This window comes from Chryseobacterium sp. AC405b, assembly GCF_979258685.1.
Genome location: NZ_OZ409877.1, coordinates 1,268,775 through 1,499,460 on the forward strand (window position 1 = coordinate 1,268,775; position 230,686 = coordinate 1,499,460).

General features: G+C 34.5%; 217 protein-coding genes, 5 tRNA genes, 3 rRNA genes, 5 pseudogenes and 1 riboswitch (1 of these 231 running past the window's edge). Of the genes and pseudogenes, 148 read left to right on the plus strand and 82 right to left on the minus strand.

Annotation, left to right across the window (positions count from 1 at the left end; all coding sequences use genetic code 11):
• Positions 1 to 102: 102 nt before the first annotated feature.
• The 10 genes from ACZZZA_RS06120 to ACZZZA_RS06165 all read right to left on the minus strand — a co-directional run bounded on the left by ACZZZA_RS06120 (position 103) and on the right by ACZZZA_RS06165 (position 13,367).
• On the minus strand, positions 103 to 2,355 hold the full coding sequence (locus ACZZZA_RS06120) for a T9SS type B sorting domain-containing protein (RefSeq protein WP_463430300.1): 2,253 nt from the start codon (positions 2,353 to 2,355) through the stop codon (positions 103 to 105).
• A gap of 171 nt (positions 2,356 to 2,526) precedes the next feature.
• Positions 2,527 to 3,003 carry a ribonuclease HI gene (gene rnhA, locus ACZZZA_RS06125; protein ID WP_463430301.1) on the minus strand — a complete coding sequence of 159 codons (477 nt, stop codon included), beginning with the start codon at positions 3,001 to 3,003 and terminating at the stop codon, positions 2,527 to 2,529.
• A 105-nt stretch (positions 3,004 to 3,108) separates the two neighbouring features.
• On the minus strand, positions 3,109 to 4,695 hold the full coding sequence (dnaB, locus tag ACZZZA_RS06130) for a replicative DNA helicase (RefSeq protein ID WP_463430302.1): 1,587 nt from the start codon (positions 4,693 to 4,695) through the stop codon (positions 3,109 to 3,111).
• A 154-nt stretch (positions 4,696 to 4,849) separates the two neighbouring features.
• Positions 4,850 to 6,916, minus strand: a complete 2,067-nt coding sequence (locus ACZZZA_RS06135; RefSeq protein WP_463430303.1) for a T9SS type B sorting domain-containing protein — start codon at positions 6,914 to 6,916, stop codon at positions 4,850 to 4,852.
• 98 nt (positions 6,917 to 7,014) lie between these two features.
• Entirely contained in the window at positions 7,015 to 9,081 is a 2,067-nt protein-coding gene (locus ACZZZA_RS06140; protein ID WP_463430304.1) for a T9SS type B sorting domain-containing protein, read from the minus strand.
• 89 nt (positions 9,082 to 9,170) lie between these two features.
• On the minus strand, positions 9,171 to 10,406 hold the full coding sequence (locus ACZZZA_RS06145) for an MFS transporter (RefSeq protein ID WP_463430305.1): 1,236 nt from the start codon (positions 10,404 to 10,406) through the stop codon (positions 9,171 to 9,173).
• Positions 10,407 to 10,500: 94 nt separating this feature from the next.
• Positions 10,501 to 10,863 (minus strand): hypothetical protein, encoded by a 363-nt coding sequence (locus tag ACZZZA_RS06150; RefSeq protein ID WP_463430306.1) that lies wholly within the window; start codon positions 10,861 to 10,863, stop codon positions 10,501 to 10,503.
• Between the two features lie 69 nt (positions 10,864 to 10,932).
• Positions 10,933 to 12,432 (minus strand): GH3 auxin-responsive promoter family protein, encoded by a 1,500-nt coding sequence (locus ACZZZA_RS06155; protein ID WP_463430307.1) that lies wholly within the window; start codon positions 12,430 to 12,432, stop codon positions 10,933 to 10,935.
• Positions 12,433 to 12,557: 125 nt separating this feature from the next.
• Positions 12,558 to 12,803 (minus strand): hypothetical protein, encoded by a 246-nt coding sequence (locus ACZZZA_RS06160; protein ID WP_463430308.1) that lies wholly within the window; start codon positions 12,801 to 12,803, stop codon positions 12,558 to 12,560.
• 171 nt (positions 12,804 to 12,974) lie between these two features.
• Positions 12,975 to 13,367: a hypothetical protein gene (locus tag ACZZZA_RS06165; RefSeq protein ID WP_463430309.1), complete on the minus strand. Its 393-nt coding sequence runs from the start codon at positions 13,365 to 13,367 to the stop codon at positions 12,975 to 12,977.
• 250 nt (positions 13,368 to 13,617) lie between these two features.
• On the opposite strand from ACZZZA_RS06165, the gene mfd reads away from it, so the two are divergent.
• The 5 genes from mfd (at position 13,618) to pth (ending at position 19,742) form a co-directional block, all read left to right on the plus strand.
• Positions 13,618 to 16,998, plus strand: coding sequence for a transcription-repair coupling factor (gene mfd, locus ACZZZA_RS06170; protein WP_463430310.1), 3,381 nt, complete (start codon positions 13,618 to 13,620; stop codon positions 16,996 to 16,998).
• 145 nt (positions 16,999 to 17,143) lie between these two features.
• A complete protein-coding gene (locus tag ACZZZA_RS06175) occupies positions 17,144 to 17,335 on the plus strand; it encodes a hypothetical protein (protein ID WP_463430311.1) in 192 nt (63 codons plus the stop codon).
• Positions 17,332 to 18,060 (plus strand): hypothetical protein, encoded by a 729-nt coding sequence (locus tag ACZZZA_RS06180; RefSeq protein ID WP_463430312.1) that lies wholly within the window; start codon positions 17,332 to 17,334, stop codon positions 18,058 to 18,060. Before ACZZZA_RS06175 ends, ACZZZA_RS06180 begins: the two co-directional genes overlap by 4 nt.
• Positions 18,061 to 18,160: 100 nt before the next feature.
• The gene (locus ACZZZA_RS06185; protein WP_463430313.1) at positions 18,161 to 19,093 is read left to right on the plus strand and encodes a hypothetical protein; all 933 of its coding nucleotides are present in this window, start codon (positions 18,161 to 18,163) and stop codon (positions 19,091 to 19,093) included.
• Positions 19,094 to 19,178: 85 nt separating this feature from the next.
• On the plus strand, positions 19,179 to 19,742 hold the full coding sequence (pth, locus tag ACZZZA_RS06190) for an aminoacyl-tRNA hydrolase (protein WP_463430314.1): 564 nt from the start codon (positions 19,179 to 19,181) through the stop codon (positions 19,740 to 19,742).
• 84 nt (positions 19,743 to 19,826) lie between these two features.
• Here pth and ACZZZA_RS06195 read toward each other — a convergent pair whose 3' ends face one another.
• From ACZZZA_RS06195 to ACZZZA_RS06235, 9 genes are all read right to left on the minus strand, one after another.
• Positions 19,827 to 20,462, minus strand: a complete 636-nt coding sequence (locus ACZZZA_RS06195; protein ID WP_463430315.1) for a carbonic anhydrase family protein — start codon at positions 20,460 to 20,462, stop codon at positions 19,827 to 19,829.
• Positions 20,463 to 20,516: 54 nt separating this feature from the next.
• A complete protein-coding gene (locus ACZZZA_RS06200; protein ID WP_463430316.1) occupies positions 20,517 to 22,112 on the minus strand; it encodes a SulP family inorganic anion transporter in 1,596 nt (531 codons plus the stop codon).
• A gap of 132 nt (positions 22,113 to 22,244) precedes the next feature.
• Positions 22,245 to 22,547, minus strand: a complete 303-nt coding sequence (locus ACZZZA_RS06205; RefSeq protein ID WP_463430317.1) for a hypothetical protein — start codon at positions 22,545 to 22,547, stop codon at positions 22,245 to 22,247.
• Between the two features lie 23 nt (positions 22,548 to 22,570).
• Positions 22,571 to 23,239 carry a carbonic anhydrase gene (locus ACZZZA_RS06210; protein ID WP_463430318.1) on the minus strand — a complete coding sequence of 223 codons (669 nt, stop codon included), beginning with the start codon at positions 23,237 to 23,239 and terminating at the stop codon, positions 22,571 to 22,573.
• Positions 23,240 to 23,392: 153 nt separating this feature from the next.
• Positions 23,393 to 23,950 carry a serine acetyltransferase gene (locus tag ACZZZA_RS06215; protein ID WP_463430319.1) on the minus strand — a complete coding sequence of 186 codons (558 nt, stop codon included), beginning with the start codon at positions 23,948 to 23,950 and terminating at the stop codon, positions 23,393 to 23,395.
• 50 nt (positions 23,951 to 24,000) lie between these two features.
• Positions 24,001 to 25,152, minus strand: coding sequence for a glycosyltransferase (locus tag ACZZZA_RS06220; RefSeq protein WP_463430320.1), 1,152 nt, complete (start codon positions 25,150 to 25,152; stop codon positions 24,001 to 24,003).
• A complete protein-coding gene (locus tag ACZZZA_RS06225) occupies positions 25,153 to 25,716 on the minus strand; it encodes an acyltransferase (RefSeq protein ID WP_463430321.1) in 564 nt (187 codons plus the stop codon). It lies immediately after the preceding gene.
• 25 nt (positions 25,717 to 25,741) lie between these two features.
• Positions 25,742 to 26,899, minus strand: coding sequence for a glycosyltransferase (locus tag ACZZZA_RS06230; protein ID WP_463430322.1), 1,158 nt, complete (start codon positions 26,897 to 26,899; stop codon positions 25,742 to 25,744).
• A gap of 37 nt (positions 26,900 to 26,936) precedes the next feature.
• Entirely contained in the window at positions 26,937 to 27,779 is an 843-nt protein-coding gene (locus ACZZZA_RS06235) for a glycosyltransferase family 2 protein (protein ID WP_463430323.1), read from the minus strand.
• Between the two features lie 103 nt (positions 27,780 to 27,882).
• Here ACZZZA_RS06235 and ACZZZA_RS06240 point away from each other — a divergent pair, with 103 nt between their 5' ends.
• From ACZZZA_RS06240 to ACZZZA_RS06250, 3 genes are all read left to right on the plus strand, one after another.
• Entirely contained in the window at positions 27,883 to 28,653 is a 771-nt protein-coding gene (locus ACZZZA_RS06240; RefSeq protein ID WP_463430324.1) for a class I SAM-dependent methyltransferase, read from the plus strand.
• A 192-nt stretch (positions 28,654 to 28,845) separates the two neighbouring features.
• Positions 28,846 to 30,279 carry an MBOAT family O-acyltransferase gene (locus ACZZZA_RS06245; protein ID WP_463430325.1) on the plus strand — a complete coding sequence of 478 codons (1,434 nt, stop codon included), beginning with the start codon at positions 28,846 to 28,848 and terminating at the stop codon, positions 30,277 to 30,279.
• A 1-nt stretch (position 30,280) separates the two neighbouring features.
• Entirely contained in the window at positions 30,281 to 31,192 is a 912-nt protein-coding gene (locus ACZZZA_RS06250; protein WP_463430326.1) for a hypothetical protein, read from the plus strand.
• A gap of 5 nt (positions 31,193 to 31,197) precedes the next feature.
• On the opposite strand, the gene ACZZZA_RS06255 is transcribed toward ACZZZA_RS06250, so the two are convergent.
• The 18 genes from ACZZZA_RS06255 to ACZZZA_RS06340 all read right to left on the minus strand — a co-directional run bounded on the left by ACZZZA_RS06255 (position 31,198) and on the right by ACZZZA_RS06340 (position 49,315).
• Entirely contained in the window at positions 31,198 to 32,139 is a 942-nt protein-coding gene (locus tag ACZZZA_RS06255) for a glycosyltransferase family 2 protein (protein ID WP_463430327.1), read from the minus strand.
• Complete coding sequence (locus ACZZZA_RS06260) at positions 32,139 to 32,933, minus strand: FkbM family methyltransferase (RefSeq protein ID WP_463430328.1); 795 nt, start codon at positions 32,931 to 32,933, stop codon at positions 32,139 to 32,141. The genes ACZZZA_RS06255 and ACZZZA_RS06260 overlap by 1 nt, the downstream gene beginning before the upstream one ends.
• Before the next feature lie 11 nt (positions 32,934 to 32,944).
• On the minus strand, positions 32,945 to 34,021 hold the full coding sequence (locus ACZZZA_RS06265; protein WP_463430329.1) for a hypothetical protein: 1,077 nt from the start codon (positions 34,019 to 34,021) through the stop codon (positions 32,945 to 32,947).
• A complete protein-coding gene (locus tag ACZZZA_RS06270; protein ID WP_463430330.1) occupies positions 34,011 to 34,964 on the minus strand; it encodes a glycosyltransferase family 2 protein in 954 nt (317 codons plus the stop codon). Before ACZZZA_RS06270 ends, ACZZZA_RS06265 begins: the two co-directional genes overlap by 11 nt.
• Positions 34,961 to 35,866, minus strand: a complete 906-nt coding sequence (locus ACZZZA_RS06275) for a GT-D fold domain-containing glycosyltransferase (RefSeq protein WP_463430331.1) — start codon at positions 35,864 to 35,866, stop codon at positions 34,961 to 34,963. Before ACZZZA_RS06275 ends, ACZZZA_RS06270 begins: the two co-directional genes overlap by 4 nt.
• Positions 35,867 to 35,868: 2 nt before the next feature.
• Positions 35,869 to 37,653 (minus strand): asparagine synthase (glutamine-hydrolyzing), encoded by a 1,785-nt coding sequence (asnB, locus tag ACZZZA_RS06280; protein WP_463430332.1) that lies wholly within the window; start codon positions 37,651 to 37,653, stop codon positions 35,869 to 35,871.
• A 15-nt stretch (positions 37,654 to 37,668) separates the two neighbouring features.
• Positions 37,669 to 38,430, minus strand: a complete 762-nt coding sequence (locus ACZZZA_RS06285; protein ID WP_463430333.1) for a class I SAM-dependent methyltransferase — start codon at positions 38,428 to 38,430, stop codon at positions 37,669 to 37,671.
• Between the two features lie 30 nt (positions 38,431 to 38,460).
• A complete protein-coding gene (locus ACZZZA_RS06290; protein WP_463430334.1) occupies positions 38,461 to 39,387 on the minus strand; it encodes a glycosyltransferase family 2 protein in 927 nt (308 codons plus the stop codon).
• 17 nt (positions 39,388 to 39,404) lie between these two features.
• Positions 39,405 to 40,073 (minus strand): NAD-dependent epimerase/dehydratase family protein, encoded by a 669-nt coding sequence (locus ACZZZA_RS06295; protein WP_463430335.1) that lies wholly within the window; start codon positions 40,071 to 40,073, stop codon positions 39,405 to 39,407.
• On the minus strand, positions 40,070 to 40,939 hold the full coding sequence (locus ACZZZA_RS06300) for a glycosyltransferase (protein WP_463430336.1): 870 nt from the start codon (positions 40,937 to 40,939) through the stop codon (positions 40,070 to 40,072). The genes ACZZZA_RS06295 and ACZZZA_RS06300 overlap by 4 nt, the downstream gene beginning before the upstream one ends.
• A 1-nt stretch (position 40,940) precedes the next feature.
• Positions 40,941 to 41,762: a glycosyltransferase family 2 protein gene (locus ACZZZA_RS06305; protein WP_463430337.1), complete on the minus strand. Its 822-nt coding sequence runs from the start codon at positions 41,760 to 41,762 to the stop codon at positions 40,941 to 40,943.
• Between the two features lie 5 nt (positions 41,763 to 41,767).
• The gene (locus tag ACZZZA_RS06310) at positions 41,768 to 42,664 is read right to left on the minus strand and encodes a glycosyltransferase family 2 protein (RefSeq protein ID WP_463430338.1); all 897 of its coding nucleotides are present in this window, start codon (positions 42,662 to 42,664) and stop codon (positions 41,768 to 41,770) included.
• A gap of 28 nt (positions 42,665 to 42,692) precedes the next feature.
• The gene (locus ACZZZA_RS06315) at positions 42,693 to 43,673 is read right to left on the minus strand and encodes a hypothetical protein (protein WP_463430339.1); all 981 of its coding nucleotides are present in this window, start codon (positions 43,671 to 43,673) and stop codon (positions 42,693 to 42,695) included.
• A 25-nt stretch (positions 43,674 to 43,698) separates the two neighbouring features.
• Positions 43,699 to 44,949: an ABC transporter ATP-binding protein gene (locus ACZZZA_RS06320; RefSeq protein ID WP_463430340.1), complete on the minus strand. Its 1,251-nt coding sequence runs from the start codon at positions 44,947 to 44,949 to the stop codon at positions 43,699 to 43,701.
• A 59-nt stretch (positions 44,950 to 45,008) separates the two neighbouring features.
• Complete coding sequence (locus ACZZZA_RS06325) at positions 45,009 to 45,857, minus strand: ABC transporter permease (RefSeq protein ID WP_463430341.1); 849 nt, start codon at positions 45,855 to 45,857, stop codon at positions 45,009 to 45,011.
• 128 nt (positions 45,858 to 45,985) lie between these two features.
• The gene (rfbA, locus tag ACZZZA_RS06330; protein WP_463430342.1) at positions 45,986 to 46,849 is read right to left on the minus strand and encodes a glucose-1-phosphate thymidylyltransferase RfbA; all 864 of its coding nucleotides are present in this window, start codon (positions 46,847 to 46,849) and stop codon (positions 45,986 to 45,988) included.
• A gap of 17 nt (positions 46,850 to 46,866) precedes the next feature.
• Positions 46,867 to 47,946 carry a dTDP-glucose 4,6-dehydratase gene (rfbB, locus tag ACZZZA_RS06335; protein ID WP_463430343.1) on the minus strand — a complete coding sequence of 360 codons (1,080 nt, stop codon included), beginning with the start codon at positions 47,944 to 47,946 and terminating at the stop codon, positions 46,867 to 46,869.
• 55 nt (positions 47,947 to 48,001) lie between these two features.
• Complete coding sequence (locus tag ACZZZA_RS06340; protein WP_463430344.1) at positions 48,002 to 49,315, minus strand: UDP-glucose dehydrogenase family protein; 1,314 nt, start codon at positions 49,313 to 49,315, stop codon at positions 48,002 to 48,004.
• A gap of 298 nt (positions 49,316 to 49,613) precedes the next feature.
• Here ACZZZA_RS06340 and rimP point away from each other — a divergent pair, with 298 nt between their 5' ends.
• The 3 genes and pseudogenes from rimP to infB all read left to right on the plus strand — a co-directional run bounded on the left by rimP (position 49,614) and on the right by infB (position 54,402).
• The gene (gene rimP / locus ACZZZA_RS06345; protein WP_463430345.1) at positions 49,614 to 50,081 is read left to right on the plus strand and encodes a ribosome assembly cofactor RimP; all 468 of its coding nucleotides are present in this window, start codon (positions 49,614 to 49,616) and stop codon (positions 50,079 to 50,081) included.
• A gap of 18 nt (positions 50,082 to 50,099) precedes the next feature.
• On the plus strand, positions 50,100 to 51,335 hold the full coding sequence (nusA, locus tag ACZZZA_RS06350; protein WP_463430346.1) for a transcription termination factor NusA: 1,236 nt from the start codon (positions 50,100 to 50,102) through the stop codon (positions 51,333 to 51,335).
• 73 nt (positions 51,336 to 51,408) lie between these two features.
• Positions 51,409 to 54,402, plus strand: a pseudogene (infB, locus tag ACZZZA_RS06355) (translation initiation factor IF-2).
• Between the two features lie 263 nt (positions 54,403 to 54,665).
• On the opposite strand, the gene ACZZZA_RS06360 reads toward infB, so the two are convergent.
• Entirely contained in the window at positions 54,666 to 55,013 is a 348-nt protein-coding gene (locus ACZZZA_RS06360) for a helix-turn-helix domain-containing protein (RefSeq protein WP_463430347.1), read from the minus strand.
• A gap of 151 nt (positions 55,014 to 55,164) precedes the next feature.
• Here ACZZZA_RS06360 and ACZZZA_RS06365 point away from each other — a divergent pair, with 151 nt between their 5' ends.
• The 17 genes from ACZZZA_RS06365 to pckA all read left to right on the plus strand — a co-directional run bounded on the left by ACZZZA_RS06365 (position 55,165) and on the right by pckA (position 74,273).
• On the plus strand, positions 55,165 to 55,614 hold the full coding sequence (locus ACZZZA_RS06365; RefSeq protein ID WP_463430348.1) for a hypothetical protein: 450 nt from the start codon (positions 55,165 to 55,167) through the stop codon (positions 55,612 to 55,614).
• Positions 55,611 to 55,874, plus strand: coding sequence for a hypothetical protein (locus ACZZZA_RS06370; RefSeq protein ID WP_463430349.1), 264 nt, complete (start codon positions 55,611 to 55,613; stop codon positions 55,872 to 55,874). The genes ACZZZA_RS06365 and ACZZZA_RS06370 overlap by 4 nt, the downstream gene beginning before the upstream one ends.
• A 197-nt stretch (positions 55,875 to 56,071) precedes the next feature.
• On the plus strand, positions 56,072 to 56,707 hold the full coding sequence (locus tag ACZZZA_RS06375; protein ID WP_463430350.1) for a hypothetical protein: 636 nt from the start codon (positions 56,072 to 56,074) through the stop codon (positions 56,705 to 56,707).
• A 66-nt stretch (positions 56,708 to 56,773) separates the two neighbouring features.
• Positions 56,774 to 57,034: a DUF6705 family protein gene (locus tag ACZZZA_RS06380; protein WP_463430351.1), complete on the plus strand. Its 261-nt coding sequence runs from the start codon at positions 56,774 to 56,776 to the stop codon at positions 57,032 to 57,034.
• 97 nt (positions 57,035 to 57,131) lie between these two features.
• A complete protein-coding gene (locus tag ACZZZA_RS06385) occupies positions 57,132 to 57,284 on the plus strand; it encodes a hypothetical protein (protein WP_463430352.1) in 153 nt (50 codons plus the stop codon).
• 594 nt (positions 57,285 to 57,878) lie between these two features.
• A complete protein-coding gene (locus tag ACZZZA_RS06390; RefSeq protein ID WP_463430353.1) occupies positions 57,879 to 59,402 on the plus strand; it encodes a S8 family serine peptidase in 1,524 nt (507 codons plus the stop codon).
• Positions 59,374 to 59,793 (plus strand): T9SS type A sorting domain-containing protein, encoded by a 420-nt coding sequence (locus ACZZZA_RS06395; protein WP_463430354.1) that lies wholly within the window; start codon positions 59,374 to 59,376, stop codon positions 59,791 to 59,793. The genes ACZZZA_RS06390 and ACZZZA_RS06395 overlap by 29 nt, the downstream gene beginning before the upstream one ends.
• Before the next feature lie 257 nt (positions 59,794 to 60,050).
• Positions 60,051 to 62,918 carry a SusC/RagA family TonB-linked outer membrane protein gene (locus ACZZZA_RS06400; RefSeq protein WP_463430355.1) on the plus strand — a complete coding sequence of 956 codons (2,868 nt, stop codon included), beginning with the start codon at positions 60,051 to 60,053 and terminating at the stop codon, positions 62,916 to 62,918.
• Positions 62,919 to 62,939: 21 nt separating this feature from the next.
• A complete protein-coding gene (locus ACZZZA_RS06405; RefSeq protein WP_463430356.1) occupies positions 62,940 to 64,019 on the plus strand; it encodes a RagB/SusD family nutrient uptake outer membrane protein in 1,080 nt (359 codons plus the stop codon).
• On the plus strand, positions 63,982 to 64,458 hold the full coding sequence (locus ACZZZA_RS06410) for a RagB/SusD family nutrient uptake outer membrane protein (RefSeq protein ID WP_463430357.1): 477 nt from the start codon (positions 63,982 to 63,984) through the stop codon (positions 64,456 to 64,458). The genes ACZZZA_RS06405 and ACZZZA_RS06410 overlap by 38 nt, the downstream gene beginning before the upstream one ends.
• A 20-nt stretch (positions 64,459 to 64,478) precedes the next feature.
• Complete coding sequence (locus tag ACZZZA_RS06415; protein ID WP_463430358.1) at positions 64,479 to 65,273, plus strand: hypothetical protein; 795 nt, start codon at positions 64,479 to 64,481, stop codon at positions 65,271 to 65,273.
• Between the two features lie 94 nt (positions 65,274 to 65,367).
• Positions 65,368 to 67,296 carry a putative porin gene (locus ACZZZA_RS06420; protein ID WP_463430359.1) on the plus strand — a complete coding sequence of 643 codons (1,929 nt, stop codon included), beginning with the start codon at positions 65,368 to 65,370 and terminating at the stop codon, positions 67,294 to 67,296.
• An 11-nt stretch (positions 67,297 to 67,307) separates the two neighbouring features.
• Complete coding sequence (bshC, locus tag ACZZZA_RS06425) at positions 67,308 to 68,894, plus strand: bacillithiol biosynthesis cysteine-adding enzyme BshC (RefSeq protein WP_463430360.1); 1,587 nt, start codon at positions 67,308 to 67,310, stop codon at positions 68,892 to 68,894.
• Between the two features lie 36 nt (positions 68,895 to 68,930).
• Positions 68,931 to 70,649 (plus strand): amino acid ABC transporter substrate-binding protein, encoded by a 1,719-nt coding sequence (locus ACZZZA_RS06430; protein WP_463430361.1) that lies wholly within the window; start codon positions 68,931 to 68,933, stop codon positions 70,647 to 70,649.
• Between the two features lie 60 nt (positions 70,650 to 70,709).
• On the plus strand, positions 70,710 to 71,585 hold the full coding sequence (fabD, locus tag ACZZZA_RS06435; protein WP_463430362.1) for an ACP S-malonyltransferase: 876 nt from the start codon (positions 70,710 to 70,712) through the stop codon (positions 71,583 to 71,585).
• Between the two features lie 11 nt (positions 71,586 to 71,596).
• Positions 71,597 to 72,499, plus strand: coding sequence for a GYDIA family GHMP kinase (locus tag ACZZZA_RS06440; RefSeq protein ID WP_463430363.1), 903 nt, complete (start codon positions 71,597 to 71,599; stop codon positions 72,497 to 72,499).
• A gap of 130 nt (positions 72,500 to 72,629) precedes the next feature.
• Complete coding sequence (pckA, locus tag ACZZZA_RS06445) at positions 72,630 to 74,273, plus strand: phosphoenolpyruvate carboxykinase (ATP) (RefSeq protein WP_463430364.1); 1,644 nt, start codon at positions 72,630 to 72,632, stop codon at positions 74,271 to 74,273.
• Between the two features lie 58 nt (positions 74,274 to 74,331).
• Here pckA and ACZZZA_RS06450 read toward each other — a convergent pair whose 3' ends face one another.
• Positions 74,332 to 74,745, minus strand: a complete 414-nt coding sequence (locus ACZZZA_RS06450; RefSeq protein ID WP_463430365.1) for a type II 3-dehydroquinate dehydratase — start codon at positions 74,743 to 74,745, stop codon at positions 74,332 to 74,334.
• Between the two features lie 400 nt (positions 74,746 to 75,145).
• On the opposite strand from ACZZZA_RS06450, the gene ACZZZA_RS06455 reads away from it, so the two are divergent.
• From ACZZZA_RS06455 to ACZZZA_RS06470, 4 genes are all read left to right on the plus strand, one after another.
• The gene (locus ACZZZA_RS06455) at positions 75,146 to 75,517 is read left to right on the plus strand and encodes a hypothetical protein (RefSeq protein ID WP_463430366.1); all 372 of its coding nucleotides are present in this window, start codon (positions 75,146 to 75,148) and stop codon (positions 75,515 to 75,517) included.
• A 180-nt stretch (positions 75,518 to 75,697) separates the two neighbouring features.
• Positions 75,698 to 75,973 carry a YHS domain-containing protein gene (locus ACZZZA_RS06460; RefSeq protein ID WP_463430367.1) on the plus strand — a complete coding sequence of 92 codons (276 nt, stop codon included), beginning with the start codon at positions 75,698 to 75,700 and terminating at the stop codon, positions 75,971 to 75,973.
• Entirely contained in the window at positions 75,960 to 76,643 is a 684-nt protein-coding gene (locus ACZZZA_RS06465; protein ID WP_463430368.1) for an SCO family protein, read from the plus strand. Before ACZZZA_RS06460 ends, ACZZZA_RS06465 begins: the two co-directional genes overlap by 14 nt.
• Positions 76,644 to 76,745: 102 nt before the next feature.
• A complete protein-coding gene (locus tag ACZZZA_RS06470) occupies positions 76,746 to 77,414 on the plus strand; it encodes a superoxide dismutase (protein ID WP_463430369.1) in 669 nt (222 codons plus the stop codon).
• A gap of 96 nt (positions 77,415 to 77,510) precedes the next feature.
• Here ACZZZA_RS06470 and ACZZZA_RS06475 read toward each other — a convergent pair whose 3' ends face one another.
• The 7 genes from ACZZZA_RS06475 to ACZZZA_RS06505 all read right to left on the minus strand — a co-directional run bounded on the left by ACZZZA_RS06475 (position 77,511) and on the right by ACZZZA_RS06505 (position 81,627).
• Positions 77,511 to 79,010, minus strand: coding sequence for a hypothetical protein (locus ACZZZA_RS06475; protein ID WP_463430370.1), 1,500 nt, complete (start codon positions 79,008 to 79,010; stop codon positions 77,511 to 77,513).
• A 315-nt stretch (positions 79,011 to 79,325) separates the two neighbouring features.
• Positions 79,326 to 79,398: transfer RNA gene (locus tag ACZZZA_RS06480), tRNA-Glu, on the minus strand.
• Between the two features lie 71 nt (positions 79,399 to 79,469).
• A tRNA-Glu gene (locus ACZZZA_RS06485) sits at positions 79,470 to 79,541 on the minus strand.
• Positions 79,542 to 79,550: 9 nt separating this feature from the next.
• Complete coding sequence (rpsT, locus tag ACZZZA_RS06490) at positions 79,551 to 79,805, minus strand: 30S ribosomal protein S20 (RefSeq protein ID WP_463430371.1); 255 nt, start codon at positions 79,803 to 79,805, stop codon at positions 79,551 to 79,553.
• 73 nt (positions 79,806 to 79,878) lie between these two features.
• Entirely contained in the window at positions 79,879 to 80,193 is a 315-nt protein-coding gene (locus tag ACZZZA_RS06495; RefSeq protein WP_463430372.1) for a hypothetical protein, read from the minus strand.
• Between the two features lie 13 nt (positions 80,194 to 80,206).
• Positions 80,207 to 80,278 (minus strand) — tRNA-Glu (locus tag ACZZZA_RS06500).
• A gap of 56 nt (positions 80,279 to 80,334) precedes the next feature.
• A complete protein-coding gene (locus ACZZZA_RS06505) occupies positions 80,335 to 81,627 on the minus strand; it encodes an N-acetylmuramoyl-L-alanine amidase family protein (protein ID WP_463430373.1) in 1,293 nt (430 codons plus the stop codon).
• Between the two features lie 54 nt (positions 81,628 to 81,681).
• Here ACZZZA_RS06505 and ACZZZA_RS06510 point away from each other — a divergent pair, with 54 nt between their 5' ends.
• The 3 genes from ACZZZA_RS06510 (at position 81,682) to ACZZZA_RS06520 (ending at position 85,226) form a co-directional block, all read left to right on the plus strand.
• Positions 81,682 to 84,270, plus strand: coding sequence for a putative LPS assembly protein LptD (locus ACZZZA_RS06510; RefSeq protein WP_463430374.1), 2,589 nt, complete (start codon positions 81,682 to 81,684; stop codon positions 84,268 to 84,270).
• A gap of 123 nt (positions 84,271 to 84,393) precedes the next feature.
• Positions 84,394 to 84,774: a RidA family protein gene (locus tag ACZZZA_RS06515; RefSeq protein ID WP_162087549.1), complete on the plus strand. Its 381-nt coding sequence runs from the start codon at positions 84,394 to 84,396 to the stop codon at positions 84,772 to 84,774.
• Positions 84,774 to 85,226 (plus strand): hypothetical protein, encoded by a 453-nt coding sequence (locus ACZZZA_RS06520; RefSeq protein WP_463430375.1) that lies wholly within the window; start codon positions 84,774 to 84,776, stop codon positions 85,224 to 85,226. The genes ACZZZA_RS06515 and ACZZZA_RS06520 overlap by 1 nt, the downstream gene beginning before the upstream one ends.
• A 63-nt stretch (positions 85,227 to 85,289) precedes the next feature.
• Here ACZZZA_RS06520 and ACZZZA_RS06525 read toward each other — a convergent pair whose 3' ends face one another.
• Entirely contained in the window at positions 85,290 to 86,819 is a 1,530-nt protein-coding gene (locus ACZZZA_RS06525; RefSeq protein ID WP_463430376.1) for a trypsin-like peptidase domain-containing protein, read from the minus strand.
• 294 nt (positions 86,820 to 87,113) lie between these two features.
• Between ACZZZA_RS06525 and trhO the strand changes: the two are divergent.
• Positions 87,114 to 88,482 (plus strand): annotated as a pseudogene (gene trhO / locus ACZZZA_RS06530) (oxygen-dependent tRNA uridine(34) hydroxylase TrhO).
• A gap of 5 nt (positions 88,483 to 88,487) precedes the next feature.
• A complete protein-coding gene (locus tag ACZZZA_RS06535; RefSeq protein ID WP_463430377.1) occupies positions 88,488 to 89,060 on the plus strand; it encodes a 5-formyltetrahydrofolate cyclo-ligase in 573 nt (190 codons plus the stop codon).
• Here ACZZZA_RS06535 and ACZZZA_RS06540 read toward each other — a convergent pair.
• Both ACZZZA_RS06540 and ACZZZA_RS06545 read right to left on the minus strand, forming a co-directional pair.
• Positions 89,012 to 89,599, minus strand: a complete 588-nt coding sequence (locus ACZZZA_RS06540; RefSeq protein ID WP_463430378.1) for a hypothetical protein — start codon at positions 89,597 to 89,599, stop codon at positions 89,012 to 89,014. The two genes, ACZZZA_RS06535 and ACZZZA_RS06540, sit on opposite strands and share 49 nt — an antisense overlap.
• Entirely contained in the window at positions 89,583 to 90,749 is a 1,167-nt protein-coding gene (locus ACZZZA_RS06545) for a hypothetical protein (RefSeq protein ID WP_463430379.1), read from the minus strand. Before ACZZZA_RS06545 ends, ACZZZA_RS06540 begins: the two co-directional genes overlap by 17 nt.
• 183 nt (positions 90,750 to 90,932) lie before the next feature.
• On the opposite strand from ACZZZA_RS06545, the gene ACZZZA_RS06550 reads away from it, so the two are divergent.
• Positions 90,933 to 91,166, plus strand: coding sequence for a hypothetical protein (locus ACZZZA_RS06550; RefSeq protein ID WP_463430380.1), 234 nt, complete (start codon positions 90,933 to 90,935; stop codon positions 91,164 to 91,166).
• Between the two features lie 80 nt (positions 91,167 to 91,246).
• Here ACZZZA_RS06550 and ACZZZA_RS06555 read toward each other — a convergent pair whose 3' ends face one another.
• The 5 genes from ACZZZA_RS06555 to ACZZZA_RS06575 form a co-directional block, all read right to left on the minus strand.
• Positions 91,247 to 92,017 (minus strand): TrmH family RNA methyltransferase, encoded by a 771-nt coding sequence (locus ACZZZA_RS06555; RefSeq protein ID WP_463430381.1) that lies wholly within the window; start codon positions 92,015 to 92,017, stop codon positions 91,247 to 91,249.
• Between the two features lie 52 nt (positions 92,018 to 92,069).
• A complete protein-coding gene (locus ACZZZA_RS06560) occupies positions 92,070 to 93,563 on the minus strand; it encodes a DNA recombination protein RmuC (protein ID WP_463430382.1) in 1,494 nt (497 codons plus the stop codon).
• Positions 93,564 to 93,700: 137 nt separating this feature from the next.
• Complete coding sequence (locus ACZZZA_RS06565; RefSeq protein ID WP_463430383.1) at positions 93,701 to 94,225, minus strand: YciI family protein; 525 nt, start codon at positions 94,223 to 94,225, stop codon at positions 93,701 to 93,703.
• A gap of 12 nt (positions 94,226 to 94,237) precedes the next feature.
• Positions 94,238 to 95,416 carry a nicotinate phosphoribosyltransferase gene (gene pncB / locus ACZZZA_RS06570; RefSeq protein WP_463430384.1) on the minus strand — a complete coding sequence of 393 codons (1,179 nt, stop codon included), beginning with the start codon at positions 95,414 to 95,416 and terminating at the stop codon, positions 94,238 to 94,240.
• 90 nt (positions 95,417 to 95,506) lie between these two features.
• Positions 95,507 to 95,983, minus strand: a complete 477-nt coding sequence (locus ACZZZA_RS06575) for a Dps family protein (RefSeq protein WP_463430385.1) — start codon at positions 95,981 to 95,983, stop codon at positions 95,507 to 95,509.
• Between the two features lie 141 nt (positions 95,984 to 96,124).
• Here ACZZZA_RS06575 and ACZZZA_RS06580 point away from each other — a divergent pair, with 141 nt between their 5' ends.
• From ACZZZA_RS06580 to ACZZZA_RS06610, 7 genes are all read left to right on the plus strand, one after another.
• Positions 96,125 to 97,678 carry a hypothetical protein gene (locus ACZZZA_RS06580; RefSeq protein WP_463430386.1) on the plus strand — a complete coding sequence of 518 codons (1,554 nt, stop codon included), beginning with the start codon at positions 96,125 to 96,127 and terminating at the stop codon, positions 97,676 to 97,678.
• A gap of 171 nt (positions 97,679 to 97,849) precedes the next feature.
• Positions 97,850 to 98,263: a 30S ribosomal protein S12 gene (gene rpsL, locus ACZZZA_RS06585; protein WP_027383325.1), complete on the plus strand. Its 414-nt coding sequence runs from the start codon at positions 97,850 to 97,852 to the stop codon at positions 98,261 to 98,263.
• A 23-nt stretch (positions 98,264 to 98,286) separates the two neighbouring features.
• Entirely contained in the window at positions 98,287 to 98,763 is a 477-nt protein-coding gene (gene rpsG, locus ACZZZA_RS06590; protein WP_463430387.1) for a 30S ribosomal protein S7, read from the plus strand.
• 6 nt (positions 98,764 to 98,769) lie between these two features.
• On the plus strand, positions 98,770 to 100,887 hold the full coding sequence (fusA, locus tag ACZZZA_RS06595; protein ID WP_463430388.1) for an elongation factor G: 2,118 nt from the start codon (positions 98,770 to 98,772) through the stop codon (positions 100,885 to 100,887).
• A gap of 17 nt (positions 100,888 to 100,904) precedes the next feature.
• Positions 100,905 to 101,210: a 30S ribosomal protein S10 gene (gene rpsJ / locus ACZZZA_RS06600; protein ID WP_002661363.1), complete on the plus strand. Its 306-nt coding sequence runs from the start codon at positions 100,905 to 100,907 to the stop codon at positions 101,208 to 101,210.
• A 138-nt stretch (positions 101,211 to 101,348) separates the two neighbouring features.
• A complete protein-coding gene (locus tag ACZZZA_RS06605; protein WP_463430389.1) occupies positions 101,349 to 102,179 on the plus strand; it encodes a GLPGLI family protein in 831 nt (276 codons plus the stop codon).
• Between the two features lie 108 nt (positions 102,180 to 102,287).
• Positions 102,288 to 102,788: a low affinity iron permease family protein gene (locus tag ACZZZA_RS06610; protein WP_463430390.1), complete on the plus strand. Its 501-nt coding sequence runs from the start codon at positions 102,288 to 102,290 to the stop codon at positions 102,786 to 102,788.
• A gap of 30 nt (positions 102,789 to 102,818) precedes the next feature.
• Here the strand turns inward: ACZZZA_RS06610 and ACZZZA_RS06615 are convergent, their stop codons facing one another.
• Positions 102,819 to 105,518 (minus strand): hypothetical protein, encoded by a 2,700-nt coding sequence (locus tag ACZZZA_RS06615; RefSeq protein WP_463430391.1) that lies wholly within the window; start codon positions 105,516 to 105,518, stop codon positions 102,819 to 102,821.
• A gap of 22 nt (positions 105,519 to 105,540) precedes the next feature.
• Positions 105,541 to 106,530 (minus strand): hypothetical protein, encoded by a 990-nt coding sequence (locus ACZZZA_RS06620; RefSeq protein WP_463430392.1) that lies wholly within the window; start codon positions 106,528 to 106,530, stop codon positions 105,541 to 105,543.
• A 362-nt stretch (positions 106,531 to 106,892) separates the two neighbouring features.
• Here ACZZZA_RS06620 and rplC point away from each other — a divergent pair, with 362 nt between their 5' ends.
• The 28 genes from rplC to rplQ all read left to right on the plus strand — a co-directional run bounded on the left by rplC (position 106,893) and on the right by rplQ (position 120,755).
• Complete coding sequence (gene rplC / locus ACZZZA_RS06625; protein WP_463430393.1) at positions 106,893 to 107,519, plus strand: 50S ribosomal protein L3; 627 nt, start codon at positions 106,893 to 106,895, stop codon at positions 107,517 to 107,519.
• Positions 107,510 to 108,139: a 50S ribosomal protein L4 gene (gene rplD / locus ACZZZA_RS06630; protein WP_463430394.1), complete on the plus strand. Its 630-nt coding sequence runs from the start codon at positions 107,510 to 107,512 to the stop codon at positions 108,137 to 108,139. Before rplC ends, rplD begins: the two co-directional genes overlap by 10 nt.
• A 3-nt stretch (positions 108,140 to 108,142) precedes the next feature.
• Positions 108,143 to 108,433: a 50S ribosomal protein L23 gene (gene rplW, locus ACZZZA_RS06635; RefSeq protein ID WP_129535110.1), complete on the plus strand. Its 291-nt coding sequence runs from the start codon at positions 108,143 to 108,145 to the stop codon at positions 108,431 to 108,433.
• A 22-nt stretch (positions 108,434 to 108,455) separates the two neighbouring features.
• The gene (gene rplB, locus ACZZZA_RS06640) at positions 108,456 to 109,277 is read left to right on the plus strand and encodes a 50S ribosomal protein L2 (protein ID WP_463430395.1); all 822 of its coding nucleotides are present in this window, start codon (positions 108,456 to 108,458) and stop codon (positions 109,275 to 109,277) included.
• Between the two features lie 2 nt (positions 109,278 to 109,279).
• A complete protein-coding gene (rpsS, locus tag ACZZZA_RS06645; RefSeq protein ID WP_463430396.1) occupies positions 109,280 to 109,558 on the plus strand; it encodes a 30S ribosomal protein S19 in 279 nt (92 codons plus the stop codon).
• Positions 109,559 to 109,560: 2 nt separating this feature from the next.
• Positions 109,561 to 109,959 carry a 50S ribosomal protein L22 gene (gene rplV / locus ACZZZA_RS06650; protein WP_047442260.1) on the plus strand — a complete coding sequence of 133 codons (399 nt, stop codon included), beginning with the start codon at positions 109,561 to 109,563 and terminating at the stop codon, positions 109,957 to 109,959.
• A gap of 8 nt (positions 109,960 to 109,967) precedes the next feature.
• Entirely contained in the window at positions 109,968 to 110,714 is a 747-nt protein-coding gene (gene rpsC, locus ACZZZA_RS06655; RefSeq protein WP_463430397.1) for a 30S ribosomal protein S3, read from the plus strand.
• Between the two features lie 78 nt (positions 110,715 to 110,792).
• Positions 110,793 to 111,218 carry a 50S ribosomal protein L16 gene (gene rplP / locus ACZZZA_RS06660; protein ID WP_463430398.1) on the plus strand — a complete coding sequence of 142 codons (426 nt, stop codon included), beginning with the start codon at positions 110,793 to 110,795 and terminating at the stop codon, positions 111,216 to 111,218.
• Positions 111,219 to 111,229: 11 nt separating this feature from the next.
• Positions 111,230 to 111,415, plus strand: coding sequence for a 50S ribosomal protein L29 (rpmC, locus tag ACZZZA_RS06665; protein WP_463430399.1), 186 nt, complete (start codon positions 111,230 to 111,232; stop codon positions 111,413 to 111,415).
• Between the two features lie 11 nt (positions 111,416 to 111,426).
• Positions 111,427 to 111,681 carry a 30S ribosomal protein S17 gene (gene rpsQ, locus ACZZZA_RS06670; protein ID WP_027383312.1) on the plus strand — a complete coding sequence of 85 codons (255 nt, stop codon included), beginning with the start codon at positions 111,427 to 111,429 and terminating at the stop codon, positions 111,679 to 111,681.
• On the plus strand, positions 111,681 to 112,049 hold the full coding sequence (gene rplN, locus ACZZZA_RS06675; protein ID WP_034684837.1) for a 50S ribosomal protein L14: 369 nt from the start codon (positions 111,681 to 111,683) through the stop codon (positions 112,047 to 112,049). Before rpsQ ends, rplN begins: the two co-directional genes overlap by 1 nt.
• Positions 112,050 to 112,068: 19 nt before the next feature.
• A complete protein-coding gene (gene rplX, locus ACZZZA_RS06680; protein WP_463430400.1) occupies positions 112,069 to 112,395 on the plus strand; it encodes a 50S ribosomal protein L24 in 327 nt (108 codons plus the stop codon).
• Positions 112,396 to 112,408: 13 nt separating this feature from the next.
• The gene (rplE, locus tag ACZZZA_RS06685; RefSeq protein ID WP_129535107.1) at positions 112,409 to 112,960 is read left to right on the plus strand and encodes a 50S ribosomal protein L5; all 552 of its coding nucleotides are present in this window, start codon (positions 112,409 to 112,411) and stop codon (positions 112,958 to 112,960) included.
• Between the two features lie 3 nt (positions 112,961 to 112,963).
• Complete coding sequence (gene rpsN, locus ACZZZA_RS06690) at positions 112,964 to 113,233, plus strand: 30S ribosomal protein S14 (protein ID WP_034712998.1); 270 nt, start codon at positions 112,964 to 112,966, stop codon at positions 113,231 to 113,233.
• 144 nt (positions 113,234 to 113,377) lie between these two features.
• Positions 113,378 to 113,776 carry a 30S ribosomal protein S8 gene (gene rpsH, locus ACZZZA_RS06695; RefSeq protein ID WP_129535106.1) on the plus strand — a complete coding sequence of 133 codons (399 nt, stop codon included), beginning with the start codon at positions 113,378 to 113,380 and terminating at the stop codon, positions 113,774 to 113,776.
• 17 nt (positions 113,777 to 113,793) lie between these two features.
• Positions 113,794 to 114,339, plus strand: coding sequence for a 50S ribosomal protein L6 (gene rplF, locus ACZZZA_RS06700; protein WP_463430401.1), 546 nt, complete (start codon positions 113,794 to 113,796; stop codon positions 114,337 to 114,339).
• A 14-nt stretch (positions 114,340 to 114,353) separates the two neighbouring features.
• Positions 114,354 to 114,707 carry a 50S ribosomal protein L18 gene (rplR, locus tag ACZZZA_RS06705; RefSeq protein ID WP_129535104.1) on the plus strand — a complete coding sequence of 118 codons (354 nt, stop codon included), beginning with the start codon at positions 114,354 to 114,356 and terminating at the stop codon, positions 114,705 to 114,707.
• A gap of 19 nt (positions 114,708 to 114,726) precedes the next feature.
• A complete protein-coding gene (rpsE, locus tag ACZZZA_RS06710; RefSeq protein WP_463430402.1) occupies positions 114,727 to 115,248 on the plus strand; it encodes a 30S ribosomal protein S5 in 522 nt (173 codons plus the stop codon).
• A 10-nt stretch (positions 115,249 to 115,258) separates the two neighbouring features.
• Complete coding sequence (rpmD, locus tag ACZZZA_RS06715; RefSeq protein ID WP_162087521.1) at positions 115,259 to 115,435, plus strand: 50S ribosomal protein L30; 177 nt, start codon at positions 115,259 to 115,261, stop codon at positions 115,433 to 115,435.
• Between the two features lie 19 nt (positions 115,436 to 115,454).
• Positions 115,455 to 115,904 (plus strand): 50S ribosomal protein L15, encoded by a 450-nt coding sequence (rplO, locus tag ACZZZA_RS06720; protein ID WP_463430403.1) that lies wholly within the window; start codon positions 115,455 to 115,457, stop codon positions 115,902 to 115,904.
• Between the two features lie 8 nt (positions 115,905 to 115,912).
• On the plus strand, positions 115,913 to 117,292 hold the full coding sequence (gene secY, locus ACZZZA_RS06725; RefSeq protein WP_463430404.1) for a preprotein translocase subunit SecY: 1,380 nt from the start codon (positions 115,913 to 115,915) through the stop codon (positions 117,290 to 117,292).
• A 3-nt stretch (positions 117,293 to 117,295) separates the two neighbouring features.
• The gene (gene infA / locus ACZZZA_RS06730; RefSeq protein ID WP_027381317.1) at positions 117,296 to 117,511 is read left to right on the plus strand and encodes a translation initiation factor IF-1; all 216 of its coding nucleotides are present in this window, start codon (positions 117,296 to 117,298) and stop codon (positions 117,509 to 117,511) included.
• A gap of 162 nt (positions 117,512 to 117,673) precedes the next feature.
• The gene (gene rpmJ / locus ACZZZA_RS06735) at positions 117,674 to 117,790 is read left to right on the plus strand and encodes a 50S ribosomal protein L36 (protein ID WP_007839480.1); all 117 of its coding nucleotides are present in this window, start codon (positions 117,674 to 117,676) and stop codon (positions 117,788 to 117,790) included.
• Between the two features lie 3 nt (positions 117,791 to 117,793).
• Positions 117,794 to 118,171: a 30S ribosomal protein S13 gene (gene rpsM / locus ACZZZA_RS06740; RefSeq protein ID WP_050378498.1), complete on the plus strand. Its 378-nt coding sequence runs from the start codon at positions 117,794 to 117,796 to the stop codon at positions 118,169 to 118,171.
• A gap of 12 nt (positions 118,172 to 118,183) precedes the next feature.
• Positions 118,184 to 118,573 (plus strand): 30S ribosomal protein S11, encoded by a 390-nt coding sequence (gene rpsK / locus ACZZZA_RS06745; RefSeq protein ID WP_129535100.1) that lies wholly within the window; start codon positions 118,184 to 118,186, stop codon positions 118,571 to 118,573.
• 19 nt (positions 118,574 to 118,592) lie between these two features.
• Complete coding sequence (rpsD, locus tag ACZZZA_RS06750) at positions 118,593 to 119,201, plus strand: 30S ribosomal protein S4 (protein WP_463430405.1); 609 nt, start codon at positions 118,593 to 118,595, stop codon at positions 119,199 to 119,201.
• A gap of 33 nt (positions 119,202 to 119,234) precedes the next feature.
• Positions 119,235 to 120,230 (plus strand): DNA-directed RNA polymerase subunit alpha, encoded by a 996-nt coding sequence (locus tag ACZZZA_RS06755; protein WP_463430406.1) that lies wholly within the window; start codon positions 119,235 to 119,237, stop codon positions 120,228 to 120,230.
• Between the two features lie 6 nt (positions 120,231 to 120,236).
• Positions 120,237 to 120,755, plus strand: coding sequence for a 50S ribosomal protein L17 (rplQ, locus tag ACZZZA_RS06760; RefSeq protein ID WP_463430407.1), 519 nt, complete (start codon positions 120,237 to 120,239; stop codon positions 120,753 to 120,755).
• Between the two features lie 57 nt (positions 120,756 to 120,812).
• Here the strand turns inward: rplQ and ACZZZA_RS06765 are convergent, their stop codons facing one another.
• Positions 120,813 to 121,235, minus strand: a complete 423-nt coding sequence (locus tag ACZZZA_RS06765) for a hypothetical protein (protein WP_463430408.1) — start codon at positions 121,233 to 121,235, stop codon at positions 120,813 to 120,815.
• A gap of 168 nt (positions 121,236 to 121,403) precedes the next feature.
• On the opposite strand from ACZZZA_RS06765, the gene ACZZZA_RS06770 reads away from it, so the two are divergent.
• The 35 genes from ACZZZA_RS06770 to ACZZZA_RS06940 all read left to right on the plus strand — a co-directional run bounded on the left by ACZZZA_RS06770 (position 121,404) and on the right by ACZZZA_RS06940 (position 157,205).
• A complete protein-coding gene (locus ACZZZA_RS06770; protein WP_463430409.1) occupies positions 121,404 to 122,036 on the plus strand; it encodes a response regulator in 633 nt (210 codons plus the stop codon).
• A 6-nt stretch (positions 122,037 to 122,042) separates the two neighbouring features.
• Positions 122,043 to 122,756 carry a hypothetical protein gene (locus ACZZZA_RS06775; protein ID WP_463430410.1) on the plus strand — a complete coding sequence of 238 codons (714 nt, stop codon included), beginning with the start codon at positions 122,043 to 122,045 and terminating at the stop codon, positions 122,754 to 122,756.
• Between the two features lie 672 nt (positions 122,757 to 123,428).
• A complete protein-coding gene (locus tag ACZZZA_RS06780) occupies positions 123,429 to 124,181 on the plus strand; it encodes a sensor histidine kinase (protein ID WP_463430411.1) in 753 nt (250 codons plus the stop codon).
• Between the two features lie 131 nt (positions 124,182 to 124,312).
• A complete protein-coding gene (locus tag ACZZZA_RS06785) occupies positions 124,313 to 124,738 on the plus strand; it encodes a hypothetical protein (protein ID WP_463430412.1) in 426 nt (141 codons plus the stop codon).
• 1 nt (position 124,739) lies between these two features.
• Positions 124,740 to 126,038: a hypothetical protein gene (locus ACZZZA_RS06790; protein WP_463430413.1), complete on the plus strand. Its 1,299-nt coding sequence runs from the start codon at positions 124,740 to 124,742 to the stop codon at positions 126,036 to 126,038.
• Between the two features lie 213 nt (positions 126,039 to 126,251).
• The gene (gene eno, locus ACZZZA_RS06795; RefSeq protein ID WP_463430414.1) at positions 126,252 to 127,544 is read left to right on the plus strand and encodes a phosphopyruvate hydratase; all 1,293 of its coding nucleotides are present in this window, start codon (positions 126,252 to 126,254) and stop codon (positions 127,542 to 127,544) included.
• Between the two features lie 81 nt (positions 127,545 to 127,625).
• Positions 127,626 to 128,912: a citrate synthase gene (locus ACZZZA_RS06800; protein ID WP_463430415.1), complete on the plus strand. Its 1,287-nt coding sequence runs from the start codon at positions 127,626 to 127,628 to the stop codon at positions 128,910 to 128,912.
• A 666-nt stretch (positions 128,913 to 129,578) separates the two neighbouring features.
• Positions 129,579 to 130,493, plus strand: a complete 915-nt coding sequence (locus ACZZZA_RS06805; RefSeq protein WP_463430416.1) for a dimethylarginine dimethylaminohydrolase family protein — start codon at positions 129,579 to 129,581, stop codon at positions 130,491 to 130,493.
• Positions 130,494 to 130,589: 96 nt separating this feature from the next.
• Complete coding sequence (locus tag ACZZZA_RS06810) at positions 130,590 to 130,982, plus strand: four helix bundle protein (RefSeq protein WP_463430417.1); 393 nt, start codon at positions 130,590 to 130,592, stop codon at positions 130,980 to 130,982.
• Between the two features lie 98 nt (positions 130,983 to 131,080).
• Complete coding sequence (gene ctlX, locus ACZZZA_RS06815; protein WP_463430418.1) at positions 131,081 to 132,004, plus strand: citrulline utilization hydrolase CtlX; 924 nt, start codon at positions 131,081 to 131,083, stop codon at positions 132,002 to 132,004.
• 23 nt (positions 132,005 to 132,027) lie between these two features.
• Entirely contained in the window at positions 132,028 to 132,387 is a 360-nt protein-coding gene (locus tag ACZZZA_RS06820; protein WP_463430419.1) for an S-adenosylmethionine decarboxylase family protein, read from the plus strand.
• A gap of 4 nt (positions 132,388 to 132,391) precedes the next feature.
• Positions 132,392 to 133,858 carry a DUF4178 domain-containing protein gene (locus tag ACZZZA_RS06825; protein WP_463430420.1) on the plus strand — a complete coding sequence of 489 codons (1,467 nt, stop codon included), beginning with the start codon at positions 132,392 to 132,394 and terminating at the stop codon, positions 133,856 to 133,858.
• A gap of 3 nt (positions 133,859 to 133,861) precedes the next feature.
• The gene (locus tag ACZZZA_RS06830) at positions 133,862 to 134,056 is read left to right on the plus strand and encodes a hypothetical protein (protein WP_463430421.1); all 195 of its coding nucleotides are present in this window, start codon (positions 133,862 to 133,864) and stop codon (positions 134,054 to 134,056) included.
• 14 nt (positions 134,057 to 134,070) lie between these two features.
• Positions 134,071 to 134,286, plus strand: coding sequence for a DUF350 domain-containing protein (locus tag ACZZZA_RS06835; RefSeq protein WP_463430422.1), 216 nt, complete (start codon positions 134,071 to 134,073; stop codon positions 134,284 to 134,286).
• A complete protein-coding gene (locus ACZZZA_RS06840) occupies positions 134,279 to 135,793 on the plus strand; it encodes a polyamine aminopropyltransferase (protein ID WP_463430423.1) in 1,515 nt (504 codons plus the stop codon). The genes ACZZZA_RS06835 and ACZZZA_RS06840 overlap by 8 nt, the downstream gene beginning before the upstream one ends.
• Positions 135,768 to 137,360 carry an NAD(P)-binding protein gene (locus ACZZZA_RS06845; protein WP_463430424.1) on the plus strand — a complete coding sequence of 531 codons (1,593 nt, stop codon included), beginning with the start codon at positions 135,768 to 135,770 and terminating at the stop codon, positions 137,358 to 137,360. Before ACZZZA_RS06840 ends, ACZZZA_RS06845 begins: the two co-directional genes overlap by 26 nt.
• Positions 137,357 to 138,385 carry a hypothetical protein gene (locus ACZZZA_RS06850; RefSeq protein WP_463430425.1) on the plus strand — a complete coding sequence of 343 codons (1,029 nt, stop codon included), beginning with the start codon at positions 137,357 to 137,359 and terminating at the stop codon, positions 138,383 to 138,385. The genes ACZZZA_RS06845 and ACZZZA_RS06850 overlap by 4 nt, the downstream gene beginning before the upstream one ends.
• Before the next feature lie 322 nt (positions 138,386 to 138,707).
• Complete coding sequence (locus tag ACZZZA_RS06855) at positions 138,708 to 140,261, plus strand: T9SS type A sorting domain-containing protein (protein WP_463430426.1); 1,554 nt, start codon at positions 138,708 to 138,710, stop codon at positions 140,259 to 140,261.
• Between the two features lie 11 nt (positions 140,262 to 140,272).
• Positions 140,273 to 143,143: a hypothetical protein gene (locus tag ACZZZA_RS06860; RefSeq protein WP_463430427.1), complete on the plus strand. Its 2,871-nt coding sequence runs from the start codon at positions 140,273 to 140,275 to the stop codon at positions 143,141 to 143,143.
• 11 nt (positions 143,144 to 143,154) lie between these two features.
• Complete coding sequence (locus ACZZZA_RS06865) at positions 143,155 to 146,811, plus strand: DUF6443 domain-containing protein (protein ID WP_463430428.1); 3,657 nt, start codon at positions 143,155 to 143,157, stop codon at positions 146,809 to 146,811.
• 9 nt (positions 146,812 to 146,820) lie between these two features.
• Positions 146,821 to 147,225 (plus strand): hypothetical protein, encoded by a 405-nt coding sequence (locus ACZZZA_RS06870; protein WP_463430429.1) that lies wholly within the window; start codon positions 146,821 to 146,823, stop codon positions 147,223 to 147,225.
• Positions 147,226 to 147,644: 419 nt separating this feature from the next.
• Complete coding sequence (locus tag ACZZZA_RS06875; protein ID WP_463430430.1) at positions 147,645 to 147,902, plus strand: hypothetical protein; 258 nt, start codon at positions 147,645 to 147,647, stop codon at positions 147,900 to 147,902.
• Positions 147,903 to 148,117: 215 nt separating this feature from the next.
• Positions 148,118 to 148,459 (plus strand): hypothetical protein, encoded by a 342-nt coding sequence (locus tag ACZZZA_RS06880; RefSeq protein ID WP_463430431.1) that lies wholly within the window; start codon positions 148,118 to 148,120, stop codon positions 148,457 to 148,459.
• A 47-nt stretch (positions 148,460 to 148,506) separates the two neighbouring features.
• Positions 148,507 to 148,827 (plus strand): DMP19 family protein, encoded by a 321-nt coding sequence (locus tag ACZZZA_RS06885; RefSeq protein WP_463430432.1) that lies wholly within the window; start codon positions 148,507 to 148,509, stop codon positions 148,825 to 148,827.
• On the plus strand, positions 148,824 to 148,964 hold the full coding sequence (locus tag ACZZZA_RS06890) for a hypothetical protein (RefSeq protein ID WP_463430433.1): 141 nt from the start codon (positions 148,824 to 148,826) through the stop codon (positions 148,962 to 148,964). Before ACZZZA_RS06885 ends, ACZZZA_RS06890 begins: the two co-directional genes overlap by 4 nt.
• Positions 148,965 to 149,335: 371 nt before the next feature.
• Positions 149,336 to 149,971, plus strand: coding sequence for a hypothetical protein (locus tag ACZZZA_RS06895; RefSeq protein ID WP_463430434.1), 636 nt, complete (start codon positions 149,336 to 149,338; stop codon positions 149,969 to 149,971).
• Positions 149,972 to 150,082: 111 nt separating this feature from the next.
• Positions 150,083 to 150,760, plus strand: a complete 678-nt coding sequence (locus tag ACZZZA_RS06900; RefSeq protein WP_463430435.1) for a hypothetical protein — start codon at positions 150,083 to 150,085, stop codon at positions 150,758 to 150,760.
• Between the two features lie 273 nt (positions 150,761 to 151,033).
• A complete protein-coding gene (locus tag ACZZZA_RS06905) occupies positions 151,034 to 151,291 on the plus strand; it encodes a hypothetical protein (RefSeq protein WP_463430436.1) in 258 nt (85 codons plus the stop codon).
• A gap of 22 nt (positions 151,292 to 151,313) precedes the next feature.
• Entirely contained in the window at positions 151,314 to 151,610 is a 297-nt protein-coding gene (locus ACZZZA_RS06910) for an RHS repeat-associated core domain-containing protein (protein ID WP_463430437.1), read from the plus strand.
• 28 nt (positions 151,611 to 151,638) lie between these two features.
• The gene (locus ACZZZA_RS06915) at positions 151,639 to 152,454 is read left to right on the plus strand and encodes a hypothetical protein (RefSeq protein ID WP_463430438.1); all 816 of its coding nucleotides are present in this window, start codon (positions 151,639 to 151,641) and stop codon (positions 152,452 to 152,454) included.
• A gap of 6 nt (positions 152,455 to 152,460) precedes the next feature.
• Positions 152,461 to 152,886 (plus strand): hypothetical protein, encoded by a 426-nt coding sequence (locus ACZZZA_RS06920; RefSeq protein WP_463430439.1) that lies wholly within the window; start codon positions 152,461 to 152,463, stop codon positions 152,884 to 152,886.
• Between the two features lie 63 nt (positions 152,887 to 152,949).
• Entirely contained in the window at positions 152,950 to 153,159 is a 210-nt protein-coding gene (locus ACZZZA_RS06925; RefSeq protein ID WP_463430440.1) for a hypothetical protein, read from the plus strand.
• Positions 153,160 to 153,562: 403 nt separating this feature from the next.
• Positions 153,563 to 154,387, plus strand: a complete 825-nt coding sequence (locus tag ACZZZA_RS06930) for a hypothetical protein (protein WP_463430441.1) — start codon at positions 153,563 to 153,565, stop codon at positions 154,385 to 154,387.
• On the plus strand, positions 154,350 to 155,135 hold the full coding sequence (locus tag ACZZZA_RS06935) for a hypothetical protein (RefSeq protein WP_463430442.1): 786 nt from the start codon (positions 154,350 to 154,352) through the stop codon (positions 155,133 to 155,135). The genes ACZZZA_RS06930 and ACZZZA_RS06935 overlap by 38 nt, the downstream gene beginning before the upstream one ends.
• 315 nt (positions 155,136 to 155,450) lie before the next feature.
• Positions 155,451 to 157,205, plus strand: coding sequence for a discoidin domain-containing protein (locus tag ACZZZA_RS06940; protein WP_463430443.1), 1,755 nt, complete (start codon positions 155,451 to 155,453; stop codon positions 157,203 to 157,205).
• Between the two features lie 170 nt (positions 157,206 to 157,375).
• On the opposite strand, the gene ACZZZA_RS06945 is transcribed toward ACZZZA_RS06940, so the two are convergent.
• Together ACZZZA_RS06945 and ACZZZA_RS06950 are read right to left on the minus strand one after the other, a co-directional pair.
• Positions 157,376 to 158,227: an alpha/beta hydrolase fold domain-containing protein gene (locus tag ACZZZA_RS06945; RefSeq protein WP_463430444.1), complete on the minus strand. Its 852-nt coding sequence runs from the start codon at positions 158,225 to 158,227 to the stop codon at positions 157,376 to 157,378.
• Between the two features lie 77 nt (positions 158,228 to 158,304).
• The gene (locus tag ACZZZA_RS06950) at positions 158,305 to 160,575 is read right to left on the minus strand and encodes a TonB-dependent receptor domain-containing protein (protein ID WP_463430445.1); all 2,271 of its coding nucleotides are present in this window, start codon (positions 160,573 to 160,575) and stop codon (positions 158,305 to 158,307) included.
• 284 nt (positions 160,576 to 160,859) lie between these two features.
• Here ACZZZA_RS06950 and ACZZZA_RS06955 point away from each other — a divergent pair, with 284 nt between their 5' ends.
• On the plus strand, positions 160,860 to 161,393 hold the full coding sequence (locus ACZZZA_RS06955; RefSeq protein ID WP_463430446.1) for a carboxypeptidase-like regulatory domain-containing protein: 534 nt from the start codon (positions 160,860 to 160,862) through the stop codon (positions 161,391 to 161,393).
• Positions 161,393 to 162,616, plus strand: coding sequence for a hypothetical protein (locus ACZZZA_RS06960; RefSeq protein ID WP_463430447.1), 1,224 nt, complete (start codon positions 161,393 to 161,395; stop codon positions 162,614 to 162,616). Before ACZZZA_RS06955 ends, ACZZZA_RS06960 begins: the two co-directional genes overlap by 1 nt.
• Before the next feature lie 45 nt (positions 162,617 to 162,661).
• Here the strand turns inward: ACZZZA_RS06960 and ACZZZA_RS06965 are convergent, their stop codons facing one another.
• The 3 genes and pseudogenes from ACZZZA_RS06965 to recJ all read right to left on the minus strand — a co-directional run bounded on the left by ACZZZA_RS06965 (position 162,662) and on the right by recJ (position 165,439).
• The gene (locus tag ACZZZA_RS06965; RefSeq protein ID WP_463430448.1) at positions 162,662 to 163,000 is read right to left on the minus strand and encodes a DUF3817 domain-containing protein; all 339 of its coding nucleotides are present in this window, start codon (positions 162,998 to 163,000) and stop codon (positions 162,662 to 162,664) included.
• 23 nt (positions 163,001 to 163,023) lie between these two features.
• The gene (nadD, locus tag ACZZZA_RS06970; RefSeq protein ID WP_463430449.1) at positions 163,024 to 163,608 is read right to left on the minus strand and encodes a nicotinate (nicotinamide) nucleotide adenylyltransferase; all 585 of its coding nucleotides are present in this window, start codon (positions 163,606 to 163,608) and stop codon (positions 163,024 to 163,026) included.
• Positions 163,609 to 163,719: 111 nt separating this feature from the next.
• Positions 163,720 to 165,439, minus strand: a pseudogene (gene recJ / locus ACZZZA_RS06975) (single-stranded-DNA-specific exonuclease RecJ).
• A 215-nt stretch (positions 165,440 to 165,654) separates the two neighbouring features.
• Between recJ and ACZZZA_RS06980 the strand changes: the two are divergent.
• The 7 genes from ACZZZA_RS06980 (at position 165,655) to rrf (ending at position 173,246) form a co-directional block, all read left to right on the plus strand.
• Positions 165,655 to 166,371, plus strand: a complete 717-nt coding sequence (locus tag ACZZZA_RS06980) for a ferritin-like domain-containing protein (protein WP_463430450.1) — start codon at positions 165,655 to 165,657, stop codon at positions 166,369 to 166,371.
• Positions 166,372 to 166,397: 26 nt separating this feature from the next.
• The gene (locus tag ACZZZA_RS06985) at positions 166,398 to 167,207 is read left to right on the plus strand and encodes a ferritin-like domain-containing protein (protein ID WP_463430451.1); all 810 of its coding nucleotides are present in this window, start codon (positions 166,398 to 166,400) and stop codon (positions 167,205 to 167,207) included.
• 845 nt (positions 167,208 to 168,052) lie between these two features.
• Positions 168,053 to 169,568: ribosomal RNA gene (locus ACZZZA_RS06990) — 16S ribosomal RNA — on the plus strand.
• Positions 169,569 to 169,787: 219 nt separating this feature from the next.
• Positions 169,788 to 169,861 (plus strand) — tRNA-Ile (locus ACZZZA_RS06995).
• Between the two features lie 89 nt (positions 169,862 to 169,950).
• Positions 169,951 to 170,024, plus strand: a tRNA-Ala gene (locus ACZZZA_RS07000).
• Positions 170,025 to 170,227: 203 nt separating this feature from the next.
• Positions 170,228 to 172,989 (plus strand): 23S ribosomal RNA (locus tag ACZZZA_RS07005).
• Between the two features lie 149 nt (positions 172,990 to 173,138).
• Positions 173,139 to 173,246, plus strand: a 5S ribosomal RNA gene (gene rrf / locus ACZZZA_RS07010).
• Together the 16S, 23S and 5S rRNA genes with 2 tRNA genes alongside form the textbook arrangement of a ribosomal RNA operon.
• A gap of 617 nt (positions 173,247 to 173,863) precedes the next feature.
• Here the strand turns inward: rrf and ACZZZA_RS07015 are convergent.
• Positions 173,864 to 175,486, minus strand: a complete 1,623-nt coding sequence (locus tag ACZZZA_RS07015) for an ABC-F family ATP-binding cassette domain-containing protein (protein WP_463430452.1) — start codon at positions 175,484 to 175,486, stop codon at positions 173,864 to 173,866.
• Positions 175,487 to 175,601: 115 nt separating this feature from the next.
• Between ACZZZA_RS07015 and smpB the strand changes: the two genes are divergently transcribed.
• The 5 genes from smpB (at position 175,602) to ACZZZA_RS07040 (ending at position 180,376) form a co-directional block, all read left to right on the plus strand.
• Positions 175,602 to 176,060 carry an SsrA-binding protein SmpB gene (gene smpB, locus ACZZZA_RS07020; RefSeq protein ID WP_463430453.1) on the plus strand — a complete coding sequence of 153 codons (459 nt, stop codon included), beginning with the start codon at positions 175,602 to 175,604 and terminating at the stop codon, positions 176,058 to 176,060.
• A 77-nt stretch (positions 176,061 to 176,137) separates the two neighbouring features.
• A complete protein-coding gene (locus ACZZZA_RS07025) occupies positions 176,138 to 177,613 on the plus strand; it encodes an OmpA family protein (protein ID WP_463430454.1) in 1,476 nt (491 codons plus the stop codon).
• 95 nt (positions 177,614 to 177,708) lie between these two features.
• The gene (locus ACZZZA_RS07030) at positions 177,709 to 178,449 is read left to right on the plus strand and encodes a YebC/PmpR family DNA-binding transcriptional regulator (RefSeq protein ID WP_463430455.1); all 741 of its coding nucleotides are present in this window, start codon (positions 177,709 to 177,711) and stop codon (positions 178,447 to 178,449) included.
• Positions 178,450 to 178,575: 126 nt separating this feature from the next.
• On the plus strand, positions 178,576 to 179,400 hold the full coding sequence (locus ACZZZA_RS07035) for a UDP-2,3-diacylglucosamine diphosphatase (protein ID WP_463430456.1): 825 nt from the start codon (positions 178,576 to 178,578) through the stop codon (positions 179,398 to 179,400).
• A gap of 1 nt (position 179,401) precedes the next feature.
• Positions 179,402 to 180,376 (plus strand): glycosyltransferase family protein, encoded by a 975-nt coding sequence (locus tag ACZZZA_RS07040; protein ID WP_463430457.1) that lies wholly within the window; start codon positions 179,402 to 179,404, stop codon positions 180,374 to 180,376.
• On the opposite strand, the gene ACZZZA_RS07045 is transcribed toward ACZZZA_RS07040, so the two are convergent.
• Both ACZZZA_RS07045 and ACZZZA_RS07050 read right to left on the minus strand, forming a co-directional pair.
• Positions 180,362 to 180,652: a GNAT family N-acetyltransferase gene (locus tag ACZZZA_RS07045; RefSeq protein WP_463430458.1), complete on the minus strand. Its 291-nt coding sequence runs from the start codon at positions 180,650 to 180,652 to the stop codon at positions 180,362 to 180,364. The two genes, ACZZZA_RS07040 and ACZZZA_RS07045, sit on opposite strands and share 15 nt — an antisense overlap.
• A gap of 164 nt (positions 180,653 to 180,816) precedes the next feature.
• Complete coding sequence (locus ACZZZA_RS07050) at positions 180,817 to 181,560, minus strand: RDD family protein (RefSeq protein ID WP_463430459.1); 744 nt, start codon at positions 181,558 to 181,560, stop codon at positions 180,817 to 180,819.
• A 27-nt stretch (positions 181,561 to 181,587) separates the two neighbouring features.
• On the opposite strand from ACZZZA_RS07050, the gene ACZZZA_RS07055 reads away from it, so the two are divergent.
• The 8 genes and pseudogenes from ACZZZA_RS07055 to ACZZZA_RS07090 all read left to right on the plus strand — a co-directional run bounded on the left by ACZZZA_RS07055 (position 181,588) and on the right by ACZZZA_RS07090 (position 189,041).
• Complete coding sequence (locus ACZZZA_RS07055) at positions 181,588 to 182,580, plus strand: stage II sporulation protein M (protein WP_463430460.1); 993 nt, start codon at positions 181,588 to 181,590, stop codon at positions 182,578 to 182,580.
• The gene (locus ACZZZA_RS07060) at positions 182,564 to 183,526 is read left to right on the plus strand and encodes a DUF4013 domain-containing protein (RefSeq protein WP_463430461.1); all 963 of its coding nucleotides are present in this window, start codon (positions 182,564 to 182,566) and stop codon (positions 183,524 to 183,526) included. Before ACZZZA_RS07055 ends, ACZZZA_RS07060 begins: the two co-directional genes overlap by 17 nt.
• Positions 183,519 to 184,328 (plus strand): DUF4129 domain-containing protein, encoded by an 810-nt coding sequence (locus ACZZZA_RS07065; RefSeq protein ID WP_463430462.1) that lies wholly within the window; start codon positions 183,519 to 183,521, stop codon positions 184,326 to 184,328. Before ACZZZA_RS07060 ends, ACZZZA_RS07065 begins: the two co-directional genes overlap by 8 nt.
• A 13-nt stretch (positions 184,329 to 184,341) precedes the next feature.
• Positions 184,342 to 185,499: a hypothetical protein gene (locus ACZZZA_RS07070; protein ID WP_463430463.1), complete on the plus strand. Its 1,158-nt coding sequence runs from the start codon at positions 184,342 to 184,344 to the stop codon at positions 185,497 to 185,499.
• 83 nt (positions 185,500 to 185,582) lie between these two features.
• The gene (gene tnpA, locus ACZZZA_RS07075; RefSeq protein WP_463430464.1) at positions 185,583 to 186,050 is read left to right on the plus strand and encodes an IS200/IS605 family transposase; all 468 of its coding nucleotides are present in this window, start codon (positions 185,583 to 185,585) and stop codon (positions 186,048 to 186,050) included.
• Between the two features lie 88 nt (positions 186,051 to 186,138).
• Positions 186,139 to 187,171: pseudogene (locus ACZZZA_RS07080) on the plus strand (AAA family ATPase).
• A 50-nt stretch (positions 187,172 to 187,221) separates the two neighbouring features.
• Positions 187,222 to 188,544: a DUF58 domain-containing protein gene (locus ACZZZA_RS07085; RefSeq protein WP_463430465.1), complete on the plus strand. Its 1,323-nt coding sequence runs from the start codon at positions 187,222 to 187,224 to the stop codon at positions 188,542 to 188,544.
• Between the two features lie 71 nt (positions 188,545 to 188,615).
• Positions 188,616 to 189,041, plus strand: a complete 426-nt coding sequence (locus tag ACZZZA_RS07090) for an OsmC family protein (protein WP_463430466.1) — start codon at positions 188,616 to 188,618, stop codon at positions 189,039 to 189,041.
• Between the two features lie 81 nt (positions 189,042 to 189,122).
• Here the strand turns inward: ACZZZA_RS07090 and ACZZZA_RS07095 are convergent, their stop codons facing one another.
• On the minus strand, positions 189,123 to 191,735 hold the full coding sequence (locus ACZZZA_RS07095; protein ID WP_463430467.1) for an MGH1-like glycoside hydrolase domain-containing protein: 2,613 nt from the start codon (positions 191,733 to 191,735) through the stop codon (positions 189,123 to 189,125).
• Positions 191,736 to 191,922: 187 nt separating this feature from the next.
• Positions 191,923 to 192,035: riboswitch (SAM riboswitch) on the plus strand.
• 61 nt (positions 192,036 to 192,096) lie between these two features.
• Here ACZZZA_RS07095 and ACZZZA_RS07100 point away from each other — a divergent pair.
• The 8 genes from ACZZZA_RS07100 (at position 192,097) to metF (ending at position 202,386) form a co-directional block, all read left to right on the plus strand.
• The gene (locus ACZZZA_RS07100; protein ID WP_463430468.1) at positions 192,097 to 193,035 is read left to right on the plus strand and encodes an alpha/beta fold hydrolase; all 939 of its coding nucleotides are present in this window, start codon (positions 192,097 to 192,099) and stop codon (positions 193,033 to 193,035) included.
• A 48-nt stretch (positions 193,036 to 193,083) separates the two neighbouring features.
• Entirely contained in the window at positions 193,084 to 194,625 is a 1,542-nt protein-coding gene (locus ACZZZA_RS07105; RefSeq protein ID WP_463430469.1) for an ACT domain-containing protein, read from the plus strand.
• 11 nt (positions 194,626 to 194,636) lie between these two features.
• A complete protein-coding gene (locus ACZZZA_RS07110; protein WP_463430470.1) occupies positions 194,637 to 195,797 on the plus strand; it encodes an O-succinylhomoserine sulfhydrylase in 1,161 nt (386 codons plus the stop codon).
• Between the two features lie 66 nt (positions 195,798 to 195,863).
• Entirely contained in the window at positions 195,864 to 196,874 is a 1,011-nt protein-coding gene (locus tag ACZZZA_RS07115; RefSeq protein WP_463430471.1) for a homocysteine S-methyltransferase family protein, read from the plus strand.
• Between the two features lie 27 nt (positions 196,875 to 196,901).
• Complete coding sequence (locus ACZZZA_RS07120) at positions 196,902 to 197,276, plus strand: four helix bundle protein (protein ID WP_463430472.1); 375 nt, start codon at positions 196,902 to 196,904, stop codon at positions 197,274 to 197,276.
• Positions 197,266 to 199,980, plus strand: a complete 2,715-nt coding sequence (metH, locus tag ACZZZA_RS07125; protein ID WP_463430473.1) for a methionine synthase — start codon at positions 197,266 to 197,268, stop codon at positions 199,978 to 199,980. Before ACZZZA_RS07120 ends, metH begins: the two co-directional genes overlap by 11 nt.
• Before the next feature lie 70 nt (positions 199,981 to 200,050).
• Positions 200,051 to 201,427: a Fic family protein gene (locus ACZZZA_RS07130; protein WP_463430474.1), complete on the plus strand. Its 1,377-nt coding sequence runs from the start codon at positions 200,051 to 200,053 to the stop codon at positions 201,425 to 201,427.
• Positions 201,427 to 202,386, plus strand: a complete 960-nt coding sequence (metF, locus tag ACZZZA_RS07135) for a methylenetetrahydrofolate reductase [NAD(P)H] (RefSeq protein WP_463430475.1) — start codon at positions 201,427 to 201,429, stop codon at positions 202,384 to 202,386. Before ACZZZA_RS07130 ends, metF begins: the two co-directional genes overlap by 1 nt.
• A 53-nt stretch (positions 202,387 to 202,439) precedes the next feature.
• On the opposite strand, the gene ACZZZA_RS07140 is transcribed toward metF, so the two are convergent.
• Positions 202,440 to 202,925, minus strand: coding sequence for a hypothetical protein (locus ACZZZA_RS07140; protein WP_463430476.1), 486 nt, complete (start codon positions 202,923 to 202,925; stop codon positions 202,440 to 202,442).
• Positions 202,926 to 202,943: 18 nt separating this feature from the next.
• Positions 202,944 to 204,098 carry a hypothetical protein gene (locus ACZZZA_RS07145; RefSeq protein ID WP_463430477.1) on the minus strand — a complete coding sequence of 385 codons (1,155 nt, stop codon included), beginning with the start codon at positions 204,096 to 204,098 and terminating at the stop codon, positions 202,944 to 202,946.
• 100 nt (positions 204,099 to 204,198) lie between these two features.
• Between ACZZZA_RS07145 and folE the strand changes: the two genes are divergently transcribed.
• From folE to ACZZZA_RS07180, 7 genes and pseudogenes are all read left to right on the plus strand, one after another.
• Positions 204,199 to 204,867, plus strand: coding sequence for a GTP cyclohydrolase I FolE (gene folE, locus ACZZZA_RS07150; RefSeq protein WP_463430478.1), 669 nt, complete (start codon positions 204,199 to 204,201; stop codon positions 204,865 to 204,867).
• A 134-nt stretch (positions 204,868 to 205,001) separates the two neighbouring features.
• Positions 205,002 to 206,467: pseudogene (gene cysS, locus ACZZZA_RS07155) on the plus strand (cysteine--tRNA ligase).
• A gap of 282 nt (positions 206,468 to 206,749) precedes the next feature.
• Positions 206,750 to 207,913 (plus strand): T9SS type A sorting domain-containing protein, encoded by a 1,164-nt coding sequence (locus ACZZZA_RS07160; RefSeq protein WP_463430479.1) that lies wholly within the window; start codon positions 206,750 to 206,752, stop codon positions 207,911 to 207,913.
• Positions 207,914 to 208,042: 129 nt separating this feature from the next.
• Positions 208,043 to 210,694, plus strand: coding sequence for a 4-alpha-glucanotransferase (locus tag ACZZZA_RS07165; protein WP_463430480.1), 2,652 nt, complete (start codon positions 208,043 to 208,045; stop codon positions 210,692 to 210,694).
• 147 nt (positions 210,695 to 210,841) lie between these two features.
• On the plus strand, positions 210,842 to 211,846 hold the full coding sequence (locus tag ACZZZA_RS07170; protein ID WP_463430481.1) for a hypothetical protein: 1,005 nt from the start codon (positions 210,842 to 210,844) through the stop codon (positions 211,844 to 211,846).
• A gap of 179 nt (positions 211,847 to 212,025) precedes the next feature.
• Positions 212,026 to 212,490, plus strand: coding sequence for a hypothetical protein (locus ACZZZA_RS07175; RefSeq protein ID WP_463430482.1), 465 nt, complete (start codon positions 212,026 to 212,028; stop codon positions 212,488 to 212,490).
• Between the two features lie 134 nt (positions 212,491 to 212,624).
• Positions 212,625 to 213,134, plus strand: coding sequence for a ferritin (locus ACZZZA_RS07180; RefSeq protein WP_463430483.1), 510 nt, complete (start codon positions 212,625 to 212,627; stop codon positions 213,132 to 213,134).
• A gap of 81 nt (positions 213,135 to 213,215) precedes the next feature.
• On the opposite strand, the gene ACZZZA_RS07185 is transcribed toward ACZZZA_RS07180, so the two are convergent.
• On the minus strand, positions 213,216 to 216,353 hold the full coding sequence (locus tag ACZZZA_RS07185; protein WP_463430484.1) for a UvrD-helicase domain-containing protein: 3,138 nt from the start codon (positions 216,351 to 216,353) through the stop codon (positions 213,216 to 213,218).
• A gap of 178 nt (positions 216,354 to 216,531) precedes the next feature.
• Here ACZZZA_RS07185 and ACZZZA_RS07190 point away from each other — a divergent pair, with 178 nt between their 5' ends.
• On the plus strand, positions 216,532 to 217,275 hold the full coding sequence (locus tag ACZZZA_RS07190) for a hypothetical protein (protein ID WP_463430485.1): 744 nt from the start codon (positions 216,532 to 216,534) through the stop codon (positions 217,273 to 217,275).
• Between the two features lie 32 nt (positions 217,276 to 217,307).
• Complete coding sequence (locus ACZZZA_RS07195) at positions 217,308 to 218,081, plus strand: peptidase associated/transthyretin-like domain-containing protein (RefSeq protein ID WP_463430486.1); 774 nt, start codon at positions 217,308 to 217,310, stop codon at positions 218,079 to 218,081.
• A gap of 11 nt (positions 218,082 to 218,092) precedes the next feature.
• On the opposite strand, the gene ACZZZA_RS07200 is transcribed toward ACZZZA_RS07195, so the two are convergent.
• From ACZZZA_RS07200 to ACZZZA_RS07220, 5 genes are all read right to left on the minus strand, one after another.
• Positions 218,093 to 218,605 (minus strand): GNAT family N-acetyltransferase, encoded by a 513-nt coding sequence (locus ACZZZA_RS07200; RefSeq protein ID WP_463430487.1) that lies wholly within the window; start codon positions 218,603 to 218,605, stop codon positions 218,093 to 218,095.
• 2 nt (positions 218,606 to 218,607) lie between these two features.
• A complete protein-coding gene (locus tag ACZZZA_RS07205) occupies positions 218,608 to 218,829 on the minus strand; it encodes a PspC family transcriptional regulator (protein WP_463430488.1) in 222 nt (73 codons plus the stop codon).
• Complete coding sequence (locus ACZZZA_RS07210; RefSeq protein WP_463430489.1) at positions 218,822 to 220,096, minus strand: DUF2851 family protein; 1,275 nt, start codon at positions 220,094 to 220,096, stop codon at positions 218,822 to 218,824. Before ACZZZA_RS07210 ends, ACZZZA_RS07205 begins: the two co-directional genes overlap by 8 nt.
• 161 nt (positions 220,097 to 220,257) lie before the next feature.
• Complete coding sequence (gene bshA, locus ACZZZA_RS07215) at positions 220,258 to 221,406, minus strand: N-acetyl-alpha-D-glucosaminyl L-malate synthase BshA (protein WP_463430490.1); 1,149 nt, start codon at positions 221,404 to 221,406, stop codon at positions 220,258 to 220,260.
• A 65-nt stretch (positions 221,407 to 221,471) separates the two neighbouring features.
• A complete protein-coding gene (locus tag ACZZZA_RS07220) occupies positions 221,472 to 223,202 on the minus strand; it encodes a glycoside hydrolase family 3 protein (RefSeq protein ID WP_463430491.1) in 1,731 nt (576 codons plus the stop codon).
• A gap of 115 nt (positions 223,203 to 223,317) precedes the next feature.
• On the opposite strand from ACZZZA_RS07220, the gene ACZZZA_RS07225 reads away from it, so the two are divergent.
• Positions 223,318 to 223,869, plus strand: coding sequence for a hypothetical protein (locus ACZZZA_RS07225; RefSeq protein WP_463430492.1), 552 nt, complete (start codon positions 223,318 to 223,320; stop codon positions 223,867 to 223,869).
• Positions 223,870 to 223,952: 83 nt separating this feature from the next.
• On the opposite strand, the gene ribA is transcribed toward ACZZZA_RS07225, so the two are convergent.
• From ribA to ACZZZA_RS07265, 8 genes are all read right to left on the minus strand, one after another.
• Positions 223,953 to 224,546: a GTP cyclohydrolase II gene (gene ribA, locus ACZZZA_RS07230; RefSeq protein ID WP_463430493.1), complete on the minus strand. Its 594-nt coding sequence runs from the start codon at positions 224,544 to 224,546 to the stop codon at positions 223,953 to 223,955.
• A complete protein-coding gene (locus ACZZZA_RS07235) occupies positions 224,547 to 225,011 on the minus strand; it encodes a hypothetical protein (protein ID WP_463430494.1) in 465 nt (154 codons plus the stop codon).
• A complete protein-coding gene (locus ACZZZA_RS07240; protein ID WP_463430495.1) occupies positions 225,008 to 225,619 on the minus strand; it encodes a DUF4254 domain-containing protein in 612 nt (203 codons plus the stop codon). The genes ACZZZA_RS07235 and ACZZZA_RS07240 overlap by 4 nt, the downstream gene beginning before the upstream one ends.
• Positions 225,620 to 225,633: 14 nt before the next feature.
• Positions 225,634 to 225,849 (minus strand): twin-arginine translocase TatA/TatE family subunit, encoded by a 216-nt coding sequence (locus tag ACZZZA_RS07245; RefSeq protein WP_463430496.1) that lies wholly within the window; start codon positions 225,847 to 225,849, stop codon positions 225,634 to 225,636.
• 28 nt (positions 225,850 to 225,877) lie between these two features.
• Complete coding sequence (locus ACZZZA_RS07250) at positions 225,878 to 227,431, minus strand: murein hydrolase activator EnvC family protein (RefSeq protein WP_463430497.1); 1,554 nt, start codon at positions 227,429 to 227,431, stop codon at positions 225,878 to 225,880.
• Complete coding sequence (gene lolB1 / locus ACZZZA_RS07255; RefSeq protein WP_463430498.1) at positions 227,428 to 228,273, minus strand: lipoprotein insertase outer membrane protein LolB1; 846 nt, start codon at positions 228,271 to 228,273, stop codon at positions 227,428 to 227,430. Before lolB1 ends, ACZZZA_RS07250 begins: the two co-directional genes overlap by 4 nt.
• 89 nt (positions 228,274 to 228,362) lie before the next feature.
• Positions 228,363 to 229,382 (minus strand): sugar phosphate nucleotidyltransferase, encoded by a 1,020-nt coding sequence (locus ACZZZA_RS07260; RefSeq protein ID WP_463430499.1) that lies wholly within the window; start codon positions 229,380 to 229,382, stop codon positions 228,363 to 228,365.
• A 29-nt stretch (positions 229,383 to 229,411) separates the two neighbouring features.
• On the minus strand, positions 229,412 to 230,686 hold the 3' portion of the coding sequence (locus ACZZZA_RS07265) for a lipopolysaccharide biosynthesis protein (RefSeq protein ID WP_463430500.1). The gene runs 180 nt beyond the window's last position; 1,275 of the gene's 1,455 nt are visible here — the last part of the coding sequence; the start codon falls outside the window, past its right edge — the gene reads right to left on this strand; it ends in the stop codon at positions 229,412 to 229,414.

The window sequence follows — 230,686 nt, forward strand, 5'->3', positions numbered from 1 at the left end:
TTTTTATATAATTTTCATCAAAAAGCACAAATCAGTTTTATTTTTCTCAGGCAGATCTTACAAAAAATCACTCCGAAATGGAGTGATTTTTATTTGTGAAAATTATTCTCTGTTTTTTACAAGTACCCAGCCGTTGTAATTTGTTTGGGTGCTGTTTTTATCGTTTTCGTTCCAAGAGATCGTGTACCAATATGTACCTGTTGAGATTTTCTTTCCATTAGAGGTGCCATCCCATTTGAAGTTTCTCAATTTGTCAGCTTCATACTTTTTATTTCCATATCTGTCATAAACAATAAACACAAGATTTTTCTTGTAAGCCAAAGCGCTGTAATCAATCATATCATTCACGTTATCTCCGTTTGGAGTTATAACATTGAGTAGATTTGGTACGGTGATCTGTATTTCAACAGGCTCGCAATTATAAGAATCTTTTACAAAAATTTTGTTTTCACCTCTGGGTAATCCTGTGAAAACATTAGAATTTTGCCAGTTTGTACCATTTAAAGAATATTGATAGGGTGCAGTTCCGCCAGTAGCATTTACAGTGATCGTATTGTTGGTAATGTCAATACTTGCGATCACAGGATTTGCTGCTGCTTTTACATTCACCACCTGAAGTGTGTAGCAGTTTCCTGTTTTTAGTTTTACCCAGTAAATTCCTACAGCAACGCCTTGTATTGAAGAAGTTGTTGCACCGGTACTCCATTCGTATCCGTCAAATCCTGGTCCCGCATCAAGCGTGGTTCTGTCATCTATGCAGATTATTTTATCTTTCAAAACAGAAGATTTCACCGGAGGTGTTATTTTGAGTGTAATTTTCTTGATGATAAAACAGTTGCTTACTGAAGCAATCACTTTCACAAAAACTTCCGAATCTGAAGAAATATAAGCGATAGGATTTAAAATTTCATTAATTCCTGCTAATGCATCACTTAAAGAAGTGTAAAATTTCTTCGTAATGCCTGCATCTGAAGTTACATTGGCTGAAGTTAAATCAAATAACGCTGTTGCAGTATTTGTCGCAATAAAACAAGATTGTAATGTAGCATCCGTTACTGCGGGAAGCGGTAGAAAGTTTAAAGTAATTTGCGCATTACCGGTACATCCTTGGGGAGTGGTAACTTTTACATAAACTATTCCCGGTGCAGAAACGTAAGCGGTAGGATTTGTGATCTCGTTGGTTCCGGCATTCAGATCTGCGAGTGTTTTAAAATATTTTTTCGTAATTCCCGGTACAGTACTTACATTTGCGGTAGTGAGATTAAATATTGCTGTTGTAGCATTGTTATTATTGCATTCAGAAATTGTTCTGTTGTTAGCCGTAAAAGGTGATAATGTCAGTAGAATCTGACCATCGGGGTTATCGCACAAAACTCCTGAATTATCCTTTATAGATACGCTTACCGTCGTGTTTGCGTTGAACTGATAATTTGTTGGATTGGTAATTGGAGATCCTCCTGCAGAGTAGGTGAAAGTATAATTTACAGGTGTTGTAACAAATTGTGAATTAAACGATGTTAAATTCGTTGTAGCAAATCCGGTCGAAGGATTAGGGCAAAAAGACTGTGTAACAGAAGGTTGTAAAATACTTACTTTATCGGTATATATTTTTACGTTTTTAATAGAGTGTCTTGATCTGTTTCCTCCCGTAGAAGCAGAGAATCCAAAATATCCGACAGTCATCGCCGCCGCTGCGCCAGATGGAGCAAAAGACTGATTACAGATTACTGTACCATCAATTTTAATCTGTATAATCCAGCTGGTAGGAGCAAGCGGATTTACTTCTGCTGTCACTTCAACATGCTTGTAAGTAGTTCCCTGAAATGGCAATGTCGTATTAAGATCTGCTGAATGGAAAGAACTTCCGGCAACATTGAAAAACTCAACATTGTTCAGGTCGGTTGTATTCACCACCTGTCCATAGGCAACATGTACTTTACTCATTACTGCTGTAGTGGTATTGTTGTAAGTGTCAAAACCTGCAACAAGACCAACGGCATTTTGTGAAACTCCAAGTCCTGATCCCAGTACACTTGCAACAGGCGGATTGGCTAAATACCAAAAAGCAAGGCCGTCTCCGTTAGCTGTTTGGTTAGAATCCATTCTGAAATCAAATTCCACCCTCCATTTGTCACAGAATTTCAGGTTAATGGGCTGGTTCAGTCTTATAGAACCAGATTGATTATTGGTATCTGGGGTAAGCTGTATAAAATCAGTGTTTACAACTGTAGGTGCAACCATCGTCCATCCCGTCGTAGTTACCGGATTTCCTGTAAGTTGATAAGTTTGGGAATATGTTTTCCCGAAAATGCAAAATAGAAGTAAAGTAAAATAAAACAGTAAATTTTTATTCATTTAATCAGGATATTTATTTAGACGTGTAAAGATATTAAATCCTGATTTAAAAATGTGTATTTAACGTTAATTTAGTAAAAAATAATGAATATATGGTAAAATTTATTGTATTTTTAAAAGAAATAATTAGAATAGTAATGTAAAGGCAGAATTATTCAAAAATTTAATAAGTTAAAACAAAGAATTGCTTTCCAAATTTTCAAAGTACGTGTCAACCTCAAGATTGGTAGAATTGGCAGCGGCTACGGCGAGTTTGTCACAAAGTTCATTTTCAAAATGTCCTGCATGTCCTTTTATCCAGTGCATTGTAGGATGATATTCATTGAAAAGCACTAAAAAACGTTTCCACAAATCAGGATTTTTTACATTCTTCCAGCCTCTTTTAATCCAACCTGCAAGCCAGTTTTGATTGATAGCATCAGAAACATATTTGCTGTCTGTGAAGACATGAATATCATTTTCAGTTGATTTTAATTTTTCCAGTGCGGTAATTACTGCCAGCAATTCCATTCTGTTGTTGGTGGTTTTGCGAAAACCTTTTGAGAATGTTTTCTGGTAATTTTTTTCGGGTACTTTCATGACAATACCGTATCCGCCTTTTCCCGGATTTCCGCTGCATGCGCCGTCTGTGTAAATTTCAATTCTCAAAATGTTTAGACCGAGGTTTAATGTTAGGAAATTATGGAGGTTGATTTTAAATATAAATTTTATATGTAAGCTTTAGTAAACCTCAATTTCATGATGAAACTTAATTTAAAAAGGAAAATCGTCTTCATCATCCAGATCATTCATTGAAGAACCGGAAACTTTAGAATTATCAGGTAAATCAAATGCTGCACCAGGCTGAATGGTTGTTTTTATTTTCTCAAAACCGCTTGGTTCAGGTGTTTGTCCTCCTGAAGGATATCCATAATCATTGTTTCCATATAAATCTAAATCGCCAAATTTTGCAAAATGCTTCATGAAAGAGAGTCTCACATCGGCGGTTGCGCCATTTCTGTGTTTTGCAATAATGAGTTCAGCCTGATTTTCGGTGGAAGATTCCTGACCTTCTTCATCGTTGTCCCAAACGGCGATTTTGTAATATTCTGGTCTGAAGATGAATGACACAATATCTGCATCCTGCTCAATCGCTCCGGATTCTCTCAAATCTGAAAGCTGAGGTCTTTTTCCGGGACGGGTTTCCACAGTTCTTGAAAGCTGCGAAAGTGCAATCACGGGAACATTCAGCTCTTTGGCAATGGCTTTTAAGGAACGCGAAATCATTGCAATTTCCTGCTCACGGTTTCCAACACCTTTTCCTCCGCTGCTTGCAGTCATTAGCTGAAGATAATCAACCATGATGATTCTCACACCATGTTGCATAACCAGTCTTCGGCACTTTGCACGGAAGTCAAAAATGGACAGGGAAGGAGTTTCGTCAATATATAAAGGAGCATTTTCCAGTTCCGAAACGTTGGAAAACAGACGTTGCCATTCTTCGTCGCTCATTTGTCCTTTTCTTAATTTTTCTGAAGAAATTTTGGTTTCAGAGGCAATCATTCTGGTAATCAGCTGTACAGATGCCATTTCTAAAGAAAATAACGCCATCGGAATTTTGTGTCCCACTGCAATATTTCTTGCCATCGAAAGCAGAAATGCAGTTTTTCCCATTGCGGGACGTGCCGCAATGATAATTAAATCTGAATTTTGCCAACCACCGGTTTCTTTATCAACTCCTGCAAAGCCAGATGGAACTCCGGAAATCCCTTCTTTGTCTTTTAAAGATTTAATAGTATCAATCGCTTGTTTTACCAAAGAGTTTGCGGTGTCGAAACCTTTTTTAATAGTTCCGTTGGTTATTTCAAAAAATGACTGCTCCGCTTTATCTAAAAGCTCAAAAACGTCTGTTGATTCTTTGTATGAAGTATCAATTACATTTGCGGAAACATTGATTAAGCTTCTCAGAATGTATTTTTCAAGGATTACCCGTACGTGATATTCGATGTGGGCAGACGAACTTACGCCCATAGTCAGCTCTATAATGTAATGATCACCACCTGCAGAACTCAATTTCTCTGTTTTTTTTAACTCCTGAATAACGGTCATCAGGTCGACAGGATGGTTTCCTTCATATAATTTTAAAATCGCTTCAAAAATTACAGCGTGTCTCGGGTCATAGAAAACTTCGGGTGTCAAAAGGTCAATAGAATGATCGAGTCCTTTTTTATCAATTAAAAAAGTACCAATCACCAACCTTTCAAAATCTATAGCATTAGGAGGCATTTTTCCATCTGCAATCGACAACTCTTTAGCAAAGTTTCCTTGTGTAAGAGAAGATAAAGTTTCTTTCTGCGCCATAATGCAAAGATAGTTTATTTAAGAAATAATTTGAAATGAGTAATTCATAATTATTGTTGATAACTTTCAAAATATCAATGTCTGTAAGGGTTGAATGTTGTGAATAAAAAAATCACCCCATTGCTGAGGTGATTGTAATGATATGATTGTTTATTTATTCTCTGTTTTTTACCAATATCCATCCACTGTATTTTGTTTGGGTATTGCTGATGTCATTTTCGTTCCAAGTAATAGTATACCAATAGGTTCCGGTTAGTATTTTTTTACCGCCCGAAGTTCCGTTCCATTTGTAGTTTCTTAGTTTATCAGATTCGTAGACTTTATTACCATATCTGTTGTAAACTGTGAAGACAAGATTTTTCTTGTAAGCTAATGCAGAATAATCTACTTCGTCATTTACATTATCACCGTTCGGAGTGATTGCATTTACAAGATTGGGTACTGTTACCTGAACACTAACAGGATTACAATCGAAAGAATCTTTCAGATAAATTTTATTTTCACCTCTAGGCAGATTAGTGAATACATTAGAATTCTGCCAAGTGATCCCATCAATAGAATACTGATAAGGAGCAGTTCCACCAGTTGCTGTTACGGTAATTGTGTTGTTTGTAATGTCTAAACTAGCGATTACCGGCTGTTGAGCTGGCAATACACTTACTAGCTGCATAGTGAAACATTTACCGGTTTGTAGTTTTACCCAATACTGCCCTATGCCAACACCTTGTATGGTTTGTGTGGTTGCACCGGTGCTCCACTCGTACCCATCAAATCCTGGTCCTGCATCAAGAATTGTTCTATCTTCTATACAAATCGTTTTGTCTTTTAAAACTGTAGATTTTACAGGAGGAAGTACTTTTAAAGTAATTTTTGTGATAGCAAAACATCCATTAGAATTTGTAACTCTTACAAAAACTTCACTGTTTTCAGAGATGTACATTGTAGGATTGGGAATTTCACTAGTTCCTGCCAAAGCATTTGCCTGAGTTTTAAAAAATCTTTTTGTAATTCCTGTTTGGGTAGAAACAGTTGCAGTTGTTAAATCAAATAGAGCAGTAGTAATTGCAGTAGGGATGTAACATGATTCTAATATGGCAGGTGTAACTACTACTACAGGATGATATGCTAATGTGATTGTTGAATCATCTGAACAACCTTCTATTGAAGTTACTTTTACGTATATTGTAGCTGGTGCAGATGATACGTATGCCGTCGGATTGGTAATGGCGTTGGTGTCTGCATTCAGATTAGCCAGCGAAGTGTAATACTTCTTGGTAGCTGTAGGATCTCCAAATACGGCTGCTGTTGTAAGATTGTAAGTTGCTGTACCTGCACCGTTGTTGTTACATTCAGTGAGTGTAGCGTTATCAGCCACAATATTTCCTTGTTTGAATTTAAATTTACCGGTTAAAAAACATCCATTTACAGGATTGGTAGGATTGGTAGGATCAACATATTTCAGTCTATAGTAATAGATTGTAGTACCATTAACCATAGCTGTCGTAAGTGGGCTGTCCCCAGTGATCGCATTGTTTGCGGTATCGTGATATGTAACTGTAAAGTTTTGGTTTCCATTTAAAATTCCTGTACTCAATGTTGTAAAGTCAAACATCATTGGCAATGCACATTTCAGAATTTCGTTAGGTTGAGTAGGATCTGTGGCATTTGGTACCCCAGGTGTAATAAATGGATTTGGAGTCAGTGCAGGATTGGTAAAAGGAGAGGTTAACGAAGCCGTACCTTCCCAAATTAATGAAAATCCGGCATTTGCTGCATTACTATAGTTATCGATCACCAGATAATACGTCTGACCAGCAACTACATCCAAATAAGCTTCGAAATAGGCAGATCCACTCGGTGTAAGCTCTAATCCCGTATTTCCAGTAGGAGAAGATCCTGCAAAATTACATCGTATAGGCGTTCCTAGTGCGGCACATGTTGCATTGGCAGCATAAACTGCAAAATCATAATCTGTTGTGTTTATGTTTGCATCAATTGTAAAAGCTAATGTACCTGATGTAGCAACGGTAAATGTATACCATACGGAAAAGTTTTCGTCATCAGTTAAACATCCGCCAAGATCTTCCAAAACATTTCCGGGTCCTGAAGGGGTAAATGAAACATTTGAATTTCCGCAAACAGGAATTGCTGTGGTGCAATCTGATTGTGAATAATAAAATTGCGAAATTATGATAATAATAAAAAGTAGTATTTTTTTCATGTTAAAATGAATTTATAGCAAATTTAAACAAAATATTACAAATGATTTTTAAATAAAAAATCGCTTTGGTAAGCGATTCTTTATTTTTTTGATCGAGATTATTCTCTGTTTTTTACCATTATCCAACCAGAGAATTTGATTGGTGTTTTGGTCTTGTTGTTTTCGTTCCATGTTACAGAATACCAATAGTTACCTGTAGGAACTTTTTTACCACCATTGGTAGTACCGTCCCATTTGAAACCATTCGTTTTATCCGCCTGGAAAATTTTGTATCCGTATCTGTCAAAAATACTTAGAACCAAATTCTGTCTGCTTCCTAAAGCAGAATAATCTATTACATCGTTTATTCCGTCTCCGTTTGGAGTAATCACGTTAATCATGTTTGGAACTAAAATGTTTACTTCCATAGGAACACAGTCGTAAGCATCTTTTACATAAACTATGTAATCACCTCTCGTAAGACCCGTAAATGAATTAGAGTCCTGCCAGTTTACATTATCTATTGAATATTGATAAGCCGGTGTACCACCAGTTACATTTACAGTAAGAGAGTTGTTAGTAATTTCAATATTTGAAATTACAGGCTGATCAGAAGCAAAAACTTTTACAGTCTGTATTGCAGTACAGTCTCCGGTTTTAAGTTTAACCCAATAAGTTCCCACGGTTACATCAGAGATAATCTGCGTAGTTGCACCAGTGCTCCACTGATAAGAAGTAAACCCGGGACCTGCATCTAAAGTGGTTTTATCTTCAATACATATCACTTTATCAATTAATACTGTAGAGTATACAGGTGGGATTACCACAAGATTAATTTTAGCTACATTAAAACATCCATTGGCATTAGTTACTCTTACATATACTACACCATTTGGCGCTGTATAGGTTAAAGGATTTAATATTTCGTTGGTCTGGTTAACCGCATCTGCTGTTGATGGATAATATTTTTTAGTAGTTCCTATCTGCGTATTAACGGTAGCATTGTTTAGATTAAACAAACCAGTCGAAGGATTAGATTCTATAAAACAAGCTCTGAGTGTAGCTTCAGTTACCACTACTATAGGATAAAAGTTCAGCTTGATCTCTGCAATATCTTTACATCCAAATTCTGAGGTTACCAAAACAAATGCAGATCCTCCAGCAGAAAGATATTGATAAGGATTGGTAATTTCGTTGGTGTTGGCATTAAGATCTATTATTGAAGGATAGTATTTTTTTGTTGCATTTGCTATTGTAGTAACATTGGCATCAGTCAAGTTAAATACAGCTGTTCCTTCGTTATTGTTATTACATTCTGTTAAAGTGTCGTCAGTTGCTACAATACTTCCGTCTTTGAATTTAAATGTACCTGTCTGTTTACATTTATTAATAGGGTTATTCGGATTGGTCGGATCTGTGTATGTTATACTGTAGTAATAAGTATCTGTAGTATTTACAGTAATCGGATTTACGATAGGGTTGTCACCAGTCAATAGATCATTAGTATTATAATGGTAATTTACTGTGAAATTAGTATTACCGTTAATAATTGCACTTGATAATGAACTGAAATTAAAAACGGAAGGATTGGTACAAATTACCACTTCATTCGGTGCTGTAGGGTTTGCGTTTGGCAGACCTGGTGCAATAAACGGATTAGTAATTAAACTCGGGTCATTAAATGGCGAAGCCAATGTAGCTGTACCGCCCCAAGAAAGTGTAAAACCATTTGGACTGTTTGAGAAGTTATCAATAACCAGATAATAGGTCTCTCCTGGAAGCACATTCATAAAACCGCTCCATTGTCCGTTTACAGCTGGGTGTACAGTAGTTAAATTTAAACCTGTAGGTCCGTCTGCTCCGGAATAATTACATCTTATGGGTGCTCCCAAAGTTCCACAAGTTTTATTAGGTCCGTAAACTCCGAAGTCATAATCGTCTGCGAATACATTAGGATCAATAGTAAATGTTAAAGTTCCTGCGGTAGCAATAGAAAAAGTATACCACACAGAGAAGTTTTCGTCATCACTCAAACAACCGCCAAGATCTTCCAGGATATTTCCCGGACCGGATGGTGTATATGATATTCCGGAATTCCCACAAACTGTTATTGCGGTAGGACAATCAGATTGTGCAAAAAACATCTGAGAAAATATCATCAAAAAAATGAGTAGAGTTTTTTTCATTTTCGGAAAAATTTTGTTACAAATATATAAAAATTATTAACCACGTATTTAGAATTTGCTAATATAATCAAAAGTTAGCCAAATATGTCTTAATACTGCATTTTTCTTAGTTTAGGATTTGTAGCTGCTACCACCAATGCAATAATTAAGGTCATACTTCCGCCAAATACTACAGATCTTACGACTCCCATTAATTTTGCAGCCAGCCCGCTTTCAAACTGTCCCATCTCATTACTCGACATAATGAAAATAGAATTTACACTCAAAACACGACCTCTGATATGATCCGGCGTTTTCAGCTGTACAATTGTTCCACGGATGACAACGGAAATTCCGTCAAGCATTCCGCTTAGAACCAGAAACATAAAGGATAACCAGTAATAGTGAGAAAGCCCGAAACCAATGATACAAAGCCCAAATCCTGCAACCACACCAAGCAAAATTTTACCCTGATTTTTTCTTAAAGGAATGATGGAGAGTGTAGTAATGATGATCATGGAACCGATATCTGAAGCAGCATTCAGTAATCCAAAACCTTCAGCACCTGATTTCAAAATGTCAGTGGCAAAAACAGGAATCATCGCAACGGCACCGCCAAAAAGTACAGCAAACATATCCAGGCAAAGCGCACCTAAAATTTCTTTAGTTTTAAAAATATAAGAAATTCCTTCATGCATGCTTTCCCAAACTTTAATTTCATCTTTTTTATGTTCCGAAAATTGTTTTTGAAGTTGCCAGAAAAATATAGATGCAACGGAAATTAATGAAATAATCACAATCAAAGTCCATTTTACACCAACCAACCCAATCAAAAATCCCCCGGCGGCGTGACCACAAACAGAAGAAATTAAAAATGTTGCCTGATTTAAAGTAATGGCACTGGGAAGATTAACCTTCTGAACTATTTTCGGAATCATTGATGGGACGATAGGACCAATAAAAGCTCTTACAATTCCTGTAAAAAAGATAACTGCGTAAATATAGTAGGTGATTTCGTGTCCCGAAAAATGAAGCTCGACATTATAAAAAGCAGGAATTAATAATAATCCGATCAGAAAAACATACAGATACGTACATATGAGAAGTAATTTTTTCTTTTCATTCATATCAATAACGTGACCGGCATATAAAGCGCAACTCACCGCCGGAATTACTTCTGAAAGTCCGATCAATCCTATAGAGAAGGGATCTTTTGTCAACTGATACACCCACCAGCCAAGTAAAGTTGCAAGCATTCTGAATGCTAAAACAATAAAAAATCTTCCTGTAAGAAGATTCCTGAATTCTATATTTTCTAGGGTTTTAAGCGGAGTAAGAGAAATCATTCCGCAAAAATAGCCCTAAATATTCATTCAGGGCTATCGGTATACTGTGTTTTCAAAAGAAATTGGTTATCTCTTTTGAAAGATAAAATCTATTTTAGTCTGCTCTCAAAGCACTGATCACAATTGCAGCGGCTCCTGCAGCTCCGATAAGTACTGCACCTCCTGCAACTCTGCCTTGTGATCTGTCTTTTACAGATGCAATATTCGATTTTGGGATCACTACTTCTGCGCTGTCTTTCTTCCCTGCAGTCCCGATAATGTTGTCTCCACTGATGTTTCTAAACAAAATCGTTTGTTTTTTAGAACCGTCTCTAGGCGTTACAACATAAATTTTTCCCGCTTCAAGATTAGAGTAATTATTTGTTGAGATGTTTTCGCTGTACTTTGTAGTAGCACAAGATGAGATGACAAATAAACCAGTTAGTAAAGATGATTTTAAAAGTACAGATGCTTTCATTATAAAATTTTAGTTTTCCAAATTTATCAATTTTTTTGAATATATCTTTTCAGAATGAAGAAAATGTGTTTAAATTTTATAAATTTTCAGTAAATCTGCAATTTTTCTTTCATTTGCCAATCTTGGAATTTTATTCTGACCACCAAGTTTTCCTTGAGATTTTGCATATTCCTGGAAAGCATTTTTTGAAAGTCTGCTGATTTTTAATTTCTGAAGAATGTTTCCCGCAACCAGATCATCATAATAAGTATTGCGTTTTCTCAATTGATCATCCAGTTCATTTTTAAATAAGTCTAAATTTTCCGGCTCTTTTTCAAATTCTATAAACCATTCATGGTAAGGCAAACCGTCTGCAGGATTGACCTCTGGAGCCAGATGAAATTCAGTAATTTGTGCAGAGAACTTTTCTACTGTAGCTTTCATTGCTTCTTCCACTTCAAAAGCAATGACATGTTCCCCAAAAGCTGAGGTGAAATGTTTGGTTCTTCCGCTAACCAGAATCCGGTGCGGATTTTTATCAATAAAACGTACCACATCACCGATAGAATATGCCCATAATCCAGAGTTTGTCGTTAAAATCAGAGCGTAATCTCTGTTGAGCTCAGTTTCCTTTAAAGTCAATCTTTCTGCATTCGGCTTTCCGTATTGTTCAAGCGGAATAAATTCGTAGAAAATTCCATGATTGGTCAAAAGCAGAAGTCCTTCCTGAGTATAGTCATCCTGAAAAGCAAAAAAACCTTCTGATGCCGGAAACGTTTGCACAATATCAACTTTTCCACCCAAAAGCTCTTCCATTTTTTCACGATATGGCTCATAATTGACGCCGCCGGTAACTATTAATTGGAGATTTGGAAAAAGCTGTTTTATTTTTTTACCGTTTTTCTCAATGAGTTTTTCAAAATACATGATCAGCCAGGGCGGAATTCCGGAAATCAAGGTCATGTTTTCTTTTTCCGTTTCTTCTACTATTTTGTCGACTTTTGCTTCCCAGTCTTCCATCAGATTGGTTTCCCAGCTTGGCAGACGGTTTTTTTGAAGATATTTGGGAATGTGATGGGCGACAATTCCCGAAAGTCTGCCTGTTTTAATGCCGAAGACCTCTTCCAGTTCCGGACTTCCCTGCAAAAAAATCATTTTTCCGTTAACGAAATCAGCGTTGCCTTTTTTTGAAATATAATGAAATAATGCACTTTGCGCACCTGCAACCTGATACGGCATTCCTTCTTTTGAAATGGGAATATATTTTGATCCGGAAGTGGTACCGGAAGTTTTAGCAAAATATTCCGGAGTTCCTGTCCAGAGAATTTCTCGTTGACCCTTTTTTACTTTTTCGATGTATGGTTTGAGATCTTCGTAATCTGCAATCATTACATTTTTCTGAAAATCTTGAATAGAATTGATGTTTTCAAATTGATGTTCTCTTCCAAAAAGGGTTTTCTCAGCAGTTTTCACCAACGATAAAAGTAATTTTTCCTGATTTTTCTCAGCATTTTGCTTAAAATAGTTCGCTTTCTGAACATGATTTTTTGCCCAGATTAATGCTGCATTTTTTTTGAAGAAGTTTAACATGTTTCAAATTTATAAATAAGTGGAGAATTGTGTTATTATATTTTGAAATTTAAACATAAAAAAACCGACAAAAATGTATCGGTTTTTCAAAAATTGATGATGAAAATAATATTTTTATATGTTGATTATTTGTTCACTTTATACCTTTTGTCTGGTGTTCCGTCTTTTTTTAATTTTTGGTTTTCTTTGAATCTTTTGTCGGGAGTACCGTCTTTCTTAAGTTTTACTGTTGGTTTAGCGGCTTCTTTTTTTACAGCTTTTACAGTTTTAGTTGTTTTCTGTACTGTGCTTTTCGTTGCCGGAACAGCTTGTTGAGCAGATGCAAATCCTAATCCCAATACGATTGACATTGCGGTAAGAAATTTTTTCATGTGTTTATAATTGTTTAGTAAGGTAAAGTTAATTAAAATTTTACTACAAAAAATCATTTTTTCAGACTTAATTAAACTCGCTGAAAATTAAAAATTATAGACTCTTGCTTTAGGTAATAAAAAAACCTGCTTCCCAAAAGAGAAACAGGTTTTTAATATTTATTGACAGTATTATCTTGTAGCGTTGGCTGTCCAGGTTTTACCATCTGCTTTATAAAGCATTTTTAATTCGTTGTTGTCTATTCTTACATAGACCAATGCGTTAGAACCTACCATTACCAAAGAATTATCTCCTTGTTTTTCAAATTCAAGTCCGTTTAGATCAGGAATTCCATTTGAAAATTTGAAGTTATATTTCGTAGCACTTGCAATTTTTGTTACAAACACTTCACCATTGTCTGATCCGATAGTTGTAGATCCGTCATTGTAAGATATAGATCCTTTATACGTTCCTGCAAAGAAATCATTATCAGCCGGATCGTCATCGTCGCTACATGATGTGAATGAAATTGCTGTGAACATGACCAGCATAAAAACTCCTAAAATCTTGATTACATTTTTCATAAAATTATTTTTTTTGGTTTATGGGTTTAGTTTTCCAAACACCATGCCGTGTGACTAAAAATGAATTGTTTTTAACTCATTTTTTGAATTATACTGATAATTTAAGATTTATAATCGTTTATTGTTGCTTTATATTAATTTGGTACCATTCAATTTATCTTAAAGAAAAAATAGCATTATCTTTGTCATGCTAAAACGGTTTCGGAATTCTCCCGAAATCGCTTTTGTCGTTTATATCTATATTATTTTTATGCATTTAAAAACCATAAAAGAAAGCTTTCTTCCGGATCTTCTGAAAAAAGAATTCGGGAAAGAAATTTTTGTACAGCTGGAAAATCATCAGCACCTTTCTGTAAAAGGAAGTGCAGGCTCATCTGTTTCGATTTTTATTGCCGAACTTTTTCTTACGCAAAAGAAGACTATACTTTATCTTGTTGATGACAAGGAAGAGGCTCTCTATGTAAATACTGAAATGGAGGATTTGCTGGGTAAAGAAAAGGTTTTATATTTTCCGGCAACGCATCTTGAGCCTTATCAGGTTGAAAAAACTCAAAATGCCAACTTGGTTTTACGAACGGATGTTTTAAATAAAATAAATTCTGAAAAATCTCCGAAGATCATTGTTGCATACATGGGCGCTTTGTCTGAAAAGGTTTTAAAGAAGGAAGATTTTAAAGCGATTTCTCATCACATCACAGTTGGCGATCAGCTTGATTTTGATTTTGTGGATGAATTGCTCTCACATTATCAGTTTCAGCAGACCGACTTTGTTTCTGAGCCGGGAGAATTTTCTGTGAGAGGAGGAATTGTAGATGTTTTTTCTTACTCCAACGAAAAACCGTATCGAATTACTTTCTTCGGTAATGAAGTTGAAAACATTAAAACTTTTGATATTGAAACTCAGCTTTCTGTAGATAAGATAAAAGACTTTCAATTGGTTTCAAATATGAATTATTCGGTTTCAGGAAGTCGTGTTTCTTTGCTGGAACTGTTGCCGAAAGACAGTTTTGTGATTTCGAAAAATGCGGTTGTAGGCTTAAATAAAATCAGAAGCTTTTATGAAAAATCATTGGAGAAATATGATAGTTTAAGCAAAGATATTTCGCACAGAACTCCGCAGGAATTATTTATTTCAGACGAAGAGTTTTTGTTTGACTATAAAAAATTCAAAACCATTGATTTCAGTTCACAGACTCTCGAACTCTCAGACTCTGAAGCACTTCAGCTCAATCAAACCCAGCAACCTTCTTTCCACAAAAATTTTGAATTATTAATTGAAGATTTAGAAGAAAAACAAGAGCAAGGTTTTGATACCTGGATTTCTTTTGCGACCGATAAACAGAAAGAAAGGCTGGAATCTATTTTTGAAGACATCGATTTTGCTCAGTCCGGGTCGTCTAAAATTTCGTTTAAAAGTTTTAAATCTGAACTTCACGAAGGTTTTGTAGACACCGATCACAAGCTTCTCGTTTATACCGACCACCAGATTTTTGACCGTTATCAAAGATATAAAGCCAAAAATACGTTTGCAAAATCTGAACAGCTTACGTTGAAGGATTTAATGTCTTTAAAAGTGGGAGATTACATCGCTCACATCGACCACGGAATCGGAAAATTCATGGGATTGGTGAAAGTGAATAACGATGGTAAAATTCAGGAGTGTTTTAAACTGACTTATAAAAATGGAGACTTATTATATGTAAGTATTCATTCATTACATAAAATTTCAAAGTATAACGGCCCGGATGGAAGGGAAGTTGTTTTGAGCAAACTCGGTTCTCCTGCCTGGAAATCTTTAAAACAGAAAACAAAAGCCAAAGTAAAACAGATCGCTTTTGATTTGATTAAATTATACGCCGAAAGAAAAACCGCCAAAGGATTTGCTTATACACCGGACTCTTATTTGCAAAATGAACTGGAAGCAAGTTTCATCTACGAAGATACTCCGGATCAGGAAAAAGCAACCATTGATGTGAAAAATGATATGGAAGCAGACACGGTTATGGATCGTTTGGTTTGTGGAGATGTAGGTTTCGGAAAAACTGAAGTTGCTATTCGTGCCGCATTTAAAGCGGCAACAGATGGTAAACAGGTTGCTATCTTAGTTCCTACAACGATTCTGGCATTTCAGCATTACCGCAGTTTTACCGAGAGGCTGAAAGATTTTCCTGTCAATGTTTCTTATTTAAACAGATTCAGATCGGCAAAACAAAAAGCTGAAACGATAGCCGGCTTAAAAGACGGAAAAATAGACATCGTGATCGGAACGCATCAGTTGGCTTCTGAGAAAGTGAAATTTAAAGATTTGGGTTTATTGATTATCGATGAAGAGCATAAATTCGGAGTTTCGGTAAAAGACAAATTGAAAACTTTAAAATCAAATATTGATACTCTGACTTTGACGGCAACACCAATCCCCAGAACTTTGCAGTTTTCATTGATGGCCGCGAGAGATTTATCAGTTATCAAAACGCCGCCGCCAAACAGGCAGCCTGTGGAAACTCATATGGTTGGTTTTAGTGAAGAGATTATCCGTGATGCGGTATCTTACGAGTTACAGCGTGACGGACAGGTTTATTTTATCAATAACAGGGTTGAAAACCTGAAAGACATCGCAGGTCTGATCCAAAGACTGGTTCCCGATGCGAGAGTAATTACAGGTCACGGACAAATGGAAGGCAAACAGCTGGAAAGAAATGTGCTTGATTTTATGGAAGGGAAATATGATGTTTTGGTTGCCACCACCATTGTAGAAAGTGGAGTAGATGTACCCAATGCCAATACCATGTTTATCAATGATGCACAGCGTTTCGGGATGGCAGATCTTCACCAGATGAGAGGTCGTGTTGGTAGAAGCAACAGAAAAGCTTTTTGTTATCTCATCACTCCGCCTTTAGATATGGTGACTTCTGATGCAAGAAAAAGGCTCGAAGCTATTGAGCAGTTCTCAGATTTGGGAAGTGGTTTTCAGATTGCAATGAAAGATCTGGAGATACGTGGTGCAGGAGATTTATTGGGAGGTGAACAAAGCGGATTTATCAATGAAATGGGCTTTGAAACCTATCAGAAAATGATGCAGGAAGCTTTGGAAGAACTGAAAGATGATAAAGATTTTGAAAATCTTTTTGAAAATGAAGAAGATCGTCAGAAATTATTTAAATCGGTTAAAGATGTCAATATCGATACAGATTTAGAATTGATGTTGCCGGATTCTTATATTTCAAGCACGGAAGAAAGGCTCTTGTTGTATCAGAAATTAGCTGAAATTGATAATGAAATTGATCTTCAGAAATTTGAATCTGAATTGACCGACCGTTTCGGAAATTTACCCGATGATGCAATCAATCTCTTGAAAAGTGTTGCGCTGAAATGGCTTGCTGCAGATATAGGTTTTGAGAAAATCGTTATGAAAAACGGAACTTTCTTAGGCTATTTCCCGAATAATCCGCAAGATAAATTCTATCAGACCGATAAATTCAGACATATCATCAGTTACTTAACTCAAAACCCGTCGCAGGCACAGTTGAAAGAGAAAATAAATAAAGATGGCAATCAGCTGATGATGAGAAAAGACGGGGTTCAAAATGTGGATGAGGTGAATGTTTTGTTAAAATCTATTTTAGGAATTTAAAAAGTATCCATTTAATATTTCACATTAATATTTCAATAATTAAATCTAAAAATCATGTTTTTAGATTTTTTTTGATAAAAATTAAATTTAAGTCTAGTCATGTTGAAAAATAATTATATTTGTGAACTAAAAAAAACTAAATTTTATGATTAGAAACAACTTTTTTAAAGTAGTAGCAGTTCTACTTCTTTTCTTCATGTTCTCGTGCGACAATACTACCGCAGATCCTCTTAACCAAAATAATCCTAATAACACTCCGGGCGGGAGTGGCGGTGGAACTCCAGGTCCCACAATTACAGGCCCAGAATTTTACACAAGATTGTTGTCAATAATGTGACTAATCAAGAATTTGTAACCACCGGAAATATTTTACAAAAAGCAATTTTCAAAGAAACAAGTGGTCCTACATCATTTTTCATTGGAACGCCGACTTATACCTCGGGTAAAATTACTAATGTGAAGTTCGGACAGGAAATCAATGGAACTGTCCCAGCGAATAATATAGCATATAATTTTGCTGTCACCTATGATTCTAATGGTAAAATAAATTATACCACTTGCCAAACAACTTTAGGTGGTGCACCTCATTTCAATATGGAGTACACCTATACCTACGATGGTGCTAGTAAAATGACGAAAATTGTAGAAAAGAAAAAAACGGGAACTACTTACGTTCAGTTTACCAATTATAATTTTACCTATACAGGAGATAATATAACAAAAATGACAGCCGAATCGGGTGCTACTACTCCGTCGGGTGCGCCTGATCTGTCTGTTCAGGTAACAACGACTGCCTACAATTATCCGGCTTATGATAATAAGATAAACCCTTATAACACGTTACCAAAAACATTTTTTGTCATGTGGAGTTTGGTACATCCTCTTAATTTTTCAACATTATCTGCTAATAATTATACAAGTTTCAGTATTGAAATTCTTTCACCTCTTTCACCAACTCCTATTCCGGTTTCGTCTGGTAATCTAACTTATCTATATGATTCGATGAATTATCCAACTTCGGATCAGTCTCAAGCTCAAAAATATATTTATAAGGCTTTATAAGGTGTTTTTATTTGTTAGTTTTATGATAATATAAATAAAAACATGATTTTTATTCAAAAAAAAATTATATTTGTGGAAATATAAATAATACCCTTCGGAAATGAAACAAATATTCTATTTTATTTTACTTGTAGCTGGTATTTCATCTATTCATTCTTGTAAAGATTTGGTTGATGAAGAAGGAAACCCATTGATTGATTTAAATCCAAATAGTGGTTTTAACGGTCCAAGAGCTTTATTCAGAGAAGTTACAGATGCAGCAACAATTGCAGAATATCAATATAATGGTTTGCTTTTGACCAAAGTGATTACGCCGGGAAATTCTGTCACCAATGTTATGTGGAGTGGCGATAAGATCAGTCAGATCACTTTCAACGGTCGTCTGGATCTTGATGGAAATGGTACTGTAGAAGATGATAGTATTGTTTATACACAGTTGTTTACTTATGGAAACTTAGGTAGATTAACCATTATTTCAGAAAACAGAGCGACCTATAAAAGAACTCCGGCTGTACCTCCAACAACGCCTGCGGGTCCTTATGTTCTTGATAAAAGAAACAAAAGAATTTATGACTTATCTTATAGCGCAACAACAGGTAAGCTTGATATCATTAACATGAAGGATGGTCCTGATGCTCCTGGAGTACCTTTTGAATATAAAGATTATTCTAAAACATGGTATACTTATTTGGGAGATAATGTTTCTAAGGTAGAAAGACATTACGGTAAAATCAGTGCAGGGGTCAACGGTCCGGCGTTGTCGAAATACGGTTATGAGTTTTTAAACTATGATTCTCACATCAACCCGTATACTTTATTGCCTTTTGCATACAAAGTTTCGGCACTTTTATCTACGAATGACGGAGACGACAAATCTTTTATTATGTCTCCGAACAATCCAAAGAGACTTACCATTACAGATCTTGCGCCACCAATTCCTACACCTGTTATTTTCTCAACAGCGTATAGATATGATGAGCAGACCTACATGACACAAGGTTTTAGTGTAAATTATTTTTATAAGCCTTTATAAAAACGTTACTAAAAAATATTTAAACTCAATTCTTACAGGATTGAGTTTTTTGTTTTATATCTCTTAATTTTGCAAAAAATTTCTCATGAAATATTTAATTGTCGGTTTGGGTAACAAAGGACCGGAATATGAAAATACGCGTCACAATATAGGCTTTAAGGTTGCTGATAAAATAGCAGAAAGTCTGGAAACTTCTTTTAATACAAGCAACTTTGGATGGCTGGCTGAAGGGAAATATAAAGGCAGAAAAGTTTTTGTGCTAAAACCAGACACCTACATGAATTTATCTGGTAACGCCGTAAAATTCTGGATGCAGAAAGAAAATATTCCGTTGGAAAATGTGATGATTGTTACCGACGATCTTGCTTTACCTTTCGGAACTCTAAGAATGAAAATGAAAGGTTCTGATGCAGGACATAATGGTCTTAAAAGTATTCAGGAAAGTTTACAGACTCAGAATTATGCGAGATTGCGGTTTGGGATTTCTGCAGAGTTTTCTGAAGGCAGACAAGTCGATTACGTTCTCGGAACATGGAACGAAGAAGAATCTGAAAAATTGGGAGAACGAATTGAAAAGTTTTCCAAAGCCTGTCTGTCATTTGTTTTTGCCGGAATTGGGAATACAATGTCAGCATTTAACGGAAAGTAAATTTATATACATATACTTTAATCAGAATGACACAAAAAAACGGCGGGAGCTTTGCTCCCGTCGTTCATATTTACTATATTGGTTTTATAACCAGGTTACAACACCAGTCTCTACATCGTAATTTGCACCAACGATTTTGATCTTACCCTCTTCTTCAAGTCTTCTCAAAGTAGAACTTTGCTTACGGATATCATCGATTGCATTTTTTACATTGTGCTGATTCAGTCTTTCAAGAAGATCTGCGTTTGCAGAAGTTCGCTCTTCACCATCTTGGATAATTGTTTTAATAATCGGATCAAAATGATCAATCAGATGGTTCAGGTTATCCATTCCCATGCCTTCGATTTTAGCAGCATCCAATCCGCCTTTTAAAGCTCCACATTTAGTATGTCCTAAAACAACCACTAATTTAGATCCGGCTACATTACAGCCAAATTCCATTGAGCCTAAGATATCCTGATTCACGAAATTACCAGCAATTCTGATGCTGAAAACATCGCCCAGACCCTGGTCAAAAATTAATTCTGCAGAAGTACGGCTGTCGATACAGCTCAACACCACTGCAAATGGCCATTGTCCTTCACGAGTAGCATTTACTTGTTCCAGAAGATCTCTGTTCGCTTTAAGGTTACCTACGAATCTGTGATTTCCTTCTTTCAAGAATTCTAGTGCTTTTTCAGGAGTAATGGTCGATTGTGTTTCAGATGTATGTGCTTTCATATAACTGTATGTTTTTTTGAATTAAATTTAAATTTAAAATTGATTTTGTTTAATTTACATTGCTCTTTTGTGAGTAATGACGATATGTGAGTCTTCATCAGTTTCGTAATCTTTGTACGAAGTTTTGAAGCCTAAAAGTTCTACGTTAATATCTTCTTCTTTTGCACGAATATTTGCAAAATCCTGAATCATTTCCAATACATCAGTCGCAATATAAGAAGTTCCTGTGGCATCAATAATTAATGTAGAATTGGGTTTGATATTTTTCAATGTCTTTTTAATGGCTGCTTTGTTTAAGAAAGAAACTTCCTCTGCTAATTTCATAGTGATCCCGTCTGCATCGTCTAATTTTTCTCTGCTCAAATAATAGGCACGCTTCATATTCCCCTGAAGTATATAGAAAACCGAGATGGCAAGACCAATTCCTACTCCTTTTAGCAAATCTGTTGCAACAATTGCCACCACAGTCGCTACGAAAGGAATAAACTGGAATTTACCAAGATGCCAGAAATGTTTGAATGTTGCAGGTTTTGCCAATTTATATCCTACCAAAATTAATACCGCAGCCAATGTTGCCAAAGGAATTAGATTTAGTAAAAACGGAATTGTAAGTACACAAACCAGTAGTAAGACACCATGAATCATTGTTGAAACTTTTGAAGTTGCACCGGCATTGGCATTAGCAGAACTTCTTACTACTACAGAGGTCATAGGAAGTCCGCCAATTAATGAGCTTACTAAGTTACCGATTCCTTGTGCCTTTAGCTCGAGATTCGTATCTGTAATTCTTCTTTGAACATCTAATCGATCCGATGCTTCTATGCAAAGAAGTGTTTCAACGGATGCAACAACAGCTATAGTTGCGCCGGCGATCCAGACTTTGTAATTTGTAAGACCGCTAAAATCAGGTGTTGTAATCAAATTTTTAAAATCTTCTATAGTTTTGGGTACAGGCAAAGGAACTAAATGTTCGGGACCAATAGCTAATGTACTTTCAGAAATTTTGAATATTTCATTTAATAAAATTCCTGCAACAACAGCAACCAAAGCTCCCGGAAGCATCTTCAGTCTTTTTAGGAAAGGGATTTTGTCCCAAGCCAAAAGAATTCCGACAGAAACCAAAGTAACAATAATTGCACCTGGATGTACAGCACCAAATAACTCGTTGAAGTATCCAAAATTTAATCCTTTATCAAAAATAGATTCATGACCTTCATAATCTTTATCAAATCCCAAAGCGTGTGGAATTTGTTTTAATATGATGATGATACCAATTCCGGCAAGCATTCCTTCAATCACATTATTAGGAAAGTAGTTGGAAATACTTCCGGCTCTTACAAATCCTAAAATAAGTTGAATCGTGCCGGCAATAAGCCCTGCACAAAGAAAAAGCTCAAATGCACCCAGGTCAGAAATAGCAGTCAAAACAATTGCTGTTAATCCTGCTGCAGGTCCTGAAACCGATATATTTGAATTACTGATGGCACCGATTACCAAACCGCCGATGATTCCGGAGATAATTCCGGATAAGGGTGGTGCTCCGGATGCTATGGCGATTCCTAAACAGAGGGGAAGAGCTACTAAAAATACGACGAGACCCGAAGGGAAGTTCTCCTGAATTCCTCCAAAGAAAGATTTTGATTTTTTCATGACAATTGAAAAATACGTTATTGCGTTGTGTAAAATAAATGATTGACTAAAACCAATCAGATAAGACTGGAATTAATACAAAATAGAAGTGTCCAGAATCAAAAATGATCTGAATAGATAAACGTAGTATAACTAAGCTTCCGGAGGAGGAGAAAATATACGCATTAAAGGTGAAAGATGAAAAGAATCATCGATGAGTGTGAAAGATTTTCCTTCAAGATCGGGTTCAAAAAACTTAAGATAATCATAGACATCTAATGTTTTTGGAAGTGTTTTTTCGTAAACTGAAAAGAGAGATGAGTAGTGAGAGTGGGTTTCTTCTTCGTTGACGATTACATTGGTCGTCATGATATCCCAATCAGCAATAGCAGCAATGCTGGGCAAAGCTGTAAAGTTGAGGACAATCATTAATGTAATAACACTCCAGAATTTCATTTACTCTTTATTTTTTTGAAAGATTATTTTGTCTTTCTGCTCATTACCCAGTCTGAGCTGGTAAGATTATATATTTTTTGTATGTCTTTTAAGATTTTTTCAAAGTCAATCTCCAGATCAATAATTTTTCCGGTTCTCAGGTCAAAAACCCAACCATGCACCACAGGAAATTCATCAATGATATATCTTTCCTGCACGCAAGCCATTTTTATAACGTTGATGCATTGCTCCTGAACATTCAGTTCTACAAGTCTGTCATAACGTTTTCCTTCATCATTGATAGAATCCAGCTCTGCTTGGTGTAATCTGTAGACATCACGGATGTTTCTCAGCCAAGGATTTAATAGTCCTAAATCCTGAGGCGTCATGGCTGCTTTTACACCACCACAATTATAGTGTCCACAGACAATAATGTGTTTTACTTTTAAATGTTCTACAGCATATTGAATTACAGCGGTAGAACTCATATCTAAAGTATTGACAACATTAGCGATATTTCTTGTTACAAAAACTTCGCCCGGTTCTGTACCCATCAATTCTTCTGCTGTCACTCTGCTGTCTGAACAGCCGATGTATAAATAGTCAGGATTTTGAGTTTTGGCTAAATCTTCAAAGAACATTGGGTTTTTTGCGATTTTAGACTCTACCCATTTTCTGTTGTTTTCAAAAATAACTTTGTACGACTGTGACATAAATAAGATTAAAATAGATGATTATTTATTCCGTTTAAATTATTTCCAAATTCAATAGACTAAATCAATAACAGTACAAAAATATAAATTTTGATGTAGTTACAATCTTTTTTAACAGAATTTAATATAGATAAAATATAAAAAAATCAATATTTATACCCTGTTGTTGATATATCCTTCAGTTGCATTGGCAGTAGGATATATTTTCGCTTTGTTTCCTGCAACAATAGAATTATCGGGCACATCTGTGTTCACATAAGAATTCGGAGCAATTAAAACATTATTTCCAATTTTTACACTGCCTACAATTACAGCATTAGGACCGATCCAGACGTCATCACCAATGATTGGGAAGCCTTCATTTTTTCCCCGGTTTTGTTGGCCGATCGTTACACCTTGTGCGATGTTACAGTTTCTGCCGATTACTGCTTTGGGATTTACGACCAAACTTCCCCAATGACCCAGGTACAAACCTTCTCCTATCTGTGTTTCAGGATAAATCTGAAAACCATATTTTATCTGAAAATGCCTTAAAACAATCTTCCAGTATAATCCTAAGAGAGGAGTTTTATTAAATTTCTGAGTTTTTCTTAAAATATAAATAAAATGAAGATTCGGGTTGATGCATTTCAGCAAAATCTGAATGGGCGAAAGCCATTCTCCGCTTTCTCTGTAAAAATCTTTCTGTATGATTGAATATGTTTTGGGCATGCGGCAAATTTACGGATTCTCTTTTATTTTTTATCAGGATTAAATTTTAATTATAATTCATCTAAAACCGAAACTATTCTTGCAACAGAATGATCAAGATTGAAAGGCATGGAGTAATTTTGAAGTTTTTCGGTGAATACGGAGAAATATTGGGGTTCAGTCAAAGCTTTTTTCATCCCTAGATAGATTCCTTCTTCAGAATTTTCTACAATAAGACCCAACTCACCATTATTTAGCATTTCGTTCACACCGGAAACTTCTGTTGCGATTATTTTCTTTTTCAATGTAATTGCTTCAAACAGTACAGTAGGAAAACCTTCATATCTCGAACTCAAAATATAAAAATCTGAATTCTTAAAATATGGATAAGGATTGTCTGTGAAGCCAAGCATTGTAGCCGTTTTATCAACTCCCAATTCTGTTTTTAATTGTTTGATATTTTCAAAATCATAACCATCACCTACAATTAATATTTTATGTAAAAATCCTTCATCAAGTAATTTTTTGTGAACTTTCAGGAGCCTGTCAAAACCTTTCTGAGGAAAAACGGTTCCAACAGAAATAAACGTAGGAATCTCATCATCAAACTCATAATTAATAACCGGCTGTTCGGCTTTGGTTACAATTTCTTTGGTATCTAAAGGATTATAAATTTTTACAATTTTCTGCTTTTCGGCTTCATTTCTGGCTAAATCGTGAAATAATTGTTCAATTTTCTTTGAAATCACCATGATAGAATCAAACCCGAAAAACTTACGGATCTCCTCATCAGTATATTCTTTTACCTGTGAAAGATCATTATGAATCCAGACAATTTTTTTTGAAGTATGATGTGTAGAGTGAAGGATTTCGTCTCTCATCCCATGGATAGCCGCAAACTCAATATCGTACTTCTTATCTTTTAATATAAGGGTATACAAGAGATCCGGAAATTCTTTCAGCACCTTTTGGAAAATTACTCTTGCAGCTTTTTCCGGGATATCCTGCAGTCGGTTGGTTGTAATCATTTCACCTTTATTCAGATAGATAATGTTGATCCACTTGGGTACTTCGCTCAGATATTTGCCAGAATATAGATTTAATAATAAATCGATTTCGTATTTGTCTTCCGGAAGATTTTTGAGAAAGGTTACCAAAACTTTTTCAGCACCGCCGTGACGCAGAGAGCCTATACGAATGAGAATTTTTTTCTTTTCAATCATTTATTTTTTTATGTGTTTATAATTATGAGGGAGATTTTCTTTGATGTATACATCTAATTTAGAACGAAATGGCTCCAGTTCTCTTGGGTACATCACATTATTTGCAAGTGCTTTGTCACCATATTCTTCAATCGTGCAGATGAATTTTGCAGGAACTCCTGCATATACAGAGTTATCCGGCATGGATGAATTCAGAACAGAACCTGCTCCCAAAATACAGTTGTCGCCCATTTGAGAACCGGGAAGAAATATACAGTTATTGCCAACAAAACAATTGTTACCAAGCTTGATTCTCCCAAAATTTCTGGCATCTGCATATTTTTCCATATTTCTGATAACATACATTGCACCGTCATGATTGATGAACGTACAACCTGCAGTAATCTTTGTGCGATCACCAATTTCAATCAGATATGGTTCAGAGCCGAAGGCCGGAGCTTTAATAAAAACGGCATTTTTACCTACTTTCATGCCTCGAGCTTTACATATTTCTATGTACGCAGTATCATGTATACTTTGCCAGATTGCATGAATTTTGAGTATGATTCTGTAAAATAAATTCATCAAATATTGTTTTAACTGCAGGGGATTATTTTTCAACTAATTTAGTGATGATATTTTCAACTGCATCAAAAATTTTTTGATTATCAAACTGTTTTTCAATATCAGTCAGATTTTCTTTAATATTGGAGACAAATTCTGGCTCGGTGATAAATTTCTTCATGGCTTCATACATCTCACTGATTTCATAATTGATGAGGTAACCCGTCTTTTTATGACTTATCATTTCAGGAATTCCGCCTACATTTGTAGAAATTATAGGCTTCTGAAGGATAAGAGAATCTGCAATAATCAATGGCCATCCTTCAGATTCAGAAGGCAGAATAAAAAAATCTGCGTTTTTCACATAGGGATAAGGATTTAACAATGATCCTAAAAATTCAAAACTTTTGGTTACACCTAAATGTTCCGCCTGTTTTTTTAAATTTTCCATTTCATCACCATCTCCTATCACGATAATATGATGATCAAAGCCATCTTTTAATAATCCTGCATGTGCATCCATCAACTTGTGAAAACCTTTTCTGCTGTGAAGCCTTGCCACAGAAACAAATACCGGTTTGTTGGGGAATTTTGGTTTAAAAGCTTCAGCTTTATGTTTCAACTCATCCATCGGAATGGCATTTAAGATGACCTGATTTTCCGGAATGTTTAAATTAGGATAGGTTTCGATTAAAATATCTTTAGTCTGTTGAGATCCAAAAATAAAATAATCAAACTGAGGAATCTGTTTTAAAATTGAGGGAACTGCGGGTTGCAGTTTTGGAAAGGTAATATCTGAATGAAACCAGCCGATTTTTTTTGAATTTTTATTCGGTGAATTTAAAACTGATGAAAAGGCCGCATAAGTGGGTGCAATTTCAACGTCAAAATTTTCATTGAGTAATTTTTCGGCTATTTTCGGGTCTTTTTCAGCTTTCAGAAGCTTTATTTTTCTTTTTGCAAGTTGTAATTTTTGAATAATTGAATTTGTAGAAAAATCTTCTTTTCCGTCAGTTATAAAAACTTTTCTTACATGCTCAGGAAACTCATTGCGAAGCTCACCCTGATTGATATTTAAACAAACCGTCATCTCAAATTTTTCTTTATCAAGATGATTGAGCATGCTTAAAATTACTTTTTCAACACCACCCATTTCCATAGAGCGGTGTCTGAAAAGAACTTTTGTTTTAGTGTTTTTCATCATTTTAGTGTTTTTTAAATTATTTTTTATTGGTTTTTCATCATATATTAAATAATTGCTGACCCAAAATTTTCAACTTCTTTTTTATCCTAAAGGAAACAGAATTTTGATATTCAAGTAAATCATAAATCTGTTTTGAGTCTTTGAAGTTATCGGGAACTGATTTGCCATTAATCATTTTTAAATTTCTTCGCTTCATTGCATTAAAAATTACCTGAGCAAAATATTCTCTTGATTTTGGTTTGTTATCATTTTGTGAGATACCACCAGAATGAGTTCTGTACAGATAATTGGCTTCGTCAATAAATTTTACTTTTCCTTTTTCATACATTTTTAAATATAAATCCTGATCCTCAGCAATTTTCATTTCAGAGTTTATTTTTAAGGTCTGCTCATAAAGATCTTTCCTAAAGCAAACAAAATGTACGATATGAACCGGACAGTTGAAAAAATAGAGGTCATTATTCGGAACCTGCATAGAATTTTTAGGAATTTCCAAATGAATTAGATTTTCGTCACACTTCACATATTTAGAATAGGTGAGTCCCACGTCTTTTCTGGTTGAGAAAATTTTAATGCTTGAGCTCAATGCATTGGGTGTAATCGCATCATCAGGATCTACAAAACCGCAGATTTTTCCGTTTGCCAGTTCTATTAACTTACTTTTGGTAATACCTACCCCGCTGTTATGCTCATTTCTGAAAATTTTAAAACGGTTGTCATGATCAACCAATTTTTTAATGATTTCTAATGAATTGTCTGTAGATGCATCATCCAAAATAATAGCCTCCCAATTATTATAGTTTTGGGCAATAATAGAATCGTAGCAGTTTTTGAAAAACTTTCCGTTATTGTAATTGGCAATGAGTATAGAAAACTTCATCAGATGAAGAGGGATTTGTGTTAATAAATTTTCACAAAGATAATTATTCTTATAAATCATTAATAAGATAAAATCTTTATTTTTGTAAATTAATTGAAATGCTTTGGGCGAAATAAAAAGAGTTCTTAAAACCTTTATAGGTTATATTAAAAGACCAGACCTCTATCCTGAACTGGGAAGGAAAATTTTAAAGAACACCATCAACAGAAATAATGCCTTCAAAGGTAAAGAAAAAACCCATTCCTGGGCTGAGTCTAAAGCTGTTTCACAGGAGGATGCTATTTCTGCGATTTTTAAAATTGACAGTTCTCCATTTAGAAAAAATTTTAGTGAAGTCTTAGAACAAGCATCACAGAAAGAAAAAAATTGTCCCATAAAAATGGGTGGTCCCGGAGCTCTTGAGCTCATTTATTACGCTTGTGAATTTACCAATGCGAAGAATGCAGTGGAAACCGGTGTTGCTTATGGCTGGTCTTCTCTTTTTTCTTTGTTGTCTCTTGAAAAAAGAAACGGAACCTTGTACAGCTCAGATATGCCATATCTGGGACAAAATGGAGATCAATATGTGGGTTTTGTAGTTCCTGAAAATCTTAAAAAGTTCTGGAAATTATTTCGTTTTGCTGATAAGGAAGCTTTGCCTAAAATCTTCAGCGAAAATAAGGTTTTTGATGTAGTACATTATGATTCTGATAAAAGTTATAACGGTCGGGTCTGGGCTTACAACGAATTGTACAGACATTTGAGAAAGGGTGGTGTGTTTATCAGTGACGATATTGGTGACAATTCTGCCTATCAGGATTTTTGTGAGAAAAACAACATTCAAACCACAGTTGTTGAATTTGAAGGCAAGTTTGTGGGTGTTTTTGTCAAGTAAATTATTTTAAATATCAAATTTACCTTTAATAGAACTTCAATAAAGAATAGGATATTAAATTAAGATTTATCTTATTTGTTATTCTTAAATTAAAATAAAAATCCATAAAAATTACTTTAATTACGAATTTTATGAAACATTTATATACAGTTTTTTCATCTATAATTATTTAGAAATTATAAAAAAAACTGTATGCTATTCAATTCCTTCGGATTTTTAATATTTCTGCCAGTCGTTTTTTTTCTTTATTGGTTTCTCTTTAATAAAAAGTATCAATATCAAAATCGTCTCTTGCTTTTTGCAAGCTTTTATTTCTATGCCTGCTGGGATTGGAGATTTTTATTTTTATTAATATTTTCAATAACATTAGATTATTTTTCAGGAATTCAAATTGAGAAAAGCAAAACAGACAAAGAAGCTAAGTTTTGGTTGATCATAAGTATCGGAATTAATCTTGGTTTTTTGGGTGTTTTTAAATATTATAATTTTTTCGTCGAAAGTTTTTCCGAGTTAATTAATAGTTTTGGGTTGAATGTGAATATTTGGCTTATTAATATTTTTCTTCCTGTAGGAATTTCTTTTTATACATTTCATGGGCTATCTTACGTGATTGATGTTTATAAAAAAAGAATAAAAGCAGAAAAGAACTTTACAGATTATGCTGTTTTCGTAAGCTATTTTCCTTTGCTGGTTGCAGGCCCAATTGAGAGGGCAACCCATCTTTTGCCGCAAATTCAAAAGAAAAGAATTTTCAATTATCAACAAGCTGTTGATGGGATGAGACAAATCTTGTGGGGGCTGTTTAAAAAAATGGTGATAGCAGATAATTGTGCGCCTCTTGTAAATGAGATATTTAATAATTATCAAACGGAAAGTCCCTCTAATCTGGTATTGGGTGCTGTTCTTTTTGCTTTTCAGATTTATGGTGATTTCTCGGGATATTCAGATATTGCTCTGGGAGTATCCAGATTGTTTGGGATAGAACTGTTAAAGAATTTTGCGTTTCCTTATTTTTCAAGAGATATAGCTGAATTTTGGAGAAGGTGGCATATTTCTCTTTCATCATGGTTCAGAGATTATTTATACATTCCAATGGGAGGAAGCAATGGTGGAATTTGGATGAAAATAAGAAATACTTTTGCTATTTTTTTAGTTTCAGGATTTTGGCACGGAGCCAACTGGACATTTATTATCTGGGGATTCTTAAATGCTTTATACTTTTTACCTTTATTGGTTGCCAAAAAAAACAGGAAGAATATGGAAGTGGTTTCTCAGGGCAAATTTTTTCCATCATTAAAAGAAATATTTCAGATTTTATTTACATTTTCAATCGTCTGTTTTGCCTGGATTTTCTTTAGATCATCATCGTTATCACAGGCAGTTGTATATATTCGCAATATATTTGACGTGGAAGTCTTTTCATTTCCCCATCATTTTCCTTTCAAAGTCTTTTGCTTAATTGTTTTTATGCTGATTATCGAATGGATCAACAGGGAAAGATTTCACGGCCTTGAAGTGAGCAGATTTAATCCCTGGATCAGACGCATTATATATATACTGATTATATATATCATTTTACGATATGCCGTTTTTGGAAACAATGAATTTATTTATTTTCAGTTTTAGTATGAAAAAGTTTCTTTTAAAAATATTACCTTACTGTATAGCGATATTATTGTTATTTGGCTTGTTGGGTATTTTTGCTGATGGTAATACAGATGATAATTATATGCATTTTTCTGTTGAAAAACCTCAAAATATTATTTTAGGAGATTCGAGAGGTGCACAAGCGGTAATACCCGGTATTTTGAATAAAAAACTCAATAAAAAGTTTGATAATTTCTCGTTCAATGTTGTAGAATCACCTTACGGACAGATTTATCTTAAAGCTTTAAAAAGAAAAATGGATCCCAATACTCAAAATGGAACATTTATCTTAACAGTTGACCCCTGGAATTTATCTATGGATAGAAATGTAAAAAATACTGCAGAATATCCTGAAGAAAATTCTCCACTTAATAATATGTATTTTTATGATCTGTCGCCCAATTACGAATATCTAATAAAAAATTACACAAGAAGCTGGTTTAAGCTCTATACAGAAAGAAAAGAAGCTGGAAAATCAAATACTTTTCTACATAATGATGGCTGGTTGGAGGTTACCGTAAACATGAATAGAGATTCGGTAAACAGAAGGACAGAAGAAAAAATATCTTTTTATAAAAGCCTTTCGAAAAAACAGAAATTGTCATCTGATCGTCTACAAGCATTTGGACAGATTATAAAGTATTTAAAACAAAAAGGTAAGGTCTATATAGTCCGTGTACCTGCTTCTCTTGAAATTATGAACATTGAGAATGAAAAATATCCTCAATTTAACCAGACAATCAAAAACTTAGCACAAAATGATGATGTAAGGTTTTTTGATTTTTCTAAAAATTTCAATAATTATAAATATACAGACGGAAACCATATGTACAAAGAATCTGGTAAAATTTTCACAGCTCAAATTTCAGATTCTATTCTGATGAAAAAATAATTTATTCAGAATAAATCTTTCCTAAAATTAATATTGTACAGTCCGGATTTGATGCTTGGGAAATCTTTCACAAGATACTTCAAAATCATACCCCATTTTTTTATTGCAGGTGCATTTGCAATTTCCCAGCTGCGGTGCACTCTTTTGATATGAATTTTAATCTCTTCAGGTAACGTGTTTTCATTTTCTGCCCAGTGATTTACTTCTCTCCAAAGTAAAACTCTTGTGGAAGAAGGTTTTATCTTTTTTGTGTCAACCTGTGTAATTCGGTTATTCTCGTGAACACCTCTCATCGCCACAGCTTCATCTAAAATTCCTGAATAAAAATTTAAATAAAAAGAGCTTCTGAAAAGTAATTCTGTATCTTGATGTAGTCTTAAATGAGTTTTAAACAAAGGTTTCACTTTTTGTATTAAAGATTCTCTTCGTAGAGTTAAAGCATCAATGCTGAAAAGCCCAAAACTTCCTTTCATATTAAGCTGACCAGGAAATACATCTTTTGGATTGTGTCTTTTATAGACAGTTGTCAGGCGGTCGCCAAATACCTTATAATACTGTTCTTTTGCCCTTTCCGAATAATAGTGAACACCAATTGCTCCATAAACGCCCTCCACATCAGGGTTTTTGAAAAGCTCTCTTTCGGCGTCAAATCGATTAGGAAGATAATAATCGTCAGCATCTAAAAATGCAATAAAATCTCCTGTAGACTTCTCAATAGCTAAGTTTCTGCTGGCTCCGGCACCATGGTTTTTTTTGTCAGGATGTTGATAAAGTTTTACACGATCATATTTTTCAGTTAATTTTTGACAAACTTCCAAAGCATTGTCGGGAGACTGATCTTCCACCAAAATTACTTCAAAGACCTCTTCAAACTGAAGTGCAGATTCCACAGCCTGAACAATATAGTTTTCTGCGTTGTAAACGGGAATGATGACAGATATTTTCATTAGGTTTTAAGATTTACATTTTTATTTACAGCTAAGTAGTTTGTCGTCAAGTAAATTTCAAATGCCTCATGATAAGTTACCTTGCGAATTCCGTCTTGTAGAATTCTGTAGATATCATAATTAGAAAGAAGTGAAAAGAAGTCTTTCAAGGTGTTTCCTGCATACAGACTTGCCAAGCCAAATTCAAATTGTATTAAGGAAATCTTGTTGTTTTCTAATGATCTTAAAGCGCCTTTGAAAGCTTCCAACTCGTGTCCCTCTACATCAATTTTCAGAAAATCAACATTTGAAATGTTGTTTTCCTCAATGAAGGTGTCTATTGTCTTTAAGTTTATAATTTCTGTTTTATCAAGCTTCTTGTGATGTCGTGCATACTCGCTATTTTCAATTGATGCCCATACAGATCCGTCGTAATCATAATTAATCTCCGCTGTTCCAGCTTTGCTGCTGAAGCCTATTTGATAAGGTATAAAGTTGAGGTGGTTTATTTTTTTTAGTTCCGCAATACAAAATGAAGTAGGCTCAAAAGCATGAATTGTAAAATCTGATTGTATATTTTGAATCAGTGATTTACTATATCCTCCAATGTTGGCTCCTACATCAAAGATTGTAATTTTTTGATTAGCGAAAATTTTATTGATTAAGGCGAAAACATATTTTTCTCCACTTTTTTCATAATCTGAACCGTTTCCATAGTTCATTCCTTTTAGTGCTGTGTAAAAAAGTTTTTCAAAAAAAGTTTGGTAAGCAATTTTGCCATATAATTTTGAGGTGATTTTTTGTGTAATTCCCATGATAAGAAATGTTATTTTTTAAATTTTACGCTGCGATGTTCAGCCTGCAGATATATGAGTGTTTTGCTTTTAATGTTTTCGTTAAGATGATTTACAACGCTTTCCGGCGTGAGAAAATTCTGATAATATTCTAAAACATTTTTTCTCATATTAGAAATTTCTGTTTCTGAAAAAGCAAAAAGCTGTTCTGAAAGAATTTTATCAAGATCGGGTAAATCTTTAAAAATAATAGCATTCACTTGATGTTGCAAATTGGGATACATTACTTCTGCATATTCTTTTTCTATGAGAGGGATCGTTCCTACAGACATCGCTTCAATTACATTATGACATAATGGCATTACAACTCCCGGACAGCAGAGATAAAAATTGAAATAAGATAAAAGTTCTCTAATGTCATCCATTGCTATAGGACAGTTTTCTTTAATGGCAAAGATAAATTTTCCATTTAGTTGGTCGGTATTTTCAGAAATAATTTCCTCTTTATTATGAATAGACATAAATTGTTTTTTTTGCTGGAAAAAATCTAACAATTCTGTTCTAGGAATCACATTAAATTCCGTTCTTTTAATATCTAAATAGGCTTTAGAATCAAAATTTCCATAGCAGTAAATAGAATTTATACGTTGCTTCTCTGTGTTTACTTTGTTATCCCAGATATTTTGATGATACATAAAAGGATGAAAACTCATAGGTACATGAAAGCAATTGTTCTCCTGATTTTCTTTTTTAAAATAATTTAGAAAATAGTCAGGACTGAACATTTTATCATTGATTTCGATAATATCTTGTGTAAAGTTATTTTTATTTATTGATAAGAAATTTTTTTCTCTCAAAATCAAACCCAGATAAAGATTTTTATTTCTTAAGTTTCTGAACTTCGAGAAACTCATAGGATAATAAATATTATAACCGGATATCTGATAAAATTTTAAGACCAAATAAAAAAATCTGTGGTATAACTGAGGGTTTTCAACGTTCACCAATAAAGACTTTTGATTCTTCTTCGGATGATATAATTTTAGTTTTGCAAAAGCCAGAGAATCTTTCACAAGGACAATAATCTGATTTATTTTTTTACGAATCATGGTTTTTATTTAAGGCGTGAAAACGATATCTTGTTCTGATAAACTCAGGATTTATTAAACAGGTTGTAAAAAAATTAACCCATTTTTTCAGACCTTTTTGATTGGCTATTTTAAAGCTTAAATAATCCAGTCTTATCTTTTTAGAATAGATAGGATTTAGTTTTAATGCTTTACTCCATTCGTAAAGAGAGGTTTGTAATAAGAGATTATTATGATAAAATTTACCTGAATAAGCTTTTATTTTGGTAATTCTATTATCATCATGTACACCTCTTACTGCAATCGCTTTTTCTATAATTCCTGATTTCAAATAACAGTGATACGATAATTTAATAATAAAATCAGAATCCTGATGAACACGCAGATCTTTGTTAAATTGGAGATTGTTTTTTTCAATCGAAGATTTTTTTACCGTTAAAGTATTCAGGTGAAAAAAAGAACCGAAAACTTGAGTTGTCAATCCCATTAAACCCTTAAAAACGTCTTCACCTGCCGCCGGAAAATTCACAGTGGTCAATGTTGTATTTTTAAATTTATTTTGAAATTCTTCTTTACCTTTTTCCGATAGATATTCTACACCAATTGCTCCGAATACACCTTCAATTTTAGGATCATTAAAAATTGTTTTTTCAGCATCAAAACGATTGGGAAGATAATAATCATCCGCATCTAAAAAGGCAATGTATTCTGATTCGGCTTTTTCAAGACCCAGATTTCTTGTTGCTCCTGCACCATGATTTTCTTTGTCAGAATGTTGATACAGCTTTATTTTTGAATTATCATTCACCAATTCCTGACAAATGATTAATGAATTATCGGTGGATTTATCTTCTACTAATACTATTTCTTTTACTTCATTAAACTGCAAAGCAGAAGCAACCGCTTTTCTAAGAAATAAAGAAGCATTATATACGGGGATAATGACTGAAATATTTAGGCTCATTCGGTAATTTCTAAAATAATACTATTGGTATAAGTCTCCAGAAATTCATCAGGAATGTGGAAGGCTTCCTGTTTTTCTGCTTCATTAACGTGCCTTCCTGCAATGGCAATTTTTTCGGTTGCACCTTGCAAAAACCACATATATTCAATATCAATATGTCCGATGTCTACGGCCCAGTAATTTAATTTTGCCAAATCGTAAGCAAGAATTGTTGCTGTAGGACCTAATGCAATGAGAATTATTTTTTCCTGACCGTGCATTTTTGCCGATTCAAATATTGCATCATAACATCTGAATGCATTCTTTTCGGGAGACAGAATTCTCTGAACTGATTTTGCGTTGGCAAACAGATCATTGCCTACACCAAGTCTGGAGAATCTTCCTTCAATAAGCAGGAGATCTTTATTTCGCCAGATGTTTTTTAAAGAATTTACAATACCCTGGTTTCTTTTTACAGATTTGTTCTCATAACCAAGATAAAATCTTGTCATGAATGAGTTACCATAAATTGTGTCTTTATTCAAAAAAGGGACTATTCTTTTACCGTAGTTGTTAATGAATTTTTTCCACCAGTATTTTGTCAAAATATCAAGTTTTGAAACCGAAGCAAGTGGTTCAGGAAGACAAACAATATGATTTTCCAGCTCAGAATTCAGAACTTCTTTAAGTTTCTTTCTTATTGTTTCATTGTTTTCCTGGAATTCTAAAGCAAATTCGGGGAACAGCAGCCTGAATTCTCCATCACCAAAACGGCTCAATGAAATTTTTTCCTGTATTATTTTATCTATAGTTTTGCCAATGCTCATGATTTTATATTTCGGAAAATCTGAGCGTAACTTTCTGGTCTGCCAAAGCCATTGCAGATAGTAAAATTGTGAAGAGAGTTTTTTCCTGATGCTCATCATTATATTTTTTCAGCCCACAATGCCAATTGCAAAAGATTCCAGTGTTTTTGTCCTTTGTCTAAAAACTTTTGAGAAGCTTTAAAATCAATATAATTAAAAACCGCATGATTCTTATTTTTCAAAAGGTCGTCAGAAAGATTCATTAAATTATCTTCCTCAAACCAGTTTTCAATACTTAATCCAAAGCCTTGTTTATGGCGGTTTCTGATCGTTTCTGTCCAGTAAGAATTCATCGATTCTCTAAGGATTATTTTTTCCTGAGCAGAGTTGATCTTAAGCTGATCAGGTAGCTGAATGCAAAATTCGGCAAAGTCTACATCCAAAAACGGTGTTCTTACTTCCAGAGAATTTGCCATTGCCATCCTATCTGATTTTACCAGCATATTCCCGGGAACAAATTTTTCCAGATCGGTACGCATAATATCGTTTAACGAGTTTTCGTCTGCGGTAAAACTGTAAGGCTGAGAGTAGTTTTCATTAATGCCGAGCTGCTTTCTTTCATTTTCATCAAAGAAATTCCGCACATCATTTTGATGAAAATCTAATATCGAACTGTACTGAATATTTTTCTGTGAAATATATGAGGTCTGCTTCAGATTCTGATACAATTTTAATCCAAATTGAGCTACGATATTCTGATAACTGAAATGTTTTTTCAGCTCATTTTCAACCTTATAAAAACTATAGCCACCAAATAGCTCATCTCCCACATCGCCAGAAAGTACTACAGTGAGATTTTTTCTTGCAGCCTTGCAGATTTCAAAGTGCGGAAGACAAGAACGGTCAGCAAAAGGTTCATCTAAGAAGGGATTAACCTTCAAAATTCCTGAAACAAGATCTTCTTTCTTTTCATGTATTTCTACGTGTTTCGTTTCATATTTTTCTGCAATTTCACGGGCATATTTAAGTTCGCTTTTTTCGTGGTCATATCCAAAACTGATGGTAGTCTGATGAGGCAAAAATTCGTTTACCAGTGCCACTATTGATGAAGAATCTAAACCTCCACTAAGAAAGCTTCCCACTTCCACATCGGCAATAAGTTGTTTTTGCACAGCGTTTTTTAAAAGAAAAATAAATTCTTCCTTAGCATTTGATAAACTGATCTGGCGGTCGCTTTTCGGAAGGCTGTAATATCTTAAAATTTCGATTTCACCCTTTTTCCAAATCAACTGATGAGCAGGAGGTAGGGTGTAGATATTAGAATATATACTTTGGTAAGTGCTTACATAGCCATATTGCAGATAATGTGAAAGTGCTTCCTGGCTAACTTTTGGCTCAATTAGCCCGCTTGCTATTATAGCTTTTATTTCTGAAGCAAAAATGAATTCTTTATTTTTCCCGATTGCATAATAAAAAGGCTTTTCTCCAAATCGGTCTCTCGCACAGAATAACTGCTGTTTTACATCATCCCAAATCGCAAATGCGAACATTCCGGGAAGATCATGAATCATCTTTTCCTGCTTGCGCTGATACATTGCAAGAATAACTTCAGTGTCAGAACTTCCTTGATATGGGTAATCCGAATAATTATTTTTCAGGGTTTGATAGCCATATATCTCACCATTCAGAACAATACATTCGTTTTTTGTATTGGAAAACATAGGCTGTTTTCCGTTTTCAGAAAGATCAATGATCGAGAGTCTGCGATGTCCCAATGTTGCATTCTCATAAAACTCATGATGGGCAGAATCTGGACCGCGATGCGCAATAGCATCGGTCATTTTTAGGATTTCCTGTTGATAATTTCTAGAGTTTGGAGCAATAATTCCGGCGATTCCACACATAAGTTGATTGTATTATTATGGAAGTAGTTTTTCACAAAAGAAAATATCTTCGTCAGGATTTACTCCAAACTTTTGATATTTCTCTGAAATATTTATCCGATTTACTTTAAAGCCTGCACTTTCTAATCTGTCAACATAATCCTGACCGTATATTCTTACATGATCAAACTGCCCGAATAATTCTTTTCTTTTATTCTGATCAGTAATGGTGAAATCTTCGGATGTATGTTGGCTGTTTTTAGAAATGGGAACCTGCAAAATGGCTTTCCCGCCAACCTTCAATACTCTGTGGAGCTCTTTCATTGCTTTTGTGTCCTCAGGAATGTGCTCCAAAACATGATTGCAAATGGCATAATCAAAATGCTGATCTTCAAAGGGAATATCCATAACGTTCATATTCTGAACATATTCCGGATAATCGTAACCTTTTGTAAATAAATCACCACAAATATATTCTTTAAAATTCTGTGCGAGAATTATTTTTGAAAGTTTAGGTTCGGGTGCTATATGGAGTATGCTGATGTTTCTATTGTCAGGAAGTTTCAATTCATCAATAAGAAACGCATATAACAGCCTTTCTCGGTCTCTGGATTCGCATTTATAACAACCCGCAGCTCTTCTTCCTCCGCCAACGACCTGCTTTTCTTTTAGAACGGGAAGATCGTGACCCACTATTTCTAAATCTTTAGCATCATAACCACAAAATGGGCAATGATAGTTGTTTCCGGAATGAGATTGAAGTTTTATCTTGTTTTTAATTCTTTTTATTAATGACATATTAAGTTTAATTTGAGGGTTTTTTACGAGCTAAATTTTTACATTCAAAAATGTCAATCCAGCTTTCTTCACTTTGTGAGCAATTTCTATCAGTGTTTTTTCTTCTTTCAGAATCTTTTTATATTTCAGCTGCAGTTTTTTGTACATCACCCTGTTTCCTGTAAACATATTTTTTACCATACTTTGGCGAAGTGATTTTTTCTCCAGCTGTAATGCATTGGGCAGATTTGGGTTAATGATATTTGTTTCAATCCCTAAATCTTCATATTTATTGTAATCTACTTTACTTAAAATCTGTTTGCCATCATGTACAACCTTACTGTTCGGCGTTAATAATATTTTTTTTCCATGAAATTTTACACGATTAGCGTATTCTACATCTTCACCATAATGAAAAAAATAAGGATTAAAACCACCCACCGTTTCAATAGTAGATTTTGGAATAAACCAATGAGCCGCATTGATAAAGCTGATTTCGTAAAAAGGTTTTATATTTTGCAAATAAAGATCAGAAATGAATCTTGTTTTTTCAAAATTGCTGGCAATGTACTTGTCAAGGAATATATCCAGGTACTTTTCTGAACCATCCAGATGCATCGGACTGATGATTCCAATCTCATCATTTTTAGGATGATCGTGATAAACTTTCAATAAATTTTCAAGGCTGTCAGGATAAAGCCATGCGTCTTGGTTCATCAGATAAAAAAAATCTGCACCTTCTTTGTAGGCTTTCTCAATACCAATGTTATTCGCTCTTCCGAATCCTAAGTTTTCTTCAGACTGAATAAATTCTACCTCGGGAAATTCATTTTTTATATATTCCTGTGTGCCGTCTATCGATCCGTTGTCAACTACAATAATTTTCACAGGAACAGAAGAATTTCTGAGACTTGTAAAGCATTTTTCAGCCCATTTCATGGCATTGTAAGTGACGATAATGATATAAATTTCGGGCATTCGTGTCAATTTGTATTTTAAATATATTTTTGTACTAATTTTTTTAAGTAATCATCAGAGCTGATTTCAGAAAAAAAGCAGGTAAATTGATCATCAAAATCGATCTTATAAAAATCTCCTTCAATAATTTCTTTATAATCAGCAGTTTTTTTTATTTTCACTTCAATCATGTTTACAATTTCTTTTAAATCATAATAGTAAGGAAATGCACAATTGATGGTTTGGTTTTCTATATGATTGCTGTTTAATTGTAAAAATTTTGAGATGTCATCAATATCAATCAGTAATCGCCTTGCTTTACTATGAAGTGCAAATTGACTCCGGTTAATTATCTGTGTTTTCAGAAAATTAAAGAGGGTATTGGGATTTCCTCCTTTTCCCACGACATTTCCTACTCTTAATATTAAATAATTTTTACAATTGTGTTTAATAAAATTTTCTATTCGAAGTTTATGAAGCACATAAAGGCTGTTTTGCTTGGACTGATCATTAATACTTAATGTAGAAAAGTAAACCAGTTTTTTTTCAGAATGATCGAATATACTTTTTTGTAAAAGAGAAAATTCTCTGTCAAATTCAGAAGTTCTTATTTCCAGAGAATTAGAAACGCCGGATGCAAAGAATAAAATATTCTCTGTATCAATCGGTTTGAGGGCATTGGCAATAAGTCCGTTTCCTATAATCATCTGTGTTTTTTATTAATATCCCTATAATACCTAATCAAATGATAATATTTTTTCGCCAAAAATAGGTGATGTGCAAATTTAATATGTTTTAAAGGATAAAATTTAAGTGTTAATAAAATATTTTTTATATTGATAGGGTAAAATTTGAAATAAAGGTATAAAAAACTGTTGAAAACGTTTTTTTCTGTTTCAGAATCGACTGCCTGACGAAAATTAATATTCAGTTTTTTCTTGATTTTAATATTGGCATCAAGCCAGATTTTGTCTTGATTACCCATTGAGAAATGTTGGATGAGAATATCATCAATTACAAAATTTTGAAACTTCTCTGCAACTCTCAAACTGAAATCTAAATCATATCCATGGAAACATTTAAGCAACTCTTCGTTAAATTTAAATTGGGTGTAAATTTCTTTTTTCACAGACATAAAAACACCATCCACAACGTATACTTTAGTGATATGTTCTTTGGTTGTATGAATATGGATTGCTTCTGATTTTTCTTTATCACCTTGAAGGATATTGATAAAATTGTACTTTTCTGAAACTGTCCAGCTGCTGGGAGCAACGGGCACATACGAAGCTCCTGCCAATCCAATAATTCCAATGTTGGGTTTATTAAGATGAGCTATTAGTTTTCTGCCCCAGTCATTTGTATGAAAAATAACGTCTTCATGAATAAACAAAAGATTCTCGTAAATTGATTTTTCTGCTCCTAAATTGTAAGCTTCTGTAATTCCCATCAAGTTAGGATTCCACATTTGAATAATTTCATACAGAAAATTATTACCAATCGTCTCACTGATATTTCTAATGAGCTGATCATAATAAGTTTGTTGATATGATGAAATTATTATCGAAAGCATTCTATGAGAGTTTGGTAATTAATTTAAATAAAAATTTGGTGATCTTATTTTTATTAACCATTTCATTATAAAATTTAAGATTTATACTAAGTCTTTTTTGTTGCTGATAATATTCTATAGCGTTTTGATTATCAGGAAGATATTTTTCTAATTGTTTTTTATAGATATAATTTAAAGAAAAATCTTTTTTTGCTTTATTCTTATTAATCTCAACATCCATAGATTCTTCTTTTCTTCGATAAAAGAAACCTAAATAATCAAGACAATGAACTTTCTTTTTTTCATCTAAAATAGATAACCAAAAATCCCAGTCTTCTTTGCCATGAATTAAATTCACATCATATCCGGAAGTTTTTTCCCAATCACTTTTATTGAAAAATGCTGAACAGAAAATGAGGTTTTCTATCAATAATTGAGAATAATTATATTCAGGTAATTTCCAAGGTTGGTTAATTTGATTAAAAAACTCTGCTTTACAATATATAACAGTATAACCGTCGGCAAATTTTTTTTCTGCTAGTTCCAGATACTGATGTCCAATTTTATCATCAGCATCTAATGGTAAAATCCATCTGCCTTTAGCCATTTCAATTCCTGCATTTCTTGCAGAAGATAAACCTCCGTTTTTTTTAAATACATAAGTAAAACGACTGTCTTTTTCTGTCCAATGTTTAACGACTTCTTCCGTATTGTCAGGAGAGCCATCATTCACAACGATACATTCCCAGTCTTGGTAAGTTTGATCAAGCACAGACTTCAAACATTCATCAAGATATTGTGACTGTTTGTAGCATGGGACAATTATGGAAATTAGTGGCTTCACTTTTTTTACAATATTTTATTAAAAAATCGATATAGTATAACAGGTATTTTATTATTTAATGAAAAAGAAAGTCTTTTGATAGAATAGGGATAGCTTTTGTATAGCAAGTGATACTCAATAGGTAATTTTTGATGATTAAAATAACTTTTACTTGTAAAATTATTAATTTTTTGCCTGCTATCGCCATCTTTATCAAACATCATCTGAACCATTATTGTTTCATACTCAATTCTTTGCGCTTTTGTTTTGGATAAGTTTCCCTCATGTAATCTGTAATAAGCCAGCTTTTCAGGAATATATGCGATGTAAAACAATGAATTGATTTTTAGCCATCTGTAATAATCTTCAATCAATAAATCATCTCTATATTCTCCTGTTTTTTGTAAAACTTCTTTTTTCATTAAAACTGTTAACGCAGCAATCCTGTTAGATTTTATCAGTTCTTTTTTAAAAATTTCGGGTGAGGTACCTCCCAGTTTATTATAATCTGCAATGTCTGCTATTACTTTCGAACGGTCATCAATGGCATAAGTATCTGTAAATACCATTCCATAGTTCTCATTCAATGTTTCTAATTTTTCAACGCATTTTTCTATTGATTTGGGATGCAAAAAATCATCAGCTGCAATTATTTTAATATATTTTCCATCTGCAAGTGCTACACATTCGTTGAGCATGGTTGCTAATCCTGTATTGGTCTGATGGATATTTTTCAGTGCAGGAAAATTGTTTTCATGCAACCATTTTTCTAAAATATCTACAGAATTATCCGAAGAAGCATCATCACCTACGATAAGCTGGATGTTATTGTACGTCTGGTTTTTTATGCTGTCCAGATTTTCCTTAATATATTTCGAATGATTATACGAAACAACAATGATCGTTACTAATGGCTTTTCCATCTTAATAAATAAGTCTTATAATTATTTATTATTCCTGCTGCTCTTTTGAGCCTTCCACACCGTATAAATTCTGTATTTTTTTGCCATGTTCATCTAAGGAATAAATAATTTCTTTGGTATCTCCTTTTGTTATGGCGACTTCAAAAGGAACAATATTTACAACATCAATATGATCGGGTAATCCGAGATGAAGTGTATAACCATCAATAAATTTTTCGTTTAAAAAATCCACACTAATATTGATCGTAGGATTGAACGTCTCTACTGAAACCCTGTTTAATGTGGTTCCCACTAATTTAGTTTTGATAGGGCCTAATCCTTTTCTGAAAAGATTATGAGCCAGTGCAAATCGAAAAACATTCTCTTCCAGTGTAATGGGGTTATGATAAGGTACTTTTTCTAAAATCTTCAATAAATATTGAGTATTATAAATTGTACCATCTACAGAAAATGGGTAAGACCAATGCGTAATGTTTTTATCTTCATAATAATCCCATTCGTAATAGCCGTTTTTTTGCTGTACATAATCAGGAAAACCCTCTATATTATCACCAACGTACATTCTGTAAGACACTGTGTCGGGATTGCTTTTAAAAATAGAAAGAATTTCATCACTCAAAAATATATCATCATAGAAAACACCATCATCAGTATTAAACATCACTAATTCATGTTTCGACTTTCTTAACAATTTTTGAAGCAAACCTTTGAAATTATCTCCTTTCTTATTATATAAATTTTTTTCCAGAAAAAAATTATAATTCTTTTTGCTATTAAAAGTCTTAAAAAAAGCAGGGTCAAACCATACTTCTTTCCTTTCTGCAAAGCTGATGTTGGGGTAGTCTTTATATTTGTAAATTAGTTTTTCATATCCTAAATCATGCCTTCCTGTTGTATGATATAAAATGACAGTTTCGTAACTATCTATTTTAATTCTTTTTAAAATAGTAGTCAAAAGATAATCTAACTGCATTGCGCGATTATACGAAAAGATAATGTTTAAAAGCATGATTAAATTTTTAGATAGTACTAGATTATATCTTTTTTGTTTGATATTTTATATTTGGAAAAAGAACACCGGGAGATTTAGTGATTTCGCCAAATTGGTTTTTTATCCCGTTGATTTCAAAGCCGAATAATTCTGTTTTAAATGCAACTTCTGAACGGTTGACTCCCCAAAACATTTCAAAATAATAAGAATCTTCATTCAGAATATGAGGTTCAATCTCAAAAATCAATGCATATTCTCCCAATTCAGCCTGTTCGCTTATCATTATGCCATTGCTCATTACCGTGACTTCATGGGAGTTTCTTATATAAAATGAAAGATCTAATTTTACATTTCGGATTTTATTCGAAAAAATAACTTCAAACCGTATTCCTGAGTTAATATTTAAAACATTTCCGTGAATAGGCAATGCGGAATATGATTTTACGGCAATATTTTCATTCTCTATTTTGAAATCATCTGATGAAACATTGTAATGAGAAATATGTCCGCTCCTTTTTTGATATTCTATTATGCATTTGTCATTCGGACCCTGCATCAGAATAGATCCTTTGTCTAGTAATATGCCACTATTGCAAAGCTCATTCACTGCTGCCATATTATGACTCACGAATAGAACAGTTCTTCCTTCACCCTGGCTTACATCGCCCATCTTACCAAGACATTTTTTTTGAAATTCTGCATCACCTACTGCTAAGACTTCATCTACTATAAGTATTTCAGACTCTAAGTGAGCAGCAACAGCAAAAGCCAGGCGCACATACATTCCGGAAGAATATCTTTTGACAGGTGTATCTATATATCTTTCTACACCAGAGAAGTCTACAATCTCGTCAAACTTTCTTTTGATCTCTTTACGGGTCATTCCCAAGATAGCCCCATTCAGAAATACATTCTCACGACCTGTCATTTCGGGATGAAAACCTGTACCCACCTCTAGTAACGAAGCAATTCTTCCGTTGGTGTATATTTTCCCGGTAGTAGGTTTGGTTACTTTGCTTAACAGTTTTAGTAACGTAGACTTTCCGGCTCCGTTTCTGCCAATAATTCCTACAGCATCTCCCTGCTCGATCTCAAAATTGATATCACTGAGTGACCATACATATTCTGAACCTCCCTTGGATGCTCTGTCGTTGGCTTCTCCTATCTTTAAATAAGGATTTTCTTTACCCCTTATTTGGTGCCAAAACCTGTTGAGGTCATGAGAGAGCGTTCCGGTTCCCACTTGTCCTAGACGGTATTGTTTTGATATGTTTTCTGCCTTTAATGCAAGCATTTAATTTAATTTTATAAATTTAATTTTCTTTCTTTGTGTTTTATTCAGCATACATTGTATTACACGGTATCCATAAAAGTTTTTTCGACTTTATTGAATATGATAACACCGATCAATAATAAAACAAGTATGATGATGGTGCTTATTCCTAACATAAATGGAGAAAAATCTCCAACGCCTATCCAGGCATATTTAAAACATTCAAAAATGCCGGTTAGAGGATTATAGTACGCCAGTTTCCTGAAAACACCTGACAAAGAGGAAACCGGATAAATTACAGGTGTTGCATACATATATAAGCTCACTCCGAAGCCTAATAACATATTGAGATCTTTATATTTTGTAGTAAGTGCAGAAAAAATCATTCCTACACCCAATGCAAATAATGCCATCAAAATAATTAAAAAAGGTGTTGCTAAAACCCACCAATTAGGATGTGCTTCTCCTTTTGTTAGATAGTACAACCAAGCCAGTATAAAAAGTATAAATTGAACTCCAAAACGCATCAAATTTGAAATAACAATAGAAATGGGAGTAACCAATCTTGGAAAATATACTTTTCCAAAAATTCCTGCGTTCCCGGCAAAAGTGTAAGAAGTACCGGTAAGCGAACCGGAAAAATAATTCCATAAAGTAACACCTGCGAGATAAAAAAGTATTGGCGGGGCACCATCTGTGGAAAGATTGGCAATTTTGCCAAAAACTATGAGATATACAATTGTTGTTAAAATAGGATTGATGAAAAACCAGACCGGTCCCAAAACAGTTTGTTTAAAACTAGATACAAAGTCTCTTTTTACAAACATGTAAACAAGATCTTTATACCTCCATACTTCTTTGAGCTTTAGGTCAAATAAAGAATGGCTATCTTCAATAGTTTCTGTCCACTTTTGTTGTGGTTCATTCATTTGTTGTGTTTTTGCAAATTTATAATAAATTAATTGAAATAGAGCTTTTTTAGCCGGATGAAAAATTTTTCATCTAAAAACTATTGACTTTTACAGTCAATAGTTTTTTAAATTTATTATAAAGTTAGTTATTTATTCACAAGCTTTTTCAAATATTCTCCATAACCGCTTTTTCCATATTTTTTGGCAGATTCTAAGAGTTGCTCTTCATTAATAAATCCTTTTTTATAAGCAATTTCTTCAATACAGGATATTTTGAAACCTTGTCTTTTCTCCAAAACTTTTACAAATTCTGAGGCATCGTGTAAAGAATCAAAAGTTCCGGTATCTAACCAAGCGGTACCTCTGCTCATAACGCCAACTTCTAATTTCCCTTCTTCAAGATAAATTTTGTTGATGTCTGTGATCTCAAGTTCGCCTCTTGGTGAGGGTTTTAGGTTTTTAGCATATTCTACTACAGAATTATCATAGAAATACAATCCTGGAACTGCGAAATTAGATTTCGGCTCCAAAGGTTTTTCTTCAATAGACACCGCTTTAAGATTTTCGTCAAATTCTACTACACCGTATCTTTCCGGATCAGCCACCTGATACGCAAAAACACAACCGCCTTTTACATTGGTTTTACTTGCCAACAACTGTGGTAAACCGGCACCATAAAATATATTATCTCCTAATACCAAAGCCACGGAATCATCACCGATAAATTCTTCACCCAAAATAAAAGCCTGAGCCAGACCATCCGGTGAAGGTTGTATCTTATAAGAGATATCACAGCCGATAGAAGAGCCGTCACCTAATAATTTTTTGAAACCATCTATATCATGGGGTGTAGAAATTACTAAGATTTCCTTAATTCCGGCTAAAAGAAGTGTAGAAAGCGGGTAGTAGATCATCGGCTTGTCATAAACCGGCATCAGTTGTTTGCTTACGGCAATTGTCAGTGGATACAGTCTTGTTCCTGAGCCGCCTGCTAAAATAATTCCTTTCATTAATTCGGTGATTTATATTAATTATACTGTCCGTCGTAATATTTTTGATAATCTCCGGAAGTTACGTTTTCCAGCCATTCTTTATTCTCCAGAAACCAGTCGATTGTTTTTCCTAGTCCTTGTTCGAAAGTAACAGACGGTTTCCAGCCCAAATCTTTATTAAGTTTCGAAGCATCAATTGCGTAGCGTTTGTCGTGACCAGGTCTGTCTTTCACATAAGTGATTAATTTCTCTGAATGTCCTGCAGGATTTCCAAGCTTTTCATCCATTTGTTTGATAAGTTCTTTTACCAGATCAATATTCTGCCATTCATTAAAACCTCCGATATTATAGGTCTCTCCTGTTTTTGATTCGTTAAAAATCTGATAAATTGCTTTAGCGTGATCTATTACAAATAACCAATCTCTCGTATATTTTCCGTCACCGTATATTGGCAAAGGTTTTTCATTGATAATATTCGAAATACAAAGCGGAATCAACTTTTCCGGGAAGTGATTTGGACCATAGTTATTTGAACAGTTTGACAAAATAAATGGCATTCCGTAAGTATTTCCATATGCTCTTACCAAATGATCAGAAGCAGCTTTACTTGCAGAATATGGTGATTGCGGGTCGTAAGGTGTGGTTTCTAAGAAAAATCCTGTTTCACCTAAACTTCCGTATACTTCATCTGTTGAAACGTGATAAAACAAGTTTTTTCTTGGCTCATTAGGAAATCTTCCGTGGGTATGATCTGGGTTTAATGTCCAAAATTCGATACACAGATTAAGAAGATTAGCAGTTCCGTTGACATTCGTGTTGATGAATGCGTTCGGATCTGTAATACTTCTGTCAACATGACTTTCTGCTGCTAAATGTACCACTGCATCAGGATTGTATTTTTCAAAAACCTTTCTTAGCTCTTCCGGTTTTGTGATGTCAGCTTTTTCGAAAACGTAATTGGGCTCGTTTTCAATGTCTTTTAAATTTTCAAGATTTCCGGCGTACGTTAAAGCGTCAAGATTAATAATCTTAGAATCCGGATTGTTTTTAACAAATTCTCTTACAACGTGAGAACCGATAAAACCTGCTCCGCCTGTGATGATGATATTTTTCATTGTATATATTTTGCCAAATGAATGACTTTAATTAAATTTTAATTGAAGCGATCTGCTACTTGCCAACTGTTTTTCTTCCGATACTTTTATAAAAAAATCCATTTTGCTCAGGAGTTTCAAGCGGATATAAGTTTCTTCCGTCAAAAATAACTTTATTATTCATTTTTTCGGCCATCATTTTAAAGTTAGGATTTTTAAATTCCGGCCATTCTGTAGCGATAAACAATGCGTCAGCGTTTTCCAATGCTTCGTACATTGTTTTGGCATATTCAATACTGTCGCCCAAAATTTTCTGAACATTTTTTTCTGCTATTGCATCATAAGCAGTAACCTTCGCTCCTTTTTGTAACAATAAATTTATATTATCTAGAGAAGATGCTTCTCTGATGTCATCAGTATTTGCTTTAAAGGCGAGTCCCCAAACAGCAATCTTCTTACCTTTAATATTTCCTCCGAAGTATTTTTCGATTTCAGACACCAAGATAACCTTTTGAGAAATATTAACGTTCTCTGTTGCTTCCAGAATCTGAAAATTAAAATCTTCATCCTTTCCGGATCTGATTAATGCTTTTACATCTTTCGGAAAACAGCTTCCGCCATATCCGATCCCTGGAAACAAAAATCTATGACCGATTCTGTCATCGCTCCCCATTCCAAGTCTCACTTTATCAACGTCGGCACCCACTTTTTCGCAATAGTTGGCAATTTCATTCATAAAAGTGATTTTCACAGCCAAGAATGAGTTGGAGGCATATTTCGTCAATTCAGATGATTTCTCATCCATAAATATAATAGGAATTCCGGTATTGGTAAATGGCTGATAGATCTGAGTCATAATATCTTTTGCTTTCTCAGAGCTTGATCCTACTACTACTCTCGCAGGATTCAAAGAATCTTCAACAGCAAAGCCTTCACGCAAAAATTCAGGATTTGAAACTACATCAAACGGGATTTGAGTTTTCGAAGCAATAACTTCTGTTACTCTGTCGGCGGTTCCTACGGGTACTGTACTTTTATTAACCACCACTTTATATTCAGTTATCATTTCACCAATATCATTGGCAACTTGTAACACGTAAGAAAGATCCGCAGAGCCATCTTCACCAGGAGGTGTAGGTAAGGCAAGATAAATGACTTCGCTTTTATCTAAAGCTTCTTTTAAATTGGTTGTAAAAAAAAGTCTTTCTGCCTGTATATTTCTGAGGAACATTTCTTCAAGATTGGGCTCATAAATAGGCACAATCCCGTTTTTCATGTCCGTTACTTTTTTTTCATCAATATCAACACAATATACAGAGTTTCCAAGTTCTGCAAGGGTAGTGCCCGTCACCAATCCTACATAGCCTGTTCCTACTATCGTAATATTCAAAATATATGTTTTTAAAAAATTCTTGACAAAAATACTAAAAATTGTTTCATGGTTCTTTAAATTAGTAATAAGTTGTCTGTAATGATTGATATTTATATATAATTTTGGTTTAGAAATTAAATAATCATAAAATTTAATTAATTTTAACGGATTGAGTTTTAAATTCTTATTCAATTGATTATGAACAGTATTTGTTTATTTTATAAAAATGTATTATATTTGCATAAGATTTACGGAAAAATGAGAAGGCTTCGCAAGAAAGCCTTTTTTCGTACAGATAGACCATGATAATAAATATATGGAGTTTAGAAAAAATATTGAAACATTATTAAATACTTTCCTTGAGACGAGAGAGGATTTATTTCTTATTGATTTAAAGATTTCTGCAGCAGACGATGTGACTGTAATTTTGGATGGTGATAATGGGGTGACTTTGCAGGATTGTCTGGATGCAAGCCGAGCAATAGAATTCAATGCAGATCGTGATGAGCATGATTTCAGCCTTCAGGTAATGTCGGCAGGACTGAGCGAACCTTTGACGATGCCAAGACAGTTTAATAAAAACTTAGGAAGAGAAATAGAAGTAATGCTGCAAGATTCTTCAACAATAGAAGGAGAATTGGCAAATGTAGATGATGAAAAAATCACACTGATTCTTCGTTACCGTAAACCGAAAGATATCGGTAAAGGTAAAGTTGATGTGGAAGAGGAAAAAGATATTTTGTACTCTGAGATCAAGAAAGCATTGGTAGTAGTTAAATTTTAATTAAAGAAAAAAAGATAAATGGATAATATAGCGTTGATTGAATCCTTTGGTGATTTTAAAGACGAAAAAGGCATCAGTAAGATTGATCTTATGGCAATAATTGAGGATTCTCTGAAAACTCTTTTAAGAAAAAGATTCGACTCTGATGATCATTTTGATGTCATTGTAAACCCTGATAAGGGTGACTTTCAGATATTTTTAAATAAAACCATTGTTGAAGACGAGATGTCTGAAGATGATGATTTGGAAATCGAAATCACTGAAGCGAAGAAAATTGACCCGACTTTTGAAGTAGGTGAAGATTTTACAATGGAAATTCCGGTGGCTCAGTTGGGAAGAAGAAACATCCTTACCCTGAAGCAAATTTTGGCTACGAAATTGCAGGAACATAACAATGCGATGCTTTATGAGCAGTTTAAAGATAAAATCGGAGAAATTGTAACAGGAGAAATTCACCACATCCGTCACAAGCATGTGATCTTGTTGGATGATGAGGATAATGAATTTATCCTGCCAAAAGAAAATCAAATTTCTTCTGATTTCTTCAAAAAAGGCGAAAACATCAGAGCTATTGTAGAATCTGTTGATTTTAAAGGTTCTAAACCACAAATTATCATTTCAAGAACAGCTCCGAAATTCCTGGAGAAATTATTGGAATTAGAAATTCCTGAAATTCAGGACGGAACGATTATTCTTAAAAAAGCAGTAAGAATTCCGGGAGAAAAAGCAAAAATCGCTGTTGATGCGTATGATGACAGAATAGATCCGGTAGGAGCTTGTGTGGGAGTGAAAGGATCAAGAATCCATGGTGTGGTAAGAGAACTAAGAAACGAAAATATAGATGTAATTCAGTGGTCAAACAACCCTGAAATATTGGTAAAGAGAGCTTTAGGAAATGTTACCATCAATAAAATTGACATCAATGAGGATACAAACTATGCAATGGTTTATACTCCAGTTGAAGAGATTTCTAAAGTGATCGGGAAGCAAGGTCAAAACATCAGATTGGCTTCATGGTTAACAGGTTACGAAATTGACGTATACAGAGAAGCCAGCGAAGATGATGACGTTGATTTGAGAGAATTCAATGACGATATCGAGCAGTGGATTTTGGATGAGTTTAAGAAAGTAGGTCTTACGACTGCAAAATCAGTTCTGGATAAGGATACAGAAAGTCTGTTAAAAATGGTTGACCTGGAAGAGGAAACAATCAATGACGTAAAAAGTATTCTGAAAGCAGAATTTGAAGATTAAAATTTAGATTAAATTTTAAAATAGTAAAAGAATACTTTAATTTTAAGAATTAAAAAAACAGTAAATAATATAGATGCCAAAAATAAGATTAAATAAAGCGGTTAAGGAATTCAATATATCGATGTCGAGACTGGTAGAATTTTTACAGTCTAAAGATATCGTGGTTGAAAACAATCCTAACGCTCAATTAGAAGAAGCGGCATATTCTGCATTGGAAGCTGAGTTTGCCAAAGACGGCGAACAGCGTAAAGCTTCCCATGAGGTGGTTATATCTAAAGTTCCGGAAGAAAAACTGGAAATCGAAGAAAAGAAAACACCTGAAGTAATAAGAGCTAAAGCTAATAAACCAGAAACCAGAATTTTAGGTAAAATTGATTTGGAACCTAAAAAACCTGAAGCTGTGGAAGAAATTCCTGCTCCAACTCCTGCTCCTGTTGAGGAGAAAAAGGAGGCGGTTGAAGAAGTGAAAGAACCGGCGAAAGAAGAACCAAAAGTGGTTTCTGAAACTAAACCAACACCTGAAAAGCAGGAATTTAAAGTGTTGGACAAAATCGATTTGTCTCAGATTGAGGGAAATAGAAACAGACCTGCAAAAAAAGATAAACCAAAAGTGGAAGAGGTAAAAGCAGTGGTAAAACCTGTGGAGCCGGTAAAAGAAACACCAAAACCGGTTGAAAAACCTATTGAGAAAGTGGAAGAAAAAAAACCAGCACCTGTAGCTGAAGAGCCTCAGGAATCTCAGAAAATCGAAACGGTTTATCAAAAATTGGATGGGCCAAAAATTGTTGGCGAAAAGATTGACTTAACGCAGTTTGCGCCGAAGCCAAATTCCGGAGCCAAGAAAGAAAAGAAAAAGAATCGAAAAACCGGGTGGTCCAAACCAGAATACTGGTCCAAACCAACAAGGTGGAAATAATCAAGGAGGACAAAACCGTCCTCAAGGTCAAAATGGTCCAGGTGGAAACCGTCCTCCGGGGCAAGGTGGTCCGTCAAGGAAACAGACCTCCGGGACAAGGCGGTCAAAACCGTCCGGGCGGAGCCTCAAGGAAACAGACCTCCGGGACAAGGTGGACAAAATCGTCCGGCTGGTCAAGGTCAAGCTGGTGGAAACCGTTTTGGAAATAACACCAGACCGGGGCAAAGAACCATGCCTGTTGAATTAACAGATGAGCAGGTTAAAAACCAGATCAAGGAAACTCTTGAAAAACTAACCAATAAAGGAGGTAAATCTAAATCTGCTAAACACAGAAAAGATAAAAGATCTTACCGTAGAGAGCAAGATGAGCGTCAGCAGGAAGCAGATGCAAGAGATACTTCATTAAAAGTTACAGAATTTATCACTGTCGGAGAATTGGCAAGTTTGATGGATGTAAGTGCAACTGAAGTGATTTCTGCTTGTTTCTCTCTTGGGGTAATGGTTACCATGAACCAAAGATTAGAAGCTGATACCTTATTATTGGTAGCTGACGAATTCGGATTTAAAATTGAATTCTCGGATGCTGATCTTGAAGATACAGATTCTGAAGAAGATATCGATACTGAAGAAAGCCTTGTTTCAAGAGCGCCTGTTGTTACAGTAATGGGACATGTTGATCACGGTAAAACTTCATTATTGGATTACGTAAGAAAGACCAACGTTATCGCAGGTGAATCCGGAGGAATTACTCAGCATATCGGTGCTTATAATGTACAGTTGGAAAACGGACAAAGAATTACATTCTTAGATACACCGGGTCACGAAGCCTTTACCGCTATGAGAGCAAGAGGTGCACAAATCACTGATATTGCTATTATTGTAATTGCTGCGGATGATGATGTAATGCCTCAAACAAAAGAAGCTATTTCTCATGCACAGGCTGCGGGTGTACCAATGATTATTGCGATCAACAAGGTAGATAAGCCAAATGCAAACCCGGATAACATCCGTCAACAGCTTTCAGGAATGAATATTTTAGTTGAAGAATGGGGTGGAAACGTACAGGCGCAGGAGATTTCTGCTAAAATGGGTAACAATATGGATACCTTATTGGAGAAAGTATTGCTGCAGGCAGAAATGCTTGAATTAAAAGCAAATCCTGAACGTGCTGCGCAAGGTGTTGTCATTGAAGCTTCACTAGATAAAGGTAGAGGTTATGTAGCAACCATGTTGGTACAAAGCGGAACTTTAAAAGTTGGAGATTATGTAGTAGCAGGTAAAAACCATGGTAAAGTAAAAGCTTTGCTTGATGAGAGAGGAAAAAATCTTGAAGAAGCAGGACCTTCTATTCCGGCAACAATCTTAGGATTAGACGGAGCGCCAACAGCTGGTGACAAGTTCAGAGTGTATGCAGACGAAAGTGAAGGTAAAGCGATCGCTAACAAGAGAGAGCAGTTACAGAGAGAACTTTCTATCAGAACCAAAAAACATACGACGCTTGAAGAATTGGGTAGACGTATTGCTTTAGGAGAATTCAAGGAATTGAATATTATCTTGAAAGGCGACGTGGATGGTTCAGTAGAAGCTCTTTCAGACCAGTTACAGAGATTATCAACAGAAGAGATCAGTGTCAACATTCTTCACTCAGGGGTAGGACAGATCACTGAATCTGATATCAACTTGGCAGCAGCTTCAGATGCAATTATCATCGGATTTAATGTAAGAGCCGGTGCTAATGCAAAAGATTTGGCAGACCGTGAAGAAATTGAAATCAGAACATATTCTGTAATCTATAAAGCAATTGATGAGGTAAAAGAAGCGATGGAGGGAATGCTTTCTCCGGAGATTCAGGAGCAGGTCATCGGTAATGTAGAGATCCGTGAAGTCTTCAAGATTTCTAAAATCGGTACTATTGCAGGTTGTATGGTTCTTACCGGAAAAGTAACGAGACAGTCTAAAGTTAGATTGCTGAGAGACGGTATTGTGAAATTCGATGGTGAGCTGGAAAGTTTAAAACGTTTCAAAGACGATGTAAGAGAAGTTACAAAAGGCTACGAATGCGGATTAAACCTGAAAGGCTACAACGATATCGAACAGAACGATATTCTTGAAGTGTACGAAGAAGTATCTGTGAAGAAAAAATTGAAGTAATTCAATAGTTATATATAAACTGCCCGTATCATCTGATACGGGCAGTTTTTGCTTTAAGCAAGGTTTAAAATTAAAGATCATTTTTGTAATTCCGTAGGAATCTAAATTTTATTCTTCAAAACATTGCTGAGATTCCTACGGAATGACAAACTTTACATTCAATGGAGGTTATAATAATGTGACAGTAGACAATATTTTACTTAATAGAAATAGGTAGAACTGTTTATTCTTTTATTTGTCTTACTTTTTCAGCAGGTTCTCGATCAGCTTACTTGAGACTCTACCAGATTGGTAATATCCTGCTGATTTTTAATAATGCTTTCGATCAGTTCTTCTGAAAAAGAATTATTAATTGTAACAGTATTGTTATTATGAATATTTCCAACAGCTCTATCGGTGTTGTTTTGTACAATTGGTGTCTCATCCAATAAGTCATACACATCCGTTTCATAAAAATCTGCGATCTTCATCAGGTTTTCCATGGCGGGTTTTGCCCTGTCGCTTTCCCATTTGTTGTACGCATTTTGTGAGATATGCAGTTTTTCTGCAATCTGCACCTGAGTGAGATTGCGCCCTGTTCTAAGCTTGTTGAGTTTGGTTCCCAAAGTCATCTTGTAAATTTTATGCTAGAGTACTTAAAAATTGAAAAAAACAACTAAGGTTCAGGTATTTTACAACCAAACTTGTATAAAATTTATTCATTCTTTTATGATATTTGTTGCAGAATTATTTTATATATTTAACTTCTTAAAACAAAATGTTATGAAAAAAAATCTATTTCTCAGGCTCTGCCTCATGATAGTCGTCGCACTATCTTCCCAATACTGTCGACAGGATATTCTCTCCGAGAAAGAAACCTACCACAACACGAGCGCATTTCAGCTCACTTCCAAAAGAATTTCTATTAATGAATCTAAACACAAAGCAAAACTTCTTCCTGAGCTCAAGAAAGCAGAGGTTGGGATCAAAGATTTTACGAAACACAATGCACAAGGGAAAATTGTCAATTACGGAAACGGAGTTTCTATAAATACCGATGATGTGATCTACATAGAAAACGGACCGGATTATCATACCTATACATTTAATATCATCAGAGAAAATGCTCCTGCGGATGCACCCATAGAAAACCTTTTGCTTTCTCCGCTGCCAAACGGAAGCTATAAAAGTTTTTGGTTTCTTATCAGTTTACAGAGCAGGAAAAACAGATGATCCTTGCGGGAAACTATGTAGACAGAACAGGGAAAGTAAACATCGCCGAACTGGCAAAAGGAACATTCAGTAACCCTTTGGCTAAGCAATCATGCGGTTTTCAGGATGTTAATGTCTTTATTTCCTGCTATACAGGCGATCATCATGCGGGTAACGTAGGTTCTTGGGGAGGCTGCAACTGGAGTGCCGAGGGAGGCTCTCCGCCCAGACAATACATGATTGTTGCCATGGTATGCACAGGTCCTGATGATCCTTTATAAAGTTACATTTATCCTCTGCCGTCACCCGGAACTCCGACAGAAAACCCGGGAGGAGGTGGTGGATGCGACGGCACCCCTCACCCGAACCCTTATCCTACGGATCCGCCATGTGAAATTACACCTTCTACCTCTCTGCATGCAGGATTGACGGATGAGAACGGATGTCCTGTCGGAATACCCACACACCCAATTTGCCTGTGAGAAATAACCCTTGTGCTAAAATAAAAGAATGGTTTACCAATACTAAATTTACAGAAAAGTATGATAAACTGACAAAAACAAGTCCTTCAAGTGAAAATGTTTTTGATCTCAATCGTGAACTGGCTGCTTATATGCGTTATCCTACTGTAGGCACTAATACTCCTCCTGCCTTTGTAGATGTAGATATTTCCGCTTGCTCTACAGATGGAGATTTGCCAAGTTTTGAAGAAGGTATGGGTGGACTTATGCATACCCACAATAACGAAAGCTGCAATGTCGGAACTCCTGTAAAAGTACCTTCTCCTACCGATATACAGACTTTTGTTAACATACTTATCCGTGAATCTATGCAGTATACCGGAACGTATGCGAACGCCTATTCTCTGGTTACTACATCTGGAGGAAATTATATGTTGATGTATAGCGGTACAAACTATCCCGGGTCTATTAATTATGATCAATGGGAAATCCTTCAAGCAGATTACGAAAAAAATTTTCAAAGATTTTATGATAAAAATGAAAATGTGACACAGGCAGGTATAGAGAAGATTTTCACTAAATTTATGAAAGAAAAAATCAACAAACCCGGATTGGATGTATACAGGGTAACACCTACTTCTAAAGTAAAATAGAATATGATCCCGCTTCACCCAATTCTGTAAAAGAAACACCTTGTCCTTAATTTAAAAAATACCATTATGAAAAATACTTTTTTATTACTACTTATAATTATTTCAATAAGCTGTAAAGCACAAACTTATCCTTTAAGAAACTTTATAGAAATTCCTGAAAATTCCTATGAAAAGGACACTAATAATGAATTTACTGCATATGAAGGAATATGGAAGGGAACATGGAATAATAAAATTATTTATATAACCTTTACAAAGATGACTAATGTATACAGTGATGAATTAGAGTATAATAGAGACTATTTGGCAGGGGAATTAAGACATTAGACAACAACGGAAACATATTATTAATAATACAAATTTACCAAATAATGCTGCTAAAATTAGAGGAATCAATTTTCAGGAAACTACCAATAAATACATAATGTCTTATACAGATAATGATCTATATGGTATAGATGGGAGTATTAAAATATCTTTTGTCAATGCTTCCAAAACACAGTTGAATATTGATTTTGATCAAGATCATCAGATTATAGACAGCGATTGCTATTTTCACGGTTATCAACCAAGCTAATATCCTGAGCTGTTGCTAAAAATAATATTGTACTGATAAGCAGTAATATATTAAGCCTCTTTTTAGAGGTTTTTATCATTATAAATAAAAGCAAATAGTGTCTAAGAATGCGATTGGATTTACGAAAAAGACCCCTTTCCAACTATTCTTGGAAGCAAATGTTGATCAACTGGATGTAACTCTGGAAGAAGCAGTTATCCATCGTATGTTCTTGTCCAGAGAATGAAACCCCTGACTTAAATGATAGGATCCTACCACAAGTCCCAGTATGGAATTTGAGAGTGATATGCCGGCGCAGATGATTATTCTCCACAAAAATAACCCTAGCGAGAATATTTATATTGACATCCAAAATTATAATAATTTCGTATGTAAAGTTGTCAAGTCGATTGCATTGAAAATTAAGTAGAAAATAATTGGCAGTTTAACAATCTACGATACACGATAATTAATATTTATCTATAATATTTATGTATATGGTATGATATATTTGTATATGTGATTTTTTTTTAACAATTTTACAGATATTTTACAATTAAATAAGTTATTTTGTAAATTAACAACAGTAATTTTTAATAGAAACAATAAAATAAAATGAAAAATAAATATTTTCTGATAATGTTTTTACCAACATTATTCTTTTCACAAACAATTGAAGAAAGAAAAAAAATAGGGGCTGAATCAAATAAAGAATCAAATACTTTACTGATGCAAAAGCTCAAACACCAAGAAAATGAGAGAGGCATTAAAATTGCAAATTACTTAAGCCAAAACCCTGCTACGAATAAAATCATAAAATTTGGGGATGCTGGTATTAAAGAACTGATTGATATTTTACCCAATGGTGAACCACTTTATGTAAAAACATATAATGAAGGGGCTGCAATCACTGCTAGAGCAGCAGGGTTATATAGTGGTGGTATTATGGGATTAAATATTCAGGGTCAGAATATGACTGCAGGTATCTGGGACGGAGGAAGTGTAAGAAGTACTCACCAAGAGTTCATGGTTGGTGGTGTTTCAAAAGTTATTTCATTCGATGGTGCGCCATTATCTAATCATGGGACTCACGTTGGTGGTACAATTGCTGCCCAAGGAGTCAATTCATTAGTTAGGGGATTAGCTTTTAATGCATCACTATCTTCTTATAATTGGACAAACGATTTGGCTGAAATGTTAAGTGAAGCATCTACCGGGTTGTTAGTTTCAAATCATTCATATGGTCCGAATTTAGATAATAATAATCAGTTATGGCTATTAGGAGCTTATATCTCAGATTCTAAAGAAGTAGATAATATCTGTTTTAATAATCCCTTTTATTTACCTGTTTTTGCAGCTGGAAATAGCCGAAATGATACGACAGTTCCTTATTTGACTCAATTATCAACTAAGTTTGGATATGATATGATTGGTGGTGAAGCTACTGCTAAAAATGTATTGACTGTTGCTGCTGTCGGAAACGTGGAGACTTATACAGGTCCCGGAAGTGTTCTAATGTCTAATTTTAGTAGCTATGGACCAACTGATGATGGTAGAATAAAACCAGAAATTTCAATGAAGGGTGTTAATGTTTTTTCAACAACCTCTACATCAAATAATAGTACAGGCTTTATGTCCGGCACATCTATGGCAGCTCCAGGGGTGACAGGAGTTGTCTTATTATTACAGCAGTATTATAATCAGCTCTATTCAAATTTTATGAGAGCAGCTACAGTTAAAGGTTTAATTATGCATACAGCAGATGAAGCAGGTTCTTATAATGGACCAGACTACGAGTTTGGATGGGGATTAATCAATGCTGAAAATGCCGCTAAAACTATCAGAGATAAAAATTTAAGTTCTAACAGAAGTATTATTGAAGAGAGGGTACTTTCTAATGGTACTACATTTACAAAAACAATTTCAACAAATGGTACACAGCCACTGAAAGTATCAATTTCCTGGACTGACCCTCAATATTCAATAGAAAATACTGGAACAGTTGATCCCAGTACTACATATCTTGTAAATGATTTAGATATTAAATTAACCTCTTCTTCAGGAATCATCTACTATCCTTGGAAAATGCAAGGTATGACACAGGTTTTAGATGGTCACTACAAACAATTCTACCAATAATATTGATAATTTTGAAAGAGTTGATATTCCTTTGCCAGCAGGTAATTATACAATATCGGTTACACACAAAGGTACTTTACAAGGAGGTATTCAGAATTATACGCTGATTGCAACTGGCGGTAATATTGCTACCTTAGGTACTAATGATAATATTTTAAAGGGTGATAAAATTGAGATTTATCCAAATCCAACTCAAGATTGGTTAAACTTTAAAAATAATAATAATATAGAAGCTACTGTCGTGATATTAGACATATCTGGCAAACTTGTTAAAAAAGAAACAATACGCAATGGTAAAATTTCTTTACAAGATTTATTGAAAGGTAATTATATAGTTGTATACAAAGATCAACAGAATAGAGAACAAAGTTTTAAGTTTATTAAACTTTAATATTTGTATATAACAAAAAATCATAATATAATAAATACCTTAAGAGTTATCTTAAGGTATTTATTATATTATAGAAAGTAGATATTAGCAATACCTAAAATAATTGATAATAGTTTAAATATAATTTAAAATAAAATACTATTTGTTAGAGGTTATGAATCACAGTTGCTATAAAACGTAAAAAAAAGAAAATAAAATTTGTATATGTTAAAAATAATTAACATATTTGCTCATTAAAAATATTAAAATTTGTTAATATGAATGTTAAACTAAGTGTATTAAGTGCAGGAGCATTGTTTTTCATGGGACAAGCTGCTTTCGCACAGACAACAAAGAATGATAGTATTCCTAGCGGGGAAACAAAAATCGAAGAGGTTGTTGTTCTTGGATATAGTAAAACACAAACAAAACCTAAAAATGCTACGGCATCAGTTACAATCTCGGGTGAACGTTTGGAAAACAGACCAAATGTTTCGTTTTTACAATCTCTACAAGGTGAGGTTGCAGGTTTGAGTGTAAGCTCAACATCAGGTTCACCAGGTTCAGCAAAGATTGATATCATCATTAGAGGGGTAAGTTCTATAACTTCACAGTCAGATCCTTTGTATGTTATAGATGGTATGATTTCTAATGCAACGCAATTTCGTAACCTGAATCCTAATGATATTGAAAGTTCTTCAGTTTTGAAAGATGCTGCTGCTACTGCTATATATGGAAATAGGGGTGCTAATGGAGTTATTATCATCAATACCAAAAGAGGAAAGTACGGAAGCCGATTTGATCTTTCTTATAACACAAGCATAGGTACAAGTTTCTTGCCTGAAACTGATTACAATATGTCAAATGCTAAAGAGATTCTTACTATTCAGAAACGGGCAAATAATGGAGCGGGTGCTACAATGACTGATGCTCAAATTGCTGCATTTGGTATTGATACAAATTGGAGAAAAGAATTCTTTAGAACTGGTTTAACACAAAGTCATGATGTTCAGTTAGCGGCTGGAGGAGAAAATATCAGCAATTATTCTTCTCTTAGTTACATGCAGCAGGATGGTATTGTGCCAACTACAGATTTCCAAAGGTTTACTTTCAGGAATAATTTTATGGGTAAATCTAAGAATAATAAATTTAATTATTCTGCAAATATTGGAGTGGGATATTCTAAAAGAAATCAATTAGAAGAAGAAACCAGAGATGATATTGTTTCAAATGTAATCCAAAATCCTCTATTGGCTTCTATCGTAGGTCTTCCAAATCTTCAGGCAGGATTATATAAAAATGGCTATGATTTATTTCAAGGAATTGGTTCTGATTTTTCTAATGGTAAAAACATTTATGTATTAGAAGACATTTTAAGAGGAAATTTGCCAAATAGGTTAACTGAAACCAGTATTATCGGTAATATTTCAGGTTCATATAAAATTACAGATGACTTAACGGTTACAAATAGAACTGGTCTTGATTACAAGTATAGTCAAAGAATTTTTGCAAGAGCACCATATTCTTTCTTGGCTTATGTTGTTGCTGCAGGTGAAGGGGCAGAGTTCGGAGGGGTTGAAGATAATGCAAAGAATGTTGACATGACATTCAATACCATTACCAACTTGAACTACAAAAAAACTTTCGGGGAACATACAATTGATGTTGGAGCATATTTAGACTACATGAAAGTTCATTATGAAGGAACAACACAACGTCAAAATGGTTTAAATCCATTAAACTGGTCATTTGGCGCAGGTACTGGTTGGATACCATTTAATACTGCTACTCCGAACCTGTACAGACCGTCTAATTCGACCACTAAAGTAACTGCAGGTTCACTCGCTTACTTCGGTACATTAGATTATGATTATGCTGATAAATATGGTATCTCCGGAGTAGTAAGAAGAGATGGTAGCTATAGATTTATTGGTGATAACAAGTGGGCAACTTTTTGGTCTGTTGCAGGTAGATGGAATATTGATAAGGAGAACTTTATGGAGGGTTCAAACATTGATATGTTGAAATTGAGAGCCTCTTACGGAACAAATGGTAATGCGAATGTAATCTCAGCAGCTTATGGAGTAAATCCTTTACTTGTGGGAACTAATTTAGTGAGAGATACAAATACTGTAGGATTGGGTTATAACAACAATAATGCTTCTTATTATACAGGAACTATAGCTAATCCAAATATTCAGTGGGAAGAAGTTTCACAGTTTAACGTTGGTTTAGACTTCATGTTTATGAATAAAAAATTAGAAGGTAGTGTAGATTTTTACAGGAAATCTACGGACAAACTCTTTAATCCTATCAACATTTCTGCAATTACAAGTCTTTACGGAATCAACGGGAATAATGGAGGATTGCAGAATCAAGGTTTTGAAGCAAGCTTAAAATACAATATTATTAGAAACTCTGATTTTGAACTAAGTGTATATGCTAATAGTGCTTATAATAAGACTAAATTAACAGCTTTAGTACAAAATCAGGAAACAGGTACTACACGAAACGTTGTAGGCGGTCAATTGACTGAATGGTACATGATACCTTATGTGGGTGTTAATCAAAGTAATGGTAATTTGCTGTTTTTAGATGTTAATGGTAATGTAACAGAAACACCTGATATTAACAGAGATTCTAGAGCTACAGGTAAAAATTACTTACCTAAATGGAATGGTGGGTTTGGTTTAAATTCAGCTTATAAAGGGTTTACCTTAAATGTACATTTCTCTTACCAACAAGGAGCCTACAAGTATGACAATCAGTTAGATTATGCTTACGATGCAACCACAGTAAATGGCTATAATGTTTCAAACGACTTATTAAATGCTTGGACACCTACAAATACCAATACAAATGTACCATCATTAAATGCATCTAACTTCGCTTTTGTTGGTAACTCTGATAGGTTCTTAAAAGATGCATCTTTTATTAGACTGAAAAATGTTGTATTAGGATACAAAGTTCCTAGTGATATGTTTAACAATTCAGGAATAAGAAGTGTAAGAGTATTTTTACAAGCTGAAAATATGCTTACATTCACAAAATGGAAAGGGTTTGATCCTGAACCTACTTTTCTTAGTTCAACGTCGGTATATCCAAATATGAAAATGGTTTCACTTGGTGCTAATATTGACTTTTAATAACAGTAAATTATAATTACAATGAAAAAGATATTTTATAAAATATTACCAGTTTGTTTTGCTTTTACAGTTTTTGTATCATGTAATGATGCTATAGAAATTGTACAGGAAGGTGAGCTTAACGATCAAGCGGTATTTAAAACAACTTCAGATTTAGAAAGGTACCTTTTAGGATCGGTCTATACAAGCATGGATGTTTCTAATCAGATTAAGTTTTCATCAGTTTTTACAGATGAGTTAAAAATTGGACCTTCTAATACTGGTCAGGATCAAGGTTTGTTCAGATTTATATCTACTACAGGTAATGGATATGCCAGTGCTATTTGGCAACAAAATTATACAAGTATTAACCGTGCTAATAGATTAATAAAAGCAGCCTCTACAATTGTTCCTTCTGCTAGTGAGCAGGCTTTATATAATAATTCTCTTGCAGAAGCCAGAGTGATTCGTGCATTGGCTTATTTAAATTTAGAGTCGTTTTTCTCTCCAAATATGGCTGATGACAATGCTTTAGGAGTAATTTTGACTACTGAAGTTCCTAATATTTTAGACCAATTACCGAGAAGTAAAAATGCTGACATTTGGGCATTGGTAGAATCTGATTTATTATTTGCAGAAAATAATTTAGCACCTCCTTCTACGCATGTTGCTCCTTATTTTGTTAATAAAAATGTAATTAATGCGATTAGAGCTAGAATGTATGTTTACAGAAAAAATTATACTTTGGCTAAACAATATGCTCAAAGCGTAATTTCTACTTCAGGTATTACATTAGCACCTGCTACACCATTACCTGTGGGAGCGCCTGGTAGTCCTGCGTGGAATACCCAGTTTTATTCTTTAGCACCTACAAATCCATACAGAAGAATTTGGGCTGATGTTGTAGTTCCGAATTCTGAAGTTATTTTCTCTTTAAGCAGACCCGTAGGTGGAACAGGTAGTAACATTGCTGGTATATATACCACTAACAACACAAGCTTAACTGGCTCGCCATTGTGGACAGCAGGTATAAATTTATTTAATAAGCTGAATGTTCCTGGTGATATAAGAAGATACGCATTTATTGACCCTTCTTCTGGAACCGAATGTTTATGTCATTGATAAATACCCTGGTAAAACAAGTGTACCATTAAGAAATGATGTTAAAGTTTTCAGAATATCTGAAATGTATTTAATTCTTGCTGAATGTGAAGCTCAAAGCCCAGCTGGTTACACATTGGCAGCAACTTATGTTAAGAATGTAAGAGACGCAAGAAATTATCTTGGTGCGACTGTACTTCCCGTATACACATCAAAAGCAGCTGCATTACAGGATATCTTAGCTGAAAGAAGATCAGAGTTTAGTTTTGAAGGTCACCGTTATTTAGATCTTAAGAGATTAGGTGTTGAAGCTGGTGTTAGTATTGATAGAAATGCAATAGATGATATCAATCCTAATACTCCATTAACTTTGCCGGTAACTGATTACAGATTTACACTACCTATTCCTTCTGCTGAAATTAATGGTAATCCAACAATACAACAGAATCCTGGATATTAATTAACTAAAATTTTAAAAAAATGAAAAAATTATTAAATATATTCACTATCCTTTCATTGCTTTTTGTTTTTAATTCTTGTAAAGATGAAGAGGAGATGTATTTTGAAGGTGATTCATTATTGCATTTTGATAAGACTGCTCAAACTGGTCCAGATGGTGACTATATGGTTACTTATGGAGTTACGAAAGCTGTAAGTGGGGATCACAATGTATCATTGGTTTTTAATCAAGCCAAATCTACAGCTATATTAGGAACTGATTTTACAATTGTAGAAGGTTCTGACGTATTAAAAGCTGGAGCAGCCATAGGTGATTTCAAAATCAATATCACAAAAGCGGCAGCAGTCGCAAAAAAGCGGGCTGTCTTTACTGCAACTTCTTCTACTTTGACTAACGCAACTTTTAACCAAGAGGTTACAGTAAATTTTGCTTGTCCATCAGCTTTAGCAGGTACATATCAATACTCAACTGTAAATGCATTCACTCCTGATGGGGCTTCTACTAGTGTACCAGGTCCGTTAACGGGTAATGTAGTTTTCACGGAAGTGGGTGCTGGTATTTATCAAATTTCTGATTCTAGCTTTGGAGCTTTTGCGAAATTTCCTGGATATGCTGCTACTTCAACTGGAGTAAGAATTCAGGATCAATGTGGTAAGCTGTCTTTTACTACGGCTAATCAATATGGTGATACATTTACAATTTCTAACGTTGTAGTGAGTGGAGACAAATTAACATTCAAATGGACTACTTCATATGGTGAGACTGCTACTACTACTCTTACAAAAAGTAATGGTAACTGGCCAGCATTGAACTAATCAAATAGTTTACTTTATAAAAAAATCCCCGCTTGTAAAAGCGGGGATTTTTTATTGCTACAAATTTCATACTTTTGCGTTTACAAATTATCAAATGAAATATCTTCTTTTCATATTATTCATGACACCTATTGTGATTTCTGCACAAAGAGGAAAAAAAACAGATTCTACGAAAATTATATCTCAGGATACCCTAGTCATAGATTCCGGACAAAAAGATTCTTTGAAAATATTTAAACCGACCATTCAGGATTATCAATATCAAACACAGTTTTCAGAAAAGAAAGTATTTGATACGGTAATGACTTTTGATAAAACAAATATCTTTTCGCAATATAACAACAGAGATAATTTTGGTCGTGTGCAATTTGCTAATATTGGTGCAGGATTCAATCCTTTGTCGTATGAATTAAATGCCGAACAGAATCTTTCATTGCTGCCGTCAAATAAATCGTATGTGATCATGGGAATTCATGACGTCAAATATTATGATGTCAAAACACCCACCGCAACTTTTATTTATCATACAGCCATGCGAAATGGTGCAGCTCTTCAATCTACATATACACAAAACATTGGAAAGAGATTCAATTTTGCTCTTGAGTACAACGGACTCCGTTCTGAAGGAATGTACAGAAACTCTCTCGCTGCAAATAACAACACCTTATTTTCTGGTCATTACACTTCAAAAAGTGGAAACTATGAGCTTTTTGCTCATTATCTTCATCAAAATGTTAACAATGCAGAAAATGGCGGAATAGTAGATGATGCCCTCTTCCAGTCAGGGAACAGCGAAAGCAATAAACAAAATGCCCAGGTTAACTTGGCAGAATCCAGCAGTCAATATTCTTACAGAAGATATTATTTGAGTCATCAGTTTACCCCTTTTAATTCTGAAAAATTTCCATTTAGAATCAGACATACAATATTTAACCAAGGTAATAAATACTATTATTTTCAAGACGCTTTAGAAAATTACTGGTACAGTACAGCTTCAGAAATTGTCACTAATTTCTCGCCATCCACCAAAAAATATTCCAATAATCTGAGCAACACAGTCAGCTTGGTTTTAGATAATGAAAAAATTAAACTGGATGCCGGAGTTCGATATCAAATGCTCAAATTTGGTCTCAACGAAATTAATTTACCAACCGTAGATGTTCCTGCTGAATTAAAAGAAAACAGATTAGGTGCTGTCGGAAATTTACAGGTTAAATTATTTGACAAATTTCAGCTAAATTCATTTTTAGAATTTTCTAAAGGAAGTCAGTTTGGAAATTATCTGAAAACAACAAACAATGTAAAGTTTGAGCCCATAAAAGATTATTTTGTCAATGCAAAAGTCAACTTTCAAAGTGTTTATCCGTCTTTCAATTATTTGGCAAACTCTTCTGTGTACAGAAGATTTAATTATTATCTTCAAGATGCAAAAAATCAGGCAATCACAGAAATTGGAGGAAGTATTAATTTAAAATGGTTTAAATCTGAATTATTTGCCAATTATTTCAGAATAGACAATTATACTTATTTCGGTTCGGATGCGATATCTCGCCAAAGCCAGAATTCGCTCAACATTTCTCAAATTGGGGGAGAAGCAACTTTTAGCTACAGAAAATTTCATTTGAATACAAGAGTACAGTTTCAAAGTGCTTTAACCAATAAAGAACTTCTGCCAATGCCATCATTCATAGGAAGAGCTAATTTTTTCTTTCAATCCAAAGCGTTCAAAAATGCGGCAGAAATCCAGGCGGGTGTAAAAGTGTACTACTTCTCAAAATTTGCTTCAAGAGAATATTTCCCGATTCTCAACGAATATATTCTTCCCGGCGCCGACTCTTTTTCAATAGGAGGTGAGCCAATTGCTGATCTTTACATTAATTTTAAGGTCAAAAAAATGTTCTTTTTTATTGAAGGACAACAGATCGGAACCATGATTTCACACAATAAAGCCTACGCATTTCCACATTATCCGGTCTATGATTTTAGATTGAATATAGGGATTGTTTGGTATTTGTTCAACTAAATTTAATCAAGTTGAAAACAGTCAATAAAATTTCATTTCACGACATCGAAAGTATTCCTCAGCTGATAAAAGATTTTTTAAATCATCAGATTGATGGATTCGAAAGTTCTACCTTTTCATTTGATAACTTTGCCAAGCAGATTCATTTGAAACAAGAGTCATTCGAGAATGTTCAGAGAGAAATTATTTCTAAGACATTTACAGATCAGCTTTCAAAACTTCGGGTTTCTTCAAAACAGAAAGAGAATATTGATCGTTTAAAATCTCCGAATACTTTTACGATCACAACAGGACATCAATTGAATCTTTTCTCGGGACCAGCTTTTTTTGTATATAAAATTCTGCAAACGATAAAAACCTGTACCCATCTTAAAGAAAAATTTCCTGAATTTAATTTTGTTCCGGTTTACTGGATGGCTTCAGAAGATCATGATTTTGCAGAGATTAATCATTTCAAAACTGAAAATAATTATTACGAAATCAACGAAAAATCCGGAGGAGCTGTCGGTCGAATCAAAATAAACGATATGTTTTTCATTTCAGAATTTGAAAAAGAATTCAAAGATTCTATTTTCGGAACTGAATTGATTTTAATGCTGAAAGAAGCTTATAAAGATGGAAATACTTTAACGGAAGCCATCAGAATTTTAGTCAATAGACTGTTTTCAGATTTTGGATTATTAATTCTTGACGGAGATTCTAAGGAGCTTAAAAGCCAGGTTAAAGAGATTTTCAAAGACGAGCTGCTTAATTTTAGTTTAAATAAATCTTCAAAAGAAAAAGTTGATTTTCTGACGGAAAAATATAGTAAAGTTCAGGTCAATCCTCGGGGAATAAACTTATTTTATCTTTCGGAAACCCGAGACAGGATAGATTATGATGGCGAAAATTATATCATTGTTGACGCTAATAAAAAGTTCAAAAAAGAAGAAATATTAGAGGAACTTGAAAATTTCCCGGAAAGATTCAGTCCGAATGCATTGATGCGTCCCGTTTATCAGGAAAAAGTTTTACCCAATTTGGCATATATTGGGGGTAATGCGGAAATCATGTACTGGCTTGAATTGAAGGATTATTTTACTAAAATCAATATTCCTTTTCCGATTTTGATTCCCAGAAATTCGATGTTGTTTATTAAAGAGAAAACTTTACACAAAATTGACAAGTTGAGTTTAAAAATAGAAGATTTTTTTCAGAATTTTACTCAGATTTCTAATTCTAAAATTCTTGATAATCATTCTATTCTTGAATCTTTAGATGCACAGGAAAATTTACTTCTTAATAATTTTTCCGAGCTAAAATCTTTAGCAGAAACTACCGAAAAATCTTTTGGAAATATGGTGAAAGCTGAAGAAGTTCGTCAGCTGAAATCTTTTAAACGACTGAAAAAAAGATTGCTTCATGCAGAGAAAATTAAACAAAATGAGTTGCTTGAACGTTTAGAAACATTATTTTTAGATGTTCATCCGGCAAAGACATGGCAGGAAAGAATTTTTAATTTCAGTGTTTTTTTTGCAGATTTTGGATATTCTTGGCTGGAAACAATTTTAGAAGAAATGGAGGTAGAGCAATCAAAGTTAATAATAGTTGCGATTTAATTTTAAAGAAGTATTTTTGTACATTAAATATTGAAAATGATTAAGAAGTTTTTTTTACTATCTGGTTTATGCATGTTTCTGAGTGTATCTGCACAGAAAACACATACGGTTATAAAAGGTGATAATCCTTACAATATTTCAAAAAAATATGGTATCACGATAGATGAATTGTTGAAGCTCAACCCGAAATTCAAAGATGGAAAACTTGCAATTGGTGATATTCTCAACGTAAAAGGTGGAAATACTTCAGCCTCTAAAGCGGTGTCTCAAACTCCTTCTCCAAAAACAGGAAGAATTTTGCTTCAGCCAAAACAGACTATTTACGGTATTACAAAACAGTATAGAATTTCTGAAACAGATTTAAGAAAATTAAATCCGGATTTAGATTCTCACATGAAGATTGGCGATGAAATTACATTGCCTTTTGACAGCATAAAAAAATATGGTGGTAACCAGACTGCAGTGACAACGGTAAAATCAGTTGAAACACCTGTAGGAGTATCATCAAACAATACAAAAACGAAAATAGATTCAGGAAACGAGAGATCAACCAGTGTGCACAGTTCTTCCGGTCAGGAGGAATATGCAACTTACACTGTTGAGCAGGGAGATACTGTTTTTTCGATCGTTAATAAATTTGGTGTTACGATCGACGAGCTGGTTGCATTAAACCCGGATTTATCAAAAGGTTTGAAAGCCGGGATGATTTTAAAAATCAAAAAGCTGGATGCTGCTTATGTAAAGAAAAATGATGATGCGCTGAGCGTAGTTTTGATGCTACCATTCGGATACAGTACCAATGAAAGTCAGTATCGTTCAATGGCGGTGGATTTCCTTACCGGAGCTAAATTGGCAATTGAAAGGAATGCTGTCAAAGGACAAAAACTTGATATTAAAGTGGTGGATTCCGGAAATGAGGCATCTTTTAAAAATTCTCTTACCCAGATCAACCCCAATAATACAGATTTAATTATCGGTCCGTTTTTCAAATCGAATGTGATAGATCTTTTAGATTTTACAAAAACTCAGAAAATTCCTGTAGTTGCACCATTTGCCAACTCTCCGGAATTATATAATTACAGCAACTTAATTATTGTTGAAACCAACGATCAAACCTATTCTGATAAGATCGTTGAAGAAGTAAAAACAATTTATTCTGATCAAAAAATATTCATTGTTGCAGATTCTAAAAAAGAAAATGCCAATTACATCAAGTCAAATCTGGAAAAGTCTGTTAAAAATACCAATGTCTCTATTGTAAATTCAGCAAATGACATTCAGTTGGATCAGAATATGATGACCGGGCAATCTGCACCAGTAATCGCCATTTTAGCAAGTGATAATGATACTGTAGGAGAAGCATTTTCTAACAGGATGATTGCATTATCAAAAGAAGTTCAGGGCATGAAAGCATTCAGTTTATATTCTGTCCCAAGTTTTGAAAAGAAAATAGATGAATTGAGCCAGGCAAGTCTGGTGTATCTGATGGATAGAACAATCAATACCGACGGAGGCTTTGAAAAAGAAATATTAGCAGCTTATAAAGCCAAATACTGCAAAACTCCGGGGAAATATGCCATTATTGGTTTTGATGTGATGAATGACATGTTGACAAGAGAAAATAAAAAAGGAGAAATCTTTAAACAAATGAATAAAGTGCAGACTCAGCTTGCTACGAAATTCGAATTTGTAAAGTCTAAAACAAACGGCGCTTACGTCAATACCGGTTTAAGAGTAGTAAGATTAACTCCGTAAAACCTGAAAGTAATTCAACTTTTAAAGTTTATATTTGTATCAAATTTTTTAAATCAATAAATGAAAGCACTTGTATTTCCTGGGCAGGGTTCACAGTTTGTGGGTATGGGAAAAGAATTATACGATTCCCGTAAAGACATCAAAGACTTAATGGAATATGCCAATGAAATCTTAGGATTCGATATTGTTTCCATTATGTTTAATGGTACCGATGAAGATCTTAAAAAAACTGAGGTTACCCAGCCTTCAATATTTATTCATTCGGTTGCTGCTTTGAAAGCAGTGAATGGTCTTGGCGCAGAAATGGTCGCCGGACATTCTTTAGGGGAATTTTCAGCTTTAGTAGCGAATGGAGTTTTATCTTTTGATGATGGTTTGAAATTGGTTTCTGAAAGAGCAAAAGCAATGCAGGCAGCTTGTGACGCAAACCCAAGTTCTATGGCTGCAATCTTAGGATTGGAAGATGCCAAAGTAGAAGAAATTTGCGCAACAATCAACGGAATTGTAGTTCCTGCAAATTATAATTGTCCGGGACAATTGGTGATTTCTGGTGAAACTGCGGCTGTAGAAGAAGCATGTGCAAAACTGAAAGAAGCGGGAGCAAAAAGAGCCTTGCTTTTACCGGTAAACGGCGCTTTTCATTCACCATTAATGCAGCCGGCTCAGGAGAGATTAGCAGCAGCAATTGAAAATACAAAATTCAGAAAAGCTACGATACCTGTTTATCAGAATATTACAACAACCGCTGTGACTGATCCTGAACAGATTAAAAATAATCTAATTTCTCAGCTTACAGGCCCTGTGAAATGGACGCAATCTGTGCAAAACATGATCAAAGACGGAGCTACCAACTTTATAGAAGTAGGTCCCGGAAAAACATTGCAAGGATTAATTAAGAAAATTGACAGCGAAGTTACATCAGCTTCTGCAATTTAAAATAAATAAAAATGGGCGAGATCTATTCACCGGGAAAGCTGATGCTTACTTCAGAATATTTCGCTGTAGACGGAGCTCTTGTTTTAGCTGTACCCACAAAGCTAGGACAAGAGTTTTTTTTTGAGGAAAAAGCAGATGGAAAATCGGTTATTTTTTGGGAAGCCTATCATCAAGATAAATTATGGTTAAAAGCTGTCATTGATTATAAGAATTGGCAGATCATAGAAACCAACCTCAATTCGAGTGCAGAATTTATCTTAAAAGTTCTAAAAAATGTTCAGCATCTTTCTGAAAATACATTTAAAAACACTCACACATACTATTTAAAAACAAACCTTCAGTTTCCTTCAGATTACGGTCTTGGCAGCAGTTCTACTTTGATGAACAATCTTGCTGAATGGTCAGATATTGATCCTTTTCATCTTAATTCAATAAGTTTGGGAGGAAGCGGGTATGACATTGCAGTTGCAAAAGCAAAATCTGCTGTGCTTTATCAAAACAAGCCTGAAATCCATTTTGAAAAAGTAAATTTCAGTCCAAAATATAAGGATGAATTCATTTTCATTCATCTTAATCAAAAGCAGGATAGCCGTGAAGCAATTGATCTTTACAGATCAAAAATAAAGTCTCAAAAACTGGTTGATGAATTTTCTGATCTCACAAAAAATATTTTGTTATGTGATGAATTGGAAAATTTTTCTAAACTAATGATGTTACATGAGCAAAAGATTTCCGATTTTATTGAAATTCCGACAGTTAAGTCTAAATTTTTCCCAGATTGCCCCACTTTTGTCAAAAGTTTGGGAGCCTGGGGCGGAGATTTTGTAATGAGTGCAAAATTTGAAGGCTTTGAGCACTATTTTTGGGGAAAAGGTTTTTCAACAGTTTTCAATTGGAGTGATTTAATTGCTTGATAATCAAAATTTTAAATATCTCATTTTTTATTTGTCATTTTCGCTTATATGTTTATATTTATCCACGTTTAACAATTAGTTAATATGGCTAAGGATAAACAAACAAAAAGAAAAAGAAAATATAAGTAAAATGAAAAACGCTAAAATCATCCAGGATTTACAAAAATTAGGGATTAAAGGAGAGTATGAATTAACTTATAATCCTTCGTACGAAGAGTTATATCAAGCGGAAATTTCGCCTGAAAATCAAGGTTTTGAAAAAGCTGAGCTTACAGAATCTGGAGCCGTATCGGTAAAAACAGGAATTTTCACCGGTCGCTCGCCTAAAGACAGGTATATTGTTGAGGATGATGTTACGAAAGAAACTATTTTCTGGGATGGTAAAGTGAATTTACCCACAACACCCGAAATTTTCGAATCTTGTAAAGACTTAGTTTTGAAGCAGCTTTCTGATGCAAAAAAAATCTACGTTGTCGATACTTTTTGCGGGACTAATGATGATACAAGACTTAAAGTGAGATTTATCGTTGAAGTGGCGTGGCAGGCACATTTCGTAACGAATATGTTTATCCGCCCTTCTCATTTCGATCTAGAAAATTACGGAGAGCCGGATTTCACAGTAATTAATGGTTCAAAAACTACCAACCCAAATTGGGAAGAGCAGGAATTGAATTCTGAGAACTTCGTTATGTTTAATCTTACTGAGAAATTACAGATTATCGGTGGAACATGGTACGGCGGAGAAATGAAAAAAGGAATGTTTGCCATGATGAACTATTATCTTCCATTAAAAGGTATGGCATCTATGCATTGTTCTGCAAACGTAGGAGAAAAAGGTGATGTAGCGTTATTCTTCGGACTTTCGGGAACAGGAAAAACAACTTTGTCTGCAGATCCTAAAAGATATTTAATTGGTGATGATGAGCATGGTTGGGATCACAACGGAGTTTTCAACTATGAAGGCGGTTGTTATGCTAAAGTAATCGATTTGTCAGCAGAAAAAGAACCGGATATTTTCAGAGCCATCAAGAGAGATGCACTTCTGGAAAATGTAGTGGTAAATAATGGTGTATCAGATTACACAGATGGGTCTATCACAGAAAATACAAGAGTTTCTTATCCGATTTATCATATTAATAAAATCGTTTTGCCTTCTAAAGCAGGTCATGCAAGCAAGATTGTTTATCTTTCGGCTGATGCTTTCGGGGTTTTGCCTCCGGTTTCTATTTTAGATGAAAACCAGGCTCAGTATCATTTCCTATGTGGTTATACTTCAAAATTAGCCGGAACTGAAAGAGGAATTACAGAACCTGAACCCTCTTTCTCTCCTGCATTTGGTGAAGCATTCCTTACTTTACACCCAACAATGTATTCTAAAACTTTGATTGGAAAAATGAAAGAGCATGGTGCAAAAGCCTATCTGGTAAACACAGGCTGGAATGGTACAGGAAAAAGAATTTCTCTGAAAGATACAAGAGCAATTATTGATTCTATTATCGACGGATCAATTGAAAATGCTGACAAAACAATCATTCCTATAATGAATTTAGAAATTCCTACTTCACTGCCAAATGTTTCTGAAGGTATATTAGATCCAAGAGATACCTACACCAATGTTGCAGAATGGGAAGAAAAAGCAAAAGATCTTGCTGCAAAATATATCAAAAACTTCGATCAATACTGCGGTAATGACGAAGCCAAAAAGCTGATTGCTTCTGGTCCATCAATTGCAGGAACAGACCATTTAGAAATAGTGAAGAGCCTCATCGATTGATGAGGCTTTTTTTATTTTAATGAAAAATTTGCATGATTTTTCTAATCCTTGGAAGTTTTTACTTTAAGCTCAAACTCAAAACAGCCAATCGATATCCATCAATCCCAAAACCTGACAAAACTGCATCCGTACAAGCTGCTGTTACAGATTTCTGACGAAACTCTTCTCTTTTGTAAATATTACTGATGTGAACTTCCACTTTCGGCTTCTGAATATTTTTTAAACAGTCCGCAATAGCATAAGAATAATGCGTAAAAGCTCCGGGGTTGATTACTAAAGCATCAAAATCATCTTCCTGAATCCTGTTAATCAATTCTCCTTCAATATTAGATTGATAATATTTCAGTTCGTAAGAAACAAATTCAGCTTTTAATTTCTCTAAATAATCTTCCATGGAAATAGTTCCATAGATTTCAGGTTCTCTTGTTCCTAAAAGATTCAGATTCGGACCATTTACAATTAAAACTTTCATAGCATAAAAGTAAGAATTCTTTTTGTTTTAAGCTTATAAAGATGAAATGTGAGATTTTTCATAACCAAATAATTTTTCATTAATCATTTAATGGCTTGTGAGAATACAAAAAATGAAGTTTTAAGCAATCATAACCAGATGTTACAACTAGACTAAAGATCACAGCTTTATCAATAGGGGCGGGCTTTAGCCCGCTTTGCAAAATTCAAGTGCAATTGGCTTTAGCCAAAATTTATTATTAACAATAAATTATCAAAAATCTTTGTAGGTTTGTGTACTCTATCGGAAATCATTTCTGCATTAACATCCAATATTCCTCTTCCAAACCTAAGACTGACATTCATCATACATGACTACTTAACTCAATTTTCTACACTATATTTGTAGTAAAGATTAAGACTTGAAATTTTTCATCTCCTTTTTCATCATTTTCACGATCGCAATTCGCCCTGCATTGCCATTGTTAAATTATGCAGTCAATTATAATTACATTGTGAAAAACCTTTGTGAAAATAGAAATGTTGTAGAATCTGACTGTAAAGGTAAATGCTTTGTTAAAAAAGAACTAATAAAAACTGAAAGGCAATCTAATCATTCTCAAAATATAAAAATTGCTGTACCAGATGTTTTCTTAACCAATGAAATTCTTTCGTTTGAAAATATTGATCTTTCTTTTTTTTATTTAAAAAAGGAAAATTTATATCGTATTAATTTACATTCTTCAGAATATTTTTCCCGAATATTTCATCCTCCCTTATTAAATTTTATTTAAACTAAATGTTTAGTTTTTGACTTTAATTGTCTTATTTTATTTACATTTTAATTATATCAGCATTTTAATAAGTAAGCTGAGTTTAATATTTTTAATGATTTGAATAAAACCAAAGTTATATTTAGTTTAAAATCAACCTGTTTTTCAGACATTACAATCATTCATTTTAAATAAAATTTAATGAAAACAAAAATAATTTTCGCGGTACTATTGTCCGCTTCATTGCTTTCCTGTACGCAGGAAACTCCCAAAGTAAAGCATAAAACAAAAAGTGTGGCTTCAAAGTCAAATGGTAAGATAGTGAAGTTTGCCAATGCCGAAGATCCCATTTGTCATATGAAAACTGAAGCCGATATGAAAGATACTGCTGTTTATAAAAATAAAACGTACGGTTTTTGCAGTAGCTATTGTAAGGACGAGTTCAAAAAAAATCCAGAGAAATATGTCCAAAAATAAAAAAGCTAAAAACAGCACGAAAAATAAGGTCATACTTCCGATTGTTATTATTGCTTTGCTCTTTTTAGGGATAGGATTTGGAATGAGTTATTTTAAAAATAATCTTTACACCGTCATGAAAGTTCCGGATTTTGAACTGACAGATCAGAATAATAAAAAAGTCAGCAATAAAGATATGTTGGGGAAAGTATATCTGGTTGAATTTTTCTTCAGTAAATGTCCAACCATTTGTCCCGTCATGAATACAAACATGAGAGCAATTGAAGACGATATTAATAACCCGGATTTTGGAATCATCTCAATCAGTATCGATCCGGAAAATGACACACCGGAACAACTGAAAAGCCATGCTGAAAAAATTGGAGTAAAATCTCTCAACTGGCATTTTCTCACCGGCGACAGAGCGTATATTGGAAATCTTGCAGATCAGTTTGATATTTATGTAGGTGATAAAGAAGATGAAAGTGAAAACCTCAATCACAGCGGAATGATTGCTTTGGTAGATAAAGAGGGAAATATAAGATGCAGATACAACAAAGATAAAATGCCTATTCTTTATTATTCAGGATTGAATTATGAAGATGCAGCAGGAACAATTCCCAGATTAAACGGAAAATTTCATCCTGACAGGGAATTTTTGATTGAAGACATTAAGAAATTATTGAAATAAAGCAAGAAGCTGAACGATAGAAGCTAATAATATGTTGGAAAACTTCTATCAATTTATCTTTTGCTCATAGAATTAAATGTTTAACCATATATACAAAACGTTATGAAGATTTTTAAGGTAGCTGCTTTTACTGCAGTTTTTGCTGCGCAATTTGCGTTTGCACAATTCAAACAAACACCTTTACCATATGCTTACAATGCATTAGAGGGTAATATTGATGCACAGACGATGGAGGTTCACTATTCGAAGCATGCTGCGGCGTATGTTGCAAATTTGAATAAGGCAATTGCCGGAACTCCACAGGAAAAGCAGACGTTGTTTGAGATTCTTTCAAAAGCAGGAACTTTACCAATGGCGGTAAGAAACAATGCGGGAGGACATTACAACCATGAGCTTTTCTGGACGGTTTTAACGCCTCAAAAAAATACCCAGCCATCAGCAAAATTGTCAAAAGCAATTACTGATGCTTTCGGAAGTATGAATGCTTTCAAAGAAAAGATGAGTAAAGCGGGAGCGGACTGTTTCGGTTCTGGTTGGGCTTGGCTTTCTGTAGACAAGAGCGGAAAATTATTTGTTTCTTCAACTCCAAATCAGGATAATCCTTTGATGGACGTTGTAGAAGAAAAAGGAACTCCGATCTTTGGAATTGATGTGTGGGAACATGCTTATTACCTGAAATACCAAAACAAAAGAGCAGATTATCTTACGGCTATCTGGAATGTGACTAACTGGAAGGAAGTAAGCAAAAGATATGAAGAGGCTTTGAAATAAGTTCTCCAAACTTAAATTTAGCTGATTTTAATCAAAAAAGCCACTGTAATTCAGTGGCTTTGGCAATCATCAATTATTTAAAAGTGATGTTATAATCTATTTTATCGTAATAGCCATATTAGGAACTACAATATCACCAGTAGAACCTGAAAAACGCTGTGCGAAAATCTCAACATAATCATTGGTAAGAAGCTCGGTAGTACCATTAATAGGAACTACAACGATATCGTTTACTGCCGATCCTCTTCCGTAAATTTTGAATTGATTGATAACTGTACCGTTCTTGGCAATATAAATAATATATGTTCCGGCAGCAGGTACCTGAAAAGATACTGATCCCGTTATCTGGAATATTCTTTTCTTCTTACCTAAATATTTTAATCTGTTTGGAACTCCACCATCGGTAGAAAATCTGAATAAATTGGATGAAGTTGAAACAGACGTTCCTGTACCAATCTTCACAATATTACTGGGATTACTGTTGTTAAAAGTAACTGCGATACCGGTTCCAACCGCATAGTCTACAGCAAAATCTCCAACAGCATTAATATCTCCTTCTGTAGGAATTCCTGCGGCTCTCACTGTCCAGCTGTTATTGAAATTGTATCCAGGGTAGGTTCCTGTGGTGTAAGGTCTTACGTATCCTGCGCTATTTGTTCCTGTGAAAACTACTGATTCCAACACCGCATCTCCAGTGATGGTAAGACCAGCTGTAGAGACATCAAATCCTACAGCAGTACCATTTACCTGGCTGAAACCGCCCTGTTTCTCAACTAAGGTGAATGTGCCTGTCAGCTTTTCAAACGTGCCCGTGTTGTTTCCAAACCATCCTAAATTACTAAGAAGTAGCTGAGTAATATTATTATAGGTTACACCATTGGTATTTCCCGAAAACTGAATGATGCTTAAAAAGACTAAGCCAAAACCCGAAACAGTACCTACACTGTTTGAATTGGCTACAATACAATCTCTAAAGATAAAATTCTGAGTGGCTGAACTGTTAAGATTAAATACACTTCCCCCTGAAGCGATTAGCGTTACACTTCGGATCGTTCCTCCGGTAGCACCTTCGAAGATATTGCCTGTGGTTCTTACGATGATGTCATTATTGGTATCTAATCCATGTATATAAGAATTATTCATATCAATAGGAAAATCAAATACAACCTGCCCGTTGATTTCATATAGAGTATTAGAATCCATCAGATATTTTGAACCTCCACCTGCTGTAAGCTCAGAAGCTAAAACTGTTGCAAGTACATCAGTAGACTTTATACGTTTAAAATTCAGTCTTCCTGTTACACCACTTGCCATTTGAGACCAAGAAGATGTAGAGCTTGTGTAATAATAAAATGCCTTCAATGTCGTATCATATACCATTAACCCATCTGCAGGTGATGCGATAGCGTTTCGCTCGGCTGTTGTCATTCTGGGTGTTAACAGACCTTTAGTAGTAGAAGTTAAATCTAGTATAGAGCTTGCATTGGGTGTTGCGGTGCCAATTCCGACTTGAGCATGAGCCATTATCAATGCTGATAAAAAAAATAAAAGAAATGTAGACTTCTGATTTTTTAAAATAATATAGATGATTTTCATAATGCTTTTATTTAATATTTGGGGCGTAATTCAAGTAATGATAAAGAATATAATTTATCTTTGATATTTAAAAAAAATATTTTAATTATTATTGCAAATATAGTTATAATAAATTTATTATGCTATATTTTGTATAATTTACGAATCTACACAAATGATAAGACATTACTTTATGGCTTAAATCATACAGGTGTAGAAATAATTTACTTTGGAGGAGATTATGTGAAGTAATTTCAGAATATTGAGTAGCTCCGGAATAAGTAAAAACAATAAACCTCTGATCCTTTCAAGAATCAGAGGTAAAAGTATATTTAGTAGCCCGTAGGGGAGTCGAACCCCTCTTACCAGGATGAAAACCTGAGCGTCCTAACCGATAGACGAACGGGCCATCTACCATCACGTTACGAGTAACGGGTTAGTATTTTGAATTTTTTAAAGTTTCAATTCTTTTTTATTTAGTAGCCCGTAGGGGAGTCGAACCCCTCTTACCAGGATGAAAACCTGAGGTCCTAACCGATAGACGAACGGGCCTACTATTAATTACGCTAATTTATTAACGTGCTTAGTCAATTTGCTTTTCAAATTAGCCGCTTTATTCTTGTGAATAATGTTTTTCTTTGCTAATCTGTCTAATAAAGAGATAACTTTTGGCAATTGCTCAGTCGCAGCAGCCTTATCTTCTTCATTTCTTAATACTTTCACAGCTGTTCTAGCAGTCTTGTGGTAGTATCTGTTACGAACTTTTCTAACTTCGTTTTGTCTTATTCTCTTTAATGCTGATTTATGATTTGCCATATCGTTCAAATGTGAGTGCAAATTTATAAACTTTTTTTATACCAGCCAAATTTATTTTTAAAAAATTTTAACTTTATTCTGAGAGGTACTTTTTGAGTTTATCTAATGCTTGTTCTATTTTTATATTCTGTTGTTCTTTATCTATTTTTTTGATTGTGCTTGTCAGCATATTCAATGCATTATTCCATTCTCCAGTGGTGTTGGTGAACGTTAATCCGTCAATAATTACCTCAAAGGCACTTCCTTCACCGTTCCTGTATAGTCTGAAATTTATTTTATCATCTCTGCCTGTAATCCCTTCATCATTTATTTTTAAATCGTAACTTTTTGGGTCCGAGTGGATTTTATTAAAAAGCATTTTTGCTTCCTGAATTTTTAAATCCGGCATGATATCAATTTAGTAGCCTATAGGAGAATCGAACTCCTGTTGCAAGGATGAAAACCTTGAGTCCTTACCACTAGACGAATAGGCCGAATTTTGAGGTTGCAAAAGTATAGATTAACTTTTAAACATCAAAATTATTTTTATCTATTTGCTTATTTTTTGGATGACTGTGTTTTTCAAGCCTTTAGATTCCAGTTCTTTCTGAAGTTTGATTGCGTCTTCCAGTGAAGAAACTTTTCCGTAAGTGTAATAAAATAGACCATTGTTTTTATCTCTTTCAACATCTTTTAATGTCTGAAGAATGAAAGAATTAGCACTTAGTTTATCCTTTCCTGTGAACACTTCTATGGTGTAATATCCTGCATTCAGCTTTTGATTTGGCATAAATCCTACTGCATAGGCATTTCTGAAACCTGCGTCTTTAGCCGTTTTTATGTTGCTGTCTTTCACAGATGCAAGATTGGTAACACTATAGTAATATTTGTAGATTCCATTTTCTTTCAACGGGAGAATGTAATTTAGACCTTTAAGCGCAGGATCGTCTTCGTTGTATTTTATTGCAGAAGTAAGAAGTAAAATCCTAAAATCATTCTTTAAAGGAACTTCCGCTTTCTTTTCGGGTTCTGGTTTTTTTAATGGTGTTTGTACACCTCCTTTTCTGTCAACTGCTTTTTTGTAATCTATGATTGCTTTATAGATGTTTTCAGCTGTTTCTTGTTGTCCTCTTTCTGAATTTAAAAAAGCTGCATCTTCGTAATTGTTTACAAATCCGGTTTCTATAAGGATGGAAGGCATCGAGCTTCTTCTTAAAATGTGGAGGTTTTCTTGTTTTACACCTCTGGAAAAACGGCCGCTCTTTTCAAAATTACCTTCTACAAAACTTCCCACAATCAAACTGTTTTCAAGATATTTACTTTGCTGAAGCTTCAAAGCTATCAGAGATTCAGGAGAAGATGCATCATAGGATGCGAAAGTCTCTTTATCTTTTTCGTCAAGGTAGATCACGCTGTTTTCCTGTTTGGCTACTTCAAGATTTTCTCTGTTTTGGGCAGGGCCTTGTACAAAAGTTTCGGTTCCTCTTGCGGTAGCGCTTCTGCTGGGTGAAGAGTTGACGTGTATAGAGATAAATAAATCTGCTTTGCTTCGATTGGCTGTATTTGTTCTATCTGTAAGTGACGGATATTCATCAAATTTTCTAGTATAGATTACTTTAAAATCTTTGTTTTTTTCAAGCATTGAGCCCAATTTGAGTGCAATTCCTAAAGTAACATTCTTTTCCAGTACAGTTCCGATATCCGCATAACTTCTATTGGCACCATGGTCGCTTCCTCCATGCCCTGCATCTAAAACTACAGTGAATTTTTTCTGCGAAAAGACGAAATGTGTTGAAAGTAATAAAAGAAATGCTAAAATTATTTTAAATTTTCGTGTGTACATCTTACAGTTTTAAAAATTATACTAATTTTGAGCCTAAATTATATAAAACAAAAATTGGACAAAACCGTCTTCAAAAATATATTACAAATTTTAATTATCCTAATTTTTAACAGTTTTTTAGCACAGCAAAATCCTAAAGATCTAAAGAAAACTCCGATAGTTAATGATACCATCCTCAAAAAGGATACAATTGTTGTAAAGAAAGAAGCCTTAGAGGATGTTCTCGAAACTAAGGCAGACGTTCAACGTCGAGATTTTCCTAAGAAAATGATTTACCTGAACAGAAATGCTCAGGTGAAATATCAGGATATGCAGATTGATGCAGATTATATATCTATTGATGAGCAGAAAAACCTTATTTATGCAAGAGGTAAGCAGGATTCTTTAGGTAAAATAATTGAACCTGTAATTACTACACAAGCTGGTAAAAAATATGAAACTAATGAGTTCAGCTATAATACTAAAACCAAGCAGGCAATTGCCTACAATGCAAGAACTGAAGAAAGTGAAGGGATTATTGTAGCAGAAAAAACCAAAAAGTACAATGATTCGGTTTTCTTTATGAGACGTGGTCTGTTTACTACAGACGATTATTTTATCAAGAAAAAAGATACCGTAGCAGATTACCATTTACTGGCACCTCATATTAAGATGGTAAAAGGCAAAAACAGCAGTTCTGTAATTACAGGACCTGTGCAGATGTATATTGAGCAGGTACCAACGCCTCTTATTATGCCTTTTGCGATATTACCGTTCTCAGATAAAAGATCAGCGGGTATTTTGATTCCGAGTTTTGGTGAAAGGGAAGACGTGGGTTTCTTCCTGAACGGTCTAGGATATTATCAACCAATCGGGGAACATTTCGATCTAAAAGTTTTAGCAGATATTTATACGAAAGGCAGCTGGAATCTGCGTCCGGAAATGAATTATCTCAAAAAATACCGTTATTCAGGTAATTTTTCTGCAGATATTGGTACTACAGTAAGGGGTATTAAAGGTTTGGATGACTACAGCAAAACAGGGACGTACAGAATTGCATGGAGGCATAGTCAGGATACAAAAGCAAATCCGTTTTTGAATTTTTCTGCATCCGTTGATGTAACCAGTCAGACATTTTATAACAATACGGTCAATAACAATTATATCATGGATCAGAGTGTCCTGAGAACGCAACAAAATTCTACGCTTTCACTCACCAAAAGATTTTTAAAACTTCCTGCTACGATTACCGGAACCGCTTCTTATTCTCAGAATTTCGCAACAGGTTTGGCAGATTTACGTTTGCCACAGATGAATGTTGCCATCAATCAGTTTTATTTATTTGGATCTAAAACCGGCACAAGAACAGGTTTACTTGAAAATATTACCGTTAATACAGGTTTGAATTTAACCAATTTCGTGAGTACAGATGAAGGAGAACTTTTTACCAAAGCGATGTGGGATAAGATGCAGACAGGTCTTAAAAACAACATATCTTTAGGAACCAATACCACGATAGCAAAGTATTTTACATTCAGTTTGGGGGCGAATATCGATAATGCATTGACAACGAAAACGCTGACCAAGTTCTATGATCCTATTGAAAATAAAGTTGTCGATCAGGTCAACAAGAAAATTGCAGGTTATTCTACTTTTTCTACCACAGCAAGTTTACAGACTCAGCTGTATGGCCAGGCAAATTTCAAAAAAGGCGGATCTATTGAGGCAATCAGACACATGATGACACCGAGCATAGGTTTCACATACGCTCCTGATTTCGGAGGTTCAGGGTTCGGGTATTTCAGGAATTATTATGATGCCAATGGTGCCATTACGCCTTATTCAATTTTTGATAACGGAATTGTAGGTGCGCCAACTTCAGGGTTGGTAGGAGCATTAGGCTTTAATATCGGAAACAATATCGAGATGAAAGTAAGATCTAAAAGTGATTCTACCGGAGTTAAAAAAATTAAGATATTTGAATCTTTAAATATTTCAGGAAATTACAATTTTGCCGCAAAAACACATCCTTGGTCTATCATTACGGTTAACGGCCAGTCTTCGATGTTTGATAATAAGCTTAGCATCAATACAAGTTTAAGCTTAGATCCTTATAAAACACTCTTTATTCCCGGGGAAGAAATAGGAATCAGAACAGAAGAGTTTGGAGCTTTCAGTGTACAGTCATTCAATGTGCAACTTTCTTATCCTTTAAGCAGTGAGCTTTTTGGAGAGAAAACAGATTATGCTAAAAAATATGGTTCCAAAGGAGAAATAAGAAACGAAAATTATTATTTTGATGATGATAATTATGCACATTTTGATCAGGCATGGACGTTGAATGTGAATGCCAATTATGCCTATTCCAGAACAACGGCAAGAACTCCAACTACATTGGCGTCTATTGGTTTAGACGGAAGTATTAAGCTAACTCCGTACTGGAATATTACAGGCAGTACCCATTACGATATGGTGACCAGAGATTTGGCATATACAAGAATAGGATTTTCCAGAGATCAGAGAAGTTTTACCATCAATTTTAACTGGGTACCATTCGGACAATATAAAGTGTATGACTTTTTTATTGGCATTAAAGCAAATATCTTAAGTGATGCGCTGAAATATAAAGACCGAAGTTTTACACAGCCGAATCCTCCTTTTTAGAATCATAAATTTATTTAATTTTAAATTTTATATTTGCACCCGAAATAAATTCTGTTAAAAAACGGCATGATTTTCACTTGTAGTGAAGATGGTGTGATATACATAATATAATAATACCTACTTATGAAAAAAATAATATCTACTACTAATGCTCCGGCAGCTATCGGACCTTACTCACAGGCTAATTTTGCAAACGGAGTTTTATACATTTCAGGTCAGATTCCTGTTGATCCTGCTACAGGAAAATTGGTTGAAGGCATTGAAAAAGAAACCCATCAGGTAATGAAAAACCTTGAGGCAATTCTTACGGAAGCAGGAATGACTTTTAAAAATGTCGTAAAAGCGAGTATTTTTCTTAAAAGCATGGATGATTTTGCAGTGATGAATGACATTTATGCCTCTTATCTTGATGCCGAAAGCTATCCTGCTCGTGAAACAGTACAGGTTTCTTGTCTGCCGAAGAATGTTGATATCGAAATTTCTATGATCGCACATCAGGATTAATGAGTTTTATCAGAAATACATTTGCCGTATTAGTAGGTCTTGCGATTGCAGGGCTGATCATCACGCTGGGTATAAGAGCTTTCCCGAAATGGGTGACTTTTGAAGCTTTTGCACCTTTCGAGCATTGGCAAAGATTTTTGGAAAGCATGAAAAATAATGATGCTTTTTTTGGCTTTCTTCTTTTTATTTCGGGATTGGGAAGTACGGTAGGTGGAGTTGCCACGGCTATTATCGTAAAATATGCTAAAGTGGCGTATGCAATTTTGATTGGTTTTATCATGTTGTTTATCGCAATGCTTGATGTGGTAGTTTTCCCTTATCATCCTACTTTTTATAAAATTTCTATATTTCTCATATTTTTTCCGTTTGCCTGGATGGGTGGTAAAATTGTAGAAGTCATCTATGAAAGGAAAAAGAAAAAAAGAATCGCCGATAAAATGAACAATCGATAGATTTTAAACATAAAAAACGCTGCAGTTACCAACCGCAGCGTTTTTATTTTCCTGAATATTCGACTAAGGCATCTTAAAACCTTTAGTATACATTCTTCCAAAGTTATCTACAAATTTTACCTGCACATTTCCTTGGTATTTTTCTAAAATTTTCTCTACATCTTTTTGAGAGTTAACCGGCTTGCCATTGATTTCGATAACGATATAATCATCTACAATACCAATCTTAGCCATTTCTCCAGCTTCCTGTACATTCTTTGTAATAACTCCGCTGTTTAATCCGTATTCGGTCTTAAATCTGTCATTTAAGGGCTCAAAGTCTGCACCTATTTTTTCTGTAACACTCAGGTCTGCTTTTGATCTCGAAGATATTCCACCTTTCTGATCTTTCAACGTTACGGTTGTTGAAGCTTCTTTTCCGCTTCTAAGGTAAGTTACCATTACTTTATCTCCGGGACGTTTACTTCCGACAGCAATTGATAAGTCTGCAAAGTCTGTAACCGGAGTGTTATCAACTTTTGTAATGATATCACCGGTTTTCAATCCCGCATCTTCAGCACCACTGTTGTCTGAAAAACCTGTTACATAAACCCCGGAACCAACTTTAATATTGGTTTTTTTGTCTCTGTTATAAAATGCTACTTGCTGATCGTTTGAAAGATCTAATGAGGTAACTCCTAAGAATCCTCTTTGTACGATTCCGAATTTTTTAATATCCTCAACTACTTTTCTTGCCAGGTTTGCAGGAACGGCAAATCCGTAACCTTGATAATATCCTGTTGTGGATGATATTGCTGAATTAATTCCAATCAAATCTCCATTCACATTGACCAATGCACCTCCTGAATTTCCAGGGTTAATCGCTGCATCAGTCTGAATAAAACTTTCGATAGGATTATTTGCTTTTCCTTGTCCGCTCAAAATTCCGATTCCTCTTCCTTTTGCAGAAATAATTCCGGCAGTCACGGTAGAATTTAAACCTAACGGATTACCTACTGCCAAAACCCATTGTCCCACATCGATATTATCTGAATTGGCAAAATTTAAAAACGGAAGACCTTTTTCCTCAATTTTTAATAACGAAATATCAGTATTTGGATCTGTTCCTACCAAAGTTGCGATGTAAGATTTTTTATTGCTTAAGACAACTTCAAGCTTGTTTGCTCCTGCAACAACATGGTTATTTGAAATAATATATCCATCTGCTGAAATGATCACCCCTGAACCCATTCCTGAAGGCATATTCTCTGGAGTTTGCTGTTGCTGCCTTTGTTTTTGCTGCCCTCTTCCGCCAAACGGATCACCGAAGAAATAATCTAGTAAATCCTGTTCAGATGCTCTGCTCGAGCTTCTGGTCTGAAAGTTTTTAATGGTTACCACAGCTGGAACTGTCGTTTTGGCAGCTTTCACAAAATCGTCTCCTACTGCTCCGGTATTCATTCCTACAAAAGATGTATTGCTGGCTTTTGTGAAATAAGATTGGTCAGCATTATCAGAATCGTGACCTAAGTATTGTTGTACGCCAACGGTAGTAGCTCCTGAGATAACCCCTACAACGGCAAATGGTAAAAGTTTTTTTAAAGTACTCTTCATTGTATGTCTTGTATATTTAATTATTATGAATTACTGAATGTAAATTTAATGCTTAATAAGTATGCAATTAGTATGCTGTGTTACTGTTTTAACTAAAATTTAACGAGTATTGTGCCATTTTGTATATCAGATCATAATTGTTAAAATCTTTATTAACATAGCTTAAGATTTTATTAGAGAAAATTCTGACAATTTTACCATCTTATAAATCTGAGATCTGTCATATTGTATTCGTGAATAATCTAAAATCTTTATATTTGCAGAATTATTTTTCTCACTTAAACCGTTTATAGCATGCAACTGTACAACACCTTAAGCGCAGAAGAAAGAGCTCAACTTATTGATGAAGCCGGTAAGCAACGTCTTACTTTGTCTTTCTATGCGTATGCCAAAATTGAAAATCCCAAAAAATTCCGCGACGAACTCTTTATAGCCTGGAATGCACTTGATGCTCTCGGACGTATTTATGTTGCCCATGAAGGAATAAACGCTCAGATGAGTATTCCTGCAGATCATTTGGAAGCTTTTCGGGATACGTTAGAAGCTTATGATTTTATGAAAGGAATTCGTCTAAATGTAGCAATAGAGCAGGATGATCATTCTTTTTTAAAATTAACCATCAAAGTAAGACACAAAATTGTCGCTGATGGTTTAAATGATGAAACTTTTGATGTTACCAATAAAGGAATTCACTTAAAGGCTCAGGAATTTAATAATTTGCTGGAAGATCCGAATACTATCGTTGTAGATTTTAGAAATCATTACGAAAGTGAAGTCGGGCACTTTGAAGGTGCAATTACTCCGGATGTCGAAACCTTCAGAGAAAGTCTGCCTATTATTAATGAACAGCTACAGGATTTTAAAGAAGATAAAAATCTATTGATGTATTGTACCGGAGGAATCCGCTGTGAAAAAGCAAGTGCTTATTTTAAACATCAGGGTTTTAAAAATGTGTTCCAGTTAGAAGGCGGAATTATTGAGTATACCCGTCAAATCAAAGAAGAAAATATAGAAAGTAAATTCATTGGGAAAAACTTTGTCTTTGATCATCGTTTGGGCGAGAGAATTACCGATGATATTATTTCACAATGTCACCAGTGCGGCAAACCTTGTGACAACCATACAAATTGTGCAAATGATGCCTGTCATCTGTTATTCATTCAGTGTGATGACTGCAAAGCAACAATGGAAAATTGTTGTTCTACAGAATGCTTAGAGATAACACATTTGCCTGCAGCCGAACAGTTAAGGTTAAGAAAAGGCTTACAAGTTGGAAATAAAGTTTTCAGAAAAGGAAAATCAGACGCTTTAACTTTCAAAAATTCCGGAGACTTACCCGATAAACCTTTAGCAAAAACAGAAACGAAAAATATTCGCCAAAAAATCACCAGTAAAAAAACATGGGTTGGAAAGGCCGAACATTATTACACAAAATCAAAAATTGCACAGTTTTTAATTGAGCAAAACGAACTTTCAGTGGGTGATAAGGTTTTGATTTCTGGTCCGTACAACAGGTCAGCAGGAAATTACAATTACTGAAATTTTTGTAAACGGAGTACCTTCTGATACCGCCAAAATAGGTGATCAAATCACTTTTGAACTTCCATTCAGAGTTCGTCTATCGGATAAACTGTATAAAATTTTGCAGGATAAAAATGCATAATTATCATGTTGAAAGCTGAGCTTAGAAAAAAATATATGCAAAAAAGAAAAGCCTTGTCGTTCGATGAGGTTTTCTTTCTGTCTGATCAGATTTTTGAAAATTTCATTCATTATTTTAAACCAGTTCCGGAACAAAAAGTCCATATCTTTATTCCGATTGAAAAATTTAATGAAATAAAAACAGGTATTTTTATTCAATATTTTCTAAGTCTAAATATTCGCGTTTTTGTTCCGAAAATTATAGAAACACAATTAATTTCTGTTGAAATTTTTGCCGAAACAAAATTTGAAACGAATAAATGGGGAATTTCAGAACCTGTTTCAAATATAAATTCTGAAGTATATAATTTCGATTTTATCATCACTCCGCTTTTATATTGCGATAAAAAAGGAAACAGAGTAGGCTACGGAAAGGGTTTTTATGATGGTTTATTTAAAAACATTTCTAATCATTCAAAAAAAATCGGAGTTAATTATTTTAACCCCGATGATATGATAGATGATGTTTGGGAAAATGATATTCCCTTAGATTATTTGGTGACTCCAACTGAAGTGCTGTCTTTTTTTGAAAGTTGCTGATAAAAATTGACGAAATAAAATTTAAATTCTTTTTTTAACTTCAGGTCTTTTGAAACCAAAGTATATTGTGCGTTTTTCTCAAATGTGCCTATAGATTTGTTTCTGTTGTCAAAATATTCTACATTGAATTTTACCAAATCCAAAGTGTCCTGATTCTGCACCTCTTTATAAACCTTTAAATTATTCACTTTTACTGTTTTTACTTTTAAGCTTTCCAGATCTTTAAATAATGGTTTAAAGGTGAGGCTGTCAGGTTTTTGAAAATACCCCTGCATTTGAGAATAAATGGTTGTATCGATTTCTGTATTCCGGTTTCCTGAAAGATACAAAGTAGAAAGTTCCAAAAGCTGTTGAACTTTTTGGGTGGTGATGTCATTAATAACTTTTATACTGTCCATTTGTACACCTGGATATGATTTTTTGTTACTGCTGTTTCTTAGTTTATCTAAATCACTGATGCTTTGATCTTCTTTTTTTACACATGATGAGAGTAAGCCCATCAAGATGACCAAAATCCAAAGTTTATTTATTGTTTTCATTGGTTGAGATTTTAAATTTGATGGAAATTATTTTTCCGTTTTTATCTTTTTTCATTTCGATCACAGAAAGGTTTTTGAGGGATGTTGTAGGGGTAGTAACTAAAGTGATGTATTTCTGCTTGTCTAAAGTCTCAATCCCATATATTTCATTATCATAGACTTGAGAAATTATAGCATCATTGCTTATACGGCTTTCCAGCTGACGTCTTTTTATATTAATCTGTTCTGATGGATTTCCTGACACATCTTTAGTAGAATAATAAAACACCGCCATTTTATAATCATCAGGTTTCAGTTCAATGGTTTCTTCTTCAGGAGCATCCTCAAGATTTCGGTTGATTTCCAGATTTTCATACACTGTCGAACTGATCTGCATCTGTATGTTATTATCTTTTGTTTGATAATAAAAGCATTCACCAGGTTTGATTCTATAAAACAATGGTGATTCGTTCTGTTTGATCACTTTTATTTCAATCGTGCTCTGTACCTTCTGATTTCTGTCAGCATCCGTAAAACAGTACGTGTAAGTTTTTTGGAAAATTTCATCTTTAAAACCTAAAATCCCTAATAAAATCACGAAAAGTGATGTTGCGGCAATCCATGCTGTTTTCTGATAGGTGTTTTTTGGTGTTTTGGTGGTGCTTTTTTCAGGATGAATTTCGACAGCTGTTTTTTGTTCAATGTTTTGATTTTCAGTAGCTATTTTTTGTAAATCACTGTTTTCAGGTGCTTTTGTTTCAGCTATTTTAGAAGGATTTTCACTTTTTGGAAGATTCAGAGCACTCGAAATAGTTTTTTCTAATTCTCTTATGTCATTTTCATCAAGATCTGTCTCATCCTGTAATAATTCTCCGGCAAAAAGATGTTGCTTTTTAAAATCGTACCATGAGGTGTAACCTGCATAAACACTGAGTAAAGTAAGCATGTCGATGCGAGGCAATTTGGTGACAGGAGAATTTTTAAAATAGGTGTAGAATGTTTTTTCGCTGATGTTCCCTTTAGCCCTTTTTCGAAGATCTTCCTGGAAATATATGATATCTATACCCTTCCATTTTGATATATCATCATAGGAAGGAGAGTGTTCTTTCAGATATTGAGCTTGCACATCCTTTTTTAGCTGCTCAAAGTGTAGTAAATCTAGATCAGTCAATTTGTTAATATAATATTAATGTATTGATTATCAGTTATATTTATTTGTAAAACTGTTTTACAAAGGTATTACAATTATTTTTCATAAACAAATTTTGAATCTGCTATACCTTTGTCTTGTTCAAATAACCGAACAGAGAAAAAGATTTAAAAACAATATTAACAAAATTAAATTTAATTTATTATGAAAAAGTCATTATTCGTAGCTGCTATCGCTGCAATCTCTTTAGTTGCTTGTAAGAAAGGTGAAGCTACAACTTCTACTACAGATTCATTAGAGCAAACTGCTGATTCAACTCAGACTGCAATTGATTCTACTGCTGATGCTACTATCGATTCTACTAAAGCTGCTGCTGATATGAAGAAAGATAGCGTTGAAGTTAAAACTGACTCAGCTAAAGCTGCTGTTAAGAAATAATTTCTAGCAACTGCTAAAAATAAAGAACCGTTTCGCCCAGCGAAGCGGTTTTTTTATGCTCAATATTGAGTTAACAGTTGTTACTGACTTTTCTTCTGTTTCAAGGCTTCATAGCAGGTAATGGCTACAGCATTGCTTAAATTCAACGAATCAATACTTCCGATCATCGGGATCAAAGTGTTTTTTCCTTTTCCGATCCAATATTCACTGAGCCCTGAATGTTCGGTTCCGAATAAAATTGCTGATTTTTTTTTGAAATCTCTCTTATACAGGTCTTCAGAAGTCTCATCCATAATAGTGGTGTAGATGTTGAAATCATTTTTCAACAAAAATTCCAAAGTTTCCTGATTGTCTGCCTGAAAAACTTCCATTCCGAATAAACATCCCACACTGGAACGAATCACATTCGGATTATAAAAATCTGTTTTGGCATCTGCAATAATTAAAGCATCAATTCCGAAAGCTTCGCAACTTCTCAAAATTGCTCCCAAATTTCCAGGTTTTTCAACGCCTTCTACGATAATGACCGTTGAGTCGTTTTTAGATTTAAAAGTATTTAAATCAGATTCTTTTGCTTTATAAATTCCGATAATCCCCTCAGAACTTCCTCTGTAAGCTATTTTTTCATAAACTTTCTCAGAAACGTAATGGATTTTCTCTTTTGGAAGTGTTCCTTTAAAAATATTTTCGCAAATAAAGAATTCTTCAGCTACAAAATGATATTTCAGAGCTCTTTCGTTTTCCTGTTGACCTTCAACGACAAAAACACCAGATTTCTTTCTGAAACGGTTGTCTGTCAAGAGCTTTGTGATGTTCTTTATTTTTTCGTTCTGAAAACTTTCGATGATCATGATTGCTTATCAATATATACTGCAAAAATAATTTTTAAAAATCATTTATCCATCATAAATCATCATTTATGCTGTTGATCAGACTTTGCGGAAGTTCTTTTTTATTTTTGATTCCTAAAGATTTAAGTTTTTGGGTTTGAGAAATCAGGTTGTCGTTACCTGTTGATAATTGTTTGAATGCATCGTTGTAAACATTTTTTGCCTGATCAATATTCTTCCCGACTTTCTCAAGATTTTCTATAAAACCCGCAAATTTATCATATAGTTTTGCGCCACGCTCTGCAATCTCCATAGAATTTCTGTTTTGATATTCTCTTTTCCAGAGATCGGCAATCAATTTCAGTGATGTAATCAGATTGCTTGGATTGAGAAGTAAAATTCTTTTCTCATAAGCAAAGTTCCAAAGATTTTGATCAGCCTGCATTGCAGCAATATAAGCAGGTTCGCTTGGTATAAACATCATCACAAAGTCCAGCGATTTTCCGTAATCATCGTACGCTTTCTGACTTAGTTGACTGATGTGAGTTTTCATGGAAGACAAATGTTGATTGAGTTTGATCTGATAAACATTCTGATCCGTTTCGTCAACGAGTTCTGTGAAAGCTGTCAATGAAACTTTAGAATCAATAATGACATTTCTTTCGTCGGGATATTTTACTACAGCATCAGGACGCATTTTTTTACCGGAAAATTCCGAAAACAAAGCTTTGTTATCTTCATCTCTCAGTTCATGTTCCAGAAAATACTCTCTTCCTTTTACCAACCCGGATTTTTCCAGAATGCTTTCCAAAATCATTTCCCCCCAGTTTCCCTGGGTTTTGCTTTCACCTTTTAATGCTCTGGTCAATTTTTTGGCATCTTCCGAAATCTGTTGATTGAGTAATGCTAATTCTTTTACTTTTTCGCCTAAAGAAAAACGCTCTTTGTTTTCCTTGTCATAAACTTCGTTCACTTTATTTTTCAAATCTGTAATTCTTTCCTGAAATGGATCAAGGATGTTTTTAAGATTGTTCTGGTTAAGCGTTGTAAATTTTTCAGTTTTTTCTTCTAAAATTTTATTGGCTAAATTTTCAAACTGGAGTTTTGATTCCTCCTGAATTTTAGTGATTTCCTCTTTTTGAGTCTCAAGAGAATTTTTCAGACTGTTGTTAATAGCTGAAAGTTCAGAATTCAAAGCAAGAATTTCCTGTTTTTTGTCTTGGAGTTCTTTAATCTGAATCATCTGATCGTTATAAATCTGTTTTTGCTCTTTTAACTGAATGTCTAATGAAGATTTTTCCGCGGATATTCTGGAAAACTCGCTTCTCAAATCATTGAGCAAATCGTATTGACGTAAGTTTATTTCTTTTTCATTATTAATATTTTGACTTAATTCATTCATCTTTAAGATTGAATTTTCAAGATCTGAATTATTTTTAATGAATAAACTATTAAGCTCATCGTAAGAGTTCCTGGAAACCGTTGAAGATTTTAGGATAAAATACAAAATAACAGCACCAATAATTCCTCCTGAAATAAATCCAATGATTAAATAAGTCGTCTCCATTTTTCAAAATTACAAAAGAAAAGTAGGATTTGATTATGGGAAACCGTCAAAATTTTAGTTGAAACGAAATCTATTTTTCATGCTGGTTTAGTTTTAATTAAAAATAAGAAAACCTCACATATTTGCGAGGTTTATACTTAAGGATTTTCTTTCGCAATCTCATCGTGATGCTTCAGATATAAAGGCAATGCAGCGGAACCGTACCAAGGAAAAATTTCATAATTGAAAACACCTGCAGCAACAGCGGGATCTGTTTTTACCCAAGATTCAGCTTCTTCTTTAGATTTTGTATTGAATATAAACATTCCTCGGTATTCTCTTTGGTTTTTTCCTGAAAACGGTCCGGCAACAACTATTTTTCCTTCTTTGGCGAGTTTTCCGATGTTTTCCATGTGGCCATTCATCAGTTCGGTCATTTTAGCTTTGTCTTCAATTTTCGCTGTACCTGTTGTCAGCATAACGATTGTGTAAGCCTTCATTCCGAACTTATCTGCTCCGAGAGAATCAGCCAATTTTTGATTAAACTCTGAAGTTTTTTCTGCAACTGAAATGTTTTGTCCTGGTTTTCCATCTTTACCCGGTTTTCCATCTTCACCTTTTGTGTAGATAAAACATGAGGTTAGCGTGGAGGAGATTAAAATTAAAAGGATTATTTTTTTCATCATTATATGTTTTTAGTCTTTAATTCTCAAAAATTCTTTTGCCAGCTCGATCATTTTCGGATCCCCGGTGTATTTTCCGTGTTCGTCGGATAGTTTCACCGTAGGAATCCATTCTTTGTTGAGAGCCTGAACTCCGATTAATTTCATGACGATATTCATTGGTTTCAGACCTACATCGTTGGTGAGATTGGTTCCGATTCCGAAAGAAACTCCGATTTTTCCTTTGCAGTAATTGGTGATTTCTCCTACTTTTTCTAAGTTTAAATTATCTGAGAAAATGATGTATTTAAATAAAGGATTAATTCCGTTGCTTTGATAATGAGTAATCGTCTTGTCGGCAAATTCAAACGGATCTCCGCTGTCGTGACGCACACCATCGAAAAGTTTAGCAAATTTTTTATCAAACTGCTGAAAGAAAACATCAGTTGTATACGTATCAGATAGTGCGACTCCCAAATCGCCCCTGTAGACATCAACCCAATGCTCAAGAGCTAATTCGTTGGCCATTTTGAAACCAAACTCGGCTCCGTGAAACATAAACCATTCGTGAGCGTGGGTTCCGATAGGCTTTACATTGTACTTCATCGCAAAATGTACGTTTGAGCTGCCGATAAATGTGGATTCTTTTTTCTGCGTTAAAGCTTCCATGACCAAATTCTGAACTTTATACGAATGTCTTCTTCGGGTTCCAAACTCCGCAAAATTAACTCCCAATTCATTCAATGAATTTGCCTTTTCCAGTGTTTTGCTCATCACCACATCGTTAGAATCTCTTTCCATATGATTCATCTCGTAATGCAATTCGCTGATTAAAGCTAACAATGGTACTTCCCAGAGAATTGTTCTGTACCATAATCCTTCAACAGTTACTCTCAAGTCACTTCCTGTCTGAACTATTTTTACCTCTGAAGGATCGTAATGATAACCTTCCAAAAAATCTAAATAAGGTAAATTTAAATAAGGACAGGTTTTAGCCAGAAATTTCTTTTCTTCCTTTGTGAGTTTCAATTCTGCCATTTTATCGACAATCATTTTCAAAGCCAAATCAAAACCTTCAGGGAAGTGGTGTTTTCCCCGGTTGATAAATTCGTATTTTACAATTTGACTTGGGAAAAGTTTGACAACCGCATTTTGCATCGTAATCTTATAAAAATCGTTGTCAAGTATAGAATTGAGTCGTATTTCGGACATGTTTTAATTTTAAATAAATGTAATAAAATAAATAAAAAAATCGCCTTTTTTCAAGGCGATTTTTATCATCAGCAAAATGATTTTTGTCTTTTATTTTCCTAAATATGAATTGTACATCCATACTTCTTTTTCCTGCTCGGTGATATAATCGCTCATCTGCGAGTTGGTACCTTCGTCTCCTGCCTTATCAGTAATGTCTAAAAGTTCTCTTTGTAAATCGATAACCACTTTGAAAGAGTTTAAAATGATTTCAACACTCTTGTTTCCGTCAGAAACTTCTTTGCTTTCTTTGATCGTTGAAACCTGAAGATAATCTGAATAATTATGAGCAGGAGTCGCTCCTAATGTGAGAATTCTTTCTGCAATCTCATCAATTTTTAAAACTAAACTGTTGTACAGTTCTTCAAATTTCGGATGAAGAGTGAAAAACTGTTCGCCTTTGATATTCCAGTGAGAACCTCTGGTGTTTTGGTAAAAAACCGAATAGTTGGCTAAAAGTATATTGAGTTTTTCTGAGATTTTTTGGCAATCTGCTTCTTGCAAACCGATAATATTGGCATTTTTCATATGTTTATTTTTTAATAACTTAATTGGCAGAAAAAATTGTGCCGTTATCGTCTTCAAATGATTGATGATGGTTATCTTTGGTATTTTTAAAATGTATTAGGTATGTTCTCGGATGTTAAAGTTGGTTTAAAGAGTTTCTGCATGATAGTATTTATCATTGCCGTATTGAGTTTCGGATATTACATCAATGTTCTTTTTAAAACTGATTTTCATTACATCTATTTTCTGGATGATGCTTACATTCATTTGGCAATGGCAAAAAACTTTGCGCTGTATCAGGTTTGGGGTATTACTTCTCATGAATTTTCATCCTCGTCTTCATCACCTTTTTTTACTTATGTTCTGAGTGTCTGTATCAAGGTTTTTGGAAATAATGATCAACTTCCTTTGTATATAAATATTGTATTTGGGCTTGGCATTCTTTATTTTCTCAATATATATTATTCTGAATATTTAAAAGAGGTTAAAAATGTAGTTTTAGCAGTCTTGTTTACAGTCTTTTTTGCGGTTTTGCATCTGTTGATGTTATCCGGGATGGAACACCTGTTTCAGGTTTTGCTCATGGTGGTCAATATTTTGTGTTTGTCGAAAATGAATCATAACAGGCCAGCTGTTTTTGGTTTTTATTTTACGATAGTCTTGATGGGGCTTGTTCGTTTTGAAAGTATGTTTTATTTCATCACTCTTGCTTTTTGTTTTAGTTTAATTAAAAAATGGAAAACTGCTGTGATGATTATATTGACCGGATTTATTCCTATCGCAGTATTTTGTTATTTTAATTATCAGCAGGATGGCTACCTTTTTCCAAATTCTGTAGTTGTAAAAGGAACTAAATTAAATCTTGATGCCAATCTATTTATTCAGCTAAAAGATATTATATTCAATAAACTTTTTCTAAACATCAGTTTTTATAAAGTTGGGATCTTTCCTATAATAATGTGTGGTATTTTTATTTTTAGAGATTTAAAAAATCATAAGTTTCTTGATGCAGTAAAAAAAAATTTCCTTTTAATAGTGATTACGCTTCTGATGATTTGTCATGCGCTTTTTGCCGACTTGCGAGGTAGTTTTAGATATGAAGCATATATTTTAGTTGGCTTTTCTATGGCTTTGATTCCAAGATTGAAATTATTTTTTGAAGATTTTAAGAATTATATTAAACAAGAAAAGCTGATGAGTTTTTTGATTGTAATGAATTTTATTTTACTCATTTATAAATTTGGAATTGCCCATTTGATTTTAAATAACGGAGGGAAAAATATTTATGAACAACAAATACAGTCTGCAAAATTTCTGAATATCTATTATAATCAATCTAAAGTTGTTGCCAATGATGTCGGTGCGATTACTTATTTCACAGATATTCGTCTGCTGGATATTGTAGGACTTGGATCTAGTGAAATGATTCCTTTTACAAAAGATGGAAAAAAATTTGATGAGAATTTTAAAAATTTTATCGAAAAATTTACAGATAAAAATCATTATGAGATAGCTGTTGTATATGAAGATTGGTTTGATGGTAATATCCCCGAAGCATGGAGGAAAGTTGCAGTTTTAAAGATAAATAATAAGATTTCGGTCTATGGGGAAGAAGTTTCTATATATTGTATTGATTTAGAACAACTCACTCAAATGAAAAAAAATATCAAAAACTTTAATTGGAACAAAAATGTAAAAGTTGAATTGATCAACTGATTATTTCTTCTCAACTGTAAAATTAAAATTTTAATAAAAACAAATCATAAGACGTATTCTGTCTGAATCTCTGCTTAATTATTTTTGATTAAAAAATATTTATTTCCACATAACTTATTGTCAATTAAAAAATTATTCATAATTTTGCACCCTAAAATAAAAAGCAATTAAATGCCTACTATTCAACAATTAGTAAGAAAAGGAAGAGTCGCACTCACCAAGAAGAGTAAATCGGCTGCCCTTGATTCTTGTCCACAAAGACGAGGTGTATGTACGAGAGTATATACTACCACTCCTAAGAAACCTAACTCTGCACTTAGAAAAGTTGCAAGGGTAAGACTTTCAAACGGTAAAGAAGTCAACGCCTACATCCCGGGCGAAGGACATAATCTTCAAGAGCACTCGATAGTATTGGTACGCGGCGGAAGGGTGAAAGACCTACCGGGAGTACGTTATCATATCGTAAGAGGAGCATTAGACACTGCAGGTGTTAGCGGAAGAACGCAGAGAAGATCTAAGTATGGAGCTAAGAGACCAAAACCAGGTCAGGCAGCAGCTGCGCCAGCTAAAGGAAAGAAAAAATAATCATTAAATAAGGTACAGAAACAATGAGAAAGACAAAAGCGAAAAAAAGACCGTTGTTACCAGATCCGACATTTAATGATCAATTGGTAACTAGATTCGTAAACAACTTGATGCTAGATGGTAAAAAATCTATCGCATTCAAAATATTCTACGATGCTTTAGACTTAGTAGAAGCAAAAAAAGGAGAAACTGAAAAAACTGCCCTTGAAATCTGGAAAGATGCATTAACAAACGTTATGCCTCACGTAGAAGTACGTTCTAGAAGAGTAGGTGGAGCTAACTTCCAGATTCCTATGCCAATCAGAGCTGATAGAAAAATTTCTATGGCAATGAAATGGTTAATTAGCTATTCTAAAAAAAGAAATGATAAGTCTATGGCTTTGAAATTAGCTAACGAAATCGTAGCGGCTTCTAGAGAAGAGGGTGCTGCTTACAAGAAAAAATCTGATACTCACAAGATGGCGGAAGCTAACAAAGCTTTCTCACACTTTAAATTCTAATTAGAAATGAGTAGAGATCTTAAATTTACAAGAAATATTGGTATTGCTGCGCATATTGATGCCGGTAAAACTACCACTACAGAAAGAATCTTATTCTATACAGGAGTAAACCATAAAATTGGTGAAGTTCACGATGGTGCTTCTACAATGGACTGGATGGAACAGGAAGCAGAAAGAGGTATTACAATTACTTCTGCTGCAACTACTTGTTCTTGGAATTTCCCAACTGATCAAGGTAAAATTTTACCTGAAAGTAAAGCTTACCATTTCAATATCATTGATACCCCGGGACACGTTGACTTCACTGTAGAAGTAAACAGATCTTTAAGAGTATTAGATGGTTTGGTATTCTTATTCTCGGCAGTAGATGGAGTAGAGCCTCAGTCTGAAACAAACTGGAGACTTGCTGACAACTATAAAGTTGCTAGAATGGGATTCGTAAACAAAATGGACAGACAAGGTGCTGACTTCCTTAACGTGGTAAACCAGGTTAAGACCATGTTAGGATCAAACGCAGTTCCAATCGTTTTACCAATCGGTGCTGAAGAAGATTTCAAAGGTGTAGTTGATTTAATTAAAAACAGAGCGATCGTTTGGGACGAAGCAGGACAAGGAGCTACTTTCGAAGTAGTGCCAATTCCTGAAGACATGAAGGCTGAAGTTCTGGAATACAGAGAGAAATTAGTTGAAGCCGTTGCTGATTATGATGACACTTTGATGGAGAAATTCTTCGAAGATCCGGATTCAATTTCAGAAGACGAAATCAACGAAGCTTTGAGAAAAGCAACAATCGATTTATCTATTATCCCAATGACTTGTGGTTCTTCATTCAAGAATAAAGGAGTACAGTTTATGTTGGATGCAGTATGTAAATACTTGCCTTCACCATTGGATAAAGATGATATCAAAGGTACTGACCCAAGAACAGATCTTGAGATTACAAGAAAACCAGACGTAAAAGAGCCTTTCGCGGCTTTGGCATTTAAGATTGCTACCGATCCTTTCGTAGGAAGACTGGCTTTCTTCAGAGCATACTCTGGAAGACTAGATGCAGGTTCTTATATCTTGAATACTCGTTCAGGTGATAAAGAAAGAATCTCTAGAATCTATCAGATGCACGCTAATAAGCAGAATCCTGTAGATTATATTGAAGCAGGAGATATTGGTGCAGCGGTAGGTTTTAAATCAATCAAAACTGGTGATACAATGTGTGACGAGAAAAACCCAATCGTTCTAGAATCGATGGTTTTCCCAGATCCGGTAATTGGTATTGCTGTTGAGCCTAAAACTAAAGCAGATCAGGATAAAATGGGTAACGCTTTGGCTAAATTAGCTGAAGAAGATCCTACTTTCCAGGTTAAAACTGACGAAGCTTCTGGTCAAACAATCATTTCAGGAATGGGTGAACTTCACCTTGACATTCTTGTAGATCGTATGAGAAGAGAATTCAAAGTAGAAGTAAACCAAGGTCAGCCACAGGTAGAATACAAAGAAAATCTTACAAGAGTTGCTCAGCACAGAGAAGTTTACAAAAAACAATCTGGTGGTAAGGGTAAATTTGCTGATATCGTATTTGAATTAGGACCAGCTGACGAAGGTAAAATTGGTTTAGAATTCGTTAATGAGATCAAAGGTGGTAACGTTCCTAGAGAATTTGTTCCTTCTATTGAAAAAGGCTTTAAAGCTGCAATGAAAAACGGTCCTTTGGCTGGTTTCGAAGTTGAAGGTATTAAAGTGACTCTTAAAGACGGATCTTTCCACGCAGTGGATTCTGACGCACTTTCTTTTGAAATGGCTGCAAAATTAGGATTTAAAGAAGCGGGACGTGCTGCTAAGCCAGTAATTATGGAACCTATTATGAAACTGGAGGTAGTAACTCCGGAAGAATATATGGGTAACATCATTGGTGACCTTAACAAGAGAAGAGGTACAATCAGTGGACAAGAAGAAAAGAACGGTGCCGTTGTGATCAAAGGTTCAGTTCCTTTATCTGAAATGTTTGGTTATGTTACTACTCTAAGAACACTTTCATCAGGAAGAGCTACTTCTTCTATGGAATTAGAGAAGTACCAAGCTACTCCTCAAAACGTTGCTGAAGATATTATCGCTAAAGCAAAAGGTTAATTTTTTAAATCAAAGAAATGTCACAAAGAATCAGAATAAAACTAAAATCTTACGATTACAACTTGGTAGACAAGTCTGCTGAGAAAATCGTAAAAACGGTAAAGGCTACTGGTGCTGTTGTAAACGGACCTATTCCATTACCTACCAATAAGAGAATCTTCACGGTGTTGAGATCTCCCCACGTAAACAAGAAAGCAAGAGAGCAGTTCCAATTATCAGCTCACAAGAGACTAATGGATATCTACTCTTCTTCTTCTAAAACTGTTGATGCTCTAATGAAATTAGAACTTCCTTCAGGAGTTGACGTTGAAATTAAAGTGTGATAATTTAGTTATCATCATTATAGAATCCCTTTTCGAAAGAAGAGGGATTTTTTTTGAAACTATAACAAGTTTTAAATTTAACACTATTATGTATTGCAAGGTTCTGTTTTATTTATATATTTGTAACAAATTATTACAATGAAAGCAATATTATTATTTATGACAATGATAAGTTTGAGTCTCACAGCTCAAACGCATCGTTTTATTTATGAATATCATTATAAAGTAGATTCAACTGACACAGAAGCGCGAAAGGTAAGTATGGTTTTGGACGTGAATACTGATAACGTTAAATTTTACAATTATGATTTTGTAGTTACAGATTCTACCAACAAAACAAAAGGTCAAAACCACGTTATTTGGGATGATACTCCCGCTTTAATCAGAAAGAAAAATTCGAATATTAATTCAAATTATATTCATGTTCAAAACATGTTTATTGTAGATACAGAAGATCAGATAAACTGGAAACTGTCTCATGAAACGAAGAATCTAGGAGGCTACAAATTACAAAAATCCATTACCAAATTCGGAGGTAGAAACTGGACGGCATGGTTTACAAAAGATATTGCGCTAAGCGAAGGTCCATACAAATTTAGAGGTCTTCCGGGTATGATTTTTGAAATTTCTGATGACAAAAATAATTTTAAATTTTCTCTGGTTAAAAGTTATAATCTATCGAAAACGTATGACACCACAGGAATTATTGAAAATTTTGGAGGACAAAAGCCGGTAAAAATTAATGAAGCAAAGCTCAAAAAATTAATGTTTGATAATTTTAATGATCCGCTTCATGAGTTTAAAGAACAAATAAAGAACAATACTGATCCTACCGCGAGATTTATGGTGATGGGTATTGAAGTTAAAAGTCCTGAACAAATGAAAGAGTTGTCTGATATGATGCAGAATCACATCAGGAAAAGTAATAATCCAATCGAGCTCGATAAAGCCATCCATTATCCGAAATAATTATGTCAGAAAATTGATTAGACAAAGTGATAAAATCTCCATTTAAATATCTTAAAAACTCAACCAAGTGGGTAGGTTTTGTTTATATTTAAATATAAATTAATCATAATGTCAAAATCAGATAAAAGTATTTTTGAGAAATTTTCAAATTGGGCAACCAAATTCACGGGAAGTTCTTATGCTTTTCTCAGCGCAGTCTCTATCGTTGTAATTTGGGCAGTTTCCGGGCCGGTTTTTAATTATTCCGAAACATGGCAGTTGGTGATCAATACAGGAACTACAATAATTACTTTTCTGATGGTTTTTTTGATTCAAAAATCTCAGAATAAAGATTCAAAAGCGATTCAGATAAAATTAAACGAGTTAATTGCTGCCAATGAAAAGGCTAGCAACCGAATGGTAGATATTGAAGATCTTACAGAGAAAGAACTCGACCAGATTCATTGTTACTACGAAAAATTGGCAGACTTTGCCGAAGAAGACGAAGATATTCATGCGTCACATTCGATTGATGCAGCCGAAAGAAATCAACATAGGAAACATGAAACCTTTAAAAAGAAACATGAAATAGGGTTGCAGGAACAGAAACAAAAAAAGGAATCGCATTGATTCCTTTTTTATTTTAATTTATCTAAAAAATTATCTCTTCATAAAATAATTAAAATAGCTGCAGCTTCCCAAAAGCGTTCTCGCTACTTCAGTATCGGAATATTGAGATTTCAGCTGGGCAAAATAAGTTCTGTACTTTTGGTTTTTAAGATCATTCATTTGTTTCTGATACGCGTCATTTTTCTCAGACCATTTTGGGTCAGAATAATCTGTGTTTGATTGATTTTTGGCTTCGTACTGATAGTATTTTCCCTGCTCGGCGCTTGCCATCTGGAAGAGAATTCTTGCTTTGTCTTCTTTATTAGCAGAAAGAGTTAATGCTTTTTTATAAAAATTCAAAGCCAGATCAAAATTATCAGGTTCAATATAAATTGTCGAAGTAAAATTCTTGTAGTAATACTGATAAGGTGTTTTCTTATCGGTACTCCAAAAGTCGTATTTCCCACCGTTGCTGTTGTCGACATCCATAACGAACAATTCTCTGTAATATCCGAGAATGGAAGTGTTATACAAAATATTTCCGATGAATTTATTTGCACTGGCTGACTTTTCATCTTTGCCGTTTCCTATTTTTTTAAGCTGAATGAGAGCATCCGCCAATTCAAGTTTATTCATCTTTGGTTTAATGAAAGGAAAAGCTGTGTAATCTTCTGCCTGCATACTTTCTTCGTCAGAACTTCCGAAACTTTCCCAAACATTATGTCCGAAAACCAAACTCGGAATATTGTTGAAGCCGTCGTAGTTTTGCCCATTATAAACCAGCTTTTCATAATTTCCGGTTTGCGGATTGTACGTTTCATAATTATCTCTCGGAATTCCTGAGAAGTTCTGTGCTTTTTGATAGTGCAATTTAGCTTTATCAAAATCTGCCAGTCTCATGGCTCGGTCACCATAAATTACATTAAAAAATGCATCAATATTCCCGACGTTGTCCATATTTTTAGCAATGATCTGCTGTTCAAATTGGGTCTTATTTGGTTTTCTGTAAAAATCTTCCACACTTTTTACCAACGTAGAATTCGGATTGTATTGAAGATCAGATAATTTATTATTCATCAGGTAAGATTTTCCGTCTTCACCCTGCAGAAAATATCGGTTCGCCAAAACATCTTTCAGGAAAGAAGCTGTGGAAGGAGTCGATCCGTAATCATCATAACTTTGATCTTCTGTGCTGTCTTTTTCAATTTTCTTTTCAACAAAATAATCAGCATAATCTGTCATCAAATGCTCCTCGTATTCAGCATCAATTTTTGGATGCGAAACGATATCATTCAACACCTTCATTCTTTTGATCTCTTCAAGATATTCAGGATTATTGGTTTTGATATCTTCTAAAATTTCTGTGCTTGCTTTGTAATCTTTCTTTAAAAATTTGAGATAAGCATCTGCAATCTGCCAATATTCGTCAGTGGATTTTTCTTTAGTTTTAGAAGCGAATTTTTCTAAATCATCGAGAAAATCTTTCTGGTTCTCGTCGTAATAATAACTTTGATTTTTTGTGTAAAAAGGAATTCGGTTTGGGTTTTCGAGCAACTCATCGTCACTTTGGTCATTTTTGCTTTCCTCTTTATTTTTGTCAGATTTTGAACTGAACAGATTTTTAAAAAATAAAATAAATTTCTGCCAAAAGCTCAACTCTTTTTTCTCTGCTTTTTTTGTTTCAGGAGCTGTTGTAGATTTAGTATTGACAGATTGATCTGTCTCTTTTGATTCATAATAATAGGTAGGAAGATAACTTCTTTCCAACTCGTTGATGCTTCTCGCAGCCATTACTTTCAGGATTTCCGAATTGGGATCAATGTCATACATTTTTTCCATCATCGGGATCGGATTGGTAAAATCTTCATAGCCTAAAAGAAAATACGCCATGTTTTTCTCCTCGTTATTTTCCGCTCTTTTCAGAATGTTGTTGAAAGATGCCGTGTCAGAAAGTTTCATCGAAATAAATGCAGATTCTTTTCGGCTTTTACTGTTTTTAAAAACCTGGAAGAAATTCCAGTTTGCTTCGCTACCCATTTGCAAACCTCTTTGCGCACCTGCCAATTGATCTAATGCCATATAATATGCTGCGCCTCTTAACGAAATCGGCTGAACATATTTTTTAAAGGCCTCAAGAGCTACATCAAAATTTCTTGTATAGTGATTAAATCTCACCAGCTGATAACCGTAACGTTGTTTGATTTCAGGATTTTTGGCAGCATTATATAAAGAAGTCAATGCCGAGATCGTTTTTGTATAATCTAATTGAGTTGCGTTTTTGTCACTTTCATTTTCACGGTAATAGAAAGAATCTGGACTTTCTACATAATTGATTTTCATGTAAGGCTCCAGATATTTTGCCTCTATAAGATAATCAATGCCTTCACGATATTTTGCGTAAAAGCCTGTTCCTGCTTTTTTTAGCAAGGAGTTGTTAGGATTTCCTCTCTTCAGATCATTGAGATCATTCATAGTGATCTTATTCACCAGATAATCTGTTTCGGTATAAGTCAGCTGATTATTGAAGAATTTTCTCCATGAATCAATATTCTCATTCGGAATTTGAGAGGTTTTGAAATCAGTATAAAACCTGGACGAATAGTTGTGAAGAAAAGGCAGATAAGATTTATCTTTAATAATACTTTGGGTAAACAGATTAAAATAGTCATAATCCGGATCTGCCCAAGAGCAGGCTTCTGATTGGGTGTAAAAAAGCGATGCAACTGCTAATGATAAAATGTATTTTTTCATATTTATTTTTTGGTGTTTTGCTTTAAACTTTCTGTCTTTTTAGAAAATTCCTTCCTTCCACAAATTTACTATCTAATTGATAATATATTATAGTATAGCTGCTTATTTTTTTATCTAAAAATTGGATAACATTTTCGAGCTGCTCATCCGAAATCTCCTCAATTTTTATTTTAAAACCTTTATTTAAGTAATTTCCAAAGTAGAAGCCGTCTTTTATAATTTCAATTTCATGGTCAGAGATTTTTTTGAAATTCTGATTTTCCAAATCTTTTTTTGACAGGCCATTGATGAGTTTGTGTTTTCCTAAATGGTTGGTCACAATTCCCCAGGAATAAATTGGTAATGCAACTTCGATTTTGTTTAACGGATAATCTTCCAGTTTTGATAAATAGCTTTTCAGAATGTTTACATCCAAAATTGAATTTTTATCTGAATTTTCCAAAGGTGAAGAAGTGGAATAACACATCAGATACACTTTTTTTACTGGCGGAATGCCCATCAGGTTCTTATCTTTCACCTGATGAAGTCGTAGTGTACAGGTAATTTCTTTTCCGGAGATTTTTCTTAATGCATTCAAAAATTTAAAATAATCATCTTTGGTTCCGGCAGTCCAGTCACAGTCGATTTGAATTTCATTGTTTGAAGAGAGTTCATAATCTTTAACTTTTTTCTGAATTAAATCGCTGATGCTTTTTGCAAGAAATTTTATATCTGTATTAGTTATCTTAAAAAATGTACGATTTGTAATAAAAATAGTAGGTACAATCTTTTTATCAGTTTGAAAACTTTTGTCTTTGGTAATCACAGCAACCGGCTCAAATTTTCCGTTTACTTTATCAACATCAAACAACCGTGTATATAAATAAGGTGAATTAGATTGTGCGAGTGCTTTTTTTTCTGTTTGATTTAAAGCAAGATTAGTTTTCCAATAGTAATAGGTATAAGGATGTGACTGCTTTTTGCTACAGGATGCAACTAAAAATAAAATAAAAATAAGTTGAAGGATTCTCATTATGTATTGAATGCTGGATTACAATTCTGTAAAGCTAAATCAGAAGTTAAAGAACACTCATTATATTGAGCAAGTGAAAATATACTGACCATGCTAAAGAAGATGACGAAGATATTCTTCATATAACTTTTTCTCAAAAATAGAAATATTCTCTCATGTAGTGAAGTAAATTTTTGCCTGAATTTGCTAAACCTTTAAAAATCAAAATATTTTACATTAAATATTTGTCATTTTGAAAATTATTCATACATTTGCACACTCATTTTAGGGGAGGAATATGCCCAATTCAAACTTGGTAATTATTTGAGAACTCGAAAAATGAGCGTGTATACAAGAAAATTTTATAACATATTATATAAATAATGTCAGGTATTATTGGAAAAAAAATTGGGATGACTTCTCTGTTTGACGAAAACGGCAAAAATATGCCGTGTACCGTTATCCAGGCAGGTCCTTGCTCAGTTTTACAGGTCAGAACCATTGAAAAGGACGGATATAAAGCTGTTCAGTTAGGTTTCGATGACAAGAGTGAAAAGAACGTTGGTAAAGCGTTAGCCGGCCATTTTAAAAAGGCGGGTTCAACTCCTAAAGCTAAGTTGGTAGAATTCTACAGAGAATTCGTTGACACGGTAACAGTAGGAGTAGATGTAACTGTAAGCTTATTCGCAGAAGGTGAATTTGTTGACGTAACAGGAACTTCAAAAGGTAAAGGTTTCCAGGGTGTTGTTAAAAGACACGGTTTTGGAGGTGTAATGCAAGCTACTCACGGTCAGCACAACAGATTAAGAGCTCCAGGTTCTATCGGTGCGGGATCGGATCCTTCGAGAGTATTCAAAGGAATGAGAATGGCAGGTAGAATGGGAGGTAAGCAGGTAACTGTACAAAACCTTCAGGTATTAAAAGTGGATCAAGAACAAAATCTTTTAGTAGTAAAAGGTGCTGTTCCGGGAGCTAAAAATTCTTATGTAATTATCAGAAAATGGAACTAGTAGTATTAAATACATCAGGAAAAGAAACCGGAAAAAAAGTAACTCTAGACGAATCTGTATTCGGAATCGAGCCAAATAAGCACGCGGTTTACTTAGAAGTAAAACAATATCTTGCTGCTCAGCGTCAAGGTACTCATAAATCAAAAGAGAGAAGCGAAATCACTGGTTCAACTAAAAAGTTGAAAAAGCAAAAAGGTTCAGGTTCTGCAAGATATGGTGATATCAAATCGCCGGTTTTCAGAGGTGGAGGTAGAATTTTTGGTTCAAAACCAAGAGACTACAGATTCAAATTGAACAAAGCTCTTAAGAGATTAGCTAAAAAATCTGTTCTTTCTCAGAAAATGAGAGATAACAGCATAAAAATTGTTGAAGGATTGAGCATTTCTGCTCCTAAAACTAAAGATTTCATCACTATCTTAAATGCTTTGGCATTGAATGATAAGAAATCTTTATTCATTCTTCCTGATACAAATAAAAATGTGTATTTATCTTCAAGAAACTTGCCTAAGACTAAGGTTATGAAATTCAACGAAATTTCTTCTTATGACTTAATCAATGCAGGTGAGATCGTTTTCTTAGAAGGTGCAGTTGAAAAATTCCAGGAAAATTTAAAGAAATAAATCATGTCACTAATTATTAAACCAGTTATTTCAGAAAAAGCAAACTATCTTACAGATTTAAGAGGTGCTTATTCTTTCTTAGTACAACCTAAGGCGAATAAAATCCAGATTAAAAATGCAATAGAGCAAGCTTATGGTGTAAAAGTAGCAGACGTTAGAACCATGATTTATGCTCCTAAAGTTTCTTCGAAATACACTAAAAAAGGTCTTCAAGTAGGAAAGACAAATAAATTAAAAAAGGCGATTATCACTCTTGCTGAAGGAGAAGTAATCGACATTTTTGCTGTAAATTAATTATTAATTATAAATAATAGTAATGTCTGTTAGAAAATTAAAACCTATCACCCCAGGACAGAGATTCAGAATTGTAAACAATTTTGAGGAAATTACTACCAACAAACCAGAGAAGTCTCTAACCGTTGGTATTAGTAAGTCAGGTGGACGTAACCAAACTGGTAAAATGACCATGCGTTACACCGGAGGTGGACACAAAAAGAAATACAGAATTATCGACTTCAAAAGAAACAAACATGATGTTGAAGCAACGGTAAAAACTGTAGAGTATGATCCAAACAGAACTGCTTTCATCGCTTTAGTTGAATATGCAGACGGAGAGAAGAGATATATCATCGCTCCAAACGGGATCAAAGTTGACCAAAAAATCATTTCTGGTGAAAGCGTAGAACCTAATGTAGGTAACGCAATGAAATTGAAAAGTATTCCTTTGGGAACTGTAATTTCTTGTATCGAAATGAAGCCAGGTCAAGGTGCAATCTTAGCAAGAAGTGCTGGTTCATCAGCTCAATTGACTTCAAGAGACGGAAAATATGCAATCATCAAATTGCCTTCAGGAGAATCTAGAATGATCCTTACTGAATGTTATGCAATGATTGGATCTGTTTCAAACTCTGATCATCAGTTAACTGTATCAGGTAAGGCTGGTAGAAGCAGATGGTTAGGTAGAAGACCTAGAACTAGACCGGTAGTAATGAACCCTGTAGATCACCCAATGGGAGGTGGAGAAGGTAAGTCTTCTGGAGGTCACCCAAGATCTAGAAACGGTATGCCTGCTAAAGGTTACAAAACTAGAAAGAAAAACAAAGCGTCTAACCGTCATATCATATCTAAACGTAAATAATTATGGCAAGATCACTTAAAAAAGAACCATTCATCGCATATACTTTAGATAAGAAGGTTCAGGCAAATATAGAGGCTGGTAAAAAAACAGTTATTAAAACTTGGTCTAGAGCATCAATGATCTCTCCGGACTTCGTAGGACAAACTATTGCAGTACACAACGGGAAATCTTTTATCCCTGTATATGTTACAGAAAACATGGTTGGTCACAAGCTAGGCGAATTTTCTCCAACAAGATCTTTCAGAGGTCATGGTGGTAATAAAAACAAAGGAAGTAGATAATCATGGGATCAAGAAAAAGAGAAAGTGCATTAGCACGTAAATTAACAAATCAAGATGTAGTGAAAGCATTGCACAATGATTGCCCTACATCTCCTAGAAAGATGAGATTAGTTGCTGATATCATCAGAGGGGTAGAAGTTGACAAAGCTTTAAGCATCCTAAAATATTCAAAAAAAGGAGCTTCTGAGAAATTAGAAAAAGTATTACTTTCTGCGATGGCCAACTGGCAAACAAAGAACGATGGTGCTGATATTGAAGAAGCTAACCTTATCGTTAAAGAAATTTTTGTAGACAGTGCAAGACAATTGAAGAGACTAAGACCAGCTCCACAAGGTAGAGGGTATAGAATCAGAAAAAGATCAAACCACATTACACTAATCTTAGGTACAAAAGAAAATTAATTCAAGGTATGGGACAGAAGACAAATCCAATTGGTAACAGATTAGGTATCATCAGAGGATGGGATTCTAACTGGTTTGGCGGAAACGATTATGGAGACAGAATCGCTGAAGACTACAAAATCAGAAGATACCTTGAAGCAAGATTATCTAAAGGTGGAATTTCAAAAATTTATATTGAAAGAACACTTAAATTAGTAACAGTAACAATCACTACCGCTAGACCGGGATTAATCATCGGTAAAGGAGGTCAGGAAGTTGACAAGTTAAAAGAAGAATTGAAGAAACTTACAAAAAAGGATATTCAAATCAATATTTTCGAAATCAAAAGACCTGAACTTGATGCAGTATTAGTTGCAGACAGTATCGCTAAGCAAATCGAAAACAGAATTTCTTACAGAAGAGCTGTGAAGATGGCTATCGCTTCTACAATGAGAATGGGTGCTGAAGGTATCAAAGTTCAAATCTCTGGTAGATTGAACGGTGCTGAAATGGCAAGATCTGAGTCTTTCAAAGACGGAAGAATTCCATTATCAACTTTCAGAGCAGATATCGATTATCATATCGGTGAAGCATTAACTCAGTACGGTAAGTTAGGAGTTAAAGTTTGGATCATGAAAGGTGAAGTGTACGGCAGAAGAGATCTTTCTCCATTAGTAGGACAACAGAAGAAAACTGGTCCTTCATCAGGTGGCGGAAACAGAGGAGGTGGAGACAGAGACAACAGAAGACCTTCTAGAGATAAAAAAAATAATTAATAAAATTTTAGAGGATAGTTTTTAAATGACCGTTACTTTTTTAAAATCTAAATTCTAAAATCTAAAATTTAAGAAATTATGTTACAACCAAAAAGAACCAAATTCCGTAGAGTTCACAAGATGAAAATGAAGGGGATTGCACAAAGAGGTAATCAACTTGCTTACGGAACTTTCGGAATCAAAGCCAATGAAGGCGCTTGGATTACTGCTAGACAGATCGAAGCTGCTCGTATCGCTGCGACAAGATATATGAAAAGAGAAGGTCAACTATGGATCAAAATATTCCCGGATAAGCCAATTACTAAGAAACCAGCCGAAGTAAGGATGGGTAAAGGTAAAGGTGCTGTAGAATATTGGGTAGCTGTAGTAAAACCGGGTAAAATTATGTTCGAAATCGGAGGTGTATCTTACGAAATCGCTAAGGAAGCTTTAAGACTTGCTGCACAGAAATTACCGGTAGTTACCAAATTTGTAGTTGCTAACGATTTTGTTAAACCTCTTTAATCTCTGAAACAATGAAACAAGCTGAAATTAAAAATCTAAGCGCTGAAGATATTCAAGCAAAATTGGCTGAAGCTCAAGCTCAATTTTCAAAAATGAAAATGGCTCACAAGATCAGTCCACTTGAAAATCCAATCCAAATCAGAGATTTGAGAAAGACAATCGCAAGACTAAACACTGAGTTAACTAACAAACAATAATCCTTTTTACAATGGATAGAAATTTAAGAAAAGAAAGAATCGGAGTGGTTTCCAGCAATAAAATGGAAAAAACTATTGTTGTTAGTGAAACTACAAGAGTGAAGCACCCGATGTACGGTAAATTCGTTCTGAAAACGAAAAAATATACTGCACACGACGAGAACAACGAATGCACAGAAGGAGATACTGTATTAATTACAGAAACAAGACCTTTGAGCAAGAGCAAGAGATGGAGATTAGTAAGAATCATTGAAAAAGCTAAGTAATGTTACAAACAGAATCAAGATTAAAAGTTGCTGATAACACAGGTGCTAAAGAAGTACTAGTGATCAGAGTTCTGGGAGGTACCAGAAGAAGATATGCTTCAGTTGGTGATAAAATCGTAGTTACTATTAAAGATTCTACACCATCAGGAAACGCTAAGAAAGGTCAAGTATCAAAAGCGGTAGTAGTAAGAACAAAAAAAGCAGTGAGAAGAAAAGATGGATCTTACATCAAATTCGAAGACAATGCTTGTGTTTTGCTAAACGCTGGAGGAGAGATGAGAGGAACACGTGTTTTCGGACCCGTTGCTCGTGAGTTGAGAGACAAAGAATATATGAAAATCATTTCATTAGCTCCTGAAGTACTTTAATATTTAAAATTTTAAAAAAATGTCAAAGTTAAAAATAAAAAGAGGAGATAACGTAATCATTACTACTGGTAAAAAAGAAATCAAAGGTAAAACTGGTGAAGTTATTGAAGTGATCAAAAAAGAAGGAAAAGACCCTAGAGTAATCGTTGCAGGACTTAACATCGTTAAAAAACACGTTAAGCCTTCAGCTTCAAATCCTCAAGGAGGAATTACAGAAAAGGAAGCTTCTATACATATCTCAAACATAGCTTTAGTTAATAAAGACGGTAAAGCTATCAAAATCGGTTACAAAATCGACGGAGATAAGAAAGTAAGAATCGACAAAAAAACGGGTGAAACTTTATAATTTTAAATAACAAATGGAATATATAGCAAGACCCAAAAAAGCATATCACGAGACAATTGTTCCAGCAATGATGGAAGAATTCGGATATAAATCAGTGATGCAGGTACCAAGACTTGAGAAAATTATTTTATCTCAAGGTTTAGGAGACGCTACTGCTGATAAAAAAATCATCGATTATGCTGTTGAAGAACTTACAAATATTACCGGGCAAAAAGCCGTAGGTACTATTTCAAAAAAGGATGAAGCTGCTTTCAAATTAAGAAAAGGTATGCCTGTAGGTGCTAAGGTAACTCTTAGAGCTCAGAAAATGTACGAATTCTTAGACAGATTGACGTCTTCTGCTTTACCACGTATTAGAGATTTTTCTGGTATCAAAGCTGACGGTTTCGATGGTAGAGGTAACTATAACTTAGGTATTACTGAGCAGATTATCTTCCCTGAAATCGTAATTGACAAAGTAAAGAAAATCCAAGGGATGGATATTACTTTCGTTACAACTGCGAAAACAGATAAAGAAGCTAAAGCATTATTAACTCACTTCGGTTTACCTTTCAAAAAGAACTAAGAAATGGCTAAAGAATCAATGAAAGCGCGTGAGCGCAAAAGAGAAGCTACTGTAGCTAAATACGCTGAAAAAAGAAAAGCGTTGAAAGAAGCTGGTGATTACGAAGGACTTCAAAAATTACCAAAAAATGCTTCTCCTGTAAGATTACACAACAGATGTAAACTGACAGGTAGACCAAGAGGTTACATGAGAACTTTCGGTCTTTCAAGAGTAACTTTCAGAGAAATGGCCAACAACGGTCTTATCCCGGGAGTGAAAAAAGCCAGTTGGTAATAATTACTAATTAAAATCGGGACAATTAAGTTGTCTGGATACTAAAGAAATAAATATCAGACCGAAGTTTTCTGAAGTCTGATATTTTAATCTTCAAGTCCTTTCAATACTGATTGTCTTTAACCAATAATTTAAAATAGAAAAATGGTAACAGATCCAATTTCAGATTTCCTAACTAGAGTAAGGAACGCACAAAGCGCAGGCCACAAAGTGGTGGAAATTCCTGCATCGAAAATCAAAAAGGAGCTTACGAAAATCTTATTTGATCAAGGGTATATCTTAAACTATAAGTTTGAAGATAGCGCTGTTCAAGGGACAATCAAAATCGCTCTTAAGTATGACAAGCAAACAAACAAGCCTGCAATCAAATCTATCCAGAGAGCTTCAAGACCAGGTCTAAGACAGTACAAAGGTTCTACAGAACTTCCAAGAGTACTGAACGGTTTGGGTGTAGCTATTATCTCAACTTCTAGAGGAGTAATGACAGATAAGAAAGCTAGAGAAGAAAAAGTAGGCGGTGAAGTAATCTGCTATGTTTATTAATTTTTAATCAAAGGAAAATGTCAAGAATTGGTAAATCAATTATAACAATTCCAGCTGGAGTTACTGTCACTGAAAAAGATGGCTTAGTAACTGTAAAAGGTCCTAAAGGAGAACTGATCCAGGAACTTACAGAAGGAATTACTTTAGAACAAGAAGATGGAGTGCTTACATTCAGCAGACCATCTGAGTCTAAACAACACAGAGCGCTACACGGTTTATACAGAGCGTTGGTAAATAACATGATTATTGGAGCCACTGAAGGTTTCACTAAGAAGTTAGAACTAGTGGGAGTAGGTTACAGAGCTTCTCACTCAGGTCAAAAACTTGAGTTAGCTTTAGGATTCTCTCACGGTATCGTATTAGAACTTCCTAAAGAAGTAGTAATCGATACATTGACTGAAAAAGGTAAAAACCCAATTATTACTTTAACGTCTTTTGACAAGCAACTTCTAGGAATGGTAGCGGCGAAAATCCGTTCATTCAGAAAGCCTGAGCCGTACAAAGGAAAAGGTGTAAGATTCGTAGGAGAAAATGTTAGACGTAAAGCTGGTAAATCTGCTTAATAAATTTTAAGAAAATGGCACTAAGTAAATTAGAAAAAAGAATAAGAATAAAAAGAAGAGTAAGAGGGAAAATCTCTGGATCTTCTGAATTGCCAAGATTATCTGTATACAAGAGTAATAAGGAAATTTACGCTCAGTTAATAGACGATAAAGATGGTAAAACTTTAGCTTCAGCTTCTTCGAGAGAAAAAGGTGTGGATGCTAACGGTACTAAAAGTGAAATTTCTGCTGCTGTAGGTAAAGCTATCGCTGCCAAAGCTATTGCTGCCGGAATTGAAGCTATTGTATTTGATAGAAACGGTTTCGTATATCACGGTAGAGTTAAGGCTCTAGCTGACGGTGCGAGAGAAGGAGGACTTAAATTCTAATCATTAAATTTCGGAAAATATGTTAGGACTAGATAATATAGAAAGAGTAAAACCGGGAGGATTAGAATTAAAAGATCGTCTCGTATCCGTAAACAGGGTAACAAAAGTAACTAAAGGGGGTAGAGCTTTCGGATTTTCTGCAATTGTTGTTGTAGGAGACGAGAACGGAACTATCGGTTTTGGTTTAGGAAAATCTAAGGAAGTTGCTTCTGCTATTGCTAAAGCAGTAGAAGATGCTAAGAAAAACTTAGTAAAAGTTCCTGTGATGAATCACACCATTCCTCACCAAAGTACGGCGAGATATGGAGGTGCAGATATCTTCTTGAGACCAGCTTCTCACGGTACAGGTCTTATTGCCGGTGGTGCGGTAAGAGCGGTATTAGAATCTGCTGGTATCCATGATATCCTTTCAAAATCTAAAGGATCTTCAAACCCTCACAATGTGGTAAAGGCAACTTTCAAAGCATTGTTAGATATCAGAAGACCAGAAGAAATTGCAAGAATGAGAGGAGTTTCTCTAAGTAAAGTGTTTAACGGTTAATAAATATACAATGGCAACAATTAAAGTAAAACAAGTAAGAAGCGCTATTGGTAGAACAAAAACCCAAAAGAGAACGCTTGAAGCATTAGGATTTAAGAGACTTCACCAAGTTATAGAGCACGAAGCTACTCCTTCTATTTTAGGAATGATCGCTGCAGTTAGTCACTTACTTGAAGTTCAAAAATAATTTTTAAAATAATTTTAAAATGAATTTAAACAACATAAGACCTGCAGCAGGTTCTACTTTTAGTTCAAAGAGAATTGGTAGAGGACAAGGTAGTGGAAAAGGCGGTACAGCTGGGAAAGGTCACAATGGTCAGCAAGCAAGAGCTGGTTATTCTCAAAAAATCGGTTTCGAAGGGGGTCAAATGCCTTTGCAAAGAAGATTACCTAAATTCGGTTTCAAAAACGTAAACAGAAAAGAATACAGAGGTATTAACCTGGATGATATTCAAAACTTAATTGATACTAAATCTATAACTGGAGATATTACAAAAGAAGTTTTAATAGAAAACGGTTTAGCTACCAAAAACGAAATAGTGAAAATTATGGGTAGAGGAGAATTGAAATCTGCGGTTTCAATTTCTGCTGACAAGTTCACTAAATCTGCTGAAGAATTAATCTCTAAAGTAGGTGGAAAAGCAATTACCTTATAATATTACTAATGAAAGAATTTATACAAACCCTTAAGAATATCTGGAGCCTTAAAGAACTGAGAGACAAAATTCTCTTTACTTTAGGTATTATCCTTGTGTATAGATTCGCATCTTTCATCTCTTTACCTGCAATTAACCTTGCAGAAGTAGGAGATCTCTTAGAGCATTATAAAGATCAAGGCGGTAACAAGCAAGGAGCAGGTCTCCTTGGCTTGCTTTCGTCGTTCACAGGTGGGGCTTTCAGCCATGCATCTGTAATGGCGTTAGGTATCATGCCTTATATATCTGCTTCTATTATCGTTCAGTTGATGGGGATGGCAATTCCTTATCTTCAGAAACTTCAAAAAGATGGAGAGTCAGGTAGAAATACGCTGAATCAGATTACTAGATGGTTAACCATTGGAGTTTGTCTTGTACAGGCACCTTCTTATTTAACGTCTATTACTCAGTTATTTTTACCGTATGCTCAGTTCCAGTCTGCATATCTTGTAGATCCCAATTCTATTATGTTCTGGTTGCCAAGTATTGTAATCTTGGTAGGTGGTTCTGTATTTGCTATGTGGTTAGGTGAAAAAATTACCGATAAAGGTATTGGAAATGGTATTTCCATCCTTATTATGGTAGGTATTTTATCTAGATTACCAGAAGCATTTGTACAGGAAATCGCAGTACAAAACGGGAAAGGCGGAATGGGTTCTATCATGATCCTTATTGAAGTGATATTCTGGATGTTGGTTGTTCTTTTAGCAGTAGTATTATCTGTTGCGGTAAGAAAAATCCCTATTCAGTATGTAAGCAGAGCTCAAGCGAGAGGAGGTGTAAACAAAAATCTAATGCAGGGAGCAAGACAGTGGATTCCGTTGAAAGTTAATGCAGCTGGGGTTATGCCAATCATTTTTGCTCAGGCATTGATGTTTGTACCTGGTTTATTAACAAAATTTGACGAGTCTAATACCTTTCTTGCAGGTTTCAAGAATGTTTTTAGCTGGCAGTACAATGTATTGTTTGCGCTATTGATTATTATCTTTTCATTTTTCTATACCGCAATTACAATTCCGGTGAACCAAATGGCTGATGATTTAAAGAGAAACGGAGGTTTGGTACCAAAGGTAAGACCAGGTAAAGAAACAGCTGATTATTTAGATGATATTTTATCAAAAATTACCTTGCCGGGTGCAATATTTTTATCTATCTTTGCAGTCCTTCCAGCAATAGTGCATGGAAGCCTTGTTCAGACAGATGCATTCGCCTTATTTTTCGGCGGAACTTCGTTGCTAATTATGGTTGGGGTAGTATTAGATACTGTTCAACAGATTAACACTTATCTGCTGAATCATCATTATGATGGCTTAATGCAGTCTAAACTATCAAGATCGACTGGATATTAATTTATGGCAAAACAGAAACATATTGAACAGGACGGCGTTATTACGGAAGCACTTTCGAATGCGCAGTTTCGTGTAGAATTGGAAAATGGGCATATACTTATCGCTCATATTTCTGGTAAAATGAGAATGCATTATATAAAACTTTTACCTGGTGATAAGGTAAAACTTGAAATGTCTCCTTACGATTTATCAAAAGGGAGAATCACATTTAGATATTAAACAACCGCCAAATGGAATCTTCTGATCTCCGTTTGGCTATTGTTAAAAGATAAGTGCTGAATATTGAAGCTGCATGCTTCCGCTTTTCAGTAAAAAAATAAATATATTTCAAATGAAATCCAAGATTCCATTTGTCCTTATTAAAAGATTATAATATATCAAATGAAAGTTAGAGCATCAATTAAAAAAAGAAGTGCTGATTGCAAAATCGTTCGCAGAAAAGGCGTTCTATTTGTAATCAACAAGAAGAACCCAAAATTTAAACAAAGACAAGGCTAAATTATGGCGAGAATTTCAGGTATTGATTTACCAAAAAACAAAAGAGGTGTTATCGGTTTAACTTACATCTACGGAATTGGAAGAAGTACTTCTTCAGAAATCCTTAAGAACGCCGGTATCAGCGAAGACAAGAAAGTCAACGAATGGAATGACGATGAATTGGCTGCAATCAGAAATTACATCACCGAAAACATTAAAGTAGAAGGTGAGCTTAGATCTGAAGTGCAATTGAACATTAAGCGATTAATGGACATAGGATGCCAACGAGGAATACGTCACAGACTAGGACTACCTTTAAGAGGCCAGAGAACGAAAAACAACTCGAGAACCCGTAAAGGAAAGAGAAAAACAGTTGCTAACAAGAAAAAAGCAAGTAAATAATCGTTAGGAATTATGGCAAAACAAAGTAAAGTAGTTAAAAAAAGAAAAGTAAAAGTTGAGGCTATTGGTGAAGCGCATATTCAAGCTTCTTTCAATAACATCATCATTTCTTTAACAAATAAAAACGGAGAAGTTATCTCTTGGGCTTCTGCCGGTAAAATGGGGTTCAGAGGTTCTAAAAAGAACACTCCTTTTGCTGCTCAAATGGCAGCGGAAAATTGCTCAAACGTAGCTCACGAAGCTGGTTTAAGAAGAGTAAAGGTGTATGTGAAAGGTCCTGGTGCAGGTAGAGAATCTGCTATCAGAACAATTCACAATTCAGGTATCGAGGTGAGCGAAATTATTGACGTTACTCCTATGCCGCACAATGGATGTAGACCACCAAAAAGAAGAAGAGTTTAATTTTTAGAATTTACCCATTATGGCAAGATATATTGGACCTAAAACAAAGATTGCTAGAAAGTTTGGTGCTGCAATCTACGGAGATGATAAGAACTTCGAGAAAAGAAAAAACCAACCGCCGGGACAACACGGTGTTAATAAAAGAAGAGGAGCAAAAAAATCTGAATATGCTGTCCAGTTGATGGAAAAGCAAAAAGCTAAATATACTTACGGTATTTTAGAAAGACAGTTTGCTAACTTATTTGAAAAAGCACACAGAAGTAAAGGTGTAACAGGTGAAGTTTTATTACAGCTTTGCGAATCAAGATTGGATAACGTTGTATACAGATTAGGTTTTTCTAAAACCAGAGCTGGTGCTAGACAGTTGACTTCTCACAGACACATTACAGTGAATGGTGAGATTCTTAACATTCCTTCTTATTTGGTAAAAGCTGGTGATGTAATTGCTATCAGAGAAAAATCTAAGTCTCTAGAAGTGGTTGCAGATGCTTTAGCTTCTAAAGCAAACTATGAGTGGTTACAATTCAACGATGAGAAAAAGCAAGGTACTTTCGTATCTGCTCCTGAGAGAATCCAAATTCCGGAAGACATTAAGGAACAGCTTATCGTCGAACTTTACTCTAAATAATTTTTTAATCAAATTTTTGCTCAACCCAATAATATGGCAATTTTACAATTCATAAAACCCGATAAAGTAATTCTACTTAACTCTGATGAATTTAAAGGTCAATTCGAATTCAGACCTTTAGAACCAGGTTTCGGGCTTACAATCGGTAATGCTTTGAGAAGAGTGTTGCTTTCTTCTCTAGAAGGATACGCTATTTCATCTATCAAAATAGAAGGTGTAGAGCACGAATTTTCAACGATTCCAGGAGTAATTGAAGACGTTACCGAAATTATTCTTAACCTTAAGCAGGTAAGATTAAAAGCTACGGCAGAAAACCAGACTAACGAACAGGTTGTTGCTAAAGTTACCGGTCAAACTGTAATTACTGCTGGAGATTTAGGTAAATCAATCAACGGTTTTGAGATTCTTAATCCAGAATTGATGATCTGTAACCTAAACTCAGATGTAACTTTCGAAATCACGTTTAATGTAGAAAAAGGAAGAGGGTATGTACCTTCTGACCAAAACAAGTCAAACAATGCGCCTGTAGGTACCATTGCTATCGACTCTATTTTTACGCCGATCAAAAAAGTGCAGTATAGCATTGAAAATTATCGTGTAGAGCAAAAAACAGACTACGAAAAATTAGTATTAGATATTGAAACTGACGGTTCTATAAGCCCTCAGAATGCTTTAACTGAAGCTTCTAAGATATTGATTTATCACTTCATGTTGTTCTCTGATGAGAGAATCACTCTAGAAACTGAAGCTGTAAAGGCATCTATCCAATACGATGAGGAAACTCTTCACACAAGACAACTTTTAAAGTCTAAATTAGCAGATATGGATCTTTCTGTAAGAGCCCTGAACTGTCTGAAAGCGGCTGAAGTTGAAACATTGGGAGAATTGGTTTCTTACAGTAAGTCTGATTTGATGAAATTCAGAAATTTTGGTAAAAAATCTTTGACAGAACTAGAAGAATTAGTGCATTCAAAAGGTCTTAACTTCGGTTTTGACGTTGCAAAATATAAATTAGACGCTGATAATTAAATAATAATGAGACACGGTAAAAAATTCAATCACTTAGGAAGAACAGCTTCTCACAGAAGCGCGTTACTTTCTAATATGGCTTGTTCTCTGATTGAGCATAAAAGAATCAACACTACTGTAGCTAAAGCGAAAGCTTTAAGAGTATATGTTGAGCCTCTATTAACAAAAGCAAAAGAAGATACTACACACAACAGAAGAATTGTTTTTTCATATCTTCAAAGTAAAGAAGCGGTTGCTGAATTATTCAGAACTGTAGCTCCGAAAATCGCTGAAAGAAATGGTGGTTATACGAGAATCATCAAGACTGGTTTCAGACCTGGTGATGCTGCAGATACTGCTCTTATCGAGTTAGTTGATTTCAATGAGCTTTATAATCCTAATGCTGAGGAGAAGAAGACGACAAGAAGAAGTAGAAGATCTGCTTCTACTGCAAAAGTAGCTGTTGAAGCTACAGCAGTAGAAGAAAAAGTTGAAGAGCCTAAGGCAGAAACAACTGATTCTACTGAAGAAAAGGCTGGTGAATAATATTCATTCAGAAATAAATAAAAAAGACCGTTCAGATTTCTGAGCGGTCTTTTTTATTTAGATTTTAGTCTTTACGAGTTCAATGATATTATCACCCTGATGAATGATTAAGCTATCGCCTTTCACTGTTGCCTTCATATCATCTTTTTCATAAAGTGTTTCATTGGTTTTAGCCTCAGTTTTGTCTAATACAAATGTTTTATTATTATTGATGATCGTTACATTTCTATTTTCAGGTTCGTAATCAAAAACAACCTTTACTAAAGTACCATCTGTTGCCTTATAAACATAATCTGTTTTGATGGTCTTCTTCCCATTTACATTAATATTGTAAGCAATTGTAGAATCTGTTTTTCCATCATCAGCAAGAATTACTTGTTCAGCATTTTCGCTTTTTATAACTCCTTTGTTCCCTTCTTTTTTGCAGCTAGCTAATGATAATGCGACAAAAGACGTTCCAAGTAAAAGTAAAGTTTTCATTAAGTTTATTTTTAAATTAAATTAATATTCTATTTGTAGAATTTTCATTAAATTTAGTAAAAACAAAAAGTAAAACAATAACCTGAACTCAAATTTCAATTATTACACAAAAGTGTAATTGTATATTCTTTGTTTTCTGTTGAAATTTGTCTTAACGATATCAATAACATGAGCATTTCCATAGCCATAGTAGAAGACGAAAAAAACTACAACAATGCGTTGAAGAAAGTGATCGATTACCAAACTGACATGAAGGTGATTGCACAGTTCTTTGCCGGAAATGAGGCTCTCAAAAATTTGTCTCATATTTCTCCAGACGTAGTGATGATGGATATACAGCTTCAGGATATGCTGGGAATTGATATTATCATAAAGTTGAAAAAAGAAATGCCCACCACACAGTTTATCATGTGTACCAGCTTTGAGAATGACGAGATGATCTTCAACTCTCTAAAAGCCGGCGCTATGGGATATCTTATCAAGGGCGAAAGCATGGACAAAATTCTATCATCAATCCGTGACGTTTATAACGGAGGTGCACCAATGAGTTTTTCAATTGCAAGAAGAGTTTTAACTCATTTTGAAAGAAAAACAATTGAGGTGAAAGACTTTGAAGAGCTTACAAAAAGGGAAACAGAAATTGTAGAACTTTTGTCTCAAGGACTTTTATACAAAGAAATTGCAGATAAAATATGTGTAAGCATTGATACCGTAAAAAAACACGTCGGAAATATATACAGAAAGCTTCAGGTCAATAATAAAGTGGAAGCTATCAATAAATTTAACCATTTTAAAAACTAAAAAACTATGAAAAGCACAACAGAACTATTACAAATCGATGAGAAATTTCTAAATAAAAGGTTCACCGAAGAACAATTAAAATGTACTCATGAAAAGGCAAGAATGATCCTGAATATTAATAATGATTTTAAAATTAATCGTCAGTCATTTAAGGATCTTGAAATTAATTATCAATATTTACATTTTTTATTTATTGATAAAAGGTCGGTTACAGGTGTTTCAATTTCTACTAATTTTGGAAATGACCTTTATTTTTTAATGATTACTTGTGATGCATATAGTTTAAATAATATTGATTATGACAATTGTGCGGTTTATATTGTAGACGATAATTATATAATTCAACCGTATACTTTTGATGCTAATATATATGAGCAGATAAGAGATCATTTTAGTATGTATGTAGGACAAGAGATCAGATCAAACTCTTCAATAAATGATATTACAGAATACATAACTTTTAATAAATCTGTAGTAGATCAATTTAGGATAAATATGTCTTTACATAATGATATGACTGTTAAAATAATATTGATCCACAGTGATTGCAGTTATAAAAATAGTCATAATAATAATAATAATAATAATAATAATAATAATCAAGATGTCTCAGATTACCTTTCAGATCCTGAAAATCAAAATAGAATTTCTCTTGCTTTTCAACAAAATCCAATTGGAGGCAACACTGGTTTCTACGACATAGGAAATATGCAGCCGTAATGTATTCCGAATTTCAGTTAGCTTATCTCATCGTTCTATTTCTTGTCACTTCTTTTTCTGTATTTTTATATCTAAAGAAAAGAATGAAGCAGGAACTCTTGTACGTTTACTTAACTGTAAGCTTTCTTCTTGATTTCGTGATGTTCATTCTTCAGATATTGTATGAGAATACAGCTCAATTTGGTTTTTTATACAATATTTACATTCTTTTTTGCGCATTATTTTTTCTGATTTATTTTAATAGAAATCAAAGCAGAAATTTAAAAATATTGAACAAATTGATTTTTTCCGGCTTTCTATTCATTTTTTCATCAACCATTTTTGTTAATTTTCTTGAAATCAATCAGGTAATAGGTATGTCATTCTCCTTTCTATACATTCTTTATAGCTTGATTTGGTTTTATGGTAAAATAATGTATCCGGATCAAAAAAGTATTTTAGATGATTCTAAATTTTGGGTCTCCAGCGGATTGTTGTTTTGGGGAGTGTTTTTTATTTTGAGAATTATTCCAAGATATTTATTTAGCAAAGTTGATGGGCAGTTGCTGATTGTGTCTCAATCATTTTTCTTCTGTGTAAATATTATTTTCTATTCATTATTATTTGTTTCTCTGTTAAAATATAAGAAAAAATTAAATGGATAATATCAATGAAATTAAAATTACATATGTTATGATCACAATTGTAATGATGTTCTTCGTGGCGTTCATTATTTTTGTGGTAGTAATTTATAATAGAAAGCAGCTTTTATATCTTAAAGAGCAACAACTTCAAGAGTCAGAATATCAAAATCTGCTCCTCCAAAAAGAGCTCGAAAAACAAAAATCTATAGAGCTGGAGCGTGAACGTATTTCTCATGATATGCACGATGATCTCGGAGCAGGAATTTCAGCTTTAAAACTTCAGGCAGAATTTCTCAAACAGAAAGCAGAAGATGAAGATTTGAAAACAGATATTGATGAACTTCTGAAAACCTCCGAGGAAATGAATATTTCTATGCGTGAAATGCTTTGGAGCTTAAATTCTGGAAACGATACCTTTGAAAGTTTTATTGAATATGCTAAAATTTACGCAGAAAGCTTTTTGAAAAAGACATCAATTAATTTGAGTTTTGAAAATAATAAGATCAATAATTCTGTTGTACCGATCTCTACAGAACTGAGAAGAAATATGTTTTTATGTCTTAAAGAATCTCTCAACAATGCATATAAGTACTCGGGTGCAGATCAACTAAAAATTTCGTTCTCATTAGAAAAGGAATATTTGATTATGGAAATATTAGATAACGGTAAAGGATTTAATATTGAGAATGCATCAGGAAACGGTCTCAGAAATATGGAAAGAAGAATGAAAGAATCATCCGGACAATTTGAGATTTCATCTACAGAAAAAGGAACTTCTATTTTTTTCAAGATTACTATATAATCTCTTTAAAATTTTTATAAAAAGCAGCATCATAAAATGATGCTGCTTTTTTTGTAATAATCACCCTTTTGGGTAATTGATTCAGGTTGTTATTAATTGGAAATTTGAAGTACAAACTTTAATTAATAACCATGAAAAAACTTAATGAAATTACAGCAACAATTGGAACAAAGAAATTCATGAACGATCGTTTAGAATCTTTAAAGACAGATAATATTTCAGGTAATGTACTTGATACAATGTATGTGTGTGCGGATAATTCTGAAGATGTTACTATATCTGTTACGATTACAGGAAATGTTATACATGGAGATACATTTACAGAATTAAATGGAATAGATATAGACAGCAGTAAAGTATCTTTTCTAATTGGTAATAATCAGGAAATTAAAGGAAAAAAATTAATACTTAATAAATCTGTAAGTGGCAATGAAGGAGAAGTATGTGTGCTGACTGTTTACTTAAAAGGAGGATATAAAAATATACCCTTTCATCTTACTACAAAGGTTAATAGCTCAGGAACTCTATATTTTTTTGTAACCTTAAAATTTATATAAAATGAAACCAGCTAAAAAATTATTAATAATCATTTGTAGTGCTCATTTTTTTGTTCATTTTTTTGCTCAAAGCGAAACAAAAGAATCAATCGTTAATACGGATGTTTTAAAAGTACCTGCTTCACCTGCATCCAATCTTTTAAATATTGCAAGTAGTGAGATTAATAGGCCTACAGATGTGGCAAATTTAATGATAAACCTGAAAAACCTTCCTTTAAACTTTATAAATAATGGTGGTTTTGCAATTGATATTGCTCCGTATTGGATTTTTCCAAGTAAAGAGAAAGATAAGTCAATAAATAGTATGTTGAAAAAGAAGGATAGTATTAAATATGCTATTCCTCAAACATTTGTTTTTTCATTCGCTGTAAGAAATACTGATAATTCACAAGAAGAACAAATTCCTGTAAATTCTATTTTTACAGCAGTCGGGTTTAAATTTTCAATAAAAAGAGGAAATCCGGATTCGGAAACTATATCTAACTTTAATAAAACAAAAATACTATTGAATCAGAGTAAAAAAGAATTGAGAGAAATTGATAATATAGTTAAAAATAGCGTAAAATATAAAGAATTTGCTTCTGATGGAGACAAGCTGCTTGAAGCTATAACCAGAAAAAAGTATCCTAACAAAAACTTTTTCCAACTTTCTGCTGCTCAAAAATATGAAATTTTATATGATCCAACATATAAATCGTGGGAAAACGTGTTTCGTTTATGGACAGAACAAGAAATAAACCGTTTAGTCTATGAAGATAGTGAAACGCTCAAAGTAATTGCGGAAGAAATAAAAAATATAAATTTCAAAATTAATCGTACAGGTTTTCTTTGGGATTTTGCAGGAGGAACAAGCCTCCAATTCAAAGAAAAAAGATTCAACAATTCTAGAATTTACAATGCGGGTTTATGGACAGTTTTAGGGTATGCATTTGAAAAATCGGGAACGCCACTATTACTTGTCCGATATATGTATAATCCAAAAAGTGATTGGATGACAACGGAAGATTTTAAACCCGAGGGTAATTTTTCAACTTTTGATACAGGTATAAAATATGAATACTCACCCAAAGATTCAAAGTTCACAGGTAGTTTTGAAGGATTATACCGAAGTTTTATTTCCGGTTCAGATTTAAAACCTACTTGGAAATGTGTTCTCAATTTAGACTATGCCATATTTCCAAACCAACATCTTACGCTTTCATTAGGAAAAGATTTTGATAACAATATTATTAAAAATGGAAATGTTATCGCCGGACTTACTTTCCTGAGTGGTATTGGAACTAAGAGAAAAATTCAGTAAAATCAGTTTCTTGTAAAGAAGTGCTGAGATTAACAACTTAGAATTAATTCTTCAAAACTTTTAAGTTTTGAAGAATTTTCCGATTAAAGACAAAAATTAGTAAACCTCAAATATTAACTAAAATTTAACTCTCAAATCTTCAATTTAAAGTCTCTGTGTAACGAAACAACTTATTTTTTAATTAAATTTGTCTAAACTATTAAATAAACAAAAATGAGTTACATTTCTTACATAGAAGCGAGACAGATTTTAGATTCGAGAGGGAATCCTACAGTAGAAGTTGATGTATTTACAGAAAGTGGTGCGATGGGTCGTGCTGCAGTGCCTTCCGGAGCATCTACCGGAGAACATGAAGCCGTAGAATTGCGTGATGGCGGTTCTGAATGGATGGGGAAAGGAGTTTCTAAAGCTGTAGAAAATGTAAGAGAAGTAATTGCTCCAGAATTAGTAGGTCTACCTGTTTTTGATCAGAATCTTTTAGATCAGATCATGATCGATTTAGACGGAACTAAGAATAAAGGAAACATAGGTGCCAATGCAATTTTAGGAGTTTCACTGGCTGCTGCGAAAGCTGCTGCTGCAGAACTGAAAATGCCTTTGTACAAATATATCGGTGGTGTTAATGCAAATACACTTCCTGTTCCGATGATGAACGTTATCAATGGTGGTTCTCACTCAGATGCACCGATTGCTTTTCAGGAATTTATGGTAATGCCGGTAAAAGCAGATTCTTTCTCTCATGCGTTGAGAAAAGGAACTGAAATTTTCCATCATTTAAAAGCGATTCTTCATTCAAGAGGTTTGTCAACCGCTGTAGGTGACGAAGGTGGTTTTGCGCCAACTTTCAAAGGAACTGAAGATGCTCTGGATACTTTACTTCAGGCTATTGAAAAAGCTGGTTACAAGCCGGGTGATGATGTAATGATCGCATTAGATTGTGCAGCTTCAGAATTCTACAAAGACGGAGTTTACGATTACAGAAAATTCCAGACTCCTGATGCGGCTCAGTTCACAAGCAGTGAGCAGGTTTCTTATTTGGCTGAACTGGCAAATAAATATCCGATTATCTCTATCGAAGATGGTATGCAGGAAAACGACTGGGAAGGTTGGAAAATGTTAACCGATAAAATTGGTGACAGAGTACAATTAGTAGGTGATGATTTATTTGTTACCAATGTTGAGAGACTAAAAAGAGGAGTTGACGAAGGTATTGCCAATTCAATTTTGGTTAAAGTAAACCAAATCGGTTCTCTTTCTGAAACGATGGCAGCTGTACAAATGGCTCAGCACAACAAGTTTACATCAGTAATGTCTCACAGATCTGGTGAAACTGAAGATTCTACAATCGCAGATTTAGCAGTTGCTATGAATTGCGGTCAGATTAAAACTGGCTCTGCTTCAAGATCAGACAGAATGGCGAAGTATAACCAATTGTTGAGAATTGAAGAAGCTTTGGGAGAAACAGCATATTTCCCAGGATTGGATGCTTTCAAAATAAACAGATAAATTAAATAAAAAAAACAGCAAACTTTTTTGGTATTGCTGTTTTTTGTGTATTTTTAAGAAATTTAAATAAAATATTATATAATGTCAGACAACAAAGTTATATTGAATTATGACGGTAATTCGTATGAATATCCTATCGTAGATAGTACAATCGGAGACAGAGGAATAGATATTTCAAAATTAAGAGATCAAACCGGTCTTATTACCTTAGATTTAGGGTACAAAAACACAGGTGCTACACTTAGTGAGATTACTTATCTGGATGGTGATAAAGGAGAATTGTTCTACAGAGGTTATCCTATCGAGCAAATTGCTGAGAAGTCAAACTTCACAGAAGTAATGTATCTTTTGTTACACGGGGATTTACCTACAGCAGATCAGTTCAATACCTTCAACGGTAATATCAAAAAATATAACTTCGTAGCAGAAGAGATGAAAAAAATCATCGATGCTTTCCCTCGTTCTGCTCATCCAATGGGAGTTTTATCTTCTCTTACTTCTGCATTAACTGCTTTTAATCCTAAAGCTGTTAATGTAAACTCAAAAGAAGAAATGGATCTTGCTGCAGAATTGCTGATTGCAAAATTTGCTCATCTTGCTGCATGGACGTACAGAAAAACTCTTGGTTTACCATTAAACCACGGAGATAACAACCTGAACTATGTAGAAAATTTCTACAAAATGTCTTTCAGACAGCCAAACGCTGATTTCGAGATCAATCCGGTTGTCGTACAGGCTTTAGATAAATTATTGATTCTTCATGCTGACCACGAGCAAAACTGTTCTACATCTACTGTAAGAATGGTAGGTTCTGCTCACACAGGTCTTTTTGCTTCTGTATCTGCGGGTATTTCTGCACTTTGGGGTCCTCTTCACGGAGGTGCAAACCAGGCAGTTATCGAAATGCTTGAATTGATCGAAAAAGATGGTGGTGATGTTAATAAATGGGTTGAAAAAGCGAAAGATAAAAACGACAGTTTCCGTTTGATGGGCTTCGGACACAGAGTATACAAAAACTTCGATCCAAGAGCAAAAATCATCAAAAAAGCTGCTGACGATTTGTTAATCGCATTAGGAATTGAAGACAAAGCACTTGATATTGCAATGCAGTTAGAAAAAGTAGCTCTTGAAGACGAATATTTCATCGAAAGAAAATTATATCCAAACGTAGATTTCTATTCTGGAATTATTTACAGAGCGCTGGGAATTCCTACAGAAATGTTTACCGTAATGTTCGCATTAGGAAGACTTCCGGGATGGATCGCTCAGTGGAAAGAAATGAGATTAAAAGGAGATCCTATCGGAAGACCAAGACAGGTATACCAAGGAGCTCAAAAAAGAGATTACATTGATATTTCAAACAGATAATATTATTTTCTCAAATAAATTTAAAATCCCAAAGTTTTTGCTTTGGGATTTTTTGTAAAATATATTTGGAAATTTTACGCTTTACGAATGCAATTTTTGTAGCGAAACAAATCCTTCAACTGAGCTCCGTAGGAGCGAAATGTTTGTAGCAAAAAATCTAGTTTATTTTCAGCTCCGTAGGAGCGAAATGTTTGTAGAAAGAAGAGCCCTTATAAGCTGAGCTCCGTAGGAGCGGAATGTTTGTATCAGAAAAGATATCATTAATCAATCAGCTAATTGATGCTGTCCACTCTATAATTTATATTTGAATCAAAAATTATTCAAAAGATGAACCTAATACGATGTTTTGGTCATTCAAAATTGCTTATTTCTAAAAATTCTTAATTAATAATCATTTAAAATAAATTAAAACTGTAAACTGTAATTTTCAATTTAAAGATAATATCATTTGATTTCAATATCCATCCCTTATTTCTATCTGAAAAAGAGAAATTAAACAGATAGAATTTGAATATTTTGACAAGATTTCAAACCAATATTGTAGGCATAAATTCCATGCATTTTATTCAATATTAAATTTTTGACTTCAATGCCGTTTCATTATATTTGTTGCTCATGCTATGTAAAGGATGCTTTATTTAAAGCCAATACATCAGAAGAATTTTTATGAAACTAAATATCAAAAACGAAACCGGGAGATTAAAATCTGTGGTTTTGGGTCAGCCTAATTCGATGGGTCCAGATCCTACTTTAGAAGAAAGTTATGATGCGAAGTCATACCATTCCATTCAGCACAATATTTATCCGAAAGAAAAAGATATCATTAATGAAATGGAAGCTTTTGAAAAAGTGCTGAAAAAATATGATGTAGAAGTCTTGCGACCAAGCATTATCAAAGATTATAATCAGGTATTTGCGAGAGATGTTTCGTTTGTCATTGAAGATAAAATGATCATTTCTAACGTTATTGCAGACCGTGCTGATGAGCAAGATGCTTATCGTTCAATTTTCGAAAAAGTAAAATGGCGAGATATTATCAATCTTCCCGACACGGCTCATATTGAAGGTGGAGACGTCATCGTTTGGAATGACTTTATTTTCATAGGAACTTGTTTTTCACAAGATTACAGGAATTATAAAACAGCCCGCACCAATGAATATGCGATTGAAATCTTGAAAGAATATTTTCCCAAGAAACGAATTCTCGATTTTGAATTGAAAAAAAACGACAGAGAACCTTATCAGGGGATTTTGCATTTAGATTGTACCTTCAACCCCATTGGTACTGATAAATGTATTGTTTACAAGAACGGTTTTGTTGACGAAAGTGATTACAATTTAATCATCGATATTTTCGGAGAAGAAAATTGTTTCCATGTTACAGATGAAGAAATGTTTGAAATGTTCCCGAATATTTTTTCAATTTCTCCGGAAGTTGTCGTTTCAGACAGTTCGTTTACAAGAATGAATAATCACTTGAGAAACGAATGGGGAATGACCGTGGAAGAAATTCCATACAGAGAAATTTCTAAAATGGGAGGACTTTTACGTTGCTCTACGATGCCGTTGGTGAGAGAGTAATAATGTTTTAGAGTCGGAGTGTTTGAGTTTTTGTGAATTTTATGACTTCTGATTGAAATATTATTGATTTTTTTTATTTTAGTTAAAAATACAAAGATGTCAACAATTAAATTTCATCAAGATTTAAAAGTTTATCAAAAGTCATTTGATACAGCAATGGAAATCTATGAACTTTCGAAGAAATTTCCTGTAGAAGAACGTTATTCGCTTACAGATCAAATTAGAAGATCATCCAGATCAGTTTCAGCCAATATCAGCGAAGCTTGGGGCAAAAGAAAATATGAAAAATATTTTGTAGCAAAATTAACCGATTCTGAAGGTGAAGCGAGAGAAACTCAAATATGGCTGCAGTTTTTATCAGCCTGTAAATACATAAACGAAGAACAATTTAATAATCTAAATAATCAGTATAATCAAATAATAGGGATGTTGGTAAACATGATGAATCAGTCAAAAAGTTGGTGTTCATTCACTCATCATGAGAAATAGGTTTTAGATGTAAAATATGTAATAGTTAAGTTAATAATTTTTATTTTCAGACACTTAACCCTCTAACTCTCCCAATCAAAAACCCTCCTACTCAAACTATGCAGACAACAGATACAGTACTAATGATAGAGCCGATTGCATTCGGGTACAATGCAGAAACGGCAAAGAATAATTACTTTCAGATAGAGCAAAAAGGTGCAAATATTCAATCTAAAGCTTTGGCAGAATTCAAAATTTTTGTTGAAAAACTGAAAAGTAAAGGTATTAATGTAATTACAATAAAAGATACCATCGATCCGCACACACCAGATTCTATTTTCCCAAACAACTGGGTAAGTTTTCATAATGACGGAAAAGTAGTTTTATATCCTATGTTTGCTTCTAACAGAAGAGTTGAACGAAGAGAAGATATTATCGAAACTATAAAAAATCAGGGTTTTGAAGTTGCTGAAATAGATGACTGGTCTTTACCGGAAATTCAGGGGCACTTTTTAGAAGGAACAGGAAGCATGATCTTCGATCACGATAATAAAATTGCTTATGGTTCGGTTTCTTTAAGATTGGATGAAAATTTATTCAGAGAATTTTGTGATAAATATGGTTTTATGCCGGTAGTTTTTCATTCTTTTCAGACAGTCGGTGAAGAAAGACTTCCGATTTATCATACAAATGTCATGATGTGTGTTGCCGATCAGTTTGTTGTTATTTGCCTTGACTGTATCGATAACGAACTTGAAAGAAGTAAAGTTATCGAAACCATTAAAAATTCTGGAAAAGAAATCATAGAAATTTCGGAAGAACAAATGCAGCAGTTTGCAGGAAATATGCTTCAGGTTAAGAATAAAGATGGTGAAAGGTTTCTTGTAATGAGCCAAACCGCTTATCAGTCCTTACACCCGGAGCAAGTTTCAAATATTGAAAAATACTGTGAAATTATCTATTCAGATTTAAACACCATTGAAGTCAACGGTGGTGGAAGTGCACGTTGCATGTTGGCAGAAGTTTTCTTACCGAAAAAATAATATATTTGTAAAAAATTATTTCATTGCAACCATTATCAAATAAAGGTTTACATATTCTTCTAACTTTGGAAACAGAGTTAGAAGCTTTGTTATTAGACAGCATCCAGTTTTTAGAATATATCCATTCTATTTTAGAACAAAAGCATGTGGAAGTGGTTGGTGTCACCAATCATATTTTTGAGAACCAAAGTTTTACTTCGGCTGTCTGTCTCAAAGAATCACACCTTACGATTCATACATGGCCAGAGTTTAAGCAGTTAACTTTCGACGTCTTTCTCTGCAATTATACTCAGGATAACACAGAAAAAGTAGAGCAGATCGCAAATGAAGTTGTGAGGTATTTTAGTGCTAAAATTATTCAGGAACACAAGATTTACAGATAACACGATGCAATATATTTGTCCGGTTTGTAAGAAAGAAAATAAAATAGCGATCACATTCTCTATTGAAGAGTACGTGTGTCAACACTGTGCTAATCTTATTGATGTTGAGCAGAATATCTCCAAAAAAATCGTAAAAAAGCCAACAGAACATGTTGTTTTGGAAATCGGTCAAAAAGGAATACTGCAGGATGTAGAATTTACAGTCATATCAATCATTATCCGCAAATACGGAACTGATATTTTTTGGAGAGAATATACTTTGAAAGATGCTTCAGGAAATGATCTCTTTCTCAGCGAAAGCGATGGACATTGGGTTTTGTTGGAACTTATTCCTGCTCAAAAGTTTGTAAGTATAACTAAATCTTTAGGAGAATACAACGGAAAAAAATACAGATGGTACGAGACTACTCAATGCTATATTCATGCTGCCGCAGGTTTTTTCGAAGATAATTTATATTTTAGAATTGCCACTTACAAAGAATTTGTAAACGGAACGGATATGATTTCTCGTGAAGAGTCAGGAAGCAAGCCAGAATATTTTAGTGGAAAACATATTTCAAAACACGAAATCAAGAAAGCCTTTAAAATTCAGAATCTTCCTAAATATTCGGGAATCGGAATTGTACAGCCCTATTATGTAGACATGAAACAGGCAATCAATATTTTGTGTATTGCTGCACTTTTTATTTGTCTGGTTCAAACGTATGTGTATGTTTCCAGAACCAATGATACGGTATTTCAGGAAAAAATTCAATTCAAAAACGTTACCGATAAAGAGCTCCTTTCTAAAAGTTTTACACTTTCGGGAGGTTCTGCACCTTTAAAAATAGATGTGCATGCTGATGTTGATAATTCCTGGGCAAATGTTCAGTTGAGTCTTGTGAATGAAAACACCAACGAGTCAATGTATGTATCAAAAGATATAGAAAAATATTCTGGTGTAGAAGGAGGAGAAAGCTGGAGTGAAGGCAGTGACAGTGAAGATTTTAATATTTGCGGTGTAGCACCCGGAAAATACCACTTCGTTCTATCAGCTGAAAAGCAGCCGCCAGTAGAAACTTTTTCGTCCAACACGTTATCTTCGGATAATGGAGTAACGATCTCCAGAGAAGCATCAGGAATTATCAATGTGATCAACAATACCACTAAAGAAACTCTTTCCTTTGGTGACGTAAAAACATTGGAAACAGACTCGAGCGATACAGGAAAATTGATCAGGATGAGTTTTCCGAATAAAAACTTAGATTCTCTTCTGAATATAAATTCTGTAATTCAGACTCCTGCTTTAAGCGCAATATCTGACGAAAGTTCGGTAGATGTAAAAGCAACATGGCTTCCTGTCTCGTTCTGGAATTTTTGGATCATCATTCTTTTAATGGTACTGATATATGTTATCTGCTATGTCGGAAGATATTATTTCAATGTTTCAAAATGGAAAAACAGTTCAAACTCACCTTATCCACAATCATAAATTATGAATGCAGTTTTTACATACTTTAAAAATAATTGGTTTCTGTTGATGACAGGAAGTTTGTTTGTAGGCTGGTTTGTTTATCTTACTTTTGAAGGAAATCAGCTTTGCGACTGCGAAAAAACAGAAACTTACAGAGACGGCACAGCAAGAAGACATTCTACAGGCGTGGGTTACTACAGATATTATCACAAATAAAAAATCATACAATCATGGAAAATATAAACTTCTTACCGGTTATCAATTCAGTTATTTATTCATTTTTAGGCATCGCAATACTATTGGTTTGCTATGTGATTATAGAAAAACTGACGCCTGAAAAAACATGGCATGAGATTGCTCAGAATAAAAATATTGCACTGGCTATCATCTTCGGATCGTTTATCATAGGGATTTCTATTATCATCGGTTCGGCAGTTCATGGATAAAAAAAAACTGTCTTTAGAACTGCTTTTGCTTTCATCGGTTTTTGTCATTGCAACGTGCGGATTGGTTTACGAATTGGTTGCAGGAGCATTGGCAAGTTATCTTTTGGGAGATTCTGTGAAGCAGTTTTCCTTTATCATCGGGGTGTATCTTTTTTCGATGGGAGTAGGTTCTTATCTGGCCAAATTTATCAAAGGGAGTTTAATAGATAAGTTTATTGAGATTGAAATTCTCGTAGGAATCGTTGGCGGGATAAGTTCTGTCGTGCTTTTTCTGCTCTTTAATACAGTGGGGCATTTTGAATGGGCACTGTATACTTTTGTTTTCGCAACGGGATGTTTAGTAGGGCTTGAAATTCCTTTACTGATGAATATTTTGCAGGATAAAGTTCAGTTTAAAGATTTAGTTTCCAATGTTTTTGCTTTTGATTATGTAGGAGCTTTATTAGCTTCTATTCTTTTTCCGCTCATCCTGATTCCGAATCTGGGGATCATTAAAACACCTTTGTTTTTCGGATTAATTAATATTTCTATTGCCATTTTTTTGTGCTTTTATCTTCAACGAGATTTAAAAAAACCTTTATCATTAAAAATAAAATCGATTGGAGCATTTATTCTACTCTTGGTTTTATTCATATTTTCAGATAAGATCTTATCCTTTTCAGAAGAAAAATTATATGGTGAAAATGTGGTTTACGCAAAAAATTCACCTTACCAGAGAATTGTCTTAACGAGAAACGCCAAAGAATTCAGATTATATTTAAATAACAATCTGCAGTTTTCATCAACCGATGAATACCGTTATCACGAAGCTTTGGTACATCCTGCAATGTCGATGGCAAAGAAAATTGATCAGGTTTTGATTCTCGGTGGTGGTGACGGTTTTGCCGCTCGTGAAGTTTTAAAATATAAAGATGTTAAAAATATCACATTGGTAGATTTGGATGGAGAAATGACCAATTTCTTTAAAACTAACGAAACGATGCGTCAGCTGAACCAAAATTCTCTTTCTGATAAAAAAGTCAAGGTTATTAATAAAGACGCCTATATTTGGATCAAAGAAAACAAGTCAAAATTTGATGTCATTATTATTGATTTTCCAGATCCTTCCAATTACAGTTTAGGAAAATTATATTCTCTTCAGTTCTATCACGAGCTTGAAAAAGTGACCACAACCGATACAAAGATGGTCGTTCAGACTACTTCACCGTATTTTGCGCCAAAATCTTTTTGGTGTATAGAAAAAACAATACATGAGGTTTTTCCTTTCACCAGTGCCTATCACACTTACGTTCCTTCCTTTGGCGAATGGGGATTTTCGATGGCATCTTTTGAGCCGATTAACAATAAGGTTTACAGAAAAATTCCGGATCTTAAATTTTATGATTACAATTTTTCTCAGATGTCTTATTTCACCAAAGACATGAAAGCAGATTCTGTAGAGGTCAATCGATTAGATAATCAAATATTAGTACGTTATTTTGATGAAGAGTGGGGGAAAGTACAGTAGAAAAGATTTCCTTAAAACAATCTTTTTAGGCAGTCTGATGCTGCCTTTTTTGGAGTATTGTGAGAAAAAAGGTAAATCTTTGTTGCTGAAAATTACCGGAACCAATCATATTTTGGGTCACCAGCTTTGGGCGAAAGATTTCCCTCCTTTTTCGGAAGAGATTCATGTCAAATATCTAATTGTCGGAGGCGGTATTTCCGGGCTTTCGGCATGTCGTTTTTTAGATCAGAACAATCAGGAAGATTTTCTTTTGCTCGAAATGGAAAATCATCTCGGAGGAAATTCTTCAAACGGACAAAACAAATTTTCTAAATTTCCTTTAGGAGCGCATTACTTACCTTTACCCAACAAAGAAAATGCAGAAATCATTGATTTTCTGAAAGAAAGTAAAATTTGTCTCGGAGAAGATGAAAAAGACGAACCGATTTTAGACGAGTATCAAATGACTTTTCCGCAGCAGGAAAGATTGTTTTTCAAAAATTCGTGGCAGAATGATGTAGTCCCGCAAAAAGGAATTTCTCAGGAAGTTCAAGATGAGCTTGATCGATTTTTTACTTTAATGAATCAGTTTCGTCTACAAAAAGATTCTCAGGAAAAATACTGGTTTGCAATTCCTGTTCAGGATTCCAGCAGAGAAGATGAGGTTCTACAGTTAGAGAAAATCATTTTTAAAGATTGGCTGCAGCAGAAAAATTTTAAGTCTGAAGAATTGCTTTGGTTATTAGACTATTCCTGCAGAGATGATTACGGATTAGGAATTGATTACGTTTCTGCATGGGCAGGAATTCACTATTTTGCAGGAAGAAAAAACAATTGGAGTACAAAATACAAAGATCAGGTTTTCACATGGCCTGAAGGAAATGCAAGATTGACAAAACATTTTTCAAAATATATTCAAAACAAAAATTTAACACAGCATTTGGTTTTTGAAGTTACCATAAAAGATGATAACGTTGAGGTTTTAAGCTTCGATAATATTCAGAAAAAGACCAAGAAAATTATTGCAGAAAAAGTGCTTTTTGCTACCCCGCAATTTGTGAATGAAAGAATATTTAAAAACAGAAATATAAAATCTTTCCATTATGGTCCGTGGCTTCTAACCACCATTACATTGAAAAACGAATTCGGTGGTGATGAAGAACTTGCCTGGGATAATGTGATTTACGGTTCAGAAGGTTTGGGGTATATTTACGATCAGCATCAGAATATCAATCAGATTTTGGGCGAAAAAGTAATTACCTATTACAAAAGTTTTTCTTCCGGTGACTGTCGAAAGGCAAGAAAGAAACTGTATTCCATGAAGGAAGATCAGCTAAAAAACATGGTTTTAGAAGACCTGAAGATAGCACATCCTTTGATTGAAGATTTTATTGTTGAAATGGAATTTCATAAAATGGGTCATGCAATGATTGCACCGGTTCCCAATCAAATCTTTGGTAAAGAAACTGCAAAAGCACAAGAACCGATTGATGGGAAAATATTTTTCGCTCACACTGATTTATCCGGGATTTCAATTTTTGAAGAAGCCTTTTATCAGGGAATCAGAGCTGCAAAACAGATGATATGAAGCAACCTTGGATACATAACGCAAAAACAGACAGCTGGCTGATTCTTTCTCCTCCTTTTTTGATCTTGGCGGTTATTTTTCTTTTCCAGAAACAAATCCAGAATCTTGAAAACCAATATTCTTTCTACACATGGCTGTTCCTGATTGTGTTTATAGATGTTGCTCATGTATATTCAACTTTATTTAAAACGTATTTCGTAAAATCTGAAGTTCAGAGAAAACCTCTTTTGTATTACGGAATTCCTGTTATAAGCTGGGTTTTGGGATTGATTTTATATCAATTCGGAAGTTTGACGTTTTGGTCTGTTCTGGCTTTGGTTGCGGTATTTCATTTCATTCGTCAGCAATATGGTTTTATGCGGATTTATGCCCGGTTTGAACCCAATATATGGAGTAAGAGAATAGATAAAATAGCCATTTATTCGGCTACCCTATATCCGATGCTGTATTGGTTTAAAACACCCAGAGCTTTCACATGGTTTGTTGAAAATGAGTTTAATTGGTTTAAAAATCTTCCTGATTACATTGGTTTTATTTCAATTTTATATTGTATCATTCTGGCAATCTGGATTATTAAAACGGTTGTTGAATTTTCAAAAACTAAACAACTGAATATTCCCAAAGTTTCTATTATTGTTGGAACTTATCTTTCATGGTATTTCGGGATTGTCTATTTCAACAATGATCTGGTTTTCACTTTTCTCAATGTCATTTCACACGGAATTCCTTATGTTGCTTTGGTTTACATCAGAGAAATTAAACAGAAAGAAAGTCATCAACTGAATCAACTGTCTGTTTTCAAATCCACATTCGGAATCGTTCTGTTTATTGCTGTGATTTTAGGGTTTGCTTTTTTTGAAGAATTTTTATGGGAAATATTCATCTGGAGAGAACATTTTTCGTGGGATTTTAAACTCTCAGAATTTTGGTTCCCTTTTTTGGTTCCGCTACTCGTGGTTCCTCAACTGACACATTATTTACTGGATGGATTTATCTGGCGTAACCCAAAGCAAAAGATTAAATGATCTTTTTCAAATCTAATTAATAAGGCAAAAAATAATAATTCTAAGATGAAATTATGATAGAAAGACAGTTTAATCTTAAATTTTAGCAGAAGTATAAAATTTATTTTCTGTTGATTGTGTTTATTTACTCTGATAGTATGACTTTTTAAGAGCTTGCCTTTTGTTAATAACACGTCAAGTTTTGTCGTTATGACAAATTAGATTTGTCGAATTGAAATATGATATCAGTCATATTAATTCTCATTAATGAGATTATAATATAAGTTAAAAAAAGTTAAATTCGCAACATAAAATAATAACCATAAGAAATAAAACTCAAATCATGAAAAAGCTCTACACGAGTGCAGTTCTGTGCGCTGCTGCAATATTCTATGCTCAGGATGTGGTATGGCAGAAAGACATTAAATCCTCCACTCAGGATTTTCTTTCTCAGGTGACCACTACGATCGATCAGCAATATTTAATTACAGGAAGCTCCATTCAGGCAAAGAAACTGACTTCCGAAAACAAACAGAATAACGGTTACGATTTTCACTTGGTAAAACTCAACCAACAGGGTGAGGAAGTCTGGGAAAAATATTTCTCGGGACAAAACCATGACTTTCTTTCTGCTACAGTTGCCACTCAGGAAGGCGGTTTTTTACTGGCCGGAACTTCATACTCCAATGCAGGTTTAGACAAAAAAGACAATGCAAAAGGCGGCAGCGACATCTGGCTCATCAGAATCAATGAATTCGGAGACGAGATATGGCAGAAAACTTTAGGAACTTCGCAGGATGAGGAAGCGAAAGCAGTGATCCAGACTACAGATTTCGGTTTTTTTGTTGCTGGAAATGTTCAGAATGCTTCCAAAGGTTACGGTTCAAAAGACGTGATCATTTCAAAAATCGATAAGAACGGAAAAGAACTTTCAAATATTATTGTAGGTGGAAAAGGATTGGATGAAGTAGAAAAAATGATTCCTACGATGGATGGTGGTGCATTGCTCGGAATTTATTCAAGAAGTACTGTTGGTGGTTCCAAGAAAACCGAAAACTTCGGAGAAGGAGATTTTTTGATTTTCAAACTGAATAAGGAAGGAAAAGTAGAATGGGAAAAAAACTTTGGAGGTAAAGGTGATGACCATTTAAGAACTTTAGCAATGACTTCTACAGGATTTATCGTTGGCGGAGAATCAAGATCAGAAAGATCCGGAAATAAAACAACAGGCATTGAACAAGGAACAGATATATGGTTGATTTCTTTAAACGAAAGAGGCGAAGAACTTTGGCAGAAATCCTACAATTTTAAAAACAGAGATGTTCTGATGGGGATGAATGTGATTCAGAGGAAAGATGAAAGAGAAAAGAATAAAGATTTAACTCAGGGAATTTTACTTGGCGGTTATACACAGGCGGAAGGCAGAATAGAAGCAGATGACGAAACCTTCTGGATGTTGTATTTAAATTCTGAAGGAAATGAACAGTGGAGAAAACACGTAAAAGGAGAATCGAGAAAAAAAGAAGAACGTTTGTCTGATATCAAATTAAACAGAGACGGCTCAATTATTTTAGCAGGAACGAGTGCAGAAGAACTAGGAAAAGAAAACTGGAAAATCGTTAAGCTGGGAGACAAACAGCTGGATCAGCTGATTGAAAAGCAGGATATTAAAATTTACCCGAATCCTGTATCGGATTACTGTTATGTGGAGATTGGGTTTGACTTTAAAGAAGCAGATATCAACATTTACGACATGGGCGGAAGACAGCTCCAAACACTAAAAACTAAAAACAAAGTAACCAAGATCAATACGCAGAATCTGATTCAGGGGGCTTATCTGGTGGTGGTGAAAACCAATGATAACAAAACTGCAAATGCTAAAATTATTAAGAAATAAACACAAAAACAATGAACAAATTTTTAGTTTTTTTAATTATCATATGCTCTGTTTCTTTGAAAGCGCAGAGCTATGAATCAACAATTCTAGGGTCAAACATCACTGCTCCTACTGCTTCAGGTATTGCCAGTAAAATAAAATCTCCATCAGCAATGTCAACCGGAATTCCTGCAATTGAAATACCTTTTTTTTCATTGGCTACCCATCAAAAAAATGTAGCGATTAATTTAGGACTAAGCTATCATCCTAACAATACCTTTATGGAAAGTAAAGCCAGTGATGTTGGTTTGGGATGGAATTTGACAGGGGCTACCAATTTAATTTATCGTGAAGGTAATCAGGGATATGGAGTTCCTGACAATTATCATTTTAATTTTTTGGGAAGAGGTGGAACTTTTCAATTTTTTAAAGAAGGAAATGCTTTAATTATTAACAAAGTAACAGAAAATCGATTTAAGATTTCCGTAACTGAAATTGGAACTGGAACCGATCTCTACCAATTTAAAATAATCGATGAAAATGGTATTTCTTATCACTTTGAAACTCGGGATAGTTCGTACTATCTAGATGTCGCAAATTCAATGCACAAATCTTTTACGAGTTGTTTTTATATGACCAGAATTGATGATCTGAACGGAAATGAACTTGCAGCTTTTGAATATCAGGAAGATAATTACCAGGTACCTCAATCTTATGGAACAACGATTCAATTACCTGTCAAGTCACTGAAAATAAATAAAATTACATCCAAAGATTTTGGAAGTATTCACTTCAATTACTCATTTGACAGTAACGATAGAAAATCTTACAGGGATCCATTTCAATTAAATTTTGTTGAACTAAAAAATAAGGCAGGCAAGCTGATTGAAAAATATACATTGCAATCACAGCCTGTTACTACAGGATATCCCTACGGATTTATTGAAAGCGGAGTGAACTACGGATGCAGCTATCACATTACTCAGCCAAAGAGACTTTTAACAAAGGTTTTGAAATATGGTACCGGATCATCTTATGAAACCACTGAAATAAAATATCCTGTAGCATATCCCGGTAATAATTTTGTGGTATCAGAAAATTGGTCCACATATCCTAATTTAGATGCATTTACATGTTTTACTGAAGAATATAAAAACCCAAAATATTTAGGGCAGGGATTACTGCAATCCATAAAATATCCTAACGGAACAGAAGTTAGATACACTTTTGAGCCAAATATGTATTATGTAGATAAGAGTTTTCCAAGTTATCAGCATCTGGCACCGCCACATGATGTGAAGGATCGCGACGCACAATATTTCGAATATATCGGATCTTATCCTTTTGATTTTCAGTATGGCCCATATACCGGAGGATTTACCCTTCCTGCAAGTCCTGATGAACAGGATGGGCACAGTTATCTTTTTTTCCATATAAGAATTGACGAATTATATACAAACGGACCGATTCAGCCAGCAGATGGTAATTTTTTTGTAACCGGAGAATTACTTGGTGGAGTAAACGGTTATGATTTATCCAAAAAGTATCCTCCGGGAAAAAGATCATTCTCCCTGACAGGAACCGGAGGTAAGGGAGTCGTTACCATCCATAGAATCCGTTACAAGTCAGTGCCACTGCCAAACTATTCCACTGGAAAGGGAGTTCGAATAAAAAAAATAGAATACCTTGATAATAATGTTGTGAACGAAGGTTTGACCAAAAGCTATAACTATCAAAAGTTTGACGGAAGCAGTCCGACGAGTGGATTTTTCAATCAAATCGAAAATGAAGAATCTGTAGTTTATCAAAACGTTAAGGAAACTATCGGACAAAATAACGGATATACAAAATATTACTACAAAACGCTGTACGACCTGCTGGAGCCTACACCAACTCAAGACACAATATTGGTCGGCGGAAATACGATTAGATATGTGAATATCTTAAAAGACGGTTTGTTAGCTAAGAGAGAGGTTTTTGCTGCTGACAATTCACTGATTCAGAAAGACAGCATCCACTCAGAAATGCTTTCAATAAGAAGTGCTTATCTTGGAACGGGAAGTTACAACGGGCAAAGCTTCGATTTCAGACGAAACGGTGTGATAAAATATCAAAAAACAATTTCTACTGCATACACTGCGTCAGGAGCTTATTCTAATATATCAGAGATTACCCGCGACAAAAATGATTTCAATGTGATTAACGAAAAAAATACCGGAGCAGACGGGACTGTTTCTGAAATCAATACCGTCTATCCATGGGGTCAATATCAAACCGATCCAAGACTGTGGAATGCCAATATCACATCTGTTCCTCTAGTAGTGGAAGGAAAAAGAAATGGTTCTGTCATTTCAAAATCTGAAACAAAGTTTGAAAGCACTTCCCATTTCTATCCTACGTCACAGCTGAGTTTTCTTCCGGATAATCTTTCGCTGTCTATGAAGAATGCATCATTCGATATCTATGATGATAAAGGAAATCTAGTGCAGTATACGGCTTTTCCTGAGGTAGGAAGTACAGGAATATCCACCGCCATCATCTATGGGTATGACAAAACGCTTCCCATCGCAAAAATAGAAGGTGCAAAACTTTCAGACATTTCTTCTTCTCTGATTACCGCAATAGTAAATGCTTCCAATGAAGACGGTATGGCTACAGTGGCTCAGGAAGAAGCTAAAGAACAGGCTCTGATTGCTGCTCTTAATACTTTTAAAAGTGATGGCACACTTCAGAATTTCATGATCACTTGTTATACGTATAATCCTTTGATAGGTGTTACCACCACGATTCCGCCAAACGGAATGATGGAATTTTACAAATACGATTTTTTCAACAGACTTCTGAAAGTGGTAGATGTGAACGGAAACACGGTAAAAGAACACAAATACAACTATAAACACTAAGAATTCAAATCATGAAAAAAACAATCATCATACTTTTATTGTTTGTAGCTCATTGTATATGGGCGCAGTCATTGACAACAAGTGAAAATTATGTTTATACTAAAATATATCTATCAGAAGATGGAAGTAAAAAATCTGAAACCGTCCAATATTTTGACGGTTTGGGAAGACCCAAACAGGTTATTCAGGTAAAAGCGACTCCCTTAGGTCAGGATCTTGTGGTTCCTGTAACCTACGACCCATTTGGCAGACCAACAAAAACATTGCTTCCCGTACCTGTATCTACTGCCAACTCGGGAATACAAGCGGCAGACGAAAACTCTGTCAACAGCTATTACGGAGTAGCCAATGCCTTTTCCGAACAAAAGCTTGAAGCCTCTCCTCTTGGACGGGTGCTTGAAGTTGCCAATCCCGGTTCGGCATGGGCAATGAATTCAGGACACACCACAAAAATGGAGTATCTTACCAATACTGAAGGAGATCAAGTCAAAAGGTTCAATACCACTGCAGCGTGGAATAACGGTGTTCTCACTACATCCATTACCAATGTAACTTTCTATACATCCAATCAGCTGTCTAAAAGTAAAGTCACCGATGAAGACGGAAATATAACGATTGATTTTAAAAACTCTGAAGGAAAAACGGTGCTTCTGAGAAAAGAAAGTGGGTCAGGAAAACTTGACACCTATTACATCTACAATAACTACAGCCAATTGGCGTTCGTTATTTCACCGAAAGGGAACGAGAAAATTACCAGCAACAGCAATACTGTTACATTGCAAATCTTGGATGATCTGTGTTATCAATATATTTATGACAACCGATTCAGGCAGATAGAGAAAAAACTACCCGGAAAAGGATGGGAATATATGGTGTATGACCAACAAAACCGTATAGTGGCCTCTCAGGATACCAATATGAAAAATAACACGACCAATCCTAACAGATGGATGTTTACCAGATATGACAAATTCGGAAGAGTGTTGTATACCGGAGTTTTCACAGGTGGTACACGAGTGCAGGAACAAACGAACGCCAATGCCAAAGGTTTAAACAACGAGACAAGAAGCACCACCACTTCTTTTACGCTGAACGGACAGGATATATTCTATACCAATTCTGCCTATCCTTCAGCGGCTTTTATTCCTTATTCTGTCAACTATTATGACTCATATCCGGGAACTCGTACCAACAGGTTGTTGCCACCAGTAACAATACTGGGGCAGAATACTCTTGCTGGTTTTGCAAGTATTACAGTGAATGGGGTGAGCAGCGAACGAAGTCTTAAATCTATGCCTACCGCATCTATGGTCAAAAACCTGGATGACGACGTATGGTCATCTACCCACATTTGGTATGATCATCAGGGAAGATCCATCGGAAGTCAGGGGAAAAATCATTTGGGTGGATATACAAAAACTGAATCTTTGCTTGATTTTGCCGGTGTTCCGCAACAGGTTATCACCAAACACAAAAGGCTTGATTCTGATACCGAGAAAGTAATTTCAGAAACTTTCACTTACGATCATCAGAACAGATTGTTGACCCATAAACACAAAATAGACAATAAGCCCGAAGAAATTTTATCCCGCAACAAGTACAACGAACTTTCGCAGCTTGAAAACAAGAAAGTGGGCGGAACAGTATTGGCAAATCCGCTACAGCAGGTAGATTACGCCTACAACATTCGTGGCTGGATGACGCAGATCAATGATCCAAATAATCTCGCTGGCGATTTATTCGGATATAAAATTAAGTATCATCAGGTGGAAGGTCTGGAAACTCCCGATACTTCAGATACAGGACTGAAAGTTCTCCCGAGATATAACGGAAATATTGCAGAAGTAGACTGGAAAACCGCTGCGCAACCTAACGAAACCCTCAAAACTTACGGATATGTGTATGATGATATGAACAGGCTGTCCGCAGGGTTTTATCAGGACCAGACGAATCCTGCACTCAGAGAATACTATGAAAAAGTGACCTACGACAGTAACGGGAATATTATGTCGATGAAGAGAACCGGTCAGAGAATGGGCGCTACCGCTCTGTTGATTGACGATCTTTCTTACCAGTACGAAGGCGGAAACTCTAGTAACCGTTTACAGAAAGTAACCGAAACAGTTCCGTTGGCATTTGGGTATCCGTACAAGGCAACGCCTACTGATATCACCTATGATGACAATGGGAACATGACCTCCTATCAGGATAAAGGAATTTCTTCAATTCAGTATAATTATTTAAATTTACCTAAACAAGTTACCCGAAACTCTTTAGTGACCGATTACACCTACAGAGCAGACGGTGTAAAAGTGAAGAAGCTCTTTGGAACGACAGAAACCCATTATATAGATGGTTTTCAGTATAAAAGTGTAGGATCTGCAATACAGCTGGTCATTATTCCAACTTCGGAAGGCTACTATGATGCGCAGAGAGATGCCTATTTTTATAACTTCACCGATCATTTAGGAAACGTAAGATTAAGCTACAGTGATGCAGATGGAAATGGATTGGTGACGGGAGATATTGTAGTTCAGGAATGCTCAGATGGAAACTGTAACAGCTACATCATTCCAGGAGAGACAGAAGGGATGAGTAATTATTATCCGTTTGGCTTGATGCACAACAGTAATTTCCACGATGTTAACGCTGCCTATCAGTACAAGTACAACGGGAAAGAACTTCAAGAGTCTGGAATGTATGACTATGGTGCAAGGTTCTATATGCCGGACTTGGGAAGATGGGGTGTTGTTGATCCGTTAGCGGAAGTAACACCACATGTATCTCCGTATCATTATGGAAATAATAATCCTATAATGTACAACGATCCTACCGGAATGCTTTCGCAATCATTTATTGATCAATTGTGGGGCTCGCCTTCCGGAACTACGTGGACGAACAATGGTGATGGCTTTACCAACAACTGGGGAGGAATGATGGATTATAATGGTAATGCACAAAATTATAAACCATACAAAAATTCTAGTTACATTGATGCAGGAGGTTCTTCCGGAGGAGGTGGTGTTGCAGGTGAAATACTGATACCTACTTTATATTTGGGAAGTCACAATGCTTGGGCTGCAGGAGCAAATATGTATATTCACCATAGTTCTTTTATGGATAAATGGAACAGCAAGCAGGCTTTTCAAGAAGAACAGCGAGAGTTTTATCGAACTTGTGGGCATTGTAACGAAAGAGGTTTGATGATGATGAGCGGTGATGTGTTGGGTCTTTCTGATCTTGCTGGTTTAGGAATATCAAATATGTCGTCTGACAACCAAAATGTGGCAATGGCAGCAGGTATTATCGGTGGTATTGTTTTAAAAAAACCAGGGTTGTTAGCGAAAGTAGAAATACAAGCTGAAAAGAATCTTGCTACGAATTTTTTAAAGTTTACTGGTGATGAAGCTGTAGGACATTTTGGAAAACATGGTAAAAGTATTATGGACGCTCTTGGAAAATCATCTTATAATCTTAAAAACTATGTGAATGACGCTAATTGGGTGCTTCAAAATGGTACATACAGTTCAAAATTAAATGGTTATTATTATTTTATGGGTAATGCACCGAAAGGAACATCAATTTTTGGATTTGTTGGAGTGAAAAACGGAGGTTTAAATATATCTACATTTCATATCAAATCAGCTACACAGCTTGGTTTAAAATAAAAAAAAGACATGGAAAAATATATAGTAAAAATTAAGGATGTAAATTGGATTGATAAAGAAAGTTTAGAAGCTGAAATTTTGTTTGATATGAATGGAAAGTGGTTGTGGGCCTTTTGTCATCCTTGTAATTTTAGCGAAGGTGAAGTTTCAGAAGTTTGTTTTAATTTTATTGAAGATGAAATATCACAAATTGCATTTTGGAATGAAAATAAAGAACAGAAAAAAGAATTAATTCCATCACAAAATGATAGATTAAGATATTATTGTTATGGTTCTTTAAAAAGTATTAATCCTACCATAATTGATTGTGGAATTATGAATTTTAACTTAGAAGAGTATATTAATGATGAAAGAGCAATTGGTACTTATGTTTATTTTGTGATATCTCGACTTGATATCGAAAAATATTTATAATTCAAATAATCCTATGAAATACTGGTCACCAGGTGCAGGTGCATTTATTTTCAATCGAAAATACTAAAAGCTGTAAAACCAATTATAAAAAAGTAAAACATGCTTACAACAGATAGAGAATTTCATTATTTAGGAGAATTAACTATTTCTCTAAGTAAGATGTTAAAATCCAATTCAGATCCTCAGAATGATGAAGTAAATTGGTTATTCCTAGTTTTAAACCAAAGTTACAGATATAGTTTTGTTTATAAAATCATGGAAAATCAATCAGTATCTTATGATTCACCTTTCAAAATTTTGCTTGCTTTTACTTTTTTACGATTTTGTTAAAAACGAAATTCAAATAGGTCAAGAATATTCTGTACAAAGAGGTGAAGAATATATTGGCAAAGTCAAAATATTAAATAAATTGATAACTAATGAAGGTAGATAATTGTAGAGTCTGCGGACTTTATATTGACGATTTACCTTGGGGAGAAGATGGTAATTGTCCTTCTTATGAAATATGTCCTTGTTGTAGAGTTGAGTTTGGGAATGAAGATTATACAATAGAATCTGTAAAAAAATATAGAGATAAATGGATTAATGATGGTGCAATTTGGTTTAATCTAAAATCCAAACCTGAGAAATGGAATAAAGTTGAACAATTTAAGAACATTCCGACAGAGTTTAGGTAATTTACTGTTCCAATAATTTTAGTTTATAGTTACTGGAGTTTCAAGATTAACATCTGGTTTTATAAATGCTCGTAGAGTTATGGCAAGGATATTTTTGAATTAAGACGTGTTTATGGTTCACAAGGAATTCCTAATAGTGCTTTACAAGAATTAATTCCAAATGAATAAAACAATGTATCCTGGGGCATTTATAAAATAAATTAAATAAGAACAATATGAAATCAGAGGAATTAGTGAAAATTCTTAACAAAGATGTTATTGAAGGAAATTTAGAATTATATCGTAATTTATTAGAAACTACAAACGAGGCAACAGATCCTGTATGGAGAAGTATTTTACCATTATATATAAATTTTTCGAAAGAAGAGAAAGAATCATTCATTAAATTTTTAAAAATTGTAGAAATTAATACAGTATCACATATTTTAGGAATTTTAGATGGTTCTACATATACAGATGGTATTGAAGAAGAATTAATTTTAACTGTGGAAGGAAGTAATATGAAAATTAATGAGGATCTACAGTCTTTATTTTTAGAATTAATTGAGAATCAATAATATTAATAGAAAGAGTATTCTATTGTAATACTCTTTCTTTATTACTTATGAAAAATAAAATTGATAAAACTTATTCTGAAGCTGTAAAAGGATTGTATAAAGAGATACTCAATAATTGTGACGCTTGGTATAAATACGTTTTAAATTTACCTAATGCTCAACAAGTTGTCTATACTGTTTCTTTGCTTAATTGGCAAGTAGAAAATGGTGGTTTTCACCAATATTTTTTCAACTCTTATGGTCAATTTGCATATTTAACTATTGAAAATTTAAAACTTATAGGAGCTGTCAATAGATCTGATTTATTAGATTCCGCAACTCATCTTGTTAATGAAGATTATTTAATGAAGATAATTTTAGGCATTTGATTTTCAATAGAGAATTATCAAAAATTGTAGACTTTGATGATCCATTATTTGATAAATTAAATGAATTGGATGATAATTATTATGAAATAGAAGATGAAGATATTATTGGTTTATTAGAAGAATATTTAAAGAAATAATATTCTTGGAAATCCCCTGCTCTGCTAAGTTTGTAACTTCGTAGCAGATAAGTAAAAAACCTCGCAAATTGCGGTGGTTTTTTTGTTTTATAAAGCAGCTAAATTTTTTTATTAAAGAAGTCTTTAAACTTTTTGGTAGTAAACATTTTCTATTATTTAAATACTTTAATCACGCAGCTTTCATCACCAAACCCAAAAAACTTTAATTAAATTTGTATTCAAGAATTATTTCAGATGCAAAAATATATTTTTTTATTAGCTGTTGTATTCAGTTTTTTCTCAAATGCCCAGCAGAAAACCTACTGTAATCCCATCAACATTGATTATGGTTACCCGAAGCAGGACAATCAGGAATTTATTATGATTGGGATATGGGACAATATATTGACAGTTCTACTGGTTATCTATCTAACTTCGATGCTGCAATGGCTTACACTGCTTCACATAGTAATAGTTCAACTTATTTGTCGTTCTATTTCGGTGGAGGCTCTGGCGGTGGAGGCGGCGGTGCAGGAGCAGGATTTTTACAAGGTTATTTTGGAAATGGAAATTCTGTAAATTCACTATTCTCAATAGCAGAGCAATTAGAGAAGTTTGGTTGGAAAGACCCTGCAAACGCCAAAGCAAAATTTGGAGATATTGACAAATTATTATCAGACGTTCCTTCGCTTAATGAAATGTATGAAATTAGTGGAAGACCAGAATTTCATGAATGTACTAATTGCCCCCAAGGAGAAGAAAAAGGTTCACATATTTACTTAAATATGTCCAAAATAAAAAGTATATTAATACAAGCTCTTGTTATGGGGCATGAAATGAATCACACTTTTCTAGAATTAAACAAATGGACTTTTATTGATGCTATGAGACAAAGAACCCAATTATCAACTCGTGGATTTCAATTTTATAAAGAGTACAGAGCATATTCATGGGAAATAAGAGTAGGAAATTCTAGTATAATAGATGCGTGGAATTACTCAGTAAATAATTATGGTGCCTACCGCTGAAAAACCTCAGTACACAGATACGGAAATAAATTTCATTAAGGATCGAAAAATTATATTAAATAATGTATACAATAACTTATATAATAATGCAATAAAAAAATTAAATAACAAATGAAAATTATATTTTTTATATTAATACTGTTTACACCTACCTTGAAATCTCAGATTAGGATAGACTATACTATTAAAAAGATAGAAGGAACAAATAAACATATTTTAGATATAAGTTTTGTTAACAATACTAAAATTAAATATATGCTTCCGATAGATACTACAGGATTTCGTGTTTATTATCCTGAAGAACCATGTTCAAATTTTTATTATGAATCTTCTGCAGATAAAGGGTTAGGATTGATGTTGCTATTTAAGTATAATGAAGAATATGTTATGGGGGATTCTAGAAATCATCATTTAAGAGAAATTGATTTAGATGTTGTAAAACCATCTAAAATAAATCAAACATTTTTGAAAAAATGGAAAAAAAAATGGGGTTTTAAAGATGACTTGTCAGCTAAAAAAAACATGTATCTATTTCAGAGTCTAATATCTTTAAAACCCAACGAAAGTTTATCATTTAGAAAAGAAATAGATTTTTCAGAATTTAATAATACAGATATGGTTTATAATATGTATTCATTAGACAATGAAAAAGTTTATAGTTTTTCATTATCTTACTGTGTAGACAAAGATGTTTATAAAAATTTGACTCCAAAACAAAAAAATATTTTAAAAAATCATTCTTTTTTTACTGGAACAATTTTAAGTAAAGAAACTGAATTAAGACAGTGATAGTGTATCATAATTGGTAATATTCCAGAATTAGTGATGAGCATTTTCAAAAACTTAATGCAATTAATTTCAATACTCATTAGAAATACAACAATCAAAACAAGGGTAGGCCATTCCCTACTCTTTTTTATTTTTGGCAATAAAATATATCTAAATGATTGAAGATCATTCCTCGTGTATCAGAATTAGTGATGAGATAATATTATTTAATCTTTGTTTTATTTTTAATCAAATGATTTAAATTTACCGAAAAATATTACCCAAAACTCTTTAGTGACCGATTACAGGTACAGAGCAGACGGAGTAAAAGTAAAGAAGTTCTTCGGAACGACAGAAACCCTTTATGTAGATGGTTTTCAGTATAAAACTGTAGGATCTGCAATACAGATGGTCATAATTTCTACTTCGGAAGGTTATTATGATGCGCAGAGGGATGCGTATTTCTATAATTTTACTGATCATTTAGATAGGCGAGTAAAAGAGAATCTTTTACAAAGACTACGGACGCAGTTCAGTAAGATTAAGCTATAGTGATGCAGACGGAAACGGTGTGGTGACAGGAGATATTGTGGTGCAGGAATGCTCAGATGGAAATTGCAACAGCTACATCATTCCGGGAGAAACAGAAGGAATGAGTAATTATTATCCGTTTGGCTTGATGCACAACAGTAATTTCCATGATGTTAACAATGCTTATCAGTATAAATATAACGGGAAAGAGCTGCAGGAATCAGGAATGTATGACTATGGTGCAAGGTTCTATATGCCAGACTTGGGAAGATGGGGAGTGGTAGATCCGCTGGCGGAAATATCCCGACGATTTTTCTCCTTACGTTTATGGAAACAATAACCCGATAAGATTTATTGATCCGGATGGAATGAGTGCTGAAACTTTTACGGGACAAGATGCGCAAAATGTATTCTGGCACTTTTATATGGGAGGGAATGTAAATAATTTCAGCGGAACACGTACTTTCGGAGGATCTAATGGGGGTGAAAGGAGTTACTTATCAACGTCTTTAAGCTACTTTAATCCAGGTGGATCAAGTGGTATTGGTGGATCAAGCTCTCTAAGTGGATGGATGTCAGCGAATATTGGCAGTGGCTTTTCTCCAGCTTTTCAATTTCCGAAGGGACAGGAAGCTTATTATAAAGAAAATTATCCCGGTTTTTATAACTTCGTGAAAAATCAATTGCCAAATATGGTTGCTGATACTAATTTCATGAAAGCTTTGAGCGCAGCCAGTGGTTTTTCTATGGAGGAACTTACAGAATCATTTAAATATGGCAAAGGAATGGAACTAAAAGTCATGGATTTAACTTTAGGGGATGCCGAATATCTATTTGGTGGTATTACCGAAAGTAGTACCAGAAATACAGCTGCAATTGATACTTCATTAGCACAATGGTTTGAAAAGGCAGATAAAAATACTAAGACTGTTATGGGCTTAACAAACTTACTTTATATGTCAAGCATTATTGCTCATGAAGCTGCCCATTGGGGTGATGATATAAAAAGAATGGTCAAGTATAATAGTACGGGTTTGAGCAACACATATGGAGATGTAGGAAATTTTTTTGAACATAGAGCTTTTGGAGGAAGAATGGGGAGCTATACTGGAAACAGTATGGGGAATATAATCAACTATGTTAACAATAATTTTCAATTATTAATTAAAATATTTAATAAATAAACTAATATGAAAAATACAATCGTGTTTTTAATCGTTTCACTTTTAATTTTATCTTTTTTCACTTCATGCGTATCACTGAAAGAAAATAAAAATAAAGATATTTTTGTTAAACAATTTGTCAGTAATAACGGCATACTAAATAGTTTAGAGTCATTTTATAATGAAAAAACAATTATTATTTATGATGAAAACAAATTATTAGTAAAAGGAGATAAAACGTTTAACACTTTATCTAGAACTGTTGATATAGTAATTTTAAAACCTCAAAATAGTAAATATTTGTTTATTAAAAACTTTGTTCTTAATGAAAATTTGGCATGTTTAACTTTTTTAAGTGCAGACAGAGAAGAAGGTATTGTTTTTTATTTAAAAAGAAAAGATAATAAAGATGAATGGCAAATTTCAAATATGTTTAAACAACAAACTCGATAATATTTATCAAATCTATATTTAAATAAAATATGAAAAATAGAATTTTTTTTTACGCTAATACTCATGTTATTTTCTTTTTTCAATTCATGTGCTTTAACGAAAAAAGATCAAGAAAAGGATGAGTTTATATCGCAATTTTTTAATAATGAATCAGTTTACAATAGTTTAAAAGATCACTATCCTCAAAAAGATGTTATTATATATGATGAGAAAAAAGAATTGGTAGATATGCCAAAACTCTTTGGAATAGATTCAAAAAAAAATAAAAATTGAAACAATAAAGCCGTTTGAAAATTATTTTACTATTTATAGCTTTAATTTAAATGTTAGTTTGGTTTCAATAGTCTTAGCTACTTCAGACGCAGATAAGGGTATTATCTATTATGCAGAAAAGAAAAAAAATAAATGGGTTATAATGAATATTCTTCCTAAGAATAGATATTAAAATCTCAGCTTCTTACTCTCTCTTACGATTGTATCATTTGGCAGCTAATAAAAAAACTCTCAAGGTTACTTATTAATATCAATGCAACGGTAAAGAGCTGCAGAAATCTGGAATGTATGACTACGGTACAAGGTTCTATATGCAGACTTGGGAAGATGCGGTGTTGTTGATCCGTTAGCGGAAGTAACAGCAAATGTATCTCCGTATCATTATGGAAATAATAATTCTATAATGTACAACGATCCTACCGGAATGCTTTCGCAATCATTTATTGATCAATTGTGGGGCTCGCCTTCCGGAACTACATGGACAAATAACGGAATTGGCTTTACCAACAATTGGGGAGGGATGATGGATTTTAATGGAAATGCGCTAAATTATAAATCTTATAGCCTAAGCTATTTTAGTCCAGGAGGATCTAGTGGCGGCGGTGGCGGTGGCTTTAACAATGATGTGATAAATATTATTAATTCATTAAATAATTCTTCTTATACAGAAATTCAATCACTTTTAAGATCATCTATTGTGGCTGCCGATATGGATCCAGATGCTATAGCAACTATTAAAGATGCTCAATCTATTGTAGAGAAAGTACTATTAATTAAAGTTTTTAATATTGGTCAAGGTGTAACTTTTGATGAAGAATACTCAGAAACTAGATTTGGTGTTTATCAAAATAAGGTTATCAATAGAATTACAATAAATACTAATCCTAAATTTAACAAAACAATCTTAGAATATGCTAGTACGATACACCATGAAATTAGGCATCACTTTTTTATGAAATCAGGAATAAGTAAACAAATGGAAAATTCATATATCGACGGTAACAGAATCGGATGGAATGTAATACACACTAATAGGCTAGGTTTTAACGAATATCAAGCAGCTTATTTTACAAAAGGAGTTACAGAAGGAAATAGAATGTGGAATGAAGTTGGGCTTAATAGTTATCAAGAATGCTTTATACTAGAGAATGGTTTTAAACCTGAATCTTTAATTCAATTATATAAAAGATATGAAAGAGAATATTTTAAAAATAATAAAAATAAGTAGATTGTTTTTTCTTCTATTTCCCTCCATTGTGATTAGTTCTCAAGGAACAAAAATCGAAATGGTAGAAAACAATATATTTTATAAACAGAATGATAATTATAATCCTGTAATAGTATCGTACAGAATTAAAAACACGTCAAATAAAACCATTTATTTTGTACTTAATCAAAAATCTTTCGGAATATTTTCAAAACCGGAACAATATGATTTTGGGTTTAAGGCTAGCGATATTTATAGATTGGATGAAGAAGAAAAGATTTTTAATGCAAGATTATTTGTTCTTGATAAAAAATTAGATACTCTTGCTTTGGATTGGGTAAAGAGCCCTTCTAATTATAAACTCGAAGAATATAGTAGATTAGTTCAAATACAAGAGAATATTGACAATGACAGCATTAGGAAATTGAAACTCTACAAAGATAAATATTTTAGTTCTAAATCAGTAAATTGGGTGGCAAGAGCAAAATATATAAATTATAATATTAAATTTATTAAGCCAAATGAATCCTTAGTAGTGAGTACTCCTGTTGATTTCAAATTATATTATTATGATACAATCTTCGATCAAGGAACAGGATATTACTTGACAGAGAAATCTTATAATATTATTTTGAAAATTCATAACAACACTTCTTTGGTTTTGGATTATCTTGATAAACAAAATAAGAATAAAATAAAAAAAATGAAGGCTGTACCTTTAGTTAGTGATCTTTTTTCTAAAAAAATTAACCTTACTATTAGAGATTAATCTTAAATGTATCAGAGCTAATGATTGATATGTTACAATACAAATCTGAATTTCATAATCCATTAAAATAATATAGTTAAAGCAAGAGCAGGCATTTCCTACCCCGATGTCGCGGATTTATAATCCGTGAGCAGATAAAAAACCACCGCAATTGCGGTGGGTTTTTTGTTTTATAAAGCAGCTGAATTTTTTATTAAAGAAGTCTTTAAACTTTTTGGTAGTAAACATTTTCTTTATTTAAATACTTTAATCACGAAGCTCTCATCACCAAACCCAAAAAACTTTAATTAAATTTGTATTCAAGAATTATTTCAGATGCAAAAATATATTTTTTTATTAACTGTTGTATTCAGTTTATTCTCAAATGCGCAGCAGAAAACCTACTGTAATCCAATCAATATCGATTATGGTTACACGCCTTTTGAAGTTTTTTCAAAACAAGGGAAACACCGTGCAACAGCAGACCCGGTGATTGTCAATTTTCAGAAAAAACTGTTTCTGTTTTCTACCAATCAGGAAGGATATTGGCACAGCGACAATATGCTCGACTGGAAATTTGTCAAAAGAAAATTCCTCAGAGATAATAAATATACCCACGATCTGAACGCACCTGCGGTTTGGGCAATGAAAGATACATTATACGTCTATGGATCAACCTGGGAATCTGATTTCCCGATTTGGAAAAGCACAAACCCAACGCAAGACGACTGGAAAATTGCGGTTGATACACTAAAAGTTGGAGCTTGGGATCCTGCATTTCATTATGATGAAGACAAAAATAAATTGTATCTGTATTGGGGATCAAGCAACGAATGGCCGCTTTTGGGAACAGAAGTAAAGGTAAAAAATTTGCAGTCTGAAGGTTTTGTAAAACCAATTCTAAGATTAAAACCCGAAGATCACGGTTGGGAAAGATTTGGAGAATACAACGACAATGTTTTTCTTCAACCCTTTGTGGAAGGAGCTTGGGTAACAAAGTATAAAGACAAATACTATATGCAATATGGCGCTCCGGCAACAGAATTCAGCGGTTATTCTGACGGAGTGTACGTTTCAAAAAATCCTTTGGAAGGTTACGAGTACCAACAGCACAATCCGTTTTCATATAAGCCGGGCGGTTTTGCAAGAGGAGCAGGTCATGGAGCAACTTTCGAAGACAATTTTAAAAACTGGTGGCACGTTTCAACGATTTTTATTTCGACAAAAAATAATTTTGAAAGACGTTTGGGAATTTGGCCTGCAGGTTTTGATAAAGATGACGTCATGTATACCAACACTGCTTACGGTGATTATCCTACTTTACTTCCGCAGTTTGCACAGGGGAAAGATTTCTCGAAAGGACTTTTCACCAATTGGATGTTACTGAATTACAATAAACCCGTTCAGGTTTCATCAACTTTAGGAGGTTATCATTCCAATTATGCGGTAGATGAAGATATTAAAACGTACTGGAGCGCAAAAACAGGTAATTCTGGTGAGTGGTTTCAGACCGATTTAGGTGAAGTTTCTACCATCAATGCAATTCAGGTCAATTATGCAGATCAGGATGTAGAATTTATGGGGAAAACTTTGGGCAAAATGCATCAGTATAAAATCTACGGTTCAAACGACGGTAAAAAATGGAAAATCATTGTCGATAAAAGTAAAAATACCAAAGATGTTCCACACGATTATATAGAATTGGAAAAGCCGGCCGAAGCAAGATATTTAAAAATGGAAAACCTGAAAATGCCGACTGGAAAATTTGCATTAAGCGGTTTCAGAGCATTTGGAAAAGGAGCAGGAACGAAGCCCGGAAAAGTGCAGGGATTTGTGCCTTTAAGAGCAGATCCTAAAAAATATGGTGAGCGAAGAAGCATCTGGATGAAATGGCAACAAAATTCAGAAGCCGATGGTTACGTTATTTATTGGGGGAAATCTCCTGATAAATTGTACGGAAGCATCATGGTTTACGGTAAAAACGAATATTTCTTCACCGGAGCAGATCGGGTAGATTCTTACTATTTCCAGATTGAAGCTTTCAATGCGAATGGAATTTCGGAAAGAACGGATGTTGTGATGTCTGAATAGTTTATGTAGACCATTATGATTATTCAGCGTTAATATTGTCATTCCGTAGGAATCTATGGATAACAATGTGAAATCTTTGCTTAGATTCCTACGGAATGACAAAAACACGTTCATATTTTCTTAATTATTCTTCCTAAAATATTATAACGTTTTGAAATTCAAAGCGTTTTTTATTTAATGTTTTTCAAGAACCCTTCAATCTTATTAATCAAAAACGGTGCGTTTCTCTCATTATCCCAATCCAGATGTCCGCCAGAAAATTCGAAAGACTGATTGAAGACACCATTTTTATGTAAAGCTGAATCTAAAATCCTTTTTTGCGATAAAGGAATAATTTGATCATTGGTTCCATAAAAGGAAATAGTGGGTGGAGATTTTTCATTAATCCAATATAAAGGATTTGGAATGTCTTTGCTTGTAAGATCAGTGGGAGTAGGAGTGTTAAGATCTATCATGTGCTTTTCAACAAAATGATAATCAGGATATTGAGCGAAATCTTTATGCAACAAATCTACGGGTCCCACAATATTAACTACCGCTTTAATTTTGTTACGATGTTTAAAATCAAAAAAAGAATTGTAACCATATAACATGGATAGGTGTGCTCCTGCGCTGTTTCCCAGCAAAATAAATTTAGAATTTGACTTTAATCTTTTATTTAAAAAGCCAAGAGCGCTATTAATATCATCAGTTTGATTGGGAAGAGCAAAAGAGTCTGCATCTGCCAATCGGTAATTGATATTTGCAAAAGCGTAATCTGGCAGGTTCTTCATCAATGATAATGTGAAAAACGTCAGATTACTTTTGTTTCCTGCTTTCCAACCGCCACCATGAATGATTACAAAAATTCCTTTGATGGAATCTTTGTTTTTTTGAAGGTACAAATCCATTTTCTGTTCAGCATCATTTCCATAAGAGAGATCCATCTCCTGATCAAAGGAAATATCTTTTCCGAAGTTGATCGTATTCTCTTTGCATCCGGAGATAAAGATGAAAAACAAAAAGATCCAAAATTTATTCATACTCCTAAAGATAGAAAAACCCACCGGTTTCCCGGCAGGTTTCTCTTACAAAATAATATATATGAAGAAATGATTTTTTATCTCGTTCTGTTTTTAATGGCATCTGATGCCCCTTCGATATCTCTTACTTTTTTCACTTTCTGGTTTCCGAAGTTGTACGTGATGCTGAAAGTTCCACCTTGTTTGTATTGATCGTTTCTGATATAGTTGTAGTTACCGCCATCCTGAAAATCTTCAATCTCTACAATATTAGTTCTCAAGACATCATTAAGATTGAGTGCAAATGTCCAGTCATTCCAGTTTTTCTTGATGCTGAGGTCTAAACTCATGAGATCTTTCAGCATTCCTAATTCAATTTGCTGTTTGTTTACATAGAAATAATTTATACCTAAAAACCAGGTTTTCTTTTCATCCAGGCGAATAGTATTATTGGTTTGTATCAGGATACTGGTCGATTTTGTTGTATTTACATAATCGTCAAAGACTTGTCCTGTTGTAGGATCAGTATTCAAAAAACCATCATTCACATTACGCTGAAGTCCTATATTGAAATTAGTGGTGAGATATTGATTAAAAAATGATTTCTGAATTCCCAACATTGCAGACATTTCCTGTTTCGTACCGAAATTGGTTCTGATGTAAGCAAGCTGTACTTTTTTAATATTATTTTCCATATACTCTCTCTGTAAAGGAACCTGTGTGATCTGATCCTTAAATAAGGAATGATTTAAGATTAAAAAGTAAGAATTTTTATACATGTAAGTCAATTCCTGATTATATATGGAAGATGCTTTTACAAAAGGATTATTCTGAGTATAATTGTTTTCGGTAATATAATTTTTTACCGGATTAAGCTCCCAAAAACTCGGTCTTCTCATTCTGCTCGAGAATGCATAAGAAATGTTATTCTTATCATTGATGGCGTAATTGAAGCTCAAGTAAGGCAATAGATTATTGTAATTTCTTTCAATTCTCTGCTGTTTTTGTTCGGGATTAATGTTTGTTGGGCTATCAGCAGTTCCCAAACTGTTTGTGATCTCATATCTTGCACCGATTTTTCCTGAAAATTTATCTGAGAATTTCTTCTCAAGAGTCAGATACAAACCATAAATACTTTCGTCATATACAAAATGATTAAAATCTAGTGAAGGCTGCACATTCGGAATATCATTTCCTGATTGATCTACAAACAGATAACTATAATTTTTTGTATCGTTGTCGGTTTTTGTTTTGTTTAAATTTCCACCAACAGAAGCTGTAAAATTATTTTTGAATTTCTGGATATAATCTACCGTACCCGAAAAGTTATTAATGATCTGCGGAATATCTTGTATGATAGTGATTCGTTTTCTGGCAAATGTGCCTATGTTATCAGGAAGCAATGTACTGTTGTCAGAATACTGGAATCTCCTGTAATGAAGATATGCAGCATTCACATTCAGCTTACTTCCCAGAGAATCAGTTTTTAATTCGTAATTTAAATTGACAGAATTGTTATAATTTCTTGCGTTTTCTCTGTTTCTGGTTTTTGTCTGAGTAATCCCTAAAATACCGTTCTGATTAGGCTGGGTTAAAGTATTCAATAAATCAATCGAAGAATCATAACTTTTATTTGCCCAAGAATTCCAAGATAAAGCTAAATTTTGATTATCATTCAGCAGATAGTCAAAATTAAGATACCCGCCGATATTTTTATTGGGATCGTCAATAGTTCCTACAGATTCGTTTTTTACATTTCCTATTCCATTTTTTAAAATATAGCTTTGAGCCTGAATGTTTTCACCACCACTCAAATTTCCACTGATACCCAATTTGTCTTTTCTGTAATTGACAGAAAAACTGGCTTGGCTTGAATTGTATTTGTTCTGCGAATTAGACATTCTCATGTTTCCGCTTGTGCCATCACTCATTTTCTTCTTCAAAATAATGTTGATGATACCATCTGAAGATTCTACCTGGAACTCACTTCCGGGAACGGTAATTACTTCTATTTTCTGAATATTTTCTGCAGGTGTGTTTTTAAGGAATTGAGTAAGAGACTCAGCATCCATATTGGTTTTTCTTCCGTTAATGTAGATTAACGCATTGTTTTTCCCTGCAATTTTTAATGTTTTATCATCTGTTGTAGAAAGTAGGGGAGTTTGTCTTAACAAGTCAAACGTTGTATTTCCTTTGGTAACTGGCGAAGCGGCAACATCGTACACAAAACGGTCGCTTTGTTTTTTGAAAACCTGTTTCTTCAGTACAACTTCTTCAATTTTTGTAGTTTTTACTGAGTCTGATTTTTTTTCCTGAGCAAATGTCAATCCGGTAAAAAATATAGCGGCGATAAGAAGTGGCGTTTTCATGATCTTAAGTTTAATAGTTTATAGATGCTTGTATTTGTCATTATTGAACATTGCAAAGATATGTAATAAATTTAGTATCATGCAATACAAAGTAGTAAAAATAATTTAGTTTGAATTATAACTTACTGAATGTTAGTTACTAAAATTTTATTTAAAAATTTTTATTACTTTGACTTTCTAGATAATTAGACAACTTAATGAACTGTTTTGTTACATTAAAAAATATAATATTTGAATTCACTTTTTTTTGAGTAATTTTAAATTCACAAAAAAAATAATAATTTATGACAAAACTTTACTCATTATTAATGATTATTCTACTTCTCGTATCATGTAAAAGCGATTCTTTTATCGATCTCGAAAATCAGGAAAATCAGGAAACAAACTTTAATTTTGGAAATTCGACACAAAGAAATTTCCACGGTTTAGTTTTAGCAACAAACGGAACTCCTATTTCGGGTGCATCGGTTACCATTGGTTCGACAACGGTACAAACTAATTCTAAAGGTATTTTTGCAATTAAAAATGCCGATGTAAAAGAAAACTTCGCTTACGTAAAAGTGACGAAAGCCGGTTTTGTGAATGGTTCTCGCACCATGGTTCCTACCAGCGGAAGCAACAGAATCAATATCATGATGATTCCTGCCACCAACACATCCACGATCGCTTCAGGAGTGACAGCAACTGTTTCGTTACCGAATGGAACCAAAGTAAAATTTGACGGCAGCTTCAAAGACTCAAATGGAAATGCATACACTGGAAACGTAAATGTAGCCCTGTTTCATTTAAAACCTTCAGACCAGTATTTAAAGAGTTGATGCCCGGATCTCTTCTTGCAAACAACGCAGCAGGAAATGCTCGAATAATGGAGACTTTTGGAATGTTGCATGTACAGTTGACGGGTGCTGCCGGACAAAATCTTCAGATTGCAAACAATCATACAGCCGAGATGACGGTCGCAATTGATGCAAGTCAAACGTCAACAGCTCCTGCAACCATACCTTTATGGTCTTTCAACGAAACTACAGGGATTTGGCAGGAAGAAGGTTCTGCGACGAAGGTTGGAAATGCTTATGTAGGAAATGTAAGTCACTTTTCTTGGTGGAATTGCGATGTGCAATTTCCACAATGTATTTTGAAAGTTCATATTCAGAACTCTGCTGCACAACCTTTGACCAACGTCAATGTAAAAATATTTAGACAAAACCAGTCTTCCAGTTCTGCCACAACAGATGGAAACGGAAACGCATCGGGAATTATACCAGCTGGCGAAAATTTAATTATGAGAATTTATGACGCTTGTAATAATGTAATTGTCACCAATAATATTGGCCCTTTTGCAAATAATTCTACCAATATACTTCCTGCAATTACAATTTCGCAGAGTTTGAGTAATACAATAACAATTACAGGTACTCTTAAGGATTGTTCTGGCAATAATGTGACAAACGGACTTGCCTATTTATCGTATACTTCAGGCACAAATTATTTTTCTACTTATTATTCCACACAAGTAACTAACGGAAGTTTTTCTTTTAATGTCTTAAGTTGTGCATCAAGTCAGCAGTTAACATTTTCTGGTGCCGATTTCGCAAATCTTCAAACAACAGGAGATATTAATTTTACCGCAGCTGCTCCTACAACTAATTTGGGTAATCTTACTGTTTGTACGGCTGCCACAGAGTTTATTACAAGTCAAACAGATGCGCAAGCAATTAAATATTTTATTTCTCCCATCAATGCTATTGGAAATTTACAAACTCCAATCGGAACTGGAGGATTAAATGTAGGTTCACAAAATGCAACAGGAAGTTTTAATTTTAGCTCTCAAAACCCATCTGCGGTAGGTACTTATACTTCAAATTTTAGTTTAGAATCTTCGGGAGGATATATAAGTGCTAACGGAAATAATCTTACGCTGCAAATAAGCAATTACGGCGCGATAGGACAATACATTGATTTTACAATCAACGGAACGTATACCAATTCTACAGGTTCACATACATTGAGTGTGACAGGACACGTTATTCGAGATAATTAAATATAAAATTTCAATAAAAAGAGGCTTCAAAAAAAGCCTCTTTTTTTATTCTCTGTCGAAACGAGCCAGTTTTTTATCAATCCAAATTGTAGCAAAAGGAAAGAATGCAGAGATTAATGCGAAAACAGAATCTTCATCATCCCAGGCATAAATTTTTCTTATTGCAGGCAAAAAGATGAGATACAGCGTAAAAAATAATCCGTGGATACTTCCTATTGTGCTTATGTAAATAATAGGTAAAATACCTTCAGGATCAACACGAATCCAGATCATCGCAGTAAATAAAAAAAACCAAGAAATAGCTTCTGCCATACAGATTTGCTTAAACCATTTAATGACTTTTTCCTGAGGATATTTTGCGAAAAAATTTTCAAAGAATTCCATATTGATTTAATTTTGACTAACAACTACTTATAAAAACTACTCCCATCCAGATATTCAAACACCTCCGGAGGAAGCATAGGTCTTACGTTTTTACCTTCTTTGATCATTGAGCGAATCTCAGTTGCAGACAATTCAATCACTGGAGCTTTAATGATAGAAATATTTTCGTGATGCAGATATTCAGAATCTTTTTTCTCTCCCTCAAAAACTCTCGGGTAAACAATGATGTGATGATTTTTAATTAAAATATCCGAATTTTTCCATTTGTGAAAACTGCTGAGGTTATCTTCTCCCATAATCAGACTGAAAGAATATTCAGGATGTTTTTCTTTGAGATACGTCAAAGTATCCACTGTATAACTGGGAGTGGGTAAAGAAAATTCTACATTGGAAGCCCTCATTTGAGGATAATTTTTTACGGCAAGTTGTACCATATCCAAACGGTTATGATCATTCAAAAGAGATTTTTTTTCTTTAAAAGGATTTTGCGGACTTACCACAAACCATAATTCATTCATATCCGAATTCTCAAGAATATAATTTGCCAAAATCAAATGACCGATATGAATAGGATTGAAAGACCCGAAAAATAAACCGATTTTTTTCATTGTTTAATTGTCAATTTTGCTCTGCAGATCAATTACTACACATGTCAATTTTAAAATATTTATTTAAAAGGTAATTTTAAATTCACCATTCTCTTCAAAAGGAAAATTCACTTATTCACCTTCTATAAATTTCACATCTTTTATATTCAGATAATGTGTTACATTGCCCTTCCAGTGATTTTCTTCTAAAGTGAAAGCGATATCAAAAGATTTATTTCTAAAATCATCAGCAAATTGTCCAAGCTTAAAACCTACACATTCAATATTTCTTCCGGTAGATTCTTGTTTGATGTAAAATTTGAGGTGGTTATTATCTTTCCCCATCGTTTTTAGGTAACCGGCAATTTTCTGATTTTTCAAAACCAAATTAGGTTTCATATTCTGAGGCCCGAAAGGTCGCCAGTTTTCGATGGAAATTGATAAAATCTCTGTTGATCTCATCGGCTTCCACATTAGAATCTATCGTGATAGAAGGCTCCTTTTGATGATCCTTAATTTTTTCGGCAACCGTTTTTTCAAATTTTATTTTAAAATCTTCAAATTTACTCTTCTCCATTGAAAGTCCTGCCGCTGCATGATGCCCGCCAAATTTCAGAAAATATTCCGAACAGATATCTAATGCTTCGTGCACATCAAAATCTGAAATAGATCTTGCTGAAGCTACCATTTCACCATTATTTCCATCGGTGAAAACCAAAGTAGGTTTATAATAGGTTTCAGTCAGTCGTGATGCGACAATTCCAATCACGCCCTTATTCCATTCCGGATGATACACAATCGTGGAATATTTAGTCTCCTGTTGAGATTCGATTACTTGATTTAATGCAGAAAGGGTAGAGTTCATATCGAGCTCACGTCTTTCGTCATTCAGATTCATAATATCGCCTACAATTTGCTGAGCGTGTTTCAGATTATCAGAAACCATCAGTTCTACAGCCGCTTTTCCGTGGGAAATTCTTCCTGCAGCATTTATTTTAGGAGCAATTTCGAAAACGATGTTTGAAATTTCAAAGTGTGATAATTTATCTTCTGGGATCAGAAGTCTTAATCCGAGATTGCGGGTTTTCCGGAGAACTTTAAGTCCCATTTTTGCTAAAACCCGGTTTTCGCCAGTCATGGAAACAATATCTGCGGCAATAGAAATAGCGAGTAAATCGGTCAGTTCAAATAATTCTGTTTCGGGAATTTTGTAAATCGTATTAAGTCCTTGACATAATTTAAAACCGACTCCGCAGCCTGAAAGTTCTTTGAAAGGGTAGCGACAGTCATTTCTTTTCGGATCTAAAACGGCAACTGCATCAGGTATTTCATCTCCCGGAAGATGGTGATCGCAAATGATGAAATCTACTTGTTTTTCTTTTGCATAATTGATCATGTCAATTGCCTTGATTCCACAGTCTAGGGCGATAATCAGTGAAAAACCATTTTCTTTGGCATAATCAATACCTTCGGTGGAAATTCCGTATCCTTCAGAGTTTCTGTCAGGAATATAAAAGTCTAAATATTTTTTTTGAACTATTTTTCTTAAATACAGATAGGTAAGTGCAACGGCAGTGGTTCCATCCACATCATAATCGCCGTAAACCATTATTTTTTCACCGTTTTCAATGGCTGTGGCAATTCGCTCAACAGCTTTTTGCATATCTGCCATTAAAAAAGGATTGTGGATATCCTGCATATTGGGTTTAAAGAATTCACGCGCTTTCTGATAATTGTCAATTCCTCTAAGAACCAATAGTTTGGATTCAAAAGTTCCAAAACCGAGAGACGAACTTAATCCGTCAACAGTTTCTTCATCAGGTTCGGGCTTGTAAATCCATTTTTGACTCATTTCACAAAAATAAGGAATTTTTTATTTAAAAACCAGCAGATCATGATCTTCATTATTGCCACACATTCATTTTCATTTATTTTATTTTCAGTGTTTTAAGGTATTTTAAGTAATTTATTTTATAAATATTTGATTTTTTTGCACATTATGAAAACCAAACCAAAACTATTATCGTAGATATCATTAAAGTACTAAACCTTTATAAAAATAATATTATGAAAAAACCTATTAATGTTTCTAACCAGGGAGCTACTCTGGATACCAGCAGACGAAACTTTCTAAAACTAAGCGGCATTGGTATTGCCGTTGCAGGACTTACCCTTGTAGGTTGCGATGATGATGATTTTGAGTATAATGATAATAAAATTTTTGACCTGGGTATGGGTGATGTAGGTGTTCTTAACTACGCTTACGCTCTGGAGCAGTTAGAAGCCGATTTCTACACGAAAGTAGTTAATAACTTCTATGCAGGAATTTCAAATGCTGAAAAAGAAGTTCTTACAGATTTGTATCATCATGAGGTTATTCACAGAGATTTCTTTAAGGCTGCCATCACAGGTGCAACACCTAATGTATTGCCAACTCTTGAATTTCAATATCCTAATGTAAACTTTAATGATAGAAATTCTGTACTTGCTACTGCAAAAGCTTTAGAAGATACCGGTGTTGCTGCTTATAATGCGGCAGGTAAATATATTACTAACCCTACTTATCTTGTATTGGCAGGTAAAATTGTTTCTGTGGAAGCAAGACATGCATCAGCAATTAGAGATTTAATTAGTCCAACTCCATTGAGTAGTGCTTTCGCAGGAGATGATGTTGTAGATCCTGTAACTGGTCTTGATGTTGCAAAAGAACCGAAAGATGTTATCGCAGCAGCTGGAGGATTTATTAAAACTCCATTTACTTGGAAAGAAAGAGGCATTAATTAAATTATTCATTTCAAAAATCTATTATTATGAACATACTAAAATTATTAGATAAATTGGCTGACGATTCTTTTTTCACGAAACAAACGTCTAGACTAGATAATCTTTCAGATATTAAATCATTTGGTACAAAAGCGGCAGTAGCAGCAATACCATTAGGATTGGGAAGCTTCATGGCAACTTCTGCCAAAGCTGAAACTACAACAGAACCGACTTTAGCAATGAAAAGTGCATTAACGGATGCTCTTCAATTAGCATTAACTTTGGAATACTTAGAAGACGAATTTTACAGAATCGGTCTTAATACGGCAGGTTTAATTCCTACAGGAGACAGAACGGTTTTTCTTCAGATTTCAAAACACGAAGCAGCTCACGTTACTTTCCTTAAAAGTACATTGACATCTTTAGGAACAGCACCGGTTGCAAAACCAACTTTTGATTTTACAGCAAACGGTGCTTTCACACCATTTACCAACTATCAGCAGTTTCTTACATTAGCACAGGCTTTTGAAGATACAGGGGTAAGAGCTTACAAAGGACAGGCAGGAAATGTAATGTCAAATGGTGCAGTACTACAGGCAGCTTTACAAATTCACTCTGTAGAAGCAAGACATGCTTCTATGGTTCGTAGAATGCGTGCTAACAAAGGATGGATCGAATTAGCAAACGGAGGAAATATGCCTGCAGCAACTAACGCAGTATATAATGGAGAAGATGTTACAATGCAAGCCGGTTTCAATACAGCAACAGCTTTCGGAGCAGCAGCAGGTTCTGCAGCTTATGATGAAATCTTAACAGGAGCTGAAGCTACAGCAATTGCTAGTTTATTTATTGATTAATTCAATTTAAAATAGTTAGTTAATCCTTTTTCGGTAATTTCCGGAAAAGGATTTTTTCATTATATAGGATAGTAAATTTCTTCACTATTTGAAGTAAATTCTGTTAGGAGCTTTTTCCCGCTCTTCACTATATCTTTTTGACGCGGTCTCCGCTGCGCTGCCAAAAAGGATGCCGTTGCGATCGGGGCTAGAGAGGAGGCCTTTATATAATGTTTTGTCATATAATTTCGCCATACGTTTCCATGCACGCTTTGCGTTTCCCACTCGCACGTCTCATTTCTGCGAGCTTCTTATCAACGGTTCCATCTGCAACCCTTCATTCTTTAAAATTTTTCTCACACATTTTCAGTATTTTAGGTTTAAATATGAATTAAAGATCAACATTATGTTAACTTCTTTTGGTTGGATGGGTTAAAGTTTCTATCTTTGCCCCACTGAAAACGAGAGTATGTCAGTAGCGCAGGAGAGCTTTAGGGCTGTAGTTTATATTACTTTAGAAGAGAGAAAAACTTTTTAATTATTAATAAATTTTTAGCGATAAAAATTTGTGAGGTTGAAAAAGATTTGTATCTTTGCAATCCCAATACGGGGAGCGCAGGAGTAGTAGATTGGATGTTTAGAAAGAGGGTGTTTAGGGTTACTTAAAAAACTTTAAAATTTCTTCAAAAAACATTTGGTCAGGACAAAATAAATTATTACTTTTGCACACGCAAATACGGCAACGCCCAACGACAGAAAAGGGTAGCTGAGGAAGCGTAAGAGAAGAGATCATTGAAACATAGATATAACAACCAAGTAAGGAAAAGACTAAAGCGTCAATAACTTTGAGTGAGTCAGACAAACATACAATGGAGAGTTTGATCCTGGCTCAGGATGAACGCTAGCGGGAGGCCTAACACATGCAAGCCGAGCGGTAGAAGTCCTTCGGGACTTTGAGAGCGGCGCACGGGTGCGGAACACGTGTGCAACCTGCCTTTATCTGGGGGATAGCCTTTCGAAAGGAAGATTAATACCCCATAATATATTAACTGGCATCAGTTGATATTGAAAACTCCGGTGGATAGAGATGGGCACGCGCAAGATTAGATAGTTGGTGAGGTAACGGCTCACCAAGTCCATGATCTTTAGGGGGCCTGAGAGGGTGATCCCCCACACTGGTACTGAGACACGGACCAGACTCCTACGGGAGGCAGCAGTGAGGAATATTGGACAATGGGTGAGAGCCTGATCCAGCCATCCCGCGTGAAGGACTAAGGCCTTATGGGTTGTAAACTTCTTTTATACTGGGATAAACCTACTTACGTGTAAGTAGCTGAAGGTACAGTATGAATAAGCACCGGCTAACTCCGTGCCAGCAGCCGCGGTAATACGGAGGGTGCAAGCGTTATCCGGATTTATTGGGTTTAAAGGGTCCGTAGGCGGACTCGTAAGTCAGTGGTGAAATCTCATAGCTTAACTATGAAACTGCCATTGATACTGCGGGTCTTGAGTAAGGTAGAGGTAGCTGGAATAAGTAGTGTAGCGGTGAAATGCATAGATATTACTTAGAACACCAATTGCGAAGGCAGGTTACCATGTCTTAACTGACGCTGATGGACGAAAGCGTGGGGAGCGAACAGGATTAGATACCCTGGTAGTCCACGCCGTAAACGATGCTAACTCGTTTTTGGGTTTTCGGATTCAGAGACTAAGCGAAAGTGATAAGTTAGCCACCTGGGGAGTACGATCGCAAGATTGAAACTCAAAGGAATTGACGGGGGCCGCACAAGCGGTGGATTATGTGGTTTAATTCGATGATACGCGAGGAACCTTACCAAGGCTTAAATGGGAATTGACAGGTTTAGAAATAGACTTTTCTTCGGACAATTTTCAAGGTGCTGCATGGTTGTCGTCAGCTCGTGCCGTGAGGTGTTAGGTTAAGTCCTGCAACGAGCGCAACCCCTGTCACTAGTTGCTAGCATTAAGTTGAGGACTCTAGTGAGACTGCCTACGCAAGTAGAGAGGAAGGTGGGGATGACGTCAAATCATCACGGCCCTTACGCCTTGGGCCACACACGTAATACAATGGCCGGTACAGAGGGCAGCTACACAGCGATGTGATGCAAATCTCGAAAGCCGGTCTCAGTTCGGATTGGAGTCTGCAACTCGACTCTATGAAGCTGGAATCGCTAGTAATCGCGCATCAGCCATGGCGCGGTGAATACGTTCCCGGGCCTTGTACACACCGCCCGTCAAGCCATGGAAGTCTGGGGTACCTGAAGTCGGTGACCGTAACAGGAGCTGCCTAGGGTAAAACAGGTAACTAGGGCTAAGTCGTAACAAGGTAGCCGTACCGGAAGGTGCGGCTGGAACATCTCATTTTAGAGCGTCATTAGACGATAAACAAAAAAAGATACTTAAATGTATCATGTACTTACTTAAAGAAGACGTTTTAGTTTTTTACTCGGTTGCTTATATTATAAAAATACAAAACCCACTAGAAATTAGTATCAGAGGGAGAGATTTAGAAAATAGAGGTTAGAAAATTAGAAGTTAGAGATTAGTCTAACATCTAGTGTCTAAAATCTAACATCTAAACAAAGTCTCGTAGCTCAGCTGGTTAGAGCGCTACACTGATAATGTAGAGGTCGGCAGTTCGAGCCTGCCCGAGACTACTAATTGTAAAAGACGGGAAGACATCAGATATGAGACGTGAGACATTTAGGTCTAGAGTCTGTAATCTGACATCTGAAGTCTACTAGAGGGGGAATTAGCTCAGCTGGCTAGAGCGCCTGCCTTGCACGCAGGAGGTCAAGGGTTCGACTCCCTTATTCTCCACAGTTTTGTGAGTTTGATTTAAAAGTAAGATGGATAGAGCCAAAACAAATATCCATTTATCAGACGAGCAGAAAGAATTAAGATCATTGACATTAACGGTAAAAATATCACAAAGAGAAAACCGAGCGCAATTAAGCGTTTGAGTTTACAAAATAGTTTAATAGCAATATTAGACAAAAATACTGAACTAATTAATAATTAGGAAAGAAATCGTTAAGGGCGTATGGCGGATGCCTAGGCTTTCAGAGGCGAAGAAGGACGCGGTAAGCTGCGAAAAGCTGCGGGGATCGGCACACACGAATTGATCCGCAGATGTCCGAATGGGGCAACCCGTCTGGTTGAAGACCAGTCACTCCGCAAGGAGAGCAAACCCGGAGAACTGAAACATCTAAGTACCCGGAGGAAAAGAAATCGAAGAGATTCCGTAAGTAGTGGCGAGCGAACGCGGATTAGCCCAAAAGTCTTTATATGTTTAAAAGAATGTTCTGGAAAGAACAGCCATAGAGGGTGATAGCCCCGTATTTGAAAGGCATACATAGATGATAAATGAGTAGGGCGGGACACGTGAAATCCTGTCTGAATATGGGGGGACTCATCCTCCAAGGCTAAATACTCCTGAAAGACCGATAGTGAACAAGTACTGTGAAGGAAAGGTGAAAAGCACTTCGAATAGAAGGGTGAAATAGAACCTGAAACCGTACGCCTACAAGCGGTCGGAGCCCACAAGTTGGGTGACGGCGTGCCTTTTGCATAATGAGCCTACGAGTTAATTTTACTAGCGAGGTTAAGGACTTCAGGTCCGGAGCCGGAGCGAAAGCGAGTCTGAATAGGGCGTATAGTTAGTAGGATTAGACGCGAAACCTTGTGATCTACCCATGGGCAGGTTGAAGCTTTGGTAACACAAAGTGGATGAACCGAACCGGTTGACGTTGAAAAGTCTTCGGATGACCTGTGGGTAGGGGTGAAAGGCCAATCAAACTGGGAGATAGCTCGTACTCCCCGAAATGCATTTAGGTGCAGCGTCGTGTATAAGTTTATTAGAGGTAGAGCTACTGATTGGATGCGGGGGAGTCAAATCCTACCAATTCCTGACAAACTCCGAATGCTAATAAATGTTCCACGGCAGTGAGGGCGCGGGTGCTAAGGTCCGTGTCCGAGAGGGAAAGAACCCAGACCAACAGCTAAGGTCCCCAAATCTCTATTAAGTTGAAGCAACGCGGTTGGACTGCATTGACAGCTAGGATGTTGGCTTGGAAGCAGCCATTCATTTAAAGAGTGCGTAACAGCTCACTAGTCGAGCGGTCCGGCATGGATAATAATCGGGCATAAATAGAGTACCGAAGCTATGGATTTACAACCTCGGGTTGTATCTGGTAGGGGAGCATTCTGTTTGCACAGAAGCAGTAGCGTGAGCTATTGTGGAGCGTACAGAAAAGAAAATGTAGGCATAAGTAACGATAAAGCGGGCGAGAAACCCGCTCACCGAAAGACTAAGGTTTCCTCAGCCATGCTAATCAGCTGAGGGTTAGTCGGGACCTAACGCGAACCCGAAAGGGGTAGTGGATGGACAATGGGTTAATATTCCCATACTTGCTCACACTAAAAAGGGGACGGAGTGCCGTACTTACTGGAGACTGACGGAATAGTCAAGACCTAGCCTTCGGGCGAAGTTGCTGTAAGGAAAGTGCTTCCAAGAAAAGCCGAAGTGAAGCAACCCGTACCAAAACCGACACAGGTAGTCGAGGAGAGAATCCTAAGGTGCTAGAGTGAATCATGGTTAAGGAACTAGGCAAAATAGTCTCGTAACTTCGGAAGAAGAGACGCCAACAGCAATGTTGGCCGCAGTGAAGAGGCCCAGGCGACTGTTTATCAAAAACACAGGACTCTGCTAAATCGAAAGATGCTGTATAGGGTCTGACACCTGCCCGGTGCTGGAAGGTTAAGGAAGGGCGTTAGCAGCAATGCGAAGCGTTTGACTGAAGCCCCAGTAAACGGCGGCCGTAACTATAACGGTCCTAAGGTAGCGAAATTCCTTGTCGGGTAAGTTCCGACCTGCACGAATGGTGTAACGATCTGGGCACTGTCTCAACCATGAGCTCTGTGAAATTGTAGTCTCGGTGAAGATGCCGAGTACCCGCAATGGGACGAAAAGACCCTGTGAACCTTTACTATAACTTCGTATTGACTTTGAGTAAGTAATGTGTAGGATAGGTGGGAGACTTTGAAGCAGGCACGCTAGTGTTTGTGGAGTCAACGTTGAAATACCACCCTTTACTTACTTGGAGCCTAACTTCTTTTAGAAGGACATTGCGTGGTGGGTAGTTTGACTGGGGTGGTCGCCTCCAAAAGAGTAACGGAGGCTTTCAAAGGTACCCTCAGCACGCTTGGTAACCGTGCGTAGAGTGTAATGGCATAAGGGTGCTTGACTGTGAGACCTACAAGTCGATCAGGTGCGAAAGCAGGACATAGTGATCCGGTGGTTCCGTATGGAAGGGCCATCGCTCATAGGATAAAAGGTACTCCGGGGATAACAGGCTAGTCTCCCCCAAGAGCTCACATCGACGGGGAGGTTCGGCACCTCGATGTCGGCTCGTCACATCCTGGGGCTGGAGAAGGCCCCAAGGGTTGGGCTGTTCGCCCATTAAAGTGGCACGCGAGCTGGGTTCAGAACGTCGTGAGACAGTTCGGTCTCTATCTATTGCGGGCGTTAGATGTTTGAGAGGGCTTGATTCTAGTACGAGAGGACCGAATTGAACAAACCTCTGGTGTATCAGTTGTTCCGCCAGGAGCACCGCTGAGTAGCTACGTTTGGAAGAGATAAGCACTGAAAGCATATAAGTGCGAAACTCGCCTCAAGATGAGACATCTTTTAAGGGTCGTTGGAGATGACGACGTTGATAGGCTACAGGTGTAAAGTTGGTAACAGCATAGCCGAGTAGTACTAATTACCCGTAGATTTATAGCCTAATTGGCATCGCTTAATTGCGCAATCAAGGTTCTCTCTTTGTGAATATTCTTATCGCTTAAAACAGATGTCAGAAATAAGACATCAGATAACAGACTAAAAAAGTCTGAAATCTGAAATCTATCCTCTGATATCTTATATACAACCTTTAGGGTGGTTTTAGCGGTGGGGCTCACCTGTTCCCATTCCGAACACAGAAGTTAAGCCCACCAGCGCCGATGGTACTGCGAAAGCGGGAGAGTAGGTCGCCGCCAGTTTTTTTTTAAAGCTCCTCAATCGAAAGATTGAGGAGCTTTTTTTATGCAATACATTCAACAATACACTCCAAAAAAAGACTCCTACTCAAAAACAGGAGTCTTTTTTGTTATAACATGTAATCAATTACTAAGTAATGCAAATCCCAAAAAAGTCCTATACTCAATAGTATGGGAGTTTTTTATTTTAGTATGGTTATATAGTCTTTTTATATCCGAAAAGAAAGTAAAAACCGGTTTACAAAAATAGATCCAAGAAAACTTTAAAGTGAAAATAGAAAGCTACATACAAAAGTCTGAACTGAATGTAAAATAGAAATAGCTGTACAGAAAGATTTATATAAAAGTAAAAAACATCCGTTTGTAAAATTTTGTACAACATTCTTTTGTTCACAAGCATATCAAAAATATAACGTGGTATAAATAAGAAAGAGAAACTCAAAACAAAAAAAATAGAAGAAATCGGTTAAAATCCTTTTATAATTCATTTAAGGTTTACTGTTTATAAACCGTATAAATATTAATATTCCTATCTAATATATAATCTACTAAATTAATACAAAAAAAATCAGAATAGAAAGTTCTACCCTGATAATATCTGGAAGTGGAATGTAATCTAATTAAGAATACATCTTTTCTCTTAATTCTTTGATCTTTTTATCTGCAAGATATTCGTCGTAAGTAGTTTCCCTGTCGATAATTCCTTTTGGAGTCAATTCTACGATTCTATTACATACAGTTTGAAGCATTTCATGGTCATGAGAGGATAAAAGTAAGTTTCCTTTAAAGTTTGACAATGAGTTGTTCAAAGTAGTGATACTCTCAAGATCTAAATGGTTTGTTGGTTCATCTAATAGCAATACGTTAGCTTTCTGAAGCATCATTCTGCTGAACATACATCTCATTTTTTCACCTCCGGAAAGTACTTTACAAGATTTTAAAGCTTCATCACCTGAGAATAGCATTCTTCCTAAGAAACCTCTCATAAATTCTTCGTGACGCTCTTCATCGTTTTTGGTAAATTGTCTTAACCAGTCAACCAAATTAATGTCTTCCTGAAAGAAAGAAGTGTTGTCTAAAGGCATGTGAGATTGGTTGGTAGTAACTCCCCAAGCAACATTTCCTTTATCAGCTTGAGTATTTCCTGCTAAAATTTCAAAAAATTCTGTAATTGCCAGAGAGTTTTTAGAAATGATGGCAACTTTATCTCCTTTTTTAAGATTTAGATCTATATTTGAGAACAATAATTCTCCGTCTTTTGTTTTTTCTAGCCCTTTAACATCTAAAATCTGATCTCCAACTTCTCTTTCCATTTCAAAAATGATTGCAGGGTATCTTCTTGAAGAAGGTTTAATATCATCAATGTTCAATTTGTCGATCATTTTCTTTCTTGCAGTAGCCTGTTTAGCTTTTGCAACATTTGAACTGAATCTTGCGATGAAATCCTGAAGTTCTTTTTTCTTTTCTTCAGCTTTTTTGTTCGCCTGAGCTCTTTGTCTTGTGGCTAGCTGTGAAGCTTGATACCAAAAAGAGTAGTTACCTGTGTATAAATTCAATTTAGCATAATCTAAATCTCCGATGTGCGTACAAACCGTATCTAAAAAGTGACGGTCGTGAGAAACTACAATCACAGTATTTTCATAATCAGCTAAGAAATCTTCTAACCAGGCGATCGTATCAATATCAAGGTCATTGGTAGGTTCATCCAAGATCAATACATCAGGATTTCCGAAAAGAGCCTGAGCCAATAGAACTTTTACTTTGTCCTGATTCTCAAGTTCGCTCATCATCTGCCAGTGCATACTGTCTTTGATTCCTACATTAGAAAGCATAGTCTGTGCATCAGATTCTGAGTTCCAGCCACCCATTTCGTCATAGACAACGCCTAGTTCACCTGCTTTTATTCCGTCTTCATCAGAGAAATCTTCTTTGGCGTACAAAGCGTCCATCTCCTCTTTTATCTCAAATAATTTTTTATTTCCTCTTAAAACAGCTTCTAAAACAGTAAATTGATCATATGCAAAGTGATCCTGCTCCAAGACTGACATTCTTTTCCCTGGTTCCAGAGAAACGTGTCCTGTGGTTGGATCTTGTTTTCCGGTAAGTATTTTAAGGAATGTTGACTTTCCTGCCCCATTTGCCCCGATGATACCGTAGCAGTTTCCTTTTGTAAACATGATGTTTACTTCGTCAAAAAGAACTCTCTTCCCAAATTGTAAAGATAAGTTTGATACTGTTAACATATTGTTTGTAAATTTGGCGCAAAATTACGAAAAGAAATCGGGTAATTATAATATTGTAATACCCAAGTTTTTGCTGAATGTAATTTTGTATATTACATGAATGAAAATTTAGATCATGAAGATTGAAAAAACTGTTAAAATATTAAATAAAAGGGCACGTTTTGAGTACGAATTTATTGAAGAATTGGAAGCTGGAATGGTGCTTACCGGAACAGAAATAAAATCATTACGCTCATCTAAAGCATCTATCACCGATGCCTTCTGTCAGTTCATTGACGGAGAATTGTACATTATTAATATGATGATTGATGAGTATAAACTAGGCACGTTTTATAACCACAAAACAAAAAGGGAACGAAAATTGCTGTTGCACAAAAGAGAATTGTTAAAATTCGAAAAAAAACTCAAAGATGCAGGAAATACAATAATCCCTTTAAAATTATATATAAACGACAGCGGCAAAGCTAAAGTGCTGATAGCGTTGGGAAGAGGAAAAAAGCTTTTTGATAAAAGAGAAGCAATAAAAGACAGAGAAAATAAACGCAACCTCGATAGAATATTAAAGAAAAGTTAAAAATCATCCTGAAAACTTTGTTTATAAAGAAAAATTATATTTATTTTGCAATATCAATTATTTAATCATTTAATTCTATGAAAAATCTAAAATTAGGAATTTCAGCATTGGCGCTTACTGTTGCCTCTACTGTGTTCGCTCAGACTACCAATAATCCGTGGTTGATCGGAGTTGGTGCTCATGCAGAGAACCATAAAGCACAGGCAGGTAACTTCAGTAACACGTTTTCTGCTTCAAATTTGACGAAGAATATGTTCAACGTGAACAACTTCTCAATCACTCCACCATTGTCTAAACTTACTGTTGCTAGAAACATCGGTAAAGGTTTGGTAATTGACTGGCAAACTACAGTTGGAAACGTTGACAACAAAAGATTCAACATGGGTAAAGAATTCATGTTAATGACTGGTCTTGGTTTCCAAGCTAAAGCTGCAGGTCTTATCTGGAATGAAGAGTCTTGGTTTGATCCATATTTAAGAGTAGGTGCTAACTATCTTAGACATGATTACACTGCTCTTACTTTCCCTAGAACTGACTGGAGAGGAGAAAGTGTTAATAACGGTGAAAACGGTAACGAAAATGGTAAAGCTAACTTCTTTACAGTTGCTGCTGGAGCTGGTGCTAACTTCTGGTTAACTAAGAACTTCGGTCTTGGTATACAAGGAGATTACGTTTCAACTCCTGGCGATAAGTCTACAGTTGCTAACTTTTGGCAAGCTTCTGCTTCTTTGAACTTTAGATTCGGAAACAGAGATAGAGATAAAGATGGTATCTTAGATAAAGACGATTTATGTCCTGATACTCCAGGATTACCAGAATTCCAAGGATGTCCTGATACTGACGGAGATGGAGTTCCAGATAAAGACGATCAGTGTCCAGATGTTGCTGGTCCGGTTGAAAACAACGGTTGTCCTTGGCCAGATACTGATGGAGATGGTATTATCGACAAAGATGATGCTTGTCCTACAGTTGCAGGTCCTGCAGAAAACAATGGTTGTCCTTGGCCAGATACAGACGGTGACGGTATCTTAGACAAAGATGATGCTTGTCCTACTGTTCCAGGTCTTCCAGAATACAACGGATGTCCTAAGCCTAAAACAGTTGTTGCAACAGACTTAGAAGAAAACTTTAAATCTGTATTGTTTGACTTCAACAAAGCTACAATCAGACCTGAATCTGCTAATGCATTAGATACTGCAGCAGGTATTATTAAGAAAGAAGGAGGTAACTATCTATTAGAAGGTAGAACTGATGCTAAAGGTTCTGAAGCTTACAACTTGAAATTATCTAGAGAAAGAGCTGCTGCCGTAGTTGCTGCTTTAGATGCGAGAGGTGTAGATACTAACGCTCTTAAATCAGTGGGTGTAGGTGAAGCTAAAGCTACTGTTTCTGAAAAAGCAACTGATGCTGAAAGACAAGTTGACAGAAAAGTTGTTGTAAAAGCTGTTGAAGATGCTGCTGAGTGGAACGCAATCAAGAAAAGAGATTACGAAGATGCTCCAGTGAAAAAAGCTCCAGCTAAGAAAAAAGCTCCAGCTAAAAAAAGAAAATAATTAATTTTTCTAAATAATAAATACCTCCAGATTTTTCTGGGGGTATTTTTTTTGTTGTTGATTTTGAGTAATTTTGTGAAAATTTAAAATATAAAATGGGAAGAGCATTTGAATATAGAAAAGCTTCGAAAATGGCACGTTGGGATAAAATGGCCAAAACTTTTTCTAAAATAGGTAAAGATATTGCCTTAGCAGTAAAAGCCGGTGGTCCTGATCCGGAAGCTAATCCTGCATTGAGAAGATGCATCCAGAATGCTAAAGGTGCAAATATGCCTAAAGATAATGTAGAAAGAGCCATCAAAAAAGCAAGCGGTGCAGATGCAGAAAACTATGAGGAAATCAACTATGAAGGATACGGACAAGGCGGTGTAGCATTTTTTGTAGAATGTACTACCAACAATACCACGAGAACCGTTGCCAACGTAAGAGCTATCTTCAATAAATTTGACGGTAACTTAGGTAAGAATGGTGAATTAGCCTTCATCTTCGACAGAAAAGGAATTTTCAGTATTGATATGACTCAAATCAAGATGGATTGGGATGACTTCGAAATGGAAATGATCGACGGTGGTGCAGAAGATATCGATAAAGATGAAGAAGAAGTTATGATTACCACAGCATTTGAAGATTTTGGATCTTTATCTCATAAATTAGATGAATTAGGAATCGAGGTGAAAAGTGCAGAACTACAGAGAATTCCAAACATAATCAAAGAAGTTACAGAAGAGCAGTTTAAAGCAAACATGAAAATGCTTGACCGTTTTGAGGAAGATGATGATGTGCAGAATGTGTATCACAACATGGAAATAACAGATGCACTGTTAGAATCATTATAAAAAATAATATAGCATTCATATACAATTCATTTTCATGTAGTTTCTTTGCATAAAATCATGTGAACTGAGAATTCCTGATAAGTAATCAGAATTGGAAGATTTATTGGGTTAAAAAGCAATCTGTAAATGAAAAGAAACGTTGAATTGGTTGTCATTTCGGATGTACATTTGGGAACTTACGGATGTAAGGCTAAAGAATTGTTGAGATATTTAAATTCTATTCAACCGAAAACATTGGTTTTGAATGGTGATATTATTGATATCTGGCAATTTAAAAAGTCTTACTTCCCTAAGCCTCATCTGAAAGTCATCAAAAAAATTATTTCATTTGCCACAAAAACCACCGATGTTTACTACATCACAGGCAATCATGATGAAATGTTCAGAAAATTTACCGATTTTGAATTGGGTAAATTAAAAGTAATCAACAAACTTTGTGTAACGTTGAACGGAAAGAAAACCTGGATTTTCCACGGTGATGTTTTCGACGCCTCTGTTCAGCATTCAAAATGGATTGCAAAATTAGGTGGAAAAGGCTACGATCTTTTGATTGTGATCAATAATGTTGTGAACTGGTTTTTAGATAAAATGGGTAAAGAAAAATATTCATTTTCAAAAAAAATTAAAAATAACGTCAAGAAAGCTGTAAAATATATTGGTGATTTTGAATTGACTGCTTCTGAACTAGCCATTGATAACGGATACGACTTCGTGATTTGCGGTCATATTCATCAGCCACAAATTCGTGAAGTGGTCACTAAAAAAGGTTCTTGTACATATTTAAATTCCGGCGACTGGATTGAAAACCTCTCTGCTTTAGAATACAACAATGGCGAATGGAAAATCTTTCATTACGAAGAACATCAGCATTTATTGAAAGATGATGAAACGGAAGAGATTCAGGATATGAATAATTCTGAACTTCTAAAAATAGTAACCCAATTTTCGTAACATGAAGATATTATATGCTTTTCAGGGAACAGGAAACGGTCACGTTGCGAGAGCACAGGAGATTATTCCTATCCTAAAAAAATATGCTTCTGTTGATACGCTCATCAGTGGTCATCAATCCCAGTTACAGACCGATTTTCCAATAGATTTTAAACATCGGGGTGTTTCTCTTCTCTATAATAAAACAGGAGGAATTTCGTACAAAAAAATTCTTTTTAAAAATAATTTTCTGGAAGCGATCAATACCATCCGGCAAATTGAGCTGAATCATTATGATCTAATTATTAATGATTACGAACCTTTGACAGCCTGGGCTTGCAAGCTGAGAAATTTAAGAATGCTTGAACTAAGTCATCAAGCTTCCATGAGTTTTAAAGAAACGCCGAAACCAGCCAGGAAAAGTTTTTTGGGAGAATCTGTACTGGAACATTATTGTCCAAGTAAAGATAAGATTGGTTTTCATTTTGAAAATTATCATCCTAAAATCAAAAAACCCGTTATAAGAAGAAAAATCAGAAACCTGAACCCAACAAAAAAAAGATTTTATGTGGTTTATCTTCCCAGTTTTTCAGATGAAAATATCACGAAAGTTCTGGGTCAGATTCCTGTTGAATGGAAAGTTTTTTCAAAGTATACTCATCTTCACAGTCAGACAGGTAATGTTGAAATTTATCCGATTGATGAAACTCATTTCTTAGAGTGTTTTGAAAACTGTGATGGTATTTTGTGTAACGCAGGATTTGAGGGACCGTCAGAAGCACTTTTTCTGGATAAAAAATTGTTCGTCATTCCAATTCATAATCAATACGAGCAAGAGTGTAATGCCTGCGCTTTAGATAAAATAGGAATTCCCAATTCTAAAATTCTTGATGTTGAAGAAATTAGAAATTGGGTACATTCTGATATTCATTTTAAAGTAAATTATCCTGATGATATTGAAGATATTATCTTAAATGAAGTTTTAACGTTCAAGTAAAATATCTTCCACATTACTCATTCTTCTCATCACCGATCTTGCGTATGAACAGTGTGGATAGACGTTCCATTTATTTTCTCTTGCAAATTTGATGGCTTCTTCAACCAGATATTTTCCCATTCCGCGACCTTCAAATTCAGGATGAACGAGTACAAATGAAATAATCAGTTTATTATCAGCCGGGAAGATGGTATAAGTAAGTCTTCCGACTTCTTTTATTTCGTTGTTCATGGTAATGACGCCACCATTTCCTGATTTATTATTTTCGAGTTTCATATGTATGTTCTTTATTGTTTAAATGTTATCGAATCTTACAAATCAAAATTAATCAGAGTAATTTCATAAGTTTGATTTGGAAAGACAGATACAAATTCTACACCGAAAGACATTAATAATTCACAATTCAATTTTAGAAGCAAAAATTGACCAAACATATTGAATTATTCTTTTCCTGTATAATAATTGTAATCTTTTATAATAACTCCGATGAACTGTCTTTCGGTCATTTTTGTCGGGTCAACTTCTAGTTTTAGAATGCCTTTTATTTTGTCTGAAAGTTTGCTGATGATTTGTCGGTCATCTATTTTTAAAGCTTTCAGATAATTATCTTTAATGATTCTCATATCGTTATCGCTCAAACCAATCACCTGTGGAAAAGTTGGAACATAATCAGTACGAAGATTTTCTAATATAGTATGAGAAATATTGATATTGTTTTTAAGTGAGATTACCGCAGTTCCGGCTGCAATGTCTCCAAAACGCTGGTTGTTTTTTGTGATAATCATCGTGATAAATCCTACAATCAAAAAAGAAACATCAATCACTCTGAAAACCCATCGAATCAGGTAATCACCAAAACTTGCCTGATAACCGTCAATTTTCACCACCCGAATTTTCATTGTTTTTTTGCCAACAGTTTGTCCGTCCATCAAGCTTTCTAAAACAAGCGGATAAATAACGGTAGGGAAAAGAAGAATACTGTAAACAGCGCCTACAGACCATTGGTCTAGCCCATTCAAAATATATCCCAAATCAAAAACACTGAAAAAAACATAAAGAATAAAGATACCATAGGCAATTTTGATTGCAGAATCGATGAGAAATGCAAGAATCCTTTCACCAACACTTGATATGTTAAAGTTAATATTTACATTTTGTGAAGTATTAATCGCAATTTGAGACATAATTTTTATTATTTTAGCCTTACAATTATGAGAGAAGTTTTTTTTATTAAACAAAATAAAGAAAAATGGTTGGGAATCGAACAGGTTATTCAAGGGAAAATCAAAAAAAATCCTGATGACCTGTCTTCGTTGTACATTAATCTGATTAATGACCTTTCTTTTGCCCAGACGTATTATCCTAAAAGTAATACGACGGTTTATCTTAACCATCTTTCATCTCAGATTTTTCAGAAAATTTACAAGACCAAAAGAGTGGAAGAAAACAGAATGCTGTATTTCTTCAGAACAGAAGTTCCGCTTCTGGTTTATCAGTACAGAAGATATTTGCTGTACGCTTTTGTGTTTTTTATTCTCTTCACTTCGATGGGTGTTTTGTCGGCAGTTTACGATAAAGATTTCGCCAAAATTATTTTGGGTGAAAGTTATGTAAATACCACCATAGAAAATATTAAAGCAGGAAATGCGGTCGGTGTTTACCAAAGCGGCTCAACTTGGGGAAGCACAATAGGTATTACTTTAAACAATATTGGAGTAGGTGCGAAAATGTATCTGTACGGGATTTTCGGTGGAATCGGTTCATTGTATGTGCTGTTATCAAATTCTGTGATGTTGGGCTCGTTTCAGTATTTTTTCTATGATTACGGAGCTTTAAAAGACAGCGCAAGAGGAATCTGGCTGCACGGAGTTTTTGAAATCTTCGCAATGGTTGTAGAAGCCATGTGCGGATTGGTGTTGGGGACATCCATACTTTTCCCAAAGACATTGTCTAGATTTGAATCTTTAAAAATCGGATTGAAAGATTCGTTTAAAATATTTTTAAGCACCATTCCATTCACGATTTGTGCAGGAATCATTGAAGGTTACGTAACAAGACATGCCTTAAAAATGCCGGAATTTTTAAATCTAATCATCATCTTCGGATGTTTAGCCATCATAGGATTTTACTATTTTGTGTATCCTTTTATTGTCAATAAAAAACATAATAACGCAATTAAAAATACCGATGATACAGTTTTATAAAAATAGAGATTTTGGAGCTTTTATCAGTGATAGTTTCGGATTTTTCAAATTATACGGGAAGAATTATTTTAAAAATTATATCCTTCTGAACGGGCTTTTGCTCATTCTTTTGGTCGTTGTTGTCATATTTGGATACAGAGAGTTTTTGGCGCAGATTTTTGGGTCAAATATAAATGGGGACAGCTCTTATCTTGAAAACTATTTTGAAGACAATCTAGGAATGTTTATCATGATCGGTGTGATAACGTTTGTGCTTTTTTCTGTTTTAATGATTGTCAATTATCTCTATCCTGTATTTTATCTGAAAAGACTGGCGAAAGGAGAAAATAAAATTAAAATGGATGATATTTTGAATGACTTTAAAAACAATGCAGGACGAATTGGAATACTTTGCCTTGGAATGATTTTTATCGTGACCCCATTGTCATTTATTTTGATGGGAGTTTCTTACGCAATGATACTCATTATTATTGGGCTGCCTTTGGTTTTGTTTGTTTTTCCAACGGTTTTTAATGTCATAATGTTTTTGTTGTATGATTATTTCAACAGCCAAAAAGGATTTTTTGAAAGCTTAAGTTTTTCTATCAGGTCTCAGTTTTCTTATCCAAATGGCAGAGAAAAGTCTCCTTACTGGAAATATTGGGGTTCAACGACGGTAATTTCAATTATTTTGTATGTAATTACCACTATTTTCACAATGATTCCTATGATTATATTTTTTGGAACGATGCTGACTACCGAACCTGATGCTAATTTTGAACAAAATCCGTTCTCGGGAACAATGGGAATATTATTGTTTGTGACATATGGATTTTCATTGTTGATTTCATTTTTCCTCTCAAATTTATTGTATATCAATTCAGGTTTGATGTATTATGACAGCAGAAGAGACCTTCATCAGCAGGTAGAATTAGCAGAAATAGATACGATCGGAATCAATGAATAAAATCTTTTTCTTTATACTTTTTCTTTCGTGTTTTGGGTTTTCAAATGCTCAGGAAGTAGATAGCACGGCTTTTTATGATGATTACTACGAAGAATCTTACGAAGATTCTTTGATTACGGGACATTATAAAAATATGTATCCCGCAGATTCTGTTTTGCTTAAAAATCCTGTTTCTGAAAACACAGTCTATCCTAAAGATTTTAAAACAAACATCAAGTCAAGATATAAAGGTGAAGAGTTTGACTATTCTACTTCAAAACCCAGAGAATCATTTTGGGATAAGCTGATGAAGAAAGTTTTAAAGATTATTCAGAGTATTTTTGGAGAAACAAGTTTAGAAAGTTCAGCTCAGATTACAACATTGCTGGTGCGTATTTTTGCGATTATTCTGGTAGGGTTTCTGCTGTATTTTATTGTTAAATTTATCATCGGGAAGAATGGAAATTTCATTTTCGGAAAGAAAAATAAGAAAGTCATCATCAATGATGAGGAACTTCATGAGAACATCCACGAAATTAATTTCCCTGAAAGTATTGCTACTTTTGAACGTACAAAAGATTACCGTTCTGCAGTACGCTACCAGTTTTTGTTTGTCCTGAAAAAACTCAGCGACAAAAAACTCATTCTCTGGAATCCTGAAAAAACGAATAAAGATTATGTGGCAGAATTGAAGGTTCCGACTTTCAAAAAAGAATTTTCAAATCTTTCTTATATTTTCGATTATGTTTGGTACGGAGAGTTCAGTATTGATGAGCAGAGTTATGAGAAATTTAAAGAGCAATATCAGTCATTCAAACCATAATTAAACGCTAGAAATGAATAAAACTTTCAGAATATATGCTATTATTTTTATCATTATCATGGTGATTTTGGCATTGTTTGAAGTTAACAAAAAAGAAGCTGTAGACTGGCGTAAGAATTTTGATGTCAATGAAAAATCACCTTTCGGATTATTTGTGTTTAATCAGGAAGTGAAAGATTTATTTAAAAGTAATCTGAAAAAAAACGAGGTTACGGCTTACGATTATTACAGCCAAAATAAGAAGAAACCTCATAATATTCTTGTCATAGAAAGTGATATTGATATCCAATCCTGGAAGAAAATTCTTAACGAAGTTTCGAATGGCTCTGATGCGATGTTTATTATGAGTAAAATGCCGAAAGAGATCTCAGACACGATTGGCTTTTACGATTCACAAATTTCATTTGAAGATAAAAATGTTCTGAAACTGACAGATAAAAAATATCAAAACGATTTCATAAAGCTCGATAAATTCCCTTCGGGACGTGGTTTTTCCTATATCAAACCGGGCGTTCAGGCATTGGGGAAAACTGTTGAAGAAGAGAACACAGATCAGATTAATTTCATCAAAACAAAATTCGGAAAAGGTACCATCTACGCACATTGTGAACCTCTTTTCCTTACCAATTATTATCTTCTGCAGTCTGGAAACACAAAATATGCTCAAGATGTTTTTTCTTATCTTGATGATAAAGAAACACTTTGGTTTGTGGAAGCAAATACCAAAGAGTCTCAATTTTTCATGCGGTTTATTTTAGGAAATCCTGCCTTGAAATACGCTTGGTGGCTTTTATTAGCAGGTTTGGTTTTATTTATCTTTTTTAATGCTAAAAGAAAGCAGCGCATCGTTCCGATTATTGAACCATTGAAAAATACATCTGTAGATTTTGTAAAAAGTATTGGGAACCTTTATCTGCAGGAAGGTGATTTTCATGATATGATGGCGAAAAAAGCTCAGTATTTTCTCAATAAAGTAAGACTTGACCTTTTAATTGATACCCAAAACTTAGATGAAGAATTTGCAAAAAAACTCCAGCTAAAAACCGGAAAAAGTATTGAAATTATTAATGAAGCTGTTGTTTTAATTACAAAATCTCAGGATCCTTATGCAAGTGTGATGAAGGAAGATTTGGCCAGAATGAATAAACTTTTGGATGAAATTTTACGATAAAATTGAAGAGGAGAGCTCCGTAGGAGCGACATGTTTGTAAATAAATAGATAATAAAATTGAACTCCTTAAGAGTGAAACAGATATGGCAAATACTTATATTCAGATTTACATTCAATTTATCTTCGCTGTAAAGGGGAGACAAAATCTGATTGCGCCTGAAAAAAGAGAAGTTTTGCAAAGATATATTTCTGGAATTATTAAGAATAGTAATCAAAAGTTATTGGCTGTGTATGCTAATCCCGACCATATTCATCTTCTTGTAGGCTTTAATAGTTTGAATCTCAAAATTTCAGATTTTGTTCGTGATATTAAAGCGAATTCTTCAAAATTCATGAATGAAGAAAAATGGTTAAATGGAAAATTTAATTGGCAAGAAGGTTACGGTGCATTTTCTTATTCAAAAAGTCAGATTGATAAAGTTGTTAATTACATTCTTAATCAGGAAGAACATCATAAAAAGAAAAATTTCCAGGAAGAATATCTTGAAATTTTAAATAAATTTGAAATACAATACGATGAAAAATATATGTTTGAATTTTATGATGATTAAGTGTCGCTCCTACCGAGCTATGCATCATATACTCAACGATAAACTACAAACATTTCGCTCCTACGGAGCTCAATAAATTAAATAAACAATGGAAAACCAGGAAAACCAAAATACAGAACTGCAAAATTCTATCAATTTAGATAAAAACGAAAGTGAATTTGCGTCAAGAATTGACATGATGGAACTTCGTACTAGTTTAGAAAAAGTAAAATTAGAAATTGCAAAAGTAATCGTAGGTCAGCATGATATGATAGAGCATCTTTTGGCGGCGTTGTTATCGAATGGTCACGTTTTGATAGAAGGTGTACCGGGAGTTGCGAAAACGATTACAGCAAAACTTTTGGCAAAAACAATTGATGTAGACTTTAGCAGAATACAATTTACTCCGGATTTGATGCCTTCAGATATTTTGGGAACCTCAATTTTCAGTATGAAAAATTCTGAATTTGAGTTTAAAAAAGGTGCCTATTTTCTCAAATTTTATTTTGATTGATGAGATCAACCGTTCGCCTGCCAAAACACAATCTGCTCTGTTTGAAGTGATGGAAGAAAGGCAAATAACGATGGACGGAACACAATACGAAATGGAAGCCCCGTTTTTAGTGGTGGCAACCCAAAACCCGATCGAGCATGAAGGAACTTACAGACTTCCGGAAGCTCAGCTTGACCGTTTCTTGTTTAAAATAAATGTTGGATATCCTGATCTTGAACAGGAAATTGCCATTATCAAAAACCAGCACGAAAGCAGACAGGAAGATAAAACAGAGGTCGTACAACCCGTTATCAGTGCACAGCAATTGAGTAATTATCAAAAACTGGTTAAAGAAATCATCGTTGAATCTCAACTGATAGAATACATCGCAAAAATCATTATCAATACAAGAGAAAATCAATTCTTATATTTAGGAGCTTCACCAAGAGCGAGTTTAGCTTTGTTGACTGCTTCAAAAGCCTTTGCTGCATTACGAGGAAGAGATTTTGTCACTCCTGAAGATATCAAGGAAGCCAGTTATGCCGTATTGAGACATAGAGTAATCGTTTCTCCGGAAAGAGAAATGGAGGGATTGACGGCTGATGAGATTATCCGTCAGATTTTGGAAGGAATCGAAATTCCAAGATAAGAATCATCAATAATTGAGATTTAATTTTCTCCAGCTTTTAACTGAAATAAATGAAAAACCTATTCATCAACAACCGCTTTTTTTTCACGCTCATCGGAGTGGGGATTCTGTATGTTTTTGCGTTTTTCTTTCCGTTTTTAATGATTGTAGCGCATGCCGTTTTATTGTTGGTTTTTCTTACTGCGATGGTTGATTATCTGCTTTTATTCAGAGAAAAAGACGGGATTTTAGCACAGAGAATTTTACCCGAAAAATTATCAAACGGCGATGAAAATGCAGTAAAAGTTGATATAAAAAATAATTACAGTTTTAAAATTAATACAAAAATCATTGATGAAATTCCGTTTCAGTTTCAGAAGAGAGATTTTTTAATTGAAAAACACATTGCGTCCGGTAAGAACACTTTATTCCAATATATTCTTGAGCCTAAAGAAAGAGGAGAATATAGTTTCGGAGCTTTAAATGTTTTTGTGTCGTCGCCTTTAGGTTTTGTTTCTAAAAGATTTACCTTTCAGAAGAATGCAATGCTTCCTGCTTATCCGTCGTTTGTTCATCTTAGAAAATATGAATTGATGGCGTTGCAAAACGAATTTTTACTCGGAGGAATCAAAAAAATCAGAAAACTCGGTCATACGATGGAGTTTGAGCAGATTAAAGAATATGTTCCCGGAGACGATGTAAGAACCATCAATTGGAAAGCAACCTCAAAAACCAATCGATTGATGGTCAATCAGTTTCAGGATGAAAAATCGCAGCGTATTTTTATGCTGATTGATAAGGGGAGAACCATGAAGATGCCATTCAAAGGTTTAAGTCTTCTTGATTATTCTATTAATGCGAGTATGGCGTTGTCCCACATTATTCTTAAAAAAGGCGATCGGGCCGGAATGATGACATTTTCCAAAAAAACGGAAAATAAAGTTGCTGCAGATAATAAATCTGGTCAGTTGAGAAGGATTTCAGAAGCACTTTATAATATTAAAACAGATTTTTTTGAAAGTGATTTTAATAGATTGTATCAGGATGTAAAATATTCTGTAAATCAAAGAAGTTTGGTTTTGCTTTTTACCAATTTTGAAACGTTGGACGCTTTAAACCGGCAGATGAAATACCTTCGTGGAATCGCCAAAAACCATTTGCTGGTGGTAGTTTTCTTTAAAAATTCAGAGCTTCAGTCTTTACTTCACAAAAATCCTGAAAGTATGCAGGAGATTTACGATGAAGTGATTGCAGAAAAATTTGAATTCGAAAAAAAATTGATCATTCAGGAATTAAGAAAATACGGAATTTATTCTGTTTACACACTTCCGGAAAATCTGAATGTGGAGGTTATTAATAAATATCTTGAAATTAAGGCAAGAGGAATTTTGTAATTTCGAATAAGCAATAAGCAATAAGCAATAAGCAATAAGCAATAAGCAATAAGCAATAAGCAATAAGCAAAATGAAAATAACATTAAACCGAATAAACGACGACTTTTTATTTGAATGTACCAACGCACAGGGAAATTCAATTCTTTTAGACAACACTTCACAACCTGGTGCAAAAGGAGTTTCTCCCATGGAAAGCGTACTGATGGCAGTTGCAGGATGCAGCGGAATCGACGTAGTTTCAATCTTAAAAAAACAAAGACAGGAAATTACAGATTTTAAAGCTGAAGTAGAAGGCGAAAGAATTCCTGTGGAAGACGCAAAACCTTTTAAATCAATTATGGTTAAATTCTTTTTAGAAGGTACAATTGATCCTAAAAAAGCATTAAAAGCTTCAGAATTATCATTCGAAAAATACTGTTCGGTTTCAAAAACTTTAGAACCTAATGTTGAAATCGGTTATGAAGTGTATGTAAACGGGGAGAAAGTAGGTGAATAAATAAAGTGGGAGAGTTTGAGTGGGAAAAAATAAAAAGCACATAACTCATAAGTTCTCCAACACTAAAACTCCCCGACCCAATTACGCTAATCTAGGTTTAAGTAACTTAGCGACAGTAGCTGTCCAGCCTGTTTGATGAGATGCTCCTACACCACGACCGTTATCTCCGTGGAAATATTCAAAGAATGTGATATAATCTTTGAAATTCGGATCATAGTTAAATTTATAATTTCCTCCGTTGAAAGCCCTTTGTCCGCTCTCATCTTTTAAAAATATAGAGCAGAGTCTGTTACTGATATTGTGGGCAACTTCATCCAGATTTTTCTGTTCACCACTTCCTGTCGGAAATTCAATTTTCAAGCTGTTTCCGTAATAAAAATGAAAACGCTGAAGACTTTCTACAATCAGGAAGTTAATCGGAAACCAAATAGGACCTCTCCAGTTGCTGTTTCCTCCGAACATTCGGCTATCGCTTTCTGCAGGAGTATAATACACCACATTCTTATTACCGTGAACGGTAAACACAAAAGGATTGGCTTCATAAACCTTTGACATCGCACGGATTCCGTAGTCGCTTAGAAATTCTTTTTCGTCTACCATTCTTGATAAAACTTTTTTCAGTCTTGTACGGCGAAGAATACTCATCAAATGTTTTCTGCCGCTACCTTCTTCGTCCCAGTGAGAAACCAGATTGGCAAGTTCAGGTTTGTTTTTTAGAACCCAATCCATTCTTGCTTTGAAATTGGGCATTTTATCCAAAAGATGATGATCAATAATTTCCACGGCAAACAATGGGATCAACCCTACAATACTTCTCAATCTTAGGGTAACACTTTCACCATTTCCAAGCTGAAGTACATCATAGAAGAATCCGTCTTCTTCGTTCCAAAGACCTTCCTTGTCTTCACCCATATTTTCCATGGCTTCTGCGATGTAGAGATAATGCTCAAAGAATTTAATTGCCATGTCTTCATAAACTTGGTAATACTGAGCTAGTTCCATGGCAATACGCATCATGTTGAGCGCATACATCGCCATCCAGCTCGTTCCGTCAGCTTGTTCAAGATGCTCACCATCTTTTAATTCCATGTTTCGGTCAAAAGCTCCGATATTATCAAGTCCCAAGAATCCGCCTCCAAAAATATTTTTGCCGTTTTTATCTTTTCGGTTTACCCACCATGTAAAATTTAGAAGAAGTTTTTGAAAAACTTTTTCTAAAAATAAAAGATCAGGCTTACCATTACTTTTTTCATCGATTTTAAAAACCCTGAAACAAGACCAAGCGTGCACAGGCGGATTTACATCACTTAAATTCCATTCATAAGCAGGCATTTGTCCGTTGGGATGCATGTACCATTCTTTGGTTAAGAGAAGGAGCTGATTTTTAGCAAAATCGCCGTCAATAATTGCGTACGGAACACAGTGAAATGCCAAATCCCAAGTCGCATACCAAGGATATTCCCACTTATCAGGCATGGAGATAATATCTTTATTGTGAAGATGTTCCCATTCGGTATTTCTCACATAATGATTAAAATCTCTTGGAGCTTCATGATTAGGATCGCCTTTTAGCCATTTTCCTACGTTGTAATGGTAAAATTGTTTGTTCCAGAGAAGCCCGGCAAAAGCCTGTCTCTGCACATTTCTTTCATCTTCATTGGGAACATCCTGCTGAATCTCTTCATAAAATTCGTTTGCTTCAGAGATTCTTGCATTGAATATATTTTCAAAATCATAAAATGCATCATCCATTTCATGTGGTGCAAGTCTAAATTCAAAAATTTCACATTCTCCGGCTTTTACTTCCGCTTCAGCAATAAACGAAGCTTTTGAACCTTTTTTTTCCGGATTAATGGTGTTTTTCTGATGAACGACAAAATTGTTGATGCCATCTTTGTAGAATGTATTATCAATTTCCGGGCATCCGTAAAGTTTAGGAGTATTGGTTTCATTATCACAAAAAACGCTCTGTGCATTTTTATTTTTCGAATAAAACTTTTTTAACGAAACGCTGTCGTGATTAATGTTGATGCATCCATCATGAGAATCTTCCAGCTGTCCTTGGTATTCATTATATCCCCATTTCCAATTATTTCGATACCATGCGGTCGGAATCACTACTATAGGTGCATCCTGCCGACTTCGGTTACAAACGGTAATTCTCACCAAGATATCATCAATATTCCCTTTGCAGTATTCAATAAAAATATCGAAATATTCATCTTTATCGAAAATACCGGTGTCGATGATTTCATATTCTTGCTCTTTTTTGGTTCGCTTACCATTTTCTGAAACTAAATCTTCGTAGGGAAATTTATTGATAGGATATTTGTACACCATTTTCATATAACTATGAGTAGGTGTATTGTCTAAGTAATAGAAAATTTCTTTGATGTCTTCCCCGTGATTTCCCTGCGGATTGCTCAATCCGAAAAACCGTTCTTTTACTCTTTCATCGTTTTTATTCCAAAATGAAAGTGCAAAGCAAAAAAGCTGCTTGGTATCTGAGATTCCTGCGATACCTTCTTCACCCCAACGATATGCATAACTTTCAGCATTGTTATGATTGGCAAAATGCCACGCATCACCGTTTGGGCTGTAGTCTTCACGTACATTTCCCCACTGTCGGTTGCTTACGTAAGGTCCCCAGTTTAACCAGTTTTTATCTTTTAGTCTTTGCTTCTCGACACTCATATCACATCATTTTTCATTGCTAAGGTAGATTTTTTGGTAAAAAAAACCAATTTTTTTAAGCTTAATAATTCTTAACATGCTTCTGAAACGCTTTCAGATAAAGGATTTTTAACGAAAAATAATTTTTATTTATTTTTTTAAGAGAAATGTCTTATCTTTGCACCATTCGTTCATTTATATATTGAAAATGTTATCAAGAAAGGTTGAGGGATAGACCCTGTGAAACCTTAGCAACCCTTTGCGCAAGCGAAGAAGGTGCTACGTTCTACCAAATAAAATTTTATTTTGGACAGATAACTTACTGAAGTTCTTTTTCAGCCATTTCCCGTGGCATTTTCAAATTTATTTTAATAATATAAAATTGAAAACAGAACTGCAACATATTAATTTTTTGTACCGAACCGATTCCCAAAAGGAATATCAAATCCCATTAAGCTATCAGCTTTTTGGAAGAGACTTGTTTTCTGCACCCATTATTTTGGTCAATCATGCTTTAACCGGAAATTCAAATGTTTCGGGAAAGACAGGTTGGTGGAAGAATTTGATTGGGGAAAACCAGGCAATTGATACAAACAAATTTACGGTTCTCTGTTTTAATATTCCCGGAAATGGGTATGATGATTTTTTTATCGACGAATATTCAGAGTTTACATCTTCAGATATAGCGAATATTTTTCTGAAAGGTCTTGAAACTTTGAATATTAAAAACTTATATGCCATTATCGGAGGCTCGCTCGGAGGCGGAATTGGTTGGGAAATGCTTGCTAAAAAACAAGATTTAGCAGAGCTTTTTATCCCGATTGCTTGCCATTATAAAACTCATGATTGGTTACATGCCCAATGTTTGGTTCAACAATTTTTATTAAATGGGAATAATGAACCTCTCCAAAAAGCAAGAATTCATGCGATGCTGTGCTACAGAACTCCTCAGTCTTTAAATAACAGATTTCAAAATAAATTCAATGATGAAAAACAGCAATTAGAATCTGAAGACTGGTTGAATTATCATGGGAAATCTCTTGCCGAAAGATTTAGTTTAAAGTCATATCAATTAATGAATTATTTGCTCATGAACATCAATGCAAACGATGCAGATTTAAGTAAAATCAAAGCACGAATGCACATGATCTCTGTAGATACCGACTTATTTTTCCCGGCTTCTGAAATTCAAACGTGTTTTATGAAACTGAAAACTGAAAAAGAAAATGTGTTCTACCACGAGATCCAATCAATTCATGGGCATGATGCCTTTTTAATGGAATACAAACAATTAAATAATATTATAAAAAATATTTTGTAGATGAATAGAGCGTAAGCAAAATTCCACAAATAAGAAAATAAATATCAGATGAAAAATAATGCAAACGAAATAAAATTTTTAAAAAATCGATCAATCATCAAATTTGAAGGAGCAGATTTTTTAGGTGAAATAGGGATTGACGGAAGAGTTTTTAAAGCACTTACTTTGGCACGAATCAGTGTGGGAGTAATTTCTCAACAAGCGGTAGAAAATGGATTATCAATTCTCGTACATGAAGATGATTCTGAAAAAGCAGTCAATTGCCTGATTGAAGAATTTGCTGAAGAAAGAAAATCAGGAAAGGTTTCACAAATTTACAGCATCAACAATGTTTCTGTCATCGGTTTTGTAGCAGAAGATTTAAATAAAATACTTTCTGAACTGGCCAGAAATAATGTTTTTCCGTTGCTTTTAAATCAAAATTCAAGCGAGAAACGCATCAATATCGTAGTGACCTCTTCTCAGGATGAAAAAACTAAAAATATCATCGAATCTGAAATTTTCAAAAAACCAAAAACAGTTCATTTGGCAATTATAGGTCACGGAAATGTAGGAAAAACCTTAATAGAACAGGTTTTACAATCTGCCGAAGAAATTAAAAGACGAAAAAATATACATTTAAAAGTGGTAGCTGTTGCCAATTCAAGAAAAATAGCTTTCAGCAAAAAAGGATTTGACAGCAATTGGAGTGATGAGGTTTTTGCGGCCGAAAAATCTTCAAGTGTAGACGAATTGATTAATTTTTCAAAACAAAATCAGCTTGAAAACCTGATTGTTGTGGATAATACAGCGAGTGTTGATTTTGTGAAAAACTATCATGCTCTGGCAGAAAACGGATTCGATTTAGTTTCATCAAACAAAATTTTCAACACACTTCCCATTGAAGAATATCGTAAACTAAGACATACGTTGAACAAAAACAATAAACGTTATCTGTACGAAACCAATGTTGGAGCAGGTTTACCATTAATTGACACCATAAAACTTTTACACCTGTCAGGAGAAAATATTACGAGAATTAAAGGTGTGTTCTCAGGAACATTAAGTTATGTGTTCAACAATTTTTCTTTGAGAGATGATAAATTTTCAACAATCGTGCTTGAAGCTTTAGAAAAAGGTTTTACCGAACCGGATCCAAGAGAAGATTTATCAGGAAACGATGTTGCGAGAAAACTGCTGATTTTGGCGCGGGAATTAGATTTAAGCAATGAATTTACAGATATCAAAATTCAGAATTTAGTTCCTGATGCTTTGAGTTCGATTTCTAAATCAGAATTTATCGAACGATTGGGAGAATTAGATGATGAATATGATAAAATGAAGAAAGATCAAGGGCCGGATCACGTTTTAAGATATGTTGGAGATTTGCACGGAGACCTACAGAAAGAGAAAGGCGAATTGGATGTGAAATTAATTTCAGTTCCTGCAACTTCAGCCTTAGGACAACTAAAAGGATCAGATTCAATCTTTGAAATCTACACCGAAAGTTATGGTGAAAACCCAATCGTGATCATGGGAGCCGGAGCCGGAGCAAAAGTGACAGCAAGAGGTGTTTTCGGAGATATTTTAAGACTAAGTGAAACTAAATAATTACAATTGCCATGGAGAATTTTGAAACCCTTGCCGTAAGAACCCAAACCGAAAGATCTCAGTTTGATGAACATTCTACGCCATTATATCTTACTTCAAGCTTTGTTTTTGAAGATGCGGAAGATATGAGAGCGAGTTTTGCTGAGGAGAAATCTAAAAATCTGTACAGCCGATTTTCAAATCCGAATGTTACAGAATTTACAGATAAAATAGTAAAAATGGAAGGTGCAGAATCTGGTTACGCTTTTGCAACAGGAATGGCAGCCATTTATTCAACGTTTTCGGCCTTGCTTAATGCAGGAGATCATATTGTTAGCTGCCAATCAGTTTTTGGATCTACGCATACGTTATTTACCAAATATTTTCCAAAATGGAATATTGAGACTACCTATTTCAAAGCCGAAGATTCTGAAAATGTAGAAAACTACATCAAACCAAATACAAAAATTCTGTATTTGGAAACTCCGACAAATCCTGCAATTGAAATTTTAGATTTAGAATTTTTTGGTCAAATTGCAAAAAAACATCATCTGATTTTCATTGTAGACAACTGTTTTGCGACGCCTTATCTTCAACAGCCTATTAAGTATGGAGCTGATATTGTGGTGCATTCAGCAACAAAACTAATTGACGGACAAGGTCGTGTTTTGGGCGGTGTAGCAGTTGGAAGAGAAGATTTAATAAGGGAAATCTATCTTTTCGCTAGAAATACCGGACCTGCAATGTCGCCGTTCAACGCTTGGGTTTTGTCGAAAAGTTTAGAAACATTGGCTATCCGTGTTGAGAGACAATGTGAAAATGCTTTGAAAGTGGCTGAGTTTTTAGAAAGTCATCCCAATGTTGAATTGGTAAAATATCCATTTTTAAAATCTCATCCAAGCTATGAAATTGCCAAAAAGCAAATGAAATTGGGCGGAAATGTTGTCGCTTTCGAAATCAAAGGCGGCATTGAAGGCGGAAGAAACTTTTTAGATTCAATAAAAATGTGCTCGCTTTCTGCCAATCTTGGTGATACGAGAACGATTGTTACACATCCTGCATCTACAACGCATTCCAAACTGTCTGATGAAGAAAGAAATGAAGTGGGAATTACCGCAGGTTTGGTTCGCTGCTCAGTAGGTTTAGAGAATGTGGATGATATTATCGCAGATTTGAAGCAGGCGCTAGATTAGTTCAATAAAAGCAAGCTTCAGATTTAATTAAATAAATATAAAATTGGCTTTCGCCGAAAATATAAAATGAAAAATTCAGCACAATTATATAAAGCACTACAAGATCGCATTCTCATTCTCGACGGAGCAATGGGAACGATGCTTCAACGATACAAATTTGTAGAAGAAGATTACCGTGGAGAGCGTTTTAAAGATTGGGAACATCCCGTACAAGGAAATAACGACCTGCTTTCGCTCACACAGCCTGAAGCGATTGAGGAAGTTCACAGAAAATATCTCGAAGCTGGAGCCGATATCATTGAAACAAACACCTTTTCCGGGACTACCATCGCAATGGCAGATTACCATATGGAAGATTTGGTATATGAACTAAATTATGAATCTGCAAAAATTGCCAGGAAAGTCTGTGATGAATTCACGGCTAAAAATCCTGATAAACCAAGATTTGTTGCCGGCTCTATCGGACCAACCAACAGAACTGCAAGTTTAAGCCCGGATGTTAATGATCCCGGTTACCGTGCTATAACTTTTGAAGAATTGAGATTAGCATACAAACAGCAGTGCGAAGCTTTATTGGATGGAGGATCAGATATTCTTTTGGTTGAAACCATTTTTGATACTTTGAATGCAAAAGCTGCACTTTTCGCCATCGATGAAATACAGGAAGAAAGAGGAATTGAAATTCCCATCATGGTTTCAGGGACGATTACGGATGCGTCAGGAAGAACATTGAGCGGACAAACTGCGGAAGCATTTTTAATTTCAGTTTCACATTTGAATTTACTGAGTGTAGGATTCAACTGTGCTTTAGGGGCAAGTCAGCTTACACCTTATTTAGAAACATTAGCACACAGTTCTGAATTTTGTGTTTCGGCATATCCCAATGCAGGGTTACCCAATGCATTCGGTCAGTATGACGAATCTCCGGAACAAATGGCTGTTCAAATTAAAGAATATGTAGAAAAAGGATTGATCAATATCATTGGTGGATGTTGCGGAACAACTCCTGAACATATCAAAGCTATTGCTGATTTGGTTGAGAAATATGAACCTAGAAAAGTTGAATTTAGTTTTTAGTGTTTTGTATTTAGATTTTTAAGAATTATGAGTTTTCAGGATTTTAAAAAATTAGATGTTTGGCTATTTGCAAGAAAATTGACCAACTCAATTTATACAGTAACAAAAGAATTTCCAGATAGCGAGCAATTTGGTTTGACGAATCAAATGAGGAGGTGTGCCGTTTCTGTTACATCAAACATTGCTGAAGGATGTGGTAGAAATACACCAAAAGGAACTTTGGTTTTTTTATATATATCTAGAGGTTCTCTTTTTGAATTAGAAACTCAACTATATATTGCATTTGATCAAAATTATATTGATGAATTTTTTTTTAATACAATTGATGAAGAAATCCAGACATCTAAAAAATTGTTAAACGGATTTATAAATTATTTCAAAAAACAAGGAGATGGAAAATAGAGAAGAAATGCTAAATACTAAAAACCAAACACTATACCCTAAATACCTTCGATTATCAGGTCTCGAGCCTTTGATTATAACTCCGGAAAGTAATTTCATCAATGTTGGTGAAAGAACCAATGTTGCGGGATCTAAAAAGTTTTTAAGATTAATTAAAGAAGAAAAATTTTCTGAAGCCTTAGATATCGCCAGAGATCAGGTAGATGGCGGCGCTCAGATTCTTGACGTTAACTTTGATGACGGTTTGATTGATGGAAAAGCTTCCATGATCAAATTCCTTAATCTTATTGGTTCAGAACCGGATATTTCCAAAATCCCCATCATGATCGATTCCTCAAAGTGGGAGATTTTGGAAGCAGGTCTGCAGGTTGTTCAGGGAAAATGCGTGGTCAATTCTATCAGTTTAAAGGAAGGAGAAGAAGAGTTCGTAAAACACGCCAAAGCAATAAAAAGATACGGAGCAGCTGTCGTTGTAATGGCTTTTGATGAGGTCGGGCAAGCTGATAATTACGAAAGAAGACTTGAAATCACAAAGCGTTCTTACGATATTTTGGTGAATGAAGTTAAATTTCCGGCTGAAGATATTATTTTCGATTTAAATATATTTCCTGTTGCGACCGGTATGGATGAGCACCGCCGAAACGCAATCGATTTTATTGAAGCGACAAGATGGGTGAGACAAAATCTTCCGTACGCTTCGGTGAGTGGTGGAGTTTCTAATGTTTCGTTTTCCTTCCGTGGAAATGATACGGTACGTGAAGCGATGCACTCGGTTTTTCTTTACCACGCCATTCAGGCCGGTATGAATATAGGTATTGTAAATCCTGCAATGCTTGAGGTGTATGATCAAATTAACAAAGAACTTCTCGAGCTTGTAGAAGACGTGATTCTCGATAAAAGAGAAGATGCTACAGAACGTCTTTTAGATTATTCCGAAAGAAATAAATCAGTTAAAAAAGAAAAGGTTGAAGAATTAGAATGGCGTTCTTATCCTTTGCAGGAAAGAATTACACATTCATTAGTCAAAGGTATCGATCGTTTTATCGAAGAAGATGTTGAAGAAGCAAGATTACAATCTGCAAGACCTCTTCCTGTCATTGAAGTTAATCTAATGACAGGAATGGGCGTTGTCGGAGACTTGTTCGGAAGCGGAAAAATGTTTCTTCCTCAAGTAGTAAAATCTGCTCGTGTGATGAAAAAAGCAGTAGCTTATCTTCAGCCGTTTATCGAAGCCGAAAAAGATGTGGCTCAGAAACCCAACGGAAAAATTTTGATGGCAACTGTAAAAGGTGATGTTCATGATATTGGGAAAAATATTGTGAGTGTTGTTTTAGGTTGTAATAATTACGATATTATCGATTTGGGAGTGATGGTTCCTGCTGAGAAAATTATTCAGGCAGCCATTGATCATAATGTAGATGTCATCGGTTTGAGCGGATTGATTACGCCAAGTTTGGACGAAATGGTGTACATCGCTTCAGAATTGGAACGGCAGAATCTTAATTTTCCTTTGTTAATCGGAGGTGCGACAACTTCAAAAGCGCATACTGCTGTAAAGATAGATTTAAAATATAAAAATGCAGTCGTGCACGTCAATGATGCTTCAAGGGCGGTCAATGTAGTAAGCTCTCTTTTGGGAGATCGAAATAAGGAATATGTAAACGATTTGAAAAACGATTATTCAGATTTCCGCGAGAAGTTTTTAAATAGACAGATTGATAAAAATTATGTTTCACTGGAACAAGCAAGAAAGGATAAATTTAAAATTGATTGGGAAAACGAAGAAATTTTCACTCCAAATCAGCTGGGAATTCAGGTTTTTGAAAATCAGGATTTGAATGAATTGGTTCCGTTCATCGATTGGTCACCGTTTTTCAGAAGCTGGGATTTACATGGAAAATATCCGAATATTTTGGAAGATGAGGTTGTAGGAGAGCAGGCTAAAGAATTGTTTGAAGACGGAAAGAAAATTTTAAAGAAGATTGTTGATGAGAAATTACTCACCGCAAAAGCGATATTTGGAATTTTTAAAGCCAACTCAAACGAAACCGACGATATTTTAATCTATGATGAAACCGATCAGGAAGTGGCTAAATTTTTAACACTAAGACAACAACTTCAAAAGTCGAAAGGGAAAGAGTATCTGGCGTTAAGTGATTTTATTACTCCAAAAAGCACCGGTAAAACCGATTATATGGGAGCTTTTTGTGTGACTACAGGTTTTGGAACTGATGAATTGTCTGATCTATACGAAAAAGACAATGACGATTACAATGCCATCATGGTAAAAGCAATCGCAGACCGTTTTGCAGAAGCTTATGCAGAATTTTTACATAAAAAAGTACGTACAGAATACTGGGGTTACGCTAATCAGGAAAATCTGAGCAATGAAGATTTGATTGCCGAAAAATACAAAGGAATTCGTCCCGCTCCCGGTTATCCAGCTTGTCCGGATCATTTAGAAAAACACGCAATCTGGGATTTGCTGAAGGTTGAAGAAAACATTGGGGTTTATCTTACTGAAAGTTTAGCCATGTTCCCAACGGCTGCTGTTTCCGGATATTATTTTGGAAGTTCGCATGCAAAGTATTTTGGTTTGGGGAAAATCACAGAAGAGCAGGTAAAAGAATATTCGGTCAGAAAAGGAATTTCTTTACGAGAGGCTAAAAAATGGCTTTCTCCAAATTTAGCAGACGGAATTTAGATAATAATACAGATTTTGAATGAGGTGAATTTGAGGGATTAAATTCTATTTTTGTAAATAAAAATTAATTATGAAAAATATCAAAATATTAGAAAATTTAAGTGAAATTAAATCAATTGATGAGCAAAAACAATTGATCGATTCTAATCGACCATTTTCTAGTGAATTGGAAAATAAAATTTTTCAAAAATTAAAATTAGACTGGAATTATAATTCAAATGCTATCGAAGGAAATCAGTTGAGTTATGGTGAAACAATCGCTTTTTTAAACTTTGGTTTGACGGCAAAAGGAAAACCATTCAAAGATCATCTGGATATTAGAGGTCACAATGAAGCGATAGGTTTTATGTTGCAATTAATTAAAGAAGATCGTCCGCTTTCTGAAAGTGATATAAAAGATTTGCATAAAATAATTTTAGTTGAACCTTATTTTTCAAAAACTATTTCGCCACAAGGAATCGAGTTTGAGAAGGAAATAAAAATCGGACAATATAAAACTTCACCAAACCATGTACAAAAAGTTTCCGGTGATATCCATTATTATACTAATCCGGAAGAAGTTGCTTTTGAAATGAACAATCTTTTGGATTGGTACAGAAATGCCGAGGAAGAAAATCTGCATCCGATCATTATTTCTGCGATTTTTCACCATAAGTTTACTTCAATTCATCCCTTTGATGATGGAAACGGAAGATTGGCGAGAATTCTGAGCAATTTTATTTTGCTTAAACATCAATATCCTGTTATTGTCATTAAAAATAAAGATAAAATTCAATATTATGCTGCATTAAACATTGCAGATAACGGAAGTTATGAAGATTTAGTGAAATTGTTTGCTGAAAATATTGAGTATAGTTTTGATATTATTCAAAAAGCTATTAATGGAGAAAATATTAATGAAGCAGATGATTTGGATAAGGAGATTGAGCTTTTTGTGAAAGAAGCACAAATTAGTTCTTCCACATCTTTAGATTTTGAAAAGGATATGAAAAGTTTAATAGATGTTTATGTTCTAAATTTTGTTAAATACCTATTTCCTAAATTAAACAAAATAGGAAAACTCTTCCAGCAATCACATTTAATTTACTCTAGAACATTATTTCCACTTTCAGATTATGATTTCTTTTTAAAAGAAATGAGCGAAAGTATTCCTATAAATAAAACTTTCGAATTAGAGTTACCTATATATTTTATTGATCATTTAATCAATGAATTTGATTTAAATATTACTTTAAAAGTATTAGTAAAAAGGAAAACTGTAAAATATGCAATATCAAGAAAACAATTTATTTACAATATAATAGGCGAGGGAGTTGAGGATATGATACCAATAGATTCAAAAATCTATTTTTATGATGTTAATCCAGCTATTATATATAATGAAGTTTCAACAAGAATTGTAAATTATATAATAAATTATATAAAAAATAAAACTAAACAAGGTTAATGAAAATCACAGACCACATAAAAAACGCCAACGGCAAACCCCTATTTTCCTTGGAGGTTGTTCCGCCTCAAAAAGGAATCGGGATTGAAGATTTATATACCAACATTGATCCTTTGATGGAATTTAAACCCCCGTTTATTGATGTGACTACTTCTCGCGAAGAATATATTTACATTGATAAAGGAAACGGTTTGGTGGAGCGCAGAATTACCAGAATGCGACCGGGAACGTTGGGGATTTGTTCAGCAATTCAGCATAAATATGGTGTAGATACTGTTCCCCATTTACTTTGTGGAGGTTTTACTAAAGAAGAAACAGAATATCTTTTAGTGGACTGTATGTATCTTGGAATTGACAACATAATGGCACTTCGCGGAGATGCTATGAAAGGGCATCAGTATTTTGAAGCGACTCCGGGAGGTCATGCTACTGCAATGGATTTGGTCAATCAAATCAACAATCTCGGAAGGGGAAAATATCTTCATGACGAAGAACAAGTTTGTGACGAACATAATAAATTCTGCATTGGAGTAGCGGGTTATCCTGAAAAACACATGGAAGCTCCGTCTATGAATTACGATTTAAAATGGCTGAAACAAAAAGTAGATGCCGGTGCAGATTACATCGTCACACAAATGTTTTTCGATAATAAAAAGTTCATTGAGTTTGTAAATAAAGCAAGAGAAATGGGGATCACGGTTCCGATTATTCCGGGAATAAAACCGATTGCGATAAAAAAACATTTGAAATTATTGCCACAGGTTTTCAAAATAGATTTACCTGAAGATCTCATCAATGCAGTTGAAAGCGCAAAGAATAATGAAGCCGTAAAACAAATCGGTGTAGAATGGGCGGTTCATCAGTGTAAAGAATTATTGGATTTTGGCGTTCCTGTTTTACATTTTTATTCTATGGGAAAAAGTGACAATATTAAAAAAGTAGCAGGAGAACTTTTTTAAATAGGAGTAAGTGAATAAATTAGGCTTAAGAAATTCATCTAAAGCCTAATTGTTTATATTTCGTTTTGATATTGAACAAGGGTGTCGAATACACTTTTTGTTGTAGGTTTTGAAGAATTGATGTTGAAAATAAACATTCCGCTGTCGATATTAAAAAAATATTTTTTTGTGTTATCACTTATCGAAAACCACTTTAACAATCCATTGACAATATTGACATCTTCCCATTTGATGGAACATTCATCTAAAACAAATGTGTAGGGATTAAGATTTAAAGTATCTCTGAAAATAATTTTACGGTTTTCAACATAGATCATTCCGCTTCCTTGGAAAGCTTTTAGCTTAAAAAATTTCCCTTGAGTATCACCAATATTATATCGTACAAAAGCATAATATTCTGGAGTTCCGATTTGTTCTAAAAGAATTTTTTGTTTCTTCTTTCTGCTTTGTGCAGCTAGATAAGCAATCAGAAAAATAATTGCAGGGATAGATAAAATAATGAGGAGAAATAAAATAAAGATAGAAATCAATGAATCCATAATTTTGCTTTTTTATAATTAAACTGTTGGGTGTCTCTCAAAAACCTTATTTCTGTCAAACAAATATCTGTACGTTGCCAGTTTTCTTGTCACTTCGGTTTCAAGATGTTTTGCAAGACCCAGCATTTTTGGATTAAAATCTCCAATCCACTGCATTTCAAAATCTTCAAATTTTGTAGCAACCTGAAAATGTTTTGCAGCTTCCACAATGAGGTAACCTTCTACACCTTTGTTTTGCCATTCCGGTAGAACCCCGAAGATTAAACCGACAAATTTAGAATTGTGCTTAAAAGTTTTATAGTAGAGAAATTTTAGTTTTCCCCAAGTTCCAAATTTGCCATTCAAATGCTTAAACCATTGATTAAGATCCGGAATATTAATCCACATCGCAACTGGATTTTCATTTTCGTAGGCAAACCATGCAATGTGCTCATTCATTACAGGTTTCATAGTATTGAACAGCTTTTTTACATCATCTAATGACATCTGTTTTCCTCCTCCATGACTTTCCCAGGATTTATTGTAAATGATGTGAAAATCTTCAGCAAACTTTTTTATATTCGCTTTATTAACGGGCTTTGCAGAGAAGTTTTCATTTTTCGAATACTTAGCATGCATAATATTAAAAATCCTTGAAGTGGGCGCGTGAGCTTTTCTGCTGAAACATAGCTGATTATAGTAAATTTCAAATCCATAATTCTCAAAAAGCGCTTTGTAATAAGGAAAGTTGTAGTTCATTCCATACAAAGGTGGGCTAAAACCTTCAATCAAAACACCCCAAAATTTATCCCGTTCTCCGAAATTGATAGAGCCGTCCATTGCCTCCATTCCTCTTTCCTGAAGCCAGTTTTTACAATGATCGAAGATAAAATTGGCGGTTGTCTGATCATTGATGCAGTCGAAAAAACCAATCCCACCTGTTGGTTGCTTTTCAATGTATTGTTTATTGATAAAAACAGCTACTTTTCCTATTGTTTCGTTGGCATTATTTTTAAACAGAAAACGTTTGCTTTCACCATTTGCAAAACATTTGTTTATACTGTTGTCAAAAACGCGCTCAATATCTTTGTCTAAAGGTCGGATATACGCTTTGTCGTCTTTATAAAGTCTGGCAGGAAACTCTAGAAATTCTTTCTTTTGTGCATTATTTAGTACTTCTTCAGCAATGATCATAATATTTTAGACTGTATAGAGGTGAAAGGTAATTCAAATTTGAGCTAAATTAAAATATAGAATTAATTTTATCCGTATTTTTGTTGCAAAATAAATAAAAATGGTTGATTTTACCGATAACGATGATGATATTTTCACAGGGAAAGAGCATACGCCGATCCGTGAAGATGCTTTTGAGAAATCGCCACAGGAAAAAATAGAAAAAATCACAAAACTTTTTGGAGAAATCATGGAAACCTTAGGATTAGACATGGAAGATGATTCCTTAAAAGATTCTCCAAAACGTGTTGCAAAAATGTACGTAAATGAAATTTTCGGCGGACTTCTTCCGGAAAATAAGCCAGGAATTTCTACTTTTTCAAATAAATACAAATACCGCCAGATGTTGGTGGAAAAAGACATCACGGTATATTCTTTCTGTGAGCACCATTTTTTACCGATTATCGGAAGAGCACATGTTGCCTACATTTCAAATGGTGATGTGATCGGACTTTCGAAAATCAATAGAATTGTAGATTATTACGCAAGAAGACCGCAAGTTCAGGAAAGATTAACGATGCAGGTTGTGGATGCACTGAAAGAAGCTTTAGGAACAAAAGATGTAGCCTGTATCATTGATGCAAAACATCTTTGTGTCAACTGCAGAGGAATAAAAGACACTGCAAGTTCAACCATTACTGCAGAATTAAGCGGGATTTTCAGAACCAATCCTATTACCAGACAGGAATTCCTGCATTATGTAGGAAGTCATGCGAAACTTGATTATTAAAAATTTAGAAATGATAAAATTTAGAAAAGTTAAAAATCAGATTTTACACACAATCATAATTTGTTGTGGAACAATTTGTTAGTCTAATTTTTGACTCTTTTAATCATTCAATCATTTTAATTAAAAAAAAATTAATGCAACTAAAAATATACAACTCGCTTACCTCAGAAAAAGAAATATTTAAACCGATTTTAGATGGAAATATCGGAATGTACGTTTGTGGGCCGACGGTTTACAGCAATGTGCATTTGGGAAATGTGCGTACTTTTCTTTCTTTCGATTTTATCTACAGAAGCCTAATGCATTTGGGATATAAAGTGAGATACGTAAGAAATATTACCGATGCAGGGCACCTTACCGACGATGGAGACGTGAATAACGACCGATTCGTAAAACAAACCCGTCTTGAGAAATTGGAACCAATGGAAATTGTACAGAAATACACAGTTGATTTCCACAAAGTTTTAGAAATGTTCAATTTACTTCCTCCGAATATTGAGCCTACTGCAACCGGTCATATTGTTGAACAAATAGAATTAACACAAAAATTAATCGAGAAAGGTTTTGCCTACGAAAGCAACGGCTCGGTTTATTTTGATGTCTTGGAATACAACAAAAGAGGTCTGAACTACGGCGAACTTTCAAAACGTAATATCGAAGAACTTTTTGCCAATACAAGAGATCTTGACGGACAGGGGGAAAGAAAAATCCACAGGATTTTGCGTTGTGGAAAAAAGCTTCCCCTGCACACATCATGCGTTGGAATTCGCCTTGGGGAGAAGGTTTTCCGGGATGGCATCTTGAATGTACTGCGATGAGTACTAAATATTTAGGTGATCAATTCGATATTCACGGTGGTGGCATGGATCTTAAATTCCCACACCACGAATGTGAAATTGCCCAAGGAAAAGCTTGCAATGATATTGAACCTGTGAATTACTGGATGCACGCCAATATGCTGACCATGAATTCTCAGCGTATGAGCAAATCTACCGGGAATTATATTTTGCCTAAACAATTAGTTTCAGGTGATAATGACTTCTTCGAAAAACCTTTTCATCCCACGATTGTTCGTTTCTGCTTTTTGCAGGCGCATTACAGAAGTGTTTTAGATATTTCCAATGACGCAATGATTGCCAGCGAAAAAGGTTTTACAAGATTAATGGAGGCTGTAAAAGTTTTAAATTCAATCAATCCAAACGATCAAAAAGAATCAGGTTTCAATCTTAAAGAATGGAAAACTAAAGCATATGATGCTCTGACGGATGATTTTAATTCACCAGTTTTGATTGCGCATTTATTTGAAGCAGTGAAATTTATTTTTGCTTTAAAAGATGAAAAAGAAGCAATTTCAACAGAGGATTTGGAAGATCTAAAATCAACTTTAAATGCTTTGATATTCGATGTTTTAGGTCTTCAAGCGATCGAAGAAAACAACAATGAAAAATTAGATCAGACATTACAGGTTTTAATCGAGCTGAGAAATCAGGCAAGAAAATCTAAGAACTTTGATCTTTCAGACCAGATCAGAGACAAGCTTTTAGCAGAAGGAATTGAGTTAAAAGACGGAAGAGACGGCACTTCTTACGTTTTAAATTAATTTTACTTCAAGCATATCATAGAAACTCTCACTTTTAAGGTGGGAGTTTTTTATTTCATATCATATCATATCATATCATATCATATCATTTTCCGTAAGTCTATTTCAGACTTTGAAATTCATACGCATCAAACCCAATTCATGTGTACAAGATTATTAATTTATGGGCGTGAATTTTTATGTCAACAATTTGAAGTATAATATTGAAATATTTTTTTGATCAAATCAAAAAATGTTTAACTTAGTAACAGTAAAACAATTACAAAAATTAATTAAGTACTTATGAAAAAACATTTATTCCCTATTATTCTTTTATTACTTGGAAATACCATTAATGCTCAACAAGACTTTTTCGCTCTCGCAGGTAAAGATTCTCCAAGAATAGAGTTTAGCGATTTTCGTGCAATGAATGCAGACGGAACTTCCGGTCAAAGTATATTTGGAGTTTCTTCGGAAGCGAAAGTTATTTCTCAAGCAAGAAAATCTACAGTTACTGAGGACAAGACTTCGTACAATCATGCACAGTCAATGACTTTAGCTGCTTTGGCTTACGATTCTGCAGGTGATAATTTATTCTACATGCCAATGTTTTCTTCTAACATTTATGTTTTAAATCAAAAAACAAAGGAGATTACGTTAGTTGAAAATACCGTTGCAAGAGTTACATCTTGTGATATCAATTCTCATATTACTAGAATGGCAACAGGATATAACGGAAACATTTATGCCATTAATAATTCAGGAACGCAGTTTCTTCAGATCAGTAAAAAAAATAATCAGTTTGTGGTAAGCGATCTTGGAATTATAAAAGACGATGCTGCCAATGGTAAAAATTCTTTCAACTCTATGGAAACCGGCTTTGGCGGAGATATGATTGCGGATGGAGAAAATAACTTTTATGTTTTCTCTACTTCAGGAAATGTTTTTAAGGTTTCTACTAAAGATTTAAATGCAAAATTTATCGGGAAAATATCCGGTCTTCCTGAAAATTATTCTGTGAACGGAGCTGCGGTAAATTCTAAAGGTAAAATTGTTATAGCCAGTGCAAAAGGAGCTTCAATGTATGAATTGACTCTTGATGATTTAGAAGCAAAACAACTTTCAGGAGAAACTAATCTTCATATTTATGATTTGGCAAGTAAATATTTTGTCAATGACAGAGCATCTTCTACGAATCTTTTTGCTAATTTGGATGTTTATCCAACTAAGGTTGACGAACATTTTGTCTATATCAATGTGAACGATAAATCAGTAAAAGGAAGTATAAAAGTGAGTGTTTTTGACATTTCCGGAAAGTATGTACTGACGCAAAAATTGTCTGTAAAAGAGGGTCAATTAAATCAACAGGTATATCTTAAAAATTTGGTTAGCGGTTCATATATTGTGAATATCACAGATGAATCTGGCAAAGCTTTGTTGAATAAAAAGATACTTGTAACAAGATAAATCTGAGTTTTATACACTTAAAGAAAGCCTTTTTTCAAATTTGAGAAAAAGGCTTTTTTAATGATTATTTGATACTGCAACGGTTTGTTTTTCAATTTTAAAACTGTATTTTTATCAAAAAATAGATAGATGAAATTATATTTTAACATTGGCTATCGGGCAAATGCGGGAGAAAACCTGCAGTTGGTGATTAATGAAGATGGCAATGCTCCTAAACTTCATACCATGTTTTATACCGAAGATGGTTTTTGGAAATGTGAGGTCGATTATTTCTCAAAATCAGTTGCTTACCATTACCAGCTTGTTGATGATAAAAATAATGTAGTACGACAAGAATTTGTTTCACACAAACTGATTTTTCCTCATAACTATAAAGAGTTTTTGATTTTTGACAAATGGAATAATAAGAATTTCCCCGAAAACTATCTGAATAATAAAATTTTATACAATAAACTGAATCAGTTTGTTCCGAAAAAGTTATCGGTACTCAAAAAACATACTCATCTGTTCAGACTTGAAGCGCCTGTGTACAATCCAAACTGGGAAATTGTTTTATTTGGAAATACAGAATCTTTAGGAAACTGGGATTATAGCAAAGTGATTCATCTATCTCAGACTGATTTTGGAATTTGGGAAACCTCGGTTGAGATTTCTGAAAATCATTTGATTGAGTACAAATATGCCATTTTCGATAAAGTTACAGGTAAAGTAATTGATATTGAAAATGGTGATAACAGATATACGGTTCCCAATCTTCAGAAAGATGTTTTGCAAATTTCAGCAGATCATTATTTTAAATTTAAATCTTACCAAATGTATCACGATGCAGGAGTTGCAATCCCTGTTTTTTCTTTGCGGAGTGAAGAAGGTTTTGGGGTAGGTGAATTCTCAGATTTAAAAAAACTGGCAGATTGGACAAATGAAACTTCATTAGGAATTATTCAGATTTTACCCATCAATGATACCACTGCAAACTATTCCTGGACAGATTCTTACCCTTATGCAGGCGTGTCTGTTTATGCTTTACATCCGCAATATATTTCAATTACAAATTTAGATTACAAATTACCTAAAGAATTAGTTGAAGAATATCAAACGGAGAAATCAGAACTAAATTCATTGGATTTAATCGATTATGAAAAGATGATTTCTGCTAAATGGAAGTATCTTGAAAGAATTTTTAATCTCGAAAAAGAGAAAATTTATAAAGACAAAAACTTTAAAAAGTTCATAAAAGATAATGAAACATGGCTTCTGCCTTATGCTGCATTTTGTGTTTTAAGAGATAAGTACAAAACGCCTAACTTCAACGATTGGAAAACGCATAAGAAATACATTGCCGGAAAAATAGCACCTTTTTTCTCGGCTAAAAGTAAAGATTATGATTGTTCAATGCTTCATGCCTGGGTACAGTTTCAACTTCATAAACAGTTGAAAGATTCTGTCGACTATATTCATAGTTTAGGAATTTCTTTAAAAGGAGATTTACCGATTGGAATTTACAGATATTCTGTAGAAGCCTGGACAGAACCTGAATTATTCGGGATGGATTTCCAAGCGGGTGCACCGCCGGATCAGTTTACAGAACTGGGACAGAATTGGGAATTCCCGACTTATAACTGGGAAGCTATGAAAGCTGATGATTATCAATGGTGGAAAAACAGGTTCAAAGCATTAGAACAATACTTTGATGCAATGAGGATTGATCATATTCTTGGGTTTTTCAGAATCTGGAGAATGCCCATTTCTGCTACACAAGGTATTTTAGGATATTTTTATCCTGCTGTACCTGTTGTTTTAGAAGAGTTTAAAGCAAGACATATTCCTTTTGATTTTGACAGATATTGCAAACCGTTTATCAATGATTTGATTCTTTGGAATTATTTCGGAGAACAAAGCAATAAAGCTTTGGATTTTTTAAATAATAATTTAGACGGAACTTATTCTTTCAAAGAAGAATTTGATACTCAAAGAAAACTATCAGACTATTTCAAGAAAAAACCGACAGGTTTTATTGAAGAGCAATTGATTTTACTTTGTGCCAACGTTTTATTTTTAACTGAGGAGAAAGATGGGCAAACTGTTTATCATCCGAGATTTAATGCGTTTAAAACTGAATCTTACAAATATCTTTCAGATTGGGAGAAAAAAGCAATCTACGAATTGTACCTGGATTATTTCTTCAAAAGACAAGATTTTATGTGGAAAGAAAAGGCAATGGAAAAACTTCCTGTGATTTTAAATTCTACAAAAATGTTGATTTGTGGTGAAGATTTGGGAATGGTTCCGGATTGTGTACCCGATGTGATGGATGAATTGGCAATTGTTGCTTTGAAAGTGCAGCGTATGCCTTCAGAACAGATTTCTTTTTACAATCCTAAAAATGCTGGTTATCTTAATGTTGTTACGGCTTCTTCGCATGATAGCTCAACCTTGCGACAATGGTGGAATGAGAATGATGATTTAACCCAAAGATTTTATAATCAACAGTTGATGCAGTATGGCAAAGCAATGGAAAATCTTGACCCTTATTTGGCAGAAATCATCATGAAACAGCATTTGTATAATGATGCAATGTTGGCTATTTTCCCCATTCAGGAATTTTTTGCAACGGATCAAAATTTGACCAATCCCAATATGGATCATGAGAGAATTAATAATCCTGCAGTGTTTCCGCATTATTGGCGATACAGAATGCATTTAAATGTAGAAAATTTAACGGAAAATACATCTTTTAATCAGAAAATTTCAGATTGGGTTAAAGATAGCGGTCGCGCTTAATAAAAATAATCATATTGATTATCAATTGATTAAAAATATTTACAAAGAAGTTTTACTCTAGGGTTTAACTTCTTTTTTTTCTTTACATCCAAAAGACAAGAATGAGAGTTCTCTTAAATTAACAATTAACAATTAATGATTATCGAAATGAAAAAAATATTTTTGGGATTTGCTTTAACTCTGGCGACTTTGTCGTTTGCACAGCAATATCCAAACAACGGATACAATGATGACTACGGTAATAATGACGGATATTATTCTGATCAGGACGATCAAAATTATTTTCCGGATGATTATTACTACAATTATCCTCAGGATTATTATCCTCAAGATTATTATCAAAGTTATTACAATGATTATAGAAACAGCATTGTCAATGTCAACTGGAATGTATTCTTTCAACAGAACAGACTCAATCGCTGGCAAATTGATCAGATCTTATATCTGAATAATCTGTACGCAAATTTCTCTAACTGGAATAATTTTTACAGATACAACCCAGACAGATGGTACTATGACAGATTTTATGCAATGGAGAGAATTTTGGGACCGAGAGTGTTTGTTGTTTTTCAAAACAATTATTACCATGGACACAGACCGATTGCATATTTTCAAAATTACAGAAGATCATATTATTCACCGAGATTTAGGGTAACACCCAGATATCGAAATGTGAATATCAATGTTTACAGAGTTGACAGAAACAGTTTCAGACGTAATGATAACCCAACCTTGAATGTGGTCAGAAATTCTGGTTTCAGAAACGGAAACAACAATTCTTCCGGTGGATTCAGAAATCAAGATAATGCAGTAAGAGGAAATAATGAAAACAACGGAGGATTCAGAAATTCTGACAATGGCGTAAGAAATAACAGTGGTGTAAGAAGTAATAACGGGAATAATGGAGTGAGAGGAAATGAAAATGCAGGAGGATTCAGAAACAATAATAACAGAAAATCTGAAGCCAGCGCACCGAGAACAGTTACTCCAAGGTCTGAAAATAATGGCACAAGAGGAAATGGAGGATTTAGATCTCAGCAAAGAAGTGAGAGTTCTAGCCCGAGAATTCAGAATTCTTTACCAAGACAGGAAAATAAAAGAAGTGAAGGAAGAAGTTCTGGAGGATTCAGAAACAGCTTAGTAAAAAATTAGTTTTCATATATTATATTTGAGTGGTGTAGAGATCAGGTTTTATTATCTGATCTCTTTTTATTTAATAAATATTATAAAAATATTTTTATTAAAATTTAACATTATTTATGAATTTCGCATTTAACTAATGCTTTTATAATGTATCAAAAAGACATAACAAACCAATTAATTTAAACATAATGAAAAAATTAGTATTAGCAATCGCAATGATCGGAATGGGAAGTTTTGCAATGGCACAACAAGCTCCACAAGATAAAAAATTCAACAGGGAAGAAATGAAGCAGAAAATGCAGCAGAAAGAACAGGAAAGAATGGCTGAAATGCAGAGGGAACTTAATCTGAACCAAAGTCAGGTAGCTCAGATAAATGATCTTCATGAAAAGAGAAAATCTGAAATGAAGAACAATTTTGAGAAAAACAAAGAGCAGAGACAGGCTAAAATGGAGCAGATGAAGGCTAAAAGACAGCAGATGGATAATGACATGAAAAAAATTCTTTCTCCTGATCAGTACGAAAAATGGCAAGCCGGTAAAAAGGCAAAAATGGAACAAAGAAGAGCGATGATGAAAGAAAAAGGAGTGAAGGGAGATAGAAAAATGTTGAGACACGGTATGAAGCCGGCGGTTCAGTCTCAGATGAATTAATAGTTTATAGTTTTGATTTTTAATGTTAGAGGGTGGAAGCAATTCCATCCTTTTTATATTCAATCTAAATCTAAATTTTAGGAAAACTTTTCAAGTTGCCTTTTAATGCGTAAATTTGAGTATAAATTTTTATTATGGTAAGCGAAAAAATTGCACAACTCATCAACGAACAAATAGCTCACGAGCAATATGCTGCTCAATATTATCTTTCAATGTCTGCTTGGTTTTTCGCCAAAGACTTAGATGGAATTGCCAATTACTTCAGAGTTCAAAGCAAAGAAGAACTGATGCATGCAGATAAAATGTTTGATTATCTGAATGATGTCGGAGGTCAGATCATCATCGGTGAGATTGCAAAACCACCTTATGACTTCGAAAATGCAGTGGATATTTTCGAAAAAGCACTGGAGCATGAAAAAAAAGTAACCAGAAGCATTTTTAATATTGTAAAAAATGCCAACGACGAAGGCGATTTTGCTACAACTTCTTTTTTACAGTGGTTCATCAATGAGCAGGTAGAAGAGGAAGCGAGCGCTTCACAGTATGTTACTAAAATCAAAATGGTTTGTGATAATCCATCTGCATTATATCTTTTTGATCAGGAACTTTCGCAGAGAGTTTTTGTTCCGGATACGAAAGCTTAAATTTCTGAGATAAATAATAATAATCGGCGGCACCAAAGGTGCCGCCGATTCTATTCAATGAAATTAAGATTTAAAATATTTCTACAAATAAATCAACTGAGTTTTCAAAACCTTCATTCCTAAACTCTCCAACACGGTTTTATACGTTTCAATCTGTCTTTTGTCCTTTTCAGATTCCTGCCCGGTTTTAAAATCAACGATGATACAACCTTCATCACTTTTTAAAATACGGTCTGGACGGTAAATTTTACTTATACCTCTCTCGGAGATCATGATGTCTTTTTCATTGATCACTTCCCATTTTTCATCAAAAAATTCAGAATGTCTGGTAATGATATCAATTAAAGCATGATGAATTTCTTCCTTTTCTTCTAAAGTTATGTGACCTTCCAAAGTATAGCATTCCAGCACTTTTTCAATGTCTTTTTTAGTATTGATTTTTGATAACAATTCATGAACGAAAATTCCGGTTCGTACTTTTTTATTTCGCTCCTGATAGGTTTTAGAGGGCGTTGCAATTTTTATTGAAGTGCTTTTTTCGTGCTTATTATTTAGATTTTGGATGTCTTTGGTTTTGTAAGAAGAACTTTTATGTTTTGTCTTCTTTACCAACATTTCAGAATCTGTTTTATACAAATCAAACTCATCAAGATTCTCGGTATTTTTAGATTGAATAAATTCTAAAATCTCAAGATTGTTTGACGTTTTATTGGCTTTCTGCAGATAAAAGAAAAGCTGTTCTACGGGTCTTGTTGTCGCAACATATTGCAGGCAAAGTCGATCTACAAAGTTTTTGTAGGAATTAATTTTGTTAAATTTTTCAATTTCAGGATCGTATGCTTCCAGATTTTTATTGAACTGATTGATGTTCACAGATTTCAGAGCTTCATCTTCATCCGTATCAAACCAATTATTAAACTGGCTGTCCGCATTTTTATTTTCTAAAGGAATAAAAACAATGGGGAATTCCAGACCTTTCGCTTTGTGAATCGTCATGATCTGAATGGCATCAATATTTTCAGAAGCCTGGATGGTATGTTTTGAAGCTTCTTCGTCCCAATATTTCAAAAATTCTTTCGTGCTTGCTCCTGCATTTTGAGTGAAATTAAACAACATTTCCAAAAAGTTGAGTAGAAAATCAGTTTCTTTATTTTCTACCGCAAATTCGTTGATGTAATACTCAACAAAATTGTAGAGATTAAATTTAGGAAAATTATCCTGTTTCAGCTTTAAAGCATATTGAGCTTGAATAAATTCTAAGATTTCCTCATGAGAATCAATTGCCAGAATTTCTTTCATATCAAAACTAAAATCCGCCATGGTAATTCTGCCCAAACGGTTCAGGTAAAACATCAGCATAATCAGATGAGGTTTGTTCTTAGGATTGGTTTCCCATCTCAAAAACTGAATGACTGCTTGCAGAGTATTCGATAATTCTAACGTCAGACCTTTATCTGAAATCGTTTTAATGTTTGTTTCTTCTCCTCTGTAATCAACCTTTAAATTGCCCAATTTCTGTGAATAACTGAATATATCAAAGTTTCCACGACAGAGAATCGTAATGTCTGAAAATGTAAATCCGTTATCAATACATTCCTGAATGTCTTTCTGCATTTTTTCGGAAACGTCATTGTAAAAATCATCTTTCGTAAGATTTTCAATAAGATTTACTTTTACCCGACCTTCTATGTTAGATTTTGAATTCTGTTCGGCATCAATCCCGAAAATATTTTTATGTTCTTCTTCTAAATCGATAGAATGAAATTGATACAGCTCATTATTAAACTGAACAATATTTTTTGCACTTCGCCAGTTGTCTTTTAAAACCAATAATTCAGCTTCTTTAGGCGAAATTTCTTTTTTATTAATAATGTCAAGCATTAATTTACTCTCACCACCTCGAAACCTGTAAATACTCTGTTTAGGGTCACCAACCAAAGTAAAGGATGTGTTTTCAGTAGAAACACTGTGGTCTCTCAACGGCATGAAGTTTTGCCACTGCAATTCTGAAGTATCTTGAAATTCATCAAAGAAATAATGCTGAAATTGTGAACCTACTTTTTCATAAATAAATGCAGAAGGCTCATTTTTGAGATTTTCGTTGATGAGAATATTGAATTTTGAAAGCAAAACCAAATCATTTTCATCTTCAATTTTTTTCAGCTCGTCCTGAATATCTTTATTAACTTTCAAAGGAAGTAAAGCAGATAAGATTTTCTCCTTTTTCTGAGTTTCTATAAATAAAAGAATCAGTTGCATTCTGTTTTCCAAAAGTTGCTCTAGAATTTCAAAAATCTCAGACTCTTTATGTTTTGATTTTGTTGCAGCTCCTTTTTGAATATTGTTTAAAGCACTTTCTTCGTTGGTAGGAAAAGGAAATCCCGGTCTTTTTTTATCGTAAAAATCTAAAATTTTAGTGAAAAATCCACCAATACCATTTTTTCCTTGTGAAAAATCTTCTACATCAATATTTCTTGATTTGAAAAGTTCAATAGATTGCTTTGCGATTTCTAAAGAACGCTTTTTGTTGAAGACAATCTCTTTCCGAAGTGTATTTTTGATGTCTTCATATTTACTGTCATCGAAGCTTTTATTGTTTTTAAGATGTTCATAATGAATATCTTTTACAAATTCTTTTGCAGAATCGTACAGGTTTTTATTTAAATTGATTCTTTCATTATTTTCAAGACTGTAATCCACATAATCCATAAAAGAATTGGAAATACTGTCATTTTCGCCAATCTGGTCGAGCATTTTATCTACTGCTTCAATGAGAAAAGGTTCTGCATCAATCTCAAGGTTGAAATTTTTAGCCAAACCCAATTCGTAAGAAAAACTTCGAACCAATCTTGAGTTGAAACGGTCAATGGTACCGATATTTAAAGTAGAATAATTATGAAGAACATAATCAAGTAATTTTTTTGACCTGAAATGAAGCTCGTCAATGGTAATTTTTACACCTTCACTTTCAAAAGCTGTTTGAATATTTTTTAAATCTGTGTTGTCTTTATAGTTTTCAGCGGTAAAATTTCCCAGCCACGACAAGATTCTTTCTTTCATCTCATTGGCCGCTTTATTGGTGAACGTCAATGCCAGAATATTACGGATAGAATGTTGCTGATTGGGATGTCGCAAACAAATCATCAGAAGCCGCTGTACGAGTGCATAGGTTTTACCTGAACCTGCAGAAGCATTGATGACCGTATACGAATTATTCATTTTGAGAGATTAAGTCTGCAATTTAATTAAAATTAAAATGAAATTTTAACAATTGCAGATTGGTTTTTAACAGTTTTAAAAAGAAAGGTGCCAAAAAAATACTAAAAGCGTTAACGGTGGTTAAACTTCTGAAATTCAATAAAAATTACTTTAGTTTTGCTCTATAAAACAATAATCCGTGAAATTAAAACTACTCTTTATTTTATCCGTGTTTTTCTTCGTTAATATTGATGCCCAGGATTTTATTTTCGGGAAGGTCACTTCTGAAGAGAATATAGAAATGTCTGAGGTTAGCGTAATCAACATTCGAACAGATGAGCGTGTGACAACCAATCGGGACGGACACTTTATGATTTCCGGAAGACAGGGTGATAACCTGCGATTCATCAAAATCGGTTATGAAAGAGTCAATACAAATATTACTAAAGATAACGTTGATTCACCCATTAATGTAAAATTGGTAAGAACTGCGCAGTTGATTGACGAAGTTGAGATAAAAAAAATGCTGACAGGCGATTTGAAAATTGATACTAAAACATTAAATCCGCCAAGAAAAGTTGAAAAACTGAAGAAAGATTTAGACGTTTACATTGCTCAAAAATCTGATCCAAGAATTCTTGCGGCAAAACCAGGCGAATTTGTACAACCGAAAGGACAAGGTTTTTCGATTGGTAAAATAAAGAACAAATGGGATGATGTAGATTTTATGAATTATATGGTAACGGCATTGGGTTACCAGTATTTTAATGATTTGAAAATTGAAAATTCTCAGGTTCAGCATTTTATCTATTACGTTTTGGCAGGTGGTTTTGAGCGGACAAGCATATTGAAATATGGCTTCGTCAGCGATGCAGATTTAATGAGATTTCAAAGGGCCGTTTTACTGAGAATATCTTCTTATAAGACCCCGCAAGAGAAATAATAAACACACACAAATGATAAAAAAAAATTTATATGAAAGCCTATTTTTTGATTACTTTTTTACTGGCAAGTAATTTTTTGTTTTCTCAGCAGAAAATTTCAGGTAATATATTAAGTGAAAATGATATGATCATTAGTAACGTTTTGGTGGTAAATATTTCAAATGGTAAAAAGACCTCCAGCAATGCCTCTGGAAATTTTGAAATTGAAGCAGGTGTAAATGACGAAATAAGATTCTCAAAAGCAGGATATGAAAGAGCTTCCAAAAAGATTTCAGATTACGATTCTTCATTGAATGTTATTTTAATCAGAATTCCCCAAGAAATAGAAGAAGTTAAAATTCTGAATCTTACAGGAGACTTAAATAGAGATTCTAGAAGGCTTGCCCAAGAAAATAAAGTGACACAATTGCAGAAAGATATTGGTCTTCCAAGACCGCCTGAAGTGGCTAGAGAAAAAGCTCCTGATCTTTCAGATGCATTTGTTGTCGGTTTTCCTATGGCAGCAATCAATGTAGATGCTCTATACAAAGTGATAAGTGGTGATGCACGCAGAATGAAGAATCTCTATAAGTTTGAAGATTTGCAAAGGCATTTAAAATGGTTAGTAAGCAGGCTAGATACTGAGTATTTCGACTCTCTGGGGATTTCCAAAGAAAATATTAACGAGTTTTTACAATTTGCTTTTCTCGAAAATCCGAGATCATTAGATTTTGTGAAGTCGAAGAACATAAACGGAACAGTTTTCGAAATTGAAAAAGTAGCTCCCCAATATATTGAAAGAATGAAATCTCAGACAAAAAAATAATATTCGGTAGTTTAATGATACACTACATCGTAGATTTCATCTTTCACTTCATTAATGTTTTCCGGATGATAATTGGATAAAAGCCAAAGCTGAAGCTGCTTTTTGCCTTCACCGTAACTCGGCTGAATGTACATTTCGTCAATCAGATGAAAACCGTTTTTTTGATAAAAAGAGAAACGGCGCTGCGAATTTTCATTGAGGTGTTCTGGCTCAATTTCCAAAACTATTCTTGGATGATTTTCAAATAGATAATCTGTAATCTGTGAACCCAATTTTTGATTTCTGAATTCTGCAAAAACCTCAAAATGTTCCACAAAAACATGATTTTTCAGCTCCCAAAGTACCAAATAACCGATATTTTCCGTATTGTGTAAAACCGAAACTACTTTCACTTGCGGATGCTCAAATAAACGTACAAATTTGTACCAATCTCGCCTCTCATCTTCAGGAAAACTTGAAGCATAAGAATCATAAATCTTCTTTATGCGGTAATCGTCAGGTGAATTAATCTGTAAAAATTCCATAGTTATAAATCAAAAACACTGGGTCTTCTGGTGATGAAAATATCTTTCACCCACAAAGTAAATGCCAATCCTAAATAGATTAAAAAGAAAACTCCTGCCGTTGCAAAAGTAGAGTAGATGAAGAAAACGCGTAGTTTAGATACCGGAATTCCAAGCTTCGCACCCATTCTTGTGAGTACTCCAAACCATTCTCTTTCCATCTTGTGACGCAGGTTGTTAAACATGATGAGTTTCTTTTAAAATTTTAAATCCGATGCTGCAATTTAAGCAATTTTTTGTTGTACAGTAATTTTTGTAATGATAAATCAGACTTTGAGTTTGCAATGCATTTTTAATTTTTAAACCTAAATTTTTCCATCCTTCAACAATCGAATTTTTTTCAGAGGAAAGTTCTTTGTAAAATGCAAGAATTTCATCTGCAATTTCTTCATTATGATATTTATGGTAATGATATTTAAAAGGTAAAACTGTATTAAGAATAATGAGTTCAATAAAATCTTTAGATAAAATTTTGGGTTGATCGACGGGCGAAATTTTTCCAAAATTAAAATGATTATCCCAATACTCAGATGCTTTTGTATTGCTGAAAATTTCCACCAATTCATCAGAATTTTTAGCATTGATAATCTTTGAAAATAAATTTTGATGCTGATGATAAAGATCCGACAATTGTGACAAACGAATTGTAGGGAAGTTGGGTGGGCGCAATCTCAAAAATTTCGGACGAATAACTACACTGGAAATCTGATATTTTGCTTTTAAAAATTCAAATTCTCTTTTCCAGATTTTCATTTGCTCGTCTTCGGGTTTTTCAAGCCAGCCGGAAATCCCGAACAATAAAGCTTCAAGTTGGGTTTTGTTTTGACGAATTTTATTTAAAACAGTAAAATCTATACTTTCTGCAATCTGTTTGAAGAGATGCGCATTCACTTTCAATCCGAAAGAGCAGGCGAGGCTGTGAAATAATACAGCTTCGTAATTGTTTTTATAAATTTCAAGGTCTTTCTGAAGTTCTGAAGATTTTTCCTCCAATTTTTTCAACAAACTTTCTTCGTAAAAATGAACCGGAATTTTATCTGGATTAAACAAATCTTCACACGGAATAAACTGGCTGTCATTTAAAAGTTTTTCATATTTCCCGAATACACTTACATCGATGTGGTTTTTCAGTTCCAGCGTAGGAATATTCTTTTTGTTAAGTTCATCGATGTCTGCATCATTTTGATAAACTACGTGAAGAATAATATTGTCGTAATTAGGGTCTTTTGAATGTTGGTGGAAAATCCAGTCGGAAGATTTCACATGAAGTTCTATATTTCCTGCGAGGATTATATTGTTGATTTTGATTTTCGCCATCAGAAAATCCGGTCCAGAATCTTTGTTCCATTTCCCGAAATCTACTATTTCAATAGCATTTCCTCCAAGATCTTTAAAGTTGAAATGAGTGAATATCTTAAAATTCCAAAGATATTGTAATAATTTTTCGTTCATCGTGGTGTTTTGTGTTACCACTAATGTAGGGAAAATTTGAATTGAAAAGTGTTATTAAAATGAATTTTTCCAGAAAATCTCTTGGAACATCTTGGAAAATTTAAAGCTAAAAAAAATCAGAGCAACTAGCCCTGATTTTATTTTATATTTCAATGAAGATTTTAAACCTTCGCAGTTTCCTTTTTAAAATTCGCAATCGTTGTTTTGTACATTTCCTCGTAAATAGGAAGAATGTTTTTCAGATCAAATTTAATCGCCTGTTCTTTAGCGTTGATCTTCATCTGCGCCAATAATTCTTCGTTGCTGAGAAGTTTGATGGTATAATTGCTCATGGCTTCTACATTTCCGATTTCTGCTAGAAATCCTGTTTCTCCCTGAATGTTTACTTCCGGGATTCCACCTGCGTTTGAACTGATCACGGGTGTATTTGCCGCCATTGCTTCTAGAGCCGCCAATCCGAAGCTTTCCTGCTCAGATGGTAATAAAAATACGTCTGAAAGTCTTAAAATTCTGTACAGATCATTCACTTTACCCAGAAGACGGATTTTAGAGATCAATTCCGGATTTTCTTCTAAGAAAGAATTCACTTTCTCCATATCCGGGCCTTCACCGATGATGATGAGCTTAGATTTTACTTTCTTTTCAACGCTTTTAAAAATTTGCAACACTTCTTCAATACGTTTTACCGGTCTTAAATTGGAAACATGAATCAGGATTTTCTCGTCTGCACTTGCAAACTGTGTTCTCTGGCATTCGTTGAGATCTGCAAATTCTGAATTGTCGATGAAGTTGGTAATGACCTGAATCTCTTTTTTGATGCGGAAAAACTGTAGCGTGTCTTTTTTCAGACTTTCAGATACGGATGTAATGGCATCCGATTGATTGATAGAAAACTCTACGGCGTGTTTATAACTTGGATGCTGCCCAACCAATGTGATATCTGTTCCGTGGAGCGTTGTAACCAAAGGTATATCGTTATTGTCTTCCTTTAGCATTTGCTTTGCTGTAAAAGCCGCGTAAGCATAAGGAATGGCATAGTGTGCATGAAGTAGATCCAGCTTATAAAGATTCACAACACGGTAGATCATCGAACTCAATGCAATATCATAAGGCTGATACTGGAAAAGCGGATAGGTCTGCACATTAACTTTGTGAAAGAAAATATTGGGGTTTGTAATATCTAATCTTGCCGGAAGTGCCGAACTGATGAAATGTACCTCATAGCCTTTGTTGGCGAGAGACATCCCGAGTTCTGTTGCCACGATTCCGCTTCCGCCGTAGGTTGGGTAGCAAAGTATGCCTATTTTCATCTGTTTATTTTTATTTTTTCAGTTATAAGGCGGAACGCTTTAAAGATGCGTTTCATTGGTTAATATTATTTTGATGTGGTGAATTCTGTAGATTTTGAAAACTGCGGAGCTTCTAATGTTATTCCCATTCCTGCTTTCAGTTGTTCATTGACCAAAACGGGAAGCTTTCCAGAGATTTTTGTTTTTCCGTTGATGGCGTTTGCTGTTGCCGTCATAGAGTCTTCGTTGTTTTCATATGAAACCAAAACCGTGGAAACTTTAGATAAATCAATATCTTTCAAAGCATAAGCACTACCAAAAACATTGAGAATCACATTTTGATTTTTTGTTAAATCTGCCAACACCTTTCTAGATTCGGCTGAAATTTTATAGGGTTTGTACGCCGTTGAATTGTCTTTGTGAAAACCAACGATCACTGTAGAGTTTGCCGGAATACTATTGATTTCTGCCGCCTTTTTAATAATGACTGTGGAATTTAAATTCAGTTGATCTACAAAAGTTTGATAGGGTGCTTCTTCCAACGGTACATAATAGCAAGTGTTCTTGCAGTTCAGAGGAAGTAGTTTTTTCTCATCCTTTATTAAAGTTAAAGCATTAGAATAAAGATTCTGTACCAATGTTTTATGAGAATCATTTTTGATATCTTGGTTAACGTTTTCAGGATTTTTCGGAGTGTATTGATTTAAACCTAAAAAATATTTTGTCAGTAAAATTTTCTTTACACTTTCTTCCACTCTTTTTTGTGAAATTTCTCCGTTGTCAATTGCTTTCTGAATCAATTTTTTACCTTCTGCGACACCCTGAGAAAAAAGCATAATGTCGTTCCCTGCTTTGAAAGCCAATGCGTCCAGTTCGCCCGGTTTGTATTTATTGGCAACCGCTCCCATATTTAAAGCATCGGTAATAATTAAACCTTTATATCCGAATTTTTCCTTTAATAAGCCTGTAATGATATTTTTCGAAATAGAAGCAGGAATTCCTTTTCCAGATTCTAAACTTGGAACGTACAGGTGTGCTACCATCACACCGCCAATTCCTTTATCCATCAAAGCTTTAAAAGGAGCCAGCTCGATTGAATTTAATCTTTCCATATTATGTGAAACGACGGGCAGGTCTAAATGTGAATCAGTATTGGTGTCACCGTGTCCCGGGAAATGTTTGATTGCCGCTAAAATATTGTTATCCTGCAAACCATTGGAGTAGGAGAGTGCAGATTGTGTGACATTAGAAACTTCTGAGCCGAAACTCCTGTTCCCAATAATCGGATTGTTTGGGTTGGTATTGACATCTACAACAGGTGCAAAATCCCAGTTGATTCCCATTCTCTTACAGTCTTCAGCGATCTTTGCTGCCATCTGATAGATCAGGTTTTTATCCTGAATCGCTCCTAAAGTCATTGCCCAAGGAAATTTGTGAGCTTTAGCGATCCTCTGATAAAGTCCCCATTCCGCATCCATCCCGATCATTAAGGGAATTTTAGATTTTTGCTGAAATTCATTGACTAGATTAATTTCTCTTGCTGCATCGTCCTGCATAAGAATCAAACCTCCAATTTTATCATTGGCAACAATATTTCTTACCTGGCTGATGTGGTTCTCATCTTTGTTGGTGTAAAGTGCAACGATAAACAACTGACCTAGTTTTTCGTCATGAGAAAGTGAGTTGTAGGTTTTATCAACCCATTGCTGCGCTTTCTTTTGATCTGACTGAGAAATGTTTTTCGGCTGATATTGTGCTGAAATTTGCGAATTAATAAAAAGTATGATGAAGAGTAATTGAAAACCTACTTTGTTCATGATGTTTGAATAAGAACAAAAATACGATTAAAAAATACAGTAGAAACAATGTTTTTTAGTTTTTTGGTATATGATTTGATCTGCGTAAGTAACTAACAATTTTAAATTTAATAAGATGAGAAAATTTCTTTCAATTTTAACACTGGCTTTCGCTAGTTTCCTTATATACAGCTGTGATAATAGTGATGATGTAGTAGTTGACAATACAGAACAATATGAATATCCCGCAGTGAAAGATTTTACGGGGAGTTTAAACTCGACCAATAACTACACTTTATCTGTGCCTATTAACATTCCTGTAACTGACGTTGTTTTGGTTTATAGAAATGTTGGTTCGGGAACGGGTGTTAATGCAGTTTGGCAATTAATTCCTAAAACATATTATCTAGATAACAATATAGCATTTCCTGCAAATAGAGAATTAGATTATAATTTCGATTTTACAACTTTAGATGTTGAAATTACTTCGAAAGCAAATTTTAATCAAGCTACTCAAATCACTGCAGCAGAAACCAATGCTTATTTAAACAATCAGATGTTTAGAGTTGTCTTAATTCCAACGGTTGCAGGAAAGAATGCAAATGCAGTTGATCATAATGACTACAAGGCAGTAATTAAATATTATAATTTAAATGATACCAAAGTATCGGTTTCAAAAGTAAATTAATAAAATATATCTTTTCAGTTTTATAATTAAAAAATCTCCGGAATTAATTCCGGAGATTTTGTTTTTTGTGTAAGTAAATTTAATTAATTCTGATCATCTAAAAGGTGACCGAAGTAATCTTTCTTTGTCTGTAAGTATCCACGGCTAGAATCATTCGCAGGAATCTGCAAAGGTATTCTCGAATTGAGATTGATGCTGCTCTCTTCTACAAACTTTACCTTTTCAGGATTGTTGGTTAAAAGATTAATGTTTTCAACTTTTAAGATATTGAGAATTTCGATAGCAACTGCAAAGTTTCTGTCATCAGCAGGCAATCCCAGTTCTAAATTGGCGGCAACAGTGTCAAAACCTTTTTCCTGAAGAGAATAGGCCTTTAACTTGTTGATGATGCCTATATTTCTGCCTTCCTGACGGAGATATACAATGATTCCGCCGTGATCGTGGGTGTATTTCATAGCAGCATCCAATTGTTGTCCGCATTCGCATTTTTGGGAATGGAAAACTTCACCGGTAATACATTCAGAATGAAAACGCACATTCACCGGTTTTGAGAAATCTGTATTTTCAGCTATGATGGCCATGTGAGGCATCCAGTCATTAGAATCTTCTGAGAAAGCTATCATTCGGAAATTTCCGTGGTCTGTTGGGACATTAGCTTCCGCCTGAATTTTAATCATTTAATTGTTGGTTATTTTACTGTTTATTGAGTCTTCAATGAAAGCAACATTAGTTTTTAATCTTACCAAATATCTGTTGAGAACTGCATCTTCATCTCTGTTAAGATATTTTCTGAGCGTCTGAATTTTTTTGTAAGATTTTTCTAAGTTTTTGAGTGTTTTGTTTTTTCCGGTAATATTGCCTGCATCAATTGCATACAGATAATTTTGTAAAGAATATTTTAATGCGTCTACTTCTTCGTTTACGGCTGTATTTTTAAATTTTGGGAAAGAAGAAATAAGATTTGTTATTTCAGCTGCATTAATATTTTGATGAATATTAATCGAAAAATTATTTCCAGATTCTGCTTCAGCTTTTTTTGCTTCAACGTAGAAGTTGCCGGATAGTGGAGAAACATTTGGTTTTTCTGTAGCGCAGGAAGAAATAAGTATTAAAAGTAATCCGGAAAAATATAATCGTTTCATTTTTGCTCCTTTTGATAAAGGATTGGATTAAGACTTTCATCGTTGTACATTTTCATTTGTTTGTACACTTTCATCTTAACATCACCATTCTCAATATCAGTAAGCAATTGATCTATAGAAGTAAATAAATCCTCTTTTTGATCAAGAAGTACATCCAGTTTCTGTTGACAGTTTAAACGATGTTCTTCTGAAGCAGAATCTCTATGAGCTTCCAATGACATATGATAAACCTTCAGCGAAAGAATTGATAATCTGTCTACAGCCCAAGCGGGAGTTTCAGTGTTAATCTTTGCATCGGGTTTCGGAGTAATATTTTTATATTTATCTAAAAACCAACTGTCTATGAACTCAACCAAATCTGTTCGTTTCTGATTAGAAGCGTCGATCATTCTTTTGAGCTGCAGTGCATCTACAGGATTTATATTTTCATCCCTAATAATATCTTCCAAATGCCATTGAACGGTGTCAATCCAGTTTTTAGCATACAAAATTCGTTCCAAACTGTCTGCAGGAAACGTATTATTAATAGGAGTTTCTATGTTGTCTAAAACATGGTAATCTTCAATTGATGTATTGAAGATTTTCCAAGCGGTATCTGTGAAATTCATTTTGGCTGAAAAAACTAGTTTCCGGTATTGTTTGTAGTATTAGAAGCAGGATTTTCAGTTTTAGTTACTGGTTTATCTTCCTCTTTTACAGAATCTTTAAATTCTTTGATACCTGAACCTAAACCTTTCATCAATTCCGGAATTTTTTTTCCTCCGAAAAGAAGTAAAAGAATGATCGCTACGATCAATAAGTGTTGCCAAGATAATGACAGTATTGTAAGTGTATACATTTTAAAAATTTTTTATAAAGTTAATATTTTAATTTGAAACCCATCCTAAGGGATCTACTGGTGTATCTCCTCTCCAAATCTGGAAATCTAAGGTATATGAACCGTCAAAATCCTGTGCCACAGATCCTACTGAAGTTCCTGCGGAAACTTGCTGACCTTTCGAAACTGTATTATTGCTTAAGTTAGAATAAATAGAGAAATAATCTCCATGCTTTATTAAAACTGTTTTTGTACCATCTGCTGCTGCCATTACTGATGAAACTGTTCCAGGAAACACAGCTTTTGCACCGGTACCTTTTGCTACAGAAATTTTAATTCCGTTGTTTTCTTCTACAATATTTTTAAAAACAGGATGTGGCTGTCTTCCAAAACGATGCGTAATTGTACCGTATGCAGGCATCGCCAATCTTCCTTTGTTTGCTGCGAAGTTATTTCCGGCTGCTGTAGAAACTCCGTAACTTGTCATTGCTTTCGTTTCTGCTGCTTTTTTATCTTCGCCGGTTTTCTTTTCTAGTGCAGCTTCTGCTGCCTTTGCTGCGGCCAATTTGGTTGCTGCTTCTCTTGATTTTAAAGCGGCATCATCAGAAGCTTTCTTAGCGGCAATCTTTCTTGCCTCATCTTTTGCACTCGCCTCAATTTTTGCAGCATCTTCATTTCTTCTTCTTTCATCTTCTGCTTTTTTAGCGGCAAATTCTGCTGCTTTCTTGGCTTCCGTTTCAGCAAGCTTTCGTTCTCTTTCTAAAGCCTCTGCGCGAGCTTTGTTTTCTGCATCAATTTTCGCCTTTTCTCTGTCGGCAGCGATTTTAGCTAAACGAATTTTTTCTGCTTCAGCTTTTTTTCTTGATTCTTCCTCTGCTTTTGCTTTTCTTATTTCTTCGGCAATAATTGACCTGATTTGTCCTTCAAGTGCTTTAGATTGAGTTTGTTTTTGTCTCAATTCACCAGCAAGCTTATTTTCATTCTTTTTAAAATCGTTAACTAACTGCTCTTTCTGTTTTCTCTCAACACTAATTGTCGTTAAATCTTTTTGCTGATTCGCTAAAAGATTTTCTTTTTCTACAGCAGATCTTCTTTTTTTATCAACAGATTTTTTTAATTCTACCGCTGCATTAGTTATTTCTGCTGCTTTTTTATCTTGATAATCAGAATACTGCTTTAGATATTGTACTCTGCGTAAAGCCTCTCCGAAACCTTTTGAAGAGAGAATAAAAGTCACTTTATTCTGTACCCCTTTATTTTTATATGCATTAACCAAAACCTGAGCGTAGTTTTTTCTTAATACCGCTAATTCCCGGTTCTGTCTGTTGATTTCAAGCTGACGAAGATAAATTTCATCTTCTATAAATCGTTTTTCTTTCTGAGTATTATTATAAACTTTTTCTCTTAAAGCCAGCTTTTGATTGACACTTGTAAGATAAGATATCGAAAGTTTAGACTCATTTCTGGTTTTGGCTAGCTCAGAATTTATTTTTGCAATTTGTTTTTTAAGTTCTGCATTCTGCTGCTGTAATTCTTCTTTTTTTTGCCCGAAGTGCAACGAAAACAGCAAAATTACTATTAAAAAGCTAAATTTTTTGATCATTTAATCTCGATTTTCTTATAATTGGCTGGAACTGAATAAGGTGTTTCCATTTTAGTGAACCCAAATTTCGTATTTTCCAGTAAAATCTGACTTGTTTTTGACCCTTTTATAATTATTTTAACATTTTGCGGAAATCTAAGATTATTCTCGAAGGTCTCCCATTGGTCATATACGATTTCTATCGCATCATCGGATTTTACATCCTGCAAATTAACATAAATTAAATCAAAATCATTAGAATATCGCATATTGATTTTATACTCTCTTTCCTGCTCATTGGTTACGATTTTCTGATTAACAATGGATGTCAGTTCATAACCCTCCATGTTTTTTGTAATCTTAGAATTTCTGTCGCTTACCACTAAAAAGGTACGCCCTAAAAGGATTTTTTCTAAAGTTTTGTAATCGATGAAATTGATATTGAGCAGATTATTTAAATATTCAAAATCAGAATCTATATAATTTTTGTTGTATTTGTCGACCGCTTTGATTCCTTCGGGGGTAATAATTGCCCTTGCAGCGTTAAAGAAAAGAAAATTAATATTCGACCAGATTTTTTTATTACTTTCAATGTAAATGGTGGCATCCAATGGACTGACTCTGATATTGTCTGCTGTTATTTTACTATTGATTTTTACATGTTCAAATTTCGGATGGATATAAATGCTTTCGTAAAAAGTCAGCCTGTCTGATATGTTTTTTCCTGCATCGATAGGATCTTTTACAGCTGAGTTTTCGACTGCAGTGCTGTCGTTTTCAGATGTATTCTGTACAACGTTTTTTCTGGTTTTACATGAAAGCACAACCAGTGTGACCAGCAATAACGCAATCCATTTTTTCATATTTTCTTTTAAATTAATACTTTACAATATTAACGCCAAACCACACAAAACATTTTGTGTGGTTTTGGGGTCAATTATTTTATGTGAAACTATTCTTTATTCAGGAAATCTAAAACTGAAAAATCGCCTAAAGAAATTTCTCTGGCTACCCCAAAATACTGGGCAGAATTTCCAATCATAGAATTTGAAAGGTTTCCGTGGTTGATTTTTGTGTTTTCCTGTATTAAAGAGTTTTCAATATTTGAGTTGATGATAACGGTATTGTTTCCTATCGAAACTCCGGGACCAATTTTTGAATTCATAATTTTTACATTTTCACCGATAAAACATGGCGGAATGATCAATGAATTTTCAATCGTTGCAGTAGAAGTAAAAGTAGACATTTCTTCTTTTTCGTAGGCTAAAATTTTACTGTTAGTTTCTACAGTAGCATTTTTGTTTCCGCAGTCCATCCAGTCATTTACCTGTCCTGATCTGAATTTTGCACCTTTAGCTTTTAAATTTTCAAGAGCAAGTGTCAACTGATATTCACCTCCGTTTTTGATATCATTTGAGATGATATAGTTAATTTCATCCATCAGTTTTTCGGCACTGTTAAAATAATAAATTCCAATGATTGCCAAATCTGAAACAAAAATTTCAGGTTTTTCAATAAAATCTGTAATAAAACCTTGTTCGTTTAGCTTGACAACGCCAAAAGCGGAAGGGTCTTCAACGCTTTTTACCCAAATTACACCGTCAGAATTTGTATCTAAAGTAAAATCTGCTCTAAAAAGAGTGTCGGCAAACGCTACAACTACATTTCCGGTCATCGATTGTTCAGCACATTTAATTGCGTGAGCAGTTCCTAATGCTTCTTCCTGATGATAAATACTTCCTTTTGCACCTAATCTTTCGGCAATCTGAAGCAAAGATTTCTCAACCTCATCTCCAAAATCTCCAATGATAAAGGCTACTTCCTCTATTTTTTCGCCACAAACTTTGGCAATATCTTCTACCAATCTCTGTACGATAGGTTTTCCGGCAATAGGAATCAAAGGTTTTGGAACGGTTAATGTATGTGGTCGTAATCTGGAGCCACGCCCAGCCATAGGAACAATTATTTTCATAGATGAATTTTATATAGTTTAATTTAAATTTAAGATTTTCTAAGAATTTTGCTGATCATTGTTCTCTCGTTATATATTAAAAACGCAATAAATAGCAAGAATAATCCATTCCCAACAAAATAATTATAACGAAAATAATAAAAAGAAATCATTGATATAACAATAGACAATACTAAATATGTTGCTATTTTTTTTATATTGTAATGAATGGGATATTGTATTTTACCCCAAATATAGGAAATAATCATCATGCTTGTATACGTGATCAATGCAGCAAAAGCACTTGCCCAATATCCGTATTCCGGGATAAAAGTAAAGTTGATAAGTATCGTAATCGCAGCTCCGATAAGAGAAATGTATAAGCCCACTCTGGTCTGATCAGATAATTTGTACCAGATCGAAAGATTGAGGTAAATTCCTAAAAATAAGGCTCCCAACATGACAAAAGGAATAATTTCAATTCCTTCAAAATAAAGCGGGTTTCCTAAATATTTTTCAGAAATCCATTGCAGATTGACCATCAACCCAACATAGATTAAGCAATTGCAAATGACGAAAACATCCATTAAAACCGCATAAGTTTTATGATTGTTTTTATCTTTAAAACTTGAGAAAAAGTAGGGTTCAATTCCCAACTGATATGCCTGCCGGAAAACTGTAATGAAGGTTGCAATTTTATAAACGCCTCCGTAAACACCAATCTGATGTTTGGCTTCTTCTTTCGGAAGCAAATATTTTAGAAACTGTCTGTCTAAAGTCTGATTGATCACTCCTGCAAGTCCTGCAACCATCACCGGCCATGAATAACTCATGATTCTTTTCCAAAGATTAAAATCAAACTTTTTAAAACTAAAGTTCACAAATTCTTTTCCTACAATCGCTAATGTGATGATACTCTGTACCAAATTGGCAATGAAGACATATCCGACACCAATTTCCGGGTCATATTGTAAGCCTAAAATTCCGTTTGGGTAATCAGGAAGCCATTTGATGAAAAACACGATCAGAAAATAATAAACTAACGATCCTGCAACTTTTGAAACGGTATATAAAACAGGTTTTCCTTCTAATCTCAAAACAGCTGAAGGAATCGTTGCAAATGCATCAAAAGAAAGAATAAAAAGAAAAATAACAAGATAATTAACCTGATCAGGAGTTTCGAAAGCATTCGCAAGATCCTGCCTAAAAACATATCCTAAAATAAGATAGATGAAACCAAATCCCAGAATGCTCAATGAAGTGGTTGATACTAAAGTTTTTTTATCAATACTGCCTTCCTGTGCAAAACGGAAAAAAGAAGTTTC

What these genes read in the sequence shown, in the direction of transcription:
- rplR (WP_129535104.1), top strand. Translation starts at nt 114,354, where the DNA reads ATGGCACTAAGTAAATTAGAAAAAAGAATAAGAATAAAAAGAAGAGTA.
- rpsG (WP_463430387.1), top strand. Translation starts at nt 98,287, where the DNA reads ATGAGAAAGACAAAAGCGAAAAAAAGACCGTTGTTACCAGATCCGACA.
- ACZZZA_RS06790 (WP_463430413.1), top strand. Translation starts at nt 124,740, where the DNA reads ATGAAACCAGCTAAAAAATTATTAATAATCATTTGTAGTGCTCATTTT.
- ACZZZA_RS06555 (WP_463430381.1), bottom strand. Translation starts at nt 92,017, where the DNA reads ATGATCATCGAAAGTTTTCAGAACGAAAAAATAAAGAACATCACAAAG.
- ACZZZA_RS06605 (WP_463430389.1), top strand. Translation starts at nt 101,349, where the DNA reads ATGAAAGCAATATTATTATTTATGACAATGATAAGTTTGAGTCTCACA.
- ACZZZA_RS06390 (WP_463430353.1), top strand. Translation starts at nt 57,879, where the DNA reads ATGAAAAATAAATATTTTCTGATAATGTTTTTACCAACATTATTCTTT.
- ACZZZA_RS06870 (WP_463430429.1), top strand. Translation starts at nt 146,821, where the DNA reads ATGGAAAAATATATAGTAAAAATTAAGGATGTAAATTGGATTGATAAA.
- ACZZZA_RS06450 (WP_463430365.1), bottom strand. Translation starts at nt 74,745, where the DNA reads ATGAAAGTTTTAATTGTAAATGGTCCGAATCTGAATCTTTTAGGAACA.
- ACZZZA_RS06505 (WP_463430373.1), bottom strand. Translation starts at nt 81,627, where the DNA reads ATGTACACACGAAAATTTAAAATAATTTTAGCATTTCTTTTATTACTT.
- rplQ (WP_463430407.1), top strand. Translation starts at nt 120,237, where the DNA reads ATGAGACACGGTAAAAAATTCAATCACTTAGGAAGAACAGCTTCTCAC.
- ACZZZA_RS06415 (WP_463430358.1), top strand. Translation starts at nt 64,479, where the DNA reads ATGAAAAAATTATTAAATATATTCACTATCCTTTCATTGCTTTTTGTT.
- ACZZZA_RS07210 (WP_463430489.1), bottom strand. Translation starts at nt 220,096, where the DNA reads ATGAACGAAAAATTATTACAATATCTTTGGAATTTTAAGATATTCACT.
- ACZZZA_RS07130 (WP_463430474.1), top strand. Translation starts at nt 200,051, where the DNA reads ATGAAAAATATCAAAATATTAGAAAATTTAAGTGAAATTAAATCAATT.
- ACZZZA_RS06265 (WP_463430329.1), bottom strand. Translation starts at nt 34,021, where the DNA reads ATGATTCGTAAAAAAATAAATCAGATTATTGTCCTTGTGAAAGATTCT.
- ACZZZA_RS06120 (WP_463430300.1), bottom strand. Translation starts at nt 2,355, where the DNA reads ATGAATAAAAATTTACTGTTTTATTTTACTTTACTTCTATTTTGCATT.
- ACZZZA_RS06980 (WP_463430450.1), top strand. Translation starts at nt 165,655, where the DNA reads ATGAAAAAACCTATTAATGTTTCTAACCAGGGAGCTACTCTGGATACC.
- ACZZZA_RS06155 (WP_463430307.1), bottom strand. Translation starts at nt 12,432, where the DNA reads ATGTTAAACTTCTTCAAAAAAAATGCAGCATTAATCTGGGCAAAAAAT.
- ctlX (WP_463430418.1), top strand. Translation starts at nt 131,081, where the DNA reads ATGCAGACAACAGATACAGTACTAATGATAGAGCCGATTGCATTCGGG.
- ACZZZA_RS06255 (WP_463430327.1), bottom strand. Translation starts at nt 32,139, where the DNA reads ATGAAAATATCTGTCATCATTCCCGTTTACAACGCAGAAAACTATATT.
- fusA (WP_463430388.1), top strand. Translation starts at nt 98,770, where the DNA reads ATGAGTAGAGATCTTAAATTTACAAGAAATATTGGTATTGCTGCGCAT.
- ACZZZA_RS06400 (WP_463430355.1), top strand. Translation starts at nt 60,051, where the DNA reads ATGAATGTTAAACTAAGTGTATTAAGTGCAGGAGCATTGTTTTTCATG.
- ACZZZA_RS06525 (WP_463430376.1), bottom strand. Translation starts at nt 86,819, where the DNA reads ATGAAGAGTACTTTAAAAAAACTTTTACCATTTGCCGTTGTAGGGGTT.
- ACZZZA_RS06930 (WP_463430441.1), top strand. Translation starts at nt 153,563, where the DNA reads ATGTACAACGATCCTACCGGAATGCTTTCGCAATCATTTATTGATCAA.
- dnaB (WP_463430302.1), bottom strand. Translation starts at nt 4,695, where the DNA reads ATGGCGCAGAAAGAAACTTTATCTTCTCTTACACAAGGAAACTTTGCT.
- ACZZZA_RS06380 (WP_463430351.1), top strand. Translation starts at nt 56,774, where the DNA reads ATGAAAAATACTTTTTTATTACTACTTATAATTATTTCAATAAGCTGT.
- ACZZZA_RS06230 (WP_463430322.1), bottom strand. Translation starts at nt 26,899, where the DNA reads ATGATGAAAAACACTAAAACAAAAGTTCTTTTCAGACACCGCTCTATG.
- ACZZZA_RS06855 (WP_463430426.1), top strand. Translation starts at nt 138,708, where the DNA reads ATGAAAAAGCTCTACACGAGTGCAGTTCTGTGCGCTGCTGCAATATTC.
- ACZZZA_RS06920 (WP_463430439.1), top strand. Translation starts at nt 152,461, where the DNA reads ATGAAAAATACAATCGTGTTTTTAATCGTTTCACTTTTAATTTTATCT.
- ACZZZA_RS07115 (WP_463430471.1), top strand. Translation starts at nt 195,864, where the DNA reads ATGAAAAATTCAGCACAATTATATAAAGCACTACAAGATCGCATTCTC.
- ACZZZA_RS06465 (WP_463430368.1), top strand. Translation starts at nt 75,960, where the DNA reads ATGTCCAAAAATAAAAAAGCTAAAAACAGCACGAAAAATAAGGTCATA.
- ACZZZA_RS07025 (WP_463430454.1), top strand. Translation starts at nt 176,138, where the DNA reads ATGAAAAATCTAAAATTAGGAATTTCAGCATTGGCGCTTACTGTTGCC.
- ACZZZA_RS07110 (WP_463430470.1), top strand. Translation starts at nt 194,637, where the DNA reads ATGGAGAATTTTGAAACCCTTGCCGTAAGAACCCAAACCGAAAGATCT.
- ACZZZA_RS07145 (WP_463430477.1), bottom strand. Translation starts at nt 204,098, where the DNA reads ATGATCATTGCTGAAGAAGTACTAAATAATGCACAAAAGAAAGAATTT.
- ACZZZA_RS07170 (WP_463430481.1), top strand. Translation starts at nt 210,842, where the DNA reads ATGAAAAAAATATTTTTGGGATTTGCTTTAACTCTGGCGACTTTGTCG.
- ACZZZA_RS06365 (WP_463430348.1), top strand. Translation starts at nt 55,165, where the DNA reads ATGAAAAAAAATCTATTTCTCAGGCTCTGCCTCATGATAGTCGTCGCA.
- ACZZZA_RS06295 (WP_463430335.1), bottom strand. Translation starts at nt 40,073, where the DNA reads ATGATTATAGGAAACGGACTTATTGCCAATGCCCTCAAACCGATTGAT.
- ACZZZA_RS06925 (WP_463430440.1), top strand. Translation starts at nt 152,950, where the DNA reads ATGTTATTTTCTTTTTTCAATTCATGTGCTTTAACGAAAAAAGATCAA.
- ACZZZA_RS06245 (WP_463430325.1), top strand. Translation starts at nt 28,846, where the DNA reads ATGCTATTCAATTCCTTCGGATTTTTAATATTTCTGCCAGTCGTTTTT.
- ACZZZA_RS06285 (WP_463430333.1), bottom strand. Translation starts at nt 38,430, where the DNA reads ATGTCATTAATAAAAAGAATTAAAAACAAGATAAAACTTCAATCTCAT.
- ACZZZA_RS07245 (WP_463430496.1), bottom strand. Translation starts at nt 225,849, where the DNA reads ATGTATACACTTACAATACTGTCATTATCTTGGCAACACTTATTGATC.
- ACZZZA_RS07235 (WP_463430494.1), bottom strand. Translation starts at nt 225,011, where the DNA reads ATGAAACGATTATATTTTTCCGGATTACTTTTAATACTTATTTCTTCC.
- rpmD (WP_162087521.1), top strand. Translation starts at nt 115,259, where the DNA reads ATGGCAACAATTAAAGTAAAACAAGTAAGAAGCGCTATTGGTAGAACA.
- ACZZZA_RS07180 (WP_463430483.1), top strand. Translation starts at nt 212,625, where the DNA reads ATGGTAAGCGAAAAAATTGCACAACTCATCAACGAACAAATAGCTCAC.
- ACZZZA_RS06250 (WP_463430326.1), top strand. Translation starts at nt 30,281, where the DNA reads ATGAAAAAGTTTCTTTTAAAAATATTACCTTACTGTATAGCGATATTA.
- ACZZZA_RS06220 (WP_463430320.1), bottom strand. Translation starts at nt 25,152, where the DNA reads ATGATTGAAAAGAAAAAAATTCTCATTCGTATAGGCTCTCTGCGTCAC.
- rpsE (WP_463430402.1), top strand. Translation starts at nt 114,727, where the DNA reads ATGTTAGGACTAGATAATATAGAAAGAGTAAAACCGGGAGGATTAGAA.
- ACZZZA_RS07030 (WP_463430455.1), top strand. Translation starts at nt 177,709, where the DNA reads ATGGGAAGAGCATTTGAATATAGAAAAGCTTCGAAAATGGCACGTTGG.
- ACZZZA_RS06495 (WP_463430372.1), bottom strand. Translation starts at nt 80,193, where the DNA reads ATGCCGGATTTAAAAATTCAGGAAGCAAAAATGCTTTTTAATAAAATC.
- ACZZZA_RS06885 (WP_463430432.1), top strand. Translation starts at nt 148,507, where the DNA reads ATGAAAAATAAAATTGATAAAACTTATTCTGAAGCTGTAAAAGGATTG.
- ACZZZA_RS06565 (WP_463430383.1), bottom strand. Translation starts at nt 94,225, where the DNA reads ATGAAAAAAATAATCCTTTTAATTTTAATCTCCTCCACGCTAACCTCA.
- rplX (WP_463430400.1), top strand. Translation starts at nt 112,069, where the DNA reads ATGTCAAAGTTAAAAATAAAAAGAGGAGATAACGTAATCATTACTACT.
- ACZZZA_RS07055 (WP_463430460.1), top strand. Translation starts at nt 181,588, where the DNA reads ATGAGAGAAGTTTTTTTTATTAAACAAAATAAAGAAAAATGGTTGGGA.
- ACZZZA_RS06205 (WP_463430317.1), bottom strand. Translation starts at nt 22,547, where the DNA reads ATGAAATTCTGGAGTGTTATTACATTAATGATTGTCCTCAACTTTACA.
- rplE (WP_129535107.1), top strand. Translation starts at nt 112,409, where the DNA reads ATGGAATATATAGCAAGACCCAAAAAAGCATATCACGAGACAATTGTT.
- mfd (WP_463430310.1), top strand. Translation starts at nt 13,618, where the DNA reads ATGCATTTAAAAACCATAAAAGAAAGCTTTCTTCCGGATCTTCTGAAA.
- ACZZZA_RS06550 (WP_463430380.1), top strand. Translation starts at nt 90,933, where the DNA reads ATGAAAAAGTCATTATTCGTAGCTGCTATCGCTGCAATCTCTTTAGTT.
- pckA (WP_463430364.1), top strand. Translation starts at nt 72,630, where the DNA reads ATGAAAAACGCTAAAATCATCCAGGATTTACAAAAATTAGGGATTAAA.
- ACZZZA_RS06850 (WP_463430425.1), top strand. Translation starts at nt 137,357, where the DNA reads ATGAAGCAACCTTGGATACATAACGCAAAAACAGACAGCTGGCTGATT.
- ACZZZA_RS06560 (WP_463430382.1), bottom strand. Translation starts at nt 93,563, where the DNA reads ATGGAGACGACTTATTTAATCATTGGATTTATTTCAGGAGGAATTATT.
- ACZZZA_RS06210 (WP_463430318.1), bottom strand. Translation starts at nt 23,239, where the DNA reads ATGTCACAGTCGTACAAAGTTATTTTTGAAAACAACAGAAAATGGGTA.
- ACZZZA_RS07085 (WP_463430465.1), top strand. Translation starts at nt 187,222, where the DNA reads ATGAAAAACCTATTCATCAACAACCGCTTTTTTTTCACGCTCATCGGA.
- ACZZZA_RS06215 (WP_463430319.1), bottom strand. Translation starts at nt 23,950, where the DNA reads ATGCCCAAAACATATTCAATCATACAGAAAGATTTTTACAGAGAAAGC.
- ACZZZA_RS06960 (WP_463430447.1), top strand. Translation starts at nt 161,393, where the DNA reads ATGCCCGGATCTCTTCTTGCAAACAACGCAGCAGGAAATGCTCGAATA.
- ACZZZA_RS06300 (WP_463430336.1), bottom strand. Translation starts at nt 40,939, where the DNA reads ATGCTTTCGATAATAATTTCATCATATCAACAAACTTATTATGATCAG.
- ACZZZA_RS06615 (WP_463430391.1), bottom strand. Translation starts at nt 105,518, where the DNA reads ATGAAAAAATACATTTTATCATTAGCAGTTGCATCGCTTTTTTACACC.
- ACZZZA_RS06140 (WP_463430304.1), bottom strand. Translation starts at nt 9,081, where the DNA reads ATGAAAAAAACTCTACTCATTTTTTTGATGATATTTTCTCAGATGTTT.
- ACZZZA_RS06270 (WP_463430330.1), bottom strand. Translation starts at nt 34,964, where the DNA reads ATGAGCCTAAATATTTCAGTCATTATCCCCGTATATAATGCTTCTTTA.
- rpsN (WP_034712998.1), top strand. Translation starts at nt 112,964, where the DNA reads ATGGCTAAAGAATCAATGAAAGCGCGTGAGCGCAAAAGAGAAGCTACT.
- eno (WP_463430414.1), top strand. Translation starts at nt 126,252, where the DNA reads ATGAGTTACATTTCTTACATAGAAGCGAGACAGATTTTAGATTCGAGA.
- ACZZZA_RS06840 (WP_463430423.1), top strand. Translation starts at nt 134,279, where the DNA reads ATGGATAAAAAAAAACTGTCTTTAGAACTGCTTTTGCTTTCATCGGTT.
- ACZZZA_RS06580 (WP_463430386.1), top strand. Translation starts at nt 96,125, where the DNA reads ATGATAGTATTTATCATTGCCGTATTGAGTTTCGGATATTACATCAAT.
- ACZZZA_RS07035 (WP_463430456.1), top strand. Translation starts at nt 178,576, where the DNA reads ATGAAAAGAAACGTTGAATTGGTTGTCATTTCGGATGTACATTTGGGA.
- ACZZZA_RS06800 (WP_463430415.1), top strand. Translation starts at nt 127,626, where the DNA reads ATGTCAGACAACAAAGTTATATTGAATTATGACGGTAATTCGTATGAA.
- ACZZZA_RS07160 (WP_463430479.1), top strand. Translation starts at nt 206,750, where the DNA reads ATGAAAAAACATTTATTCCCTATTATTCTTTTATTACTTGGAAATACC.
- ACZZZA_RS06865 (WP_463430428.1), top strand. Translation starts at nt 143,155, where the DNA reads ATGAAAAAAACAATCATCATACTTTTATTGTTTGTAGCTCATTGTATA.
- ACZZZA_RS06940 (WP_463430443.1), top strand. Translation starts at nt 155,451, where the DNA reads ATGCAAAAATATATTTTTTTATTAACTGTTGTATTCAGTTTATTCTCA.
- metH (WP_463430473.1), top strand. Translation starts at nt 197,266, where the DNA reads ATGGAAAATAGAGAAGAAATGCTAAATACTAAAAACCAAACACTATAC.
- rpmC (WP_463430399.1), top strand. Translation starts at nt 111,230, where the DNA reads ATGAAACAAGCTGAAATTAAAAATCTAAGCGCTGAAGATATTCAAGCA.
- rpsK (WP_129535100.1), top strand. Translation starts at nt 118,184, where the DNA reads ATGGCAAAACAAAGTAAAGTAGTTAAAAAAAGAAAAGTAAAAGTTGAG.
- ACZZZA_RS07040 (WP_463430457.1), top strand. Translation starts at nt 179,402, where the DNA reads ATGAAGATATTATATGCTTTTCAGGGAACAGGAAACGGTCACGTTGCG.
- ACZZZA_RS06185 (WP_463430313.1), top strand. Translation starts at nt 18,161, where the DNA reads ATGAAACAAATATTCTATTTTATTTTACTTGTAGCTGGTATTTCATCT.
- ACZZZA_RS06325 (WP_463430341.1), bottom strand. Translation starts at nt 45,857, where the DNA reads ATGAATGAACCACAACAAAAGTGGACAGAAACTATTGAAGATAGCCAT.
- ACZZZA_RS06915 (WP_463430438.1), top strand. Translation starts at nt 151,639, where the DNA reads ATGAGTGCTGAAACTTTTACGGGACAAGATGCGCAAAATGTATTCTGG.
- ACZZZA_RS06385 (WP_463430352.1), top strand. Translation starts at nt 57,132, where the DNA reads ATGTCTTATACAGATAATGATCTATATGGTATAGATGGGAGTATTAAA.
- ACZZZA_RS06900 (WP_463430435.1), top strand. Translation starts at nt 150,083, where the DNA reads ATGAAAATTATATTTTTTATATTAATACTGTTTACACCTACCTTGAAA.
- ACZZZA_RS06430 (WP_463430361.1), top strand. Translation starts at nt 68,931, where the DNA reads ATGATTAAGAAGTTTTTTTTACTATCTGGTTTATGCATGTTTCTGAGT.
- fabD (WP_463430362.1), top strand. Translation starts at nt 70,710, where the DNA reads ATGAAAGCACTTGTATTTCCTGGGCAGGGTTCACAGTTTGTGGGTATG.
- ACZZZA_RS07060 (WP_463430461.1), top strand. Translation starts at nt 182,564, where the DNA reads ATGATACAGTTTTATAAAAATAGAGATTTTGGAGCTTTTATCAGTGAT.
- rplW (WP_129535110.1), top strand. Translation starts at nt 108,143, where the DNA reads ATGTCACTAATTATTAAACCAGTTATTTCAGAAAAAGCAAACTATCTT.
- ACZZZA_RS06225 (WP_463430321.1), bottom strand. Translation starts at nt 25,716, where the DNA reads ATGAATTTATTTTACAGAATCATACTCAAAATTCATGCAATCTGGCAA.
- ACZZZA_RS07250 (WP_463430497.1), bottom strand. Translation starts at nt 227,431, where the DNA reads ATGATCAAAAAATTTAGCTTTTTAATAGTAATTTTGCTGTTTTCGTTG.
- ACZZZA_RS06275 (WP_463430331.1), bottom strand. Translation starts at nt 35,866, where the DNA reads ATGAGCATCAGGAAAAAACTCTCTTCACAATTTTACTATCTGCAATGG.
- ACZZZA_RS07240 (WP_463430495.1), bottom strand. Translation starts at nt 225,619, where the DNA reads ATGAATTTCACAGATACCGCTTGGAAAATCTTCAATACATCAATTGAA.
- ACZZZA_RS07225 (WP_463430492.1), top strand. Translation starts at nt 223,318, where the DNA reads ATGAGAAAATTTCTTTCAATTTTAACACTGGCTTTCGCTAGTTTCCTT.
- ACZZZA_RS06830 (WP_463430421.1), top strand. Translation starts at nt 133,862, where the DNA reads ATGAATGCAGTTTTTACATACTTTAAAAATAATTGGTTTCTGTTGATG.
- rpsC (WP_463430397.1), top strand. Translation starts at nt 109,968, where the DNA reads ATGGGACAGAAGACAAATCCAATTGGTAACAGATTAGGTATCATCAGA.
- ACZZZA_RS06895 (WP_463430434.1), top strand. Translation starts at nt 149,336, where the DNA reads ATGGGACAATATATTGACAGTTCTACTGGTTATCTATCTAACTTCGAT.
- ACZZZA_RS07105 (WP_463430469.1), top strand. Translation starts at nt 193,084, where the DNA reads ATGAAAAATAATGCAAACGAAATAAAATTTTTAAAAAATCGATCAATC.
- lolB1 (WP_463430498.1), bottom strand. Translation starts at nt 228,273, where the DNA reads ATGAAAAAATGGATTGCGTTATTGCTGGTCACACTGGTTGTGCTTTCA.
- ACZZZA_RS06810 (WP_463430417.1), top strand. Translation starts at nt 130,590, where the DNA reads ATGTCAACAATTAAATTTCATCAAGATTTAAAAGTTTATCAAAAGTCA.
- ACZZZA_RS06540 (WP_463430378.1), bottom strand. Translation starts at nt 89,599, where the DNA reads ATGAAAACAATAAATAAACTTTGGATTTTGGTCATCTTGATGGGCTTA.
- ACZZZA_RS06515 (WP_162087549.1), top strand. Translation starts at nt 84,394, where the DNA reads ATGAAAAAAATAATATCTACTACTAATGCTCCGGCAGCTATCGGACCT.
- ACZZZA_RS06420 (WP_463430359.1), top strand. Translation starts at nt 65,368, where the DNA reads ATGAAATATCTTCTTTTCATATTATTCATGACACCTATTGTGATTTCT.
- ACZZZA_RS06475 (WP_463430370.1), bottom strand. Translation starts at nt 79,010, where the DNA reads ATGAAAATCATCTATATTATTTTAAAAAATCAGAAGTCTACATTTCTT.
- ACZZZA_RS06835 (WP_463430422.1), top strand. Translation starts at nt 134,071, where the DNA reads ATGGAAAATATAAACTTCTTACCGGTTATCAATTCAGTTATTTATTCA.
- ACZZZA_RS06460 (WP_463430367.1), top strand. Translation starts at nt 75,698, where the DNA reads ATGAAAACAAAAATAATTTTCGCGGTACTATTGTCCGCTTCATTGCTT.
- nadD (WP_463430449.1), bottom strand. Translation starts at nt 163,608, where the DNA reads ATGAAAAAAATCGGTTTATTTTTCGGGTCTTTCAATCCTATTCATATC.
- ACZZZA_RS06175 (WP_463430311.1), top strand. Translation starts at nt 17,144, where the DNA reads ATGATTAGAAACAACTTTTTTAAAGTAGTAGCAGTTCTACTTCTTTTC.
- ACZZZA_RS06755 (WP_463430406.1), top strand. Translation starts at nt 119,235, where the DNA reads ATGGCAATTTTACAATTCATAAAACCCGATAAAGTAATTCTACTTAAC.
- ACZZZA_RS07165 (WP_463430480.1), top strand. Translation starts at nt 208,043, where the DNA reads ATGAAATTATATTTTAACATTGGCTATCGGGCAAATGCGGGAGAAAAC.
- rpsS (WP_463430396.1), top strand. Translation starts at nt 109,280, where the DNA reads ATGGCAAGATCACTTAAAAAAGAACCATTCATCGCATATACTTTAGAT.
- ACZZZA_RS06775 (WP_463430410.1), top strand. Translation starts at nt 122,043, where the DNA reads ATGAAAAGCACAACAGAACTATTACAAATCGATGAGAAATTTCTAAAT.
- infA (WP_027381317.1), top strand. Translation starts at nt 117,296, where the DNA reads ATGGCAAAACAGAAACATATTGAACAGGACGGCGTTATTACGGAAGCA.
- rpsM (WP_050378498.1), top strand. Translation starts at nt 117,794, where the DNA reads ATGGCGAGAATTTCAGGTATTGATTTACCAAAAAACAAAAGAGGTGTT.
- rfbB (WP_463430343.1), bottom strand. Translation starts at nt 47,946, where the DNA reads ATGAAAAATATCATCATCACAGGCGGAGCAGGTTTTATCGGTTCTCAC.
- rpsD (WP_463430405.1), top strand. Translation starts at nt 118,593, where the DNA reads ATGGCAAGATATATTGGACCTAAAACAAAGATTGCTAGAAAGTTTGGT.
- ACZZZA_RS06195 (WP_463430315.1), bottom strand. Translation starts at nt 20,462, where the DNA reads ATGAAAGCACATACATCTGAAACACAATCGACCATTACTCCTGAAAAA.
- rpsT (WP_463430371.1), bottom strand. Translation starts at nt 79,805, where the DNA reads ATGGCAAATCATAAATCAGCATTAAAGAGAATAAGACAAAACGAAGTT.
- ACZZZA_RS06405 (WP_463430356.1), top strand. Translation starts at nt 62,940, where the DNA reads ATGAAAAAGATATTTTATAAAATATTACCAGTTTGTTTTGCTTTTACA.
- ACZZZA_RS06825 (WP_463430420.1), top strand. Translation starts at nt 132,392, where the DNA reads ATGCAATATATTTGTCCGGTTTGTAAGAAAGAAAATAAAATAGCGATC.
- ACZZZA_RS06880 (WP_463430431.1), top strand. Translation starts at nt 148,118, where the DNA reads ATGAAATCAGAGGAATTAGTGAAAATTCTTAACAAAGATGTTATTGAA.
- ACZZZA_RS06320 (WP_463430340.1), bottom strand. Translation starts at nt 44,949, where the DNA reads ATGCTTGCATTAAAGGCAGAAAACATATCAAAACAATACCGTCTAGGA.
- ACZZZA_RS06610 (WP_463430390.1), top strand. Translation starts at nt 102,288, where the DNA reads ATGTCAAAATCAGATAAAAGTATTTTTGAGAAATTTTCAAATTGGGCA.
- ACZZZA_RS06370 (WP_463430349.1), top strand. Translation starts at nt 55,611, where the DNA reads ATGATCCTTGCGGGAAACTATGTAGACAGAACAGGGAAAGTAAACATC.
- ACZZZA_RS07220 (WP_463430491.1), bottom strand. Translation starts at nt 223,202, where the DNA reads ATGAACAAAGTAGGTTTTCAATTACTCTTCATCATACTTTTTATTAAT.
- ACZZZA_RS06875 (WP_463430430.1), top strand. Translation starts at nt 147,645, where the DNA reads ATGAAGGTAGATAATTGTAGAGTCTGCGGACTTTATATTGACGATTTA.
- ACZZZA_RS07065 (WP_463430462.1), top strand. Translation starts at nt 183,519, where the DNA reads ATGAATAAAATCTTTTTCTTTATACTTTTTCTTTCGTGTTTTGGGTTT.
- ACZZZA_RS07175 (WP_463430482.1), top strand. Translation starts at nt 212,026, where the DNA reads ATGAAAAAATTAGTATTAGCAATCGCAATGATCGGAATGGGAAGTTTT.
- ACZZZA_RS06395 (WP_463430354.1), top strand. Translation starts at nt 59,374, where the DNA reads ATGGTCACTACAAACAATTCTACCAATAATATTGATAATTTTGAAAGA.
- ACZZZA_RS06950 (WP_463430445.1), bottom strand. Translation starts at nt 160,575, where the DNA reads ATGAAAACGCCACTTCTTATCGCCGCTATATTTTTTACCGGATTGACA.
- ACZZZA_RS07045 (WP_463430458.1), bottom strand. Translation starts at nt 180,652, where the DNA reads ATGAAACTCGAAAATAATAAATCAGGAAATGGTGGCGTCATTACCATG.
- ribA (WP_463430493.1), bottom strand. Translation starts at nt 224,546, where the DNA reads ATGATTAAAATTCAGGCGGAAGCTAATGTCCCAACAGACCACGGAAAT.
- ACZZZA_RS06860 (WP_463430427.1), top strand. Translation starts at nt 140,273, where the DNA reads ATGAACAAATTTTTAGTTTTTTTAATTATCATATGCTCTGTTTCTTTG.
- ACZZZA_RS06160 (WP_463430308.1), bottom strand. Translation starts at nt 12,803, where the DNA reads ATGAAAAAATTTCTTACCGCAATGTCAATCGTATTGGGATTAGGATTT.
- ACZZZA_RS06260 (WP_463430328.1), bottom strand. Translation starts at nt 32,933, where the DNA reads ATGGGAATTACACAAAAAATCACCTCAAAATTATATGGCAAAATTGCT.
- ACZZZA_RS06235 (WP_463430323.1), bottom strand. Translation starts at nt 27,779, where the DNA reads ATGAAGTTTTCTATACTCATTGCCAATTACAATAACGGAAAGTTTTTC.
- smpB (WP_463430453.1), top strand. Translation starts at nt 175,602, where the DNA reads ATGAAGATTGAAAAAACTGTTAAAATATTAAATAAAAGGGCACGTTTT.
- ACZZZA_RS07185 (WP_463430484.1), bottom strand. Translation starts at nt 216,353, where the DNA reads ATGAATAATTCGTATACGGTCATCAATGCTTCTGCAGGTTCAGGTAAA.
- ACZZZA_RS06780 (WP_463430411.1), top strand. Translation starts at nt 123,429, where the DNA reads ATGATCACAATTGTAATGATGTTCTTCGTGGCGTTCATTATTTTTGTG.
- ACZZZA_RS06290 (WP_463430334.1), bottom strand. Translation starts at nt 39,387, where the DNA reads ATGCCCGAAATTTATATCATTATCGTCACTTACAATGCCATGAAATGG.
- rplD (WP_463430394.1), top strand. Translation starts at nt 107,510, where the DNA reads ATGGAACTAGTAGTATTAAATACATCAGGAAAAGAAACCGGAAAAAAA.
- ACZZZA_RS06360 (WP_463430347.1), bottom strand. Translation starts at nt 55,013, where the DNA reads ATGACTTTGGGAACCAAACTCAACAAGCTTAGAACAGGGCGCAATCTC.
- ACZZZA_RS06145 (WP_463430305.1), bottom strand. Translation starts at nt 10,406, where the DNA reads ATGATTTCTCTTACTCCGCTTAAAACCCTAGAAAATATAGAATTCAGG.
- ACZZZA_RS06785 (WP_463430412.1), top strand. Translation starts at nt 124,313, where the DNA reads ATGAAAAAACTTAATGAAATTACAGCAACAATTGGAACAAAGAAATTC.
- ACZZZA_RS06955 (WP_463430446.1), top strand. Translation starts at nt 160,860, where the DNA reads ATGACAAAACTTTACTCATTATTAATGATTATTCTACTTCTCGTATCA.
- rpsL (WP_027383325.1), top strand. Translation starts at nt 97,850, where the DNA reads ATGCCTACTATTCAACAATTAGTAAGAAAAGGAAGAGTCGCACTCACC.
- ACZZZA_RS07260 (WP_463430499.1), bottom strand. Translation starts at nt 229,382, where the DNA reads ATGAAAATAATTGTTCCTATGGCTGGGCGTGGCTCCAGATTACGACCA.
- ACZZZA_RS07015 (WP_463430452.1), bottom strand. Translation starts at nt 175,486, where the DNA reads ATGTTAACAGTATCAAACTTATCTTTACAATTTGGGAAGAGAGTTCTT.
- nusA (WP_463430346.1), top strand. Translation starts at nt 50,100, where the DNA reads ATGGATAATATAGCGTTGATTGAATCCTTTGGTGATTTTAAAGACGAA.
- ACZZZA_RS06770 (WP_463430409.1), top strand. Translation starts at nt 121,404, where the DNA reads ATGAGCATTTCCATAGCCATAGTAGAAGACGAAAAAAACTACAACAAT.
- rpsQ (WP_027383312.1), top strand. Translation starts at nt 111,427, where the DNA reads ATGGATAGAAATTTAAGAAAAGAAAGAATCGGAGTGGTTTCCAGCAAT.
- ACZZZA_RS06315 (WP_463430339.1), bottom strand. Translation starts at nt 43,673, where the DNA reads ATGCTTTTAAACATTATCTTTTCGTATAATCGCGCAATGCAGTTAGAT.
- rimP (WP_463430345.1), top strand. Translation starts at nt 49,614, where the DNA reads ATGGAGTTTAGAAAAAATATTGAAACATTATTAAATACTTTCCTTGAG.
- ACZZZA_RS06535 (WP_463430377.1), top strand. Translation starts at nt 88,488, where the DNA reads ATGTTGAAAGCTGAGCTTAGAAAAAAATATATGCAAAAAAGAAAAGCC.
- rplP (WP_463430398.1), top strand. Translation starts at nt 110,793, where the DNA reads ATGTTACAACCAAAAAGAACCAAATTCCGTAGAGTTCACAAGATGAAA.
- ACZZZA_RS06765 (WP_463430408.1), bottom strand. Translation starts at nt 121,235, where the DNA reads ATGAAAACTTTACTTTTACTTGGAACGTCTTTTGTCGCATTATCATTA.
- ACZZZA_RS07195 (WP_463430486.1), top strand. Translation starts at nt 217,308, where the DNA reads ATGAAAGCCTATTTTTTGATTACTTTTTTACTGGCAAGTAATTTTTTG.
- rplV (WP_047442260.1), top strand. Translation starts at nt 109,561, where the DNA reads ATGGGATCAAGAAAAAGAGAAAGTGCATTAGCACGTAAATTAACAAAT.
- rpmJ (WP_007839480.1), top strand. Translation starts at nt 117,674, where the DNA reads ATGAAAGTTAGAGCATCAATTAAAAAAAGAAGTGCTGATTGCAAAATC.
- ACZZZA_RS06150 (WP_463430306.1), bottom strand. Translation starts at nt 10,863, where the DNA reads ATGAAAGCATCTGTACTTTTAAAATCATCTTTACTAACTGGTTTATTT.
- ACZZZA_RS06165 (WP_463430309.1), bottom strand. Translation starts at nt 13,367, where the DNA reads ATGAAAAATGTAATCAAGATTTTAGGAGTTTTTATGCTGGTCATGTTC.
- pth (WP_463430314.1), top strand. Translation starts at nt 19,179, where the DNA reads ATGAAATATTTAATTGTCGGTTTGGGTAACAAAGGACCGGAATATGAA.
- folE (WP_463430478.1), top strand. Translation starts at nt 204,199, where the DNA reads ATGGTTGATTTTACCGATAACGATGATGATATTTTCACAGGGAAAGAG.
- ACZZZA_RS07070 (WP_463430463.1), top strand. Translation starts at nt 184,342, where the DNA reads ATGAATAAAACTTTCAGAATATATGCTATTATTTTTATCATTATCATG.
- ACZZZA_RS06440 (WP_463430363.1), top strand. Translation starts at nt 71,597, where the DNA reads ATGGGCGAGATCTATTCACCGGGAAAGCTGATGCTTACTTCAGAATAT.
- ACZZZA_RS06310 (WP_463430338.1), bottom strand. Translation starts at nt 42,664, where the DNA reads ATGGAAAAGCCATTAGTAACGATCATTGTTGTTTCGTATAATCATTCG.
- rplN (WP_034684837.1), top strand. Translation starts at nt 111,681, where the DNA reads ATGTTACAAACAGAATCAAGATTAAAAGTTGCTGATAACACAGGTGCT.
- ACZZZA_RS06135 (WP_463430303.1), bottom strand. Translation starts at nt 6,916, where the DNA reads ATGAAAAAAATACTACTTTTTATTATTATCATAATTTCGCAATTTTAT.
- ACZZZA_RS06520 (WP_463430375.1), top strand. Translation starts at nt 84,774, where the DNA reads ATGAGTTTTATCAGAAATACATTTGCCGTATTAGTAGGTCTTGCGATT.
- rplB (WP_463430395.1), top strand. Translation starts at nt 108,456, where the DNA reads ATGTCTGTTAGAAAATTAAAACCTATCACCCCAGGACAGAGATTCAGA.
- rpsH (WP_129535106.1), top strand. Translation starts at nt 113,378, where the DNA reads ATGGTAACAGATCCAATTTCAGATTTCCTAACTAGAGTAAGGAACGCA.
- ACZZZA_RS07120 (WP_463430472.1), top strand. Translation starts at nt 196,902, where the DNA reads ATGAGTTTTCAGGATTTTAAAAAATTAGATGTTTGGCTATTTGCAAGA.
- rpsJ (WP_002661363.1), top strand. Translation starts at nt 100,905, where the DNA reads ATGTCACAAAGAATCAGAATAAAACTAAAATCTTACGATTACAACTTG.
- ACZZZA_RS06985 (WP_463430451.1), top strand. Translation starts at nt 166,398, where the DNA reads ATGAACATACTAAAATTATTAGATAAATTGGCTGACGATTCTTTTTTC.
- pncB (WP_463430384.1), bottom strand. Translation starts at nt 95,416, where the DNA reads ATGTCCGAAATACGACTCAATTCTATACTTGACAACGATTTTTATAAG.
- ACZZZA_RS06620 (WP_463430392.1), bottom strand. Translation starts at nt 106,530, where the DNA reads ATGAGAATCCTTCAACTTATTTTTATTTTATTTTTAGTTGCATCCTGT.
- ACZZZA_RS07200 (WP_463430487.1), bottom strand. Translation starts at nt 218,605, where the DNA reads ATGGAATTTTTACAGATTAATTCACCTGACGATTACCGCATAAAGAAG.
- rplC (WP_463430393.1), top strand. Translation starts at nt 106,893, where the DNA reads ATGTCAGGTATTATTGGAAAAAAAATTGGGATGACTTCTCTGTTTGAC.
- metF (WP_463430475.1), top strand. Translation starts at nt 201,427, where the DNA reads ATGAAAATCACAGACCACATAAAAAACGCCAACGGCAAACCCCTATTT.
- ACZZZA_RS06200 (WP_463430316.1), bottom strand. Translation starts at nt 22,112, where the DNA reads ATGAAAAAATCAAAATCTTTCTTTGGAGGAATTCAGGAGAACTTCCCT.
- rplO (WP_463430403.1), top strand. Translation starts at nt 115,455, where the DNA reads ATGAATTTAAACAACATAAGACCTGCAGCAGGTTCTACTTTTAGTTCA.
- bshA (WP_463430490.1), bottom strand. Translation starts at nt 221,406, where the DNA reads ATGAAAATAGGCATACTTTGCTACCCAACCTACGGCGGAAGCGGAATC.
- asnB (WP_463430332.1), bottom strand. Translation starts at nt 37,653, where the DNA reads ATGTGTGGAATCGCCGGAATTATTGCTCCAAACTCTAGAAATTATCAA.
- tnpA (WP_463430464.1), top strand. Translation starts at nt 185,583, where the DNA reads ATGGCAAATACTTATATTCAGATTTACATTCAATTTATCTTCGCTGTA.
- ACZZZA_RS06935 (WP_463430442.1), top strand. Translation starts at nt 154,350, where the DNA reads ATGAAAGAGAATATTTTAAAAATAATAAAAATAAGTAGATTGTTTTTT.
- ACZZZA_RS06470 (WP_463430369.1), top strand. Translation starts at nt 76,746, where the DNA reads ATGAAGATTTTTAAGGTAGCTGCTTTTACTGCAGTTTTTGCTGCGCAA.
- ACZZZA_RS07205 (WP_463430488.1), bottom strand. Translation starts at nt 218,829, where the DNA reads ATGTTTAACAACCTGCGTCACAAGATGGAAAGAGAATGGTTTGGAGTA.
- rfbA (WP_463430342.1), bottom strand. Translation starts at nt 46,849, where the DNA reads ATGAAAGGAATTATTTTAGCAGGCGGCTCAGGAACAAGACTGTATCCA.
- ACZZZA_RS06845 (WP_463430424.1), top strand. Translation starts at nt 135,768, where the DNA reads ATGAAGAGTGGGGGAAAGTACAGTAGAAAAGATTTCCTTAAAACAATC.
- ACZZZA_RS06945 (WP_463430444.1), bottom strand. Translation starts at nt 158,227, where the DNA reads ATGAATAAATTTTGGATCTTTTTGTTTTTCATCTTTATCTCCGGATGC.
- ACZZZA_RS07140 (WP_463430476.1), bottom strand. Translation starts at nt 202,925, where the DNA reads ATGGATTCATTGATTTCTATCTTTATTTTATTTCTCCTCATTATTTTA.
- secY (WP_463430404.1), top strand. Translation starts at nt 115,913, where the DNA reads ATGAAAGAATTTATACAAACCCTTAAGAATATCTGGAGCCTTAAAGAA.
- ACZZZA_RS06965 (WP_463430448.1), bottom strand. Translation starts at nt 163,000, where the DNA reads ATGGAATTCTTTGAAAATTTTTTCGCAAAATATCCTCAGGAAAAAGTC.
- ACZZZA_RS06575 (WP_463430385.1), bottom strand. Translation starts at nt 95,983, where the DNA reads ATGAAAAATGCCAATATTATCGGTTTGCAAGAAGCAGATTGCCAAAAA.
- ACZZZA_RS07090 (WP_463430466.1), top strand. Translation starts at nt 188,616, where the DNA reads ATGAAAATAACATTAAACCGAATAAACGACGACTTTTTATTTGAATGT.
- ACZZZA_RS06805 (WP_463430416.1), top strand. Translation starts at nt 129,579, where the DNA reads ATGAAACTAAATATCAAAAACGAAACCGGGAGATTAAAATCTGTGGTT.
- ACZZZA_RS07095 (WP_463430467.1), bottom strand. Translation starts at nt 191,735, where the DNA reads ATGAGTGTCGAGAAGCAAAGACTAAAAGATAAAAACTGGTTAAACTGG.
- rplF (WP_463430401.1), top strand. Translation starts at nt 113,794, where the DNA reads ATGTCAAGAATTGGTAAATCAATTATAACAATTCCAGCTGGAGTTACT.
- ACZZZA_RS07050 (WP_463430459.1), bottom strand. Translation starts at nt 181,560, where the DNA reads ATGTCTCAAATTGCGATTAATACTTCACAAAATGTAAATATTAACTTT.